Consider the following 172,189-nt stretch of genomic DNA (forward strand, 5'->3'; position numbering starts at 1 on the left):
AAGGTGGGGGAGGGGAAAAAAACAGAAAGAGGGAGGAGAAAAAAAAAAAAAGGAGGGGGGGGGGGGGGGCCCCCCCCCCCCCCCCCCCCCCCACACCCGTGTCATGCGCCGACGGCTATCCCGTGCGGCTCAGCAGGACGAAGCCGTCCCTGTCGTCCACCGTGTGGTACCCCCGGGCCCGGGCCTCGTCCAGGGAGATCTGCTCCTGGACGACCGACATCGGCCACCGCAGATGCGGCTGCACCTGGGTGTCAACCATGATCCACTCGGGATTGGGGCGGCTGTCCCCCCATCCGTAGAGGCTGACGCTGGTGCGGTCGGCGAGGTGGGGCACGAGGTAGTGCGAGGCCTGGACCGTGGCGTCGTCCGGGATCTCGTCCATCACGCTGTGGGCCACCGCGATGCGGGGATCCTTCACCCAGGTCTCCGGCTGCGTCAGCTGCCAGAGCGGATAGTGCGGCAGCAGCAGCAAGGTGACCGCCGCGGAGCCCGCCAGGTGGCGGTACAGGCTGCGGCCGCTCGTCCCCCGCCGCTGGAGGGTGTCGACGAAGGCCACGAAGACGATCGGCATGACCAGCAGCGAGTAGTGGTATCCGGTGCCCCAGTGGGGCGGGTAGTTCGAGGCCAGGCGCCACAGCACGGAGGGCAGCGCGATCAGTGCGAGCGGCGAGCGCAGGGCCAGGAAGAGGGTGGGGGCCAGGATGAGGATGAGGGTGGTGACCTTCTCCTGCGGGGTGATCAGACCGAGCGTCAGCTGGTGGAGGAGTTCCAGCAGCCCGCCCTGCGTTTCCCCCACCAGCGCGCCGCCCGAGCCGCCCGCGCCGCCACCGGGGTTGTGGGAGACGAGATAGCCGTCGAACCCGCCCGGATGGAAGGAGGCCAGCACCAACAGGGCCAGCCCGGTCCCGGCCACACCGGCCGCTGCCGTGAGGAGCCCCAGCCTGCGCCCGCCGCGCCCGCCGCGCCAGGCGATGACCAGGCCGATCGCGGCCACCGTGAGGCCTAGGTCCTCCTTCACCAGCAGGAGCGGCAGCGCCCAGTAGGCGGCGGCGCGCAGCCGGCCGCCGCCGAGGGCCGTCAGGGAGAGGGTGAGCAGCGGAAGGGCGAAGGCCCACTCGTGGAAGTCGGAGGAGACCCCGCTCGCGATGCCCCACGAGACCCCGTAGCAGGTGCCGATGACCGCGGCGGCCGCGGATCCCAGCGTCCGGCGGGCCCAGAAGGCCAGCGGCAGCACGCTCCCGGCGACCAGCGCGGCCTGCGCCACGAGCAGCACCTTCACCGACGGCCACAGCCAGTACAGCGGCGCCAGCAGGGCCAGGATCGGGGAGAAGTGGTCCCCCAGGACCGGGAAGTCGGGCCCCTTGACCTCGGAGACGGGCAGGTGCCCCGACGCGTAGGAACGCACGACCTGGACGAAGATCCCCAGATCGAAGCTGCGGGAGAGCAGGCGTTCGTGGATCCGCAGGGACAGGGCCATGTAGGCGAAGAACAGCGCCCCCGCCATGACCCAGATCCACCAGTCGGCTTCGGGGCGGCTTTGCGCGGACGGCGTCGGCGCCTCGCGCTCCTCGGTGCCCGTCTGCTCCTCGGTGCCCGTCTGCTGCGGTGGGAGTGCGGCGGTATTGCCGGTGGGTGCTCGCATGAACCTTCAAGATGCCAGCAACGTCCCGACCAGGCCCGGAGCCGCCTCCTCCCCGGGTGGATTCCCTTCGAATGGCGGACTCCGCCGGCTATGCACCCGACGTATACATCGAGCGTATACACCGCGTGTATAGTCGTCCGCATGTCCATCAGCCACGCACTCCTCGGCCTCCTCGAGGCCGGCCCCCGTCACGGTTACGACCTCAAGCGGACCTTCGACGAGAGATTCGGCCACGACAAGCCCCTCGCCTACGGCCAGGTCTACTCGACCATGTCCCGGCTGCTGAAGAACGGCCTGGTCGAGGTCGACGGGGTGGAGAGCGGCGGCGGCCCCGAGCGGAAGCGCTACGCGATCACCGACGCCGGGATAACCGATGTCGAGGGCTGGCTCGCCCAGCCCGAGAAGCCCGAGCCGTACCTCCAGTCGACCCTCTACACGAAGGTCGTGCTCGCCCTCCTGACGGGCCGCAGCGCCCAGGAGCTGCTGGACACCCAGCGCGCCGAGCACCTGCGCCTGATGCGCATCCTCACGCAGCGCAAGCGCAAGGGGGACCTCGCCGACCAGCTGGTCTGCGACCACGCCCTGTTCCACCTCGAAGCGGACCTGCGGTGGCTCGAACTCACCGCCGCCCGCCTCGACCAGCTCGCCCAGGAGATACAGCGATGACCCCGGCCGGTACGCTCCTCAGCGCCACGGACCTCCGCAAGACCTACGGCACCACCCACGCCCTCGACGGCGCCGAATTCTCCATCCACGCCGGTGAGGTCGTCGCGATCATGGGCCCCTCCGGGTCCGGCAAGTCGACCCTGCTGCACTGCCTCGCCGGCATCGTCACCCCCGACTCCGGCACCATCACCTACGCCGGCCGCGAGCTCTCCGCCATGAACGACGGAGAGCGCAGCGCCCTGCGCCGCGGCGAGTTCGGCTTCGTCTTCCAGTTCGGCCAGCTCGTCCCCGAGCTCACCTGCGTCGAGAACGTCGCCCTGCCGCTCCGCCTGACCGGCGTGAAGCGCAAGCAGGCCGAACGGACCGCCCTGGAATGGATGGAGCGGCTCCAGGTCGACGACCTCGGCGACAAGCGCCCCGGCGAGGTCTCCGGCGGCCAGGGCCAGCGCGTCGCCGTCGCCCGCTCCCTCGTCACCAACCCCCGGCTGATCTTCGCCGACGAGCCCACCGGTGCCCTCGACTCCCTCAACGGCGAGCTCGTCATGCAGCTCCTCACCGAGGCCGCCCGGTCCACGAACGCCGCCGTCGTCCTCGTCACGCACGAGACCCGCGTGGCCGCGTACTCCGACCGCGAGATCGTCGTGCGCGACGGCAAGTCCCGCGACATGGAGCGCGCGGTATGAGTCACGGAAACCACAGCAAACACAGCAGTCCCGCCGGACCCCGCAGCCCCGGTAGCCCCGGTGGCCCCGGTGGCCCCGGCCATCAGGGCGCGCTCGCCGTCTGGCTCCGCGACCTCGGCCTCGGTGCCCGCTTCGCCTTCGGCGGCGGCCGCCAGGGCTGGACCCGCACCCTCCTCACCGGGCTGGGCGTCGGCCTCGGCGTCGCCCTGCTGCTCATCACCAGCGCGGTCCCCAGCGCCCTGGCCGCCCGCGACGCGCGCGGCGCCGCCCGCCAGACCTACACCTCGCCCACCGCCGAACAGCCCGGCCGCGACACGCTGCTGATCACCGACGTGAACCAGACGTACCGCGCCTACGGGGTCGATGGCCGGCTCGTGCAGCCCGAGGGCCCGGACGCCCCGCTGCCCCCGGGCGTCAAGAAGTTCCCCGGCGCCGGCGAACTGGTCGTCTCCCCCGCCCTCGACAAGCTGATGAAGACCGACGAGGGCAAGCTGCTGCGCGACCGCCTCGACGGGAAGATCGTCGGGACCATCGGCGACGCGGGCCTGGTGGGCCCCGGCGACCTCTACTTCTACGCGGGCAGCGACCGGCTCCCCGCGCTCCAGAAGGAAGCGCCCAACTACATCCAGCGGGTCACCGCCTTCGAGAACACCCAGGAGAAGGAGGGCCTCGACCCGGTCCTCACCCTCCTCGTCGTCCTCACCTTCGTCGCGCTGCTCATGCCGGTCGCCGTGTTCATCGGCGCCGCCGTCCGCTTCGGCGGCGACCGCCGCGACCGGCGGCTCGCCGCACTGCGCCTGGTGGGCGCCGACGGCCGGATGGTCCGCCGGATCGCCGCCGGCGAGGCCGCCGCCGGATCGCTGATCGGTCTGGCCCTGGGCACCGGCTTCTTCCTGGCCGCCCGCCAACTGGCCCCGGCCATGGACCTCTACCAGCGCAGCGTCTTCCCCTCCGACCTCAACCCGACGCCCTGGCTGGCCGTGCTCATCGCCGTCGCCGTGCCGGCCGCCGCCGTCGCCGTGACCCTGTTCGCCCTGCGCGGCGTGGTCATCGAGCCGCTCGGCGTGGTCCGTACGACGACCCCGGCCAAGCGCCGGATCTGGTGGCGGCTGCTGCTCCCCCTGGCCGGACTGGGCCTGCTGGCCCCGCTGATCGGCAAGGGCAACGACAGCGGGCAGTTCAACCAGTGGCAGGTCTCGGGCGGCGTGGTCCTGCTCCTCGTCGGCATCACCGTCCTGCTCCCCTGGGTGCTGGAACGGGTCGTCGGCCGGATCGGCGGCGCGGGCCCGGTCTCCTGGCAGCTCGCCGCCCGCCGGCTCCAGCTCACCAGCGGCAGCTCCGCGCGGCTGGTCAACGGCATCGCCGTCGCGGTCGCCGGAGCCATCGCCCTGCAGATGCTCTTCGCCTCCACCGCGGACTCGTACACCAAGGACACGGGTCACGACCCCACGCGGGCCTCGATCTCGGTCATGCAGCGCACCCGTGCCGGCGGCGAGGCCGTCGCCCAGGCCCTGGCCGGGACCAAGGGCGTCACCCAGGCCGTCGCGGAGTCCTCGGCCAATGCCGGGCGCAGCCCGGACATGAGCTACGAGGACACGGCGATCTCGGTGACGACCGGCACCTGCGCCGCCCTCAAGGAGTTCGCGGAGCTGCCCTCCTGCAAGGACGGCGACGCCTTCGTCATCACCGGCGGCGGCGAACCGCGCGGCATGACCGGCGACACCGCGAAGCCCGGCGAGAAGCTGTTCGTGGGGAACATCTTCAAGGAGAACGAAGACGACGGTACGAAGGCTGTCGCCTGGACCGTGCCCGCAGACGCCCGCACCGTGCGGGCCCGCAAGGGGCCCATGGGCAACATGCTGAGCGGACTGCTGGTCACCCCGGCCGCCGCCCCGAAGGGCATGGGCAACTACCAGTCCTCCCAGGTCTACGTGAAGCTCGACCCGAACGTGCCCGACGCGATGGAGCTGGCCCGCAACGCCGCCTTCAAGGCCGACCCGCTGTCGGTCCCCATGACGATCCAGGCCACCGAGGTCAACGACCGCTTCGCCTCCATCCGGACCGGCCTGTTCGTGGGCGCCGCCCTCGTGCTGATGCTGATCGGCGCCAGCCTGCTGGTCTCCCAGCTGGAGCAGCTGCGCGAGCGCAAGAAGCTGCTGTCGGCGCTGGTCGCCTTCGGCACCAAGCGCTCCACGCTCAGCCTCTCCGTGCTGTGGCAGACCGCCATCCCGATCGCCCTGGGCCTGGCCCTGGCCACGGTGGTCGGGCTCGCGCTCGGCATCGTGCTGCTGCAGATGACGGGCTCCACGATCACGATCAACGTGACCGCGGTCCTGGGGATGGTCGGCATCGGGGCGGGCGTGGCCGTCCTGGTGACCCTGCTCAGCCTGCCGCCGCTGCTGCGCCTGATGCGCCCGGACGGGCTGCGCACCGAGTAGCCGCCCTACGCACGCAGCCCCGTACGCCCGCCCCTAGTCCGTCAGCCAGACGGGGAGCGGGCGTACGGCTTCGCGCAGTGCGTCGGCGACGGCGCGGAACTCCTCCTCGCGGGCCGTTCCCGTCCGCATGGCCAGTGCGATCCGCCGCGAGGGCGCCGGTTCGGCGAAGTAGCCGGTGGCCAGGTGCTCGTTGCGGGCGGTCTCCAGGCGCAGCGCGGTGCGCGGCAGCAGCGTCACGCCGAGCCCGCCGGCGACCAGTTGGACGAGGGTGGACAGGCCGGCGGCGGTCGTGGTGACGTCCGCCCCGGCCGAGCGTCCCGCGTCGTGGCAGATGTCGAGGGCCTGGTCGCGCAGGCAGTGCCCCTCGTCGAGCAGGAGCAGCCGCAGCCCGCGCAGTTCCTCGCGCGGGATGTCCTTGCGGCCGGCGAGCGGGTGATCGCGCGGCGCGAGCAGGACGAAGTCCTCATCGAAGAGCGGCAGTTCGGTGACCCCGGGCACTCCGAGCGGTACGGCGAGCAGCAGCAGGTCGAGCCGGCCGCCGGCCAGCCCTTCCAGCAGCGAGGCCGTCTGTTCCTCGTGCACCTGGAGGTCGAGCCGGGGGTAGCGCCGGTGGAAGAGTCCGAGGACGGTCGGCAGCAGGTACGGGGCCACGGTGGGGATCACCCCGAAGCGCAGCGCCCCGGTGAAGGGGGCCCGTACCGCCTCGGCCTCCTCCAGCAGTCCGTCCATCGCGTCGAGCACGGCCCGCGCGCGGCCGGCGATCCGCTCGCCGGCGGGCGTGAGCAGCACCTTGCGCGTGGTCCGCTCCAGCAGCCGTACCCCGAGCGCCTCTTCCAGCGCGGACACGGATCCGGAGAGCGCGGGCTGGCTCATCCCGATCGCGGCGGCCGCGTCCCGGAAGTGCAGCTGCTCGGCGACGGCGGCGAAGGCCCGCAGCTGCGCGAGCGTCGCCTGCTTCGGTCCCCTGGGACCCGGATGGCCCGTATGACCCACCTGAACCATCTGCCCCACAGCCACTGATAGGTACCTCCGATCACTGGCCACCAGGCTAGCTATTTCTGCAATCAATGGGGCTGTGTCAGCATGTGAGATACGTCCAACCCCCCGGAAAGCCCCCAAAAGGGTCACTTTCCTCTGCGCAAGGAGAGCACGTGCTCACTGTCGGCGACCAGTTCCCCACCTACGACCTGACCGCTTGCGTCTCGCTGGAGGCCGGAGCCGAGTTCGCGCAGATCGACCACAAGACCTACGAGGGCAAGTGGAAGATCATGTTCTCCTGGCCGCTCGACTTCACCTTCGTGTGCCCGACCGAGATCGCCGCCTTCGGCAAGCTCAACGAGGAGTTCGCCGACCGCGACGCCCAGATCCTCGGCTTCTCGCTCGACTCCGAGTACGTGCACCACGCCTGGCGCAAGGACCACGCCGACCTGCGCGACCTGCCCTTCCCGATGATGTCCGACATCAAGCGCGAGCTCTGCGCCGACCTCGGAATCCTCGGTTCGGACGGTCTCCCGATGCGCGCCGTCTTCATCGTGGACCCGAACAACGAGATCCAGTTCTCCATGGTGACCGCCGGTTCCGTCGGCCGGAACCCCAAGGAGGTCCTGCGGGTGCTCGACGCCCTGCAGACCGACGAGCTGTGCCCCTGCAACTGGAACAAGGGCGACAGCACCATCGACGCCGGCGCGCTGCTGGCCGGTGAGTGACGGATGTCCCTCGACTCCCTCAAGTCCGCCGTACCGGACTTCGCCAAGGACCTGAAGCTGAACCTCGGCTCGGTCATCGGCAATCAGGACACCCTGACGCAGCAGCAGCTGTGGGGCACCGTCCTGTCCTGCGCCATCGCCGCCCGTTCCCCCCGCGTCCTGCGCGAGCTGGAGCCGGAGGCCAAGGCCGCCCTGTCGCCGGAGGCGTACACCGCCGCCAAGGCGGCCGCCGCGATCATGGCGATGAACAACGTCTTCTACCGCACCCGCCACCTGCTCTCCGACCCGGAGTACGGCACCCTGCGCGCGGGCCTGCGGATGAACGTCATCGGCAACCCCGGCGTGGAGAAGGTCGACTTCGAGCTGTGGTCGCTCGCCGTCTCCGCGGTCAACGGCTGCGGCCAGTGCCTGGACTCGCACGAGCAGGTCCTGCGCAAGGCCGGCGTGGACCGCGAGACGGTCCAGGAGGCCTTCAAGATCGCCTCGGTGATCCAGGCCGTCGCCGTCACCCTCGACTCCGAGGCCGTGCTCGCGGGCGAGTGACACCCTGCCGTACCGGCCCCAGGGGCCCCGCGACTCCGGTCTCGGGGCCCCTGCGCGCGTCCGCGGCTACCGCTTCAGCTTGGCCATCAGCGTGCGCATGTCCTCGACCATCGCCGCTTGCATCGCACTCCCGTCGACGCCGGCGGCCTTGTCGTCGTTCAAACGGAACCACTGCACGGTGAGGGTGAAGACCGCCCCTCCGTCGAGCACCATGAGCCGCGCTCCGCCGTTCGCGTAGTACGGGTCGAGCACGGCTCGTTCGCCCAGGCCCACCACCTCGTAGCGCTCGCCGGTGTCCAGCCGGGTCGCCGGGTCCGTCCCCGGGCCGGTGGCGAACTCCCCCGCCGGGTCCTGCTTCTTGTGCAGCTCGACCAGCAGCTGGGCCCCGTACATCACGGTCCCTTCCTGGTACGGCGTGGAGACCGTGCAGTACGACCAGTCCTGCGCGAGGTACACGCCCTCGCCGCTCTGGCGTCCCTCGAACTCCCGGCCGGCGGCCTGGCCGACCGTCTTGAGCTCGAACTCCTTGCACAGGTCGGGCGAGTGCACGTAGTCGAGGCGCGGCAGGTCCGGGAAGCGGTCCTGCACCACCAGCGTGCCCGCCCACACCGCCGAGGCCGCCACCACCCCGCCCAGCGCCCACAGCCACGGTCTCCGCGCGACGCCGCGTACGCGCTCCCGCCCGGGCTCGCCCGGAAGGGCCTCCGCGACCCCCTCCGCCCCGCTCGCCGTGTGCCAGTCCCCGTCGATCTCGGGCTCGCCGATCATCCCCGTGTTCCCCGTCCCCCGTGCCACCGTGCCTACCTGCGCAGCGCCTTCATCAGGCCGTGCATGTCGTCGATCATCGCAGCCTGGACCGCGTCGGAGTCGGGCATCGGCGGTTCTTCCGGCGCAGGCTTGTCGGGGCTCGGCTCGCCGTCGCCCCCCGGCCACACCGACACGTCCATGGTGAACACCGTGCCCCCGTCGAGCACGGTCAGCCGCCACCCGCTCCCGTACTCCGTCTCGGAGATCAGCGCCCGCTCCCCGAGTCCCGGTACGGAGCGGAAGTCCGGCTTACCGAGGCCGATCCAGCCCACCGCTCCGGGATCCGCCCCGAACTCCGGCGCGGGGTCGGTGCGCTTGTGCAGCTCCATCGAGACCTGGGCCTCGTACGCGAGCCAGCGCGTGGGCGCCTCCGACTCGACCGGCGGGGTGCGCAGCATGCACATCGCCCGGTCCATGCCCGGGTGCTCCCACAGCCGCGGGGTGTAGTCCCACCCGCTGTTCTCCGCCAGCCGGGCGATCCCCGGCAGCTTCGCCGAGTCGCACAGGCTCACGGGCAGCGCGTACCGCAGCGGCGGGCTGTGGTCCTGCGGGGTCGCGGTCCACCAGGCGCCCGCCCACAGCGCGGAGGCGAGGAGGGCCCCGCCGAGCGCCCACCGCCAGGGCCTGCGGGCGGCCGGCGGGGACCCGCCGTAGCCCTGCCGTTCCTGCCGCCCCTCCGGCCCCTCCAACGCCTCCGGGCTCTCCGGCCCCGGCAGAATGGACGAGCCGCCGTCGAACTCAGGCTCCGTTATCACCCGTACGTGTCTCCTCCGCCTCGGCTGCCGTCTGACCCACGGCCGTCGCACCGTGCGGCCCGGGGCCGACCGGGGAGAGCCCGTGGTGGAGCTGTTCGCGCGAGTAGGCCCGCAGGTAGCCGACCACGGTGTTGGTGACGGCGACCAGCGGAACGGCCACCACCGCTCCGCCGATGCCGGCGACGAGGCCGCCGGCCGCCACCGACAGCACCACCGCGAGCGGGTGGACCCGTACCGCCCGGCCCAGGATGAAGGGCTGGAGCACGTGGCCCTCGATCTGCTGCACGGCCAGCACCACCAGCAGCACCATCAGCGCGGTGAACGGCCCCTGGGTCACCAGGGCCACGACCACGGCGAGGGCTCCGCTCATGACCGCGCCGACGAGCGGGATGAAGGCGAACAGGAAGATGAAGACGGCGAGCGGCACGGCCATCGTCACGTCGAGGAAGTAGAGGCCGAGGCCGATGAACACGGCGTCGATGAGGGCCACCAGGACCGTGCCTCGCACGTACGCGGTCAGGGTGCGCCAGGCGCGCGGTCCGGCGCCCGCCACGCCGGGGCGGGCGGCGGCCGGGAGCAGGCTCGTGGTCCAGGTCCAGATGCGCTTGCCGTCGTAGAGCAGGAAGAGCGTGGAGAACATCGCGAGCAGCATGCCCGTCAGGGCCTCGACGAGGACCGTGACGCCTTGCAGGCCGGCGGAGGTGATCTGCTCGGTGTTGGTGCCGATGGTCTCGCTGAGGTTCTTGGCGATCTCGTTGATCTGCTTCTCGGTCACGTGGAACGGGCTGTCCAGCGCGCGGAGTTTCAGGTCGTTGATGGCTTCGCGGAGCCGGGCGGAGAGGTCGTCGAGGTTGTCCATGACCTGCCAGACCACGAACCAGCCGACCAGGCCGATGACCACGAAGCCGAGGATCGCGGTGACGGCCGTGGCCAGGCCCCGGGGCATGCCGAGCCGGCGCAGCCGGACCACGAAGGGCTGGAGCAGTGCGGTCACCAGGAGGGCGGCGGCGAAGGCGAGGACGACCAGGCGGACTTCGCTGATCACCCGCATCAGGACCCAGAGCATCCCGGCGAGCAGCAGCAGCCGCCAGCTCGCCTCGGCGGCGACGCGGACGCCCCACGGGATGACGGACACCGGGTCGGGGCGCAGGGGGGCTGCGAAGAAGGCGTGTTCGGCGGCCGGATGAGCCGGGGGCGCAGCGGGGACGGTGGCGGGCGCCGGGGAGGCGGAAGCCGGGGCTGCCGGGGACGCGGCGGCGGGCCCGGGGGCGGTCGGCCGGTCGCCGGAGGTCTCGGCCTCGACCTCGGCACGGCGCTCCGCGAGCCGGGCCTCCACGTCGCTGAGGCTCTTGCCGAGCCGGCCGAGCCAGCCTGTCTTCGCCATGTCGTTCCCTTCCCCCCGCCCTGGACCCCGCGCCGGGGCACGCCTCGAAAGACCGTACACGCGAGGAGCCCCGCACCGTAGGACGGTGCGGGGCTCTTCGGGGTTGAGGCGCGCGGGCGCGCTCTCGTCCCGGGGTCCGGGAGGGGCTAGTACCAGCCGTTGGCCTGGTGGAAGTTCCAGGCTCCGCACGGGCTGCCGTAGCGGACGTTCATGTAGTTCAGACCCCACTCGATCTGGGTGGCGGGGTTGGTGCGCCAGTCGGCGCCCGCCGAGGCCATCTTCGAACCGGGCAGGGCCTGGACGAGGCCGTAGGCGCCCGAGGACTTGTTCACGGCCTGGTAGTTCCAGGTGGATTCCTGGTTGATGATCTTGGAGAAGCACTGGAACTGCCCCGCCGGGACCATCTGCTGGGCGATCGCCTTGACCTGGGCCACCGTGTAGGAGGCCTGGGGAGCGAAGGAGGATCCGTCGCGGGAGGCGGAACGGCTGGCGGCCTGGTCCTTCTCCTCGCGCTCCTGCTTCGCCTTGTCGTCGGCGGCCTTCTGCGCTTCGGCCTTCTTCGACTTGGCGTCCTGGGCGGCCTGGATGCGGGCCGCTTCCTCCGCCGAGCGCTTGGCGTCGGTGTCGGCGGCGTGCGCGATGGAGTCGGCCTGCTGCGTCAGGGACGCGTTCTGGACCTCCGCCTGCTGGCCGACCGGGATGTCCGCAAGGAGCGTCATCCCGGACGCGGTCGTCTCGAGATCGTTCGAGGCGGGGTCGCCAGTGGCAACACCCACGACGGCGCCGACGGTGGTGACAGCGGTGGCCGAAGCCACTGCGAATCCCCGAACCGAGATCCGGCTCACACGGTTTCCTTCCAGCAGCGTCCGCAGTGACTGCGCGGGCGCAATAGTGCCCTTGACGCTGGCCTCCATGATGATGCGGTCACTGGAGGCGCGGGCCCGTGGGCAACTCCCTTGCGGAAGTGCCGCGTGATGCTCCGGGCGGCATACGGCGATCGATTGTGGAGTTAGCGGTACTGCGCGCATCTCACGGGAGATACAGGTGTGCCGTATGCGGGGCCTGACGGAAAACAGACTCTGCCGGACCTCGACGCCGCAGGGCAATTCTCCGTTGCGTGGGAAAGGTCACACCTGGCATGTCGCCACTGCTTCCGGCAAACCCCTGTGCGTGAGGGCGCCGCCCGGCTAGGCTCTCTGGCCTTTGCCGGGCGGCGCCAACTCGCCTTCCCGCTATGCGCGTTTTACCGGTTTTACGGCCCGTACGGACCGTCGGCCGGGCCCTACAGGTTCTCCAGCATCTCGGTGACCAGCGCGGCGATCGGGGAGCGCTCGGAACGGGTCAGCGTGATGTGGGCGAAGAGCGGATGGCCCTTCAGCTTCTCGACCACGGCGACGACTCCGTCGTACCGGCCGACCCGCAGGTTGTCGCGCTGGGCCACGTCGTGGGTGAGAACCACCCGCGAATTGGCCCCGATACGGGACAGAACGGTCAGCAGGACATTGCGCTCCAGCGACTGTGCCTCGTCCACGATCACGAACGCGTCGTGCAGCGAGCGGCCGCGGATGTGCGTGAGCGGCAGGACCTCCAGCATCCCGCGGTTGAGCACCTCCTCGATGACCGCCCGCCCGGCGACCGCCGAGAGGGTGTCGAACACCGCCTGGGCCCAGGGGCTCATCTTCTCGTTGGCGTCCCCGGGGAGGTAGCCGAGGTCCTGGCCGCCGACCGCGTACAGCGGGCGGAAGACCATCACCTTCTGATGCTGCCTCCGCTCCAGTACGGCCTCCAGCCCCGCGCACAGCGCCAGCGCCGACTTTCCGGTGCCGGCCCGGCCGCCCATCGAGATGATCCCGATCTCGGGGTCGAGCAGGAGGTCGAGCGCGATCCGCTGCTCGGCGCTGCGGCCGTGCAGCCCGAAGGCCTCGCGGTCGCCCCGTACGAGCTTCACGTTGCCGTCGGCCGTGACCCGGCCGAGTGCCTTGCCGCGCTCCGACTGGAGGACCAGACCGGTGTGCACGGGAAGTTCCGCGGCCTCCGGTACGTAGAGCCGCTCCTCGGAGAAGAGGAGGTCCACCTGTTCCCCGGAGAGCGCCAGCTCCGTCATGCCGGTCCAGCCGGCATCGGTGATGGCGAGCTCGGCGCGGTACTCCTCGGCGATCAGCCCCACGGAGGAGGCTTTGATGCGCAGTGGGAGATCCTTCGAGACGACCGTGACGTCGTAGCCCTCGGCCTGGAGGTTGCGCGCGACCGCGAGGATCCGCGAATCGTTGTCCCCCAGCCGGAAGCCCGCGGGCAGGACGCTCTGGTCGGAGTGGTTGAGCTCGACGCGCAGGGTGCCGCCCAGATCGCCCAGCGGGATGGGTGCGTCGAGGCGTCCGTAGCGAACCCGGAAGTCGTCGAGCAGGCGGAGGGCCTGACGGGCGAAGTAGCCGAGTTCGGGATGGTGCCTCTTTGCCTCCAGCTCGGTGATCACCACGATCGGGAGCACGACCTCGTGCTCGTCGAATCGGGAGATCGCGTTGGGGTCTGCCAGCAGGACGCTGGTGTCGAGGACGTAGGTCCGCCTGTCGGGCAGGCGGCTCTTTGTGCTGGTCACCACGGAAGGACGTACCCCCTCGGAAGAGGTCGGGCCATGAAGACCGGACCGGTCATCGGCACCCCTGCGCGGGCCGACTTCCGGCCCTCCCGTCCGTCCGTGCGAACCGCACGCGCGTCCTGGTGCAAAGGGCCTCCCGGGCGGACGACCCCATGCCGTCCGCTGAGACTCGACACCCGTGGATCGGGCGTCGACCTGCAAGGGATATTCCCCGAATGGGTCCAGCCATGCCATGGCATATGACGGACGCTCGGTGAATCCCTGGTGAAGGCCTCGCGCGAAGGGTCCCGAGGGACGATCAGGGCGTACGGGAACACGGGTACGGCGCGCCACGGAGGGGTCCGGGCGCGCCGTGAGGTGCCGAGGGGGCGTCAGACAACCGCAGGTCAGGCGCCGTAAGGGGGCCTGCCGGGCGGAGTCAGCTGCCGTAGCGCCGGTGGCGGGCGGCGTAGTCGCGCAGGGCGCGCAGGAAGTCGACCTTGCGGAAGGCCGGCCAGAAGACCTCGCAGAAGTAGTACTCGGAGTGCGCGCTCTGCCACAGCATGAATCCGGACAGCCGCTGCTCCCCGCTGGTGCGGATCACCAGGTCCGGGTCGGGCTGGCCGCGCGTGTAGAGGTGCTCCGCGATGTGCTCGATGTCGAGGATCTCGGCGAGCTCCTCGAAGGAGGTGCCCTTCGAGGCGTGCTCCAGCAGGAGCGAGCGGACCGCGTCGGCGATCTCCTGGCGGCCGCCGTAGCCGACGGCGACGTTGACGAGTATTCCGTCGACGTCGCGGGTGGCCTCCATGGCCTCCTTCAGGACGCTCTGGGTCCCGGCGGGCAGGATGTCGAGGTTGCCGACGTGGTGGACGCGCCAGCGGCCGTCGGCGGCGAGGCCCCGGACCGTGTTCTCGATGATGTTGAGGAGCGGGCGGAGCTCGACCTCGGGCCGGTCCAGGTTGTCCGTGGAGAGCATCCACAGGGTGACGACCTCGACGTCCGTCTCGGTGCACCAGCCCAGCATCTCGGAGATCTTGTCGGCGCCGGCCTGGTGGCCCTGCACCGTCGTGCCTCCGGAGGCCTTGGCCCAGCGCCGGTTCCCGTCGAGGATCACACCGATGTGCTTGGGCGTCTCGTCATGGTCGATGCGGCCTTCCACCCGGCGTGCGTAGAGCCTGTACACAGGACGGCGTACCAGGTCGCGCAGCTTCACGATCTTCCAGCCCCTCCGAGCGATACCCCCGTGCGGAATGCGGTCGTCCCCCCTCGTCCGCCACAGACCGCCACATTACTGCGCGACGGGATCCTGCATCCAACTCGGTCCTGTCACAAGTCCGTGATAGGGAGGACAACGTGACTGAAAACAATCCCTATCGGGCAGAGCCCTCGCGCTACGACTCCATGGAGTACCGGCGCACCGGCCGCAGCGGACTCAAGCTCCCCGCGATCTCCCTCGGCCTCTGGCACAACTTCGGCGACGACGCCTCCCTGGAGTCCCAGCGGGCGATCCTTCGCCGGGCCTTCGACCTCGGCGTCACCCACTTCGACCTGGCGAACAACTACGGCCCGCCCCCCGGCTCGGCCGAGCTGAACTTCGGCAAGATCTTCGCGCAGGACTTCGCGTCCCACCGCGAGGAGCTGGTCCTCTCCACCAAGGCCGGCTACCTCATGCACGCGGGGCCGTACGGCGAGTGGGGCAGCCGCAAGTACCTGCTCGGCTCGCTGGACGCCTCGCTGAAGCGGATGGGCGTCGACTACGTCGACATCTTCTACTCGCACCGCTTCGACCCGGACACCCCGCTGGAGGAGACCATGGGCGCGCTGGCGTCCGCGGTCCAGCAGGGCAAGGCGCTCTACGTCGGCGTGTCCTCGTACACCGCCGAGCAGACGGCCGAGGCGGCCCGGCTGCTGCGGGAGATGGGCGTGCGCCCCCTCATCCACCAGCCCTCGTACTCCATGATCAACCGCTGGACGGAGGACGACGGCCTGCTCGACACCCTGGAGGAGGCCGGCATGGGCTGCATCTCCTTCGTGCCGCTCGCGCAGGGGCTGCTGACCGGGAAGTACCTCAAGGGCATCCCGGAGGGCTCACGGGCCACCCAGGGCAAGTCCCTCAACCCGGACCTGCTGTCGGACGAGGTCGTGCGCCGGCTGAACGGGCTGAACGAGATCGCCGCGCGGCGCGGGCAGACGCTGGCCCAGCTCGCGCTGAACTGGGTGCTGCGGGACGAGCGGATGACCTCGGCGCTGATCGGCGCGTCGAGCGTGAAGCAGCTCGAGGAAAACGTGGCTTCCCTGACCGGCGCGCCGCTGTCGGAACAGGAGTTGAAGGAGATCGACTCCTTCGCGGTGTCCACCCCCGGCGCCAACATCTGGGCCCAGCGGGGCTGACCTGCGCCTTTGCCCGGCAGTGCCGCGACACTGCCCGGGAACGAAAAACGGGCCGGTCCGTGGGGGGGATACGGACCGGCCCGAGGGGGGGGTTCCACCATAACCCTTCGTAAAGCCCGCTGCGCGCATCACCGCGACACGATTACGCTCCGGAGCCGGCCGGGAGCACTGAGCAGAGCCGAAACGGCCCCACAACCCTTGCGGGGCCCGGCGGAAGCCCGTACGGACCAACCTTCCGCCGTCCCTCCCCAGGGGGACCCCGCCGGGTGCGCCGACTTGACGCCGAAGCCCGGACCCGGGGGCCGGCCGGACCCTAGGGTGGGCCGCATGGGGAACAGGGAACGGTGGCAGGACGGCGCGGCCACGCTCTGCGTCGAGCGGTGGCCGGCGCCTCCGGAGGGGGCCTTGGGGGCGCATCCGGAGATGGAGGTGCCCCTGGAGGTGGCCGCCTCCTACCGGGCCCGCACGCGGGGCCTGCTCGGGCGGGACGGGATCGAGGGGGCGATGCTCCTGACCCCGGCTTCGAGCGTGCACACCTTCCGGATGCGCTTCGCCATCGACGTGGCCCATCTCGACCGCCGGCTCACCGTCATCGCGATGACCACCATGCTCCCGGGCCGGCTGGGCCTCCCCCGGCTGCGCGCCCGCCACGTCCTGGAGGCCGAGGCCGGAGCCATGGCCGCCTGGGGCCTGCGCGTCGGCACCCCGCTCCGGGTCCGTCTCACCGCGCGCTAGGCGCCGCTACCCACCGGCGGTAGGTTGGGGCGGTTGAGCTGGGGTGTGGCAGGGGAGCGGCATGACCGAGAACGCGCGCATCAAAGCGCTGGAGCAGATCATGCCGGCGACCCACGGAGCCGACGAGGACATCGACTGGCAGGCGGCCGAGGCCGTCTGGGGCAGCCGCTTCCCCGCCGATTTCATCGCCTTCATGGGCCGCTACGGCGCGGGCTCGATCAACGGCGAGGCGAGCGTGCTGCTGCCGCTGCCCAAGCCCGGGCTCCAGTGGGACCCGGCCCAGATGGCCGAGGAGACGGCCAACGCCCGCCAGGTCTGGGAGGCGGAGGGCGGCCGGGCCGCCTTCGACGTGGACCCGGAGTCGATCCTCGCCTGGGGCGTCACCGGCGGCTCCGACATCCTCTGCTGGCTGACGACCGACCCCGACCCCGACCGCTGGCCCGTCCTGGTGGTCGGCCGGCACACCGCCGACTCCTTCGCGGTGTACCCGTACGGCATGGCCGAGTTCCTCTACCTGCTGTGCAACGACGAGTTCGACGTGAGCCCGGTCGGCATCACCTTCTGGGACGGCGGCCACCTCAGCTTCGTGCACTGGCAGAAGGCCCAGCGCCGCTGGCAGGAGGGGCGCAACCCCGAAACGGGCGAGCCCGATCCGTACGCGGGCGACTTCGCGGACTGAGACCGTCCCGCTCTCCCCCTCCACCCCTCCCTCCCACCCGTTCTGCCGCGCTCCGTGGCCGGAAACGGGCGTTTCGGCATGTCTACGCGCGTCCGAATTGTTGATCACATATCGGAAAACACCATTCTGAAATGCCGCAGTTGGAGCATTGAACACAAGTGCCGCCCCAATGGAACCAACCGCCCTCCCTCAGGAGAGAATTCCGGCCAACGGGCCACTGAGGGACACCACAGCCCGGAGTAACTCATAAGTAATAACGGGACTCAAAAGAAAATCAGGGGAATCCAACCGTGCGACGAAGAATCTTCAGCGCGGCCGCCACCACGGTCGTGCTCGGTCTGCTGATACCGCTGGCCGGCTGCGGCAGCTCCGGCGGAAGCGCTGATGACAGCGGTACCCTCCGCCTCGTCGCCGCCGAATACGGGGACAACCCGGCCACCAGTTCCAAGGCTTTCTGGGACAAGGTGACGGCTGATTTCACCGCCTCGAACCCCGGCATCAAGGTGCACGTCGAGCTCCTGCCGTGGGCCGACATCGACCGCGAAGTCTCCCGCATGGTCAAGGCCGGCAACGCCCCGGACATGGCGCTCATGGGCGGTTACTCGGACTTCGCGGCGCAGGGCAAGCTCTATTCCGCGCCCGAGCTCCTCTCGGTCACCGCCGAGGCGAACTTCCTCCAGCCCCTCTCCGACGCCGGTTCCGTCCGCAACACCCTCTACGGCCTGCCCTTCGTGGCGAGCAGCCGCCTCCTCTTCTACAACGAGAAGCTGCTCACCGACGCCGGGGTCATCCCGAAGGACTCCAAGAACGGCTGGCAGCCCAAGACCTGGCTGGATCTGAAGGCCGCGGCCACGGCGCTCAAGGCCAAGGGCGTGAAGACCCCGCTCGCCATGCCCCTGGGCCCGGAGGAGGCGCACGCCGAGGCGATGATCTGGGAGCTCAGCAACGGCGGCGGGTACGCCGACAGCAGCGGCAACTACAGCCTGGCCTCCGACCAGAACATCGCGACCTTCAAGTGGATCAAGCAGCACCTGGTCGACACCGGTCTGCTCGGTCCCACTCCCCCGTCGCAGCTCAACCGCGCCGACGCCTTCGCCGCCTTCACGCGCGGCGAGGTCGGCATGCTCAACGGCTACCCCCAGCTCGCGCACGAAGCGCGCGCCAAGGGGATCACGGTCGGCGCCGTCGCGATGCCCGTCTCGGACATGCTGGGCTCCGGGGAGGTCCCGCCGAACGTGGGCGTGGCCGACTGGATGATGGCCTTCAAGCAGAACGGCCACCGCGACGAGATCGGCAAGTTCCTGGAGTTCGTCTACCGGGACAAGAACCTGGCGGACTTCGCCGGCCGCTACCACCTGCTGCCGTCCACCGTCTCGGCTTCCCGCACGCTGGCCGGGTCCTCGGGCATGGACAAGAACGACCAGCAGTTCCTGAACGCGCTGCGCGGCGCGCAGCTGTACCCGGTCAACGACCCGTCCTGGGTGGTGATCAGCGACACCATCAAGCGCAACATCGGCCGCGCCGTGGATCCTTCCGGCGACCCGAAGGCCGTCCTGGAGGAGATCGCCTCCAAGGCGAACGACGCCAGGAAGGGCCGCTGACCCGGCGCCCTGCCGACACCTCTCCCGCTGTCGAGGAAGAACCCCCGAACGCCCCTGTCGAAAGGGACCTTCGCCCCCTGCCGCACCCCACCCCGGGCGGCATGATGGCTGGTACGGCTTTGATCCAAGGCCGAGGCCCAGCCGCCCGCAAGCGCCCACAAGGCGCGCGGGGCGGCCGGCCCACCCCTCCCCGCGCCACTCCTCCGCCCTAGCCGGCGCCCTGGTTCTTCGGCGTGAAGGCCGTGCGGTACTGCTCGCAGCTGGAGTCCCACGGCAGGGACCCGGTGAGGGTGCCGTAGCCGGTGCGGGTGACGGACCATTCCACCGTGTACATCCCGGTGTCACACTTGATGCGCTTGCCGCCCGGGACCTTCGTACGCCCGGTCGCGGGCCGGTTCTCGAGCTCCTGGTGCACCCGCGCCACCTCGGCGCGCCGGGCATCGCGCAGGACGGCGTGCAGGACGAGCGCCTGCTTGCCGTCCTTCGTCGTCAGCACCTTCTTGACCCCCTGCGAGTCCGCCACCGACCACGCGAACTCGTACCCGGGCTGCCAGGCCAGCGTCTTGGGGTCGCCGACCTTGCGCTCGTACTCCTCGGCGCCCTTGGGGCCGGGGCGGGTGATCGTCTTGTACTGGATCGAGGGGTGGAAGCGGAACTGCGCCTCCACCTTGTGCATGTCGTCCTTGGTCCACATCGACTTCATCGACTTCTCCCCTCCGCTCGGATCCTGGAGGTACGCCGTACCGTCCGCGGCGGTGGCCGCGCCCGAGAGGACCGGGGCGAGGGCCGCCGCGGCGGCGGCGAGGACGATGACGGCGGTGCGGGTGCGGTTCATGCCCGGACCAACGGGACCCTCCGGCGGGCCGGAACGACGCCGCGCGCCCTTTCACCCGTACGGGATCCGGCCGGGCGGTGGTGGACGGGCGCCGTACGGCCCCTAGGCCTGACCGGTCTCGAAGCGGCTGATGCGGCCGCCGCCGGGGGCGATGACGAACCGCCAGGAGGTGCGCATCTCTCCCCAGGTGTCGTTGCGGTAGCCGACGGTCAGGGTGCGGCCGCCGTCGGACTCGGACTGGACGTCCATGTGGCCGCCGGAGTCGAAGATCTCCCGGTCGATCCAGTCGTGGAGGTCGCGCTCCGTTCCGTCGTCGGACATGGTCGCGTCGGCGGTCAGGAGCGCGAGGAAGGCGTCCTTGTCGTGCGCGTTGACCGCGCTGACGAGGGCGCCGACGACGGGGTCGGACAGCTTCCCGGGGGCGATGGCCACGGAGACCTCCTGGTCTGACGTACGGGCTTGCGTGCGCGACCAGGGAACACCCCGGGCGGTGGCGGGGCGTCGACCCTCACCCGTTCGCCACCGGACGGCGTGTCAGGCGCTGGGGCCGGTGACCACCGGGAAGCCGGTGGGCCGGCCCTGTTCCTTCAGCCAGGCGAGGACCTGGTCGAGGGCTTCGACGCTCTGGGTGCGGTCGCCGCCGCCGTCGTGGAAGAGGATGGTCGGGCCGTTGCCGATCTCGGCCTTGACCGTGCCCACGATCGCGGGCACGCCGGGCTTGCTGAAGTCCTTGGTGTCGATGTTCCAGCCGAGCGGGCGCATGCCGTTGGCGGCGGCCAGGGCCCGGCTCTCGGGGGTGAACGCGCCGCCGGGCGCCCGGTAGTACTCCACCTTGGCCCCGCCGCCCGCGGCGTCCTCGATCTGCTTCTTCGCGTCGAGGATCTGCTGCTGCTGGTAGGCCAGGGGCTTCTTGTCCATCCCGGTGTTGTGGTCCATGGTGTGGTCGCAGAGCCGGTGGCCGCCGGCGACGACCTTCTTGACCAGGTCGGGGTGGTCCTTGGCCTGCGGTCCGATCATGCAGAAGACCGCCTTCACGTCGTACTTCTTCAGGACCTCCAGCACCTTCGGGGTCCACTTGGGGTCGGGCCCGTCATCGATGGTGATGTTGACCGTGTTGCCGCCGCTCTCCGACGCGTGGGCTATGCCGTCGGGGACCTGCCCGCCCGGCTTCCCGGGCGCCTGCGGGTCGCCGCCGCCCTGCGCGGGGTCCTCGGTCTGCCGCGAGACGTTCTGGTGGTTGGTGTCGTGGCCCTGGTCGACGAGCGCCGTCACCCCCCACGCGGTCGCGGCCACCGCCGCCACCGCTCCGGCGACGGCGATCCGTGCCTTCGTACCCCGCATCTGCGTGCGCGTCATGAACCCCATCTGCTGTCTCAACTCCCCATATTTCACGTCCGCCGTGTGACCTCGCACTGGTCAGGACGTCGGCCGGGGATACGGGGTTCCAGCCGAATGGCCCATAAATTCCGGGTTGTAGGACTTTGGTCCTTGATCGTCCTGAATTCCGTCCCGGCTGAAACCGAGGACGACCGGACCGGCCTCCTACCGGGCATCCCGGTCCAAGACCCGGGCTCTAGCCGGAGGTTCACCCACCCATGCGCAAGGCAGCCATCACGTCCTCCTTCACGCTGCTCACCCTGATCGCGCTGTCGGTGACGGCATGCGGGGGCGGCGGGGACGGGGGCGGAGGCCTCGCGGGGGCTTCGCGGCCGCCCGCCGCCGAGCTGAGCGTCGTACCGGCTGACGGGGCGAAGGACGTCAAGCCGAACGAGCCGCTCACGGCGCGGGTGAACCACGGCACCCTGACGGCGCTGACCCTGACCGGACCGGACGGGAAGCCGGCCGAGGGCACGCTCAAGGACGGGGCGTTCACGCCGAAGGACGGTCTGGCGGTGGACACGGAGTACAAGGTGAGGGCGACGGCCGCCTCGGAGGACGGCAGGGAGACGGCGTCCGAGTCGACCTTCCGCACCCTCGCACCGTCGAAGGAGCAGACGGAAACGGTGACCGTACTGCCCGCGGGCGGGACGACGGTCGGCGTGGGCCAGCCCCTCTCCCTCACCTTCGACCACAAGATAACGAACAAGGCCGAGATCGAGCGGCGGCTGAAGGTGACCACGGACAACGGCACCGAGGGCTCGTGGGGCTGGCTGACGGAGACCCTCACCGGCAAGGACCGCGTGGACTGGCGGCCGAAGGAGTACTGGAAGCCGGGCACCCGGGTGACGCTGGAAGCCCCCCTGTCGGGGGTCGACACGGGGACCGGCCGCTACCTGACGAAGTCGTACGCGACCTCCGCCACCATCGGCAGGAGCCAGCTGGCCAAGGTCGACATCGCCGGCCACCGGCTGACCCTGGAGCGCGACGGCCGGACGGTGAAGTCGATCCCGATCACGGCGGGAGATCCGGCGAAGACGCCGACATGGAGCGGGAAGATGCCCCTGATGGCGAAGGAGGGGCGGATCAAGATGACGGCCGGTTCGGTCGGCCTGACCGGCTACGACCAGTGGGTCGACAAGTCGATGCGCATGACGGTCTCGGGCACGTTCGCGCACCAGGCGGAATGGGCGGAGAGCTACATCGGCTCGGCGAACAGGAGCCACGGCTGCATCGGCATGAAGACGGCGGACGCCACGTGGTTCTACGAGCAGGCCCAGGTCGGCGACGTCTTCGAGGTCACGGGCGGCAAGGAAACGGTGGCCGCCGGCAACGGCTTCGGCGAGTGGAACCTGCCGTGGGAAAACTGGCAGAAGCTGTCCAGCCTCGCCTAATCCAGACTCACCTAATCCAGCCCCGCCGGCGTTTGAGGCTTTCCAGCCTCGCCGGCGTTTGAGGCGCGGGGGTCCGGGGGCGGAGCCCCCGACGGGTCCGGGCGGAGCCCGGTTTCGGGAAGGGGCGGGGTGGGGGAAGGCCCCGCGCAGCGGCCCCCCACCCGGCCGCAGCCGACCGCAGCCACCCGACCGCGCCACCCGACCGGCCCGGGGTACGGGATGCACGGGCCTCGGCCCGGGGACGCCGGCGGGCCCGGCCCGGAGGATCCGTAGATCCACCGGGCCGGGCCCGTCCCGCACCCACGCGCGAGCACCTCAGTGCATGGCGGCCGCCGCCGGCGCCACCTCCGACTTCGCCGAGCCACCGCCACCGGACGCACCCGCCGGCCCGGCCCCCCGGAGGGGGACCTCCTTGACGAACCAGGCGGCCGCGAAGCCCAGTACCGCGATCCCCGCACCCAGCAGGAACGCCGAGTGCGTACCGGCGGCCACCGCGTGCTGGTAAGCGTCCCGGACGACCTCCGGAAGCTTCGCCAGACTCGCCGCGTCCAACTGCGCGGAGCCCGCCTTGACCGCCGCCTCCGGACCGAGCCGGTCGGTCATGGTGCTGGTGACCTGACTGGTGAACAGGGAGCCCATCAGGGCCACGCCGAAGGAGCCGCCGAGCGTACGGAACAGGGTCGCCGAGGAGGACGCGACGCCCATGTCCTTCATCTCGACGCTGTTCTGGGCGACCAGCATCGTGATCTGCATCAGGAAGCCGAGACCGGCGCCGAGGACGGCCATGTACACGCCGGACATCAGGCGGGTCGTCCCGGTGTCCATGGTGGCGAGCAGGAAGAGCCCGACGACCATGAGCCCGCCGCCGACGATCGGGAAGATCTTGTACTTGCCGCTGCTGGTGGTGATCCGGCCCGCGATCAGCGAGACGACCATCATCGAGAGCAGCATCGGGAGGAGCAGCAGGCCGGAGTTGGTGGCCGAGGCGCCCTGGACCGACTGCTGGAAGAGCGGCAGGTACAGCACGCCGCCGAACATCGCGAAGCCGACCAGGAAGCCGATCACGGACATGAGGGTGAAGTTGCGGCTGCGGAAGATATGCAGCGGCATGACCGGGTCGGCGGCCTTGGTTTCGGCGTAGAGGAAGCCGGCGATGGAGGCGATGCCGACGGCGATCAGGCCGATGATCTCGGCGGAGCCCCAGGCGTACTCGGTGCCGCCCCAGGTGGTGACCAGCACGGTGGAGGTGATGGCGATGGTCAGCAGGGCCGCGCCGAGGTAGTCGATCTTGGGGCGCTCCGCCCCGTGCGCCTTCTTCGGCAGGTGCAGCACCGCGGTGACCATGGCCAGGGCCACGGCGCCGAGCGGAAGGTTGATGTAGAAGGACCAGCGCCAGCCCATGTGGTCGGTGATGGTGCCGCCGACCAGCGGTCCGCCGATCATGGCGAGGGCCATCACGCCGGCCATCATGCCCTGGTACTTGCCGCGCTCGCGGGGCGGGATCAGGTCGCCGATGATCGCCATGACGCCGACCATCAGACCACCGGCGCCGAGGCCCTGGATCGCGCGGAAGCCGATGAGCTGGCCCATGTCCTGGGCCATGCCGCTGAGCGCGGAGCCGACCAGGAAGATGACGATCGAGGTGAGGAAGGAACCCTTCCGCCCGTACATGTCGCCGATCTTGCCCCAGATGGGAGTGGAGGCGGCGGTGGCCAGGGTGTAGGCGGTGACGACCCACGAGAGGTGTTCCAGGCCGCCGAGCTCGCCGACGATCGTGGGCATGGCCGTACCGATGATCATGTTGTCCAGCATGGCCAGCAGCATCGCGATCATGAGCGCCATCAGGACGACCCGCACGCTGCGCGGCCTCACCTCCTCCGAGGTGTCCGCCTTGATCTTGTTCTCCACCATGTTCCACTCCCCTGGCGCATACGCACCGGCCCCTGGGACTTACTTGCCGACCGGCTAGTTGACTACACTGGGGAAGGTAGACCCGCAACTAGCCGGTCGTCAAGTAAGTAGTCGAGCAGGTAGTCAGGGGAGAGTCATGTCCAGCAGCAGTCCGCAGCAGCGCCGTGGCGATACGCGGCAGCGCATCCAGGACGTCGCACTGGAACTCTTCGCCGAGCAGGGGTACGAGAAGACGTCGCTGCGGGAGATCGCGGAGCGGCTGGGGGTCACGAAGGCGGCGCTGTACTACCACTTCAAGACCAAGGAAGACATCATCATCAGCCTGTTCGAGGACCTGACGCGGCCCATCGACGAGCTGATCCGGTGGGCGGAGGAGCAGCCGCGCACGCTGGAGATGAAGCGGGAGGTCCTGCGCCGCTACAGCGAGGCGATGGCGGGCGGCGCCTCGCTGTACCGCTTCATGCAGGAGAACCAGGCCTCGCTGCGGGAACTGACCATCGGCGAGACGGTGAAGAAGCGGCTCTTCGCCCTGGTGGACCTGCTCCGGACGGGCCAGGAGGACGCCCCGCTGGCCGATCAAGTGCGGTGCGTGAGCGCCCTGTTCACCCTGCACGCGGGAATGATGTTCCTCCAGCACGTGGAGGGCGACCCGGAGGAGACCCGCCAGGCCGCCCTACAGGTCGCGACGGACCTGATCACCCAGGCCCACGGGCAGGCATAGAGCTCTCGTCGTTCACTCGATCGAACGAACAAGACCCCAAACAATTACTCTCCGTAGCCAAGACGGCTACTTTTGGTGATGTGCGCGCTGCGGAAAGGCTGCGGCGCCGCCCGAACCAAAGGCACCGCCGTCATGATGCGTCTCGCCCTCACCACCGTCGCTGCCGCGGCAGCCGTCCTCGCCACCGCGCTCGCGCCGCAGGCGCCCGCCCCGGCCGGCCCTCTCTCCTACGTCGCCCTAGGGGACTCGTACAGCGCCGCCTCCTTCGTGCGTCCCTGGAACACCGATGGATGCGGGCGCTCCGAGCAGGACTATCCGCACCAGGCCGCGCGGCGGCTGAAGGCGAAGCTCACCGATGTCACCTGCTCCGCCGCGGAGGTCAGAGCGGGGCTGCTGGGCCCGCAGTCCGAGATGAAGGGGCCACCCTCCGTGCCCCCACCGGGCGGATGGGCCGCCAAACCGGCCCAGATCAAGGCCGTGACGGCAGCCGCCGATCTCGTCACGGTCGGCGCCGGCGGCAACTCCGTGGGCTTCGCCGAGATCGTCGAGGCCTGCGTGAAGCGGGGCATGGCCTCGTTCGGTACGGGCTCCCCGTGCACCGATCACTACGCGCGGGGCAGGGGCGCCGCGGGGCTCGCCGCCCGGTTCACCGCGCTGGAAGCCGATTTCGCGACCCTGTTGAAGGAGATCCGCACGCGCGCACCGCGCGCCGGGGTGGCGGTCGTCGGCTATCCGGCCGTCGTGGACAGTTCCGCGGGCTGCACCTGGGGTTCCTGGCGCCAGTTCGGAACCGTAGCAAAAGGCGACATGCCCTGGCTCGACTCCCTCGAACGCCGGCTCAACACCCTCCTGCGGGAGCAGGCCCGCCGGAGCGGCGCGGTGTACGTGGACACGTACTCCTCCAGCACCGGGCACGGGGTGTGCGCGGCCGCCGGGCAGCGCTGGATGTACGGGATCAAGGACAGCCTGACCGGGCCGGGCGAGCAGAGCGACCCGCCCTCCGAGCTCTGCCGCTCCATCCCGGCCCGGGGCGAAGCCTGCACCGTGCTCCACCCGAACCTCCGCGGCGCCACCCACCAGGCGGACCGCGTCACGGAAGCCCTGACCGCGCTGGGGGCGACCAGATCCTGACCTGTCGCCGCCCTGCTCGCGCACACCGTCGAGCTCAGGAGCCAGCCGCGGCTGCGGCCGCCCGTACTTCCAGCTCGTCCGCCCGGCCCGTCAGTGCGTCGGCATCGGCGTCCCAGGTCGGGCCGAACGCGTAGAGGCTGCTGGCCGCTTCCCTCAACAGGGCCACGTCTTCGGGCCGCTGGAGGGTGATGAGCCGGTAGGCGAGGTTGCGTACCCAGACCGGCAGCAGCCCGTCCACCAGGTGCGGGCACAGTGCGCGCAGCATGCCGATGATCTCGTCCGCGTCGGCGAAGGTGAGCTGCTCGACGAAGAAGAACTCGGCGTGCTCCCGATCGCACGGCGGCGTCGGCCCGTACTCGTCCCCGTAGATGCAGAGCGCGTGCCGGGTCAGGTCGTCGTGGAAGTGCGTCACCCGCCGAAGGCTACGGGGTGACGGCGGGCCGGCAGCCGGTCCCCGGTGTCCGGAGGTCCGACCGGCCGGATGCGTCCAGAAGTCGGTGGAGCCGATCCAGCAGTGCCCCGTACGGTCGGCCCGTGATGATCAAAGCGGGCGAACCGCGCGGCCTCGGCGTCCCTGCCTCCGAAGCGCGATTGCGTTTCGGGACCGAGTTCCAGAAGCTCGGCGGTGCACCGAGGCGCCGCTTGCTGATGGTCGACGACGAGCCCGCCTTCGAGCTCAGCTTCTATTGCGGAACGTGCCCGTTCCTGTTCCGACGGCTGGAGACCGCGGGCGAGAAGTTGTCCCTTGAGGGCGTGCAGGAACAGCTCACCGGCGCGCTGGAGGATCCGGACGACGGCGGCGTGATCGATGCGTTCGGCGCGCTGCTGCCGGAGGGCGAGTACCTTCCGCTGCTCCTGAGTCTGGAACCCCGGCTGGTCATCCCCGGCAGGGAAGGTGACTACTTCAGCGGCGAACAGGTCGCGGCGTGGGGGATCAATCAGTTCTGGGGCCTCCCCGAGTACCCGCACACCCCGTACTACCGGACCTTCGAGACCGCCGTCGACGCGGACGCCCACCTCTACGAGTTCGTCGTGCCCATGGTCCCCCTGACGTTGAACGACAGGGAGCGCGTCGAGGAGTACGTCGCGCTCATGGAGCAGGGGACGGTCCCCACGGCGGTGGCGATCTCCACGCTGGACGTGTGCCAGTCCGCTCTCGGCCTCGCAGATGATCCTGCCGCGCACTGGGGCCTGACCCACTTCCTCCTCGACGGCCACCACAAACTGGAGGCCGCCGCAGCAGCCGGCAGGCCGGTGCGGCTCCTCTCGCTCCTGGCTCTGGGCGAGAGCCTGGCCGGGGCGGAGGAGTCCGCCCGGCTGCCGGACCTGCGCGCTCGGCCCCGCTCCGCCCGAGCGACCGGCGCCTGAGGCGGCAGGCCCGAATCGGCGTTCGGTCACTCCGCTGCGGGCGGCTTCTTGAACCGGTCGCGGAGTGTGCGCTGGGCGGCTGAGCCGATGAGCAGGACGACGGCGGTGCCGAGGCCTCCGAGCAGTTCGGGCAGGGCGGCGTGCAGGAGGTCGTTCACCGCTTCACCGCCGCGGCGGCACGCTCTGTCTGGCGGGCGCCCAGGCGGTGGAGCTTGCGGCGTACCCGCTCGCCGTACGCCGCGTGCTGCGCGCTGTCGACGGCGGCCACCGCCCAGGAGTCGGCGCCGGCGGCCCAGGTGCGGGCCACCTTCTCCTCCGGCTCGGCGAGCTGCCGCAGAACGGCGCCGACCCGCCGGTCCTGGAACTCGTCGTCCACCAGCATCGACTCGGGGCAGCGCCGGTCGGTCACCACGTCGGCGAGCGTGAGGCCGTCGCCGACGGGTCGGCTCAGCAGGGTCACGCGTTGGCCGCGGGTGCGGTGTTCCCACAGCGGCAGCATCTGGTGGTGCGCTTCGTCGGCCTCCCGGCGCAGCAGGTGTCTGAGTGCCGGGTCGTCGGCTGCGCGGTCGCGGAGCCGGTCCACCCAGTCGCCCAGCAGGGCCATCTCGACGGCCGCCCGCCACCGCGCGGGATGCTCCAGCCCCAGCCAGGTACGGCTGAACGCGTCGACCGTGGCGTGGTCGCCCTCGATGGCCGCGTTGCGGGCGACCAGCGCGTTCTGCAGCAACAGCCGGTCGGAGCTGGTCAGTTGCCACGGACCCGGAGTAGCCAGAGCCAGCAGCAGGGAGGAGGTCGCGCTGTACAGGTAGGTCAGGATCTCGCGCCGATATTCGCCGTGCGGCCAACGCGAGGCGACTGCCACGGCGTGGAGGACCGCCACCGCCGCTTCAGCAGCGTCGCGCAGCCGATGGTGGTAACGGGCGCGCACCCTCTCTTGGGCAGCGGCCGCATGTTCGTCTTCGCCCCCTGCACTCAGGAACCCGGGTTCGATAACGCACGCCGGGCAGACGCTGACGGACTCCAGGGTGATCATGGGCCTTCCTTCAGGGTGAGGGTCTCGAGGTTCTCTACCCCTGGGCGCGGGCGCCCGCCCAATCGGCAAAGAATCTTGCGAACGCCTCCTGTGGCCTCCGTCACGTACGCTGCTCCGCGCTCGAAGATCCGTAAGACTCGGGGCATGGTTTCGGTGGTGCAGAACGTGGCGATCGACTGTGCGGACGCCTATGAGTTGGCCCTGTTCTGGAGCCGGGTCACCGGCTCCCCGCTCTCTCCGGAGGACGGGCCGGGGGCCCGGGAGACTCAGGTGCTGTTGGCGGAGGGGCCGGTGCTGTACTTCAACCAGGTTCCCGAGGCCAAGACGGTCAAGAACCGGATCCACCTGTGCCTGCGCCCCGAGACCTCGCGGGACCGGGAAGTGGACCGGCTCCTGGGCCTCGGAGCCACCTTCGTCGGTGATCACCGGAACCCGGACGGTTCGGGGTGGGCGGTCCTCGCCGACCCCGAGGGGAACGAGTTCTGCGTTCTGCGCAGCGAGTCCGACCGCGCCGCCGCCGCGCACACACCCTGACGGGCGGACTGCACCCATGGACTCAGGACTTGCCGCACTGTTGGGCGCTGCCGTCGGTTCCGTCACCACCCTCGGGGCCGCATTCGTCAACGGCCGTGCTCAGGCACGGTCCCAGCACGCCCAATGGCGCCGCCAGCATCGCCGCGACGCGTACGCGGGCTACCTCGGCGCTCTCCATGACCGCGACATCGCCATGGACGCCATCCTCGACGCGCTGCGTGCGGACCGACCGGACCTTGCCGATGTCGACGAGAAGACAGGCCGCTTCATCACTCTGGCCCGCGAGGTCCATCGGGCCGGCGAGGTCGTCATCCTCGAAGGGCCGGCGCCTGTCGCGGACGTCGCAGACCGCGTCGCCAAGGCCTCCGGCGATCTCTCACACGTCATGCGACGCATGGCCGAGAACGCCCACGCCGGAATCACCGCCCACCGGGCCGAAGACGCCGCCCTTGCCGCCGAACGCGAGCGAGCCCTCTACCAAGCGGTCAAGGATTTCCGCCTCGCGGCCCGCAACGTCATCGGCAAGGCCGGGTGACCGCGCCGCCGTTCGTGCCGGTGCGGAACTAGCGGGACCCCTGGGACCCCCGGGACTCGCGCCAGCGGGTGAGTTCGGCTTCCACGTCGAATTCCTTGAGGTTCAGCGGGGGGCCGGGCGGGGGGCGGCGGAGGGCCGTGCGGATCTTGGCGTTGATCTCCGTGAGGAGGGCGCGGGCCTGACGTTCGGTGCGGGCGGCCTTGAGCGCCTCCCGGGCGTCCTCCGCCTCCTTGCGCAGCGCGAGCGCCGGCGGGAGGACCGCGAAGCCCTCGCGGTGCAGTTTGCCCTTGATCCACCACAGCTCGTCGTACGGGGCGTCGAGCGAGGCCAGCGGCTTGCCGAAGCCGGGCAGGTCCGCGAAGTCCCCGCGTTCACCGGCCTGTCTGATCTGGCGGTCCACGAAGGATTCGAAGCTGACACCAGGTGGTTTGCGCTCGGTCACGTTGCCTCCCAAGGGTCCCCGCCAGCATAACTCCGGCATGACGACGGCCTCAGAGGCGGCGGTCCGACTCCTTGATCGGGATGTCGTTGATGCTGGCCTCGCGGCGGCGCATCAGGCCCGCGGCGTCGAACTCCCACTGCTCGTTGCCGTGGCTGCGCCACCACTGGCCGCTCGCGTCGTGCCACTCGTACTCGAAGCGCACGGAGATGCGGTTGTCGGTGTACGCCCACAGCTCCTTGCGCAGCCGGTACTCCAGCTCGCGCTCCCACTTGTCGGCGAGGAAGGCGCGGATCTCGGCGCGCCCGTTCAGGAAGCGGTCGCGGTTCCGCCAGGCGGAGTCCTCGGTGTAGGCGAGGGCGACGCGTTCGGGGTCGCGGCTGTTCCAGGCGTCCTCGGCGGCCTGCACCTTGGCGCGGGCGGAATCCTCGGTGAAGGGCGGCAGCGGCGGTCGCACGGAGGGAGAGGGAGGAGACGAAGGAGTGGCAGTCACGGTGGGACACCTCTCGGCTGGGAGGGGGAGGGCGGGTGGAGAACGGTCGTTCTCGCGCTGCTTCGAGAGTAGAGAACGGGCGTTCTCTGCGCAAGGGATTCTGGTTTACGCTGCTTTCATGCCCGCCGCTCCGATGAACCCGATGAACCCGATGGACGACGAAACCGCCCGTACGCGCCTGCTGGACGCCGCGGAGGCGCTGTTCTACGCCGAAGGCATCCAGGCCGTGGGCATGGACCGCATCCGCACGGAGTCGGGCATCCCGCTCAAGCGGCTCTACCGGCTCTACCCGGCCAAGGAATCCCTGGTCACCGCCTATCTGGAGCGCCGCGACCGCCGCTGGATGGCGAGCCTGGGCGCAGCAGTCGAGGCAGGGCGGGCAGACCCCGTCGGGGCGGTCTTCGAGTGGCTCGCGCAGTGGTTCTCGGAGCCGGACTTCCGCGGCTGCGCGTTCCTGAACGCGTACGGGGAGCTGGGCGCGGGTCCCGCCGGGGTGCTGGACGTCGTACGCCGCCACAAGGCGGAGCTACGGGCGCTGCTGGCCGGCATCGCCGGTCCGGGCCGGGAGGGCCTGGCGGAGCAGCTGTTGCTGTTGGTCGAGGGGGCGACGGTGGTCGCGGCCCTGGAGCCGGGCCCGGGGGCGGCGGTGCGGGCGCGCGAGGCGGCGTACGTCCTGGTCGGGGCGGAGGACGGAAGGACTGACGGAGGGACTGACGGAGGGACTGACTGAGGGGCCGACTGAGGGGCCGACTGAGGGGCCGGCTGGGGGCCGACGGAGGGATTTACGCGGCTGCCGAGTGAGCGGTTACGCGTCGTACACAAGCACGTCGCATTGTCAGCTTTTAACTGGTGTTGGGACTTTTGTCCACCGGAAGACCGCATTCGGCGGTCGCCCTCCGGTTCCGTCGCTTTTCCTCGCGGAGGAAACACCCTTGTCTGCTTCCCGCTGCACGTCGGCCGCCCTGGTCGTCGCGGCCGTCACCGCGACCTGCCTGATGCCGGCGATGCCGGCTTTCGCCGCCGGCTCGCCGCACATCCGGTTCTCCCAGCCGTACGTCCCCTCGATCGCCGCCGGAAAGACCGGCCGTGTGGTGATCGTGGCGGAGACCAGCGGCGATGCGGCCCACAGCAGCAGCTTCCGCATCACCGCGCCGGAGCGGACGACCTTCCCCGAGGCCCGCTTCTACTGGAACGGCGACCGTGCGGGCGCGCCCTGCACCCTGTCGGGCAACGCCCGCCAGCTGACCTGTGACGCCGGGACCCGGGCGGGCTTCGCCTTCCCGGCGCAGAGCGACACCCGGCTGGGCGTACTCGTACGGGTGGACGCGGACGCTCCCGAGGGAACGACGCTCGACGGCGGCGAGTGGGCTGCGGCCGGCGCCTCGCCCGGTCTCTACGCGGTGTCCACCCCGGTGACGGGGCCCAAGGGCGACGACGGGCACGACGGGCACGACGGGAAGCCGGGCCACGACGGAAAGCCCGGTCACCACGGCCGTCCCGGACCCAAGGGCGACAAGGGAGACCAAGGCGAGCGCGGCGAGAAGGGCGAGCGCGGGGACCGCGGCGACCGCGGTGAGAAGGGGGACCGCGGCGAGAAGGGCGACCAGGGGAAGAAGGGCCCGCAGGGCCACAAGGGCCCTCAGGGTCCGAAGGGCGACACCGGCCCCGCGGGTCCGAAGGGCGACCAGGGACCGGCCGGAGGCCCCCAGGGCCCGAAGGGCGACACCGGCGCACCCGGCCCGAAGGGCGACACGGGCCCGGCGGGCGGCCCGAAGGGCGACACCGGCCCCGCGGGACCGAAGGGCGACCAGGGCAACGAGGGCCCGACGGGACCGGCCGGCGTACCCGGACCGGGCGGACCCCAGGGCCCCAAGGGCGACACCGGCCCGGCCGGCGGACCCAAGGGCGACAAGGGTGACAAGGGCGACCGCGGTGACCGCGGGGACACCGGCCCGGCCGGACCGACGGGAGCGCGCGGACCGGGCGGACCGGGCGGACCGAAGGGCGACCAGGGACCCAAGGGCGACCAGGGCCCGAAGGGCAAGCCGGGCCACAAGGGCGAGCAAGGCCCGAAGGGCAAGCCGGGCCACCCCGGCCCCAAGGGCGACCAGGGACCCAAGGGCCCGAAGGGCGACCAGGGCAAGCCCGGAACGTGCAAGTGCGGCAAGGACGACCACGGTGGCAAGGACCACGGCGGTAAGGACCACGGCGGCAAGGGCGACAAGCCCGGCAAGACGAACGCCCGCATCGTCAGCGACAAGCTGCACGTCCGCACCGGCCCCGGCACCCACTACAAGAAGACCGGCGTGCTCAAGTACGGCGCCGAGGTCCAGGTGCAGTGCAAGACCAACGGCACCGAGGTCGACGGCAACGCCATTTGGTACAAGCTCGCCGACGGCAGCGGCTGGATCGCCGCCCGCTACGCCGCGAACCTGAACCGCATCCCCACCTGCTGACCCAGCACCACCCAGCACCACCCGCCCTTCGGTGCGCATCGAGGCCCCCGAGCCCCGGTGCGCACCGGAGGTGTTTTCCGCTCCGCGGAAAGCACCCGTACGGACAACGAAATCCGCACGACCCATCCACACGGACCGTCAATCCCCACCTTCAACAGCTAGTTGAACAAAAGAAACCGAAGAGTAACCCTTGTGCCCCACCGCCACCGCGGGCAAGATCTAGCCCTTGTACGCGGCTCAGAAGGGCGCAGCCAGTGGTGAGCAGAAGGCCCGGCACCGACGGAAGCGGCCTGCGCGCCGGCACTCTGGGGACGTTCGACTCCATCGTCATGGCGGTCGCGGGCTGCGGGCCGGCGTACACCGTCGCCGCGACGATCCCGGCGCTCATCGCCACCGTCGGCGTCGCCAGTCCCGCCGTGCTCCTCTACTGCGCGATACCGATGATCGGCATCGCCCTCGCCTTCCGTCATCTGGGACGTCTCGACGTCAACGCCGGGGCCAGCTACGCCTGGGTGGCGCGCACCCTGCATCCCTTCCTCGGTTTCCTCAGCGGCTGGGCCCTGGTCGTCGCCGCTACGGCCTTCCTCGTGTCGGCCACCCTTCCGGCCGGCAGTGCCACGCTCGCCCTCGTCAGCCCGGACCTGGCCGCGCGCACCGGCCTGGCCACGGCCGTCGGCGCCGGCTGGTTCCTGCTCATGGCGGGCGTGGTGGCGCTGGGCGCCCGGATCAGCCCGTACACCCGCCGCGTCCTCACCGGCGTGCAGCTCGTGCTGCTCCTGGCCTTCGCCCTCGCCGCCCTGGCCAAGGACGGGAACGCGGCGGAGTTCTCGCTCTCCTGGTTCGGCCTCGGCCACTTCGACGCATCGCACAGCTTCGTCGCCGGTGCGCTGATCGTGGTCTTCAGCTACTGGGGCTGGGACGTCGCCAGCAATCTCAACGAGGAGACCCGCACCAGTCGCCGTTCCTTCGGCCTCGGCGGCCTGATCGGAGTCGTACTGTCGTTCGCGGTCTTCGCCGTCTTCACCCTCGCCACCATCATCCTCATCGGCACGGACGCGGTACGGGAGAACCCCGACGGCTTCCTCTCCGTGCTCGGCGACGCCGTCTGGCCGGGCTGGGGCGGGCGGCTGCTCGTCCTGGCCGTCGTGCTGTCCATGGTCGCCACCCTGGAGACGGCCCTCCTGCAGGCGACCCGCACGCTCTTCGCCATGGGCCGTGACCGCACCGTGCCCGCGGCGTTCGGCCGCATCCACCGGGACTGGCAGACGCCCTCCGTCGCCACCGCCACCGTGGCGGGCGTGGCGCTCCTCCTCTTCGTCGTCTCCGCCACGGCCGGCTCCGGCACGCAGTTCGTCCGGGACGCCCTCAGCGGCGTCGGCCTGCACATCGCCTTCTACTACGCCCTCGCCGGCCTGGCGGCCGTGGTCGCCCATCGCAAGGTGCTGTTCCGGTCCGTGGGTACCTTCGTCTTCGTCGGCCTGTGGCCGCTCGGCGGAGCCCTGTTCATGATCTGGATCTTCGCCATGTCGATTCCGGAACTGACCGGCAGCGCCCTCGCCATCGGCCTCGGGGCGCTCGCGCTGGGGCTGATCCCGATGACCACCTCCCGGCTGCAGGGGGTCTCGTACTTCCGGCCCAGGCCGCTGGATCCCCAACAGGACGCCTTCTACGAGGAGCAGGGCTCGGGACCGGTTCCCGGACCGGGCCTCGCGGCGGCCGAACGACGGGACGACGTGCTCACCGACTTCTGACGCCGCGTCGTCCACCCCCACCGATCCGAGGACAGGACAGTCCATGGCACCCTGGCCGCGCCGCCGCCGTTCCGGAGCAGGAGCAGGAGCACCGGTCTACGACCTGACGTTCGGCGACCGAAGCCTGGAGCAGTGCCGCCAGGACATGGTGATGGGCCGCTGGGAAGGGGCCCGCGACCTCCTGGCCGAGCACCCCCGCACCGACTGGGACCGGCGCGCGCACCGCATCCGGCTGCTCGCGGACGCGGCGGCGAGCCGGCGCACCGTGGACGTCTGGTACGCCGCCGACCCCACCGATCCGAACGCGGCGGTCCTGCGTGCGGAGACCGAGGTGATGCGGACGTTCGCCGCGGCGCGCAGCGGGGCGATGCCCGCGAACGACAGCCTGGACCAGGTGGCCGGTCTCTGTCTGCGGGCCGCCGATCTGGCACCCGCGGACCCGTACCCGTACGTCTCCCTCGTGACGCTCGCCAGGCTGTACGACCGCGGCGACCCGAACATGGGCCACTGGTGGAAGGAGCTCCGCGCCCGCGACCCCCACCACCGGGAAGGCCACCACCAGGCGCTGCGCTACCTGTCCCCGCGCTGGCACGGATCGAACGGCGAGGCCAACAACTTCGCCTGGGACGTGGCCGTCTACGCCCCGCCCGGCTCGCCGCTCGTGGTGCTGCCGCAGGTGGCGCGGGCGGAGCAGTACCGGCACCAGATGGAGGCGGAGGGCCGCACGGCGATCGGCCTGGCCTACCACTGGAGCGGGGACCGGGCGCGCTGGGACCTGCGCAACGCCCTCGACGACTGGGTCGCCCACCGCACGGTCGCGTACGCCCAGGACGTCGCCGACCTCAACTACCTCGCCCACGGTCTGGTCCACGCGGGCATGGAGGACCGGGCGCAGGGCGTCTTCGCCCTGCTGGACAACCGGGCCACACGGGTCCCGTGGTCGTACAGCGGCGACCCGGAGAGCCTCTTCGTCCGCTGGCGGGACAAGGCGCAGGCCCTGTCGGAGCAGCGGTAGGAGCAGCGGCACAAAGAATCTTGAAAGTTCTCGTCCGGGGATGTCGAGAACCCGTGCCCTGCTCCGTCTCCTCAGTGGAAGCGGCCAGAATGGGCCGCACGGCACGGAGGAGACCATCATGGCCAAGTACCTGCTTCTCAAGCACTACCGCGGCGCCCCGGCTTGCGCCAACGACGTCCCCATGAGCGAGTGGACGCCGGAGGAGATCACGGCCCACATCCAGTACATGCGCGACTTCGCGGACCGGCTGGAGGGCACCGGCGAGTTCGTCGACGGTCAGGCGCTCGCCCCCGAGGGGACCTGGGTCCGCTACGACGGCGAGGGCCGCCCGCCGGTCACCGACGGCCCCTTCGCCGAGACCAAGGACCTGATCGCCGGCTGGATGGTGATCGACGTGGACAGCTACGAGCGCGCCGTCGAACTGGCCGGGGAGCTGTCGGCGGCCCCCGGTGCGGGCGGCAAGCCGATCCACGAGTGGCTGGAGCTGCGCCCCTTCCTGGCCGCGCCGCCGACCGTCCCCGAGTGCCACTGACGTGGATCCGGTCGTGGACGAGGCCCTGCTCAGGAGCCTCACCCCGCAGGTCCTCGGAATCCTCGTCCGCCGCGGAGCAGACTTCGCGGCGGCCGAGGACGCCGTCCAGGAGGCGCTGCTCGAAGCGGTGCGCGTCTGGACCGAGGATCCTCCCCGGGATCCGAAGGCCTGGCTGGTCACCGTGGCCTGGCGCCGGTTCCTCGACGCGACGCGGGCGGACACCGCCCGCCGCCGGCGCGAGGACCGGGTGGAGGAGGAACCGGCGCCGGGCCCCGCACCCGCGGTGGACGACACGCTCCAGCTCTACTTCCTGTGCGCCCACCCCTCCCTGACCCCCTCCTCCGCCGTCGCGCTCACCCTGCGCGCGGTCGGCGGACTCACGACGCGCCAGATCGCCGCGGCCTACCTCGTCCCCGAGGCGACGATGGCGCAGCGCATCAGCCGCGCCAAGCGCACCGTCGCCGACATCCGCTTCGACCGCCCCGGTGACGTCGGCACCGTCCTGCGCGTCCTCTACCTGGTCTTCAACGAGGGCTACTCCGGCGACGTGGACCTCGCCGCCGAAGCCATCCGCCTCACCCGCGGACTGGCGGCCTCGATCGACCACCCCGAGGTGTCGGGGCTCCTCGCCCTGATGCTGATCCACCACGCCCGGCGCGCCACCCGCACCACCCCCGACGGCACGCTGGTCCCGCTCGCCGAGCAGGACCGCACCCGCTGGGACACGGCGCTGATCGCCGAGGGCATCGGCATCCTGCATCCCGCCCTGGCCCGCGACCGGCTGGGGGAGTTCCAGGCGCAGGCCGCCATCGCCGCCCTCCATGCCGACGCGCAGACCACCGAGGAGACCGACTGGGTGCAGATCGTGGAGTGGTACGACGAGCTCGTCCGCCTGACCGACAGCCCGATCGCCCGCCTCAACCGCGCCGTGGCGGTCGGCGAGGCCGACGGCCCGCGCGCCGGCCTCGCGGCGCTGGCGCAGCTCGACCCCGCGCTGCCCCGCCACACCGCGGTCGCGGCCTACCTCCACGAGCGCGACGGCGACCCGGCCACGGCGGCCCGCCTGTACGCCGAGGCCGCCCACCAGGCCCCCAACCTCGCGGAACGCGACCACCTGACCCGTCAGGCGGCCCGCCTGAACTCCGCCCGCCGCGACTGACCCGCCGCCAACCGGCGATCAGTCGGCGGCTCGGTCGTTGGCGTCGCACTTCTCCTGGTCGTCGCCGCCGCGGTGGGTGAGGACCTCCGTCATGTGGCCCTCCGCCCAGGCCTTGATCCCCTTCATGAGCCCCTGGAGCGAGCGGCCGAGGCCGGCCCGCCGCTGGGATGCGGTCGTGGTCGGCGTCACTCAACTCCCCGCTGGGTCGCTTAGGCACCTTGAAGTGCCTCCTTCCCGCCGGTCAGCAGGTGCCTCCATGGTGGTGACACGCCCGAACGATGGCAAGGCCGTCCACCTCACCAGGCTTCCACGAAGGAGCAGTTGACGATGCAGCACCCCACGCCGCACACCACTTCCCGCCGCGCCGTGGTCCGCGTCCCGTCCGGGCCCCGGTCGGTCGAGACCGTCACCGTTCCGCTGACCGAGCCGGGGCCGGGGCAGATCCGGGTCAAGGTCGCCGCCGCGGCGATCAACCCGGTGGACCTGGGGGTGGCCGGGGGTGTCTTCCACCGGCTCGGCCTGGTCGACCAGCCCCAGCACACCGGGCTCGGCTGGGACTTCGCCGGCGCGGTCGATGCCGCCGGACCGGGCGTCGAGCTCCGGGTCGGTACGCGGGTCGCCGGGTTCCTCGACGGCTTCGACCGGGACCACGGATCCCATGCCGAACACCTCCTGGTCTCCGCCGCCAAGGTCGCCGTCGTACCGGACACCCTGGACCTGTTCGGGGCGGCCGTGGTGCCGCTCAACGCCACCGCCGCGGCCCAGCTCGTCGACCTCCTCGGCGAGGCACCGGCGGGGGCCGGGCGCCTGCTGGTGACGGGCGCGGCCGGCGCGGTGGGCGCGTACGTCGCCGTACTCGCCCAGGACCGCGGCTGGCAGGTGACCGGGACGGCCCGCGCGGCCGACGAGCCGTTCGTACGGAGCCTCGGCGCCGACTTCGCCACCGGGGTCGGGCAGGGCTGGGACGCCGTCGCCGACGCCGGAGCCCTCCAGGAGGACGCCCTGCGGGCAGTGCGCGACGGCGGCCGCTTCGTGGGCGTGCAGCCCGCGTCCCGACTCCCCGAGGAGCGCGGCATCACCGTCGAGGCCCTCTTCGCCCGTCCCGACGGTCCGCTCCTCGCCCGACTGCTCGAACGCGCGGCGACGGGCGAACTCCCGGCCCGCGTCCACGCCGTCACCCCGCTCGCCGAAGCGGCCGATGCCTACGAGGCGATGGCCAAGGGCGGCGTCCGCGGCCGGATCATCCTCGTCCCCTGACACCCCCTCCGACTCCACCAACTCCCCTGACTCCACCAACGACCACGTCAACGAACAGGACAGGACAGGACAGCCGATGCTCACCACCCCAGTGATCGTGCTGCGCAGCGGCGGGCCGAAGGCCACCGCCTACGGCGTCCACGCCGCGACGGCGGCGGTCATGGTGGCGACCGCCATCGGCCTCCTGGTCTGACCCCCGGCGTGGCAGGGTGTGCCCCATGGAGCCGTTGAGAGTCGTAGAGGCGCTGTGGGACCGGATCCAGGCCCGGGACTGGGAGGGCGTCGCCCTGCTGGTCGCGGAGGACGCGGTCGTCGAGTGGCCGGTCAGCGCCGAACGCATCGTGGGCCGCGAGAACTACGTCGCGGTGAACCGTGAGTATCCGGAGGGCTGGACGATCCGCGTACTGCGGATCGTCGCCGCCGGTGACGAGGTCGTCTCCGAGGTGGAGGTCCCGCACGAAGATCTCGGGGTGTTCCGTGCGGCGTCGTTCTGGACCGTCCGCGACGGACGGATCGTCCGCGGGACGGAGTACTGGACGAGCCTGGGCGCCGACCCGAGCCCGGAGTGGCGGGCGGCTTTGGTCGAACCCATGTAGACGGACGCCGCGGGCTGAAGCCAGGGTTCCCCCTGCTCACCCCACCCACCCCGAGCAACCCTCGTTCCGTGGGCCGCTGTTAGCCTCGCCGGGCATTGATCGAAAACGGGGAAGCGGGAAGCATGCGTACGGGGAAAGCAATGGCAGGCGTCGTCCTGTCGGTCGCCTTGGCAGCCGGTTGCAGCGGCTCGGGCGGCACGGACACCTCACACGGCAAAGGCAAGACCGGCGCCTTCGGTGAGCAGCTCGAAGCGGCCAAGCCGACGGTCAAGCTGAGCGTGCCGCCGCAGTACGACGGGTCCAAGGGCTGGGACGAAATCCTCGGCTGGGTACCCGAATCGGTCGGATCCCTGCCGGTGTCCTCCGTACCCCGCACCGGTCTGGTCGCGCTGCTGTACGGGACCCCCGAGGGGTACACCGTGCGGACCAAGTCCGCCGACGGGAAGGACGGTTGGAGCTCTGCTCCGTGGAAGGCCCCGATCCCCGTCAACGCCGACGAGGGCGGCACCTCCTCCGACGAGGCCGCGGAGATCCCCGACCTGACGGACGTCGAGCTGGACGGTCGCGGCTACGTCGTCGCGTACGCCCACGGCATGAGCGGCAAGGACGCCCTGCACGAGGGCACCGAGGTGGTGCGGCTGGCGGTGTTCCCCGCCGACGCCTCGGGCACGGGGGTCAAGCCCCTGCGCGAGGTGGACGTCCCGGTCAAGGCGTCCCCGCACCAGGTCCGGGTCAGCGCGGACGGCGGGCGGTTGCTGGTCGCGTACGGGAGCCGCGGGATGTACCCGAGCTCGGGGGTCGCCGTGGACGTGACCACCGGGTCCGTCTCCCCGTACAAGGACCCGAACAAGCTCCTCCCCCAGTGCGCGCAGGCCACCCTCTGCCAGCACAGCCGCGTGATGGCGGTGAGCCCCGACGGCCCCCTGGTCTCGATGGGCCTCGGGCACGGCTTCGGCGTACCCGGCCACTGGTTCAGCGACACGGTCCGCCCCGACGGGGTCCAGCCGAAGGAACCCGTCCTCGAAAACTGGAACGGCAGGGCGTACGGGGTGACGAACGGCCGCCTCCTCGCCTCGTGGGTCAACGGAGGGAAGGACGGAGCGCCGGAGCGTCCCCCCACCTGGTCGGTCCACGACGTCCGGACCGGCGCGCTGCTGGCCCGCATGGAGTGCGCGTACAAGGAGACCCCCACCATCCTCGACCAGTCCCCCGAGTACCCGACCATCGCCTCCCCCTCGGGCCGCTACCTCGCGGCCGGCCCGGTCGCCTTCGACCTGGAGCGGAAGCAGGGCATCTGTCTGGAGGGCGACGGCAACCGCAAGACGATCACACTCGCCTCGATCCGCAACGACGGCACGGCCTACGGAGCGGTCGACAACGCCGAGGCCCCGGCCTCCGAAGCGGTGGTCGCCCAGCTCGACCTGAACTCCGCGTCCGGTGACGCGAAGGTACTGGGCGCGGGCGTCGACATCCCGCTCCTGACCGACGTGGGCGGCAGCGGCCTCTTCCTCGCCCGCGACGAGAACAAGATCCTGCGGGTCTCGCTCCGACGAGGCCACTGACTACGGCTTCGGCTTCCGCTTCACCTCGGCCAGGTTCACGCCCTCCTCCTCGGAGGCACCGAACGCTTCGACGGTGACCCCGGTGCCGGTGCCGGTTCCCGTGACCTCGAGAGCGAGCCGGCCTCCCATGAAGCGCAGATCGACCCGCGCCCGGGGCGCGCCCGCGTGGTCCGGCATCCGGTGGATGCGGGCCGCCGGGTATGCGAGCTCCGTCAGCCTCTTCTGCATCGCCTCGTAGCCGGCGGTCTTCGTGTCCTTGAACGCCTCGCTGACGCGCTGGGCCTCCTCGACGCCGAAGCATTCCTCATAGGCGTTCAGGGGCACCTCCTCTTCCGGGTTGGGCGGAGTGGAGTCGGGGTCCGGCTCCGGCGGCGCGGGAGCCTCCGGCAGGGGGACCGGCGTACGTCCGCCCGCGCTCGGAGCACCGGGCTCCCAGCCCGGCAGATCCTCGGGCTTGGGCGGGACTCCCCCGGACGGCAGGTCCTTGGGGAGCACGCCCTTGTCGTTCGCGATGTACTGATTGCAGCGCGGCACGTCCCGGACCATCAGCTCCATGAGCCGCAGCTCCTGGTCCTCGTCGCTCCCCGCAGCATCCGGTACGGCTGCCGCCGAGACGCTGCTGCCCGCGAGGGCCTGGTCGGTGGTGCCCCGGGTGCCGCAGCCGGCGAGAACGGCGCAGCCAAGTACCGCCAGCAGCAGGAACTTCTGGAGGGAGTGTGATCGCATGCCCGCATCTTCCGATGACCGGTTCACCGGCCACATGAGTACGCCTACTCACCTCACCCCGAGCAGGTGGGGGCCAGGTACCCGGCGGCCCCCGCCACCGGCAGGCTGGCCCAGGTCCGCGTCCCGCCGCCGGGCTCCCGGGACTCCCCGAAGCCCCAGGCTCCGCCGCAGTCCCGCACGACGGCGGCCATGACGCGCAGCGCGGTCCGGCGGCGGGCCTCGCAGTGGGCGGCGAGGCGGGGGTGGGTGTGGGGGGTGTGCCCGTCGTAGACCGTGAGGCGGAGCGCGTCTTCGCGGTGGCGGAGGGCGAGGTACAGGCTCCGGCCGGGGTCCAAATACCAAGCCGCGGCGACGAGTTCCCCGACCACCTGCACGGCAGCGGGAACGATCCGGTCCAGCCGGTGCGCGTGGAGCACGGACCGTACGGTGCTGCGTGCGATCTGGGCGCTGTACGGCTCCCCGGGCACGGTCAGGCTGCACGAGAGCCCGTCGGGAGAGGGTGGCTCGTCCGCGGGCGGGCAGGCATCGAAGCAGCCGGGACTGGGGGGCATGAAGGGGCTGAGCATGACGGACTCCCTGTCATGAGCGGGTAGCTCGCGCGGTGGTGGGGGCAGTGGCTCGTCGCCGAGGCCGAGGCATGCCGCGGCGATGCACTTCCAACTCCCTTGCGTGAGCGGTGCATTACCGAATGTAGCGCGAGCGGGCCTTTTTTGGCCCGCCGTCCGGCAGAAGTCAGCCGTTCGTGCACGAGGGCCCGCCGACGCGTAAGACTGCACCCCATGACCGCGAGGACAGCTCCCACCGAGCGCCAGAAGCGACTGGGTTACGAACTGCGCCGAATGCGCACGTCAGCAGGCATGTCGGCCGAGTTCGCGGCGAGCCTCCTCGCTGTGGACCGGGGCGCGATCTCCGCGATGGAGTCGGGCACACGTGCCATCTCGACCGAACGGATCCGAACGCTGGCGGCCAACTGCCAAGTGGACGACGAGCGCTACATCGCCGGGCTCACGGACATGGCCCTGCCCACCGGCCCACGCTGGTGGGACCGCTACCGGGGTCAGGTACCGCAGGGCTTCCTGGACATCGCCGAGTTGGAGTCCCGCAGCATCCGCATGCGGGTTGCCTACCCGCTCCACATGCCGGGGCTGCTCCAGACCTCGGACCACGCTCTCGCCGTGTTCCGCATGGTCATCCCCGCGCTCCCCGAGCACGAGGTCGCACTGCGGCTGGCACTGCGCATCGAGCGCCAGAAGGTCCTGGACGGCGAGAACGCCCCCACGTTCGTGGCCGTCGTGCACGAGGCCGCCCTACGGATGCGGTTCGGCAGTGCGGATGTCCTGCGGGAGCAGCTGAACCACTTGATCCAGCGCTCCGAACAGGAGAACGTGACGTTGCTCGTCCTCCCGTTCGAGGCGGGCGGATTTCCTGGAGCGGGACAGACGGTGCTCTACGCGGAGGGGCCGACGGCGCAGCTCGACACCGTGCAGATCGACAACTCGCACGGGCCCGATTTCCTCCACGCCGAGACCCAACTCGCGAAGTACCGAGGCCATTTCGAGCTGATGGAGCGGCTGGCGCTACCACCGGGGCCCTCCCGGGACTTCATCCGCGCCATCGCGAGCGAACTGTGAGAGGGACACCGTGACCGACGTGACCTGGGAGGACCCCTTCTGCGGTGAGGGGAACTCCTGCTACCGGATCGGCGTGGACGGGGACGGCAACAGCTACATAGCCCTGTCCGGCCAGGAGGACACCTACCTCACGGACACCCGCGAGGCACTGCAACAGCTCATCCGGGACATCAAGGCCGGCAAGGCAGACCACCTGCTGACGGACTGACCCCGCCCCCGCCGAAGCGGCGACGGGGCCCGGTCGCTACCTACTTGCTGCTGCGCGGGAAGGTGATCTCCACGCGGCGGTTCTTCTTGCGGCCTTCCTCGGTGCCGTTGTCGGCGATCGGGTAGTCCTCGCTGTAGCCGCGTACGTCGAAGGTGACGCCGGGATTCGTCACGGTCTTCGCCAGCTCGGCCTGGACCGCGTCGGCGCGCTTCTTCGAGAGTTCCTTGCCGTGCTCGTAGCTGCCCTGGTCGTCGGTGAAACCGAAGACCCGGACGGTGGTGGCCTTCTGGGAGTTGATCTCCTGCGCGATGGCCTGGATACGGGCGGCGGCCTGGGCGTTGAAGATGGCACTGTCCTCGGGGAACATCACCTCGGACTGCAGCGCCATCATGACGGTCTGGTTCGTCTCCTGGCGCCGCTCCTCGCCCCCGAGGTCTTCGACTACCTCCACCATGTCCAGCACCTTGGGGGCTGCGAGGACACCGCCCTGGGGGAGCTTCAGACCTGGAGAGTCGGCCTTGACGGGCACCGGAGCTGAGGCCGAGGCCTCCGTCCCGGGAGGTACGGACGGCGTTACATCATCCGCATACGCGCTGGTCGCTCCGATGAAGTGTGCACCGGCGATGACGAGACCGGCGACGGCCGTGGCCGCGGTGGTGCGATGGCGTTTAGTCATGGAGTCACCCGGAGATTTTGACGGTGGCCGCGGCGAAGCTCGGCAGGCCGAACGTGACCTCGGTCGTACTTGTCGGCGGCGCAGGGTACTGGGCGAAGATGGAGACGCTTTCCCCGGCCTTGATAGGCGTGAGGCCGGTGGTGCATGCACACCTTCCCTCGGTGTCACGCAGCACGTAATACCGCTTCTTGCCTGCAGTATCGACCACAGTGGCCCCTGCGATCGATGCTGGACTGGCGGTCTTCTCGTCACCGCGCCAAGTAGCCATCTGGGAGAACGTCGAGGATCCCGTGTTCTTGATCCGCCCACTGATGGTGAGGTATCCGTCTTGGTTGCGCACAGCCGAATTGATCTCCAAGACGATCCCCGCTGGCCCTTGCGATGTGGCGATGACCTCAACAGGCGCCGATCCCTTTGCATCAGTGGGCGCAGGCTGCGCAGCCTTGCTCTCCTGACTCTGAGGAGTAGCGGACTTCTGCGGATCCTTTGCCTTGTCGTCTCCTCCGCCGCACCCGGCCAACGTGAGGGCCAAGGCCGCCGCAACCGCAACGGCCGCTCCCCCGCGGACCTTCGCCTTCTGCCGCATGCTCATGTACGCCGTTTCCTTGTCTCTCGTTCGATGTCAGTCGGTCAGTCGCACAACGAAGAGTTTCCTCGCCAGCTTGTACAAAGGCCCGGGATCCGACGGATTCACGATGATCACCGTTCCGTCCCGGCACTCAATGTCGACAGGCCCGCCACCCCCGGGTGGTGGCGGGGTGGTCGCGGGCTGCAGGAAGCACCGTGGTTCGATCAAGGCCGTTGCCCTGGCGCGGGCATGCATGTCCTCGGTCCCCGGGATGACCGAGTCCCCGACCGTGCCGTTGGTCATCACCGAGACGGTGAACTCCGGGACGTCAAAAGCGCATTCCGCAGTGGCATCGTTCGTGCCGGCGAAGGCATTCGCCTGGGCGCAGGCCCCCGCGGTATCGAAGCGGCGCCCCCTGATGATCTCCTCCCAGTCCTCCGGTGTGAGGATGAGGAGATCCCTGCCCCTGAACACGTTGTCCCTGACCTCTCGGGCAGCCGCGAGCGCCGCCGCGTCGGCGGCACCCTGCGCATCGCTGCGCGTGGCCCCCGCCATCCCGACGGCGACGAAGGCCAACGCAGCAAAGAGTAGGCATGCCATCATCGCGGCATAGAAGGGGAGAACCTGACCCCGATCACGCGAGCCCGCCACGTCGATTAGCTCGTGATGTCGGTCAAGACCTCTGAGATGGCGTTCGCGATGTTGGCCGCCAGTCCCGACCCGATGATCGCCGCGATGATCAGCGCAATGATCACGATGATCCCCAGGTACTCGAAGACCGTCTGCCCCTCGTCCGCCCCCCGCCGCAGGCGGTTCTTCCGTTCGACGATCGCCTTGAGCAGCTTGAGGTTCTGCATGGGAGTCCTCTCCAGAGCCGGCGCCGTTATCGGTTCGCGGACGGTACTTCGACGCACCAGCAGTTGCAAAGGGTCCCGGGACCCAATTACGGACCCACTGCGCACTCCGTCTACCCATGGCCAGCCACCCCCGGACGGGCGGTTCCCAGCCAACGGGCTATCGCCTCGCTCCTGGTGGCGGTCTGGAGCTTCGCGAAGATCCGGTTGATGTGGTTCTTGACCGTCTTCTCGCTGATAAAGCAACTGGCAGCGATCTGCTGGTTACTCATGCCGGAAGCGATGAGACCCATGACCTCCTCCTCACGCGAACTCAGCCCGAACACTGCATGGTTGGGAAGACGCTCCGAAGACTGTCCCACAGTTCGTTGCGGATGCGAAGAGGCCCGGAGTTCCGTGAGCACCGCGCTCGCCGCCGTCGGGCTGAAGTGTGCGCGGCCCGCGCGGACGTCGCGGACGGCTTCGACGAGGTGATCCGGCGTGAATTCGCCGTGCACCAAGTAGCCGCCCGCACCCAGCAGCAGCGCCTCGCGGACGATCTCCGACTCCTGGCTGTACGTCAGCATCAGCACCGGTGCCAGCCGCACGAGGTGGGGCAGCGCCGAGATGCCGTCCACGCCGGGCATCCGGACGTCCAGCAGGATGACATCCGGGGTGTGGAGGCGCGTCAGGCGGAGGGCTTCCCGCCCGTCCGCCGCCTCCGCGGCCACCTCGATGCCCTCCGCGGTGCCCAGGAGGGCCGCCAGGCCGGCCCGTACGACCGGGTTGTCGTCGGTGATGAGCACGCGCAGCGGCGCCATCACGCACCCCTCCCCGCGGCGAGGGCCGACAGCGGAAGGGCCAGGCGGACCTGTGTCCCCGCCCGCCCGCCCGGGCGGGCTCCTATGTAGAGGCGGGCGCCGATCGCGGCCGCGCGTTCCGCCATGCCGAGCAGGCCGAAACGGCCCGCGCCGTGCAGCGATGCGAGGTCGACTCCGTCCGGGAGGCCGCGGCCGTCGTCCTCGATCACCAGCACCAGTTCGGAGGCGGCGACGGCCGCCTCGACCGTGATCCGCCCGGCTCCCGCATGGCGGCGGGCGTTCTCCAGGGCCTCCCCCGTCACCGCCAGCAAGTGCCGGGCCACCGGGGAGGGCACCACCGGGAGGGTGCCGGTCACGCGCAGCTCAGCAGCGAAGGGGCCGATCCGCGCCCGGAGCTCCGAGGCCAGGGAGACTCCCGGTGCGTCCGGGTCCCGGCGCAGGTCGGCCAGTACGTCCCGGGACTCTGCCACCGCGCGGCGGGCCGCGCCGGACACCAAGGCCGCCTGGCGGCGGAGGGTGGCCGGGTCGGTCGTACGGGTCATGGAGTCGGCGGCCAGGGCGAGGCCGTGCAGGGTCTTCGCGACGGAGTCGTGCAACTCGCGTGCCAGGGCGTCGCGTTCGGCTTGAACCGCCTCCGCCACCGCCAGGCGGGCACGGGTCTCCAGCAGGGCTTGGCCGGCCGTGCCGAAGCGGAGGAGCAGGCTGCGCAGGGAGGCCCCGGCCGCGCCCGCCAGGACGCAGAGCACCGCCAGCGTCAGGGCCTCGGCGACGAACGCCACCACGGCCGCCTGGACCACCGCGTAGACCGCCGCGCCGGGCCGGCCGTAGACGATCCCGGCGAGCAGCGGAGTGCACACCGAGGCGAGGAGGAGCGGGGAGCCGGGGGTGGCCGTCAGGAAGAGGAGTCCGCCGAAGAGGGCCCAGTCGAGCGCCAGGGGCCAGCGGTGGCGCAGGAGCAGCGGTCCGAAGCGCTCCCAGTCGCGGAACAGGACGTAGGACAGCAGGAAGGTGAGCAGGACCGCGCCGCCGGCCAGGTGCGTCGGCGTCCCGGGTGCCGTGCGACTCAGTACCACCGGCGTTCCGAGGGCGATCATCACGAGGCGGAACGCGAAGACCTGACGGCACAGCGCCTGCAGGGCGTTGGCCTGGAGGGCGATCGGCAGCTTCACCGCGGCTCGGGCGGAGGGCCGGTCCCGTGCGGCGGCGAAATCCGTGATGTCGTCCAGCGAGGCGGGCATGGCTCAGCCGCCCCCGAACAGGGCGCCGAAGTCGACGTCGGCTCCGTACACGAACCCGCCGATCAGCAGGATCATGGTCCCGGGGAGCATGAACATCGTGACGACGAAGGTGGCCTTCGGGACGGCCTTGGCGGCCCTGCGGCGGGCGTTCTGAGCGTCCGTGCGCCGCATGTCCTCGGCGATGGCGATCAGGGTGTCCACGATCGGAGAACCCAGTTCCTCGCCCTGCTGGAGGGCGGTGACGAACTGCGCGACCTGCTCGGAGTCGTTCCGTCGGCGCAGCTCGTCGAAGGCCTGGCGGCGGCTGACGCCCATGGTCATCTGCTGGAGGGTGATCCGGATCTCGTCGGACCACGGGCCCTCGTACTTGTCCGCGACCCGCTCCAGCGCGGGCCGGAAGCCGAGCCCGGCGCTGACGACCACGGCGAGGACATCCAGGAAATCCGGCAGGGTCCGGTCGATGTGGTCGCGGCGGATCCGGATCGCCGACCAGAGGCCCGCCTCGATCCAGAACAGGCCGAAGGCGACCATCAGCAGGGCCAGGATCAGCTGGCCGTTGATCAGCATGGCGAAGGCCCCGATGCCGCCAAGGAAGGCGTAGACGGCCCGGCGGGCTGCGTAGCGGTCGATGGTCAGGCCGGACGGGTTGCCCGCGGTGTCGATCTGACGGCGTTTGCGCGCCACCCGGTCGGGGCCCATCAGGCGCAGTATCAGCGGCGCGTAGCGGATGCCGATGCGGTCGATGAGGGAGCCGACGGCCGTCGTGCGGGTGGCGCCGACCTCCAGGGCCAGCATCAGGTCGGACGGGAGTTGGGTGTCGGCGCGGTAGAGGCGGATGCCGTGGAAGATGCCGAAGACCGACAGGCCGACGGCCAGGGCCAGGAGCAGCGCGATCATGCCGGCCTCCTCATACGTCGATCTTGGACAGGCGGCGGATGGCGACGAATCCGAGCGCGAAGAGCCCCAGGGCGACCAGTACGAGGGTCTGCCCGAGGACGGATCCGGTCATCCGGTCCAGCGCGCCCGGCATCATCGCGTCCACCAGGAGCAGCGAGCCGACGCCCATCACCGGCACCAGGTAGGCAGTGGCCGTGACCTGGGACAGCTGCGTACGGACCTCTCGACGGGTCTCCTTGCGCTGCTCCAGCGTCACCGTCAGGTTGCGCAGGCTCCCCACGATGGCTCCGCCCGCGCGGGCGGAGAGGACGAGGGTGGAGACCAGGACGACCAACTCCCGCGAGGGCAGACGCTGCTCGATCTCGCTGAGGGCCTCCTCGATCGAGTGCCCGACCGCGAGCCGGGAGGCCACGCGCGCCAGTTCCTCGCCGGCCGGTGCCTCCAGTTCCTCGGCGGCCATGCCGATGGCCGTCCGCAGGGCCAGGCCGGCCTGGGTGGCGTTGGCGAGGATCCGGGCCAGGTCGGGGAGCTGGTTGATGAAGCGCTCGGTGCGGCGGGCGCGCTGCCAGTTCAGGAAGGCGTTGGCCCCCCACAGGGCGATCAGGCCGGCCACCGGGCCGAAGAACGGTGCCAGGAAGGAGCCGGCCACCAGCCAGATCCCGGCGACCGTGGCCAGCATGTAGACGAAGTACTCGCCGACGCTGAGGTCCAGGCCGGTCACCGCGAGCTTGCTCTCGATGCCGAGGCCCAGTCTGGTGTTCCGCAGGCGCCGGTCCACGCCCGGGAAGCGGCGCCTGCGGCCGAGGGGCGCCGGGAGGCCGGTCGCCGAGAGGCGCTCGATGAGCGCGGCGCGCTGGGCACGGCCCGTGGAGTACGCGTGGATGCCGAGGACCGCCAGCACGCAGGTCAGCAGCGTGGCGCCGAGGGTGAGGGAGATCAGTGGGTTCACAGGGCGGTCCGGTTGATGCGGGCGGGGAGCGGGCCCGTGAGCGGGTCGTGGAAGGGGGCCTGGCGCGGGTCGTGGAGGGGTACGTCCGCCGGGGCGACCCCGAAGGCCTGCGGGATCGGCTGGTTGTTCATGTAGAGGCGGTCGGCGAGCCAGCGGGGCAGTGGGTAGTACTCGAAGCGGCCGTGGACGCGGCCGTCCGGGCCCATGGGCATCGCCGCGAAGCGGCAGACCGTCGTGATGCGGAAGGGCTCGCGTCCGTGTGAGTCGAGGAGGGAGATCTCGGTGATGCGGCGCGTGCCGTCGCCGAAGCGGGTGAGCTGGAGGATGACGTGGACGGCGCTGTTGATCTGGTCCTGGAGCGCCTCGAAGGGGATCTCCACCTCGGACATCGAGGCGAGCGTCTGCAGGCGCATCAGGGCGTCGACGGAACTGTTCGCGTGCACGGTGGCCAGCGAACCGTCGTGGCCGGTGGACATCGCCTGGAGCATGTCGAGCGTCTCGCCGCCGCGGACCTCGCCGACGATGATGCGGTCGGGGCGCATGCGAAGGGAGTTGCGGACGAGGTCGCGGATGGTGATCTCGCCCTTGCCCTCCACGTTCGACGGGCGCGATTCGAGGCGGATGACGTGCGACTGCTGGAGCTGGAGCTCGGCGGAGTCCTCGATGGTGATGATGCGCTCGCCCTCCGGGATCAGGCCGGAGAGGGCATTGAGGAGGGTGGTCTTGCCGGTGCCGGTGGCCCCGGAGACGATCACGTTCAGCTTCGCGGCCACGAGGCCCGACAGCAGCAGGACCATCTGCTCGTCCAGGGATCCCACACCGATCATCTCGTGCAGGGTGAAGGCCCGGGGGAAGCGGCGGATCGTGAGGGTGGCGCCGGTCAGGGAGAGCGGCGGGATGATCACGTTGACGCGCTCGCCGCTGGGCAGGCGGGCGTCGACCATCGGATTGGCCTCGTCCACCCGGCGGTTGACCGTGGAGACGATGCGCTCGATGGTCTGCATCAGCTGCTCGTGCGAGGCGAAGCGGAGCGGGAGCTGCTCCACGCGGCCGGCACGCTCCACGAAGATCTGGTCGGGGCCGTTGACCATGATCTCGGAGATGGTGGGGTCTTCGAGGAGCGGTTCGAGCACGCCGAGGCCGAGGGCCTCGTCCACGACGCGGCGGATGAGCTGGGCGCGCTCGACGGTGGAGAGGACCGGGCCCTCGCGGCTGATGATGTGGCCGAGTACCCGCTCCAGGCGCGCGCGGCGCTCCGCGGGCGCGAGCGCGGACATCTCGGCGAGGTCGATCTCCTCCAGCAGCTTCGCGCGGTACGCGGAAACCAGGCGGCCGTCCTCGCGCGGGTTGTGGCGGTCGTCGGGGGTGTTCACCCTGGAACGAAGGCTCATGGTCCGGTCACCTCGGATCGTCGTTGGGCATGACGGCGGTCCGGGTGACGGTCTGCGGGCCGACTCCGGGCACGATCGACTCGATCGTGATGGTCACCCGCATCCTGACCACGTCCTGCGTGACGTATGGGCTGATGTCCGCTCGCCGCGCGATGCTCGGCCTGATCGCCGCGAGCCCCGCGCGCACGCCCGCGTCCGGCTCGCGCGCCTCGACGCGTGCGGCCGTACGGGCGGCCGTCTCGGCCTGCTGGACCACGTAAGCGGACCAGCCGAGCTGGATTCCGCCGAGCCCGACCAGGAGGAGGAAGGGCAGGAACCCGATGTATTCCAGGGCGACTTGGCCCCGGTCGCCGCGAGCTTCGCGGGCCTTGCGGATCAATCGGTTCATCTCAGTCCTCCTCCTCGTTGCGGGAGCCGCCGTGGCCTTCGATGGGGAAGTCGATGTTGAGGCCCGGGAACAGGACCGGGAGGTTGAGCGTGACCCTGGCCTTGTAGAGGTTCCCGGACACCCCACAGGTCGCGGTCATGGCCCAGGCGCCACCGATGTGCTCGCCCGCGGCCTCCTGGCACGCGCCGTCTCCGTGCACCGCCCCGGCCCGTGCCGCCTCGTCCGCCGCGTTGCCGGCCAGGGAGAAGGCGTAGCCGACCAGCACCATCTCCCAGACCGCCACCACGGCCAGCAGGATGTAGGGCAGCATGCCGACGAACTCGATCGCGACCTGACCCCGGTCACCCCGGCGCGCCCACCGGAACCGTCTCCGACCCGCCACCCCTCAGCCCTCCCGCCCGCGCCGCGTCCAGGACCCGAGGGCCCCCCGGTCTCCGCGCAGCCGCGCCACCGGCCCGGAGCCCCGTACGGCCAGGGCCGCACCGGGCTCGGCCGCCGGGGCGCCCGGGGCGTCCTGCGCCTCCGGGGCGGTCAGCAGCCCCAGCTCCCCCGCCACCGCCCACAGGGCCTGCTTGACCGTCGAGCGGTTGTCGAGGTCCTGTACGCGGCCCGCGTCCACGACGGCCTGGAGTTCCTTGAAGTTGGCCGGCACGGGGGTGCGTACCGACCGGGTCTTGGTGATCTTCTCGATCAGGGCGGGCTGGATCTCGGTCTGCTTGGACCAGCGGTTGACGACCATGGTGGTCTCCTCCGCCTTCCTGACCTGGAGCCGTTCCCACATCCGGACCATCCGCTTGGCCGCCCGTACCGCGACCACGTCGGGGGTGGTGATCAGGACGGCCACGTCCGCGAGCTCCACGGCGGCCGCGTTGGCGCCGGTCACCTGGGTGCCGCAGTCGATGACCACCAGGTCGTAGCGAGCGCGCAGGGCGGCGACCACGTGCCGGGCGGCCCGGTCGTCGACCTCCTCGCCCCGTTCTCCGTCGGCCGGGGCCAGGAGGAGCGCGAGGCCGGTGCGGTCGTCGTAGACCGCGTCCTGGAGGACGCGCGGGGAGATGTCCTGGATGCCGGCGAGGTCGGCGATGGAGCGGCGGAACTGCACGTCGAGGTACGAGCCGACATCGCCGGCCTGGAGGTCCAGGTCGACCAGGGCCGTGCGCCGCCCGGCCGCGACCGCCGCCAGCGCGAACTGCACGGCCGCGAAGGTGGTGCCGACCCCGCCCTTGGCCCCGGTGACCGTGACCACCTTGCCGCCCGGACCGCTGGGCAGTTCCGGGCCCCGGCCCAGGTGGCGGCGTACGCCCACGGACCACTGGGAGGCGGCCTGGACGCGGGCGGCGAGCTCCTCGTAGGCGAGGGGCAGGCCGATCAGGCCGCGGGCGCCGGAGTCCATGGCGGCGGAGAAGAGGGCGGGACTCGCGTCGGAGGTGAGGAGGACGACGCCGACCGCGGGGAAGCGCAGGGCGACCTCGCGGATCAGCTCCAGGGCGGGGAGCGGACCGATCCGCTCGTGGACGAGGACCACCTCGGGCAGCTCGTCGATCGAATCGCTCGCGAGCCGGGCGAGGGTGTCGAGGAGCGAGGTGGAGTCGGGTACGGGGGCGGCCGGTTCGGCGCCCGGGAGCTGGCTGAGCAGGGTGGCGATGGCGCGGGCGGACTCAGGGTCGCCGACCGCGGGGAGGATTCGGGTGGTCATCGGCGCCTCACCGGTCCCCTTCGAGGGTGTAGAAGTGGTCGCCCGGGTTGGGCGCCGAGTCGGTGCCGGGTGCCACCAGGGCCAGCCGTACGTGCACCGCGAAGGACTCGGCGTAGGCGACGCGCTGGGTGTCCTTGGTGGACAGGGCGAAGGTGATCGGGACGGCGTCGACGGGGCTCTTCTTGTCGGCGTCCTTGCTGTCTATGGGGGTGAGCTTGCCGACGTTGATGACGCGGGCGTTGGCCACCATGAGCACGGACAGGTCGGGGTCGGTCGGCTTCTTGCCCTTGTAGGTGCCGATGATGTTGACCTTGGCGCCGGGGGTGACCTTGCCGGCCACGCCCGTGGAGGCGTCGATCATGATCGCGATCTCCTGCTCCCCGGCCTGGAGCTTCGGCTTGTCGACGAACATGTCGTTCTGGAGCAGCGAGCCCTTCTTCAGGGAGGTGAGCGCCAGCTTGTCCTTGAGCACGCCCAGGTCGGTGACGGCGGTATCGGACAGCCACCGCTTGGGGACCGTGACCTCCTCGAACTGGCCCGCCGCCAGGGGGGTGTACGGGGCTATGTCGCCCTTCACCCGGTAGGCGACGACCTCGTTGCCGACCTTGGAATTGACGTCTCCCATCACCACGAGGACTCCGCCGAAGGCGGCGAGTGCGCACAGGACCGACAGGATCAGCAGGATGACGCCGCGGCGCTGGCGTGAGTTCATGGCCGTCTTACCTCGCCGTTCTTCATTCGTTCGGGCCGGTCAGTGTCTGGATCTGGATCTGGGGCGGAGCCGGTCCGCGGAGGTTCCCGCGGATCCCCCGGGTGCCGCGGAGGGCGGCGGGGCCGGTGCGAGGAGCGGGGCGGCGCAGAAGCTGCAGCGGTCGCCGATGAGTTCGAAGCCGCACCAGCGGCATTCCTCGCGGCGGACCGAGGCGACGAGCTGGTAGAGCACGGAGGGGTCCGGGATGGCGGCCGCGAACTCCACCAGCTTCGGTGTGGCCCACCAGGCGGGCGAGTCGGCGGGCAGCGGGTTCTCCATGACGCCCTGGACCCGCCAGGCGGGGGCCAGGTCGGAGGCCACCCAGTCGGAGGTGAGCTGGCCGCGGGCGAAGGTGAGGTGGGTGGCGAAGTCGGGGCCCGGGGGGAGCGTGGCGCCGCCGCCGTGGGTTCCGCCGGAGCCCGAGCCCAGTTTGACCAGGTGCGGGGTCGGGTGGGCCAGTACGGCGAACTGGGCGTTCGGGGACCAGGACTTGGCGTGCGCCTTCAGCCCGACCGGCACCCGGTCCAGCTTGGCCACCGAGCCGAGCAGCGCACCCGCGTAGATGTAGTGCGCGAGTAAACGGGCGGCGGAGGCGAGGACGCCGGGGCTGAAGTCGCAGACGCTGAGCTGGCGCAGCTGACGTACCAGCAGGGCGGTTGCCAGCGGCGGGAGATCTACGTCGACGAGGGCGATCCGGTCGGTTTCCAGGATGGCCCGGACGGTGTGCAGGCGGCGGACGGCGGAGGCGCGGAGCCAGGAGGGCACGAGGACCACCAGGTGGCCGTGGCGCTCCAGCAGGCCGGCCGTCTGGGCGAGCGCGCCGTCGAGGTCGAGCTCCTCGGGCGGCGGCAGTACGGCGGCGGCCGGGGTGTGCCGGTCCGGGGCCGGCAGCACCAGATCGGCGCTGGTGACAGCAATGGCGATCGGCACGCGCATCCCCCCGTTCACCCGGTCATCCACGGGCGTTCCCCTGACCGCGGCGGGTGCGCGCAGCTGCGCGACCGCAAACGATCAACACCCTTCCCCCCTTGCCCCAGCACCATATCCACGTCCTTCCTGACAGGGCAGGGCCTTGCGAATTCCCGTGCCACCGGCACGTGTCGGCGGGGGCGGGTAAATCCGGACAACAAGGATCGGAAGGCGCCGGAAGACGACGGGAACGCCGATCAGATCAAGCCATATCGCAAACACTCTTGACATGGACATTGGACTAGACCAACTTGGCTGCGGGGCACCCCACATGCCCCGGTCATGCGTCCATCACCTCCCCACTCCCCCCACGGAGCCCACGTGAACCGCATACGCTCCCTCGCCATACCGCTCGCCGTCACCCTCGCCGCCGCCGGCCTCACCGCCGTGGCCACCGGCACCGCCCAGGCCGCCGACGTCAACGTCGTCCGCAACGGCGGCTTCGAGTCCGGCCTCGCCAACTGGACCTGCACCTCCGGCAGCGGCGCCGTCGTCTCCTCCCCCGTCTTCGCGGGGGCCGGCGCCCTCAAGGCCACCCCGGCGGGCCAGGACAAGGCCCAGTGCAGCCAGGTCGTCACCGTCAAGCCGAACTCGACCTACACGCTCAGCGAGCAGGTCAACGGCTCGTACGTGTACCTCGGCGCGACCGGGACCGGCACCCAGGACGTCTCCACCTGGACCCCCGGCACCGGCGGCGGCTTCCAGAAGCTGTCCACCACCTTCACCACCGGCCCGAGCACCACCCAGGTCACCGTCTACACCCACGGCTGGTACGGCCAGCCCGGTTTCGTGGTCGACGAGTTCAGCGTCTTCGGCCCCGACGGCGGAGGCGGCACCGACCCCGGTCCGTCCATCCCCGGCGCGCCGTCCGGCAGCGCCGTTTCCGGCCAGAGCTCCAGCGGGCTCACCCTTTCGTGGAACACGGTCAGCGGGGCCGCCGGGTATTACGTGTATCAGGACGGCGTCCGCGTCCAGACCGTGACCTCGGGCACCTCCGCGCAGATCACCGGGCTCGCCGCGTCGACCACGTACTCCTTCCAGGTGAGTGCGTACAACGCGGCCGGCGAGGGCGTGAAGGGTGCGGCCGTCCCCGGCACCACCACGAGCGGCGGGGGCGGCAACCCGAACCCGTCGGTGCCCAAGCACGCGGTGACCGGCTACTGGCAGAACTTCAACAACGGCGCGACCGTCCAGAAGATCTCCGACGTCTCCGCGCAGTACGACATCATCGCCGTCTCCTTCGGCGACGCCACGAGCACGCCGGGCGGCATCACCTTCAACCTCGACTCGGCCGGCCTCGGCGGCTACACGGTCCCCCAGTTCAAGGCGGACATCGCCGCGAAGAAGGCGGCCGGCAAGTCCGTCATCCTGTCCATCGGCGGCGAGGAGGGCACCATCTCGGTCAACGACTCGGCGTCCGCGACCAACCTCGCGAACTCCGCGTACGCGCTGATGCAGGAGTACGGCTTCACCGGGATCGACATCGACCTGGAGAACGGCCTGAACCCGACCTACATGACCCAGGCGCTGAAGGCACTGGCGGCGAAGGCCGGCCCCTCGCTCGTCCTCACCATGGCCCCGCAGACCATCGACATGCAGTCGACGGCGGGCGGCTACTTCAAGACGGCTCTCGCCGTGAAGGACATCCTCACCGTCGTCAACATGCAGTACTACAACAGCGGCGCGATGCTCGGCTGCGACGGCAAGGTCTACTCCCAGGGCTCGGTGGACTTCCTCACCGCGCTGGCCTGCATCCAGCTGGAGGGCGGGCTCGACCCCTCGCAGGTGGGCATCGGCGTCCCGGCCTCCCCCAGCGGCGCGGGCAGCGGCTACGTCTCGCCGACCATCGTGAACAACGCGCTGGACTGCCTGGCCAGGGGTACGAGCTGCGGCAGCTTCAAGCCCTCGAAGACCTACCCGGGGCTGCGCGGCGCGATGACCTGGTCGACCAACTGGGACGCCAAAGCGGGTAGCGCTTGGTCCAACGCGGTGGGTCCCAAGGTCCACGGCCTGCCGTAGCAGGTAGGTGTGTGGGGGTGGCCGATTCGGGTTCTTGACCCGGACATGCCACGAGAGCACGCTGTGCGCGTCCGCACGGCTACCCCCACACTCCCACCCAGGAGAAACGCATGCGGCTCCACCACCGCCGAAGGGCCGCCGTCACGGCGGCCCTTCTCGCGCTCGCGCTCGGCGCACCCGCCTACGGCCTGAGCGCGACGGCAGCACCGCCGCCCGCCCCGTCGACCGCCACCCAGGACGAGTCGATCGTCCAGTACGAGATCCAGGGCCCGTCCACGGCGACGGAACGCACCGCCCTGCTCCGTACCGGCATCTCGATCGACGAGGTGGACGCCCGCTCGGTCGTCGTCAGCGCCGACACGATGCAGGCCAAGAAGCTGCGCGCCCTCGGCTACGAGCTGACCGCGCTGCCCGGACCGCCGGACCGCTCCGACGGGCGCGACATCGCCGCCGGGATCAACGACTTCCCGTCGAAGGACGCGCTCTACCACAACTACGCCGAGGCGAATGCGGAGATCGACCAGCGCATCGCCCAGTACCCCACGCTCATGAGCAAGCGGGTCATCGGAAAGTCGTACCAGGGCCGGGACCTCATCGCGATCAAGATCAGCGACAACGTCGCGACCGACGAGGCCGAGCCCGAGGTGCTCTTCACCGCGCACCAGCACGCCCGCGAGCACCTGACGGTCGAGATGGCCCTCTACCTGCTCAAGGAGTTCGGCTCCAAGTACGGGACGGACTCCAGGGTCACCAACGCGGTCAACGGCCGCGAGATCTGGATCATCCCCGACCTCAACCCCGACGGCGGCGAGTACGACATCGCCTCCGGCTCGTACCGCTCCTGGCGCAAGAACCGGCAGCCGAACGCCGGCTCCTCCTACGTCGGCACGGACGAGAACCGCAACTGGGACTACAAGTGGGGCTGCTGCGGCGGCTCCAGCGGCAGCAAGAGCTCCGAGACCTACCGGGGCCCGGCCGCCGAGTCGGCGCCCGAGGTCAAGGTCGTCTCGGACTTCGTGCGCAGCCGCGTGATCGGCGGCAAGCAGCAGATCACGGCCGCCATCGACTTCCACACGTACAGCGAGCTCGTGCTGTGGCCGTACGGGTGGACGTACAACGACACGGCGCCCGGACTGACCGCCGACGACCTGGCCGTGTACAAGAAGATCGGCACCAGCATGGCGGCCAGCAACGGCTACACGCCGGAGCAGTCGAGCGACCTGTACATCACGGACGGGACGATCGACGACTGGCTGTGGGGCAACCAGAAGATCTTCGCCTACACCTTCGAGATGTACCCGACCGGCTCGGGCGGCGGCGGCTTCTACCCGCCGGACGAGGTCATCGACCGCGAGACGGCGCGCAACAAGGACGCGGTGCTGCAGCTGCTGGAGAACGCGGACTGCATGTACCGGTCGATCGGCAAGCAGGCGCAGTACTGCCCGTAGTGCCTGTCGTACCCGTTGAGCCCGTCGTCATGTGAACCGGGGCGCCCCACCGCCAGGGGGGCGCCCCTTCGCACGTGCCGTCCCGGCTAGTCCTTCTTCGCCCGCTCGGCGTTGCGCCAGATCGTGAGGTCGACGGTGATGTACTGGCTCGACTCCTTCGCCCCCGACTTGCCGCGGTAGGTCGCCACCGCGATGTGTCCGGCGTCGCTCAGGACGCAGACCTCGGATCCGGCCGTGAGCTGGTCGAGGGTGATCCTCTCGGTGAAGCGGGTCACCTTGCGGCAGGTCTCCAGCGAGCCCTTCTCCGAGTTGTTCAGCAGGACCAGCTTCCCGTTCGCGGTGCCGAACTCGTCCTTCCCGAAGGTCGTGTCCCGGTAGTAGAAGAGGTCTCCCTTTCCGTAGTGCACGCCCGCGCCGGTCGACTCCTCCGCCGGACGCGGCGGATTGTCGGCGAGCAGCAGCTGGTGGGACCCGGGCATGTCGATGCCCTTGTACGAGACCGGCTGCGGGTCCACGGGCTTCTGGGCCCCGCCCGGGGAGGCGCTCGCGCTCCCCCCGCTGCCCTTGCTGCCCGACGCCCCGTCCGTACCGCCCTTGTCGCCGTCCGGCAGCAGGGACCCGAGGACGGCCAGCCCGATGACCGCGCCCACGACGGACAGGGTGACGATCAGCCCGGTCCGCTTGGGCTTGGCCGGGGCGGGCGGGTACGTGGGCTGCCCCCACCCGGGCTGCGCGTAGGTGGGCTGGGCGTACGTGGGCTGCGGGCGCGGGGGCTGGGGCTGGGCGTACGCAGGCTGACCGTACGGAGGCTGCGGGTGCGTCGGCCGCCCGTACGCGGGCGGTGTCCCGTAGCCGGTCGGCGCCGTCGGCGGTCCGGTCGGCGCCGGAGCGGGCTGCGCCGCAGCGGCCTGCGTCGGGGCGGCGGCCAGGCCGGTGGGCGTGTAGCCGGGCGCGGCGGCGGGTGCCGCAGGCGCGCTCGCGGCCGGGGGCTGCGCGGAGACCTCGGTCGGAACCGGCGTGGCCGGCCGCGGCGGCGGGGTGGGCGCCGGGGCGGGCAGCAGGTGCACCCGCTCCGTGATGGAACCGGCGACCGCGCGCGGCAGCCAGTCCTCCCCCTGGCGCAGCGGCTCGGCGCCCGCGGCCTCGTTGCACAACGCGATGATGTCGGTCAGCGCCGGCCGGTCGGCCGGGTCGCGGCTGAGGCAACGGGTCACCAGGGGCCGCAGTTCCTCGGGCAGCCCGCCGAGGTCGGGGTCCTCGTGCACGATCCGGTAGAGCACCGCGTGCGAGGGCCCGTCGCCGTAGACGGAGGACCCGATGGCCGCGAAGGCGGCCATCTGGCCGAGGGCGAAGACGTCGGTGGCCGGGGTGATCGTGCCGGCCGAGGCCTGTTCGGGCGCCATGAACGCCGGGGTTCCGATGCTGACGCCCGTGCTGGTCAGGGCGGTGGTGTCGGCCGCGCGGGCGATGCCGAAGTCGATGACGCGCGGGCCGTCGGAGGCGAGGAGGACGTTGGCGGGCTTCAGGTCGCGGTGCACGATGCCCGCGCCGTGGATGACGGTCAGGGCCTCGGCGACCCCGACGGCCAGCAGCAGCACGCTGCGCGGCGGCAGTGCGCCGTGGTGGGCCACGGCGTGCGCGAGGGAGGGGCCGGGCACGTAGGCCGTGGCCAGCCAGGGCTGGGCGCCCTCGGTGTCCGAGTCGATGACGGGGGCGGTGTAGAGCCCCTGGACCCGCTCCGCGGACCGCACTTCCTGCTGGAAGCGCCGCCGGAACTCGGGGTCCTCGCCGAACTCGGACCGGATCACCTTGATGGCGATGGGGCGGCCGCCCGGCGTGTACGAGAGGTACACCTTGCCCATGCCGCCCGCGCCGAGCACCGCTGCGAGCCGGTAGCCGCCCACGACCTCCGGGTCGTCGGCCTTGAGCGGTTGGAAGATTCCTGCCGAAGGTGCGCTGCTCATTGAGGACCCATCCCTGCTAGCGGCGTCCCGGCCCCCGCCGGCGCCCCGAAGTCATCCGTGAGGGTACCCAATGGGCGCTCGGCGTCCGGCCTCGGACCACGAGACCGGAGGCGGGAGTTGGCGGCAGGTTCTGCCGACTCCCGCCTCCGGGCTGCGCCCGTCAGCCGTGGAAGGTGACGTACCCGTTGCCGTCGGCGTCGGACCCGCTCTTGGTGTACGAGTGGGAGTCCGCGGTCGCGCCGGACGGCGTCTTCAGGTAGATCGTGTCGCGGTCGTTGTTCCAGATGAAGTTGCAGCTGCCGCGGTAGGCCACGTTGGACGCGTCGGACTCGGTGCCCTTGCCACCGCGGAGCTTCACGAAGTCACCGGGCTGGAGGTAGTGGTTGGCGGTGAAGGTGAAGCTGTTGCCGGTGGCGTCCCTGACGACGTAGCCCTTGAGGTTGACCGTGGCCGTCGTGGAGTAGTTCTTGATCGTCAGGTACTCGTCACGGGTGTTGCCCGTGGTGCAGCTGTTGGAGTCCGAGCCGGGGGCGTCGTACTGGACTCCGCGGACCTTCAGGGCCGAGCCGGACTCGGCGGCCTGCGCCGGGGTGACGGCGAGGGCCGCGAGCGTGCCCGTGGCGATGGCCGCGGCTATGACAGAGAGCTTGCGCAAGAGAGTTCCCCCCACATGTGTGTACTTGAACGGCGATCAAGATACACACCATGTGGAAGGTTCCCGCAGGTCCGCACATACCGTGAGACGGACCCCAAATCCCCCGCCGGGCAAGCTCCTTAGCCGAGCACCGCGAGGGCGTCGATCTCGATCAGGAGGTCGCCGGGGAGGCCCACGTACACCGTGGTGCGGGCGGAGGGGACCTCCTTGAGGTTCTGCTCCTCGAAGTAGGCGTTGTAGATCTCGTTCATCTCTTCGAAGTGCGTGGTGTCGGTGAGGTAGACGCGCAGCATCATCACGTCGTCCCAGCCTGCGCCGCCCGCCTCCAGCACGGAGCGGACGTTCTCCAGCGTCTGGAGGGTCTGCTCGCGCAGGGTGGGGCCGGCGGGCGTGGGCTCCTGCCCGTCCACGTGCGGGAGGAATCCGACCTGGCCGGCGACCTGGAGGATGTTGCCCTTGCGGACGCCGTGCGAGAACTTCGCGGGCGGGTCGGTGTGGGTGGCGGGGGTGATCGCGATCTTGTCGGTCATGACCTGTGTTCTTCCTGTTCCTGTACGGGGCCCGAGCCTGAGTACTCGCGGCCGATGGCGTCGGCGGTCTGCCGTACGAGCGGGAGGAGTTCGAGCAGCCCCACGACGGAGAGGACCACGCCGGGGGCGGAGACGGACATCGCGGCGACCACGCGGCCGTCGGGTCCGCGGACGGGGGCGGCTAGGCAGTTCAGGGACTCCTCGTGGCCGCCGATGTCCGTGGCCCACCCCTGGGCGCGTACGAGGTCCAGCTCGCGCAGGTACGCGGCGGCGTCGGGGGTGGAGCGGGAGGTGTAGGCCGGGTACTCGATGCGCGCGGCCAGGGCCCGGCGCTCGGCCTCGGGCAGGTCGGCGATGAGCAGCTTGGCCACGGCGGCGACGGTGAGGGGGACGGGCCGGCCGATGCGCGAGTACATCCGGACCGCATAACGGCTGTCGACCTTGTCCACGTAGACGACCTCGTCGTCCTGGTGGAGGGCGAGGTGCACGGTGTGGCCGGTGATCCGGTTCAGTTCCAGCAGGTGCGGGTGCGCGATGTCGCGGACGTCGAGGTTCTCGATGGATTCGGCGGCCAGCGCGAAGAGGGAAGCCCCGAGCCGGTAGCGCCCGTCGCCCTGCCGGTAGACGAAGCCGTGCTCCTGGAGGGTGCGCAGCAGCCGCAGGGCCGTGCTCTTGTGCACGTCGAGCACCTCGGCGACCTCGCCGAGCCCGGCGGGGCCCTTGGCCAGGGCAGGCAGGATCCGGAGCGCCCGCTCCACCGACTGGCTCACTCAGCGTGCCTCCGTACAGAACCGGGGCCCGGCCCCGTTGACCCGTCGTCACCCGGGATGTTAGACAGCATGCAGCGGTGCATGCAACGACTGTTGCACTGTACGCAACAACCGCAATACCCGGGAGGCACACGCACATGTCCAGCGACCCCGTCCAGGCACTCGCCCAGGAGCCGGTGGACCACCGGTTCAAGGGGCTCCCCCCGGACGCCGGACAGGCGGGCCTCACCGTGGGAGAGCTGACCGCCCAGCGGCGGAGCCTCTACACCGGCGGGTTCACGACGCCCGTGCTCACCCTCGACGCCGAGGCGCTGGCCCACAACCTCGCCGCCCTGGGCACCTACGCCGAGCGCCACGGCCTGGCCTTCGCCCCGCACGGCAAGACCTGCATGGCCCCACAGCTGTTCCGGCGTCAGCTGGAGCACGGGGCCTGGGGCATCACCGCCGCCGTCCCCCACCAGGCGCGCGTCTACCGGGCGTTCGGCATCCAGCGGATCTTCCTCGCCAACGAGCTCGTCGACGCCGCCGCCCTGCGCTGGGTGGCCGCCGAACTCGCCGCGGACCCCGATTTCCGGTTCGTCTGCTACGTGGACTCCGTGCGCGGGGTCCAGCTCATGGACCGGGCCCTCCAGGGGCAGCCCCAGCAGGTCGACGTGGTCGTCGAGCTCGGCGCCGGGGAGGGCGCCCGCACGGGGGCCCGTACCGACGAGGACTGCCGGGCCGTCGCCGACGCGGTGGCGGGTACGGACACCCTGCGCCTGATCGGCATCGCCGGGTACGAGGCGGAGGTGCCCGGCGCCGACCCGGACTCCGTGCACGCCTACCTGCGCCGGCTCACCGCTCTGGCGGCCGAGTTCGACAAGGCGGGACGGTTCGAGGGGGTCGCGGAGATCGTCGTCAGCGCGGGCGGCTCCGCCTGGTTCGACGCCGTCGCCGACGTGTTCGCCGAGCTGCCGGAGCTCTCGCGGCCGGTCCTGAAGCTGCTGCGCTCCGGTGCGTACGTCTCCCACGACCACGGCTGGTACACCCGCCTCACCCCCTTCAACCGGGTCCCCGAGGAGGGCGGCCTGCGCCCCGCCTTCCGGCTCTGGGCGCAGGTGGTCTCCCGTCCCTCCCCCACCCAGGCGTTCGTCAACGCCGGCAAGCGGGACATCGCCTACGACCTGGGGCTGCCCGAGGCCGAGCTGGTCCGCGATCCCCTGACCGGCGCCGAGCGCCCGGCCACCGGGGTCCGCGTCCTCAAGCTCTCCGACCAGCACGCCTGGCTGGAAACGGACTCCGCCGAGGACGTGCAGGTCGGCGACTGGGTGGCACTGGGCATGTCCCACCCGTGCACGATCTTCGAGAAGTGGCCGCTGATCCCGGTGGTGGAGGCCGACGGCACGGTCACCGAGTACGTCCGGACGTTCTTCTAAGCCCCGGCTTCCGAGCTCCGGAGGAGCGTTCCCACCACCATGGACCTGGTCATCCGCGGGGCCCGCGTCGTCGACGGCACGGGCGGGCCCTCGTACACCGCCGACATCGGGATCCACGAGGGCCGCATCGCCGAAGTGGGCGGCCGGATCGCGGGCGGCGGGCGGCGCACGCTCGACGCCCGCGGCCTCGCCCTGGCCCCCGGTTTCATCGACATGCACGCCCACAGCGACCTGGCCCTGCTGCGCGATCCGGACCACGGCGCGAAGGCCGCCCAGGGCGTGACCCTCGAAGTCCTCGGCCAGGACGGCCTGTCGTACGCCCCCGTCGACGACCGCACGCTGACCGAGGTGCGGGCCGCCATCGCCGGCTGGAACGGCACGGGCGAGGACATCGACTTCGACTGGCGCACGGTCGGCGGGTACCTGGACCGGCTCGACCGGGCCCACGGCGGGCAGGGCATCGCCGTCAACGCCGCCTACCTGGTGCCCCAGGGCACCGTCCGCGCCCGCGTCGTCGGCTGGGGCGACCGCCCCGCCACCCCCGCGGAGCTCGACCGGATGCGGGCCCTGGTCGCGGAGGGGCTCGCGCAGGGCGCCGTCGGCATGTCCTCCGGGCTCACCTACACCCCGGGCATGTACGCCTCCGGCGCCGAACTGAGCGAGCTGTGCCGGGTGGTGGCCCGGTACGGCGGCTACTACTGCCCGCACCACCGCTCGTACGGCCGCGGCGCCCTGGCCGCCTACGCCGAGATGGTCGAGCTGACCCGCGAGGCCGGCTGCGCCCTGCACCTGGCGCACGCCACGATGAACTTCGGGGAGAACGAGGGCCGGGCGGGCGAGCTGCTCGCCCTGCTCGACGGAGCACTGGCCGGCGGCGCCGACATCACCCTCGACAGCTATCCGTACACCCCCGGCTGCACCACCCTGGTCGCCCTGCTGCCCAGTTGGGCGAACGAGGGCGGACCCGAGGCGGTCCTCGCCCGACTGCGCGACGACGCGGAGGCCGAGCGGATCCGGTACGCGCTGGAGGTGGAGGGCGCCGACGGCTGCCACGGGGTCCCGGTCGACTGGTCGACGATCGAGATCGCCGGGACCACGGACCCGGCCTACGGGGCGTACGTCGGCACCCGCGTCCCCGACTGGGAGACGGCCCGGGCGCTGCTGCTGGGCGACCGGCTCGGACCGAGCATCCTCCAGCACGTCGGGCACGAGGAGAACGTACGGGCGATCATGCGCCACCCGGTCCACACGGGCGGCTCGGACGGCATCCTGCAGGGCGCGAAACCGCATCCGCGGGCCTACGGCACCTTCCCGCACTACCTCGGGCACTACGTGCGCGAGCTGGGAGTCCTGTCCCTGGAGGAGTGCGTCGCCCACCTCTCCGGCCGTCCCGCCGCGCGGCTGCGACTGCCGGACCGGGGGCTGGTGCGGGTCGGGCACCGGGCGGACCTCGTCCTCTTCGATCCGCTGACGGTCGCGGCCGGATCGACGTACGAGCGGCCGCGCACGCTGCCGTCCGGGATCCCGTACGTCCTGATCGACGGGCGTTTCGTCGTACGGGACGGGCGCAGGACGGACGTCCTGGCCGGGCGGTCCGTGCGTCGAACGCCGCACGGCGGCCGCTGACGGGCGTCCGATCGGCCGCCGATCGAACGGATGCCGCACATACGATGAGCAGCATGTACGCCTTTGTTCCTGCCGCTCTCTTCCTCGTCCTCTTCGGCGTGAGCGTCCGGGAGGACCGCCGGCGCTTCCGCAACGCGGTCTATCTGGGCCTCACCCTCATATTCCTGTCCGTCGGCCTGCTCACCCTGGTCCCGTACCTGCCCGCCGGTCTCGACACGGCCGTCGTCGCGCTGGTCTTCCTGGTCCCGGCGCTGGGCACGATCGCGCTCGGGTTCTTCCTGATCGGCAACGCCGTGACGGTGATCCGCAAGGAGGGCCGCCGCCCGGCCCTCCTCTCCTTCGCGGCCGGGGTGGGGATCTTCGCCCTGATCGGGTTCGTCCTGACCCTGGGCAACCGGGGCTCACAGGCCTGGGACGCGGTGGTGGTGGGCGTGGTCCTGCTGGCCGGGTACGTCTCCTTCCTCTTCCTCTGCTTCCTCGCCTACGCCTTCCTCTACGGCCGGATCACGGTGCACGGGGACGTCGACTTCGTGGTGATGCTCGGCTCCGGCCTCATCGGCGGCGACCGGGTCCCGCCGCTGCTGGCCTCGCGGCTGCGCAAGGGCCGGGAGATCCACGACGCGCAGATCGCCCGCGGCGGGCGGGTGCCGCTGCTGCTGACCTCGGGCGGCAAGGGATCGGACGAGAAGCTCGCGGAGGCGCGGGCGATGGCCGACTGGCTGATCGCCGAGGGCGTGCCCCGGGAACACGTGCGGCTGGAGGACCGGTCCCGCACGACGGAGGAGAACCTCCTCTACAGCCGGACGATCATGGAGGCGGAGGATCCCGCCTACCGCTGCGTGGTGGTCACCAACAACTTCCACGCCTTCCGCGCCGCGATGATGGCCCGCAAGGCCGGGGTGAACGGCCAGGTGCTGGGATCGCCGACGGCGACGTACTTCTGGCCGAGCGCGACGATCCGGGAGTTCGTGGCGGTGTTCTGGGAGCACAAGATCGTGAACCTCGGCATCTGCGGGGCGGTCGTCGCCCTGACGGCCGCACTCGCGGCCGTCACCGCCTGAGCCGCGGTCCGGCGCGGTCCCGAGGTGCGTTCATGGGGGCGCGGCCGGAGGATGGGGGCCAGGGGGACACAGCAGGAGGTAGCCATGGACAGTGAATCGGACCAGCAGCCCCAGCGCCCCGCCCACCTCTACACGGGGTCGGAGCACCCGTTCGACCCTGAGGACCTCGTCATGGCACGCGGCCAGGACCCGACGCCGGAGCGGGTCGAGAAGGCGCGCAAGCTGATCGAGAAGGAGGGCGCGAGGGCGCTCGAACGCTACCTCCCGTAGGTGGGCCCGGAGCGGGGCGGACCGGTCTCCCCGGTCCGCCCCGAGGTGCGGGCGGGCCGATGCGCATCCAGAATCGATGGATGCTCGTTAGCCCGCGCGGGGGCCGATTCCGAAGGGAAGACAACGATGGCGATCGACTCCCCCACGACCGTCGACTGGGACCACCCGGCCGACCCGCCGACGGGCCAGCTCTCCACGCACGTGCGCGCGTACGTGGACACGTCCGGCGCCGACGGGCACCTGTGGCACGGGGTGCCGACGCTGCTCCTGACCACCCTCGACCGGTTCTCCGGCCGGCCCGTCCGCACGCCGCTGATCTACGCGAAGGACGACGGCCGCCACATCGTCCTGGCCACCGCGGCCGACGGCACGCCCGGCGTCCCCTCCTGGTACCGCAACCTCACCGCCCACCCCGAGGTCCGCCTCCAGGTCGGCGCCCTGACCGCGCAGGCCCGCGCGCGGACGGCGACCCCGGCGGAGCGGGAGACGTACTGGGAGGCCGTGACGGCCCTGTGGCCCGCCTACGAGGACCACCAGGCGGCGGCCGCACCCCGCGAGATCCCCCTGGTGATCATCGAGCGCTGACCGGCACCTGCGGGCGGGGTGCTCCCGGGTCAGCCCTTGACTTCGATGCGGCCCTCCTGGCCGGTGGAGGAGAGGTGGGTGGCGTCGGCGTCGACGAAGCGGATGCGCCAGTAGCCGCTGGTCTGCGCGGTGAACTTCATGTTCACCGCTCCGTAGGCCCCGGAGACGGAGGTGCCCATCTCCTTCCACACGGTGGAGCCGTCGGGCCGGAAGTAGTAGCGGACCTTCTGGCCGGCGTACGGCACGAGCCCCTCGGGGGTGGATGTCCGCAGGACTCCGGAGACGGACAGCTGCTTCCCCTTGACCACCTGGAGCGGTGCGAAGCGCGCGCCCGAGATCTGGGTTGCGGCGCGGGTCTGGCGGAGCACCTGGGTACCCGTGCTGGGGCCGATGTTGGAGGTGCCCGGCGTGTACACCCGCCAGCCGTCGGACGGGTATTGGCTGCTCGGTTGGGTCACCTTCACGGTGAACGTCTTGTTGTAGGGCACGGTGAAGGACTGGCGGGTGACCCACGTGCCCGGGCGCAGCTGGAACTGGATCTGGATCGGCGCCTGCTGGCTGGTGATGCCGTCGACGGTGACCTTGCCGCTGAAGGTGAGCCCGCCGTACTTGTCGGTGGAGACCAGCTTCTCCTCGACGACCTTGGTCGTGTGGGTGACCTTCGCGACGGTCGCGGTGCGCGTCCCGTCACCCAGCAGCCAGCTGCTCGTGGCGACGTTCACGTCCACGGAACCGGTCTGGACGATGCGAGGCAGGAGGGTGTAGCTGCCGTCGGGGCCGGTGGTGGCTTCCACCTGTGCGGTTGTGGAGGCGGTCACGCGCCGGCCGGCGGCGGGCTTGACCGTGCCATCGTCCGCGAGGCGGCTGAGCTTGCCGAGCACGGGCACGGCGGTCCCGTAGCGGGCGGTCAGGGGAGCCGTCGAGGTCAGCGTGAGCATGGACTTCTGGGCCCGGATCGTCGCCGGGGCCGTCCCGGACACCTCGGTTTCCCCGCTCACCAGTTTCACGGTGAGGGACAGAGCGAACTCGTTGCCGAGGGCGGCGACGGAGAGGGAGAACCTCCCCTCCGCGTCGGACACTCCGTCGGCCCAGCCCCCTCCGAGGCGGGCACGGAGCCTGGCGCCCGTCAGCGGCAGCCGCTCTCCCGTACGCGGGTGGACCGCGGTCACCGAGCCGGTGAGCTGGGTGTCGAGGGCGTCCAGCGTGAACTCCTGCCGGCTGGACTTCGCCTCGACCCGGGCGTCGAGCGCGTAGGTGGACCGTCCGGCGTTGCGGCGGACGGGACCGTTGTCGTACACGTCGAGTTCGTAGTCCCCCATCTCATCGAGGACGAGCGGCTGGTCGTCGCCCTGGTACCAATCTCGGTCGTCCCACCTCTCGGAGGTGCCCATGTTGTCGTAGTAGTCCGTGAAGCGGTCGACCACGGCGACGACCTTGTCGGTGCCCGCCCGGCGCACCTCGACCCGCGCCACGGACGGGTTCATGTTGTTGTCGCTGTAGTCGATGTGGACGATGAACTGGCCGTTCGCATGCCGCTCGATGCTGGCGCGCCCCACCTCGACCGGAACGGACTTCACCTCCGGGTCGGACGTCAGGGCCGCCTGCCCCGCCGCCGGCGCCACCCCGGGCGCGGCGTGCGCGGCGGGCGCCGCCAGCGCGCCCACGGCCGCAATGACGACCGCCGTACCGACGGCCGTCATGGTCCTCTTGAAACTGTTCACCGGAATCCCCCGTGCGTCACCTGTGATCGACTACACGGATGGGACGGCCCACCGGCCGCGAAGGTTGTACGGGATCCGGATCCGGCACCGTGATCATCGCGGTGTGATCAAATCTCCGGATGCTCCGGATGATCACCCGCCCCGACCGGGGCCACAGCGGTACCGCGCGTCTCTGGACGGCGAGCGCCCTGTCCTCGGGCTCGACCTGGGTCATGCAGATCAGCCTGTTCATCCAGGTGCTGCAGGACTCCTCCCCCGCCACGCTGGCGGCCGTGGAGCTCATCGGGACCGTGCCCGCGCTGGCCTTCATGATGGTGGCCGGCACCCTCGCGGACCGGTTCGACGTACGGCGCCTGGCCGTCGGCTCGATGGTCGCGCAGGCCGTCTGCGTCCTCGGCATGGCGCTCTTCCTCGACCACGGCATCTGGATCACCGCCGCGTTCTACGGGCTCCAGGGCCTCGGCAACACCCTCTGGCCGCCGGCCCGTCAGCAGTGGCTGTACGGGGTGGTGGCGCCGGAGTCCCGGCCCGCCGCCAACGCCCGGCTGGGCTCCGTCTCGGGAACCATGACCGTCGTCGGCGCCTCGCTCGGCGGTGCGCTGGCCGGCTGGAGCCCGGCCGGAGCGATGGCCGTCGCGTGCGCGCTGCAGGTGCTGGCCGTCGTACCGCTGCTGGCGCAGGCCCGGCGGCCGATGCCGTACGCGGAGCCCGCGGCGGTCCCGGAACACCCGGCGCCGATGCGCAAGGAGCTGACCGCGGGTCTGCGGGTGCTGCGCGAGCTGCCGCTGGCGCGCTCCGTCGTCTGGATCGGCATCGCCTGGGGCTGCATCGGCGGGGCGTACGACATCCTGCTCGCCGCCTACGCCACGGGTCATCTCGGCGGTGGCGGCGCGGTGTTGGGCTCGCTGTACGTGGCGGACGGGGTCGCCGTCATCCTCGGCACGGTCCTGGCCGCGCGGTTCGCGGTACGCCGGCACCTGGCGGCGTACACCGCGGCCTACGTGTTCCAGGGGCTGGCCTGGGGGGCCTTCTTCCTCGCGGGGCATCCGGTCCTGGCGGTGGCGCTGCTGGGCGTGATGCGGCTGGCCAGTGGCGTCATCATCGCCCTGGACACCACCGTGCTGCTGGCCACCGTCCCCGCCGCCGTGCGCGGGCGGGTCTCCAGCCTCCACATGACCACGTACGGCGCGATGGCCCGCGTCTCCCTGGCCCTCTTCGGCGGCCTCCTCACCGTCTGCGACGTCCGCACCGTCGGCGTCTGCACCGGCGCCGCCTCGGTGGTCCTCGGCATCCTCTGGTGGTGCCTGCGCGACCGCGAGGCCCAGCGCGGCTACCCGGCGGCGGTCGCGGAGCGCGAACCGGCGCCTGCGGTCGCATAGTTCGCCTTACCTAGCGCGCGGAGGTCCAGCCCCGGCGGCGGAGGGCTTCGAAGCCGTCCAGGAGGAGGTCCAGGGCGAACTCGAACTCGAACTGGTCGTCGCAGCCGCCTCCGCCGCTGCCGGTGCCGATCGTGGAGGCGTCGTCGTGCGCGGCCGTCGCGGCCAGTTCCGCGATGTGCGGGTAGCGCGCCGCCAGCGCCGGGTCCGGCGGGCCGGAGGGGCCCGAGGTGTCGAACAGCTCCTGGCTGAAGCCGAGCAGGCGGCTGCCCATCGCGTGCATGACGTGATGCGTGAGGTCGGCGGAGAGGCCGCCCTCCCGGAAGATCCCGGCCATCGAGTCCAGGTACGCCAGCACGGCCGGGGTGGGGCCGGTCCGCGATTCGATGACCCGGGCCGCCCAGGGGTGGCGGAGCAGCACCCGGCGGGCCGAGAGGATCCGCCCGCGCACCACGGGCTGCCAGTCGGTGCCCGCGACCGGCGGGTCGATCTCGCCGACGACGGCGGCGGCCATGCCGTCGAGCAGCTCCTCCTTGTTGGCCACGTGCTTGTAGAGGGCCATCGGTACGACGTCCAGCTCCTGCGCGAGCCTGCGCATGCTGAGCGCGTCGATGCCGATGGCGTCGGCGAGCGCAACGGCGGCGCGCAGGACGCGGTCCCTGCTCAGGGGGGTCCGTTGCGTGCCGGTGGCGTCCTGCCGGTTGGTCCTCACCTTGACGAGTGTACGCCGTACACCTATGGTCGCCGCAAGGTGTACGGCGTACACCTCCATCGAGCGAGGGGTACCGAGAAGATGAGTCCGGACCGGAGAACCGCAGTGGCCGCCGGGCTGCTGTTCCTGCTGACCGAGGTCTCCGCGATAGCCGGGGCGGCCCTCTACCGCCCCCTGCTGGGCGCGGCGGACGGCCGGCTCGCGCAGGGCGCCGATACGCAGGCCCTGCTCGGCGCGCTCTGCGAGGTGGTGCTGGTGGCGGCCGTGGCCGGCACCGGGGCGGCCCTGTTCCCCGTCCTGCGGCGCCACGGCGAGGGGCTCGCGCTCGGGTACGCCTTCGGGCGGCTGCTGGAGGCGGCCGTCATCGCCGTCGGCATCGTCTCCGTCCTGGCGCTCGTCACCCTGCGGCGGGAGGCCGGGGCGCCGGACGGCGCCGACGCCGCGCTGGTGGCCGTGCACGACTGGACGTTCCTGCTCGGCCCCAACATCGCCCTGGGCCTGAACACCGTCCTGCTCGCATACCTGGCCTACCGCGCACGGCTCGTCCCGCGCCCCATCGCCGTACTCGGCCTGATCGGCGGCCCCCTGATCTGCGCCTCGGCCGCAGCCGTGATGTTCGGCGCCTACGACCAGCTCTCCCCGGCAGGCGCAGCCGCCGCCCTCCCGGTCTTCGCCTGGGAACTGGCCCTGGCCACCTGGCTGCTGACCAAGGGCTTCAAGCCGCCGAGCCGCCTAGTGCGGTGACGACCGGGACCGCACCCACGCGGCGAACTCCTCGATGCCGTCGATGAGCGCCTCGAAACGGAAGGAGTGGAAGAGGTCGAAGGCGTGGTGCCCGCCGGGGAGTTCGACGTACACGACCGGCGAGGTGGAGACGGAGCGCAGGGCCGTGACGAGGGCCTTGGGGTTCTCGGTCTCCACCAGCTCGTCCAGGTCGCCGTGCGCGATGAGGAACGGCGGCGCGTCCGCCCGGGCGAGGTTCACCGGCGAGGTCGCCGGATCCCCGTCGAAGTACGTCCCGAGGTAGCCGTTGAGGGCGATGGCGGCGGTCACCGAGGTGTCCGCCTCCTCGAACCCGGGCTGATAGGGGGGTTCGTTGGGGGTGAGCGCGGCGAGCGCGGCCATGTGCGCGCCCGCGGAACTTCCCGACACGAACACGCCCGCCGCGGGGTCCGCGCCGTACGTCTCGGCGTGCTCGCGCGCCCAGGCGATGACCTTCTTCGCGTCGATCAGATGGTCCGGGTGGGAAAAGGCGGGCCGCAGACGGTAGTTGGCGCTGATGCAGACCCAGCCCTGGCTCGCGAGCCGGTAGAGCAGGGGCAGTGACTGGGTGTTCTTGCGGCCTTGGTCGTAGTGGCCGCCATGGAAGTGGATCAGTATGGGGCCGCCCTCGGGGCGCGAGCGGTGATGGTAGACGTCGAGGAGGTTGCGGCGGCCCGCGTCCCCGTACGCGAGGTTGCCCACCCGCTTGACGTCGCCGCGGCGGCGGAACACGGGCCTGAGCAGGATGCGCGCCAGGGGCGGCCTGCGGAGCGTGGCGGTTCCGGCGCCGAGCGCCTCGTCCAGGGCGCGCCTGACCACCGGCGCCGTCCGCATCCCGCGCAGGGCGACCACCACGAGCCCGGCGGCCGCAACGGCGGCCAGAGCCACGGCCACCCAGTCGGCAACCGTGGCGATGTCGCCCTCCACGAAGGCCAGCGCCGTGGAGGCCGTCAGCGCGTAGAGGGCGACGTGCGGTATCTCGTTGAACACCAGCCCGAGCCGGTAGCTGAAGAAGAAGACCGGCTTCGGCCCGCGGATGCACACCAGACAGAACACCGCGATCACCGCGGCCAGCACAGCGGTTAACGCATAACCCACAGCCATCGAAACCACTCCCCCGTGACTCCCCTACCGAAGTACCCCCTCTGTGGTTCCACGGACGGGGTACCGGCGAAACCGCCTGGAGCGTGTCTCTCAGGTCCCGCGCGACCCTCATTGCCCCTGGAGGGAGATTGATCGTTCCTGCACGGAGCATGCGGGTGAAGAGCTGCCGCATCACCTGGTCAGGGTGACCCGGGGCCGGTAGGAGTGTGGGACCCGGGCGGCCGAGTCCGCACACTCCTCTCACCTAGGGAGCCACCTGCTCATGCCCAAGGACATGCTTCGCAGCGCCGCTGTCGCGGCGGTCGCCGTTGCCGGGATTCTGGCCACGGGCGCTTCTCAAGCCATCGCGGCGGCCCCCCAGGTGGCCGCCGTGTCGACCCAGGCACGCCCTGCAGAGATGTACGGCCCGTATGCCTTCTACGAAGCCTGCTGGGTGGCGGGCAACAACGGGCAGCAGGCCGGCCAGTGGCAGTCGTTCTTCTGCTCTCAGAACGGTACCGAGCAGTGGTGGCTGTTCACGACCCCGTAGAACTGCGCACCGAGGTGCGTCACAGGCCCTAGCCGAAGTCGTACACCGTGACGGGTATCCCCTTCGCGCACAGCTCGTCCCGGATCAGTGGGTCGATCCGGGACCACGTGCCGCCGGCCAGGCCGCAGCCGATGCGGGGCATGTGGACGGAGGCGCCCCGTTCCGTGGCGTGAGCCGCCAGGCGGGCGAGGCAGCGTTCGATCGCCTCGTAGCGGACGGGCGGGCCGCCGCTGCCGGTGCGGATGCCGTGCTGGCCGACCATGTTCGCGACCCAGATGTCCGGGCGGACCTGGACGAGCTGTACCGCGCCGAGCGCGAAGTCGTTCCCGCTGCGACCCCTGTGCCAGGCGCGGTACGCGGCCTCCGGCTCGCTCCAGCGCTTCGAGAGCGCGAGGACGAAGCCCTTGCCCCAGCCCCCGAGGTCGTTGCAGACGTGCGCGATGATCTTCGGCCCCCGGGCCTGCGGACTGGTCGCGTCCCCCCGGATGATCGTCGGCTGATGCATGCCGATTCCCCTTTCCCCCTGCCCGGAAGGTACCCGGACCCTCTGACAGCGCCGGAAGGCACGGGGAACGGAGGGGCTTGGGGCCTCAGCCTGCGGGTCGTAGGTCCACAGTCTTTACGACCATGGGTTTATGCGGTTTTAACCGTGTTACAACTGGAACATCGCGCTGCAAATGGCGCATTTTCCTTCGCTGTTGCCCAGCCCACACAAGCGCTGCCTGCCTTGGCAACACACCCCGTTTCCTCTGGAGGAAGCAACCGTGAGTACAGCCGAGCAGACGGCCCCGTCTGCCAAGAAGAACTCCGCCGCCATGGCGGTCATGCAGCGCCTCGGCCGCAGCCTCATGCTGCCGATCGCCGTGCTGCCGGCCGCCGCGCTGCTGATGCGCTTCGGCCAGGAGGACATGCTGGGCGACAAGTCGCTGCCGGGCTGGTGCAACGACATCGCCTCGTACATGGCGGCCGGCGGCAACGCGATCTTCAACAACCTGGCGCTGCTCTTCGCCGTGGGCATCGCGGTCGGCTACGCGAAGAAGGCCGACGGTTCCACCGGCCTCGCGGCCGTGGCGGGTTACCTCGTCTTCTCGAACGTGCTCGGCACCTTCACCGACGGCAGCCTGCCGCAGGTGGAGAAGGTCGTCGACCACCAGGTCGCCCTGGTCGACGCGCCCGTCAACGCCGGTGTCCTCGGCGGTGTCGTGATGGGCATCGTCGTCGCCCTGCTGTACCAGAAGTTCTACCGGACCAAGCTGCCGGACTGGGCGGGCTTCTTCGGCGGCCGCCGCCTCGTCCCGATCCTGTCCTCCCTCGCGGGCCTGATCATCGGCATCGTCATGGGCCTGATCTGGCCGGTCCTCGGCAAGGGCATCCACGGGCTCGGCGAGTGGCTGGTCAACTCCGGCGCCGTCGGTGCGGGCATCTTCGGCGTCTTCAACCGCGCGCTCCTGCCCATCGGCATGCACCACCTGCTGAACTCCTTCCCGTGGTTCCAGGCCGGCTCCTTCGACACCGCGACCGGTCCCGTCCACGGTGACATCGCCCGCTTCCTCGCCGGTGACCCGAGCGCCGGACAGTTCATGACCGGCTTCTTCCCGATCATGATGTTCGCCCTCCCGGCCGCCTGCCTCGCGATCGTCCACTGCGCGCGCCCCGAGCGCCGCAAGGTCGTCGGCGGCATGATGTTCTCCCTCGCGCTCACCGCCTTCATCACGGGCATCACCGAGCCGATCGAGTTCACCTTCATGTTCATCGCCCCGGTGCTGTACGCGATCCACGCGGTCCTGACCGGTGTGTCCATGGCGCTGACCTGGGCGCTCGGAATGAAGGACGGCTTCGGCTTCTCGGCCGGCGCGATCGACTTCGTCCTCAACCTCGGCATCGCGTCGAACCCGTGGGGTCTGGCCGGCATCGGCCTCTGCTTCGCGGCGCTGTACTACGTCATCTTCCGCTTCGCGATCACCAAGTGGAACCTGCCGACCCCGGGCCGCGAGTCCGACGAGGAGCTCGCCGAGATCCTCAAGGCCGAGGCGAAGTAACCGTGCCCGCGGCGCAGCGCACCCCCGGACGGGGAATGCCTTGCGAGGAGCGGCGCGAGCTGATCGCCGGAGCGGTGCGGGCCACCGGCCGCGTACGGGTCGCCGATCTCGTACGGGAACTGGGCGTGAGCCGGATGACCATCCACCGGGACCTCCAGTACCTGGACGCCCAGGGCCGGGTGCGCCGGATCCGCTCCGGGGCGACGACCGCGATGCCCGCCACGGACGCCACCGCCTGAGCGCCACCCCGAAAGCAGGGGCGGGGCACCACCGACCGACCGGTGGCGCCCCGCCCCTTTTCGCGTTCCTCAGGCCCGCGCCGTCGGCCGCAGGAGCCCGCGCCACCGGGTGCGCTCCGCGACCAGGCAGGCCACCGCGAGGGCCGTCACCGGGACCGCCGCCCACACGGGCCAGGCGGACCAGGACGCCGCCACGGCCACGACGAGCTGGAGCAGCACCAGCGCGATCGTCACGGCGCCCGGCACCGCGACGATCACCTGGGCCTTGTCCCCCGGGGTCGAGAACACCGTGGGCAGGCCGATCAGCAGCACCACGCTCGCCACCGCCGCCGTCACCGACCAGCCGGCCAGCGCCCACGGGGCCGCCACCCAGGCGCACAACTCGGTCGCGAAGCGCAGCACCGAGGGGAGGTCCGCCCCCGGCCCCGCACCCGCCCCTACGCCCGGCGCCGCCCCCGGCCCGACTCCGCCGTCCACCCTCGCATCGCCCATCTCCCCCGCCCCCCGCTCTCCTTGATCACTGCCGCGCGCCGCGGACACCTTAGGACCGGACGGGGTGACGAGCGCAACACCGGTCCGGCCCCCTCCGCCGGACCCACCCATTCCGCAGGCCGGAGCGGGGCCGCGGCCCCGGTTTCCAAGGGCTCGTGGCGCCCGTACCCAAGCTTTGCGCGAAAGGGGACATATCGGTCCGCCGCCCACCCCTCCGCTCCGGGTCGAATAGCGGAGCGCGCCCGCATCGGGACCCGTAAGCTCCCGTCATGCAGGTGATCCAGTCAACGAAACTCGCCAATGTCTGCTACGAGATCCGCGGCCCCGTCCTCGAAGAGGCGATGCGGCTCGAAGCAGCAGGTCATCGCATCCTCAAGCTCAACACCGGCAACCCCGCGGCCTTCGGCTTCGAGTGCCCGCCGGAGATCCTTGAGGACATGCTCCGCAACCTGGGCAACGCCCACGGCTACGGGGACGCGAAGGGCCTGCTCTCGGCGCGCCGTGCGGTCATGCAGCACTACCAGACCAAGGGCATCGACCTGGACGTCGAGGACATCTACATCGGCAACGGGGTCTCCGAGCTGATCCAGATGTCGATGCAGGCACTGCTCGACGACGGCGACGAGGTGCTCGTCCCGGCGCCGGACTACCCGCTGTGGACCGCATCCGTCAGCCTGGCCGGCGGCACCGCCGTGCACTACCGCTGCGACGAGCAGTCCGACTGGATGCCGGACCTCGCCGACATCGAGCGCAAGGTCACCGACCGGACCCGCGCGATCGTGATCATCAACCCGAACAACCCGACCGGCGCCGTCTACGACGACGAGATGCTGCGCGGGCTGACGGACATCGCCCGCCGCCACAACCTGATCGTCTGCTCGGACGAGATCTACGACCGGATCCTCTACGACGGCGCCACGCACACGAACACCGCCGCCATCGCGCCGGACCTGCTGTGCCTGACCTTCAACGGGCTCTCGAAGAACTACCGCGTCGCCGGATACCGCTCCGGGTGGATGGCGGTGTGCGGGCCCAAGAAGCACGCCTCGTCCTACATCGAGGGCCTGACGATCCTGGCGAACATGCGGCTCTGCGCCAACATGCCCTCCCAGCACGCCATCGCCACCGCCCTCGGCGGACGGCAGTCGATCGACGACCTGGTGCTGCCCGGCGGGCGGATCCTGGAGCAGCGCGACACGGCGTACGAGCTGCTGACGCAGATCCCCGGCATCACCTGCGTGAAGCCCAAGGGCGCGCTGTACCTGTTCCCGAAGCTGGACCCGTCCGTCTACAAGATCAAGGACGACCGGCAGATGGTCCTCGACCTGCTCCGCGAGGAGAAGATCATGGTCGTGCACGGTACGGGCTTCAACTGGCCCGAGCCCGACCACTTCCGGATCGTGACCCTGCCCAACGCGAAGGACCTCGCCGACGCGGTCACCCGGATCGGCAACTTCCTCGACGGGTACAGCCAGCCGTAACCACGAGCCGTGGCCACGGGCCGTGGCTACGGGGCGGCGACCAGTCCGGTGGACAGGGCCTCGGAGATCGCGGCGACGTGCTGGTAGGCCCGCCCGGCTGCGGCGAGCACCCGGTCCTGCTCGCCAGGGCCGGGGAGCGCCGCGTTCAAGCGCGCCGCGAAGCGGGCCCAGCGCTCGCGGTCACCGCTGGCGTAGTACGCCACGCCGTCCGTGTCGCGCAGCCCGTAGGCCTCGGCGACGTACCGGCGCAGGATCGCGCCGCCGAGCGTGGAGCCCTCCAGTACGTAGAGGAACCCGAGCAGGGCCGGCGGGTCCGAGGCCGCGGCGGCGCGGATCTCCCGCACAAGGGCGTCCGCCGGTGCGGCCGCGGTGGACGACGGGAACACGCCGTCCTCGGCGAAGTACATCAGGTCGCGGTCTATGCAGGGGAGCTTGACCAGGTCCGCCGACCACACCGAGGTGACGCACGGGTCCGCGGCGCGGGAGAGTTCGCCCTCCAGCGCCTCCAGGACCCGGCGGTAGGCGGCGAGCTGGGTGACGTACCGGTCGAGCGGGAGCGTCCCGGCGAGCATCGCGAGGGAGAAGGGCGTGCCCTCCAGGTCCTGGTGCCGTCCGCGGGTGCCCGCCCGGATGCGGTCGACGACGGTGTGGCAGTCCGTGGGGCTCATGCGCCTTCCCCCTTCAGGAGCGTCGCGTGCAGCCGGTCGATGAGGTGGCCCTTGCGTTCGATCGTCACGTCGAAGTAGCGGGCGCTCTGCTCGGAACGGCACACGCCGCGCACCGCCTCCATCGCCGAGCGCTTCAGCTCCACCGCCTCCGCCGCGAGGAGGAGGAGCGTGCGGCGCAGCTCCGGATGACCGAGCACGAACTCCTTCAGCCGCGCTCCCACCAGCTCGCCCGACGCGCGCAGGTCGGCGGGCGCGGAGTCGAGGAGTTCGAGGAGGACCCGGTTGCTCAGCTGGCCGAAGTCCTCGTGGGTGGCGCGGCCGCCGAACTCGGGCACGAAGTCGGTCAGGTCGTTGAAGAGCTGGCTGGCCAGTCCGAGGTGGCGCATGGCCTCGTCCAGGACCCGCCGCTCGTCCTCCACGACGCCCAGGGCGGCCACCGCCGCGTCCAGCGGCATCCAGAACAGCGTGCCCGTCTTGAGCGCGGCCATCGACTCCCAGAAGGCGACCCGCTCGCCGCGGGGCGCGGCCACCAGTTCGGCGCGGGTGAGCGCGGTGCGCGTGGAGACGTCGACGGCCTGGCCCGTGAGGCCCCGGCCGACCGACCGCAGCAGGCTCCGTACGACGGCCGGGTCGGCCGCGTGCTCCAGCGCCGCGGTGATCAGCAGGGAGCCCGTGTTGAGGGCGAGCGGGATGCCGTGGGTGACGTGGAGGGCGGGCTCGCCGTAGCGGATGCCGCTGCCGTCCTGGATGTCGTCGAGGGCGACCGCGGCCTTCAGCAGGACGCGCACCGCCACGGCCGCGCGGCGGACCGCGGCCAGGTCCGCCGCGGAGTCGTCCTCGCCGGCCCGGCCGGGGAAGCCCCGGTAGTTGCGGTAGGCCCAGAACACCATCGAGGGCCGCAGCGGGGCCCGGACCGCGGGCGCTCCCGCGGTGGGGGCCAGGGCCTGCTGGCCCACCTTCGAGCCGACGGCGTCGGCGACCGGGGCGTACAGGGAACGCCCCAGCGCCGCCTCGTACACCGATTCCGGTGCGGACGGGGCCTGCCGCGCGGGCGCGGTGGTCAAGGAGGCCAGGAAGGCCGCCAGGTCGTCCTCCAGGAGCGCCGCGTCGCTCCGCACCACTGCCTCTACGCCGGATATATCCGATGCACCCGATGCGTCCAGCGCGTGCGACGCGCCTGACGCGTCTGCGGCCCTTGCCATTCCGTCCCCCGAGCATCACACCAGTCGGCCCGCACGTTCCGTACATACGTGCACCGAAAGGAGAAGAGTCGGGGTTGCCCCCCGGCCATTGCAAGACACATTCAAGCCGACACACGGGACCAAGATTCAGCTCAACTTTAGAACGGATCCAATGTAGGATGGTCCCCTGACCACGCAGGAGGACTCCATGTACGAGCCGATTCGCGCCAAGGCGGTCGACCCCCGCATAGGCGTCCACCACAGCGACTACCCCCGCAGCAGCCGCGCCGAAGCCCTGGACATCCAGCTCGCCGGGCACCTCGCCGCGCTGCTCACCGTGACCGACGAGCTCGGCCTCGACGAGGCCGCCGCCGTCGTCGCGGCCCAGGTGACCCGGCTGCGCGGCGCCGAGCCCGCCCGCGCACCGCGGCGGCCCGGCCGGGAGCCCGACGCCGAGGCCGCCGCCGTGCTGCACCAGCGTGCCCACGATCTTGCCGCCCGCGCCCTGCTCGTCGCCGCGTCCCGCGCCGACACCACGGTCGCGATCCTCGCCGCCGAGCGCATGGACGCGCACGCGGCCGCGCTCGACCTCGTCGGCGCCCACTGACGGCCCCGGTCCGGGGCCGCGGAGGCTCCGGACCGGGCGCCATGCCCTGCGGGGCTTGAACCCGCAACCCCCTTCGCCGCTGCCCGGCGGGCGGCCCTGCCCTGCGGGGCGAAGTCCCCTACCCGCCCTTCCACCGTTCCCCGGGCGCTGCCCGGACCCCGTTGCCGCGTGCGGCGCCGTTCCCGGGGGCCAGCCCCCGGACCCCCGCTCCTCAAACGCCGGAGGGGCTGGGTTTGCCCTATCCAGCCTCGCCGGCGTTTGAGGCGCGGGGTCTGGGGCGGAGCCCCAGGGAACGGGCGAAGGGCGGGTCCGGGGCGAAATCAGCCGCCGCGACGCCGCACCACGGGGTCGCGGCCGGGGGCCAGACCGGGCCCAGCGCCTCCGCGCGTTCCGTCGCGGCCGGGCGGACACCCGGGATCTTCACCAGGACCTGCGGGCCCCGGTCGGCGGGGCCCGGCACCGGCTGTTCGCGGAACTCCACCGTGACCACGTAAGCCCCCTGCTCCGGGAAGCCGTTCACCGCCTCGACCGAGGCCACCACGCGTCGGCTCGCCGGGTCGATCCGGCAGTCGGTGATCCGTACGTCGTCCGGCGCGGCCCCCGCCGGCCGCACCGCCGGCCGCCCGCCCGCCCATACGTACAGCCCCAGCGGGGCGAAGACCAGCAGTCCCGCCACGAACACCAGGGCGACCAACCAGCCCTGCCACTTCAACGCGCTCACGCCCATGGCACGATCCTCCCGGCCGCCCGCCCCGGTCACCAGCACCCGCGGGCCCACACAGCATTTCGAAGTGGGACCGCCTGGTCACCTCTCGTTCACTCAACTGCGCGCGGAATGTGGGTTTCCGCGAGCACTCTGCACCCGTGAGACGCATCCTAGGAATCGCCCTGGCGGTCCTCCTGGTCGGCGGCGTGATAGCCGTCATCGCCCTCGGAGGACAGAAGCAGGAGGGCACGGCAACGAAGACCGTGCGTGGCGTCATCGGTTCGGAGAAGTCCGAGTTCTTCCGCGACCCCGACGTCGTCAAGGCCCTTGCAGACAAGGGCTACACCGTGAAGACCGAAACCTCGGGATCCTGGGCGATGGACCAACTCGCCCTCAAGGACTTCGACTTCGCCTTCCCCAGCAGCGCGGAGCCGGCCGCCGGAATCGAGGAGAAGGCGGGCGTGAAGGGCGCCCAGAACACCAAGCCGTTCTTCTCCCCGCTCGTCGTGATCGCCCGCTCCAACGCGGCCAAGGTGCTCAGCGAGCACGGCCTCGCGAAGATGAACGGCAAGAACACCGGCACCCTCCTCCTCGGCCCGTTCCTGAAGGCCGCCGCCGAGGACAAGAAGTGGCAGGAGCTCCAGGGCGGGACCAGCGCCTACCCCGAGCTGGCCGGCACGGTGTTCGTCAAGACCACCGACCCCACCACCTCCAACTCGGGCGCCCTCTTCCTCGCCACCACCTCGAACGTCGCCAACGGCACGGCCGTCGTCTCCGACGACGCCGCCATCGAGCGGACCGCCCCCCTGATGAAGAAGCTGATCTCCGTCCAGGGCGCCCTGGAGCAGAGCACGGACGGCCCCTTCCGCGCCTTCATCAGCGGCAGCGGGGAACCGCTCATCCTCGCCTACGAGTCCCAGGTGGCGAGCCTCCTCCAGCAGAAGCAGGCTCCGGGCGACATGGTGGTCCTGTACCCCGACACCACCGTCAACTCCCCGCACACCTTCGTGCCGATCAGCGAGAAGGCCAGGGAGCTCGGCTCCCTGCTGGCCACCGACCCGAAGCTGCGCTCGCTCGTGGTCCGCCACGGGTTCCGGCCGACGGAGGGGGTGGCCGAGTTCACCACGGCCACCGCGCCGCACACCGCGTACCTCAACTCGGAGCTGGCCGGCCTCCGCCAGGTCGGCGCACCCACCGTCAAGGTCCTGATGGCGCTGGCCGCGCGGGCCAAGGGATAGGGGGAGGAAGATCACCATGACATTGACACCGCCGGAAGACAGCCCGCTCGTCCTCACCGCCCCCGAGCCCGTGGCCCCCGTACGGCGGGAGCAGGCCTCCGGCCTGGTACCGCTCCAGGACGGGGTGCGCGAGGAGATGGCCCGCCGGGCCGGGGAGTACGTCGGCTCGCTGGCCGGCATCGACAGCCGCTCCCCCGAGTTCGCGAACCGCATCGGGGAGATCGCCGGCCTCGGCGCCGCCGACATCCGCGGCGCCGCCCAGCAGTCCAACCGGATGCTGGACCGGGCCGTACGCTCCCTCGGCGCGGACGGCGGCGGCGACGCCCAGGCCCGCGTCGCGGGCTCGCTGGTCGAGCTGCGCCGCACCGTGGAGGACCTGGACCCCAGCGACAGCGCTGCCGGCTCGGGCAGGGGCGTGCGCAAGCTGCTCTCCAAGCTGCCCGGCGGCAACAAGTTCCGCGACCACGTGGCCAAGTACGCCTCCTCCCAGGCCACCCTCAACCGGATCGTCGGCGCACTGCGCGGCGGCCAGGACGAGCTGCGCCGCGACAACGCCGCCCTGCACACCGAGCGCGCCCGCCTGTGGGAGACCATGGGCAAGCTCCAGGAGTACGCGGTGCTCACCGAAGCCCTGGACGCGGCCGTCGAGCAGCGGATCGCCGATCAGACCGACCCGCAGCAGGCCGACGCACTGCGCGTGGACGTGCTGTTCCCCGTACGGCAGAAGCACCAGGACCTGCTGACCCAGCTGGCCGTCTGCGCGCAGGGCTACCTGGCGATGGACGTGGTCCGGCGCAACAACGAAGAGCTGATCAAGGGCGTCGACCGGGCCGCGACCACGACGGTGTCCGCGCTGCGGATCGCCGTGATGCTGGCGCAGGCGCTGACCACGCAGGGCCAGGTCATCAAGCAGATCGACACCCTGCGCGACACCACGGAGGGCCTGATCCGCGGCAACGCGGAGATGCTGTCCACGCAGAGCGGGGAGATCCAGCGGATCGCCGCCGACCCGGCCGTCGGCGCGGAGACGCTGCGGACGGCCTTCGCCCAGATCTACAAGACGCTCGACACCATCGACACCTTCAAGGTGCAGGCCACCGAGAACATGGCCGCCACCGTGGAATCCCTGACCGGCGAACTGCAGCAGGCCTCCGCCTACCTGGCGCGCACCCGCACCGCCGGCGCCCTGGAAGGCGGCGACGCCCGATGAACGGCATGAGCATCCGCAGCGCCCTGCTGCGCCGACGGCTCGCCGCGGCGGTGGCGCTCGCCGCCACCCTGCTCGGGGCGAGCGCGTGCTCGGAGGACCCCGACCACCCGAAGCCGAAGCAGACCGCGTACCAGGAGGGCACGCTGCGGGTCCTGGCCTCCAGCGAGCTGTCCGACATGGACGAGGTGCTGAAGGCGGCGAAGGCCGCCACCGGGGTCGGCGTGGAGCTGACCATGTCGGGCACCCTCGACGCGGTCGAGCAGATCGCCTCCGGCAAGGCGGACGGCAGGTACGACGCCGTCTGGCTCTCCTCCAACGACTACCTGCGGCTGCGGCCCGAGGCCGCGGGCAAGCTGTCGAGCGAGACCCCGGTGATGTCCTCGCCCGTCGCCCTCGGCGTGAAGCCCGAGGCACTGGCCCGGCTGGGCTGGAAGCCCGAGTCGGTGACCTGGTCGGCGGTCCACGAGGCCGTGGCCGGCGGGAAGCTGACGTACGGGATGACCGACCCGGTGCGCTCCAACTCCGGCTTCTCCGCCCTGATTTCGGTGGCCTCGGGACTCTCCGGCGCACAGGCAGCGCTGACCGACGCCGACGTGGCGAAGGCACAGCCGATGCTGAAGGGGTTCTTCACCGGGCAGAAGCTGACCTCGGGCTCCTCGGGGTGGCTGGCCACGGCGTACGCCCAGCGCGGGGACGTGGACGCGCTGGTGAACTACGAGTCGGTGCTGCTGTCCATGAACCGGGACGCGAAGACGAACCTGACGGTGATCCGGCCGCTCGACGGCGTGGTCACCGCCCACTACCCGCTGACCCTGCTGACCTCGGCCCCGGCCGGGGCCCGCGAGTCGGGGCGGGCGCTGACCGAGTACCTGAGCGGCGCCGAGGCGCAGAAGGCGATCACCGAGAAGACCTTCCGGCGGCCCGTCGCGGCCGGGGTGACCCCGGCGGCCGGGCTGAACCCGGACAAGCGGCGCGAGCTCCCCTTCCCCGGCACCCGGTCGGTGGCGGACGGGCTGCTGGCCAGCTACGAGAACGAACTGCGCCGGCCCTCGCGGACGGTGTACGTGCTGGACACCTCGGGTTCGATGGCCGAGGAGGACCGGATCGGCCGGCTGAAGGCGGCGCTCACCGACCTGACGGGGACGGGGAGTTCGGGGACCGGGGAGCGGTTCCGGGACCGTGAGGAGGTCACGCTGCTGCCCTTCGGCGACAAGGTGAAGAAGGTCCTGACGCACACGGTCGAGCCCGGCAATCCGGGACCCGCCCTGGACGCGATCCGGGGGGACGTGAAGTCGCTGCAGCCCGACGGGGGCACGGCCATCTACAGCAGTCTGCAGGCGGCGTACCAGCAGCTGGGCAAGGGCAACGCGGACGCCTTCACCTCGATCGTGCTGATGACGGACGGCGAGAACACCGCGGGCGCCGGGGCCAAGCAGTTCGACGCCTTCTACGCGGGGCTGCCCGAGGCGCAGAAGCACACCCCGGTCTTCGCGGTGCTGTTCGGCGACTCGGACCGCAAGGAACTCGCCCACATCACCGAACTGACCGGCGGGCGGCTCTTCGACGCCACCGACGGCAACGGTTCGCTGGACGGAGCCTTCGAGGAGATCCGTGGCTATCAGTAGGCCGCTCGGCGCGCGGCTCCTCGGATTCCTGGAGTCGAAGAAGAACCTGGCCGGCAGCGCCTGCGGGCTGGTCGGGGTGGGCCTGACCCTCACCGGGGTGGCCGGCACGTACTGGCCGGTGGTGGTCGCCGGGCTGTACGGGGCGGGCGCGCTGGTCGCCCCGCCGGACGTGGCGGCGCCGCCGGTGCCGCCGGAGCCCGCCGAGCAACTGGGCTTCGTACGGGAGGACTTCGCGCGACTGCAGGAGTACGTCGGCGAGGTGGACCTGCCGGCGGAGCCCGCCGAGGTGCTGACCGGGCTGCTGGAGCTGTACGCGGCGATGCTGGAGCCGGGCTGGGTGGCGGGGGTCCTGGGCGCCGACCCGGAGGCGGTGCACGCGCTGACCCGGGCCATCCGCACGGACGTGCCGGAGTGCGTGGACACCTACAACCGGACCCGCTGGTGGACCCGGCTCACGGCGGGCGGCGAATCGCCCGAGCGCCACCTGGAGCGGCAGCTGACGCTGCTGCGGGAGGAAGCGGAACGCATGACGGCGGACCTCCGTGAAACGGAGGCCCGCCGTCAGCAGACGCACACGACCTATTTGGAAGGCCGCAGGGAATCCTGAGTCGGGGAATCCCGCGTCAACCCGTGGCCGGGGACAGCCGGCCGCAGGAGTTCGGTGGGGGCTGGATCAGCCCAGGCGCTCGACGAGCGCTTCGTACTGGTCCCACAGTTCCTTCGGCGTGTGGTCGCCGTAGGTGTTCAGGTGCGCCGGGACCAGCGAGGCCTCGTCGCGCCAGACCTCCTTGTCGACCGTGAGCAGGAACTCCAGGTCGGCGGCGGGCAGGTCCAGGCCGTCGGTGTCCAGGGAGGCGACGGTCGGCAGGATGCCGATCGGGGTCTCCACGCCCTCGGCGGTGCCGTCGAGGCGCTCGACGATCCACTTCAGGACGCGGCTGTTCTCGCCGAAGCCGGGCCACACGAACTTGCCCGCGTCGTTCTTGCGGAACCAGTTCACGTAGTAGATCTTCGGGAGCTTGGACTGGTCCTTGTCCTTGGCGACGTCGACCCAGTGACCCATGTAGTCGCCCATGTTGTAGCCGCAGAACGGCAGCATGGCGAAGGGGTCTCGGCGCAGCTCGCCGACCTTGCCCTCGGCGGCGGCGGTCTTCTCGGAGGCGATGTTCGAGCCGATGAAGACGCCGTGGTTCCAGTCGAAGGACTCGGTGACCAGCGGCACGGCGGAGGCGCGGCGGCCGCCGAAGAGGATCGCGGAGATCGGGACGCCCTTGGGGTCCTCCCACTCGGCGGCGATCGTCGGGCACTGCGAGGCGGGGACGGCGAAGCGGGCGTTCGGGTGGGCCGCCGGGGTGTCGCTCTCCGGGGTCCAGGCGTTGCCCTTCCAGTCGATGAGCTGCGCGGGCGCCTCTTCGGTCATGCCCTCCCACCAGACGTCGGAGCCGTCCGGGGTGAGCGCGACGTTGGTGAAGACGGTGTTCGCGTACATGGTCTTCATGGCGTTGGCGTTGGTGTGCTCGCCGGTGCCGGGGGCGACGCCGAAGAAGCCGGCCTCGGGGTTGATCGCGTAGAGGCGGCCGTCCTCGCCGAAGCGCATCCAGGCGATGTCGTCGCCGACGGTCTCCACGGTCCAGCCGGGGATCGTGGGCTCCAGCATGGCGAGGTTCGTCTTGCCGCAGGCGGAGGGGAAGGCGGCGGCGATGTACTTCGCCTCGCCGGCCGGCGGGGTGAGCTTGAGGATGAGCATGTGCTCGGCGAGCCAGCCCTCGTCGCGGGCCATGACGGACGCGATGCGCAGGGCGTAGCACTTCTTGCCGAGCAGGGCGTTGCCGCCGTAGCCCGATCCGTAGGACCAGATCTCGCGGGTCTCGGGGAAGTGCGAGATGTACTTGGTGGTGTTGCACGGCCACGGCACGTCGGCCTCGCCCTCGGCGAGCGGAGCGCCGAGGGTGTGGACGGCCTTGACGAAGAACCCGTCGGTGCCGAGCTCGTCGAGGACGGCCTGTCCCATCCGGGTCATGGTGCGCATGGCGACCGCGACGTAGGCGGAGTCGGTGATCTCGACGCCGATCGCGGAGAGCTCCGAGCCGAGGGGGCCCATGCAGAAGGGGACGACGTACATCGTGCGGCCCTTCATGGAGCCGCGGAAGATCCCGCCCTCCTCGCCCTTGCCGGCGAAGAGCTCCTTCATCTCGGAAGGGGCCTTCCAGTGGTTGGTCGGGCCCGCGTCCTCCTCCTTCTCGGAGCAGATGAAGGTCCGGTCCTCGACGCGCGCGACGTCGGAGGGGTCGGAGGCGGCGTAGTACGAGTTCGGGCGCTTGGCCGGGTCCAGCTTCTTGAAGGTGCCCTTGGAGACGAGCTCCTCGCAGAGGGCCTCGTACTCGGCCTCCGAGCCGTCACACCAGACGATGCGGTCAGGCTGGGTGAGGGCCGCGATGTCACCGACCCAGGAAATGAGCTCCTGGTGCTTGGTGGGGACGTCGGAAGTGGTGCCAGCCGCGATGTCGCGCGCCACGATCGCTCCTTGTTGAGGGGTTTGATTTGTGATTGCCCCGTGGGGGCCGCGACCCGGACGCTTCGCGCTCCGCTCATCCGGTGTCGACCGCACTCATCTGATCATCCGGTGCGTGTGCGCATATGTCCAGGGGGCCTCTCACGTGAGCATCGCCACTCCGGTCAATCTTCCGTAAAGCGCACTAACGGAAACCTACGCAACCGTAGGTAGCATGGCGGGCATGACTTCCGACGCCGCTGCCGTGGCCGCTCCGATGGTCGAAACCGCCGATCAGGAGACCAAGCCGCTCATGCGCGGCTGGCTCCACACCGGCATGTTCCCCGCCGTGGTGATCGCCGGCCTCGCCCTGATGGCCTTCACGGACTCGACCCGGGCCCGGGTCGCGTGCGGGGTGTACATCCTCACCGCGTGCCTGCTCTTCGGAGTCAGCGCCGTCTACCACCGCGGTACGTGGGGCCCGCGCGGCGAGGCCATCCTGCGGCGGCTCGACCACGCCAACATCTTCCTGATCATCGCGGGCACCTACACCCCGCTGACCGTGCTGCTGCTGCCCGACTCCACCGGGCGGACCCTGCTGTGGGCGGTCTGGATCGCGGCCGCGGCCGGCATCGCCTTCCGCGTCTTCTGGGTCGGCGCCCCGCGCTGGCTGTACACCCCCTGCTACATCGCCATGGGCTGGGCGGCGGTCTTCTTCCTCCCCGACTTCATGCGCACCGGCGGCATCGCCGTCCTGGTGCTGGTCATCGTCGGCGGCCTGCTCTACAGCGTCGGCGGCGTCATCTACGGCATGAAGCGCCCGAACCCCTCCCCGCGCTTCTTCGGCTTCCACGAGGTCTTCCACTCGCTGACCCTGGCCGCCTTCGTCGCCCACTACGTGGGCATCTCGATCGCCGCCTACCAGCACTGAGCCGACTCCTCCGGACCGTACGGGCGGCCGCGCCCCCGCCGCCGCACGGTCCGAAAGGGAGGACTCAGGGCTTGTCGTGGCCGTGACCGTGGCCGACCGTCACGCGTCCCACCCTGTTGCCGACCAGCTCCGTGAACCACATGTTGCCGTCGGGCCCCTTGGCGATGTGGAACGGCGTGTTGTCCAGGTTCGGGGTGGGCAGCGTGAACTCGGTGAGCTCGCCCCGCGGGGTGATCCGGCCGATCCGGTTGCGGTTGGACTCGGTGAACCAGATGTTTCCGTCCGGGCCCGCCGCGATGCCGATCGGGCCGCTGTTGGCGTCCGGCAGCGGGAAGCGCCGGACGTCGCCGCGCGGAGTGATCCGGCCGACCTCGGCGGCGGGGGCACCACCGTCGGTGTACCAGAGGTTCCCGTCCGGGCCGGCGGCGATGTTGAACGGGGCGCCGTCGGGATTCGGCAGGGCGAACTCCTTCACCTCACCGCGCGGCGTGATCCGCCCGATCTTGTTGATGCCGGGCAAGGTGACCCACAGGTTCCCATCCGGGCCGGTGGTGATCCGGTACGCCTGGCTGTCGGGCGTCGGGAGCGGGAACTGCGTGATCTTGCCGCGGGGCGTGATGCGGCCGATCTTGTTGGCTCCGGACTCGACGAACCACACGTTGCCGTCCGGCCCCTTGGTGATGCCGAAGGGGAAGCTGTCGGCCTGCGGCAGCGGGAACTCGGTGATCTTGCCCTGCGGGGTGATCCGCGCGACGTGGTTGTGCAAGGGCTCGGTGAACCACAGATTGCCGTCGGCGCCGGAGGTGATGTCGTCCGCGTACCGCTCGGGGTGGGGCAGCGGGAATTCCTTGATCTTGCCGTGCGGCGTGATCCGGCCGATCTTGTTGACCGGTGCCTGGATGGTGAACCAGACGTTCCCGTCGGGGCCGCCGGTGATCCCCGCCGGGTTGGCACCCTCGGTCGGCACCGCGAACTCGACGATTCTTCCGACAGGGTTCGCATCGGATCCATCGGCCCCGCCCGTCCCGTGCTGCCCGGCGAAGGCCGGGCCGGGCACGCTGAGCAGGGTGCAGGCGAACAGGACGGCGAGGCGCCGCCACCGGGCCGGAGCTCGGTGGCGGCGCTGGCTGGGCAGGGTGGTCTCGGGCATGGGCCCAAGGTAGAAGGAACGTCCTATTCCGGATGGTTTTGACGGGCTGTCAAACGGGTGCTCCTACCCTCTGCCCTGCCCCTGCCCGGGTGCTCAGCAGGCGTATCCGTCACCGTCCGGGTCCAGGCGGAGCGGATCGCTGCCGTTGACCTTCAGGCGCGCCGGGTACTTGTGGGCGGCCAGCCAGTCGCAGCGGGCCTTCGTCGTCGCCTTCACCTCCGCCGGGAACCGCGTGGGCACGCACACGTTGGCCGTGCCGTAGTGCCGGTCGCAGCCGGCCACGTTCGGGGCCACCGGGGCCGAGTCCCGCTTCGCGGGGTTCTGCTTCGGGGCCGCCAGCTCGCTGGCGAAGGTGTGCTCGTGCGCGGACGGGGGCTCGGCGGTGGCCGCCAGGGCCGACGGGCCGCCCAGGTGCACCCACTTCGCGATCGACGGGATGCCGTTCGCGTCGACCGCGAAGAGCATGTACCAGCCGGGCGGAGCCAGGTTCGGGTTGCTGGTGACGTTCAGGTCGATGGTGGTGCCGTTGACGACCGTCAGCGGCAGGTCCACGAACCGCTGGTTCGGGTCCGAGGAGTGGGTGACCGCCGCCGGACGGATCAGCTCCGCCTTGGCGACCGCCCGGTTGACGGTGATCCGCTGCGTGTCCCCGTACGTCCACTGGTTGTCGATCACCGAGGTGATCTGCGGGCGCGCCCCCTTGAAGAGGTACGGCGGGGTGTAGATCGACACGTTGTGGTTGTACGTGCCGTTGCCCGGGTTGTCCCCGACCGACATGACGCGGCCGTCCGGCATCAGGAACGACGCCGAGTGGTACGTCCGCGGGATCGGGTCGGTGGCCAGGCCCGCCTGGTAGGTGTTGGTGGTCGGGTCGAAGAACGAGGCCTCGTACACCGGGTCGGCCCGGTCGTGCAGCCCGCCGCCGGTCTCCAGCACCTTGCCGTCCGGCAGCAGCACCGCGGACACGAACATCTTGCCCTCGGCGCCGGTCTGCGGCCGCTTGCCCTGGCCCTGGTCGACCAGGCCCTGGGGGATGTCCGGGCCGGCCGTGTAGGCGGGGCTCGGCTTCTTCAGGTCGATGATGTCCGTGAGCCGGTTCGCGGCCGGGTTGCGCTCGTTGTTGCCGCCGCCGATGGTCAGGACCCGCTGGTCCTGTGCCGGGGGCAGCAGCACGCTCGCCGACTCGTCGCGCTCGTCCTTGTTCCGCAGGCCGGGGACGTCGGTGATGGTGTTGGCGTCGTAGTCGTAGACGGAGGCGCCGGTGCCCGGGGTGCCGTTGCCGAAGGTGTGGCTGCCCGAGTAGAAGAGCCGCCCGTCCTGCATGAGGATCATCGACGGGTACAGGCCCCAGTACGACCAGGTCTGGTTGACCTCGTTCATCGGCAGCCACTTGTTCTGCGCCGCCGAGAACTTCTCCGCGGTCACGTTGCCCGTGGAGTCCTCCTTCAGCCCGCCGAAGGAGATCACGTCACCGTTGCCGAGGACCGTCGCGGACGGGTACCAGTGCCCGCCGTTCATGTCGTTCGTCTTCGTGTACTTCTCGGTCGCCGGATCGAAGGTGTACGAGTCCTTCAGCCCCTGGTAGCCGATCGTGCCGTCCGCCGAGGGGTAGCCCTTGTTGCCGCTCATCACCAGCACCCGGCCGTCGGCCAGCTGGACGTGGCCGGAGCAGAACATGTCCACGGGCGTCGGGATCGTCTTGAACGAGCCGTTCGCCGGGTCGTAGACGGCGGAGGTGAAGGTGCCCGCGTTGAACTGGGCGATGTCGTTGCCCGAACCGGCGATCAGCAGCACCTTGCCGTTCTTCAGCACGACGGCGTGCATGGAGCGCACCGGGTTCTTGGCGGCGATCACCTCCCACTTGCCCTTCGCGCACTCCGTGGCCGTGCCCGTGCAGGTGGGCTGCGGCGGGGTGACGCCCACCTCCTCCAGCGCGTAGTCGTCGGTGGTGAGCGTGCCCACCCCGTAGACGGACAGGCCCCACACGATCTTGTCGGTGTTGGGCGGGACCGCCGGCGTACGGACCGAGGTGCGCGCCCACGCGGCACTGACCGGGGGATTCTGCAGGTCGGTCCAGTACTGCCAGCCGGCCGCCGTGTCGTGGCGGAACACCGTCACCGACACGTCCGGGGTGTTCGACTTGTACCAGGCCGACAGGTCGTACTGCTTGCCCGGCACGACCGTCGGGGCGCAGGTGCCGTTCTCGGTGACCAGGGCCTTGCGGTCGCCGTCCACCCGGCGGGTGAGCGAGACCTTCATCGCCTTGGTGCCGGAGTGCGCGTCGGCGACGGTCGCGAAGGTGAAGTCGTTGTCGCCCCAGCCGGATTTCGACCAGCAGGACGGCATGTCGGAGCCGGCCGGGCCGGCGGTCTCGAAACCGGGGTTGGTGAGCAGGTTGGGCGGTCCGGCCGTGGCCTGCTGCGGCGCGGTCAGCAGCAGGCCCGCGGTCATCGCCCCGACGGCCAGCAGGGCGGCCCGCCACCGTGCCCTGCCCCGGATCTTCCTTCGCATGGGGAGCATCCCTTCGTGCGGCTCAACGCGTGCGGTTCAACTCGTGCGACTCAACTCGTGTGCGTGCGGCCCGCCTTGCGCGGAAGGTAGACGAGTGCCTCCGTCGCGGCGAAACGCAGGACGAAGGTGGTGACCAGGGCGAGCGCGGTCGCGGACAGGACCCCGAAGCCCCACGTGCCGACGAACACCGCGATCAGCGGGATCCGCAGCAGCAGATCGGCATTGGCCAGCAGCGTGAAGCGGCCGAGGCGATCGGCCCAGTGCCGGTGCCGGCGCCGGTCGCGGAAGAGCAGGGTCTCGATGAGGAGGAAGTTCCACAGCACCCCGGCCTGGTTCGCCACCACCTCGGCGACCAGGTAGTTCATGCCGGTGTGCGTGAGCATCCACAGCGCGGCCAGGTTCGGGACGAAGCCGGAGAGCCCGACCAGACCGAAACCGATCATGCGGGCCAGCGGGGTCGCGGAGCGCAGCGAGGCCAGGTGGGTGAGGAAGCGCAGGCCCTCGCGGGCGGTGGACTTCGACTCCCCCGAGAAGCGGTCCTGGAAGACGAAGGGCACCTCGGCCACCCGCGCCGGCCGGCAGCGCACGGCCAGCTCCAGCAGGATCTTGTAGCCCAGGGGCTTCAGCGCCTCCTTGGTGGCCGCCGAGCGGCGCATCGCGAAGAACCCGCTCATCGGGTCGCTGATCCCGCGCAGGGCGCGCGGGAAGAGCCCCTTGGTCAGCCAGGTCGCTCCGCGCGAGACGGCGATCCGGTAGCTCCCGGCGAGCCCGGCCCGGCTGCCCCCGGCGATGTAGCGGGAGGCCACGACGAGGTCGGCGCCGGTGCGGGCACCCTCCCCGACGAGCTCGGGGACCAGGTGGGGCGGGTGCTGGAGGTCGGCGTCCATGACGACGATCCAGTCGGTGTCCGCCCGGCCGATCCCTTCCACGACGGCCCCGCCGAGCCCGCCGTCGGGGCTCTCGCGGTGCAGGACCTCCACCGGGAAGGCGCATTCCAGGGCGGCCTTCTCGATGACGGCCGGGGTGTCGTCCGTGGAGTCGTCGACGAACAGCACCGACACGGGCAGGTGGGCGGGGAGCGCGGCGGCCAGCCTGCTCAGCAACTCGTCGATGTTTCCGGACTCGTTGAAGGTCGGGATGATGAGGGTGACGCTGCCCGGGGCGGGCGCCTCGTCGGCGGCCTCCGGCAGGTGCGGGGCGCTCGGTTCGTGCAGGGCGTGCGGGGCCCACAGGTCTTCGCTCATGCCGGATCAACTCCCGTTGACGGTGCGGGACGTGGCCGTGGGATCGCTGCTGTCCGTGCGCCGGATCTCGATGCGGTCCTCGCCCTCGCCGAAGACGGCGACCGGTGTCGAGTGCTCCAGCGCGGCCTTCACGTTGGGCAGTTGCGCCGCGTCGCGCCGGACGGTGGGCGAGGAGACCACGTAGTCGATGTCCCGCCAGCCGCCCGGCAGGGTCTTGGTGACCGCCGGGTCCAGGTCGGCCTTGTAGAACCAGATGGCGCCGAGCCCCGGGTCGAACCCGTGGTGGACGGCGTCCAGCCACAGCGCGTCGTCGACCAGCACCCGGGTCGTGGCGGGCTCGCGCACCTCGCGCCCGAGCCAGGCCGCGGCCTGCCGGTACGGGGCGTTCGCGTCGACGGTGAGGGCCGTGCGGTTGCCGTCGTACCAGCGCGGCAGGAGGTACAGGGCGGCCGAGGCGGCCAGGACGCCGATCAGCGCCCACCGTCCGTAGGCCAGGGCGCGCCGCTCCCCCGGCGCACGGCGGCGGCGCAGCACGGCGTGGGTGACGCTGGCCGCGCCCCCGGCGAGGACCAGCGCCAGGAACGGCAGCGCCTGGATCACGTACATCGCCGGGAGGTAGCCGGAGGGCCGCAGCGCGACGAGGCCGAGGATGACCACGGCCAGCGCCGGTCCGGCGAGCGCCCGGGCCGTGACCGACCAGCGGATGGTGACGAGGAGCAGCACCGCGCCGGCCAGACCGCCGAGCGGCAGCACGGTGTCGTAGTACAGCCAGGACTCGAAGACCCCGTGCGAGCCGGAGCCGGGGTCGAGGATGAAGCCGGAGCCTTCCCGGCCCATCTGGTAGACGATCCCGCCGATGAGGGAGACGTGGCCGGAGCCGGGCAGCAGCTCGGCGTTGAGCAGCGCGTACAGGGGGTACGTGATCCCGATGAGCACGCAGGCGGTGACGGCGCCGGTGACGGCGAACTTGCGGGTGTCCCGGTGGCTGTGGCGCCACATGGTCACCAGCAGCGCCGGGAGCACCACCAGCATCGTCTCCTTCGTGAGCACGGCGGTGGCGGCCGCCAGGCCGGAGGCGAAGTGGTGCCACAGGTGCCGGCTGGGGGACGCGGCGAGGCAGAAGGCCAGCAGCATCCACATCACGGCGATGTTGTCGAGGAAGATCTCCCGCTGGAGCACGACGGAGAGCGGGGAGAGCCCGAACAGGCCCATGGCGAGGCCGGCCGCCCAGCGCGGCAGCCAGAGCCGGCGCGCGAGCACGTAGAGCAGGACCGCACTGGCGGCGGACACGGCGAGCATGGAGAAGCGCATCGGCGCGACGGTCATCGCGTCGGGCACGAACAGGGACGGCAGGTACGTCAGGCCCGCTATCTGGATCCAGCCGAGCGGGGGATGGTCGTACCAGTAGGTGTAGTGGGCCAGGCCCTTGCCCTGCTGGACGGCCCAGGCCTGCGCGAGGTAGGTGCCCTCGTCGTCGCTGAGGGTCGGGAAGTTCGTGATGTTCCAGCCCTGCACGAGGAGGATCGCCAGCAGCAGGGCACCGCAGAGCAGCAGGTCGGGGCGGGAGGAGCGGAAGCGGACGAGCGGCCGGGCCGGTGCGGGCGGGCGGACCCCGAGGCCGCCGGTCCGCTGGCGCGGGATGAGGGCGGCATCGGCGGCGGCGGAGTCGGTGGCTGTCGAACCGGGCGCGGGCTCAGTGGCCGTGGGCAGGGTGGCGGTCACCGGGGGCTGTCCTCTCGGGTGAGGGTCTTCGGGCTGCTCTGACTGCTCGGGCTACTCGGACTGCTCGGACTGCCGGGGAGGGCGCCGGACGGGGACGCGAGGTGGGCTCCGGTGTGGCTCGTGAGCTCCCACTCGTTGCGTCCGCGCTGCTCGCGCCAGACCGCGCGGATCGCGGCGCCGGCCAGCATCACCTGGTAGAACGGTCCGCCGACCACGAGCTTGACGTAGTGCAGGAAACGCACCCGCAGCCCGTACTGGCGGCCGAAGTCGTGCAGGCCGACCACTTCGAAGACGAAGGTCGCGATCGCGGTGATCATCGGCAGGAAGGTGACGATCGCGACGCCGACGGGCACGTCGAGGAAGACCGCCACGGCGAAGTTCACCGGGATGATGACCCCGGAGGTGGCCTGCATGAACGGGGACATGAGCGTGTAGCGGGCCAGCAACCGCTGGCCGCGGCCGGGCAGCTGCTGCCAGTCCTTCTTGCGGTAGACCTGGAGGAAGCCCTGGTTCCAGCGGGTGCGCTGCTTGAGCAGGCTGACCAGGGAGCCCGGGGTCTCCTCGCGGGTGACCATGTCGGAGTCGTAGGCGACGACGACCTTCTTGCCGACGGAGGACAGCCGTACGCCCAGGTCGCAGTCCTCGGCGAGGCAGTGCGGGTCCCAGCCGCCGGCCTCGCGCAGGACCTCGGTGCGCACGAAGACGGTGTTGCCGCCGAGCGGGATGAAGCCCTTCTCGGCGTGCAGGTGCAGCCGGGAGCGGAACCAGAAGAAGTACTCCAGGCAGTTGCGCAGGCTGTACCAGCTGGAGTGGAAGTTGATGAGCTGGACCCCGCCCTGGACCACGTCGGCGTCGGTGGAGCGGAAGGCGTGGTCCACGTGGGACAGCAGCTCGGGATGGACCTGGTCCTCGGCGTCGAAGACCCCGACGATGTCGCCCCGGCAGTGCGGGAGGGCGGTGTTGAGGGCCTTCGGCTTGTTCTTGACCTCGTGGTGGTCGGTGACGACGCGTACGAGACCGGGCGCACGGGCGGCGGCGCGCTCGGCCACCTCGGCGGTCCCGGGGTCGTCGTGGCCGACGATCACGATGATCTCGTAGTCGCGGTGGCTCGATTCCAGGAGCCGTTCGATGGTGTGCTCCAGGACCGCCTGCTCGTGGCGGGCGGGCAGCAGCAGGGAGAAGGCCAGCCGGCCGCCGCCGTCGGGGCGGTCGAAGCGGGTCGAGGCGAGCGTCTCGGGCGTCCGCCAGGCGTGCATCTGCCACCAGAGCGTGAACGCCGCCATCCAGAAGAGCGCGAGCGATACCACACAAATGAACACCGATATGAACAAAGCGTCCCCCACAGACATGCCGCAACCCCAGGCGGCGATCCCCAAACCCCCCGGGGACGGGCGTGTACGGCAGGCTCCCCAGCCCGCCGCCCTCGCCCCGTCCCCGATTCCCCCCGCGTGCGCAACCCCCGGTGCGCGCTACCCCGGCACACCCTGGCGCCGAGAGTGACCGATCAGTGACTCCGAAGTCATGAGACTAGGAGGCGAACATGACGCGTAGGCGCTTTCGAGATAAAAACCACGTTGCCGAACTGACCTTGAAACAAACGGAATTGACGCTACTCCGTTGTTTTCAGGGATGAATCGTACCCAACTGGTCCGCCAGCTCGACCGGATCGGTCGTAGGCCGCGCGCAGACGAAATGTCGACAGACATACGCCGTCGGGAGGTCGTGCACCAGCGTGCGCTCAGCCAGAAGGGGGAACTCCCCACCACTGCCGTCCGCCGCCCCCGGCAGACCCGTCGCCACGACCGCCCCGGGAGCCGTCCCCAGCAACGCGACCCGGTGCAGCTCCGCCCGTGCCGGATCCTCCGGATGACCCACCACGGCGACCTCGCGCGGCCCGTCGACCAGCGCTTCGGCGACCGCCAGCCCGTGCCCGATGAACCGCGGAGCGCGCGGCCCGAGCGCGTGCACCACGGCGAGAGCCCGCTCGGCCGCCGTACGGTGCGCCTGCGATCCGGTGTGCGCGGCGTACGAGAGCAGCGCGCCGGCGGCGGCCGTCCAGCCGGAGGGGGCCGCGGTGTCGGTCGGGTCCTGCGGGCGCCTGATCAGCTGCTCCGCGTCGTGCGCGGTGTCGTACAGCGAGCCGTCCTCGGCGGTGAACCGGTCCAGGACCAGATCGACGAGGAACCCGGCGAATTCCAGCCAGACCCCTTCGCCGGTGACGGCCCCCAGTGCCAGGAAGCCCTCGGCGACGTCCCCGTAGTCCTCCAGCACCCCGGCGTTGACCCCGACGACCCCGTCCCGGCTCGTCCGCGCGAGCCGGGCCCGGCCGGCTGCCGCGTCGAAGTGCACCCGCACGAGCAGATCGGCGGCCTCCGTGGCCCGCTCGACCAGGTCGGGCCGGTCGAAGAAGGCCCCGCACTCGGCGAGGGCCGCGATGGCCAGCCCGTTCCAGGCGGCGACGATCTTGTCGTCCCGGCCGGGCGCGGGCCGCTCCTGCCGGGCGGCGAGCAGCCGCTCCTTGAACCCGGCGAGCCGCTCGTCCCCGATGTCCGGCCCCTGCGCGGGCAGTTGGAGGACCGACATCCCGTGCTCGAAGGTCCCCTCCTCGGTCACCCCGAAGCAGGCGGCGGCCAGGTCCCCGTCCTCCTCCCCCAGCACCTCGCGCAACTGGGCGGGAGTCCAGGCGTAGTAGACGCCCTCCACGTGCTTGCCGGTCTGCGGGTCCTCGCTGTCGGCGTCCAGCGCGGAGGCGAAGCCGCCCTCGTGGGTGCGCAGTTCACGCACCATGAAGTCGGCGGTCTCCAGGGCCACCCGGCGCGCGAGCTCGTCCCCGGTGCTGCGCCAGAGGTGGGCGTAGACCCGGCAGAGCAGCGCATTGTCGTAGAGCATCTTCTCGAAGTGCGGAACGACCCACTCCCGGTCCACGGAGTACCGCGCGAACCCGCCCCCGAGCTGGTCGTAGATCCCGCCCCGCGCCATGGCCTCGCAGGTCTCGACGGCCATCTGCAGCGCCCCCTCGGCCCCGGTCCGGGCGTGGTGGCGCAGCAGGAACTCCAGCACCATGGACGGCGGGAACTTCGGCGCCCCGCCGAACCCGCCGCGCGTGGCGTCGTACTCCCGCACCAGCCCGAGCAGCGCCTGCGCGAGCTCCTCGGGCCCGGGGGTGCCGGCCTTCCCGTAGTCGAGCTGCCGTCCCGCGAGGTCCCGTACGATCCGCTGCGCGACCTCCGCCACCTCCTCGGGCCGCCCGACCCACGCGGTGCGCACGCCTTCGAGCACCTGCATGAAGGAGGGCATCCCGTGCCGGGGCTCGGGCGGGAAGTAGGTCCCGAAGTAGAACGGCTCGGCGTCGGCCGTCAGGAACACGGTCATGGGCCACCCGCCCTGCCCGGTGGCGGCCTGCACGGCCTCCATGTAGACGGCGTCGATGTCGGGACGCTCTTCGCGGTCGACCTTGACGTTGACGAAGTGCTCGTTCATGTAGGCCGCGGACAGCTCGTCCTCGAAGGACTCGTGGGCCATGACGTGACACCAGTGGCAGCTCGAGTAGCCGACGCTGAGCATCACCGGCACCCCGCGCTCCCGTGCCTCCGCGAAGGCCTCCGGGGACCAGGGCCACCAGTCGACGGGATTGTCGGCGTGCTGGAGCAGATACGGCGAGGTCTCGTTCGCGAGGCGGTTCGGCATGGGCCCATCCTCCCGTACGGATCTCCGCGGGCCGCTCTGCCCTCCGCGCTTCGTGCCGGTCGTGTCCTTCGCGGGCCGGGGTCAGGGGGCCACGGCCTGGCCCTGCTTCAGGGGAAGGGAGCGCCGCTGGGCGGCCAGGCGCTCGATCACGGTGAGTGCGGGCGCCGTCAGCACCGTGGTGACCAGCGTCATCACCACCAGCATGGCGAACACGGTGGGCGTGATGATCCCCAGTTCCAGTCCGACGCCGAGCACCACCAGCTCGGTCAGACCCCGGCAGTTCATGAGCGCGCCGAGCGAGAGCGCCTCCTGCCAGCCGAGCCCGGTCACCCGGGCCGCACCCGTGCTGCCGGCCCACTTGGTGACGGTCGCCACGGCGACGATGGCGGCGCACCAGCCCCACAGGCCCGGCTCGGCGCCGATCAGCCGGAAGTCGGTCTTCAGTCCGGAGTAGGTGAAGAACAGCGGCAGGAGGAGCACCACGGTGAAGCCGCGCATCAGCTCCACGGCCGCGGCCTGGGCCGCACCGCGGGGAACGACGGCGCCGAACAGGAAGGCGCCGAAGATCGGGTGGATGCCGATCCAGTCCGTGGCGAACGACGCCAGCAGGATCCCGGTGAGGAGCAGGGGCAGGACGGCGATTCCCTCGCCCAGCCGGTCCGCGTGACGCTCGGCCAGCCGGGCCAGCAGGGGGCGCAGCCCGTACATCATCGCGAAGATGAACACGGCGGTCAGGGCGACGGTGACGGCCACCCCGGTCAGGGAGGTGTCGTGGCCCAGGGCCGTCGCCAGGGCGAGCAGGCACCAGGCGGTGATGTCGTCGACGGCGGCGCACGTGAGGGCGAGTGCCCCGACGGGGGTGCGGTCCATCTTCCGGTCCGTGAGGATCCGTGCGAGCACCGGGAAGGCGGTGATGCTCATCGACAGGGCCATGAAGAGCGCGAACGCCGGGAACCCGATGCCGGTGTCGGCGAAGCGCCCGTACATCGCCACCGCGAGGAGGATCCCGCCGGCCATGGGCACGGCCACGCTCACGTTGCTGACCAGGGCGGCGACCTTGCCGCGGCTGCGGACCTGCGCCACGTTCAGCTCGTATCCGACGAGGAACATGAAGAGGACCAGGCCGACCTGGGCCAGCGAGTTGATCACGGGCAGCAGGTTCGCGGGGAAGAGCCACCGCTGCCCCTCGGGCCAGACGGCTCCGAGGAGGGAGGGGCCCAGTGCGATACCGGTCATGATCTCGCCGATGACCGGGGGCTGCCCCAGCCGCCTGCAGAGGCTGCCCGCCGCCCTGCAGGCGACCATGATCAGGGCGATCATCAGGAAGAGGTGGGCTATGGGAGATACGGCGGGCAGATCGAGTGCGAGCTCAGTCGGCATCGGCGTGGCCTCCGTTCTGTGAAGTGTCGGTCGGTCGATTGATGCGGTTGATTCGGCGAAGTCAGTCGGTACGCGGCCCGGCCATGCCCTGCCAGACCTCGGCGAGCACGTCCGGGCGGGCCATCTCCGCGTGGCTGCAGGCCAGGCTCTCGATGTCGAGGCGGCCCGATACGAAGGCGTTCCAGACGGTCGCGTCGAGCGCTTCGGCGGGCCGGTCATGGGCCGCCTCGTAGAACCGGACGTCGCCGTCGAACTCTCCGGGGACGTGCTCCGTGATGATCCGGTGGTTGTTCCGGTAGACCGCGGCGATTTCCGGGAGGTGGCGTTCGGCGAGTTCGGTGAACATGCTCCGGCTCCGGCGCAGCCCCTCCACGATCCCCGCCATCGTGAGCGGCTCGTCGCCGCCCCCGGCCCGTACGCCGAAGAACTCGGCGAGCCCCGCCACCACTTCCTCCTCCGCGAGGGGGAGCGGCGTCCCGGCCGGCTGCACGGGGTAGGAGTCCAGCAGCGCCAGGATCTCCACCTGCTCGCCCCGGGCCCTCAGCTGGACGGCCATCTCGTGGGCGACGACGCCTCCGAAGGACCACCCCATCAGCCGGTACGGACCCGATTCCTGCACGCCCTGAATCTGCCGGACGTAGTCGGCCGCCATGTCCCGGATCGAATCCGGGAGGGCTTCCCTTCCGTCCATTCCCCGCGCCTGGAGGGCGTGGACGGAGTGCTCCGGGGAGGCGATGCCCGCCAGCGGCGAGTAGCACCAGCCGATGCCGCTCACGGGGTGGACGCAGAAGGTGACCGAGCTGCCTCCCTGGTCCTTGATGGGCAGCAGTACCTCGAACGCCTCTCCTGCCGGGGAGTCGCCGAGCTGTTCGGCGAGGGTGGCAGGGGTGGGCGCGGCGAAGAGGGCCCGCAGGGCGAGGGTGTCGCCGAGGACGTCCCGGATGCGGCTGATCAGCTGGACCGCCAGCAGGGAGTGGCCGCCGAGCTCGAAGAAGTTGTCGTCGATCCCGGCCTCGGGCACGCCCAGGACCTCCGCGAACAGGCCGCACAGGACCTCCTCGCGCGGGGTCCGGGGAGCACGCCCGGACGCGGCCGCCTCGTACACGGGCGCGGGCAGGGCCCGCCGGTTCAGCTTGCCGTTGGCGGTCAGCGGCAGCCGCTCCAGCACCACCACGGCGGAGGGGACCATGTACTCCGGGAGGAGTCCGGCGGCGTGGGCGCGCAGCGCCTCGGTGTCCACTGTGGACACCGAGGACACCGCGTCCGCGGCGCCCGCGGCGTCCACCGTGTCCTGGCCGGCCTCGGCGACCACGTAGGCCACCAGGCGCTTGTCGCCCGGCTGGTCCTCCCGGGCCACCACCGCCACCTGGGACAGTCCCGGGAAGCGGGCCAAGACCGTCTCGATCTCGCCGAGTTCGATGCGGAAGCCGCGGATCTTGACCTGGTCGTCGAGGCGGCCCAGGTACTCCAGCTGCCCGTCGTCCGCCCAGCGGGCCAGGTCTCCGGTGCGGTACATGCGGCTGCCGGCCCGGCCGAACGGATTGGCGACGAACCGGTCCGCCGTCAGGTCGGGGCGCCCGAAGTAACCCCGGGCCAGACCCGCACCCGCCAGGTACAGCTCACCGGCCACGCCCGACGGCACCGGCTGCAGGTTGGCGTCCAGGACGTACGTCTGCATGTTGTGCAGGGGGCGGCCGATCGACGGCGCCTGCGTGACGGGCCCGTCCGTGGACCACACCGTGGCGTACACCGTGGCCTCGGTCGGGCCGTAGATGTTGTACACGCGGTCGGCCCGGACTTCGGCCTTGACCTCGGCGGCGGCCTGCAGGGGCAGGGCCTCGCCGCAGAACAGCAGGGTGCCCGCAGTGGTGCGTACGTCGCCCTGGGACACGATCCGGGCGAGTGCGGACGGAACTCCGCTCACCAGGGACGCCGTACGGCCATCGGCCTTCCGGTCGCCCAGGGCCAGCAGGTCACGGAGCACCTCGATGCAGCCGCCGGTCAGCAGCGGGCCGAACATCTCGAACACGGAGACGTCGAAGTTGAGCGACGTGGTGAACAGGACGTGGGCCAGCCGCTCCGGACCGAACTCGTCACGGGCCCACGCGGCCAGGTTGGCCACGTTGGCATGGGTGACGACGACCCCCTTGGGGCGGCCGGTCGATCCCGAGGTGTAGATGATGTACGCCGGGTGCAGCGGCTGCAGCAGCGTGCGGCGGTCACGGTCGGTCGGGTCGGTGGCGGGCCTGCCCTCCAGGGAGGCGACGACCTCGGGAGCGTCCAGGACCAGGCGCGGGGTCCGCGAGCCGGCCGGGAGCATCTGCTCGGTCTCCCCCACCGTGAGGACGAGCGCGGGATCGGCGTCCTCCAGCAGGTAGGCGATCCGGTCCGCCGGGTAGGCGGGGTCGACGGGCATGTAGGCGGCCCCCGTCTTGAGTACGGCGAGCAGCGCCACCATCGTCTGCGCGGTACGCGGCAGAGCCAGAGCGACGAACTGCTCGGGTCCCACCCCCTGCGCGATCAGCTGGTGGGCCAGGCGGTTGGCCCGCTCGTTCAGCTCGGCGTAGCTCAGGTCGGCGTCCGGGGCCAGGACGGCCGGGCGCTCGGGGGTCAGGGCGACCTGCGCCTGGAAGAGCTCGGGAAGCGTGGCCCGGGGCACCTCGACCGCGGTGTCGTTCCAGTCGCCCAGCACCTTGCGCTGCTCCGGCGCGGAGAGGATGTCGATCCGGCCGACCGGCCGGTCCGGGTCGGCGACCGCCGCCTCCATCACCCGCACCATGCGGGTCACGAGGGTTTCGACGGTCTCCTGGTCGAACAGGTCCGTGCTGTAGTGCAGCAGACCCCCGATGCCGGCCGGACCGCTGTCGGTGCCGTGGTGCTCGGTGAAGGTGAAGCCCAGGTCGAAGCGGCTGAAGACGACCGGGACCGCCTCCTGGGCCACGGTCAGGCCCGGCAGGCTCACCGGACCGTCGCCCCCGGCGTCCAGGCCGAAGATGACCTGGAACAGGGGGTGACGGGACAGGGACCGCTGGGGGTTGACCGCCTCCACCAGTCGTTCGAAGGGGACGTCCTGGTGGGAGTAGGCGGCGAGGTCGGTTTCCCGGGTGCGGGCGAGGAGTTCCCGGAAGGTCGGGTTACCCGAGATGTCGTTGCGCAGGACCAGGGTGTTGACGAAGAACCCGACGAGGTCGTCGAGGGCTTCGTCGGTACGGCCGGCGACGGGGGTGCCCAGGGGGATGTCGGAGCCCGCGCCCAGCCGGGTGAGGAGGGTGGCGACGGCGGCCTGGAGCACCATGAACAGCGTGGTGTTGGTCTCCTGGGCCAGGTCGGCGAGCGCGCGGTGCAGCGCGGCGTCGATCCGGATCGGGACGGTGTCGCCGCGGTAGTCGGGCACCTTCGGCCGCTGACGGTCGAAGGGCAGCGCGAGCTGGTCGGGAATCCCGGCCAAGGTGCTCTTCCAGAAGTCCAGCTGCCCGCTCACCACGGAATCGGGGTCCTCCTCCGTGCCGAGGAGCTCGTGCAGCCACAGGGTGTAGTCGGCGTACTGGACCGGGAGCGCGGACCACTGCGGTGCGTGGCCCTCGAGCCGGGCACGGAACGCCGTCTCCAGGTCGCGGCCGAGGGGCCCCATCGAGGCGCCGTCGCTCGCGATGTGGTGCATCAGCAGCAGGAGGGTGTGCTCGCCGGGGGTGGCGGTGAACAGGGTGGCCCGCAGCGGGAGTTCGGTCGTCAGGTCGAACACGTACTGACCTGCGTCGCTCAGCGCCGTGGACAGCTCGTCGGCCCGGCAGGCGGTGTGGTGCAGCTCCAGGTCGACGGCGTCCGCCGCCAGCACCACCTGGGCCGAGCTTCCGTCGAACTCCCGGAAGACGGTCCGCAGGCTCTCGTGGCGCACCACCACGTCGTTCAGCGCCCGTTCGAGAACACCCGCGTCCAGGTCACCGGTGATCCGGAACGCCACCGGGACGTTGTACGTGGCGTTGGCGCCCTCCAGCTTGTTGAGGAACCAGAGGCGGTTCTGCGCCGGAGACAGCGGAATCCGCTCCGGGCGGGCCACAGCGGTCAGCGCGGCCCTGGCCGATCCGGCCTGCGTGATCTGCTCGGCCAGTCCGGCGATGGTGGGGGTCTCGAAGAGGGTGCGGACGGGGAGCTCGATGCCGAGGGCGGTGCGGATGCGGCTGATGAGACGGGTGGCGAGGAGCGAGTGGCCGCCGAGCTCGAAGAAGCTGTCGTCGATCCCGACGGTCGGGAGACCGAGGGTGTCGGCGAACAGGCCGCAGAGGATCTCCTCGCGCGGGGTGCGCGGTCCGCGTCCGGTACCGGGGGCGGGCAGGTCGGGGGCGGGCAGGGCCCGGTGGTCCAGCTTGTTGTTGGTGGTCAGCGGCAGCTGGTCCAGGACCACGAGGGCGGACGGGACCATGTACTCCGGCAGCAGTCCGGCCGTGTGGGTGCGCAGGGCTTCGATGTCCACGGTGTCGTGGCCGGTTTCGGCGACGACGTAGGCGACCAGGCGCTTGTCGCCGGGCTGGTCCTCGCGGGCTACGACGGCGACCTGGGCCAGCCCCGGGTAGCGGCCGAGTACGGCTTCGATCTCGCCGAGTTCGATGCGGAAGCCGCGGATCTTGACCTGGTCGTCGGCGCGGCCGACGAAGTCGAGGAGTCCCTCGCCCGCCCAGCGGGCCAGATCACCGGTCCGGTACATGCGGCCGCCGGCCGGCCCGAACGGGTCGGCAACGAACCGCTCGGCCGTCAGGTCCGCACGCCCGTGGTAACCCCGGGCCAGACCCGTGCCCGCCAGGTACAGCTCCCCCGCCACACCCTCAGGGAGCAGGGAGAGGGAATCGTCCAGGATGTAGGCACGCATGCCGTCCAGCGGACGGCCGACCGGGACCGGCGCCGGCACGTCGTCGCCCGCGCGCCACAGGGCCTGGGTCGCGAACAGGGTGGTTTCGGTGGGCCCGTAGGCGCAGCGGACCAGGGTGTCGGGGCTGTGTTCCAGCACCCGGCGGACCGCGGTGGGGGAGATGAGGTCGCCGCCGGTGATGACTTCTCGTACACCCGCGAAGCAGTCGGGGGCTTCCTCGGCCATGACGCGGAACAGGCCCGCGGTGATGTCCAGTCCGGTGATCTCCTCCTCGACGATCAGTCGGGCGAGCTCGGCGACCGCGAGGTCACCCTCGGGGGTGATGACGGTGCGCCCGCCGTGCAGGAGCGGTACCCAGAAGGCGTACGTAGAGGGGTCGAAGGCGTACGAGGCCAGGAGCAGGACCCGCTCGTGGGCGCCGGGACGCTCGAACATGCCGTCCACGACCAGGTCGAGGATGTCGCGGTGGGTGACCGCGACTCCCTTCGGGCGGCCGGTGGAGCCCGACGTGTACATCACGTAGGCAAGCTGCTCGGGGTGGCATGCCACACCCGGGTTCTCGACGGGGAGCGAGGCCAGCTCGCCGTCCTGGTCGATCACCACGAGCTGCGGGGTGTCGGGCAGACCGCGCTCACGCGTCGCGGTGTCGGTCAGCAGGACCGGAGCGGAGGTCTCGTCGACGATCCACTGCATGCGCTCCAGCGGATAGCCACTGTGCAGCGGCAGGTAGAACGCGCCGGCCTTCAGGACCGCCAGGAGTGCGACCACCAGGTCCACCGAGCGTTCCATCAGCACCGCGACCGGCGCTTCCGGAGTCACGCCCAGGCCCACCAGCCGGTGGGCGAGCTGGTTCGACCGCTCCTCCAACTCCCGGTAGGACAGCTCCCGTCCGGCGCACCGCACCGCCACCGCGTCCGGGGACAGCAGTGCCTGCGCGGCGAAAGCCTCCTGCACGGAACCGGCATCGAGGCCCTGGCGGGGCTCCGCACCCGCCCACGACTCCAGCAACCGCACACGCTCGGCCGCATCGATCACGTCGATGCGGTTGATCGCCTGCTCCGGATCGGCGGAAACGGATTCCAGGACACGGACGAGCGTGGCGAACAGACGCTCGACGGTCTCCCGGTCGAAGAGATCCGTGGCGTAGGTGATGTAGGCGCGCACCGGCCCGGGAAGGCCGTCATCGGTGTGCTTCATGAGGAAGTTCAGCGACAGGTCGAACTTCGCCGTCTGCTGCTCTCCGACGATCTCCCGGGCTGCCAGACCGGGCAGGTCCAGGGTGCTGCCGTCGCCGGTCTGCAGGTTGAGCAGGATCTGGAACAGCGGGTGCCGGGCCAGGGACCGCTGGGGGTTGACGGCCTCGACGACGCGCTCGAACGGCACGTCCTGGTGGGAGTACGCGGCCAGGTCGGTCTCCCGGACCTGCTCCAGCAGGCTGCGGAACGTCGGATTGCCCGAGGTGTCCGTGCGCAGCACCAGGGTGTTGACGAAGAAGCCGACCAGGTCGTCCAGCGCTTCGTCGGCGCGTCCCGCGACCGGGGTGCCGATCGGGATGTCCGTCCCCGCGCCCATCTTCGTCAGCGCCACCGCCAGTGCCGCCCGCACCACCATGAACGGGGTGGCACCCGTGGAACGGGCCAGGTCGGCCATCCCGCGGTGCGCTTCGGCGGCCAGCTCGAAGAAGACCGTGTCGCCGCGGTAGCCGGCGGTCTTCGGGCGGGGGCGGTCGTAGGGCAGTTCGAGCTGGTCCGGGATCCCTTCCAGGGCCTTGGTCCAGAAGGTGAGCTGCTCGCTCACCAGGGAGTCGGGGTCGTCTTCTGTTCCGAGGAGCTCGCGCTGCCACAGCGTGTAGTCCGCGTACTGCACCGGCAGCGCCGGCCACGACGGCCCGGCCCCCTCGGCGCGGGCCCGGAAGGCGACCTCCAGGTCGCGCGTCAGCGGTCCCAGCGAGGCGCCGTCGCTCGCGATGTGGTGCAGGAGCAGGAGCAGGACGTGCTCGGCGGGGGCGACGGTGAACAGCGTGGCCCGCAGCGGCAGTTCGGCCGACAGGTCGAAGACGTACTGACCGGCCTCGCCGAGGAGCGCGTCCAGCTCGTCCGCACCGCAGGCGACCCGGTGCAGCCGCACGCCGGCGGCGTCCTCGTCGAGGATCACCTGGACCGGGTCACCGTCGACCTCCTGGAACACCGTCCGCAGGCTCTCGTGGCGTGCCACCACGTCGCCCAGGGCGCGTTCGAGCACGGCGGGGTTCAGCTCCCCGGCCAGCCGGAAGGCCACCGGGGCGTTGTAGGTGGCGCTGGTCTCCTCGAGCTTGTCGAGGAACCAGAGGCGGTTCTGCGCCGGAGACAGCGGGATGCGCTCCGGGCGGGCCACCGCGGTCAGCGCTGGCCGGGCCGCGCCGGCCAGCGCGACCCGCTCGGCGAGGGTGGCGACGGTGGGCGCCTCGAACACGGTCCGGACCACCAGCTCGACGCCCAGGACGGAACGGATGCGGCTGGCCAGCCGGGTGGCGAGCAGGGAGTGACCGCCGAGCTCGAAGAAGTTGTCGTCGACACCGACCGCGGGCACGCCCAGCACGTCGGCGAACAGGCCGCACAGGACCTCCTCGCGCGGGGTGCGGGGCGCACGCCCGGCGCCGGTCGACGGCAGCTCGGGGGCGGGCAGGGCCCGCCGGTCCAGCTTGCCGTTGGTGGTCAGCGGCAGCCGGTCCAGGACCACGAGGGCGGAGGGGACCATGTACTCCGGGAGGAGTCCGGCGGCGTGGGCGCGCAGCGCCTCCGTGTCCACGGCGGACACGGCGGACACGGCGGACACGGCAGCCACGTCAGACGCGGCGTCCTGGCCTGCCTCGGGGACCACGTAGCCCACCAGGCGCTTGTCGCCGTCCTGGTCCTCACGGGCTATGACGGCCACCTCCGACAGTCCCGGGAAGCCGGCCAGTACGGCCTCGACCTCGCCGAGTTCGATGCGGAAGCCGCGGATCTTGACCTGGTGGTCGACCCGGCCGACGAACTCCAGCAGTCCGTCCTCCTGCCAGCGCACCACGTCACCGGTGCGGTACACCCGCGCCTGGGGATCGTCCGAGAACGGGTGCTTGACGAACCGCTCCGCGGTCAGCTCCGGGCGGTTCCAGTAGCCCCGGGCGAGGCCGGGGCCGCCGACCCACAGCTCACCGGGGATCCCGGGGGGAAGCAGGGCGCCGTTCCCGTCCACGACGAACACCTCGGTGTTCGTGATCGGCCGGCCGATGGGGAGCTGTCCCGTCAGGGGGGTGGTGCGGTCCACCTCGTAGCACGTGGTGAACACCGTCGCCTCGGTCGGGCCGTACCCGTGGATCAGGTGCTCGGGGGCCCACGGGCCGGCCACCAGCTGGTCCACCACGGGCCGGTCGATCGCCTCGCCGCCGAAGAACACGTACTGCAGTCCGGCCAGGAGGTCGGGGCAGTCCAGCAGGTGCTGGCGGAGCAGGGGGGCCGTCAGCCACATCATCGTGACGCCGGAACGGTGCAGGGCGGCCTTGAGCTCGACGGCGTCGAGGAGGACCTCCTTGTCCATGACGACCATGGCGGCGCCGGACGTCAGCGCGGGCCAGCATTCGAAGGTGAAGGCGTCCCAGGCGAAGTTGGAGGGGTGGGCGACCACGTGGCCGGGCCCGATGCCGGCGAACACGTCGCTGCCGACGAGCCGGCAGACCGAGCGGTGCTCGATCATGACGCCCTTGGGCGTACCGGTGGAGCCGGAGGTGTAGATGACGTGGAACAGGCTGTCGGGGCCGACCTGCACGGACGGGTCCGTGTGGGGCCGGGTGGCGATCTGGTCCCACTCCTGGTCGATCAGGAGCAGCTCGGCGTCCACGGCCCCCAGCCGGTCCCGGAGGTGTGCATGGGTGATGACCAGCGACGCCTCCACGTCGGCGATCATGAACTCCAGCTGGTGGGACGGGTAGTCGTGGTTGAGCGGCACGTAGGCGGCGCCCGCCTTCAGTACGCCCAGGACGGCGACGACCGCGTCGATTCCCCGCTCGACGCAGACCGGGACCCGCTGCTCCGCACGCACTCCCAGGTCGATCAGGTGGTGGGCGAGCCGGTTCGCCCGCATGTCCAGCTCGCGGTAGCTCACCGCCTCCTCGCCGCAGGTCACCGCCGTCGCGTCCGGAGTCCTGGCGACCTGGTCCTGGAACAGCTGGTGCACGGTGGTGTCGTCGGAGTACGGGACGGTCGTGTCGTTCCACTCGACGACGAGCTTGTGGTGTTCCTCCGGGGACAGGAGGCCGATCCGGCTCAGGGGCAGTTCCGGGTCCGCCGCGACCGCGGCGAGCAGTCGCTGGAGGGACGCCGCGATCCGCTGCGCGGTGTCCTCGGTGAACAGGTCGAGGGCGAAGCCCAGCCGGCCGGTGACTCCGTCGGGAGCTCCGTCTCCGGCGTGCTGCTCGAAGAGTTCCAGGGTGAGGTCGAACTTGGCGACGTCGGTGTCGCCCAGGGTCACGTCCGTGGTCAGGCCGGGCAGGTCCAGGCGTACGGCCGTGTTGTTCTGCATGGCGAGCAGGACCTGGAAGAGCGGGTGCTGGGCGGCGGAACGCTCCGGGTTGATGGCGTTCACCACGTGCTCGAAGGGGACGTCCTGGTGGGCGAAGGCCTCCAGGGACACCTGGCGCACCCGGGCCAGCAGGTGGTCGAAGGAGGGGTCGCCGGTGGTGTCGGTCCGGATCACCAGGGTGTTGACGAAGAAGCCGACCAGGTCGCCCATCGCCTCGTCCGTCCGGTTGGCGATGGGGGTGCCGACCGGGATGTCGTGCCCGGCGCCCAGCCGGGAGAGGACCGCGGCGAAGGCGGCCTGCATCACCATGAACAGGCTGGCCTCGTGGGTGCGGCCCAGGTCGGTCAGGCGTCGGTGCAGCTCCGCGTCCAGCGCGAAGGAGACCGTGTCGCCGCGGTGGCTGGCCGTCTTCGGCCGGGCGTGGTCGTAGGGCAGTTCGAGCTGGTCCGGGATCCCTTCCAGGGCCTTGGTCCAGAAGCCGAGCTGCTCGCTCACCAGGGAGTCGGGGTCGTCTTCTGTTCCGAGGAGCTCGCGCTGCCACAGCGTGTAGTCCGCGTACTGCACCGGCAGCGCCGGCCACGACGGTTCCTGCCCCGCGGACCGCGCCGCGTAGGCACGGCTGATGTCATGGGTCAGCGGGGCCAGTGACCAGCCGTCGGACGCGATGTGGTGGACGAGGAGGAACAGGACCTGCTCGGTCTGCGACAGGGAGAAGAGCCGGACCCGGACCGGCGGGTTCACGGCGAGGTCGAAGCGCTCCGCGGAAAGCTCCGCGATGCGGGCGGTCAGCGCGGCCTCGTCGGTCTGCACGACCTCGAAGTCCTGCAGTGCGCGGTGCGCCGGCAGGATCTGCTGGAACGGCACGCCCTGGGCGTCCTCGGGGAAGACGGTGCGCAGGCTCTCGTGGCGCTCCACCACGTCCAGGAGGGCGGCCCGCAGCGCGGCCCGGTCCAGCGGACCCGACAGCCGCACGGTGAGGGGAAGGTTGTAGGTGGCGCTGGTCTCCTCGAGCTTGTCGAGGAACCAGAGGCGGTTCTGCGCCGGAGACAGCGGGATGCGCTCCGGGCGGGCCACCGCGGTCAGCGCGGGCCGGGCCGCCCCGGCCAGCGCGACCCGCTCGGCGAGGGTGGCGACGGTGGGCGCCTCGAACACGGTCCGGACCACCAGCTCGACGCCCAGGACGGAACGGATGCGGCTGGCCAGCCGGGTGGCGAGCAGGGAGTGACCGCCGAGCTCGAAGAAGTTGTCGTCGATGCCCACGGCCGGGAGGCCGAGGGTGTCGGCGACCAGTCCGCAGAGGATCTCCTCGTGGGGGGTGCGGGGCGCACGCCCGGCGCCGGTCGACGGCAGCTCGGGGGCGGGCAGGGCGCGCCGGTCCAGCTTGCCGTTGGTGGTCAGGGGGAGCTGGTCGAGGACCACGAAGACGGAGGGGACCATGTACTCCGGCAGCAGGCCGGCGGTGTGCGCACGCAGCGCCTCGGCGTCCGGCGTCCCGTGGCCGTGGCCCGGCTCGGCGACCACGTAGGCCACCAGGCGCTTGGCGCCCGGCTGGTCCTCACGGGCGACGACGACCACTTGGGACAGTCCCGGGAAGCGGGCCAGCACCGTCTCGATCTCGCCGAGCTCGATGCGGTGCCCGCGGATCTTGACCTGGTCGTCGGCCCGGCCCAGGAACTCCACGAGTCCCTCGGCGGACCAGCGGGCGAGGTCTCCGGTGCGGTACATGCGGGTGCCGGCCGGGCCGAAGGGGTCGGCGACGAACCGCTCCGCGGTCAGGTCCGGGCGGCCGAAGTAGCCGCGGGCCACGCCCGTGCCCGCCAGGTACAGCTCACCGGTCGTGCCGGCCGGCACCGGAGACAGGCCGTCGTCGAGGACGTGGGCCTGCATGCCGTCCAGCGGGAGCCCGATCGGCAGCGGCGCCGGCAGTTCGCCGTCGCCGGACCACGGGTACTGCGTCGCGTACAGGGTGGTCTCGGTGGGACCGTACGCGCTGCGCACGACGATGCCCGGGCAGTGGTCGAGCACCCGGCGCACCGCGGTCGGGGAGACCACGTCACCGCCCGAGATGATCTCCCGTACCCCTGCGAAGACGGTCGGGTCCTCCTCGGCCATCACCTGGAACAGTCCGGCGGAGACGTCCAGGGCGGTGATCTCCTCCTCCGCGATCAGGCGGGCGATCATCGCCACGCTCGGCTCGCCCTCGGGCGTGATGACGGTGCGCGCGCCGTGCAGCAGCGGCACCCACAGGCCGTAGATCGAGGGGTCGAAGGCGTACGGAATGACCATGAGCACCCGGTCGTGGGCGCCCGGCCGGTCGAACATGCTGTCCACCACCAGCTCGAGGACGTCGCGGTGGGTGACCGCGACTCCCTTGGGACGGCCGGTGGAGCCGGAGGTGTACATCACGTACGCCAGCTGGTCCGGCCGGCAGGCGACACCCGGGTCGGTCACCGGCAGCGAGGCCAGCTCGGCGTCCCGGTCGACGAGGACGACCTGCGGGGCGTCGGGCAGGCCCCGCTCACCCATCGCGGCATCGGCCAGCAGCACCGGGGCGCTCGTCTCGTCCACGATCCACTGCATCCGGTCCATCGGATACGCGTGGTGCAGCGGCAGGTAGAACGCCCCGGCCTTCATGACCGCCAGCAGCGCGACCACCAGGTCCACCGAGCGCTCCATCAGCACCGCGACCGGCGCCTCCGGACCCACGCCGAGACCCAGCAGCCGGTGCGCCAGCCGGTTCGCCCGTTCGTCCAGCTCCCGGTACGACAGCTCCCGCCCGGCGCACCGCACCGCCACCGCACCCGGAGTACGCAGCACCTGCGCCGCAAAAGCCGCGTGCACCGAATCACCGATCAACGTCGTGCCCGACTCGAACGACCGGTCCTCGGCACAATCAACAGCAGTTGCAGCACACATGGCCAATTACTCTCTTTCAGGGAGGGGGGATGCCCGGGAGGAGACCGGGAGTTACGCCGGGGTCGGGTCCGCTACGTCGCGGTTCCACTCGGACTTCGTGGACTGCCAGCCGTCCTCGTCCACTCCGCGTCGCCAGTAGCCGGAAATGGACAGCTGCTCGCGTGCCAGGCCGCGTTCCACCCGGAGGTGGTGCCGCAGCGACTTCACGAAGTGCGCCTCTCCGTGGACGAAGGCGTGCACCGTGCCGGCCGGGAAGTCCGCCGTGGAGACGGCCTCGTGGAGCGCCGTGCCGATCTGGGCGTCACCGCGGTGCAGCCAGACGATGTCGGCATCGGCCGGCGTGTGGATCTTCTGTTCCTCGTCCGGACCGGCCACCTCGATGAACGCCTTGGCGATCGCCCCCGGGGGCAGCGCCTCCAGGGAAGCCGCGATCGCGGGCAGGGCGCTCTCGTCGCCGGCGAACAGATGCCAGTCGGCCTCCGTGCCGGGCGAGTAGCCGCCTCCGGGACCGACGAAGTGGATCTCGTCCCCGGGCCGGGCGTTCACTGCCCAGCGGGCGGCCAGACCGTTGTCGCCGTGACAGGCGAAGTCCAGGGCCAGCTCGACGGTGTCCGGGTCCCAGCTGCGCACGGTGTACGTACGGGTCCGGGGCCACTGGTCCCTGGGGAGGTCCTTGCGGACGGCCGCGAGGTCGAACGGCTCGGGGTACTGCACGTCCTCCAGGGGGAAGACGAGCTTGACGTAGTGATCGGTGTACTGACCTGCGTCGAACCCTTGCAGGCCCTCGCCGCCGAGCACGACCCTGACCATGTGCGGGGTCAGCCATTCGACCCGCAGCACCTGTCCCCGGTGCATCGCCGACCTGTTGGGCTTCGGATTGTCGGACATCAGTGGCCCCTCTTTCCATCCGGTCCATCTGCGGTGGTCTTCAGCGCTCGCGCCAGAACCGGAGCGATGTCGGCGAGTGCGTCGGCACTCATCAGCTGCATGTGTGTGTACGGCGTGACGTGGTTCTCGATCCGGCCGCTCACGTACGGCTCCCAGACCTCGGAGAGTCCGGTGGGAGCGCCGTCCGGTCCGGCTGCCTCGAAGAAGAGCACGTCACCGTCGTACTGCTCGGAGCCCGCCACCCGGCTGATCCTCAGGTTGTTCGCCGTGATGTCGATGAGAGCGGCCACGGTCCGCTCTTCGAGGCTGGCGAGCGTTCCGCCGTGCGACGTGAGGATGTCGAGGATGCGCGGCATCCCGATCGGCTCGTCCCCCGGCTCGGCGTGGAAGGCGCCGATTCCGTCGAAGGCGAGCTCCAGGAGATCGCGCTGGGTGCGCGTGCCGTCCTCGCTGGCGTGCCCGCCGGTGCCGGCGTCGAGCACGGCCAGCAGGGACACCTCCTCGCCCGCCTGCTGGAGGCGGGCGGCCAGGGTGTGGGCGACCTTGCCGCCGAAGGACCAGCCCAGGAGGGCGTACGGGCCCGAAGGCTGGATCGCCCGGATGCGGCCGAGGTAGTCCTCGATGAGCTCGTCCATGTCGGCGGGCAGCGGCTCGTCCGCTGCCAGTCCGCTGGCCTGGAGCCCGTACACCGGGTGGTCCTTCGGTACGTAGCGCAGCAGCCCCGCGTAGCACCAGGCCATGCCGCCGCCGGGGTGCACGCAGAACAGCGGCGTACGGCTGCCGACCGGCCGCAGGTTCAGCACGTGCTCCAGCCCGCTGTCCTGCGCCTCGCTGTCCGCCTGGCCCAGGTTCGACAGGGCGGCCACGGTCGGGGTGTTGAGCAGGCTGCGGATCGAGAGCCGCACGCCCAGGATCGCCCGGATGCGGCTGATGAGGCGGGTGGCGAGGAGGGAGTGGCCGCCGAGCTCGAAGAAGTTGTCGTCGATGCCGACGGTGGGCACACCCAGGATCTCCGCGTACAGGCCGCAGAGGATCTCCTCGCGCGGGGTCCGCGGGCCGCGCCCGGTTCCGGGGGCGGGTGCGGGCAGGTCGGAGGCGGGCAGGGCCCGGTAGTCGACCTTGCCGTTGGTGGTCAGCGGCAGCCGGTCCAGGACCTGGAAGGCGGAGGGCACCATGTACTCGGGCAGGAGCCCGACCGTGTGGGTGCGCAGGGCCGCGGTATCCACGGCGGACACCGTGTCCCGGCCGGTCTGGGCGACCACGTAGGCCACCAGGCGCTTGTCGCCGTCCTGGTCCTCACGGGCCACGACGGCAACCTGGGACAGGCCCGGGAAGCCGGCCAGGACGGCTTCGATCTCGCCGAGTTCGATGCGGAAGCCGCGGATCTTGACCTGGTCGTCGGCGCGGCCGACGAAGTCGAGGAGTCCCTCGCCCGCCCAGCGGGCCAGGTCACCGGTGCGGTACATGCGGCCGCCGGCCGGCCCGAACGGGTCGGCGACGAAACGCTCGGCCGTCAGGTCCGAGCGGCCGTAGTAGCCGCGGGCCAGACCCGCACCCGCCAGGTACAGCTCCCCCGCCACGCCCTCGGGGAGCAGGGAGAGGGAATCGTCCAGGATGTAGGCGCGCATGCCGTCCAGCGGCCGCCCGATCGGGACCGGCGCCGGCACGTCGTCGCCCGCGGTCCAGGGGGCCTGGGTCGCGAACAGGGTCGTCTCCGTGGGCCCGTAGGCGCAGCGGACCAGGGTGTCGGGGCTGTGTTCCAGCACCCGGCGCACGGCGGTCGGGGAGATGACGTCGCCGCCGGTGATGACTTCCCGTACGCCGGTGAAGCAGGCGGGGTCCTCCTCGGCCATGACGCGGAACAGGCCCGCCGTCACCTGAAGGCCGGTGATCTGCTCCTCCGCGATCAGCCGGGACAGCGTGGCCACGCTCAGGTCGCCCTCCGGCGACACCACGGTCCGCCCGCCGTGCAGGAGCGGAACCCACATCTCGTACGTCGAGGGGTCGAAGGCGTACGGGGCCACCATCAGCACCCGCTCGTGCGCGCCGGGACGCTCGAACATGCCGTCCACCACCAGCTCGAGGACATCGCGGTGGGTGACCGCGACCCCCTTGGGACGGCCGGTGGAGCCCGACGTGTACATCACGTACGCCAGCTGGTCCGGCCGGCACTGCACGCCCGGGTCGGTCACCGGCAGCGCGAGCAGCTCGGCGTCCTGGTCCACCACCACGAGCCGGGGGGCGTCGGGCAGGCCCCGCCCCCGCATCGCGGCATCGGCCAGCAGCACCGGAGCGGAGGTCTCGTCGACGATCCACTGCATGCGCTCCAGCGGATAGCCGCTGTGCAGCGGCAGGTAGAACGCACCGGACTTGAGGACCGCCAGCAGGGCCACCACCAGGTCCACGGAGCGTTCCATCAGCACCGCGACCGGCGCCTCCGGACCCACGCCCAGACCCACCAGGCGGTGTGCCAGCCGGTTCGACCGCTCGTCCAACTCCCGGTAGGACAGCTCCCGTCCGGCGCACCGTACCGCCACCGCGCCCGGAGAACGCAGTACCTGCGCCGCAAAGGCCGCCTGTACCGATTCACCGATCAACGCCGTATCCGACTCGAACGACTGATCCTCGGCAAAACGAACAGAACTTGAAATAAGCATGTGTCAATCACCCTCTTTCGGATGCGGAAAGGGATACGGATCCAAGGGACCCGAACGACGCCCTGACGGTGGAACCTGGCGTGAGATCGACCGCTGCGGCCAGCGATCCGGCCAGGACCACGTCGCCGGCACCGATCCCCGCGCCGAAGGAGGCCAGCAGGCGCACGAGGCATGCCACGGATTCCGCCGGATGCCCCATCACGGCCGCTCCGGTCGCCGTGAGCACGCGGTCACCCGACTCGAAGACCATGGTCTCGGCGGCGAGATCGCGTCCGTCGAAGGGAACGGGCTCGCCCACGACGACCATGGCCGACGAGGCGTTGTCCGCGACGGTGTCCACCCAGGCGATGTCCCAGTTCTCGATGCGGCTGTCGAGCACCTCGAGGGCCGGGAAGACCTCGACCGTGGCGTCCAGTACGTCCGCAGCGGTCGTACGGGGATCAGAGAGGTCGGCGCCGATCCGGAAGGCGATCTCCCCCTCGACCTTGGGCGAGATGAACTCTCCCGGGTCGAGGCGGGCGCCGTCGGCGAGGATCATGGCTTCGGTCAGGAAGCCGAAATCCGGTTCGTCGACTCCGAACATCTCCTGAATGGCCAGGCTCGTCGCGCCGATCTTGTATCCGGCGTGCACCGCTCCGCTCTCGTGCTCCAGGGCGCGCAATGCGCGCTGGATGACGTAGGCGTCCTGTGCGGTGAAGTCGGGATACCGGGCCGAGATGGGCGGTATCGGCTTGAGTTCCTTCTTGGCGTTCCACAGTTCGGCGGCTATGCGCTGGTGGACGGCTCGGGGTTCCTGAAGCATCGTGCGCGACCGGGCTACTTGGTCGCCAGGAACAGCCGGCCGCCCGGCATGACCTGGGAGGAGGCCTCGACGTCCGAGAAGCCGGCGCTGCGGAACTTCTCCACCCACTGGTCCTCGGTGGGCAGGTTGATGCCCATGAAGTTCGAGTGCAGGTAGGTGAAGAGGGCGCTGAACTTGCGCTCGCGGTCCTCCTGCCCGTAGGAGACCGCGTCGACCACGGCCAGGATGCCGCCGGGTGCCAGGGCCTTGTGGCAGGTGCGCAGCACGTCGTCGAAGGCGGCCTCGTCCTGCAGGACGTCGTGCATCACGAAGCAGGCCTGGATGACGTCGGCCCCCTCCAGCGGGCTGGGGTCGTCGATCAGGGACTCGACCGAGCGCTCCACGACCCGGAGCCGGCCGTCGACCCCGGCGCGTACCGCGTCCTCCCGCGCGGCGGCGCAGGCCCCCGAGCTCAGGTCCAGGGCGACGCCGGTCCGGCCCTCGTCCTGGGCGAGGAGGCCGATGAGCAGGCCGGCCGCGCCCGCGCCGAGGTCGACGACGTGCTTGGCGCCGGCGGCCACGACCCGCTCGACGACGGCCGGGTAGAAGGTGCGGTCCCCGATCCAGCGCGAGCTGACCGCCACGCGGCGCCCGTCGCGCTGGTGGGTGTCGGCGGCGGACTCGTCCTCGGAGAGGAAGGCGCGCGCGTTCTGCAGGAACGGGCTGTTGGCGGTCAGGGACCAGGACAGGTAACCGACCTGGTGCCTCCAGTCCGCGTAGTCGTCGGAGGCGCGGTACAGGCCTTCGCCATCCCCGGCCGCGAGCAGTCCGGCGGACGACAGCGCGTGGACGAATTCCCCGAGGCGCTTCTCGGAAAGGCCCGTCACCTCGGCCAGGTCGGCGACGGTGAAGGTGCGGCCCGAGTCCAGCACCTGGTCCACGCCGATCTCGGCGCCGATCTGGAGCAGTGCGGCGACCGCCGCGTAGTCCGCTCCCACTTCGCGTGCGGAATCCAACGTCAACGTCATTTCTTCTCCTCAGATTTCGGAAGGTCCGTCACATGACGGCGTAGAGAGAGTTCTTTTCGGCGAGATCCATGGCGACTTCGATGATCGAGTCCTCCTGGCCGGCGACGACGCCCCTGCGGCCGAGCTCCATCAAGATGTCCCGCGGGTCCACCTGGAACTGCTCGGCGGCGCGGCGCGTGGGGCCTGCGAATCCGGAGAAGACACCGGCGATTCCGCTGGTGATGGTCACGCTGTCGTTCGTCGGAACGCGCTTGACGAAGGTGGATTCGGCGAGATCGCCCGCGTCGAGGGCCGCGAACAGCTGGAGCTTGGTGTCGATCTGCTCCAGGTGCAGGTTGGCGGCGACCAGTTCGAGCGGTGCGTTGCCGGCGCCGGCGCCGAAGCCGCGTGCCGTGACGTCCACGATGGTCGCGCCGGCCTTGATGGCGGCCATGCTGTTCATCACCGAGAGGCCGAGGTTGTTGTGGCCGTGGAAGCCGATCTCGATGTCGAGTGCCTCGACGAGCGCACCGACCTTTTCGGTGACCGCGGTCGGGGTGTACGCACCGGCCGAGTCCATCAGGACGACCGCGTTCGCTCCGTACCCCTGCATGAGCCGCGCCTGCTCGATGAGCGTCTTGGTCGACGCCATGTGGCTCATCAGCAGCAGGCCTTTGACGGTGACGCCCATCGAACTCAGCATGGTGATCTGCTGGCGGGTCACGTCCGCTTCCGAGCAGTGCGCACCGACCCGGACCTCGTCGACTCCGCAGTCCAGTGCGGGCTTCAGATCGCGTTCGACGGTCGCGAACCCGGGGATGGACAGGACGCCGAGGCGCGTGTTCGTCAGCTGGTCGCGGGCGGCCGTGAGCATCTCGATGTCGGTCAGCGCGGCGCGTCCGACCTGGATGGACGAGGCGCCGAGTCCGTTGCCGTGCCCGACCTCCAGGAGGTCGGCGCCCGCGAGTTCGGCGGCCTTGGCGTAGGCGATGATGTCCGAGCGGCCCAGCTGGTGTGCCACGGCGTGGTTTCCGTCGCGCAGGGTCGTGTCACAGATTTCGAGCCGACGCTCGGTGGGGGTCTTCATCGACGTGCCTCCGCGCGGCCCTCGGCGACGGCCACGGCCGCGCAGGTGATGACGTCCAGGTTCCCGGCGTAGCGGGGAAGCCAGTCACCGAGCCCTTCCACTTCGATGGTCACCATGATGCGATCGCCCGTCGCAATCGGCGGAACGACCACGCGATACCCAGGTACATAGGAATTGATCCGCTTCTCCATGAGGTCGACCGAGACGCGCAGCGCCTCCATGTCGATGTTTTCGGAGGCCGGGACCGCGATGGTGTTCCTCATGACGATTCCCGGCTCTGCCGGATTGATGATGAGGATCGTCCTTGCGGTGTCCACCCGGCTGAATTCGTGGGTCGCCTTCTGGGTGGTGAAGGCGTATTCGTCGATGTTGGCCCGCGTAGCGGGGCCGACGCTCTGCGAGGAGCTGGCCGTGGCGATCTCGAGGTAGCCCAGGCCGTTCTCGGAGGCTTCGCTGAAGCAGTGCGCGATGGGCACCGCGGCCTGTCCGCCGCAGGACACCATGCTCACGTTCGGCTCGGTGAGGCACTCCTCGAGGTTCAGTGCCGGGACGCAGAACCTGCCGAGGTGGGCCGGCGTGAGGTCGACGACCGGAATGCCGAGGGCTTCGAGCACCTTGTAGTTGTGGATCGCGTCCGCGGCCGACGTGGCGTCGAAGACCAGGTCGATGCGGTCCGCGATCGCGGCGATGGCGTCGATTCCGTCGGCGGAGGTCGGAACCCCGCGGTTTTCGGCGAGCTCTATGCCCGGCGAGGTGGTGCGCCGCCCGGCGAACATGTCGCAGCGCAGATAGGGCGAGGCGATGACCTTGAGCAGCAGGTCGCAGCCGATGTTTCCCGTGCCGATGATGGCCACGCGAAGAGGGTTAGCAATGGTGTCGTCGTATGTGTTCATTCACCTGTCCCCTTTTCCTCAGTTCCTCTGTTCCGAAATGGGCCTACGCCACGTGGGATTGATCAGCCGCGCGGCCTGCCGCGTTCCGTGCGACGGACACCTGGTCCGCGCTGACGGATTCGGCGTTCCAGCCGGCTCCGCCGAGCTCCCGTACGATCTGGCCGGCCCGCACGGCCGGGACCGCGAACACGAGGGAGAGGGCGTCTTCCGCCGCGGAGTACCGCGGTACGGCGTCCTCCTGCTCCACGTGGAGCGTCCTCAGCACGTCCAGCAGGCGGACCAGCTGTCCGGGTCCCTCCGGGACCAGAACCTCCACGTGCGTCTGCCGGTCCGCGGCCTGCCGTTCCTGGATCGCCGCCAGTCCGGCAGCACCCCTGTTCAGCAGGTCGACCATCGGTTCCAGGGTCTGGGCCCTGGCGTCCAGCGGTGCGCTCGACAGGTCGTCGAGCGTGGCCATCAGGGTCGTCAGGTCGTCCCTGAGCTCCCGCAGCACTCCGGCGACGGCCGGCGCGTTGGCCTGCAGGATGTCGTTCCACAGCTCGGTGTCCCGGACGGCCATCCGCGTCACGTCGCGCAGCGCCTGCCCCGCGAGCCGGAACGAGGCCCGCGAGCCGTGCTCCAGCCGCGCGGCCATCAGGCTGGCCACCACGTGCGGAGCGTGCGAGGCCAAGGCCACCGCGTCGTCGTGTGCGCGGTCGCCCATGATCGCGGGGATCGCCCCGCACAGCGCGATCATCTCGAACACCCGGTTCACCGCGTCCTGGGACGTGGTCTCCGACGGAGTCAGGACCCAGGGCCGGTCCTCGAACAGATCCGCGCGAGCGGCGAGCGGACCGCCGCGCTCCCGGCCGGCCAGTGGATGACCGCCCACGTAACTAGCCGACGTACCACCGGACTTCCAGATGTCCCGGGCCGTCTGCGCCTTCACGCTGGCCACGTCGGTGTAGGTCCGGGCCAGTCCTCGGGCCTGCATCCTGGCGAGCACGGCGCCCACCGCGCCCGGCGGTACGGCGATCACCGCCAGGTCGGCCGACTCGTCGGGCGCGCCCAGCACGCCCGCTCCCAGGGCGGCCGCCGTGCGGGCAGCCACCTCGTCCTTGTCGAGCAAATGCACGCGTACGCCGTGCCGGCTCACCGCCAGGCCGATCGAGGTGCCGATCAGGCCCGTGCCGACCACGGCCATGGTTCGTATCACCGCTACCCCCGTCAGCCTCTAGGTCAGTAGCTGGGGTGGGCCCAGCGCATTCCGTCGGCGGAGGGCACGAGCCCGCCCTCGCGGATCGGGTCCTCGTCGTCGAGGACCTCTCCCAGCGCGGCGTGGACCTGGATCTTGGCGCCCTCTTCCAGGACGGACTGCACGAGCGTCGAGTCGAAGAGATCGCGATCCGCCCCGGTCTCGCCCGCCGGCTCGTCGACGAGGTCGGAGAACTCGCGGAAGGTGGACTCGTGCTGCTCGGCGTAGGAGCCGGCGTTGACCAGCCCGCTTTCGCCCGAGGCGCCGCCGCCGACCAGTTCCACGAAGGACTCGAGTCCGGACGAGGAGCTGTTCATGACCTTCTTGGCGGTCCAGAAGTACGAGTCCTCGTCCCGGTGCATGTCGTAGAACGCCACCAGGAAGTCGTGGAAGAGCGCGTACTCGTTCCGGTAGCGCGCCTCGTACTCCTCGAAGACCTTCTCCTCCTCGAAGTCCCCGCCCAGGACCGAGTTGATGGAGCGCGCGGCCAGCAGACCGCTGTAGGTGGCGAGGTGCACGCCGGAGGAGAAGACCGGGTCGATGAAGCAGGCCGCATCGCCCACCAGCACCATGCCGGGGCGCCAGAACTTCTCCTGGATGTACGAGTAGTCCTTGCGGATCCGGATCTCGCCGTACGGGCCGCTCTCCACCCGGCGCGCCTCGTTCAGCTTCTCCGCGATGATCGGGCACCCGTCGATCAGGCTCATCAGAGCCTTCTCCTTGTCGCCCTGCACGCGCTCCAGCGCGTCGCGCCGCAGTACCGCGCCGACGCTGGTGAGCTCGTCGGTGAGCGGGATGTACCAGAACCAGCCGTCGTCGAAGGCGGCGCAGAGGATGTTGCCGGAGTTGGGTGCCGGGAGGCGCTTGCCGCCTTCGAAGTAGCCGAAGAGGGCGATGTTCTGGAAGAACTCCGAGTAGTGGCGGGTGCCGCCGATCTTGGTGTGGATGCGGCTCTTGTTGCCGGAGGCGTCCACGACGAAGCGGCTGCGCACCTCGTGGCGCACCCCGTCGGCGTCGGCGTACCGCACACCGCGGATGGCGCCGTCCTCCTCGATGACGTCGACCACGGAGCTCTTCTCGCGGACCTCGACGCCCTTGGAGCGCGCGTTGTCCAGGAGGATCTGGTCGAACTTCATCCGCTCGACCTGGTAGGCCAGCGAGGTCGGGCCCGAGAAGGTCTCGGAGACGGAGAAGGAGAACGTCCAGGGCTCGGGGCTGCTCCCCCACCGGAAGGTGCCGCCGCGCTTGGGCATGAACGCGGCCTTCTCCAGCTCCTCCGAGACACCGAGGAGCTTGCAGATGCCGTGCACCGTGGAGGGCAGCAGGGACTCTCCGATCTGGTACCGGGGGAACTCCTCCTTCTCCAGGAGCAGGACACGGTGCCCCTGCATGGCCATCAGGGTCGACGCGGTGGAACCGCCCGGACCACCGCCTACGACGACGACATCGAACTGATGGTCGTTCTTCTCAGACATGACTTCGTTTCTCCTTCGATGGCACCGGAGGGCGTCCAGGCCGCAAACAGCGGTACTCAGACCCGCAAACCGGAAATAATTGAGCGCAAGGTGCGTGCGGCGGCCAGATCGGCACAGCCGGCTAGGAGGAGGGCCTCTTCGAGTTCCGTCCGCAGGATCGAGAACACCCGGGCGACTCCCTGCGCCCCGGCTGCGCTCAGCCCCCACAGCACCGGGCGCCCGATCAGGACCCCGTCGGCGCCCAGCGCGAGGGCGCGCAGGACGTCGGTGCCGCTGCGGACACCGCTGTCCATGAGGACCTGGCACTGCCCGTCCACCGCTTCGGCGACCCAGGGCAGTGCGGTGATGCTGGCCGGCGCGCCGTCCAGCTGCCGGCCGCCGTGGTTGGACACCACCACGGCGTCCGCCCCGAGCCGTACTGCCTGTTGCGCATCCTGGGGATCGAGGATGCCCTTGACCACCAGGGGAAGCCGGGTCTGCTCCCGGATCCACTCCAGGTCGGACCAGCCGAAGGTCGGGTCGAAGGCCATCTTCGTGTGGGCGGCCACGGCCGACTCGCCCGGCCGGCGCGCATGGGCTGCGGAGGGCCCGTCGGACTCCAGGTTGGCGCTGCGGATCCAGTCGGGGAGCGTGAACTCGTTGCGCAGGTCGCGCAGCCGGCGGCCCATGATCGGGACGTCCACGGTCACCATCAGGGCCTTGCAGCCGACCTGTTCGGCGCGGCGGATCAGCTCGGCCATCCGGCCGCGATCGTGCAGCCAGTAGAGCTGGAACCACAGGTCCGCTCCGACCGCGGCGATCTCCTCCAGCGAGTGACTGCTGATGGTGCTGACCACGAAGGGCACCCCCGCCGCCAGAGCACCCTCCGCGGCGGCGAGTTCCCCCTCCGGGTGCAGCAGGCGCTGGTACGCCATCGGTGCGACCGCGAGGGGCAGCGCGGCCGGACCGCCCGGCAACTGCGCGCCGGTGTCCACCGACTTGACGCCGGCCAGCACCCGGGGCACCAGCGAAACGCCGTCCAGTGCGGCCCGGTTGGCCTGCAGGGTCGATTCGGTTCCGCTGCCGCCGGAAATGAAGTCCCACACCGCCGGCGCCAGGCGTGCGGCGGCGGACCGTCGCAGGTCCTCCACGCACAGGGGCTGATGGGTCATGTCACGTCCCGACCTCTGCGTCGGCCCGCTGGCGTTCGACCGCTTCGTAGAGCGCCTTGATGTTTCCGCTGCCGAAGGTACGGGCGCCCATGCGCTCGATGACCTCCATGAACAGCGTCCGGCGCGGGTGGACCGACTTGGTGAAGATCTGGAACAGCTGGCCGTCGTGGTCCTCGTCGACCAGGACGTCCAGTTCCTTGAGTTCGGAAACCGAGTACTTCGTCAGATCCAGGCCCAGCAGCCGGTAGTAGGCGGCAGGGGTGCTCAGGAAGGACACGCCCCTCGACTTCATGAGGCCGACCGACTCCACGATGCTGTCCACGGTGAAGGCGATGTGCTGGACGCCGGCCCCGTCGTGGTTCTTCAGGAACCCGTCGATCTGCCCCGGCTCCAGCGAGGTGTCGGGTTCGATCAGCGTGAGCGTGACGCCACCGGACGGGCTCTGGACCACCTTGGAATCCATGGCCTGGCGGCCCACCACGATGCGCTCTTCGAAGATCGTCCGGAAGTCCAGGACCTGCTCGTAGAACTCCACGGTGGGTGCCAGCTGCCCGGCTTCGAGGCAGATGGCGAAGTGGTCGATCGTGTTCAGGCCGCTGTCGAACCGGGGGCCCGTCCCGGGAACCGGGGAGATTCCCGGAAGCTCCCGTACATCGCTGCCGCCCGGACGCTGCACGAAGGTGTGGAACACGTCCCCGAAGCCTCGGATCGAGGCCGTCAGCACCCCGTCCCGCTCCTCCGGCTCCGCCACCGCCACGGCACCGCGACGCACTGCCTCGGCGAACATTCCCCGGGCATTGGGGGTCGTCAGGGCGATGTTGGCCACCCCGTCACCGTGCTGCGCCACGTAGGCAGCGGCGGGATGGTCGGCGCCCTGCGCCGACGTCAGCACCAGCCGGATCTCGTTCCGGCCGAGCGCCACCGACCGTACGGGCGTGGCGGATTGCGCCGGTCCGGAGGCTCCGTAGACCTCGAATCCGTAGCCGTCGATGAACTGCTCCGCAGCCACCGCCGTGTCCTGGACGTAGAACTCGACGTGATCGATGGCGAGCCCGTCGAAGATGGATGCGTTCGAATGAGTCATGCACGTCACCGTTCCGGTCGTCTGCCTGGGCAGGAACTGGAGGTCGTCGGAGAGGAGAACGCTCACGCCGTCGCGCTCATCTGCTGGACCAGGCTGTACGGCCGCATTTCCGTCCAGGTCGAGTTGATGTACTCGATGCACGAGGCGCGGTCGCTCCGGTGAACGGCGTTCCAGCCTGCCGGCACCTCGGCGAACTTCGGCCAGAGCGAATACTGCTTCTCCTCGTTGATCAGTACGAGGTATTCCGCCTCGGGGTCTTCGAAAGGATTGGTCACGACCTCACTCCTTCTGGTTATTCATCCTTGACGAACTGAAGGCATGAAAGAACTCGCCGGCACGGACACAGCGGCCTTCTGGAGCGAGATTTGCATGGTCACGGGGGGAAATTCAACTCGTCGGCTTTTGCGTTGAATACGCTGCCGCCCAAGGAATTCCTCACACGCCGGCGGCCTCACCGGTAAGGCGCCGCACGGTAATCGGGGGGTCTCCCTGCTCACCGTGCGGCGTCACCCGCAAAGGCCTGGTCCGGCGGGGTGTTCATCTGCGGCACTGCCGCAGTTGGACGCCCCCGGTCTCTCCTCACTCACATTCACAGCCGTCGGACCTGCGTTGTTGCGCCGGTGCCGTGGCTGTCCCCGCAGCATGGTCCATGCCGTCGAGTCCGGTCCAGGCGGCGAGTGGACACCGGAGAACGACTCGACCAGGGGCTTTTCGGGGAATGGCCGCTAGCGGACTGGCCGGTGAATGCCAATGCGAAAACATGCTGGTCGACCGCTTTTGCAGGAGCCGTCGACTGGCACCAAACGGCCCGGGCTAGTCCTGCCAGCCACAAGCCCTTACGAGCGGGGTGTGCGGAGGGAGAAGCTCTCTCCATCAACCGGGAACGGCCTCCGAACAGGCCGGATGCCCGGGAATTGACCACATCTCTCTCTTGGAGGAGCACCGCTATGCCTCGCGCCCCGCGTGGCCGGATCGACCCGCGTCGTCTTGAGGGCCTGCGAACCGGCCCCCTCCTCATCACTGCCCACCTTCGGAGGCCGACCCAGTGAGAGCGACGTACGCAGCGACCGCCGGCAGCGGAGCCGAGTGCGCCGAGGTTCCCGTCACCGCGGTGACCGTCGGCGAGTCGCCCCGGTCCACGGGGGCCGACGAGGAACACATCGCCCGGCTGGCCGAAACCGAGGAGCAGCTTCCGCCCATCCTCGTGGACCGCCGGACCATGCGCGTCATAGACGGGGTGCACCGCCTCGCCGCCGCCCGGCTGCGCGGTCAGCAGACCATTTCCGTGAAGTTCTTCGACGGCTGCGCCGACGACGCGTTCCTGCGCGGCGTCGAAGCGAACGTCACGCACGGGCTTCCCCTGTCCCAGGCCGATCGGCGCGCTGCCGCGGCACGGATCGTGGCGACCCATCCGCACCTGTCCGACCGTTCCATCGCCCGGGCCTCTGGCCTCGGCGCCAAGACGGTGGCGGCGCTCCGCCGGAGTTCCGGCGCGGGCACCCCGGACAACCTCCGGGTCGGCGGGGACGGCCGGGTCCGGCCGCTGAGCAGCGTGGAGGGCCGGCAGCGCGCGGCCGAGATCCTGGCCGAGCAGCCGCAGGCATCCCTGCGCGAGGTGGCACGGATGGCCGGGATCTCGCCGACGACGGTGAGCGACGTCCGCAAGCTCCTGGAAGCCGGCCGGGATCCCCGCACTCCGGGCGGCGGTGCCAAAGCTCGCGCCGATGTCAACTCCTGCTTGGAACAGGGACGCTCGAGCACGTCGATCACCACACCGATCACCGCGGTGGCCGACCCGGGGGGACGGCGCGTACAGCCGCACCGGGTGGACCCCGCGGCGGTGCTGCAGAAGCTGGTGCGCGATCCCGCACTGCGCCAGCGGGAATCCGGCCGCCACCTGCTGCGCCTGCTGCAGCACAACGCCGTCGACCAGCACATGTGGGCCGACCTGGCCGCCGCGGTACCGGCACACGCCGGCGGCCTGGTGGCGGATCTGGCCCGCCAGTACGCACAGACCTGGGCTGCGCTCGCGCAGGAGTTGTACGAACGATCCGAGGACTTGGAGAGCCAAAGGATGACCGGGTGAGCCGCCGCCCCGACGACTGCCGTTCATCAGGCTGATCGCGCAGCGGAAATGCACCGCGACGATCCCCCTGACATCCGTGTAGCCGCGTTGCCGGCCCACCTGAATTCGCGCGACCCCGACCCCGAAAGAGAGTTATTGGCAATGCGTGCTGCACCTGCTGTTGATTTTGCTGAGGATCAGCCGTTCGAGTCGGATACGGCGTTGATCGGTGATTCCGTGCAGGCGGCTTTTGCGGCGCAGGCACTGCGTTCTCCGGGCGCGGTGGCGGTGCGGTGCGCCGGACGGGAGCTGTCGTACCGGGAACTGGACGAGCAGGCGAACCGGCTCGCACACCGGCTGATCGGCCTGGGCGTCGGCCCGGAAGCTCCGGTCGCGGTGCTGATGGAGCGCTCGGTGGACCTGGTGGTCGCACTGCTGGCGGTGCTAAAGGCGGGTGCCTTCTACCTGCCGCTGCACAGCGGGTACCCGCTGGAGCGCATGCAGTGGATCGTCGACGAGACGAGCGCCCCGGTCCTGCTGGCCGACGCCGCGAAGCGTGAGCGGGGCCTGCCCGACGCCCCGCAGATCGTCCTCGTCGACCGGGACACCGAGCTGGCCTCGCTCCCGGTGACCGACCCGGGTGTCGCCTGCCGGCCGGACCAGCTGGCGTACGTGATGTACACCTCCGGCTCCACGGGCCGCCCCAAGGGAGTCGCGGTCACCCACCGCGACGTCCTGGAACTCGTCGTGGACGGCCTGTTCGAGCGGCCGGGTGCCCACGAGCGGGTGCTGATGGTGGCCCCGTACGCCTTCGACCCCTCGACGTACGAGATGTGGGTTCCGCTCCTGCACGGCGGCCGGACGGTGGTGTCGCCGGAGGGCGACCTGAGCGTGGCCACGCTGTCCCGGCTGATCGCGGAAGAGGAGATCACCGGGCTCCAGCTCACGGCCGGCCTGTTCCGCGTCATGGCCGACGAGGCCCCGCACTGCTTCACCGGCGTACGGGAAGTCATCACCGGCGGCGACGTCATCTCCCCGACCGCGGTGCGCCGGGTGCTGGAGCACTGCCCCGACACCGTGGTGCGCTCGACGTACGGGCCCACCGAGACGACCCTGTTCGCGACCCAGGCCCCCTGGACCGCGACCGACACCGTGCCCGCGCCGATCCCGATCGGGCGTCCGCTGGACGGCATGCGCGCCTACATCCTCGACGACCGCATGGGGCTCGTCGAGGACGGGACCGGGGAGCTCTACCTGGCGGGTGCGGGTCTGGCCCGCGGCTACTACGGCCGCTCCGACCTGACCGCGGAGCGGTTCGTCGCCGACCCCTTCGGCCCGGCCGGCAGCCGCATGTACCGCACCGGAGACCTCGCACGCTGGGCGGGCGACGGACTCCTCGACTTCGTCGGCCGCGCCGACGACCAGGTCAAGATCCGCGGCTTCCGCATCGAACTCGGCGAGATCGAAACCGTGCTCGGCCAGTTCCCCGGACTCTCCCAGGTCGCGGTCGTGGCCCGGGAGGACCAGCCCGGCGGCAAGCGCCTGGTGGCCTACGTGGTCGTCGAGACCGGCCACCCCACGGTGGACTCCGAAGACCTGCACACCCACGCGTCCGCGCTGCTCCCGGAGTTCATGGTCCCCTCCGTCATGGTGGTCCTGGACCAGCTGCCGCTGACCAGCAACGGCAAGGTCGACTACCAGGCCCTGCCCGCGCCCTCGTACGAGGCGGACGCGTCCCGGCGCGCGCCCCGCACCCCGCGCGAGGAGATCCTCTGCGGACTGTTCGCCGAGATCCTGGGCGTAGCCGAGGTCGGCATCGACGACAGCTTCTTCGAGCTCGGCGGCCACTCCCTCCTCGCCACCCGTCTCATCAGCCGCATCCGCACCACCCTCGACATCGAGATCCCCTTCCGCACCTTCTTCGAGACCCCCACCGTCGTCGGCCTGGCCGACGAGATCACGCGGGCCGGATCGGGCAGGACCGCGCTGACCGCGGTGGCCCGCCCGGAGCGGATCCCGCTGTCTCCGGCACAGAACCGCCTCTGGTTCCTCAACCAGCTGGACAGGACGACCGCCACGTACGTCCTGCCGCTCGCGGTGCGGCTTTCCGGTCACCTCGACCGCGCGGCCCTGGAAGCGGCGATGTGCGAGGTGATCGGTCGGCACGAGAGCCTGCGGACGGTGTTCCCGGAGGTCGACGGGGAGCCGCAGCAGCGCATCCTGGAGCCCGGCGAGGTCCGCCCCGGGCTTCCCGTGGTGGAGGTCGATGCGGCGGACCTCGAGGAGGCGCTCCGAGCCGCCGGCAACACCACCTTCGACGTCACCGTCGATCCCCCGTTCCAGGCCCGGCTGTTCACGACCGGCCCGGACCGGCACGTCCTGCTCCTCCTGCTGCACCACATCGGAAACGACGGCTGGTCGCTGGGCCCGATGGCCCGCGACATCAGCCTCGCCTACGCCGCCCGCTGCGCGGGTACGGCACCGGCCTGGTCACCGCTGCCCGTGCAGTACGCCGACTACACCCTGTGGCAGCGCGAACTCCTCGGCACGGAAGCCGATCCCCACTCCGCGATGAGCGAGCAACTCGCCTTCTGGAAGCAGGCCCTGGCCGGGATTCCCGACCAGCTCGAGCTGCCCTACGACCGTCAGCGGCCCAAGGTCGCCGACTACCGCGGCGACACCGTCCCGATCCGGATCGACGCCGCCCTGCACCGCGCGCTCGCCGACCTGGCCCAGGAGACCAACACCACGCTGTTCATGGTCCTCCAGGCCGCCCTCGCGACCCTGCTCACCCGCCTCGGGGCGGGCAGCGACATCCCCCTGGGAACCCCCGTCGCCGCCCGCACCGACGAAGCCCTCGACGACCTCGTCGGGTTCTTCGTCAACACCCTGGTCCTGCGCAACGACACCTCCGGAAACCCCACCTTCCGCGAACTCCTCGCCCGTACCCGGGAAACCGACCTCGCCGCCTACTCCCACCAGGACGTCCCCTTCGAACGACTGGTGGAGATCCTCAACCCGGAGCGCTCGCTGGCCCGCAATCCCCTGTTCCAGGTGATGCTGGCGCTGCACACCCAGGCGGCTCCCGTGTTCGACCTGCCCGGGCTGACGGCCGTCACCGAGGACCTCACCAAGGACGTGACCGGCTTCGACCTCACGTTCAACTTCTACGAGACCACGGACGCCGCCGGCGACCCCGCGGGGCTCGAAGGCTTCCTGGAGTACCGCACCGACCTGTCCGACACGACCACCGCCGAGCGGTTCACCGAGGGTCTGCGGCTGCTGCTGGCGGCCTTCGCCGACCACCCCGACCTGCCGATCAGCGCCGCCGCGCTGCTCTCCCCCGCCGAGCGGAGCACCCTGCTCGCCGAAGGGGCCGGAGCCCCCGCCCCCGCGCACCGGTTCCTCACCGACGTGTTCGAGGAGCACGCGGCGCTGCACCCCGGCGCGCCGGCGCTGGAGCACGAGGGCGCCGTACTCACCTACGCCGAGCTGAACACGCGGGCCGACCGGATCGCCCACTGGCTCATCCGGGAGGGCGTCGGCTCCGAGCACCTGGTGGCGCTGGCGGTGCCCCGGTCCGTGGAGATGGTGGCCGCGCTGCTGGGCGTCCTGAAGGCCGGCGCCGCCTTCCTCCCCGTCGATCCGGGCTACCCGGCCGACCGCATCGCGTTCATGCTCCGCGACGCCGCCCCGGTCCGGGTGCTCACCACCCGCGCGGCGGCCGGACTGCTCCCCCAGGACGGCCCGCGGGCCCTGCTGCTGGACGATCCCGCCGCCCTGGCCGGACTCGACGGCGCCGATCCCACGAAGGCCGGACGCACCGCCCGGCCCCGGCCGGACGACCTGGCCTACACCGTCTACACCTCGGGCTCCACCGGCACGCCCAAGGGCGTCGCCGTCACCCACCGCGGCCTCTGCGCGCTGGCGGCCACCCTGGCGGAGAAGTACCGGATCCAGCCCGGGGACCGGGTCCTGCAGCTGGCCTCGATCAGCTTCGACATGGCGCTGGAGGACTTCCTCCGGGCGTTCTGGTTCGGCGCGACCCTCGTCGTCCCCGCCCCCGGCCCGCTGGTCGGGGACGCCCTCGGCGACTTCCTGGAGCAGCGCCGGATCTCCTGCGCCGACATGCCGCCCAGCGTGCTCGCCACGCTGCCGGAGCGGCACTTCCCCGCCCTGCGCGTCCTGAGCGTCGGAGGCGAGGCCTGCCCGCCCGCGTTGATCGCGCGCTGGGCGGACGGACGGCGGATGCTGAACCTCTACGGGCCCACCGAGTCCACGATCTCGGCGACGGCCAGCCTGCCGCTGTCCGCCGCCGACCCGGCCGCGTCCATCCCCATCGGCGCGCCGGTGCACGGCACCCGGGCGTACGTCCTGGACGAGCGCCTGCAGCTCACACCGCGAGGAGTTCCCGGAGAGCTGTACATCGCGGGCGCGGGCCTGGCCCGCGGATACCTGCGGCGTCCCGGGCTGACGGCGGAACGGTTCGTGGCCGACCCCTTCGACCCGGCGGGCAGCCGGATGTACCGCACCGGAGACCTGGTGCGGTGGCGCGCGGACGGCCAGCTGGAGTTCGTCGGCCGGGCCGACGACCAGGTCAAGATCCGCGGATACCGCATCGAGCTGGGCGAGATCGAAGCCGTGCTGGGCCGTCACGCGGCGGTGGCACAGGTCGCGGTGGTCGTACGGGAGGACCGCCCGGGCGACAAGCGCCTGGTGGGGTACGTGGTGGCGGCCGAGTCCGCCGGGGCCGGGGCGAGCACGGACGACCTGCGCACCCATGCGGGCGGCTCGTTGCCCGAGTTCATGGTTCCCGCGGCATTCGTGGTGCTGGACCGGCTGCCGCTGACCGCCAACGGCAAGCTGGACCGGCGGGCCCTGCCCGCACCCGTGTACGAGGCCGAGACCGGCGGTCGTACGGCGCGCGGTCCGCAGGAGGAGATCCTGTGCGGGCTGTTCGCGGAGATCCTGGACCTGCCGGCGGTGGGCATCGACGACAGCTTCTTCGCGCTGGGCGGGCACTCCCTGCTGGCGGCCAAGCTCGTCAGCCGGATCAGGTCGGTCCTGGGCGTCGAACTGCCGGTACGGGCCCTGTTCGAAGCCCCTACGGTCGCCACCCTGACCGGCCTCGTCGCACAGGCGGAAACGGCCAGGCCCGCACTGACAGCGGTGGAGCGCCCGGACCTGGTGCCGCTGTCGGCGGCGCAGAACCGGCTGTGGTTCCTGAACAAGCTGGAAGGGGCGAGTGCCACCTACAACGTCCCGGTGGCGTTCCGGCTCACCGGAGACCTGGACGCGCACGCGCTGGAGCAGGCCCTGAACGACGTGGCGGTACGCCACGATAGCCTGCGCACGGTGTTCGAGGAGATCGACGGCCGGCCGGCACAGACCGTGCTGGCCGCGGACGCCGCACCCCTGGAGCTCCATCACGTCACCTGCGACGCGGACGGACTGGACGCGGCGCTGCACGCGGCCGGGCAGTACGTCTTCGACCTGTCGGCCGAAGCCCCGTTCCGCGCCACGCTGTTCGCCCTCGCACCCGCCGAGCACGTCCTGCTGCTGCTCATGCACCACATCGCGAGCGACGGCGCCTCGATGGGTCCCCTCGGCCGCGACCTGGAAACGGCGTTCGACGCCCGGCTCCAGGGCCGCGCACCGCAGTGGTCCGCACTCCCGGCGCAGTACGCCGACTACACCCTGTGGCAGCGCCGGATCCTCGGCGAGGACACGGACCCCGAGTCCGCGGCGAACAAGCAACTGGCTTACTGGACCGCAGCCTTGGCGGGCACACCGGAGCACCTCGAGCTGCCCTTCGACCGTCCCCGGCCCAAGGTGGCCAGCTACCGGGGCGACATGGTTCCGGTCCGCCTCGACGCCGATCTGCACCGTGCGCTCCTCGACCTGGCCCGGGAGACCAACACCACGCTGTTCATGGTGCTCCAGGCCGCCGTGGCCACCCTGCTGAACCGACTGGGCGCGGGACCGGACATCCCCCTCGGCACCCCGAGCGCAGGACGTACCGACGATGCTCTCGACGACATGGTCGGGGTCTTCCTCAACACGCTCGTGCTGCGGACGGACACCTCGGGCAACCCGACGTTCCGGGAACTCCTGGCGCGGGTCCGCGGGACCGCCCTGTCCGCCTACGCGCACCAGGACGTGCCGTTCGAGCGCGTGGTCGAGGCCGTGAATCCGACGCGCTCGCCCGCCTGGCATCCGCTCTTCCAGGTCATGGTCGTCCTGCAGAACTCCGTGGGAGACGCGTTCTCGCTGCCCGGCCTGGTGGTGGAAGCAGAGGAGGCCTTCAGCACCCGTACGGCCAAGTTCGACCTCGGCTTCGTCCTCAACGAGTGCCACGAGGCCGACAGCGGGCCGGCCGGACTCGCCGGAATGCTGGAGTACAGCACCGACGTCTTCGAGAAGTCCACTGCCGAACGGATCGTGACCCAGCTGGTGGCGGTACTGACACAGCTCAGCACCGCTCCCGACCGCCGGATCGGCGAGGCGCAGATCCTGTCGCCGGCCGAGCGCGTACGGCTGCTGGAGTCGTGGGCGGGCGCGGAGCCCCGCCAGGGCCTCGATGCCGGTTCCGTGCAGGAGGCTTTCGCCGCGCAGGCACTGCTGTCCCCGGACGCGGTGGCGGTGCGGTGCGCCGGACGCGAGCTGTCCTACCGGGAGTTGGACGAGCGGTCGAACCAGCTCGCCCACCGGCTGGTGGGCCTGGGCGTGACTCCGGAAGCACCGGTCGCGGTGCTCATGGAACGCTCCGTGGACCTCGTGGTCGCACTTCTGGCGGTCCTGAAGGCCGGCGCGTTCTACCTGCCGCTGCACAGCGGGTATCCGCTGGAGCGCATGCAGTGGATCGTCGACCAGACCTCCGCCCCCGTCCTGCTGGCCGACACCGCGACACACGCGAACGGTCTGCCCGACACCCCCCAACTCGTCCTCATCGACCAGGACAGCGAGCTGGCCTCCCTGCCCCTGACCGACCCGGGCGTGGCATGCCACCCCGAGCAGCTGGCCTACGTGATGTACACGTCCGGCTCCACCGGCCGCCCGAAGGGAGTCGCGGTCACCCACCGCGACATCCTCGACCTGGTCGTGGACGGCATGTTCGAACGTCCCGGCGCGCACGAGCGGGTCCTGCTCCTGGCCTCCTATGCCTTCGACCCCTCTACCTACGCCTTCTGGGTACCGCTCCTGCACGGCGGGCGCACCGTCATCACCCCCGAGGGCGACCTCGCGGTCGCCGAGCTCGCCCGACTGATCGTCGAGGAGGAGATCACCGGACTGGACATCACCGCGGGCCTGTTCCGCGTCATGGCCGAGGAAGCCCCCGACTGCTTCGCGGGTGTACGAGAAGTCATCACCGGCGGCGACCTCATCTCCCCCACCGCGGTGCGCCGGGTGCTGGAGCACAGCCCCGACACCCTGGTCCGCTGCGCCTACGGGCCGACGGAGACGACCCTGTTCGCGACCCAGGCCCTGTGGCGCGCGGGCGACGAAGTACCGGCACCGGTCCCGGTCGGCCGTCCGCTCGACGGCATGCGCGCCTACATCCTCGACGACACCCTCTCCCTGCTCCCCCAAGGCGTAGCCGGAGAGCTCTACTTGGCGGGCACAGGTCTGGCCCGCGGCTATTACGGCCGCTCCGACCTGACCGCGGAACGCTTCGTCGCCGACCCCTTCGGCCCGGCCGGCAGCCGCATGTACCGGACCGGAGACCTGGCCCGCTGGGCGGGCGAGGGACTCCTCGACTTCGTCGGCCGCGCCGACGACCAGGTCAAGATCCGCGGCTTCCGCATCGAACTCGGCGAGATCGAAGCCGTACTCGGCCGCTTCCCCGGACTGGCCCAGGTCGCCGTCGTAGCCCGCGAAGACCAGCCCGGCGACAAGCGCCTGGTCGCCTACGTCGTCGCCGAAACAGACCACGACACCGTGGACACCGAAGCCCTGCGCACCCACACCGCCGAACTCCTGCCGGAGTACATGGTGCCCTCGGCGTTCGTGGTCCTGGACCAACTCCCCCTGACCACCAACAACAAGCTGGACCACCGGGCCCTGCCCGCCCCCTCGTACGAGGCGAAGGCGGCCGGGCGTGGTCCCCGTACCCCGCGCGAGGAGGTCCTCTGCGGACTGTTCACCGAGATCCTGGGCGTACGAGAGGTGGGTATCGACGACAACTTCTTCGAGCTCGGGGGCCATTCCCTCCTCGCCACCGGCCTCATCAGCCGCATCCGCACCACCCTCGACATCGAGCTTCCCGTCCGCAGCCTCTTCGAGACCCCCACCATCGCCGCCCTCGTCGAGCAGCTGGACAGGGCGCCCGGGACCTCTTCCGGAAACGGGAACTCGTTGGGCGTCCTGCTCCCGCTCCGCACCGAAGGAGACCTCGCCCCGCTGTTCTGCGTCCATCCGGCGATCGGGCTCAGCTGGTCGTACTCCGGGCTCCTGCCCCACCTGGACCGCCGGCAGCCCCTCTACGGGCTGCAGGCACGCAGGTTCAGCGAGCCGGACGCCCCGGCACCCGGGCTGGAGGAGATGGTCGAGGACTACCTGCGGGAGATCCGGGCGGTTCAGCCCTCCGGCCCGTACTCCCTCCTGGGCTGGTCCTTCGGCGGCATCGTGGCCCACTGCCTTGCGGTCCGCCTGCAGGCGGAGGGCGAGGAGGTCGCACTGCTCGCCCTGATGGACAGCTACCTGCCCACCGACGGCTGGGAGAGCGCGCAGCTGTCGTACGACAGCCCGGAGGTGCTGGGTGCCATCACGGAGTCCATCGGGCACGACCCGACATCACCGGCAAGTCCTCTCGCCGGACTCGGCGCGGAGGGGCTGTCGGCGCTGGTCGGGGTCTTCGTGGACATCGCCAACCTGAGCGATCACATCAGTGTCGGGACGTTCATGGGCGACATCCTCTTCTTCGCCGCCACGGCCGACAAGCCGGGCAGCGACCTCACTCCCGACGTCTGGTCTCCGCATACGACCGGACGGATCGACGTGCACGAGATCGACTGCGTGCACGGAGCCATGACCCAACCCCGCCATCTGTCCGCCATAGGACGGGTACTGGCGGCCCGCTCGGCCGACAACCCGGGGAGCCGGGACAAGGCGTGACCCTCCCCCGGTCCCTCAGGGGCTGTCCCTGTCTCGGTACAGCCATCCATGAACGCATATCTCAGGAGAAACGTGATGTTCAGCAGTAAAGAGAAGGAAGCCCAGCCGCGCATGAGCAGCAGCTTCAACAAGGTGTGGGTGGCGACGATCTCCTCGTCCCTGGGCGACGGCGTCCAGATGGCCGCGCTGCCCCTGCTGGCGGTCCAGCTGACCGATGACCCCATGCTCATCGGTGCGTCCGGCGCGGTCGCGATGCTGCCCTGGTTCCTGTTCGGTCTGCCGGCCGGAGCCCTGGTGGACCGGTGGAACCGCAAGAAGGTGATGCTGCGGGCGGACCTCGTCCGGCTCGCCATCCTCGCCCTGCTCGCGGTCGCCGTCCTCACCGGCAACATCAACATCTACATGCTGATCGTGGCGGGATTCGCGCTGGGCTGCGGAGACATCTTCTTCGACATCGCCGCACAGACCGTCATGCCGGTGGTCACCTCCGGGGAGAAGGAGCTCATCCGGGGCAACAGCCGGATCTCCGCCGCCCAGATCAACGGTGAGCAGCTCGTGGGCCCCACGCTCGGCGGTGTGCTCTTCACCGTGTCGCACTCCCTGCCGTTCATCGGGAACGCGATCTCCTTCCTGGTCAGCGCCATCTGTGTCGGTTCCCTGAAGGGTGACTTCGGGAACGCGCCCACCGACGAACCGGTCCGCAGGAACCTGCGCGCCGAGGTCTCGGAGGGTCTGACCTGGCTGCTGAAGCACCGGGTCCTGCGCACGCTGTCCGGCACGGCCGCCGTCGGCAACCTCGTCTTCACCGCCCAGATGTCGCTGCTGGTCCTGCTGGCCAAGAACGAGCTCGGTCTCGGCGAGGTCGGCTACGGCCTGCTGCTCAGCTCGACCGCCGTCGGTGCCTTCATCGGCAGCTTCGCGGCCACCACGATCTCCAAGAAGCTCCAGGTCGGCACCATGCGCGTGCTCGGCATGTCGCTCGAAGGACTGGCGATCATCGGCCAGGGCCTGACGGACAGCGCCTGGGTGGCCGGCGCGATGATGGCCGTCATCGGCTTCTCGATGAGCGTCCAGATCGTCGTCGTCGGCTCGCTGCGCCAGCGTCTCGCGCCGGCGAACATCCGCGGCCGCGTGCTCTCCGCCAGCCGGCTGATCTCCCTCGTGGGCGCGCCCGTCGGCGGTCTGCTCGGCGGCTACCTCGCGAGCACGGTCTCCCTGCGGACGCCCTTCATCTGGGGCGGCGCCCTGATGGTCCTGGTGGCCCTGGCCAGCTACCCCGCGCTCAGCAACCGCGCGATTCGCGCGGCGACGGAAGCACTGGGCGACCCGGCGGCCGACCCGAAGGCCGACACCACGGCCGACACGACGGAAGCCGCGGAAGAGCCTGCCGGCGCGTCGGCGAAGTAGTCCACCTCGAAGTAGTCGCGGGACCGCCGGTCCCCCTAGGCAAGCGAGATCGCATGAACGACAGCGGAGTGGAACTCCTGGCCGCCGACCTCAGTACGGATCGGCTGCACGCAGCGCTCCAGGACCCGGCGCTGGCCTCCATGAACTTCTTGAACGAGGTGTCCAGCCGGTTCCCCGGGGCCATCTCGCTCGCCGCCGGCCGGCCCCGCGAGGACTTCTACGACGTGGAGGACCTGTCCCGGTACCTGCAGATCTTCTGCGACCACCTGGCGGCCGAGAAGGGGGCGGACCCGGAGACGGTCCGCCGCACCCTCTTCCAGTACGGCCGGACCAAGGGCATCATCCACGACCTGCTCGCCCGGCACCTCGTCCGCGACGAGGGCATCGACGTGGACCCCGAGTCGATCGTCGTCACGGTCGGCTGCCAGGAGGCGATGTTCCTGGTGCTCCGGGCACTGCGCCGGGACGAGCACGACGTCGTCCTGTCGGTGTCGCCGGGCTACGTCGGACTGACGGGTGCCGCACGGCTGGTGGACATGCCCGTATGGCCGGTACGGGACGACGAGCGCGGGATCGACCTCGACGACCTGGTCGACCAGATCGAGGCGGTCCGCGCCGCCGGCAAGCGGCCCCGGGCCTTCTACCTCGTCCCTGACTTCGCCAACCCCTCCGGCGCGAGCCTCGACCTGGAGGCCCGCCGGAGACTGCTCGCCATCGCGGCCGAGCACGATCTGCTGATCCTGGAAGACAATCCGTACAGCCTGTTCCAGGCCGAGGACGGACAGCGCCTGCCCACGCTCAAGGCACTCGACACCGCGCGCCGGGTCGTCTATCTCGGCTCGCTCTCCAAGACCTGTTTCCCCGGAGCCCGTATCGGCTTCGTCGTCGCGAATCAGCACGTCGCCGGGGCGGAGGGAGAATTCACGCTCTTCGCGGACGAACTGTCCAAGATAAAGAGCATGCTCACCGTCAACACCCCGCCCGTGGCCCAGGCCATAGCGGGAGGGAAGCTGCTGGAGCACGACTGCAGTCTGGTCGAGGCCAACACCAGGGAAATCCGGTTCTACCGCGGGAATCTGCGGCTGCTGCTGGACGGCCTGAGCCGGCGTTTCCCGCCCGGCGGAAACCACCAGGTCTCCTGGAATGCTCCCAGCGGTGGATTCTTCGTGGTGGTGACCGTTCCCTTCATCGCCGACAACGCCGCGCTGGAATACGGCGCCGGAAAGTACGGCGTGCTGTGGACACCGATGAGCCACTTCTACGACGGCCCCGGTGGAGAGGACAAGCTGCGCCTTTCCCTGAGCGCGGTATCGCCGGACCAGATCGAAGCAGCGCTGGACCGATTGGCTTTGCTCATCGCCGACCTTTCCGGCCCGCGAACATCCATGCACTAGCCCCTCGTCCCGAGGGTCAGGAGATTTCACATGTCACATAGAGGCACACTGACCGAGGACCTCACCCGCGTGGACCTCACGGACCCGAGCGCATTCCTGCACCCCGGAATGGAAGATTTCTGGCGGCGCGCCCGGACCGAGCAGCCCGTATATCTGCACCCGGCCACGGAGCGCGGAACCGCCTTCTGGGTGGTGTCCCGCTACGCGGACGTCATGGCCGTGCTGCAGGATTCCGAGCACTTCAGCTCGAAGCCCGGAAACATGATGTCCTCGCTGCACAAGCCCGGCGGCGATCCGGCGGCCGGCAAGATCCTCGCGCTCACCGACGCACCGCGCCACAACGCCATGCGGAGCATCCTGCTGAAGGCGTTCAGCCCCCGGACCCGCAAGGCCGTGACGGACAAGCTGCAGCAGCGGGTCGACCAGCTCATCGGCAGCGCCATGGCCAAGGGGACCTTCGACTTCGCCAAGGAGGTCGCGGAAGCCATCCCCATGGGGATGATCTGCGATCTCCTCGGCTTCCCGTCGCAGGATCACCAGTACCTCCTCGACCTGAGCCAGAAGGCGCTCAGCACGGACGAGGACGGGCTGACCGCCGAGGACATCTGGCTGTCCCGCAACGAACTCCTCATCTACTGCCAGGAGATCATCGAGGCCCGCCGCGAAAATCCCCAGGACGACCTGATCAGCGCGATGGCCACCTCCGAGATCAACGGTGTGCCGATGACCGACGACGAAGTGGTCGTCAACTGCTACGGGTTCATCCTCGCGGGAGATCACACCAGCCGGCTGGCCATGATCGGCGCCGTGCACGCCTTTTCCCGGTACCCCGATCAGTGGAGGGCGCTGAAGGAGGGCCGCGTCCAGATCTCCAGTGCGATCGAGGAGATCCTGCGCTGGACGACGCCGGCCATGCACACCGGTCGCACGGCGAAGGCCGAGGTCACCATCGGCGGCCGGACGATCCGGGAGGGCGACCACGTCATCCTCTGGAACAGCTCCGCCAACCGCGACGAGGACGTCTTCCCGAACCCGCAGGTATTCGACCTGGCGAGGACGCCCAACAAGCACCTCTCCTTCGGCGCCGGATCCCACTTCTGCTTCGGGTCCTACCTGGCGCGAGCCGAAATCACCGCCGTCCTGAAGACCCTCTGCGCCACGGTGGACCGTATCGAGCTCGCGGGCGACCCCAAGCCGCTCCTCTCGACGTTCCTCAGCGGATACAGCAGCCTGCCGGTCTCCTTTGTTACCGATGAGTCCGTTGTTACCGACGAGTCCGCCGCGTTTGTTACCGGCGAGTCAGCCGCCCAATAGCCGGCCGCTCCTCCTGCCGTCCCGGATCGCGCACACCCCGTTCAACGCGAAGGATTTTGTGAAGTGATTGAGGTTGAAACCCAGGCTCATCATGCGAATGTCCCGCCCCTCCACCTACTGAAGGCGGAACAGCTTCCCACCTCACGCAGCGCCGTCACGGACCTGATGAACCTCCGCACGGCGGACGCCCTGCGGACCGTCCTCGACATACCCCCGCACGAGTCGGACCGGCGCGCGTGGGCCGCCGTCGATGCCGCCCTGGCCTGCCTGGCCGCGCCGGTCGCCTCCGCCCAGTACACCGACGCGGAGCGGAAGTCCGTTCCGGAGGACCTCTACGAGGAACACGACCTGTTCTTCGGCGCGGTCCGGGTCACCGGGAACCCGGTGGAAACGTTCACCTACACGATGCTCGAATCCCTCCGCAGCCAGCTCGGCGACGCCATCGCGGCCGGGATCAGCCTCAGCACCGGCGAACGGGCCCAACTGCGCGAGTCGTTCTGGACCACCTTCCACGGGCTGTGGCGGATGGGAGTCGCGGGAACCCCGTTCGAGGACGCGGCCCGCGTCCGCACGCAGGGCACGGGCACGGAGCTCGACGACACCACGAGCGACCCCCTGACCCGCTGGCGCCTCGGCCACCAGGTGTTCTTCGCGCTCATCCAGGCCCTGATCGTCTCGGTGGGCTGCCTTCACGAGTACCTCAAGGACGATCCGGACGACGTCGACGGCGCCTGCCGGCTGATCGAGGACGCCACGGTGCTGATGATCGGATCCGGCACGTCGATGCGGTACGCCGGCGACTTCACGGGCACGCACTACGCGGACTCGGTGCGCCCCGCGATGATGCCGCCGTTCATCAATGCCAAGTTCAGCGGTCTCCAAGTGCGCGATCACCGGATCCTGCTCAAGCTGCTCAACCGGGTCAAGCCGCTGCTCGCGACGCCCGCCCCGGCGGTGGACAAGTCCTACAGGCAGCTGCTCGACGCGATGTCGACGGCGTACGACGCGCACATCGCGGTCTGCTCCAGGTTCGGCGGCGATCGAGAATCGAGTCTGCGCACGCCCGGCTCCAAGGTTCCCGCGGCGGAGATCCTCGAACGGTTCCGCACCCGGCGGGTCGGCGCCGCGACGCCGGTGTGCCCGATGGCGGCGGTGCGGTGATCTGACATCGAATCGTCGGTCCGGAGGACACAACGCAAGCAGTCGCCTCGGTCGGAGACGACCTTGGCGACGGCATTGCAGCAACCCGAGCGAGGAGCTACTGGTGTGGCGGTGTGGTGATGTTGTGGACAGGGGGTCGATTTTCAGCCCCGGGGTCCGCTTCCCGCGATCACCCAGCTCAACCGGCTCGGCTGCGGCTACATGTCGAAGATGCGGGTTCCCTGAGGGACGATCAGTCCGACACCGGAACCGGATTCCCGGGACAGGTCCACGGCGGAGCATTCGACGACGCTCCAGCCCCGTAAGGCGCCTGCCCGTCTCACAGCACGGTCAATGAGCTTCCGGGCCTGGGCGGTTGCCCGCACCTTGTCGACCGCGGACATGAATGCCATGAGGCCGAAGCGGCCCTCCGCGTCGTCGATGACCGTGAGGTGTTCCAGGCCGTCCTGCGGTTCGGCCGTCGCCCAGACGACCTCCTCGACCACGCCGGATCCTGCCTTATCGGCACCGGGGGCCGGGATCATACGGATGAGTACAGCGAGCATGGAACTGCTCCTCGGATCACGGGCCCCAGGTGAAGGTGTCGGACGGGCCGGACGCCGACACTACGACGTTCGCAGCGGGCTCCGTGTCTGCGGCACCGGGGCCGGCAGCGGTGAAAGTTCCGACCAGAGCGAGCAGTGCAACCAGGGCAAAGTTCTTAAAACGCAGCTTTCCAGGCATGGTGATACTCCTCAGAAGTGGGGGAGGTCAATTCCGCTTCAGCTGGCTGCCGTTGGGCTCGACCGGCTGGCGATGACTAGAGCTTGGCCCGCCCCCACCCCGCCCCGTAAGGACTTCAGGGTGGCATGATCCGCGCTGTCACCATGGTGCAAGCCCGAGCACCCCCCGGCAGGGCGTTGACCACGCTGTTCTTCCCCGTGGCAGTCTCGTGCCTGGCCGCGAGATGCCAGTCCGGATCCGGCGCGCAGCAGGCGCGCTTTCCGGACATAACCTTTTGAGGCCAAAGGGCATGGAGGGCGCATGCCGCACTTCACAGGCTTCGTGGACTCATATCGTCAAGAAGCAGTACGCCGAGATCGCGCCAATTGAATCGTGTGCCCGTTACCGAAACGAGCTATGATCCCTCGGACGCCGACAGGGGAACGTCGGCGTCCAACTGACCTCGGGGGAGTGCAGAGCAGCGTGCTTGGCGTACGGGAAATCAGGGGAGACAACTGCGGACAGACCATCCGCAGGCGTCCGCATGCCCCAATACCGCCCATTCGCCTCTCGCTGGACGGCTACGACCACTCGGAATCGCAGAACGTCGCGTACCCCGACCCCTGTCGTCGCCGTACCAGCACGAAAGAGGTGCAGCCTTGCTCGAAGCACTCGGCCTGGAACCAGCCGCTGAAGTAGTTTACCGCTCACTCTTGGACTCCCCCCAGTTGGGGATCGAGGAACTGTGCGCCCGCTCGGGACTTACCGAGAACGCGGTGCGAACCGCCTTGGACCAACTGGCCCATCTCCATCTGCTGCGCCCCAGCGGACCAGGCTCGGAGGGCCTTCGTCCGGTCGATCCGGGGGTAAGTCTCAGCGCACTGCACGCCCGCCAGAGCGCCTCTCTGACACGACATCAAAAGCAGCTGGAAGAGGCCAAGGAATCCATAGCCGCACTGGCCGCCGAGTACGGCGGCGCCCGCCGGGAATTCCTCCCCGAGGTCGCCGAATGCCTCGACGGAATCGACGCGGTCCGCGACCGCCTGGAGGAACTGGCGGACAGCACCAAGGAAGAGTGCCTGTCCTTCGTCATCGGCGGCGCCCAGCGCCCCGAGGACATGTCCGCCGCCAAGGGGCCCGACCAATTGGCCCTGGAGCGCGGTGTCTCCGTGCGCTCGATCTACCAGGACAGCCTGCGCAACGACGCGGCGACCACCGGCTACGTCCGCTGGCTCTCCGCACTCGGCAGTGAGACCCGCACCGTTCCCGTGCTGCCCATGCGCATGATCATCGTGGACCGGAAGGTCGCCGTCGTCCCCCTGGAGCCGGGCAACCCCCTCAAGGGCGCCCTGGTCCTGCACAGCCCGGGAGCCGTCATGGCCCTCGTGATGCTCTTCGAGGAGGTGTGGAGGAACGGCACCCCCTGGGGCGTGCCGCTGCCGAAGGACCACCGCGGCCTCGGACCCCAGGAGCGCGAACTGCTGCGCCTGCTCGCCGCGGGCTCCACCGACGAGGTCGCCGCACGCCACCTCGCCATCTCGGTGCGCACGGTCCGCCGGCTCGCCGCCGATCTCATGACCCGCCTCAATGCGCACAGCCGGTTCGAGGCCGGCGTGCTCGCCACCCGCGAGGGCTGGGTGTGACCGGCTCGCCGGGACGTCGCGCTCTCCCCTCTGAGGTCAACTCCCTCTGAACTAGCTCAGATTCTCTCGCGCTCTCGACCGTCACGGCGGACACTTGAGGCTCCATGCCGGAGCTCTCTGAGGGGGATGCCGATGCGGGACAGTCATCGCGGTGAGGCCGAGCGGCTGCTGGGGCGGGCCGTGGAGGAGGAGTCCCGGCGGGGAGCGGGCGGGGCGGCGGCGACTCCGGAGGCCAAAGCGGCGCTGCTGGCGCGCGGCAGGCAGGCTCTGGACTCGCTCGCGGCGAGCGCGGCCACCGAGTACGAGGCGTACACCCGCGCCCTGGACGAGGCGGCGGCGGGCGACGAGTCGCTCGGCGAGGCCTTCCGGCGCGCGAACACCTCGACTGCATTGCTGGTCACGGGAGTTGCTGCGGCTGCCGCGATCGTGGCCGACCTGGCCTTCAGCGTGGCGATCGGCACCGCACTGACCACCGGTGCCGTCGTGGGCGTGGCCGGGGCGACGGCGACCGTGGCCAAGGTGACGGCCCTGCACCTGCCCGCGGCGAACCGGCGCGCCGGGGAGCTGGGCCGGCCGGGTGGCGCCGAGCAGCTCAAGCTGCAGTGGCTGTCGGCGCTGGAGGTGCGCGGGATACGCCCTTTCCTGGAGCAGCAGCGCAAGGTGGCAGCGGCGCTGCACGCCCCGCCCAAGGTGAACGGGACCGCCGGCACCACCGGCTCCGCCCTCCAGCTGCGCGGGGCCAATCGCAGCGCCGAGGCCCGCCGGCGGGCCATGCTGGAGCAGTCCTTCGGTCAACTCCCTTCACTGGAAGGCGCGTTCGTGGGCCGCCGGGCCGAGCTGGCCCGGATCGCACAATGGGTGCACAGCGCCCGGGCGAGCACCGAGACCCGCCCGGTGGTCGTGGTGCTGCACGGGGAGCCCGGGGTGGGCCGCACCACCCTCGCCCTGCACGCCGCGCAGGCGCTGCGGGACCAGTTCAGGGGCGCCTGCGTGGTGGACCTGCGCGGCGGGGGCGCCTCCGCACCCTCGGCGGTTCCCCTGCCGACGCGTGAAGCACTGCTGCACCTGATGAACCGGCTCGGTGCGCCCCGTGAGCAGCTGCTGTTCCGCGAGGGCTCGTCGGCGGAGCAACAGGTGCGCAGGCTCGGCGAGTTGTACCACCAGCATGTGCAGGGCACCCCGGTGGCGGTGGTCCTGGACGATGCCGTGGACGCCGCGCAGGTACGGATGCTCGTGCCCGAGCGCTCCGAGAGCCTGGTCCTGGTCACGGCCCGGGAGCCGCTGGAGCTGCCCGCCGAGCTGGCGGCCTGGGTGTACCAGCTGCCGGTGACCCGGCTGGCGGAGGAAGCCGGCGCGGAGCTGGTCCGTACGGCGGGCACGCCCGCAGCCGCGTACCCGCAGGACACCGTACGGGAGCTGCTCGCGCTCGGCGCCGGGCTGCCGCTGGCGCTGCGCGTGCTGGCCCCGCTCGGGGACGTCGGGGAGGCACCGGAGGCGGGCGGTTCGCTGGACGCCGCCCTGGACCTGGCCTACGCGGCCCTGCCCGAGGAGCGGCGCCGGCTGCTGCGCCGGCTGACCCTGGCGGGCCGGGCCTCGCTCGGGGCCGCGGCCGCCGCGGCGCTGATCGACGCGGACCAGGTGGAGGCCGGGCGGCTGCTGGCCGAACTGGCGCGGGCGGGGCTGCTGGACCACGTACGCGGGGACCGGTTCCGGATGCACGACGCGGTGCGTGCGTACGCGGCGGCGCGGCTGGCGCAGGACGAGGACCGGGCCGACGCCGCGGCGGCGCACGAGCGGCTGATCCGTACGTACGCGCAGCTCGCGGACTCGGTGATCCGGATGGTCGACGGGAAGATGTCCACGCGGGCGGGCGTCCTGTCCAAGGCGGGCACGGTCGGCGGGCACGGCTTCGCCTCCCTGGACGCGGCCCTGCGCTGGCTGGACGACGAGTCCAGCTTCATCACGGCGGCGCTGCGCCACTCGGAGGGCGTGGACCAGCAGGCCGTCCTGGACCTCCTCGGCGCGCTCTGCGACTTCTGCCTGCTGCGCGGCGACCTGTACCGGCTCGGTGAGATCAACGAGCTCACGCAGGCCGTCGACCAGGGCCTGCTGGTCCGCTCGGTGCAGTGGCGCACGGGCATCGCGGCCCGCCAGCTCGGCGAGCTGGACAAGTCCCGCACCACGCTGACCTCGCTGGTCGACCAGTACATGGAGGCCCGGCAGGAGGCGGGCGCGGGCATGGCGCTGGTCTCGCTCGGCATCACCCTGCACCACCAGGGCAACCTCCCGGAGGCCTCGGCGCGCATCCGCGAGGCGCTGGTGCTCCAGGCTCCGGACGAGCTGGCGGGCGACCGGGCGTGGGGCCTGCACGCGCTCGGCGCGGTGGAGCGCGACCGCGCCCACCTCGCGGAGGCGCTGCGGCTGCTGCGCGAATCCCTCGTCCTGCACCGGGAGAGCGAGAGCGTGCACGGCGAGGCCTGGGCCCACCTCCAGCTCGGCCAGGTGTACCTGCGCCTGGGCGAGGTGCCGCGTGCGGAGGCGGAGCTGCGCCTGGCGCTGGAGCTGTACGGGCGCACGCGCGACGACCGGGGCCAGGCATGGGCGCTGACCCAGCTGGGCCGGGCCCGGGTGGTCGACGGGGATCCGGGGCCGGCGCTGGACCGGCTGCGGGACGCGCTGGCCCGGCACCGGGAGGCGGAGGACGCGCGCGGCGAGGCGTGGACCCTGTACTACCTCGGGCAGGCGCTGGAGGAGGCCGGGGAGCGGGACCGGGCGGTGCGGGAGCTGGAGCGGGCCCGCACGATGTTCTCCCGGATGCGGGACGTGTACGGGCTGGCGCACGCCCGCCACCACTCGGGCCGGGTCACGCGCGACCAGCGGGCGGCGCAGACGGGGAACCTGAAGAACTCCGGCTTCGCCCGTCAGCTGCTGGTCGACGCCCGGGCCGACTTCCGCCGCATCGGGCTGGCCCACGGGGAGGCATGGACCTGCCTGGAGCTGGCGGTGGTGGACGCGGGCAACGGGCGGACCGCGCAGGCGCTGGACCTCTGCGAGGAGGCGGTGCGGCTGTTCATCTCCTACGGGGACCGGCGCGGGGAGGACTGGGCGCGCTTCCTGCGCTGCACGCTCCTGCCGTACGCGCTCCCGGCGGCCCCGGACGAGGCGCGGACGGAGCTGGCACGGCTGGCGGCGGCCCCGCATCCGAAGCGGGACGGGCGGCTGGAGGACTGCCTGGAGTCGTACACGGTGATCCTGGCGCGCGGGGTGGACCCGGCGGAGGGCTGGCAGGCGTGGCGGCTGTCGCTCGTACCGAACCTGCACTCGCGGGAGATCATGGGCGTCCCGGTGCCGCTGCCTTCGGCGTAGGGCGCGCGGGAAGCCGCCGCCCCGGCCGTGAACGGCGGGGCGGCGGTCACCGCGGGCGGACGGCCCCTACGGGGCGCGCGTGCCCTCCGTCGGGGCGGGCTCGGGGGCTTCCTTGAAGTCGACGCGGCCCATGTGGCGGCTCATCGACTTCATCAGGCCCCACACCCCGAGGGCGAGGGCCGCGAACACGACGAATCCGAGGAGGCCCGGGGTCACCTTGTTCTTGTCGAAGGTGTCGCCGGCCAGCGGGAGGAGCTGGACGATTGCTTCGTGCGTAGCGCTCATAGCTACGCATTCTCCCGGATGCCCGCGAAGAGGTCGGACTCGGGGAGGGAAGTGTCCACGAGGGACTTCGCGAGCTCGTACTCCTCCGTCGGCCAGACCTCCTTCTGGATCTCCATCGGGACGCGGAACCAGCCGCCGTCGGGGTCGATCTGCGTGGCGTGGGCGATGAGCGCCTTGTCACGGATCTCGAAGAAGTCGGCGCAGGGCACGTGGGTGGTCAGGGTCCGCTCCTTGCGCTCGAACTCCTTCCACCGCTCCAGCCACTCCCCGTACGGGGATTCCAGGCCGCGGGCGAGCAGCGCCTCGTGCAGGGCGATGGTGCGCGGCTTGTTGAAGCCCTGGTTGTAGTAGAGCTTCTGCGGCTGGTACGCCGGGCCGAACTCGGCCTCGGGGTACTTCTCGGTGTCGGCCGCGTGATCGAAGGCCACCATCGTGATCTTGTGGGTCATGATGTGGTCGGGGTGCGGGTAGCCCCCGTTCTCGTCGTACGTGGTGACGGCCTGCGGCCGGAAGGCGCGGATCTTCTTCACCAGGCGGCCGGCCGCCTCGTCGACGTCCACCAGCGCGAAGCAGCCCTCGGGCAGCGGCGGCAGCGGGTCGCCCTCGGGCAGACCGGAGTCGACGTATCCCAGCCACTCCTGGTCGACGCCGAGGATCTCGCGCGCCTCGTCCATCTCCTTGGCGCGCACCTCGTGGATGTGCTCCTCGATGTACTTGTCACCCTGGAGCTTGGGGTTCAGGACGGAGCCGCGCTCACCGCCGGTGCAGGTCACGACCAGCACGGACACCCCCTCGGACACGTACTTGGCCATGGTGGCCGCGCCCTTGCTCGACTCGTCGTCGGGGTGGGCGTGGACGGCCATCAGTCGAAGCTGCTCGGTCAAGACAGGATCCTCTTTGAGTCGTCAGGGCGGGCGCTCCTATAGTGACCGAATCGGACGGTGGAAAAATTCCGGGGGGTCACCCCGGGATCCCGGTGTTCGGCCACCTCGAAGGGAACGATCGATGAGCGCGGTGCGCGAAGAGCTGCCCGAGGGCCGCTACGGCCGGTCGGCGGATGAGCGTACCGATCGCAGGCTCAAGGTCGTCGGTTCCGTCCTCGGGGTCGCGCTGCTGGGTGTGGTCGGCTGGATCGGCTGGGACTACGTGGCCGGGCAGAGCGTGAGCGCCGAGCTCATCAAGTACAAGGTCGTCTCCGACTCCGCGGTCGAGGTGCACCTGGAGGTGCGCAAGGAGGCCTCGGTCACCGGGGTGTGCACGCTGAGCTCGCAGGACGAGGCGCACGGTGAGGTGGGCCGTGCCGACTTCACCTTCGCGCAGAAGAGCGGGCGCGTGGACGAGATGGTCACGCTGAAGACCACCGGCCGCGCCACCATGATCGAAATCATCGGCTGCCGTCCGGCCGGTTCCGCGAGCTGATCCGAGGCTCGGCCCGAGGTGTGCCCGAGGTGTGCCCGGGGCATGCCCGAGGTGTGATCGGACGCAGTTCACACACTTGGCGTCCTCCCCCTTTTCTTCCCGAATTGTTAGGCTCGTGGTTTCGTCCGCCGCTGGCGGCTTTGTAGTCCCTGTACCGACGAGGAGCACCCGTGACCCAGACGAGCGAGAGCGTCACCTGGCTGACCCAGGCGGCGTACGACCAGCTGAAGGCCGAGCTGGAGTACCTCTCTGGTCCCGCACGGTCGGAGATCACGATCAAGATCGCGGCGGCCCGCGAGGAGGGTGACCTCCGTGAGAACGGCGGTTACCACGCGGCCAAGGAGGAGCAGGGCAAGCAGGAGCTGCGCATCCGCCAGCTCACGCAGCTGCTCGAGAAGGCCAAGGTCGGCACGGCCCCCGCCTCCGAGGGCGAGGTGGCCCCCGGCACCCTGGTCAAGATCGCCTTCGACGGCGACGAGAGCGACACCATGGAGTTCCTGCTGGCCTCGCGCGAGTACGCGTCCTCGGACTTCGAGACCTACTCCCCGCAGTCCCCGCTGGGCTCCGGCGTGCTGGGCAAGAAGATCGGCGAGGACGCCCAGTACGAGCTGCCGAACGGCAAGCAGGCGTCGGTCAAGATCCTCGACGTCAAGCCCTTCAACGGCTGATCACCCCCCTTCTTTTCAGCGCGACGCCCCGCCGAGCAGCAGCTCGGCGGGGCGTCGTGCGTGGTGCGTCGTGCGTGGTGCGTCGTGCGTTGTCCTGCGGGGCGATGCCTACGCCGTCGCCGAGCGGTACTTGCGTACGGCCAGGGTCCGGAACACCACGATGATCACGACGGACCAGAGCAGCGAGGCCCACACCGGGTGCTGCATCGGCCAGGCGTCGGACGGCGACACACCCGGGTTGCCGAAGAGTTCGCGGCAGGCCTGGACGGTCGCGCTGAACGGGTTCCACTCCGCGATGGGCTGGAGCCAGCTCGCCATGTTCGCGGTGGGCACGAACGCGTTGGAGATGAACGTGACCGGGAACAGCCAGATCAGTCCGCCCGAGGTGGCCGCCTCCGGGGTCCGTACCGACAGCCCGATCAGGGCGCCGATCCAGGAGAAGGCGTAGCCCAGGAGCAGGAGCAGGAGGAAGCCCGCCAGGGCCTTCGGCACGCCCTCGTGGATGCGCCAGCCCACGAGGAGCGCCACGATCGCCAGGACGACCATGGTCAGGGCGGTCTGCACGAGGTCGGCCAGGGTGCGGCCGGTGAGGACCGCGCCGCGGGCCATCGGCAGCGACCGGAAGCGGTCGATCAGGCCCTTGTGCATGTCGTCGGCGATGCCCGCGCCGGCTCCCGCGGTGGCGAAGGTGACGGTCTGCGCGAAGATGCCGGCCATCAGGAAGTTCCGGTAGTCGGCGGCGCTGGTCGAGCCGTCGATCATCATCGAGCCGCCGAAGACGTAGCTGAACAGCACGACGAACATGATCGGCTGGATCAGCCCGAAGATGACCATCTCGGGGATGCGGGACATGCGGATCAGATTGCGCTTGGCCATGACCAGGGAGTCGTTGATCCCCTGGACGATGCCGCCGCGCGGGCGGGGCGCCGCCAGCTCCGGGGTCGTGGAGGTGAGGGTCACTTCGCCACCTCCTTGGGGTCCTTGCGGTCGGCCTTCGACTTGGCGGCCTTCGCGGCCTTCCCGTCGACGGGTGCCTCGCCGTTCTCCTCGGCGCCCCGCTCAGCCGCGTGGCCGGTCAGGGAGATGAACACGTCGTCCAGGGTGGGACGGCGCAGGCCGATGTCGTCGATCTCGATGCCGCGTCCGTCGAGTTCGCGGATGACCTCGGCGAGCAGCTTGGCGCCGCCGGAGACCGGAACGGTCAGCTTGCGGGTGTGCTCCTCGACGGTGGTCTCGCCCTTGCCGAAGCCGGTGAGCACCTCGCGGGCGGTGGCTATGTGCTCGCGCTCGTGCACGACAACCTCGACGCGCTCGCCGCCCGTCTGGGCCTTGAGCTGGTCGGAGGTGCCGCGCGCGATGACCCGGCCGTGGTCGACCACGCAGATGTCGTGCGCGAGGTGGTCGGCCTCCTCCAGGTACTGCGTGGTGAGCAGCAGGGTGGTGCCGCCGGCGACGAGCTCCTGGATGATGGCCCACAGGGCCTGGCGGTTGCGCGGGTCGAGGCCGGTGGTGGGCTCGTCCATGAACATCACGGGCGGGCTGACGACGAGGGCCGCCGCGAGGTCGAGGCGCCTGCGCATGCCGCCGGAGTACGTCTTGGCGGTGCGGTCGGCGGCGTCGCCGAGGTTGAAGCGCTCCAGCAGTTCGGCGGCCCGGGCCTTCGCCGCCTTGGCGCCCATCTGGTAGAGCTGGCCGACCATTTGGAGGTTTTCTCGGCCGGTGAGGTATTCGTCGACGGCGGCGAACTGGCCGGAGAGGCCGATCGAGCGCCGGACTTCGTTGGGGTGCTTGAGGACGTCTATCCCGGCCACGACCGCCTTGCCGCTGTCGGGCTGGAGGAGGGTGGTCAGGACGCGGACGGTCGTGGTCTTGCCCGCGCCGTTGGGGCCGAGCAGACCGAGGACCGTGCCTTCGGGTACATCGAGGTCAACGCCGTCCAGAGCCCTTACGTCGCCGAAGGTCTTGACCAGACCTTCGGCGTAGATGGCGCCTGGCATATGGATACTCCCCGTGCAAATCGAACCGGCTGAATCGTGACATTCCTACGCGAATCCTATGGGCGCCGAGCCGACCTCGCTCGGCCGAACGGGCGACACCGTATCGCGTCATATCGCGTCTCGCCACCGGGACGGGGAGTATCGCGTCAGCTCTTCGCCTTGCTAACCCATGACCTTGTACCCCGCGCCGTGCAGCGCCCGCGCGACTTCCGCGCAGTGCTTCGGCCCCTTCGTCTCCAGGTGCAGCTCCACCTCCACCTCCGTGAGCCCCAGCCGCGGGTCCGTCCGGACGTGGCTCACGTCCAACACGTTCGCATCCACCACTGACAACTCCCCCAGCAGACCGGCCAGCGCCCCCGGCCGGTCGGTCACCCGCAGCCGCAGCGACAGGTAGCGGCCGGCCGCCGCCATGCCGTGGCGCAGGATCCGCTGCAGGAGCAGCGGGTCGATGTTGCCGCCGGACAGCACGGCCACCACCGGGCCGTCGCCGTACAGTTCGGGCTCGCTCAGCAGCGCGGCCACCGGGCTGCACCCGGCCGGCTCGACCACCAGCTTCGCCCGCTCCAGGCAGAGCAACAGCGCGCTGGAGAGCGCGTCTTCGGACACCGTACGGACGTCGTCGAGCAGCTCGCCAATGATTTTGAAGGGGACGTCGCCGGGCCGGCCCACCTTGATGCCGTCCGCCATCGTGTTCGGGTTGTCGATGGACACCGGGTGCCCGACCTTCAGCGAGGGCGGGTACGCGGCCGCGCCCGCGGCCTGGACTCCGATCACCCGGACGTCGGGGCGCAGCGCCTTCACCGCGACCGCCACCCCGGCGGCGAGCCCGCCGCCGCCGATGCCGACCAGGATGGTGCGCACCTCGGGGCACTGCTCCAGGATCTCCAGGCCGACCGTGCCCTGGCCCGCGATGATGTCGCGGTGGTCGAAGGGGTGGATGAACACCGCGCCCGTCCGGTCCGCGTACTCCTGGGCCGCGGCCAGCGTCTCGTCCACGACCTGCCCGTGCATCCGCACCTCGGCGCCGTAGTCCTGGGTCGCGGCCACCTTCGGCAGGGGCGCCCCGACCGGCATGAACACGGTCGAGCGGACCCCGAGGAGGGAGGAGGCCAGAGCCACGCCCTGGGCGTGGTTGCCCGCGCTCGCGGCGACTACCCCGGCCGCCCGCTGCTCGGGGCGCAGGCCCGCGATGCGCACGTACGCCCCGCGCAGCTTGAAGGAGCCGGTGCGCTGGAGGTTCTCGCACTTGAAGTGGACCGGGGAGCCGGTGAGCGAGGAGAGGTACCGGCTGCCCTCCATCGCCGTCACCCGGGAGACGCCGGAGAGCATCTTCTGGGCCCCCCGGATGTCGTCGAGGATGACCTGCGGGACGGGCTGCGGCACGCGGTAGTTCATGCGGCCAGTCTCGCAGCCGGTCCGTCGCGCGCTGCGCTGCGCTGGGCGGGACGGGTGAGCGGGGAGGGGCGGACGCCGGACGGGACCCGCACCGGATCGGTGGTATCTCGCCATGCGGGACGGCTCGTAGTCGCCGTTTCACCGCTGCCGTATCAGTTCTTGTACGAGGAGTACGAGCCGTCGCACGGCCGCGTACTCTGTCCCCCATCCTTGTCGGCCCCATGCGAAGAGAGCCCACGGCCATGCCCTCCACCCCGGCCAGTTCCGACCTGCCCGCGCCGGCCGGCGCGCCCGCCGAAGCCGGTCTCCTCGACGCGCTCCAGCACCAGGTGGCGGTCTTCGCCCGACGCGCCGAGCAGACCCGCCTGGGCGGGGTCGGCCAGGCCCGCAACTCCATGGACCGGGCCGCGTACCTGCTGCTGAACCGGCTCGACCTCGAAGGCCCGATGGGCGTCAAGGCGCTCGCCGGCGGCATGGGCATCGACTCCTCCACCGTCACCCGCCAGGTCGCCCCGCTCGTCGACAGCGGCCTGGTCAAGCGGACCTCGCACCCCGAGGACGGCCGGGCCGTGGTGCTCGCGCTGTCCCCGCGCGGGCTGGCGCGACTGGAGGAAGTCCGCTCCTCGCGGCGCGAGCTGATGGCCCGGGTGACGGACGGCTGGGACCAGGAGGAGCGCGAGGCGTTCACCGGTCTGCTGACCCGTTTCAACGTCTCGCTGTCCGAGCTGATGTCGGCCGGCTCCGAGCCCGGATCCGAGGCCGGCCCCGCCTCCTGAGGTCCGGCTGAAGCCCGGCCGAAGCCCTGCTCCGGCCCGGCTGAAGTCCGACTGACGCCCGACCCCTTCCGAGGCGGTCCCTCCGGCCGCACTATGTGGACTGTGGACCACGGGCCGGGCCCCTACGCGGAGTTCGAAGCCTTCGTCGCGGGCGCGGCGGGGCGGCTCCTGCGCGTCGCGATCCTGCTGACGGCGGAGCCCGCGACGACCGCGGCCGACACCCCGGCCCCGTCCGACACCCCGGCCCCTTCCGACGCCACCGCCGCGGCCGAAGCCCCCGCCGCGCGCAGACTGCTCGGCGGCGCGCTGGCCCGTACGTACGCGGACTGGCGCAGGCTGCGCGGGGACGACCCGTACGACCACACCCGCCAGGAGCTGTGCGCCGCCTTCGCCCGTACCGGCCGCCGCCACCACGGGGGCAGCGGGGTACTGGGGCCGCTGGGACCGCTGGAGCGGCTCGTCGTGGTGCTGCGGCTCTACGAAGGGGTCGCGGAGGAGGTCACGGCCGCGCAGCTGGGGCTGACGCCCGAGCGGGTACGGACCCTGTGCGACCGGGCCGTCGCCGAGCTGGGCTCCCGCCCCGGCGCCGCCCCCGGCGCCCGGCCGGACGCCCGCCGCAAGGAGGCGGCATGAGTCCCGATCCCCGGGAAGCCCGGGTCAAGCGACTACTGGAGGGCCCGTACCCGGCGGTGCCGCCCGATCTCGCGGCGGGCGCGGCGGCACGCGGCGACCGGCTGCTCCGCCGCCGCAGGGCCCTGCGGCGGATCGGCTGGAGCCTGGTGTGGGCGGCGGTGGTGGCCTTCGTGGTGTGGGCCTCGCTCACCGGCGCCTGGTCGACCCCGTCGAGCGAGGTCTCCCCGCCCTGGTGACAACGGGGACGGGGAGACCCGGTGGAAAACCCTGCTCCTGCCGGTCGGCTAACCCAGCGCCTGCGCGAGGTCGGCCAGTAGGTCGTCGGCGTTCTCGATGCCCACCGACAGGCGGACCAGGTCGCCCGGGACCTCCAGGGCCGAGCCGGCCACCGAGGCGTGGGTCATGCGGCCCGGGTGCTCGATGAGGGACTCGACGCCGCCGAGGGACTCGCCCAGGGTGAAGATCTTGGTCCGGTCGCAGATCGCGACGGCCTCCTCCTCGCCGCCGGTGACGCGGAAGGAGATCATGCCGCCGAAGTTGCGCATCTGCTTGGCGGCGATCTCGTGGCCCGGATGTTCGGGCAGGCCCGGGTAGAGGACCGTGTGGACCTTGGGGTGGCGGGACAGCATCTCGGCGATCTTGCCCGCGTTCTCCGCGTGCCGGTCCATGCGGACGGCCAGCGTCTTGATGCCGCGCAGCACCAGCCACGAGTCGAAGGGACCGGCCACCGCGCCCATGGCGTTCTGGTGGTAGGCCAGCTCCTCGCCCAGCGCCGCGTCCGCGGCGACGAGCGCACCGCCGACGACGTCGGAGTGGCCGCCCATGTACTTGGTCAGCGAGTGCACGACCACGTCCGCGCCGAGCGCGAGGGGCTGCTGCAGGTAGGGGGACGCGAAGGTGTTGTCCACGACCAGCTTGGCGCCGGCGGTCCGCGCGATGTCGGCGACGACGGCGATGTCCGTGATGCCGAGCAGCGGGTTGGAGGGGGTCTCGACCCAGATGACCTTGGTCTTCGGGGTGATCGCCGCGCGCACCGACGCCGGGTCGGAGGTGTCGGCGACCGACCACTCGACGCCCCAGCGGGAGACGACCTTGGCGAAGAGGCGGAAGGTGCCGCCGTACGCGTCGTTCGGGATGACCACGTGGTCGCCCGGGGAGAGCAGCGTACGCAGCAGGCAGTCCTCGGCGGCGAGCCCGGACGCGAAGGCGAGGCCGCGCCGGCCGCCCTCCAGCGCCGCGAGGTTCTCCTCCAGCGCGGTACGGGTCGGGTTGCCGCTGCGGCTGTACTCGTAGCCGCCGCGCAGTCCGCCGACGCCGTCCTGCTTGTACGTGGACACCTGGTAGATCGGGGGCACGACCGCGCCGGTCAGCGGGTCCGCCGTATTGCCCGCGTGGATGGCGCGGGTCTCGAAGCTCTGGTGCTCGTGGCTGTCGTCGCTCATGGCCCGATGCTATGCCCCGTCCGGGCCCGGCGCGGACCGGGCGTGAACGCGGCATGAACGCGATCCCGCCACCCTCTCCGGGCTCCGCCTTCGCCCCCTCCTTCGCCCCCTCCTTCGCCCCTCCTTCGCCTCCTCCTTTGCCTCCTATTGGCTTTCGGGCCGGTCCGTCTGGTTCGCTGGGGGGATGGAGATTCTGTGGTTCCTGCTCGCGATGGGTCTGCTCTTCGCCGCCCTCTCACCGATCCTGCGGCGCAGGCGCGGCGGACTGCGCCTGGTCGCACCCGGGAGCCCGGACGCCGCCGACCCGGCGGACTACGGATTCGCCCTCCAGGAGGAGCTCGACATCCGGGTCCCCGGCCCCGACCAGGACCTGATGGACGCCCTCGACCACGTACGGCGGACCGGCCAGTGGCAGGCCGCCTCCCAGCTGCTGGCCGGCACCTCCCGGGAGGGCGAGGTGCGCTGGCAGCGCGTCCAGGCCTTCGCCGGCTCGGCGGCGCTGGAACTCTCCCAGGAGCCCGGGGCCGGGGCGGCGTGGCTGAAGGCCTGGCGGCTGGAGGCCCCGAAGGACGCGGGCGGTGCACAGGTGCACGCCGAGCTGCTGGCGCAGCAGATGTGGCGGCGGCCCGAGGGCATGAGCGAGGCGGATGTCCGCATCGTCGCGGAGGAGGCCAGGGAGTCCTGCAACAAGGCCGCGCTGCTGGCCCCCGGCGACCCGATCCCGTACATCGTCGAGCTGTCCGTGGCCCGCATGCTGCACTACTCCGAGCCCGAGTACGACGCCCTCTGGGTGAAGATCATCGACCGGGCGCCCCAGCACATGGGCGCGCACCTGGCGGCGCTGAACTACTGGTGCGAGAAGTGGCACGGCTCCCGCGAGAAGGCCGACGCCTTCACCCACCACGCGGCGGCCCGCGCCCCGCAGGGCTCGCTCCTGGCGGCGCTCCCGCTCTTCGCCCTGTACGAGCACGTCCCCGACGTCGTCCTGATCCGCAGCTTCCACCAGAGCGCGTCCGTGACCCGCGCGGTGGAGGGCGCCCTGTACGCGGTCCACAGCGCCCGCCCGGACGACCCGATGCTGGCGCACGTACGCCACCTGCTCATCCTCTTCCTGGTCGGCGGCGAACGCTGGGCGGAGGCGATGGACCAGATCCGCCACGTCGACGGCTACGTCGGCGCCCTCCCCTGGTCCGCCGACCCGGACCCGGCCGCCTCGTACGCCATCTACCGCGCCCTGGCGGTGGCCGGCTACGAAGCGAACGGCGGCTCCCCGGCGACCCTGCCGCACTGACGCGAACGCCGTCGTCGGCCTCGTCGTCCTCGTCGCCGTCCTCGGCGGGAATCCCGGCCCCGCCTCTGCCGTTATCGGTAGACCACTAGGAGGGAATCCATGTTCTCGTACCGCCGCACGCCCGAGCTCCCCACCCGCGAGGAAGCCCTGACCGGCCGCGCGGAGCCGCTCTTCGGGCTGCCCGCCGTGCACACCGTGCTCGGCAACCCCCTCGCGGGCCCGTACCCCGCCCACCTCGAGGTCGCGGACTTCGGCCTCGGCTGTTTCTGGGGCGCCGAGCGCAAGTTCTGGCAGACCCCGGGCGTGTGGACCACCCTGGCCGGCTACCAGGGCGGCTTCACCGAGAACCCGACCTACGAAGAGGTCTGCTCGGGCGGCACCGGCCACACCGAGGTCGTCCGGGTCGTCTTCGACCCCTCCCTGGTCTCCTACGAAGCCCTGCTGAAGCTCTTCTGGGAGTCCCACGACCCCACCCAGGGCTTCCGCCAGGGCAACGACGTCGGCACCCAGTACCGCTCGGCGGTCTACACCCACTCCCCCGCCGCCCAGGCCACCGCCGAAGCCTCCCGCGAGGCCTACCAGCGCGTCCTGACGGCCTCCGGCTACGGCACGATCACCACGGCCGTCCTCCCGGCGGAGGACCGCCCCTTCTGGAATGCCGAGGCGTACCACCAGCAGTACCTCGACAAGAACCCGGGCGGCTACTGCGGCATCGGCGGCACGGGCGTCTCCTGCCCGATCGGCGTGGCCCGCGCCGACGGCTGAGCAGGACGCAGACGAAGGAGCCCCGGTCCCCGCGCGTTGCGGGGACCGGGGCTCTGTCGTGTGCCGGGGGGCTGGGTCAGCCGGTCGTGAAGTAGCCGAGGAGGTCGGTGATCACGTGGTTGGGGCCGCCGTAGCTGTTGAAGATGCTGACCTTGCCGCCGGGGCCGACCGGGGTCGTCACGTGGTTCGGGACCGTGCGGCCGGGCAGCGTGTTCAGGCTGCTGGCGCCCGGCAGCGTGCCGCCGGAGCCGTACGCGGTGAGGAAGCCCGGAGCGGTCGTGTCGGTGGCGGTGACGTTGAGGACCGCGCCCAGCGCGTTGGACGGGAGGCCGGCGACCGTGGTCGTGGCGCCCGGGGCGACCTTGCCCGTGGTGCGGGTGTCGGCCAGGCGCTTCGGCACGACCGGGGTGAAGAGGGCCTTGCCGTCCTTTCCGTAGTAGCCCACCGCGTCCAGGATCACGTGCGTCGAGCCGCTGTTGGTGAACAGGGTGATCGTGCCGTTCGGGCCGACCGGGACGATGGCCTGGTTCGACTTGTCCTTGCCCGGCTCCACGTTCAGGTTCGAGGTCGCCGGACGCTTGGCCGGGTCCGGGTAGGCGATGACGTGCGCCTGCTCCTTGGCACCCGTACCGGTCAGGTTCAGGGCGACCGCCGTGGCGTCCGCCGGGATGCCGTTGACGCCCGCGACCTTCACCGTGCGGGTCTTGGCGGCGGACAGTGCACCGCCCGTCGTACGGGTGTCCAGGACACGGGTCGGAGCCAGCGGGGAGAAGCGGTCGCCGGCGTTGGGCTGGTAGTAGCCGACGAAGTCCACGATCAGGTCGGCCTTGCCGGAGTTCAAGTGGGCCGCGAGCGACCCCCCGCCGACGGGAACCGTGACCGTGTTCGACGAGGTGCCGCCCGCGCGGACGTTCACGTTCGAGGTGGCCGGACGCTGCTGGCCGGAGGGCCACACGGTGAGGTGGGTGTCCTCCGTGGCTCCGGTGACGGTCACGTTGACGACTGCCGAAGCCATGCTGCCCGACAGGGGGTGGCCCGGTATCCGGTGGTGCGCAGGCAAGGTCACGTCCAGCGGCAGGCCGGACACGACGGGCTTGCCGTCCGTGCGCGAGTCCTTGATGCGGAACGGCTCCGTGGCCACGTACCCGGACGGCGCGTAGTCGACCTTCACGGTCCTGCCGACCGTGGACTTCGCGCCCTTGGAGTCCACGAGGGTCAGCTTCATCGCGTAGCTGCCGGGCGTGGTGTAGGTGTGCTCGAAGGAACGCAGCTCGCCGGCGCGGGCCGTGTTGCCGTCGCCGAACTCCACGTCGGCTCTCACCACCGGCCAGGGTGCCGCCGTGAGCTTCGTCGGGTCGAGGACGACGGTCAACGGTTCCACCCCCATGGCGTCCGGGTGCGTGCTGGTGGGCAGGAGCTGGTCGACGCCGAAGGCCGCGGTCAGCGGAGCGGCCGTGGTCACCTTGACGGGCTCCTCCGTGGTGACCTTCTTTCCTGTGACACTGATCGCCGTCACCTTGACCGTGTAGTCGCCCGGTGAGCCGTACACGTGCGTGGTGATGGCGCGGTCGCCGTCTCCCTGCTTGACGGTGACCGGGGCGGTCCCGTCACCGAAGTCGACGGAGTAGGTCATCGTGCTCGGCCACTTGCTGTCCGAGCGGGCGCGCACCTCCACCTTCGTGCCGACCGGAGCCCAGGGCTTGTCGACTTCCACGCCGACGGAGCTCAGGTAGTCCGGGTACTCCCACGCGCCCCGGTCGAGGAAGCCGCCGTTCTTGCCGGTGTTCGCGACCCAGGGGTCGTCAAGAGCGCGCTGGCCCATCACGTCGGGCACCAGCGCGCCCGGCGCCGTCGCGTCGGCGGAATCGATGAAAGGGAACTCCGCCTCGGGGGTACCTTCCCCCCAGTGCACGGGCACGAGGATGTCTCGGGCGCCCTGGCCGGTCGCGGCCTGGAGCTGTGCGGGCTCCTTGTAGCTCTTGCCGGCCCACTTGTAGGCCACCAGCGTGATCTTGGCGTCACCGACGATCAGGTTGTAGTCGGCGCGGGTGCCCACCGCCGCGCCCGCCGCCATCTCCATACCGGTGCGCTGCACCCGCTCCGGGCACTCGAAGTAGGAGGACACGTCGAGGATGTTGTTGAACACCGCGGAGCCTGACGAGCCGCCACCGACCGCGAGGGGTGTCCCGCAGTGGCCGGTGATCGTGTTGTTGGTGACGACCGTGCCGGGTGCGTCCTGCACCGTCACCGCCGCGGAGTCGGTGAATCCGAAGATCTGGTTGCGGCTGAACAGGGTTCGCTCTGCCCCGCCTTCGATCCGCGTGGTGTGCAGGGCGCCCCGCAGGACGCGTACGTCCTTGCTCGCGCCACCGACCACGAGTTCCGTGTCGTGCCCGCTGCTGTGGTCCACCGTGTCCAGCTCGATGTCGGTGGAGTCGGTGATACGGATGTTGCCGGCGACCGTCAGTCCGCTCACCCTGACGTGGGAGGCGCCCTTGATCGACAGGTCCCCCGCCACGCCGGCATGCAAAAGCCAGGACGTCGTGTCCTCGACGAAGCTGATCGGCTTACCGGGTTCCCCGGAGCGGTCGATGACGACGGACTCCTCCTGGGGCGTGGCTGTGCCGATGCGGACCGTCTGCCCCGGCTTGACGAGCTTGGCTGCCACGGAGAGGCGGCAGAACGGGGCGGTCTTCGAACCGGGTCCGGTGTCGGAGCAGCCCGCTTGGTTGTTCACGTACAGGTCGGCCGGGTCCGCGGCGGCCGCCGCGGTGGCCGGGAGGCCGAGCAGGGTGACGAGGCCCGCGGTGAGCAGGACCGTCGCACGGGTAGGACGCATGCGGTGGGTTCCTTCGGCGGAGAAGCGATGGGGATCGACCGGGGACGCGGTGCCGCGCGACGGTTGCACGGCCGTTTCCCCCCTGCAACGGTCGGGCACACGCGAACCCTGAAGTCTCCGGTCATCATCCACCGCCGCGCAGGTCGGCGTCACCCCTGATCATTCGCCGCCATTGGTGCATAAGGCCCGCTCCGAGGGGCGGGCCGGGCCCCTCAGACCACTGTCACCCGCGCCGCCGCCCACGAGGTGTGGTCGAAGGCGGAGTTCGCGTTCGCGTCCTCCACCACCAGGTGCAGGAGCCGGATTCCCGTCACGTCCACGTCCAGCGCGGTCGGTCCCGAGGCGCCGGTCAGGACTCCCGTCGTGGCGAGGACCCGGCCGTCGCCGCGTACGGTCGCGCGGGTGGCTCCGGACGCCGACTGCTTCTTCGAGAAGTCGTCGATGCCGACCAGGGCCGTGAAGCGGTTCCCGCGGCCGCCCAGGTGGTAGACGATCTCCGACGGGGCGTGCACGCCCAGGCCCTTCGCGTACGTGACGCCGCCGAAGGCGATCGGGGTGCCGTCGCCCGCCGCCTGCTTGCCGTTGGAGCGGTCGATCTCGACCGGGCCCCAGCCGTTGGCCGCCGAGACCCAGGGGAGGTCGCTGAGGTAGCTGTCCTGGGTGGGCGGGGCGGGCAGCGGCGTGTACGGGGTCTTCGCCGTGAAGGTGGAGCCGCCCGCCGTGGCCGCCGCGGTGAGGGTGGTGGCGGCGGCCCCCTGCGGGGCGGTCAGGGTCCACACCGTCGTCAGGGACCCTCCCGCGGCGAGGGAGGCCGCCGCGACGGGGCCCGCCGGGGTCGCGGTCCAGCCCGCCGGGACGGTCAGCGAGACCCGGGCGTCGGCCCAGGGGCGGGCCGTTCCGTTGGCCAGGGTGGTGGTGAGCGTGCCGGCGGACGGGGAGGCGGTCGTGGCCAGGCCCCAGGGGCGACGGGCGTACACATCGGCCCACGAGGATCGGAGCAGGGCCGTGAGGGAGGCCACCACCGCCGGGTTGGCGGCCGCCACGTCGTTCTTCTCGCCGAGGTCCACCGCGAGGTCGTAGAGCTCGAACTGCCACTGGGAGTCCGCCACCGTGCGGTCCCGCGCGGGCGCGAACCGTACGGCCTTCCACCGGTCCTTGCGGATGGCCTCCGCCACCTGCTTCGCCCGGCCGCCGTCCTGCGTGTTGGCACGGCTGGTGACGCCCTGCTCGTCGCGGTACCAGTACAGGTGGTTGTGGAGGGGGGCCAGGGCGGGGGCGCCGTTCAGGACGGGGGCCGCCGAGAGCCCGTCGATGTCGGAGGGGGCCGGGGCGCCGCCCGCCAGGTCGGCGAGGGTGGGCAGGAGGTCGTAGAGCGGGGTGGGGCGGGCGCTGGTGGTGCCGGGGGCGATCCGGCCCGGGGACCAGGCGACGAGGGGGACGCGTACGCCGCCCTCGTACAGGTTGCGCTTGTAGCCGCGCAGCGGCCCGTTGGCGTCGAAGAGGTCCGGGTTGACCCCGCCCTCCTCGTGCGGGCCGTTGTCGGAGGCCACCAGGACGACCGTGCGCTCCGCGACGCCCCGCGCCTTCAGCCGGTCGACGACGGCACCGACCTGCGCGTCGAGGAGGCTGATCTGCGCCGCGTGCGACTTGTTGGCCTGCGTCCAGGACCGGTCGGCGTAGGCGCTCGCGTCGGGGATCTCGCTCGGGGCGTGCGGCAGGTTCGGGGTGAGGAAGAGCAGGAAGGGGGCGGGGCCGGCGGCGTGGGCGTCGATGAAGCCGAGGGCGCGCGCGGCGATGGCGTCGGGGGCGAAGGTGCCCGTCGGGACGGTCTCCTTGGCGTTGCCGTTCCAGAGGTACGCCGGGTAGTACTGGTGGGCGTGGCTGTGGTCGATGTACCCGTAGAACTCCTCGAAGCCCCGCGCGGACGGGTGGCTCGGCTGGTCCCCGGCCTCCGGTCCGAAGCCCCACTTGCCGAAGAGGCCCGTACGGTAGCCGCGTGCCCGGAGCACCTCCGCGAAGGTGGTGTCGCCCGCGCCGAGGCTGCCCTGGCCGCCGCTGGAGGGGTTGGCCCGGACGGCGGCGTGGCCGGTGTGCAGGCCGGTCAGCAGTGCGGCACGGGAGGGCGCGCAGACGGCGGCCGCCGCGTAGGCGTCGGTGAACCGGAGTCCCTCTGCGGCCAGTTGGTCGATGCGCGGGGTGGTGATCAGCTTCTGGCCGTACGCGCCCAGGTCGCCGTAGCCCAGATCGTCGGCCAGGATCACCACGAGGTTCGGCGGCCCCTCCGCCCCGGCGGCGGCCGCCTGCGCGGGCTGGACGGCCTGCGGGAGGGCCGCGAGGCCGGCGGCCGCGGCCGCGGAACCCGCGAGGAAGTGGCGGCGGCTGGACATCTCGAACTCCCCTGTGGCTGAAGGCTGATGGGAAGATCGTCCGCGCGGAGGGCCGCCGAGACCATGCACGGGGCATGAAAAGCGTGTGACGGCGGCCCCCGGGTGCCGTGCACGCGGGGGCCGGACATCGGGGGACCGCCGTCAGGCGGCGGTGGTCGGGTCAGATGGTCGAGGTGTCGATGACGAAGCGGTAGCGGACGTCGCCCGCCTGGACGCGCTCGTAGGCCTCGTTGACCTCCTCGGCGCGGATCAGTTCGATCTCCGATCCGAGCCCGTGCTCGGCGCAGAAGTCGAGCATCTCCTGCGTCTCGGCGATCCCGCCGATCATCGAGCCGGCCAGGGTCTTGCGGCCGCCGATGACGGAGAACAGGTTCAGCGAGACCGGCTCCTCCGGGGCGCCGACGTTCACCAGGGCGCCGTCCACCTTGAGCAGGCCCAGGTAGGCGTCGAAGCCGAGGGGCGCGGAGACGGTGGACACGATCAGGTCGAAGCGGCCGGCCAGCTCCTTGAAGGTGGCCTCGTCGCTGGTGGCGTAGAAGTGGTCGGCGCCCAGCTTGAGCCCGTCCTCCTGCTTGCGCAGGGTCTGCGAGAGGACGGTGACCTCGGCGCCGAGCGCGTGGGCGATCTTGACGCCCATGTGGCCGAGGCCGCCGAGGCCGACGATCGCGACCTGCTTGCCGGGGCCGGCCTGCCAGTGCTTGAGCGGGGAGTAGAGCGTGATGCCGGCGCACAGCAGCGGGGCGGCGATGTCCAGGGGGAGGGCGTCGGGGATGCGGACGGTGTAGTTCTCGTCGACGACGACGTGCGTGGAGTAGCCGCCGTAGGTGGGCTCGCCGTTCCTGTCGAGGGCGTTGTACGTGCCGGTCATGCCCTTGGCGCAGTACTGCTCCTGCCCCGCGAGGCACTGCTCGCACTCGCGGCAGGAGTCGACGAAGCAGCCGACGCCCACCCGGTCGCCGACGGCGAACTTGGTGACCTCGGGGCCGACCTCGGCGACGACACCGGCGATCTCGTGGCCCGGGACCATGGGGTAGATGCCCTCGCCCCAGCCGTCGGTGACCTGGTGGATGTCGGAGTGGCAGATGCCGGCGAACTTGATGTCGATGAGTACGTCGTGGGCGCCGACCGGACGGCGCGGGACGGTGGTGCGCTCCAGCGGGGCCTTGGGCGCGGGAGCGGCGTAGGCGGCGACCTGGGTGACGGACACGGTGGGGCTCCTCGGAAGACTGCGGTGCGGGGACCTGCGGTGCTGCGGCGCGGTCCCGCAGTGCGGGGCCGCTGTGTGTTCACAGCCTGCACGCCCCCGCCGCGGACACCCATCCCCCTGTCCTGCCTAGGTCTGGCGAACCTACCCTTGGCGGGGTCAGGCTCACGCCCCCGGCCTGCACCCCCGCGCGGTGATACTGGGGTAATGGATCACCTTGATCAGCGAGCCGAGCTCGGCGAGTTCCTGCGCTCCCGGCGCGCCCGGCTGCGCCCCGAGGACGTGGGCCTGCCCGACTACGGGCGCCACCGCCGGGTCCCCGGCCTGCGCCGCGAGGAGCTGGCGCAGCTGGCCGGGGTGTCGGTCGCGTACTACACGCGGCTGGAGCAGGGCCACGGCCAGAACGTGTCGGCGGAGATCCTCGACGCCATCGCGCAGGCCCTGCGCCTGGACGGCACGGAGCGTGCGCACCTGAGCCACCTGGCCGGCCCCAAGCCCCGCAAGCGCCGCCAGGCCCCGCGCCCCCAGCAGGTCCGGCCGGAGCTGCGGACGCTGCTGGACGCGATGGACGGCGTACCGGCGTACCTGGTCGGGCGGCGCCAGGACGTCATCGGCTGGAACCGGCTGGCGGCGGCCGTCTTCGGCGACTTCGGAGCCCTCCCGGCGCAGGAGCGCAACCTGGTGCGGCTGGTGTTCCTGGACCCGGCGACGGCGGAGCTGTACGCCGACTGGGAATGCCGGGCGTGCGAGGTGGTGAGCAATCTGCGCGTGTACGCCGGGCAGTTCCCGGACGACGAACGGCTGTCCGCGCTGGTCGGCGAACTGTCCGTCAAGAACGAGGAGTTCCGCCGGCTGTGGGCCGCCCACACGGTGGCCGACAACAAGATCCACGGCGTCAAGCGACTGCGCCACCCGCTGGTCGGCGAGCTCCGGCTCTCCTTCGAGACCCTGGCCTTCCCGGACGACCCGGCGCAGTTCCTGGTCACCTACCACGCGGCCCCGGGCTCCCCCTCGGCCGACGCCCTCAGCCTCCTCGCCTCCTGGTCCGCGCCGTCCGCCGCGCCGGAGCGGGACCGGGAGCACGCCCCGGGCACCGTCGAGGAATCCGCCCCGTAAACCCGTAGAGCAGCCGAGCCCCCGGCTACAGCGTCAGCTGGAAGTACCCGACCCCGCGCTCGCGCCGGTAGCCGAGGGCCGCGTTGACCGCGAGCATCGGGGTGTTGTCGTCCGCCACCGAGGTGGCGATGGTGCGCAGGTCCGGGTGGCGGGTCGCCGCCTCCGCGAGCATGCGGAGCTTGACCGCCCGGCCGAGGCCGTGGCCCCGGTGGGCGGGGACGACCACGGTGTCGTACTGGAGCGCGCGCGGGCCCGCCGGGTCGAGGAGGACCAGTTCCGTATAGGCCGCCACCTCGCCGTCCGGGGTCACGGCGGCGACCGTGGTCAGCGCGCCTCCCCGGTCCAGGATCTTGCGGTGGGCGGCGTGCAGGCGCTCGGCGGTCCAGGTCTGGATCTGCTGCTCCAGCCCTCCCGTCGGCGCGTCCTCCATCGCCCCGTGGGCGACGGCCACCGCCGGCGCCCACGCGTCGGGCACCAGACCGGGCCAGCAGTGCAGCTCGTAGCCGGGCGCGGGGGACCCGGCCCCTGCCCCTTCCTTCGCGGCCTGCGCCCCCTGCACCCACCGCGCCTCCTGTACGTCCTGCACGTACCAGGCCATCGACAGGACGTTCTCGAAGCCCACGGCCTCGGCGAACGCCTGACCGGGACCTCCCAGCTCCACCTCGGCCGCGACCGAGGTCCGGCCGTCCGCGAGCAGCTCCTCGCGCGCCAGCTCCCACAGGGCCGTTCCCGTACCGCGCCGCCGCGCGTCCGGCCGTACCGTCAGCTCGTCCAGGAACGCGGTGCGGTCGTTGGTGCCGTCCGTGAACAGGACCAGCCTGGCAACGCCGTCCTCCGTGGCCCAGTGCACCGTGCGGCCCCGTACCGACGTCACCAGCAGCTCTCCGGCGACCTCCGTCCGGGACGGCGGGGGCAACCGCGGCAGGTCGGCCGTCCGGGCGGAGGCCAGGACGGCCCACCAGTGGTCGACCTCGGTGTCGGTCGGGGGCACGGAGAGCCGGTTGATCATCATGTTCCGGACCCTAGACCGGAACGCTCAGACGTTCTCGGTGACGGTCACCTTCCCCCGCCGGATCGTCGCCACCCGCGGGGCCCGCTTCGCGAGGGCGCTGTCGTGGGTGACCATGACGAAGGTCAGGCCGTGTTCCTTCCACAGCCCTTCGAGCAGTTCCATGACCTCGTCGCGCATGGACTCGTCGAGGTTGCCGGTCGGCTCGTCGGCCAGCAGCACCTTCGGCCGCTTCACGAGCGCCCGGGCGATGGCCACGCGCTGCTGCTGGCCGCCCGACATCTCCCCGGGCAGGTGCCCCATCCGCTCTCCGAGGCCTACGGAATCCAGCGCCTCGGCGGCCCGGTCGCGCCGCTCGCGGGCCTTGAGCCCGAGCGGGACGAGGGCCGTCTCCACGTTCTCCTGCGCGGTGAGCGTGGGGATCAGGTTGAAGGACTGGAACACGAAGCCGATGTTCTCCGCGCGGACCCGGGTGAGCCGGGATTCGGAGACGGTGGCGAGGTCGAGTCCGTCGAGGACGATCTGTCCCGCCGTCGGGCGGTCCAGGGCACCGAGCATCTGGAGCAGGGTGGACTTGCCGCCGCCGGTCGGGCCCTGGATGACGAGCCGGCCGCCGTCCTCGATGGTCAGGTCCACGCCGGCGAGCGCGTCGATGGTTTCCTTGCCGCGCCGGTAGCGCTTGGTGACACCGGTGAGTTGGTACATCTCTGGTTCGTTCCCTCGGGTTGCGGGGCGGTGGGACGGGGTGGCAGACGGGCGAGCAGGCACACGAGGCGTACGTACGGACACACGGCCGCACACGGACGCACGAACGGCCGTACGGACCTGCGGGCGCGGGCTATTCGACGCGACGCAGTGCGTCCGCCGGCCTCAGCCGGGAGGCGCGCCAGCCGCCGAAGCCGCCTGCGATGAGTCCGCCCGCGACGGCGAGCGCGACGGCCAGGCCGATGGTGGAGAGCGAGACGGGTGCGGTGAGCGCGATGTCGAGGGCCTTGCCGGCGCCCTGTTGAGCGTTGCGCATCATCCCGCCGCCCCCGCCCCCCGGGCCCTGGCCCCGGCCGGCGCCGCCCGCGAGCTGCGCGGTCAGCTGCGGGCTGATCGCGGTGATGGCGTACGCGGCTCCGAGCCCGAGGCCGATGCCGAGCGCTCCGCCGATGAGGCCGTTGACCAGGGCCTCGCCGGCGACCTGGCCGGTGACGCGGCCGCTCTTCCAGCCGAGCGCCTTGAGCGTGCCGAACTCGCGGACGCGCCGGGACACGGCCGAGGAGGTCAGCAGGCCGGCAACGAGGAAGGCGGCGAGGAGGACCGCGTAGGAGAGCCACGTGCCGACCGTGGAGGCGAGGGAGGCGGCGGTGGAGAGCGAACCGGAGACGGTGTCGGCCAGGTCGGCCGAGGTGGTGACGGTGGTGTCCGGGACGTTCTTCTGGATGGCCTGCTTGACGGAGCCGATGGCCTGGGAGTCCTCGGCCTGGACGTAGACCGTGGTGATCTTGTCGGGGGTTCCGGCGAGGGTCTGGGCCTGCTTGAGCGGGACGTAGACGTTGGCGGCCGCGTCGCCGCTGTCGGCGGTGGCGATCCCGATCACCTTGAACTTGGCGCCCTTGACGGTGACTTCGGAGTCGACGGCGAGCTTGTTCTTCGTGGCGTAGGCGCTGTCGACGACGGCGACGGCCGCGTCGGTCTCGCCGGCCGCGAAGGTGCGGCCCGAGGTGATCTTGGAGGTGGTGAGCGGGCCCAGTTCGGGCCGGGTGACGTCCGCGCCGTAGACGGAGAAGGAGTTGACGTCGAAGTCGGCGCCGCCGCCCTCGACCGTGCCGCCCGCACCGCCCGTACCGCCGGTGGCGCCCGGTTTGGCGGCCGTGCCACCGCCCGTCTGGCCCTCCGCGCGCTTGAACTCGCCGCGCTTGAACTGCCCGTTGACCTTCATCACCTGAAGGCTGAGGCCGCCGACGGCCCGGGCGACGCCGGACTGGCCGGACACCTTGTCCACGGTCGCGGCGTCGAGGGTCTCGAAGCCCTGGGGCATCACGAGGTCGCTGCTCTGCTCGGCCTCGGCGCCGGCGTCGCCCTCGCCCTTCGCGTCGAACCTGAACCGGGGCCGGGCCGAGGTGTCGCCCTCGGCCGGCGGGGTCTGGGCCTTGGTGACGGTCATGTCGGTGCCGAGGCCGTAGAGCGACTGGAGGACCTTGCCCTGGGCCTGCGTCATGCCCGCCGAGACGGAGGTGACGACGATGACGAGGGCGATGCCCAGCGCGAGTCCGGAGGCGACGACGAGCGCCGCCTTCCTGCGGCGGCGCAGCTCGCGCCGGAGGTAGGTGAAGAACATGCGGCCGAAAGTAGGCAGCACCGGTGACGGCCGGATAAGCCGTCCATAAGAGCCGGATGAGAACGCGAACTCACAGGTGGAGCACAGGAATGCGTACGGAAGGGCGGCACGCGGACGAAGCACGAACGGACGGCGGGGAGCCCCCTGGCCGGGGCTCCCCGCCGTCCGTTGCGGGGTTCAGCTGTGGTGTCGCCGGGTCAGACGGCCGCGCCGGCCTTCCAGTCCGCCCAGCTCATGTTCCAGCCGTTGAGGCCGTTGTCCGGCTTGATCGTCTTGTCCGGGGAGTTGACGACCGTGACGACGTCTCCGATGAGGGAGTTGTCGTAGAACCAGGCCGCGGGCTGGTTCGGGTCGTTCGCACCCTTGGCGTCGTTCAGGCCGACGCAGCCGTGGCTGGTGTTGGCGCTGCCGAAGACCGAGTCCGGTCCCCAGTAGTTGCCGTGCACGAAGGTGCCGGACTGGGACAGGCGCATCGCGTGCGGCACGTCCTTGATGTCGTACTCGCCCTTGCCGTCGTCGTCCGTGAAGCCGACGGTGGCGCCGTTCATCCGGGTCTCCTTGAACTTCTCGGAGATCACCATCTGACCGTTGTAGGTCGGGTTCTCCGGGGAGCCCGCCGAGATCGGGATGGTCTTGAGGACCGCGCCGTCACGGGTGACCGTCATCTTCTTGCTCTTCGCGTCGACCGTGGAGACCTGGCTCCGGCCGATCTTGAAGGTGACGGTCTTGCTCTGCACGCCCTGGATGCCCGGGCCGCCCTGGACCCCGTCCAGCGCCAGCTTCAGGGTGACGGTGGAACCGGCCTGCCAGTACTTCTCCGGGCGGAAGTCCAGCCGCTGCGTGCTGAACCAGTGGCCCACGACCTCCTGGCCGCTGCTGGAGGTGACCGTGATGCCCGCCTGGACGGCCTTCTTGTCCTTGATCTGCTTGTCGAAGGTGATCGAGACCGGCATGCCCACGCCGACGGTCTGGCCCTCGTCCGGGATGAAGGAGCCCACGAAGCTGTTCTGCGGGGAGACGGTGGTGAAGGAGGCGTTCTCGTGCGCCTCGCGGCCCGCCTCGTCCTTCGCGGTCGCCGACAGCGCGTACTTGGTGGAGCGCTTCAGCGCGCCGTCCGGCTTCCAGCTCTTCCCGTCGGCGGCTATCTTGCCCGGCACCGCCGTGCCCTCGGAGCTCTTCAGCTCGACCTGGGTGAGCGTGCCCTCACTGACGGCCACGTTGGCCGCGTCGTTCAGGCCGACGTTGGTGGCGCCGTCCTTGGGCGTGATGGCTATCTTGGCCTTGGAGGCGTCCTTGGCCGCGGCCGCGTCCACGTCCGCCTGGGACTTGGCCGACGCCTCCCCATTGGCCTTCGGCGTGTCGCCGCCCTTGTCGTCACCGCCGCCGCATCCCGCCAGCACCAGTACGCCGCCGAGTACGGCGGATATGGCCACCAGGGACCTTCTCCGCCGCTTGCTGTCCGTCCTCACACGCCACTCCATCGTTGCCGGAACCCCGAACTCCCCGGGCAGGGGGCATGACCCCCCTGCCTCGTCCTGACAACGCATTACACCCCGAGGTGCTGCCCCATTCCGTTCGAATGTGGTCAACCCCACCGTCAGACGTTGTCAGTCTCTTCGTCGAGCTCCCCATCTTCCTCGTCGAGGTCCCACTCCATGGACTCGGGGTCGTATTCCACGGGCTCGCTGCTCCAGGAGGCCTGCGCGAGCTCCACGCCGGGGATCTCCGCGACCAGGTCAGTGGGGTCCACGAGGTAGGCCAGAGCCTCCGACTCGTCCTCCCGGACGGCCGCCTCGGCGTGGCCGCGCTCCTCGTCCGGCATGAACTCGTCGGCCTTGATGTGCGCGAGGGCGGCTCCGGTGAGCGCGTCGACGTCCGGCACTTCAAGTACCAAATCCACTCGAAGGCGTACGTATCGTGAGGTCTCAGAAGGGTTCATACGACGGAGGGTAATCCCGTGGCGGCCCCGACTTTCCCACGACCCGCCCCTTTCCGTAGCATCACCGCACGGGGCCAATTCGCTGCTGCCACAAGGGGGATCGCACCGTGTCCGCACGTCGATCAACACTCACCGCTCTCGGAGCGACCACCCTCCTCGCCGTCCTGTGGTTCGTCCCCTCGGCCAACGCCACCGCGCCCGAGCACGCGAAGGCCGGCTCCGGCGCGCCCGCCGCCGGGCCCGCCGCCGCAAACACGGAGGTCCAGGCCGCCTCCGCGGCCGTCCCCACCCTCGAGCTCGCCGACACGGGCGGCGTGGACACCACGCCCTACCTGCTCGGCGGCACGCTCTTCCTGGGCGCCGGCGCCGGCTTCGTGGCCTTCTCCGTACGCCGGTCGCGCACGGCATAGCGGGGCACTCCACGCAAAAGGGTGCGGCCCCGGGGATATCCCCGGGGCCGCACCCTTTCCCCTATCTCAGGCCTCTCTCAGGCGAGGGGGCCGGTGACGGCCTCGACGGCGTCCACGAGTGCACCCGAACGAACGAAGGCGTCCGCGGCGGCCAGGTCGGGCGCGAGGAAACGGTCCGGCCCGGGACCCTCCACACCCGCCGCACGCGCCGCCGCGATGGCGGCCCGGCTGGCCGGCGCCGGGGTGAGCCCGTGACGCAGCTCGATGGCACGGGTGGCCGCGTACATCTCGATCGCGACGATCCGGGTGAGGTTGTCGACGGCGGTACGGAGCTTGCGCGCGGCCGACCAGCCCATCGAGACGTGGTCCTCCTGCATGGCGGAGGAGGGGATCGAGTCGGCGGAGGCGGGAACCGCGAGCCGCTTCATCTCGCTCACCAGGGCGGCCTGCGTGTACTGGGCGATCATGAGCCCCGAGTCCACGCCGGCGTCGTCCGCGAGGAACGGCGGCAGGCCGTGCGAACGGTTCTTGTCGAGCAGCCGGTCGGTCCGCCGCTCGGCGATCGACCCGAGGTCGGCGGCCGCGATGGCGAGGAAGTCGAGCACGTAGGCGACCGGGGCGCCGTGGAAGTTCCCGTTGGACTCCACGCGCCCGTCGGGCAGCACCACCGGGTTGTCGACGGCGGCGGCCAGCTCCCTGGACGCCACGAGGGCGGCGTGCGCCATGGTGTCGCGGCCCGCACCGGCGACCTGCGGGGCGCAGCGCACGGAGTAGGCGTCCTGGACGCGCGGGGCGGACTCCTCCTGGAAGTGCCCGGTGAGCCCGGACCCCTTCAGCACGGCGGCCATGTTGGCGGCGGAGGCACCCTGGCCGGGGTGCGGGCGGATGGCGTGCAGCTCGGGCTGGAGCACCTTCTCGGTGCCGAGCAGCGCCTCCAGCGTCAGCGCGGCGGTGATGTCGGCGGAGGTGTACAGCTTGCCGAGGTCGGCGAGGGCCATGACCAGCATGCCGAGCATGCCGTCGGTGCCGTTGAGGAGGGCCAGGCCCTCCTTCTCGCGGAGCTCGACGGGCTCGATCCCGGCCTCGGCGAGCAGCTCCCCGGCGGGGCGGACGGTCCCGTCGGGACCCTCGGCGTCACCCTCGCCCATGAGCGCGAGCGCGCAGTGGGACAGCGGGGCGAGGTCTCCGGAGCACCCCAGCGAGCCGTACTCGTGCACGACGGGGGTGATCCCGGCGTTGAGCACGTCGGCCATCGTCTGCGCGACGGACGGCCGGACGCCGGTGTGCCCGGAGGCGACGGTCTTCAGCCGCAGGAACATCAGCGCCCGCACGACCTCGCGCTCGACGCGCGGGCCCATGCCGGCGGCGTGCGAGCGGACGATGTTGCGCTGGAGCTGCGCGCGCAGCTCGGGGCTGATGTGCCGGGAGGCGAGCGCCCCGAACCCGGTGGACACCCCGTAGACGGGCTCGGGCTTCGCGGCGAGCGCGTCCACGATCTCGCGGGCCCGTCCGAGCGCGGCCACGGCCTCGCCGGAAAGCTCGACACGGGCGTTGCCGCGGGCGACGGCGATCACGTCTTCGGCGGTGGTCCCGGACGTTCCCACCACGACAGTGTGCATATCCATATTCAGCACCCTACGGACTGAATCTCTTCATGTCACCCCTTCGATGCGCCGCTCGCGCGGTGCGGCCCTGGCGGGCCTTACCGGCTTCGCGTCGCTGCGCCGGACTCCGTCCGACGGTGGCCGGTCGGGGCTGGCGCCCCTGCCGTCCCGGCTTGGGGTCCGGTGGGCGGGTGCGGCTGGGTAGGCCCTGCGGGGCGAGGTCCCCTACCCACCCTTCGCCCGTTCCCCGGGGCTCCGCCCCGGACCCGTTGCCGCGCGCGGCACCGTTCGCGGGGGCCGGGCCCCCGCACCCCCACTCCTCCAACGCCGGAGGGGATGGGTACATCCAG

General features: G+C 71.0%; 144 protein-coding genes. 62 read left to right on the top strand and 82 right to left on the bottom strand.

What is annotated here, in order from left to right:
• Positions 1 to 115: 115 nt before the first annotated feature.
• On the bottom strand, positions 116 to 1,642 hold the full coding sequence (locus tag ACFRU2_RS28055) for a DUF2079 domain-containing protein (protein WP_382977020.1): 1,527 nt from the start codon (positions 1,640 to 1,642) through the stop codon (positions 116 to 118).
• A gap of 141 nt (positions 1,643 to 1,783) precedes the next feature.
• On the opposite strand from ACFRU2_RS28055, the gene ACFRU2_RS28060 reads away from it, so the two are divergent.
• Genes ACFRU2_RS28060 through ACFRU2_RS28070 form a run of 3 tightly spaced genes read left to right on the top strand, consistent with a single transcriptional unit; the run spans position 1,784 to position 5,429 of the window.
• Positions 1,784 to 2,308 carry a PadR family transcriptional regulator gene (locus ACFRU2_RS28060; RefSeq protein WP_243335746.1) on the top strand — a complete coding sequence of 175 codons (525 nt, stop codon included), beginning with the start codon at positions 1,784 to 1,786 and terminating at the stop codon, positions 2,306 to 2,308.
• Positions 2,305 to 2,991, top strand: coding sequence for an ABC transporter ATP-binding protein (locus ACFRU2_RS28065; RefSeq protein ID WP_382977023.1), 687 nt, complete (start codon positions 2,305 to 2,307; stop codon positions 2,989 to 2,991). The genes ACFRU2_RS28060 and ACFRU2_RS28065 overlap by 4 nt, the downstream gene beginning before the upstream one ends.
• Positions 2,988 to 5,429: an ABC transporter permease gene (locus ACFRU2_RS28070; RefSeq protein WP_382977025.1), complete on the top strand. Its 2,442-nt coding sequence runs from the start codon at positions 2,988 to 2,990 to the stop codon at positions 5,427 to 5,429. Before ACFRU2_RS28065 ends, ACFRU2_RS28070 begins: the two co-directional genes overlap by 4 nt.
• A 33-nt stretch (positions 5,430 to 5,462) precedes the next feature.
• Here the strand turns inward: ACFRU2_RS28070 and ACFRU2_RS28075 are convergent, their stop codons facing one another.
• Positions 5,463 to 6,422, bottom strand: a complete 960-nt coding sequence (locus ACFRU2_RS28075; protein WP_382977027.1) for a hydrogen peroxide-inducible genes activator — start codon at positions 6,420 to 6,422, stop codon at positions 5,463 to 5,465.
• Between the two features lie 158 nt (positions 6,423 to 6,580).
• On the opposite strand from ACFRU2_RS28075, the gene ACFRU2_RS28080 reads away from it, so the two are divergent.
• Both ACFRU2_RS28080 and ACFRU2_RS28085 read left to right on the top strand, forming a co-directional pair.
• Entirely contained in the window at positions 6,581 to 7,135 is a 555-nt protein-coding gene (locus ACFRU2_RS28080) for a peroxiredoxin (RefSeq protein ID WP_274549338.1), read from the top strand.
• Positions 7,136 to 7,138: 3 nt separating this feature from the next.
• Positions 7,139 to 7,678, top strand: coding sequence for an alkyl hydroperoxide reductase (locus ACFRU2_RS28085; RefSeq protein ID WP_382977029.1), 540 nt, complete (start codon positions 7,139 to 7,141; stop codon positions 7,676 to 7,678).
• A gap of 66 nt (positions 7,679 to 7,744) precedes the next feature.
• On the opposite strand, the gene ACFRU2_RS28090 is transcribed toward ACFRU2_RS28085, so the two are convergent.
• From ACFRU2_RS28090 to ACFRU2_RS28115, 6 genes are all read right to left on the bottom strand, one after another.
• Positions 7,745 to 8,446: a hypothetical protein gene (locus ACFRU2_RS28090; protein ID WP_382977031.1), complete on the bottom strand. Its 702-nt coding sequence runs from the start codon at positions 8,444 to 8,446 to the stop codon at positions 7,745 to 7,747.
• Positions 8,447 to 8,478: 32 nt separating this feature from the next.
• Positions 8,479 to 9,240: a hypothetical protein gene (locus ACFRU2_RS28095; protein ID WP_382977034.1), complete on the bottom strand. Its 762-nt coding sequence runs from the start codon at positions 9,238 to 9,240 to the stop codon at positions 8,479 to 8,481.
• Entirely contained in the window at positions 9,224 to 10,624 is a 1,401-nt protein-coding gene (locus ACFRU2_RS28100) for an AI-2E family transporter (RefSeq protein ID WP_382977035.1), read from the bottom strand. The genes ACFRU2_RS28095 and ACFRU2_RS28100 overlap by 17 nt, the downstream gene beginning before the upstream one ends.
• Positions 10,625 to 10,770: 146 nt before the next feature.
• Entirely contained in the window at positions 10,771 to 11,538 is a 768-nt protein-coding gene (locus ACFRU2_RS28105; protein ID WP_382977037.1) for a transglycosylase SLT domain-containing protein, read from the bottom strand.
• Positions 11,539 to 11,906: 368 nt separating this feature from the next.
• The gene (locus ACFRU2_RS28110) at positions 11,907 to 13,223 is read right to left on the bottom strand and encodes a PhoH family protein (protein WP_250742793.1); all 1,317 of its coding nucleotides are present in this window, start codon (positions 13,221 to 13,223) and stop codon (positions 11,907 to 11,909) included.
• 415 nt (positions 13,224 to 13,638) lie between these two features.
• Complete coding sequence (locus tag ACFRU2_RS28115; protein ID WP_327254716.1) at positions 13,639 to 14,412, bottom strand: isoprenyl transferase; 774 nt, start codon at positions 14,410 to 14,412, stop codon at positions 13,639 to 13,641.
• Between the two features lie 140 nt (positions 14,413 to 14,552).
• On the opposite strand from ACFRU2_RS28115, the gene mgrA reads away from it, so the two are divergent.
• The 4 genes from mgrA to ACFRU2_RS28135 all read left to right on the top strand — a co-directional run bounded on the left by mgrA (position 14,553) and on the right by ACFRU2_RS28135 (position 18,605).
• Entirely contained in the window at positions 14,553 to 15,590 is a 1,038-nt protein-coding gene (gene mgrA / locus ACFRU2_RS28120; RefSeq protein ID WP_382977040.1) for an L-glyceraldehyde 3-phosphate reductase, read from the top strand.
• Between the two features lie 327 nt (positions 15,591 to 15,917).
• Positions 15,918 to 16,325 carry a DUF192 domain-containing protein gene (locus tag ACFRU2_RS28125; protein WP_382977042.1) on the top strand — a complete coding sequence of 136 codons (408 nt, stop codon included), beginning with the start codon at positions 15,918 to 15,920 and terminating at the stop codon, positions 16,323 to 16,325.
• 61 nt (positions 16,326 to 16,386) lie between these two features.
• Positions 16,387 to 17,004 carry an SMI1/KNR4 family protein gene (locus tag ACFRU2_RS28130; protein WP_382977044.1) on the top strand — a complete coding sequence of 206 codons (618 nt, stop codon included), beginning with the start codon at positions 16,387 to 16,389 and terminating at the stop codon, positions 17,002 to 17,004.
• Positions 17,005 to 17,294: 290 nt separating this feature from the next.
• Complete coding sequence (locus ACFRU2_RS28135; protein ID WP_382977046.1) at positions 17,295 to 18,605, top strand: extracellular solute-binding protein; 1,311 nt, start codon at positions 17,295 to 17,297, stop codon at positions 18,603 to 18,605.
• Between the two features lie 208 nt (positions 18,606 to 18,813).
• Here ACFRU2_RS28135 and ACFRU2_RS28140 read toward each other — a convergent pair whose 3' ends face one another.
• From ACFRU2_RS28140 to ACFRU2_RS28150, 3 genes are all read right to left on the bottom strand, one after another.
• Complete coding sequence (locus ACFRU2_RS28140; protein WP_382977048.1) at positions 18,814 to 19,440, bottom strand: hypothetical protein; 627 nt, start codon at positions 19,438 to 19,440, stop codon at positions 18,814 to 18,816.
• 102 nt (positions 19,441 to 19,542) lie between these two features.
• A complete protein-coding gene (locus tag ACFRU2_RS28145) occupies positions 19,543 to 19,872 on the bottom strand; it encodes a nuclear transport factor 2 family protein (RefSeq protein ID WP_382977049.1) in 330 nt (109 codons plus the stop codon).
• 102 nt (positions 19,873 to 19,974) lie between these two features.
• Complete coding sequence (locus ACFRU2_RS28150) at positions 19,975 to 20,796, bottom strand: polysaccharide deacetylase family protein (RefSeq protein WP_382977051.1); 822 nt, start codon at positions 20,794 to 20,796, stop codon at positions 19,975 to 19,977.
• Positions 20,797 to 21,035: 239 nt separating this feature from the next.
• Here ACFRU2_RS28150 and ACFRU2_RS28155 point away from each other — a divergent pair, with 239 nt between their 5' ends.
• On the top strand, positions 21,036 to 22,211 hold the full coding sequence (locus tag ACFRU2_RS28155) for an Ig-like domain-containing protein (protein WP_382977053.1): 1,176 nt from the start codon (positions 21,036 to 21,038) through the stop codon (positions 22,209 to 22,211).
• Positions 22,212 to 22,526: 315 nt separating this feature from the next.
• Here ACFRU2_RS28155 and ACFRU2_RS28160 read toward each other — a convergent pair whose 3' ends face one another.
• Positions 22,527 to 24,122: an MDR family MFS transporter gene (locus ACFRU2_RS28160; RefSeq protein ID WP_382977054.1), complete on the bottom strand. Its 1,596-nt coding sequence runs from the start codon at positions 24,120 to 24,122 to the stop codon at positions 22,527 to 22,529.
• Between the two features lie 136 nt (positions 24,123 to 24,258).
• Here ACFRU2_RS28160 and ACFRU2_RS28165 point away from each other — a divergent pair, with 136 nt between their 5' ends.
• Positions 24,259 to 24,843: a TetR/AcrR family transcriptional regulator gene (locus ACFRU2_RS28165; RefSeq protein ID WP_382977056.1), complete on the top strand. Its 585-nt coding sequence runs from the start codon at positions 24,259 to 24,261 to the stop codon at positions 24,841 to 24,843.
• Between the two features lie 132 nt (positions 24,844 to 24,975).
• Entirely contained in the window at positions 24,976 to 25,974 is a 999-nt protein-coding gene (locus ACFRU2_RS28170; protein WP_382977058.1) for an SGNH/GDSL hydrolase family protein, read from the top strand.
• 34 nt (positions 25,975 to 26,008) lie between these two features.
• Here ACFRU2_RS28170 and ACFRU2_RS28175 read toward each other — a convergent pair whose 3' ends face one another.
• Positions 26,009 to 26,386: a hypothetical protein gene (locus ACFRU2_RS28175; protein ID WP_382977060.1), complete on the bottom strand. Its 378-nt coding sequence runs from the start codon at positions 26,384 to 26,386 to the stop codon at positions 26,009 to 26,011.
• Between the two features lie 125 nt (positions 26,387 to 26,511).
• Between ACFRU2_RS28175 and ACFRU2_RS28180 the strand changes: the two genes are divergently transcribed.
• A complete protein-coding gene (locus tag ACFRU2_RS28180; RefSeq protein WP_382977304.1) occupies positions 26,512 to 27,342 on the top strand; it encodes a hypothetical protein in 831 nt (276 codons plus the stop codon).
• Positions 27,343 to 27,368: 26 nt separating this feature from the next.
• Here ACFRU2_RS28180 and ACFRU2_RS28185 read toward each other — a convergent pair whose 3' ends face one another.
• Together ACFRU2_RS28185 and ACFRU2_RS28190 are read right to left on the bottom strand one after the other, a co-directional pair.
• Complete coding sequence (locus tag ACFRU2_RS28185; protein WP_382977062.1) at positions 27,369 to 27,500, bottom strand: hypothetical protein; 132 nt, start codon at positions 27,498 to 27,500, stop codon at positions 27,369 to 27,371.
• On the bottom strand, positions 27,497 to 28,270 hold the full coding sequence (locus ACFRU2_RS28190) for a hypothetical protein (protein WP_382977065.1): 774 nt from the start codon (positions 28,268 to 28,270) through the stop codon (positions 27,497 to 27,499). The genes ACFRU2_RS28185 and ACFRU2_RS28190 overlap by 4 nt, the downstream gene beginning before the upstream one ends.
• 249 nt (positions 28,271 to 28,519) lie before the next feature.
• On the opposite strand from ACFRU2_RS28190, the gene ACFRU2_RS28195 reads away from it, so the two are divergent.
• Both ACFRU2_RS28195 and ACFRU2_RS28200 read left to right on the top strand, forming a co-directional pair.
• The gene (locus tag ACFRU2_RS28195; protein WP_382977066.1) at positions 28,520 to 28,909 is read left to right on the top strand and encodes a VOC family protein; all 390 of its coding nucleotides are present in this window, start codon (positions 28,520 to 28,522) and stop codon (positions 28,907 to 28,909) included.
• A gap of 16 nt (positions 28,910 to 28,925) precedes the next feature.
• On the top strand, positions 28,926 to 29,444 hold the full coding sequence (locus tag ACFRU2_RS28200) for a proline dehydrogenase (RefSeq protein ID WP_382977068.1): 519 nt from the start codon (positions 28,926 to 28,928) through the stop codon (positions 29,442 to 29,444).
• 28 nt (positions 29,445 to 29,472) lie between these two features.
• Here ACFRU2_RS28200 and ACFRU2_RS28205 read toward each other — a convergent pair whose 3' ends face one another.
• Together ACFRU2_RS28205 and ACFRU2_RS28210 are read right to left on the bottom strand one after the other, a co-directional pair.
• The gene (locus ACFRU2_RS28205) at positions 29,473 to 29,886 is read right to left on the bottom strand and encodes a DUF1992 domain-containing protein (protein WP_382977069.1); all 414 of its coding nucleotides are present in this window, start codon (positions 29,884 to 29,886) and stop codon (positions 29,473 to 29,475) included.
• A 49-nt stretch (positions 29,887 to 29,935) separates the two neighbouring features.
• Positions 29,936 to 30,340, bottom strand: coding sequence for a DUF1348 family protein (locus tag ACFRU2_RS28210; RefSeq protein ID WP_382977071.1), 405 nt, complete (start codon positions 30,338 to 30,340; stop codon positions 29,936 to 29,938).
• 154 nt (positions 30,341 to 30,494) lie between these two features.
• Between ACFRU2_RS28210 and ACFRU2_RS28215 the strand changes: the two genes are divergently transcribed.
• The 6 genes from ACFRU2_RS28215 (at position 30,495) to ACFRU2_RS28240 (ending at position 37,289) form a co-directional block, all read left to right on the top strand.
• Positions 30,495 to 31,106, top strand: a complete 612-nt coding sequence (locus ACFRU2_RS28215; RefSeq protein ID WP_382977073.1) for a TetR/AcrR family transcriptional regulator — start codon at positions 30,495 to 30,497, stop codon at positions 31,104 to 31,106.
• A gap of 202 nt (positions 31,107 to 31,308) precedes the next feature.
• Positions 31,309 to 32,832 (top strand): SH3 domain-containing protein, encoded by a 1,524-nt coding sequence (locus tag ACFRU2_RS28220; RefSeq protein ID WP_382977075.1) that lies wholly within the window; start codon positions 31,309 to 31,311, stop codon positions 32,830 to 32,832.
• A gap of 257 nt (positions 32,833 to 33,089) precedes the next feature.
• Positions 33,090 to 34,583 (top strand): APC family permease, encoded by a 1,494-nt coding sequence (locus ACFRU2_RS28225; protein ID WP_382977077.1) that lies wholly within the window; start codon positions 33,090 to 33,092, stop codon positions 34,581 to 34,583.
• Positions 34,584 to 34,626: 43 nt separating this feature from the next.
• Positions 34,627 to 35,598, top strand: coding sequence for a hypothetical protein (locus ACFRU2_RS28230; RefSeq protein ID WP_382977079.1), 972 nt, complete (start codon positions 34,627 to 34,629; stop codon positions 35,596 to 35,598).
• A gap of 118 nt (positions 35,599 to 35,716) precedes the next feature.
• Entirely contained in the window at positions 35,717 to 36,130 is a 414-nt protein-coding gene (locus ACFRU2_RS28235; RefSeq protein WP_250742811.1) for a YciI family protein, read from the top strand.
• A gap of 13 nt (positions 36,131 to 36,143) precedes the next feature.
• Complete coding sequence (locus ACFRU2_RS28240; RefSeq protein ID WP_382977081.1) at positions 36,144 to 37,289, top strand: RNA polymerase sigma factor; 1,146 nt, start codon at positions 36,144 to 36,146, stop codon at positions 37,287 to 37,289.
• Between the two features lie 18 nt (positions 37,290 to 37,307).
• On the opposite strand, the gene ACFRU2_RS28245 is transcribed toward ACFRU2_RS28240, so the two are convergent.
• Positions 37,308 to 37,478, bottom strand: coding sequence for a hypothetical protein (locus tag ACFRU2_RS28245; RefSeq protein ID WP_382977083.1), 171 nt, complete (start codon positions 37,476 to 37,478; stop codon positions 37,308 to 37,310).
• A 138-nt stretch (positions 37,479 to 37,616) separates the two neighbouring features.
• Here ACFRU2_RS28245 and ACFRU2_RS28250 point away from each other — a divergent pair, with 138 nt between their 5' ends.
• From ACFRU2_RS28250 to ACFRU2_RS28260, 3 genes are all read left to right on the top strand, one after another.
• A complete protein-coding gene (locus tag ACFRU2_RS28250; RefSeq protein WP_382977084.1) occupies positions 37,617 to 38,546 on the top strand; it encodes an NADP-dependent oxidoreductase in 930 nt (309 codons plus the stop codon).
• A gap of 218 nt (positions 38,547 to 38,764) precedes the next feature.
• Complete coding sequence (locus ACFRU2_RS28255; protein WP_382977087.1) at positions 38,765 to 39,142, top strand: nuclear transport factor 2 family protein; 378 nt, start codon at positions 38,765 to 38,767, stop codon at positions 39,140 to 39,142.
• A 140-nt stretch (positions 39,143 to 39,282) separates the two neighbouring features.
• Positions 39,283 to 40,704, top strand: coding sequence for a hypothetical protein (locus tag ACFRU2_RS28260; protein ID WP_382977089.1), 1,422 nt, complete (start codon positions 39,283 to 39,285; stop codon positions 40,702 to 40,704).
• Here ACFRU2_RS28260 and ACFRU2_RS28265 read toward each other — a convergent pair whose 3' ends face one another.
• Complete coding sequence (locus ACFRU2_RS28265; protein ID WP_382977090.1) at positions 40,705 to 41,430, bottom strand: hypothetical protein; 726 nt, start codon at positions 41,428 to 41,430, stop codon at positions 40,705 to 40,707.
• A gap of 53 nt (positions 41,431 to 41,483) precedes the next feature.
• The gene (locus ACFRU2_RS28270; RefSeq protein ID WP_382977092.1) at positions 41,484 to 41,996 is read right to left on the bottom strand and encodes an ATP-binding protein; all 513 of its coding nucleotides are present in this window, start codon (positions 41,994 to 41,996) and stop codon (positions 41,484 to 41,486) included.
• A gap of 213 nt (positions 41,997 to 42,209) precedes the next feature.
• On the opposite strand from ACFRU2_RS28270, the gene ACFRU2_RS28275 reads away from it, so the two are divergent.
• Positions 42,210 to 43,061 (top strand): helix-turn-helix domain-containing protein, encoded by an 852-nt coding sequence (locus ACFRU2_RS28275; protein WP_382977094.1) that lies wholly within the window; start codon positions 42,210 to 42,212, stop codon positions 43,059 to 43,061.
• Between the two features lie 10 nt (positions 43,062 to 43,071).
• Positions 43,072 to 43,269, top strand: a complete 198-nt coding sequence (locus ACFRU2_RS28280) for a hypothetical protein (RefSeq protein ID WP_382977096.1) — start codon at positions 43,072 to 43,074, stop codon at positions 43,267 to 43,269.
• A gap of 40 nt (positions 43,270 to 43,309) precedes the next feature.
• Here the strand turns inward: ACFRU2_RS28280 and ACFRU2_RS28285 are convergent, their stop codons facing one another.
• The 14 genes from ACFRU2_RS28285 to ACFRU2_RS28350 all read right to left on the bottom strand — a co-directional run bounded on the left by ACFRU2_RS28285 (position 43,310) and on the right by ACFRU2_RS28350 (position 54,413).
• Positions 43,310 to 43,945 (bottom strand): OmpA family protein, encoded by a 636-nt coding sequence (locus ACFRU2_RS28285; RefSeq protein WP_382977098.1) that lies wholly within the window; start codon positions 43,943 to 43,945, stop codon positions 43,310 to 43,312.
• Positions 43,946 to 43,949: 4 nt separating this feature from the next.
• Positions 43,950 to 44,537 carry a hypothetical protein gene (locus ACFRU2_RS28290; protein WP_382977100.1) on the bottom strand — a complete coding sequence of 196 codons (588 nt, stop codon included), beginning with the start codon at positions 44,535 to 44,537 and terminating at the stop codon, positions 43,950 to 43,952.
• Between the two features lie 30 nt (positions 44,538 to 44,567).
• Positions 44,568 to 45,164 (bottom strand): pilus assembly protein TadG-related protein, encoded by a 597-nt coding sequence (locus tag ACFRU2_RS28295; RefSeq protein WP_382977102.1) that lies wholly within the window; start codon positions 45,162 to 45,164, stop codon positions 44,568 to 44,570.
• Between the two features lie 5 nt (positions 45,165 to 45,169).
• On the bottom strand, positions 45,170 to 45,370 hold the full coding sequence (locus ACFRU2_RS28300; protein WP_382977104.1) for a hypothetical protein: 201 nt from the start codon (positions 45,368 to 45,370) through the stop codon (positions 45,170 to 45,172).
• Between the two features lie 110 nt (positions 45,371 to 45,480).
• Positions 45,481 to 46,167, bottom strand: a complete 687-nt coding sequence (locus ACFRU2_RS28305) for a response regulator (RefSeq protein ID WP_382977307.1) — start codon at positions 46,165 to 46,167, stop codon at positions 45,481 to 45,483.
• A complete protein-coding gene (locus ACFRU2_RS28310; RefSeq protein ID WP_382977106.1) occupies positions 46,167 to 47,405 on the bottom strand; it encodes a sensor histidine kinase in 1,239 nt (412 codons plus the stop codon). Before ACFRU2_RS28310 ends, ACFRU2_RS28305 begins: the two co-directional genes overlap by 1 nt.
• A 3-nt stretch (positions 47,406 to 47,408) precedes the next feature.
• Positions 47,409 to 48,299, bottom strand: coding sequence for a DUF5936 domain-containing protein (locus ACFRU2_RS28315; RefSeq protein ID WP_382977309.1), 891 nt, complete (start codon positions 48,297 to 48,299; stop codon positions 47,409 to 47,411).
• A 13-nt stretch (positions 48,300 to 48,312) separates the two neighbouring features.
• Positions 48,313 to 49,251 (bottom strand): type II secretion system F family protein, encoded by a 939-nt coding sequence (locus ACFRU2_RS28320; protein ID WP_382977108.1) that lies wholly within the window; start codon positions 49,249 to 49,251, stop codon positions 48,313 to 48,315.
• Complete coding sequence (locus ACFRU2_RS28325; protein ID WP_382977110.1) at positions 49,248 to 50,642, bottom strand: CpaF family protein; 1,395 nt, start codon at positions 50,640 to 50,642, stop codon at positions 49,248 to 49,250. Before ACFRU2_RS28325 ends, ACFRU2_RS28320 begins: the two co-directional genes overlap by 4 nt.
• A 7-nt stretch (positions 50,643 to 50,649) precedes the next feature.
• A complete protein-coding gene (locus ACFRU2_RS28330) occupies positions 50,650 to 51,030 on the bottom strand; it encodes a TadE/TadG family type IV pilus assembly protein (protein ID WP_382977112.1) in 381 nt (126 codons plus the stop codon).
• A gap of 1 nt (position 51,031) precedes the next feature.
• Complete coding sequence (locus ACFRU2_RS28335; protein WP_382977114.1) at positions 51,032 to 51,412, bottom strand: TadE/TadG family type IV pilus assembly protein; 381 nt, start codon at positions 51,410 to 51,412, stop codon at positions 51,032 to 51,034.
• Between the two features lie 3 nt (positions 51,413 to 51,415).
• Entirely contained in the window at positions 51,416 to 52,726 is a 1,311-nt protein-coding gene (locus ACFRU2_RS28340) for a CpaE family protein (RefSeq protein ID WP_382977116.1), read from the bottom strand.
• Between the two features lie 7 nt (positions 52,727 to 52,733).
• Complete coding sequence (locus tag ACFRU2_RS28345; RefSeq protein ID WP_382977118.1) at positions 52,734 to 53,438, bottom strand: Flp pilus assembly protein CpaB; 705 nt, start codon at positions 53,436 to 53,438, stop codon at positions 52,734 to 52,736.
• Between the two features lie 39 nt (positions 53,439 to 53,477).
• Positions 53,478 to 54,413, bottom strand: coding sequence for a hypothetical protein (locus ACFRU2_RS28350; protein WP_382977311.1), 936 nt, complete (start codon positions 54,411 to 54,413; stop codon positions 53,478 to 53,480).
• Between the two features lie 315 nt (positions 54,414 to 54,728).
• On the opposite strand from ACFRU2_RS28350, the gene ACFRU2_RS28355 reads away from it, so the two are divergent.
• Positions 54,729 to 56,465, top strand: coding sequence for a chitinase (locus ACFRU2_RS28355; protein WP_382977120.1), 1,737 nt, complete (start codon positions 54,729 to 54,731; stop codon positions 56,463 to 56,465).
• 110 nt (positions 56,466 to 56,575) lie between these two features.
• Entirely contained in the window at positions 56,576 to 57,913 is a 1,338-nt protein-coding gene (locus ACFRU2_RS28360; protein ID WP_382977122.1) for a M14 family metallopeptidase, read from the top strand.
• A gap of 86 nt (positions 57,914 to 57,999) precedes the next feature.
• Here ACFRU2_RS28360 and ACFRU2_RS28365 read toward each other — a convergent pair whose 3' ends face one another.
• The 4 genes from ACFRU2_RS28365 to ACFRU2_RS28380 all read right to left on the bottom strand — a co-directional run bounded on the left by ACFRU2_RS28365 (position 58,000) and on the right by ACFRU2_RS28380 (position 61,832).
• Complete coding sequence (locus tag ACFRU2_RS28365) at positions 58,000 to 59,877, bottom strand: serine/threonine-protein kinase (RefSeq protein WP_382977124.1); 1,878 nt, start codon at positions 59,875 to 59,877, stop codon at positions 58,000 to 58,002.
• A gap of 160 nt (positions 59,878 to 60,037) precedes the next feature.
• Positions 60,038 to 60,532, bottom strand: a complete 495-nt coding sequence (locus ACFRU2_RS28370) for a lamin tail domain-containing protein (protein ID WP_382977126.1) — start codon at positions 60,530 to 60,532, stop codon at positions 60,038 to 60,040.
• A gap of 119 nt (positions 60,533 to 60,651) precedes the next feature.
• Positions 60,652 to 61,062, bottom strand: a complete 411-nt coding sequence (locus ACFRU2_RS28375) for a RidA family protein (protein WP_382977127.1) — start codon at positions 61,060 to 61,062, stop codon at positions 60,652 to 60,654.
• Positions 61,059 to 61,832 (bottom strand): IclR family transcriptional regulator, encoded by a 774-nt coding sequence (locus tag ACFRU2_RS28380; protein WP_382977129.1) that lies wholly within the window; start codon positions 61,830 to 61,832, stop codon positions 61,059 to 61,061. The genes ACFRU2_RS28375 and ACFRU2_RS28380 overlap by 4 nt, the downstream gene beginning before the upstream one ends.
• A 137-nt stretch (positions 61,833 to 61,969) precedes the next feature.
• Between ACFRU2_RS28380 and ACFRU2_RS28385 the strand changes: the two genes are divergently transcribed.
• The 5 genes from ACFRU2_RS28385 (at position 61,970) to ACFRU2_RS28405 (ending at position 66,789) form a co-directional block, all read left to right on the top strand.
• A complete protein-coding gene (locus ACFRU2_RS28385; protein WP_382977131.1) occupies positions 61,970 to 63,247 on the top strand; it encodes an amino acid deaminase in 1,278 nt (425 codons plus the stop codon).
• A 39-nt stretch (positions 63,248 to 63,286) separates the two neighbouring features.
• Complete coding sequence (locus ACFRU2_RS28390; protein ID WP_382977134.1) at positions 63,287 to 64,873, top strand: amidohydrolase family protein; 1,587 nt, start codon at positions 63,287 to 63,289, stop codon at positions 64,871 to 64,873.
• 53 nt (positions 64,874 to 64,926) lie between these two features.
• Positions 64,927 to 65,934 carry a YdcF family protein gene (locus ACFRU2_RS28395; RefSeq protein WP_382977136.1) on the top strand — a complete coding sequence of 336 codons (1,008 nt, stop codon included), beginning with the start codon at positions 64,927 to 64,929 and terminating at the stop codon, positions 65,932 to 65,934.
• 84 nt (positions 65,935 to 66,018) lie between these two features.
• Entirely contained in the window at positions 66,019 to 66,204 is a 186-nt protein-coding gene (locus ACFRU2_RS28400) for a hypothetical protein (RefSeq protein WP_274549281.1), read from the top strand.
• 126 nt (positions 66,205 to 66,330) lie between these two features.
• Positions 66,331 to 66,789, top strand: a complete 459-nt coding sequence (locus ACFRU2_RS28405; RefSeq protein ID WP_382977138.1) for a nitroreductase/quinone reductase family protein — start codon at positions 66,331 to 66,333, stop codon at positions 66,787 to 66,789.
• 29 nt (positions 66,790 to 66,818) lie between these two features.
• Here the strand turns inward: ACFRU2_RS28405 and ACFRU2_RS28410 are convergent, their stop codons facing one another.
• Positions 66,819 to 68,510, bottom strand: coding sequence for a hypothetical protein (locus ACFRU2_RS28410; RefSeq protein WP_382977140.1), 1,692 nt, complete (start codon positions 68,508 to 68,510; stop codon positions 66,819 to 66,821).
• Positions 68,511 to 68,629: 119 nt separating this feature from the next.
• Here ACFRU2_RS28410 and ACFRU2_RS28415 point away from each other — a divergent pair, with 119 nt between their 5' ends.
• Complete coding sequence (locus tag ACFRU2_RS28415; RefSeq protein ID WP_382977142.1) at positions 68,630 to 69,889, top strand: MFS transporter; 1,260 nt, start codon at positions 68,630 to 68,632, stop codon at positions 69,887 to 69,889.
• A 10-nt stretch (positions 69,890 to 69,899) separates the two neighbouring features.
• On the opposite strand, the gene ACFRU2_RS28420 is transcribed toward ACFRU2_RS28415, so the two are convergent.
• On the bottom strand, positions 69,900 to 70,598 hold the full coding sequence (locus ACFRU2_RS28420) for a TetR/AcrR family transcriptional regulator C-terminal domain-containing protein (protein ID WP_382977143.1): 699 nt from the start codon (positions 70,596 to 70,598) through the stop codon (positions 69,900 to 69,902).
• Between the two features lie 81 nt (positions 70,599 to 70,679).
• Between ACFRU2_RS28420 and ACFRU2_RS28425 the strand changes: the two genes are divergently transcribed.
• Positions 70,680 to 71,342, top strand: coding sequence for a DUF4386 domain-containing protein (locus ACFRU2_RS28425; RefSeq protein WP_382977145.1), 663 nt, complete (start codon positions 70,680 to 70,682; stop codon positions 71,340 to 71,342).
• On the opposite strand, the gene ACFRU2_RS28430 is transcribed toward ACFRU2_RS28425, so the two are convergent.
• Positions 71,331 to 72,464 carry an alpha/beta hydrolase gene (locus ACFRU2_RS28430; protein WP_382977147.1) on the bottom strand — a complete coding sequence of 378 codons (1,134 nt, stop codon included), beginning with the start codon at positions 72,462 to 72,464 and terminating at the stop codon, positions 71,331 to 71,333. The two genes, ACFRU2_RS28425 and ACFRU2_RS28430, sit on opposite strands and share 12 nt — an antisense overlap.
• 262 nt (positions 72,465 to 72,726) lie before the next feature.
• On the opposite strand from ACFRU2_RS28430, the gene ACFRU2_RS28435 reads away from it, so the two are divergent.
• Positions 72,727 to 72,993, top strand: coding sequence for a hypothetical protein (locus ACFRU2_RS28435; protein WP_382977150.1), 267 nt, complete (start codon positions 72,727 to 72,729; stop codon positions 72,991 to 72,993).
• A 28-nt stretch (positions 72,994 to 73,021) separates the two neighbouring features.
• Here ACFRU2_RS28435 and ACFRU2_RS28440 read toward each other — a convergent pair whose 3' ends face one another.
• Positions 73,022 to 73,498 (bottom strand): macro domain-containing protein, encoded by a 477-nt coding sequence (locus tag ACFRU2_RS28440; RefSeq protein WP_382977152.1) that lies wholly within the window; start codon positions 73,496 to 73,498, stop codon positions 73,022 to 73,024.
• Between the two features lie 310 nt (positions 73,499 to 73,808).
• Between ACFRU2_RS28440 and ACFRU2_RS28445 the strand changes: the two genes are divergently transcribed.
• Together ACFRU2_RS28445 and ACFRU2_RS28450 are read left to right on the top strand one after the other, a co-directional pair.
• Positions 73,809 to 75,032, top strand: a complete 1,224-nt coding sequence (locus ACFRU2_RS28445; protein ID WP_382977314.1) for a PTS transporter subunit EIIC — start codon at positions 73,809 to 73,811, stop codon at positions 75,030 to 75,032.
• 2 nt (positions 75,033 to 75,034) lie between these two features.
• Complete coding sequence (locus tag ACFRU2_RS28450) at positions 75,035 to 75,271, top strand: DeoR family transcriptional regulator (RefSeq protein ID WP_382977154.1); 237 nt, start codon at positions 75,035 to 75,037, stop codon at positions 75,269 to 75,271.
• Between the two features lie 69 nt (positions 75,272 to 75,340).
• On the opposite strand, the gene ACFRU2_RS28455 is transcribed toward ACFRU2_RS28450, so the two are convergent.
• Positions 75,341 to 75,763: a hypothetical protein gene (locus ACFRU2_RS28455; RefSeq protein ID WP_382977156.1), complete on the bottom strand. Its 423-nt coding sequence runs from the start codon at positions 75,761 to 75,763 to the stop codon at positions 75,341 to 75,343.
• Between the two features lie 269 nt (positions 75,764 to 76,032).
• On the opposite strand from ACFRU2_RS28455, the gene ACFRU2_RS28460 reads away from it, so the two are divergent.
• Entirely contained in the window at positions 76,033 to 77,244 is a 1,212-nt protein-coding gene (locus tag ACFRU2_RS28460; protein ID WP_382977158.1) for a pyridoxal phosphate-dependent aminotransferase, read from the top strand.
• A 26-nt stretch (positions 77,245 to 77,270) separates the two neighbouring features.
• On the opposite strand, the gene ACFRU2_RS28465 is transcribed toward ACFRU2_RS28460, so the two are convergent.
• Positions 77,271 to 77,912: a biliverdin-producing heme oxygenase gene (locus ACFRU2_RS28465; protein ID WP_382977160.1), complete on the bottom strand. Its 642-nt coding sequence runs from the start codon at positions 77,910 to 77,912 to the stop codon at positions 77,271 to 77,273.
• A complete protein-coding gene (locus tag ACFRU2_RS28470) occupies positions 77,909 to 79,030 on the bottom strand; it encodes a polyprenyl synthetase family protein (RefSeq protein WP_382977161.1) in 1,122 nt (373 codons plus the stop codon). The genes ACFRU2_RS28465 and ACFRU2_RS28470 overlap by 4 nt, the downstream gene beginning before the upstream one ends.
• Positions 79,031 to 79,301: 271 nt before the next feature.
• On the opposite strand from ACFRU2_RS28470, the gene ACFRU2_RS28475 reads away from it, so the two are divergent.
• Positions 79,302 to 79,700 carry a hypothetical protein gene (locus ACFRU2_RS28475; protein WP_382977163.1) on the top strand — a complete coding sequence of 133 codons (399 nt, stop codon included), beginning with the start codon at positions 79,302 to 79,304 and terminating at the stop codon, positions 79,698 to 79,700.
• 238 nt (positions 79,701 to 79,938) lie between these two features.
• On the opposite strand, the gene ACFRU2_RS28480 is transcribed toward ACFRU2_RS28475, so the two are convergent.
• On the bottom strand, positions 79,939 to 80,421 hold the full coding sequence (locus ACFRU2_RS28480) for a hypothetical protein (RefSeq protein ID WP_382977165.1): 483 nt from the start codon (positions 80,419 to 80,421) through the stop codon (positions 79,939 to 79,941).
• A 143-nt stretch (positions 80,422 to 80,564) separates the two neighbouring features.
• Here ACFRU2_RS28480 and ACFRU2_RS28485 point away from each other — a divergent pair, with 143 nt between their 5' ends.
• The 4 genes from ACFRU2_RS28485 to ACFRU2_RS28500 are packed head-to-tail and all read left to right on the top strand — an operon-like array spanning position 80,565 to position 85,086.
• Positions 80,565 to 81,644: a hypothetical protein gene (locus ACFRU2_RS28485; protein ID WP_382977168.1), complete on the top strand. Its 1,080-nt coding sequence runs from the start codon at positions 80,565 to 80,567 to the stop codon at positions 81,642 to 81,644.
• Positions 81,645 to 81,660: 16 nt separating this feature from the next.
• A complete protein-coding gene (locus ACFRU2_RS28490) occupies positions 81,661 to 82,854 on the top strand; it encodes a toxic anion resistance protein (protein WP_382977170.1) in 1,194 nt (397 codons plus the stop codon).
• A gap of 5 nt (positions 82,855 to 82,859) precedes the next feature.
• A complete protein-coding gene (locus ACFRU2_RS28495) occupies positions 82,860 to 84,479 on the top strand; it encodes a substrate-binding domain-containing protein (RefSeq protein WP_382977173.1) in 1,620 nt (539 codons plus the stop codon).
• A complete protein-coding gene (locus ACFRU2_RS28500; protein WP_382977174.1) occupies positions 84,466 to 85,086 on the top strand; it encodes a hypothetical protein in 621 nt (206 codons plus the stop codon). The genes ACFRU2_RS28495 and ACFRU2_RS28500 overlap by 14 nt, the downstream gene beginning before the upstream one ends.
• 66 nt (positions 85,087 to 85,152) lie before the next feature.
• Here the strand turns inward: ACFRU2_RS28500 and ACFRU2_RS28505 are convergent, their stop codons facing one another.
• Entirely contained in the window at positions 85,153 to 86,994 is a 1,842-nt protein-coding gene (locus ACFRU2_RS28505; protein ID WP_382977176.1) for a phosphoenolpyruvate carboxykinase (GTP), read from the bottom strand.
• A gap of 220 nt (positions 86,995 to 87,214) precedes the next feature.
• Here ACFRU2_RS28505 and ACFRU2_RS28510 point away from each other — a divergent pair, with 220 nt between their 5' ends.
• Entirely contained in the window at positions 87,215 to 87,901 is a 687-nt protein-coding gene (locus ACFRU2_RS28510) for a hemolysin III family protein (protein ID WP_274549262.1), read from the top strand.
• A 64-nt stretch (positions 87,902 to 87,965) separates the two neighbouring features.
• Here ACFRU2_RS28510 and ACFRU2_RS28515 read toward each other — a convergent pair whose 3' ends face one another.
• From ACFRU2_RS28515 to ACFRU2_RS28605, 19 genes are all read right to left on the bottom strand, one after another.
• Positions 87,966 to 89,051, bottom strand: coding sequence for a virginiamycin B lyase (locus ACFRU2_RS28515; protein ID WP_382977178.1), 1,086 nt, complete (start codon positions 89,049 to 89,051; stop codon positions 87,966 to 87,968).
• A gap of 93 nt (positions 89,052 to 89,144) precedes the next feature.
• Positions 89,145 to 91,562, bottom strand: a complete 2,418-nt coding sequence (locus ACFRU2_RS28520) for a galactose oxidase-like domain-containing protein (protein WP_382977179.1) — start codon at positions 91,560 to 91,562, stop codon at positions 89,145 to 89,147.
• Between the two features lie 50 nt (positions 91,563 to 91,612).
• Positions 91,613 to 92,806 (bottom strand): glycosyltransferase, encoded by a 1,194-nt coding sequence (locus ACFRU2_RS28525; RefSeq protein ID WP_382977181.1) that lies wholly within the window; start codon positions 92,804 to 92,806, stop codon positions 91,613 to 91,615.
• Positions 92,807 to 92,812: 6 nt separating this feature from the next.
• Positions 92,813 to 94,528 (bottom strand): ArnT family glycosyltransferase, encoded by a 1,716-nt coding sequence (locus tag ACFRU2_RS28530; protein WP_382977183.1) that lies wholly within the window; start codon positions 94,526 to 94,528, stop codon positions 92,813 to 92,815.
• Complete coding sequence (locus ACFRU2_RS28535; protein ID WP_382977317.1) at positions 94,525 to 95,859, bottom strand: glycosyltransferase; 1,335 nt, start codon at positions 95,857 to 95,859, stop codon at positions 94,525 to 94,527. Before ACFRU2_RS28535 ends, ACFRU2_RS28530 begins: the two co-directional genes overlap by 4 nt.
• A 292-nt stretch (positions 95,860 to 96,151) precedes the next feature.
• Positions 96,152 to 98,215 (bottom strand): thioredoxin domain-containing protein, encoded by a 2,064-nt coding sequence (locus tag ACFRU2_RS28540; protein WP_382977186.1) that lies wholly within the window; start codon positions 98,213 to 98,215, stop codon positions 96,152 to 96,154.
• Between the two features lie 81 nt (positions 98,216 to 98,296).
• On the bottom strand, positions 98,297 to 99,595 hold the full coding sequence (locus ACFRU2_RS28545) for a cation:proton antiporter (RefSeq protein ID WP_382977188.1): 1,299 nt from the start codon (positions 99,593 to 99,595) through the stop codon (positions 98,297 to 98,299).
• Positions 99,596 to 99,656: 61 nt separating this feature from the next.
• Entirely contained in the window at positions 99,657 to 111,836 is a 12,180-nt protein-coding gene (locus tag ACFRU2_RS28550) for an amino acid adenylation domain-containing protein (protein WP_382977189.1), read from the bottom strand.
• A gap of 126 nt (positions 111,837 to 111,962) precedes the next feature.
• Positions 111,963 to 112,799 carry a siderophore-interacting protein gene (locus ACFRU2_RS28555; protein ID WP_382977191.1) on the bottom strand — a complete coding sequence of 279 codons (837 nt, stop codon included), beginning with the start codon at positions 112,797 to 112,799 and terminating at the stop codon, positions 111,963 to 111,965.
• Positions 112,799 to 115,396 carry an amino acid adenylation domain-containing protein gene (locus ACFRU2_RS28560; protein WP_382977192.1) on the bottom strand — a complete coding sequence of 866 codons (2,598 nt, stop codon included), beginning with the start codon at positions 115,394 to 115,396 and terminating at the stop codon, positions 112,799 to 112,801. The genes ACFRU2_RS28555 and ACFRU2_RS28560 overlap by 1 nt, the downstream gene beginning before the upstream one ends.
• A 67-nt stretch (positions 115,397 to 115,463) precedes the next feature.
• On the bottom strand, positions 115,464 to 116,258 hold the full coding sequence (locus ACFRU2_RS28565) for a 2-keto-4-pentenoate hydratase (RefSeq protein WP_382977194.1): 795 nt from the start codon (positions 116,256 to 116,258) through the stop codon (positions 115,464 to 115,466).
• Positions 116,259 to 116,272: 14 nt separating this feature from the next.
• Positions 116,273 to 117,265 carry a class I SAM-dependent methyltransferase gene (locus tag ACFRU2_RS28570; RefSeq protein ID WP_382977196.1) on the bottom strand — a complete coding sequence of 331 codons (993 nt, stop codon included), beginning with the start codon at positions 117,263 to 117,265 and terminating at the stop codon, positions 116,273 to 116,275.
• 28 nt (positions 117,266 to 117,293) lie between these two features.
• The gene (dmpG, locus tag ACFRU2_RS28575; RefSeq protein WP_382977198.1) at positions 117,294 to 118,331 is read right to left on the bottom strand and encodes a 4-hydroxy-2-oxovalerate aldolase; all 1,038 of its coding nucleotides are present in this window, start codon (positions 118,329 to 118,331) and stop codon (positions 117,294 to 117,296) included.
• On the bottom strand, positions 118,328 to 119,224 hold the full coding sequence (locus tag ACFRU2_RS28580) for an acetaldehyde dehydrogenase (acetylating) (protein ID WP_382977199.1): 897 nt from the start codon (positions 119,222 to 119,224) through the stop codon (positions 118,328 to 118,330). The genes dmpG and ACFRU2_RS28580 overlap by 4 nt, the downstream gene beginning before the upstream one ends.
• Before the next feature lie 43 nt (positions 119,225 to 119,267).
• Positions 119,268 to 120,419, bottom strand: coding sequence for a prephenate dehydrogenase (locus tag ACFRU2_RS28585; RefSeq protein ID WP_382977201.1), 1,152 nt, complete (start codon positions 120,417 to 120,419; stop codon positions 119,268 to 119,270).
• Positions 120,420 to 120,442: 23 nt separating this feature from the next.
• Positions 120,443 to 121,933, bottom strand: a complete 1,491-nt coding sequence (locus ACFRU2_RS28590; protein WP_382977203.1) for a tryptophan 7-halogenase — start codon at positions 121,931 to 121,933, stop codon at positions 120,443 to 120,445.
• Positions 121,934 to 121,989: 56 nt separating this feature from the next.
• Positions 121,990 to 123,084, bottom strand: a complete 1,095-nt coding sequence (locus tag ACFRU2_RS28595) for an alpha-hydroxy acid oxidase (RefSeq protein ID WP_382977205.1) — start codon at positions 123,082 to 123,084, stop codon at positions 121,990 to 121,992.
• A 1-nt stretch (position 123,085) separates the two neighbouring features.
• On the bottom strand, positions 123,086 to 124,168 hold the full coding sequence (hppD, locus tag ACFRU2_RS28600; protein ID WP_382977208.1) for a 4-hydroxyphenylpyruvate dioxygenase: 1,083 nt from the start codon (positions 124,166 to 124,168) through the stop codon (positions 123,086 to 123,088).
• A gap of 62 nt (positions 124,169 to 124,230) precedes the next feature.
• Complete coding sequence (locus tag ACFRU2_RS28605) at positions 124,231 to 124,443, bottom strand: MbtH family protein (RefSeq protein ID WP_382977210.1); 213 nt, start codon at positions 124,441 to 124,443, stop codon at positions 124,231 to 124,233.
• A gap of 770 nt (positions 124,444 to 125,213) precedes the next feature.
• Between ACFRU2_RS28605 and ACFRU2_RS28610 the strand changes: the two genes are divergently transcribed.
• The 6 genes from ACFRU2_RS28610 (at position 125,214) to ACFRU2_RS28635 (ending at position 140,623) form a co-directional block, all read left to right on the top strand.
• On the top strand, positions 125,214 to 126,254 hold the full coding sequence (locus ACFRU2_RS28610) for a ParB and winged helix-turn-helix domain-containing protein (protein WP_382977212.1): 1,041 nt from the start codon (positions 125,214 to 125,216) through the stop codon (positions 126,252 to 126,254).
• A 216-nt stretch (positions 126,255 to 126,470) separates the two neighbouring features.
• Entirely contained in the window at positions 126,471 to 135,347 is an 8,877-nt protein-coding gene (locus tag ACFRU2_RS28615) for an amino acid adenylation domain-containing protein (protein ID WP_382977214.1), read from the top strand.
• Between the two features lie 75 nt (positions 135,348 to 135,422).
• Positions 135,423 to 136,754: an MFS transporter gene (locus tag ACFRU2_RS28620; RefSeq protein ID WP_382977216.1), complete on the top strand. Its 1,332-nt coding sequence runs from the start codon at positions 135,423 to 135,425 to the stop codon at positions 136,752 to 136,754.
• Positions 136,755 to 136,807: 53 nt separating this feature from the next.
• Positions 136,808 to 138,148: a PLP-dependent aminotransferase family protein gene (locus ACFRU2_RS28625; protein ID WP_382977218.1), complete on the top strand. Its 1,341-nt coding sequence runs from the start codon at positions 136,808 to 136,810 to the stop codon at positions 138,146 to 138,148.
• A gap of 30 nt (positions 138,149 to 138,178) precedes the next feature.
• Positions 138,179 to 139,462, top strand: a complete 1,284-nt coding sequence (locus ACFRU2_RS28630) for a cytochrome P450 (RefSeq protein ID WP_382977220.1) — start codon at positions 138,179 to 138,181, stop codon at positions 139,460 to 139,462.
• A 165-nt stretch (positions 139,463 to 139,627) separates the two neighbouring features.
• Positions 139,628 to 140,623 (top strand): hypothetical protein, encoded by a 996-nt coding sequence (locus ACFRU2_RS28635; RefSeq protein ID WP_382977222.1) that lies wholly within the window; start codon positions 139,628 to 139,630, stop codon positions 140,621 to 140,623.
• 197 nt (positions 140,624 to 140,820) lie between these two features.
• Here ACFRU2_RS28635 and ACFRU2_RS28640 read toward each other — a convergent pair whose 3' ends face one another.
• Entirely contained in the window at positions 140,821 to 141,168 is a 348-nt protein-coding gene (locus tag ACFRU2_RS28640; RefSeq protein WP_382977224.1) for a hypothetical protein, read from the bottom strand.
• 933 nt (positions 141,169 to 142,101) lie between these two features.
• On the opposite strand from ACFRU2_RS28640, the gene ACFRU2_RS28645 reads away from it, so the two are divergent.
• Positions 142,102 to 142,968 carry a LuxR C-terminal-related transcriptional regulator gene (locus ACFRU2_RS28645; RefSeq protein WP_382977226.1) on the top strand — a complete coding sequence of 289 codons (867 nt, stop codon included), beginning with the start codon at positions 142,102 to 142,104 and terminating at the stop codon, positions 142,966 to 142,968.
• Between the two features lie 132 nt (positions 142,969 to 143,100).
• Positions 143,101 to 146,334 carry a tetratricopeptide repeat protein gene (locus ACFRU2_RS28650; RefSeq protein ID WP_382977229.1) on the top strand — a complete coding sequence of 1,078 codons (3,234 nt, stop codon included), beginning with the start codon at positions 143,101 to 143,103 and terminating at the stop codon, positions 146,332 to 146,334.
• Between the two features lie 66 nt (positions 146,335 to 146,400).
• Here ACFRU2_RS28650 and ACFRU2_RS28655 read toward each other — a convergent pair whose 3' ends face one another.
• The gene (locus ACFRU2_RS28655) at positions 146,401 to 146,619 is read right to left on the bottom strand and encodes a hypothetical protein (protein ID WP_382977232.1); all 219 of its coding nucleotides are present in this window, start codon (positions 146,617 to 146,619) and stop codon (positions 146,401 to 146,403) included.
• Positions 146,620 to 146,621: 2 nt separating this feature from the next.
• Complete coding sequence (mca, locus tag ACFRU2_RS28660; protein WP_243340633.1) at positions 146,622 to 147,503, bottom strand: mycothiol conjugate amidase Mca; 882 nt, start codon at positions 147,501 to 147,503, stop codon at positions 146,622 to 146,624.
• 121 nt (positions 147,504 to 147,624) lie between these two features.
• Between mca and ACFRU2_RS28665 the strand changes: the two genes are divergently transcribed.
• Entirely contained in the window at positions 147,625 to 148,038 is a 414-nt protein-coding gene (locus ACFRU2_RS28665; protein ID WP_382977235.1) for a DUF4307 domain-containing protein, read from the top strand.
• A 170-nt stretch (positions 148,039 to 148,208) separates the two neighbouring features.
• The gene (gene greA, locus ACFRU2_RS28670) at positions 148,209 to 148,706 is read left to right on the top strand and encodes a transcription elongation factor GreA (protein ID WP_382977238.1); all 498 of its coding nucleotides are present in this window, start codon (positions 148,209 to 148,211) and stop codon (positions 148,704 to 148,706) included.
• A 108-nt stretch (positions 148,707 to 148,814) separates the two neighbouring features.
• Here the strand turns inward: greA and ACFRU2_RS28675 are convergent, their stop codons facing one another.
• From ACFRU2_RS28675 to ilvA, 3 genes are all read right to left on the bottom strand, one after another.
• Positions 148,815 to 149,666 (bottom strand): ABC transporter permease, encoded by an 852-nt coding sequence (locus tag ACFRU2_RS28675; protein ID WP_382977240.1) that lies wholly within the window; start codon positions 149,664 to 149,666, stop codon positions 148,815 to 148,817.
• Complete coding sequence (locus ACFRU2_RS28680) at positions 149,663 to 150,703, bottom strand: ATP-binding cassette domain-containing protein (RefSeq protein WP_382977243.1); 1,041 nt, start codon at positions 150,701 to 150,703, stop codon at positions 149,663 to 149,665. Before ACFRU2_RS28680 ends, ACFRU2_RS28675 begins: the two co-directional genes overlap by 4 nt.
• Before the next feature lie 162 nt (positions 150,704 to 150,865).
• Entirely contained in the window at positions 150,866 to 152,098 is a 1,233-nt protein-coding gene (gene ilvA, locus ACFRU2_RS28685) for a threonine ammonia-lyase (protein ID WP_382977246.1), read from the bottom strand.
• A 242-nt stretch (positions 152,099 to 152,340) separates the two neighbouring features.
• Between ilvA and ACFRU2_RS28690 the strand changes: the two genes are divergently transcribed.
• The 3 genes from ACFRU2_RS28690 (at position 152,341) to ACFRU2_RS28700 (ending at position 153,743) form a co-directional block, all read left to right on the top strand.
• The gene (locus ACFRU2_RS28690; RefSeq protein ID WP_250751631.1) at positions 152,341 to 152,874 is read left to right on the top strand and encodes a MarR family winged helix-turn-helix transcriptional regulator; all 534 of its coding nucleotides are present in this window, start codon (positions 152,341 to 152,343) and stop codon (positions 152,872 to 152,874) included.
• 102 nt (positions 152,875 to 152,976) lie between these two features.
• Complete coding sequence (locus ACFRU2_RS28695; protein ID WP_382977249.1) at positions 152,977 to 153,507, top strand: RNA polymerase; 531 nt, start codon at positions 152,977 to 152,979, stop codon at positions 153,505 to 153,507.
• Positions 153,504 to 153,743 (top strand): hypothetical protein, encoded by a 240-nt coding sequence (locus ACFRU2_RS28700; RefSeq protein WP_382977251.1) that lies wholly within the window; start codon positions 153,504 to 153,506, stop codon positions 153,741 to 153,743. Before ACFRU2_RS28695 ends, ACFRU2_RS28700 begins: the two co-directional genes overlap by 4 nt.
• A gap of 48 nt (positions 153,744 to 153,791) precedes the next feature.
• Here ACFRU2_RS28700 and ACFRU2_RS28705 read toward each other — a convergent pair whose 3' ends face one another.
• Entirely contained in the window at positions 153,792 to 154,949 is a 1,158-nt protein-coding gene (locus ACFRU2_RS28705; protein WP_250751601.1) for a cystathionine gamma-synthase, read from the bottom strand.
• A gap of 184 nt (positions 154,950 to 155,133) precedes the next feature.
• Here ACFRU2_RS28705 and ACFRU2_RS28710 point away from each other — a divergent pair, with 184 nt between their 5' ends.
• Both ACFRU2_RS28710 and msrA read left to right on the top strand, forming a co-directional pair.
• A complete protein-coding gene (locus tag ACFRU2_RS28710; RefSeq protein ID WP_382977254.1) occupies positions 155,134 to 156,240 on the top strand; it encodes a hypothetical protein in 1,107 nt (368 codons plus the stop codon).
• Positions 156,241 to 156,339: 99 nt separating this feature from the next.
• A complete protein-coding gene (gene msrA / locus ACFRU2_RS28715) occupies positions 156,340 to 157,005 on the top strand; it encodes a peptide-methionine (S)-S-oxide reductase MsrA (RefSeq protein WP_382977257.1) in 666 nt (221 codons plus the stop codon).
• 76 nt (positions 157,006 to 157,081) lie between these two features.
• On the opposite strand, the gene ACFRU2_RS28720 is transcribed toward msrA, so the two are convergent.
• The 3 genes from ACFRU2_RS28720 to ACFRU2_RS28730 form a co-directional block, all read right to left on the bottom strand.
• A complete protein-coding gene (locus tag ACFRU2_RS28720) occupies positions 157,082 to 159,844 on the bottom strand; it encodes a PKD domain-containing protein (protein ID WP_382977260.1) in 2,763 nt (920 codons plus the stop codon).
• Positions 159,845 to 160,056: 212 nt separating this feature from the next.
• Positions 160,057 to 162,231, bottom strand: coding sequence for a sulfatase-like hydrolase/transferase (locus ACFRU2_RS28725; RefSeq protein WP_382977263.1), 2,175 nt, complete (start codon positions 162,229 to 162,231; stop codon positions 160,057 to 160,059).
• Positions 162,232 to 162,391: 160 nt separating this feature from the next.
• Entirely contained in the window at positions 162,392 to 163,438 is a 1,047-nt protein-coding gene (locus ACFRU2_RS28730; protein ID WP_382977266.1) for an NAD(P)-dependent alcohol dehydrogenase, read from the bottom strand.
• Positions 163,439 to 163,642: 204 nt separating this feature from the next.
• Between ACFRU2_RS28730 and ACFRU2_RS28735 the strand changes: the two genes are divergently transcribed.
• Positions 163,643 to 164,551, top strand: a complete 909-nt coding sequence (locus tag ACFRU2_RS28735) for a helix-turn-helix transcriptional regulator (RefSeq protein ID WP_382977269.1) — start codon at positions 163,643 to 163,645, stop codon at positions 164,549 to 164,551.
• A gap of 25 nt (positions 164,552 to 164,576) precedes the next feature.
• On the opposite strand, the gene ACFRU2_RS28740 is transcribed toward ACFRU2_RS28735, so the two are convergent.
• The 5 genes from ACFRU2_RS28740 to ACFRU2_RS28760 all read right to left on the bottom strand — a co-directional run bounded on the left by ACFRU2_RS28740 (position 164,577) and on the right by ACFRU2_RS28760 (position 169,768).
• Positions 164,577 to 165,563 carry a GNAT family N-acetyltransferase gene (locus ACFRU2_RS28740; RefSeq protein WP_382977272.1) on the bottom strand — a complete coding sequence of 329 codons (987 nt, stop codon included), beginning with the start codon at positions 165,561 to 165,563 and terminating at the stop codon, positions 164,577 to 164,579.
• Between the two features lie 24 nt (positions 165,564 to 165,587).
• A complete protein-coding gene (locus ACFRU2_RS28745) occupies positions 165,588 to 166,265 on the bottom strand; it encodes an ABC transporter ATP-binding protein (protein WP_382977275.1) in 678 nt (225 codons plus the stop codon).
• 133 nt (positions 166,266 to 166,398) lie between these two features.
• On the bottom strand, positions 166,399 to 167,886 hold the full coding sequence (locus tag ACFRU2_RS28750) for an ABC transporter permease (protein WP_382977278.1): 1,488 nt from the start codon (positions 167,884 to 167,886) through the stop codon (positions 166,399 to 166,401).
• A 197-nt stretch (positions 167,887 to 168,083) separates the two neighbouring features.
• Positions 168,084 to 169,367, bottom strand: coding sequence for an Ig-like domain-containing protein (locus ACFRU2_RS28755; RefSeq protein ID WP_382977280.1), 1,284 nt, complete (start codon positions 169,365 to 169,367; stop codon positions 168,084 to 168,086).
• 116 nt (positions 169,368 to 169,483) lie between these two features.
• Complete coding sequence (locus ACFRU2_RS28760) at positions 169,484 to 169,768, bottom strand: hypothetical protein (protein ID WP_250751624.1); 285 nt, start codon at positions 169,766 to 169,768, stop codon at positions 169,484 to 169,486.
• A gap of 164 nt (positions 169,769 to 169,932) precedes the next feature.
• On the opposite strand from ACFRU2_RS28760, the gene ACFRU2_RS28765 reads away from it, so the two are divergent.
• On the top strand, positions 169,933 to 170,235 hold the full coding sequence (locus ACFRU2_RS28765) for a hypothetical protein (RefSeq protein WP_382977283.1): 303 nt from the start codon (positions 169,933 to 169,935) through the stop codon (positions 170,233 to 170,235).
• A 77-nt stretch (positions 170,236 to 170,312) separates the two neighbouring features.
• Here the strand turns inward: ACFRU2_RS28765 and hutH are convergent, their stop codons facing one another.
• Positions 170,313 to 171,854, bottom strand: coding sequence for a histidine ammonia-lyase (gene hutH / locus ACFRU2_RS28770; protein WP_382977320.1), 1,542 nt, complete (start codon positions 171,852 to 171,854; stop codon positions 170,313 to 170,315).
• Positions 171,855 to 172,189 lie beyond the last annotated feature (335 nt).

This window comes from Streptomyces sp. NPDC056883 (assembly GCF_042788835.1).
In the GTDB taxonomy this organism is placed as follows: domain Bacteria; phylum Actinomycetota; class Actinomycetes; order Streptomycetales; family Streptomycetaceae; genus Streptomyces; species Streptomyces stoeckheimensis.

Excerpts from the sequence above, each read along its gene's own strand:
- ACFRU2_RS28055 (WP_382977020.1), bottom strand. The coding sequence starts at position 1,642 with ATGCGAGCACCCACCGGCAATACCGCCGCACTCCCACCGCAGCAGACG.
- ACFRU2_RS28060 (WP_243335746.1), top strand. The coding sequence starts at position 1,784 with ATGTCCATCAGCCACGCACTCCTCGGCCTCCTCGAGGCCGGCCCCCGT.
- ACFRU2_RS28065 (WP_382977023.1), top strand. The coding sequence starts at position 2,305 with ATGACCCCGGCCGGTACGCTCCTCAGCGCCACGGACCTCCGCAAGACC.
- ACFRU2_RS28070 (WP_382977025.1), top strand. The coding sequence starts at position 2,988 with ATGAGTCACGGAAACCACAGCAAACACAGCAGTCCCGCCGGACCCCGC.
- ACFRU2_RS28085 (WP_382977029.1), top strand. The coding sequence starts at position 7,139 with ATGTCCCTCGACTCCCTCAAGTCCGCCGTACCGGACTTCGCCAAGGAC.
- ACFRU2_RS28090 (WP_382977031.1), bottom strand. The coding sequence starts at position 8,446 with ATGATCGGCGAGCCCGAGATCGACGGGGACTGGCACACGGCGAGCGGG.
- ACFRU2_RS28100 (WP_382977035.1), bottom strand. The coding sequence starts at position 10,624 with ATGGCGAAGACAGGCTGGCTCGGCCGGCTCGGCAAGAGCCTCAGCGAC.
- ACFRU2_RS28105 (WP_382977037.1), bottom strand. The coding sequence starts at position 11,538 with ATGGAGGCCAGCGTCAAGGGCACTATTGCGCCCGCGCAGTCACTGCGG.
- ACFRU2_RS28125 (WP_382977042.1), top strand. The coding sequence starts at position 15,918 with ATGGGGAACAGGGAACGGTGGCAGGACGGCGCGGCCACGCTCTGCGTC.
- ACFRU2_RS28130 (WP_382977044.1), top strand. The coding sequence starts at position 16,387 with ATGACCGAGAACGCGCGCATCAAAGCGCTGGAGCAGATCATGCCGGCG.
- ACFRU2_RS28140 (WP_382977048.1), bottom strand. The coding sequence starts at position 19,440 with ATGAACCGCACCCGCACCGCCGTCATCGTCCTCGCCGCCGCCGCGGCG.
- ACFRU2_RS28150 (WP_382977051.1), bottom strand. The coding sequence starts at position 20,796 with ATGACGCGCACGCAGATGCGGGGTACGAAGGCACGGATCGCCGTCGCC.
- ACFRU2_RS28155 (WP_382977053.1), top strand. The coding sequence starts at position 21,036 with ATGCGCAAGGCAGCCATCACGTCCTCCTTCACGCTGCTCACCCTGATC.
- ACFRU2_RS28160 (WP_382977054.1), bottom strand. The coding sequence starts at position 24,122 with ATGGTGGAGAACAAGATCAAGGCGGACACCTCGGAGGAGGTGAGGCCG.
- ACFRU2_RS28165 (WP_382977056.1), top strand. The coding sequence starts at position 24,259 with ATGTCCAGCAGCAGTCCGCAGCAGCGCCGTGGCGATACGCGGCAGCGC.
- ACFRU2_RS28170 (WP_382977058.1), top strand. The coding sequence starts at position 24,976 with ATGATGCGTCTCGCCCTCACCACCGTCGCTGCCGCGGCAGCCGTCCTC.
- ACFRU2_RS28180 (WP_382977304.1), top strand. The coding sequence starts at position 26,512 with ATGATCAAAGCGGGCGAACCGCGCGGCCTCGGCGTCCCTGCCTCCGAA.
- ACFRU2_RS28195 (WP_382977066.1), top strand. The coding sequence starts at position 28,520 with ATGGTTTCGGTGGTGCAGAACGTGGCGATCGACTGTGCGGACGCCTAT.
- ACFRU2_RS28200 (WP_382977068.1), top strand. The coding sequence starts at position 28,926 with ATGGACTCAGGACTTGCCGCACTGTTGGGCGCTGCCGTCGGTTCCGTC.
- ACFRU2_RS28215 (WP_382977073.1), top strand. The coding sequence starts at position 30,495 with ATGCCCGCCGCTCCGATGAACCCGATGAACCCGATGGACGACGAAACC.
- ACFRU2_RS28230 (WP_382977079.1), top strand. The coding sequence starts at position 34,627 with ATGGCACCCTGGCCGCGCCGCCGCCGTTCCGGAGCAGGAGCAGGAGCA.
- ACFRU2_RS28235 (WP_250742811.1), top strand. The coding sequence starts at position 35,717 with ATGGCCAAGTACCTGCTTCTCAAGCACTACCGCGGCGCCCCGGCTTGC.
- ACFRU2_RS28250 (WP_382977084.1), top strand. The coding sequence starts at position 37,617 with ATGCAGCACCCCACGCCGCACACCACTTCCCGCCGCGCCGTGGTCCGC.
- ACFRU2_RS28255 (WP_382977087.1), top strand. The coding sequence starts at position 38,765 with ATGGAGCCGTTGAGAGTCGTAGAGGCGCTGTGGGACCGGATCCAGGCC.
- ACFRU2_RS28260 (WP_382977089.1), top strand. The coding sequence starts at position 39,283 with ATGGCAGGCGTCGTCCTGTCGGTCGCCTTGGCAGCCGGTTGCAGCGGC.
- ACFRU2_RS28265 (WP_382977090.1), bottom strand. The coding sequence starts at position 41,430 with ATGCGATCACACTCCCTCCAGAAGTTCCTGCTGCTGGCGGTACTTGGC.
- ACFRU2_RS28270 (WP_382977092.1), bottom strand. The coding sequence starts at position 41,996 with ATGCTCAGCCCCTTCATGCCCCCCAGTCCCGGCTGCTTCGATGCCTGC.
- ACFRU2_RS28275 (WP_382977094.1), top strand. The coding sequence starts at position 42,210 with ATGACCGCGAGGACAGCTCCCACCGAGCGCCAGAAGCGACTGGGTTAC.
- ACFRU2_RS28285 (WP_382977098.1), bottom strand. The coding sequence starts at position 43,945 with ATGACTAAACGCCATCGCACCACCGCGGCCACGGCCGTCGCCGGTCTC.
- ACFRU2_RS28290 (WP_382977100.1), bottom strand. The coding sequence starts at position 44,537 with ATGAGCATGCGGCAGAAGGCGAAGGTCCGCGGGGGAGCGGCCGTTGCG.
- ACFRU2_RS28300 (WP_382977104.1), bottom strand. The coding sequence starts at position 45,370 with ATGCAGAACCTCAAGCTGCTCAAGGCGATCGTCGAACGGAAGAACCGC.
- ACFRU2_RS28305 (WP_382977307.1), bottom strand. The coding sequence starts at position 46,167 with ATGGCGCCGCTGCGCGTGCTCATCACCGACGACAACCCGGTCGTACGG.
- ACFRU2_RS28310 (WP_382977106.1), bottom strand. The coding sequence starts at position 47,405 with ATGCCCGCCTCGCTGGACGACATCACGGATTTCGCCGCCGCACGGGAC.
- ACFRU2_RS28325 (WP_382977110.1), bottom strand. The coding sequence starts at position 50,642 with ATGAGCCTTCGTTCCAGGGTGAACACCCCCGACGACCGCCACAACCCG.
- ACFRU2_RS28330 (WP_382977112.1), bottom strand. The coding sequence starts at position 51,030 with ATGAACCGATTGATCCGCAAGGCCCGCGAAGCTCGCGGCGACCGGGGC.
- ACFRU2_RS28340 (WP_382977116.1), bottom strand. The coding sequence starts at position 52,726 with ATGACCACCCGAATCCTCCCCGCGGTCGGCGACCCTGAGTCCGCCCGC.
- ACFRU2_RS28345 (WP_382977118.1), bottom strand. The coding sequence starts at position 53,438 with ATGAACTCACGCCAGCGCCGCGGCGTCATCCTGCTGATCCTGTCGGTC.
- ACFRU2_RS28350 (WP_382977311.1), bottom strand. The coding sequence starts at position 54,413 with ATGCGCGTGCCGATCGCCATTGCTGTCACCAGCGCCGATCTGGTGCTG.
- ACFRU2_RS28355 (WP_382977120.1), top strand. The coding sequence starts at position 54,729 with ATGCGTCCATCACCTCCCCACTCCCCCCACGGAGCCCACGTGAACCGC.
- ACFRU2_RS28360 (WP_382977122.1), top strand. The coding sequence starts at position 56,576 with ATGCGGCTCCACCACCGCCGAAGGGCCGCCGTCACGGCGGCCCTTCTC.
- ACFRU2_RS28365 (WP_382977124.1), bottom strand. The coding sequence starts at position 59,877 with ATGAGCAGCGCACCTTCGGCAGGAATCTTCCAACCGCTCAAGGCCGAC.
- ACFRU2_RS28375 (WP_382977127.1), bottom strand. The coding sequence starts at position 61,062 with ATGACCGACAAGATCGCGATCACCCCCGCCACCCACACCGACCCGCCC.
- ACFRU2_RS28385 (WP_382977131.1), top strand. The coding sequence starts at position 61,970 with ATGTCCAGCGACCCCGTCCAGGCACTCGCCCAGGAGCCGGTGGACCAC.
- ACFRU2_RS28390 (WP_382977134.1), top strand. The coding sequence starts at position 63,287 with ATGGACCTGGTCATCCGCGGGGCCCGCGTCGTCGACGGCACGGGCGGG.
- ACFRU2_RS28395 (WP_382977136.1), top strand. The coding sequence starts at position 64,927 with ATGTACGCCTTTGTTCCTGCCGCTCTCTTCCTCGTCCTCTTCGGCGTG.
- ACFRU2_RS28400 (WP_274549281.1), top strand. The coding sequence starts at position 66,019 with ATGGACAGTGAATCGGACCAGCAGCCCCAGCGCCCCGCCCACCTCTAC.
- ACFRU2_RS28405 (WP_382977138.1), top strand. The coding sequence starts at position 66,331 with ATGGCGATCGACTCCCCCACGACCGTCGACTGGGACCACCCGGCCGAC.
- ACFRU2_RS28415 (WP_382977142.1), top strand. The coding sequence starts at position 68,630 with ATGCTCCGGATGATCACCCGCCCCGACCGGGGCCACAGCGGTACCGCG.
- ACFRU2_RS28425 (WP_382977145.1), top strand. The coding sequence starts at position 70,680 with ATGAGTCCGGACCGGAGAACCGCAGTGGCCGCCGGGCTGCTGTTCCTG.
- ACFRU2_RS28430 (WP_382977147.1), bottom strand. The coding sequence starts at position 72,464 with ATGGCTGTGGGTTATGCGTTAACCGCTGTGCTGGCCGCGGTGATCGCG.
- ACFRU2_RS28435 (WP_382977150.1), top strand. The coding sequence starts at position 72,727 with ATGCCCAAGGACATGCTTCGCAGCGCCGCTGTCGCGGCGGTCGCCGTT.
- ACFRU2_RS28440 (WP_382977152.1), bottom strand. The coding sequence starts at position 73,498 with ATGCATCAGCCGACGATCATCCGGGGGGACGCGACCAGTCCGCAGGCC.
- ACFRU2_RS28445 (WP_382977314.1), top strand. The coding sequence starts at position 73,809 with ATGGCGGTCATGCAGCGCCTCGGCCGCAGCCTCATGCTGCCGATCGCC.
- ACFRU2_RS28455 (WP_382977156.1), bottom strand. The coding sequence starts at position 75,763 with ATGGGCGATGCGAGGGTGGACGGCGGAGTCGGGCCGGGGGCGGCGCCG.
- ACFRU2_RS28460 (WP_382977158.1), top strand. The coding sequence starts at position 76,033 with ATGCAGGTGATCCAGTCAACGAAACTCGCCAATGTCTGCTACGAGATC.
- ACFRU2_RS28465 (WP_382977160.1), bottom strand. The coding sequence starts at position 77,912 with ATGAGCCCCACGGACTGCCACACCGTCGTCGACCGCATCCGGGCGGGC.
- ACFRU2_RS28475 (WP_382977163.1), top strand. The coding sequence starts at position 79,302 with ATGTACGAGCCGATTCGCGCCAAGGCGGTCGACCCCCGCATAGGCGTC.
- ACFRU2_RS28490 (WP_382977170.1), top strand. The coding sequence starts at position 81,661 with ATGACATTGACACCGCCGGAAGACAGCCCGCTCGTCCTCACCGCCCCC.
- ACFRU2_RS28495 (WP_382977173.1), top strand. The coding sequence starts at position 82,860 with ATGAGCATCCGCAGCGCCCTGCTGCGCCGACGGCTCGCCGCGGCGGTG.
- ACFRU2_RS28510 (WP_274549262.1), top strand. The coding sequence starts at position 87,215 with ATGACTTCCGACGCCGCTGCCGTGGCCGCTCCGATGGTCGAAACCGCC.
- ACFRU2_RS28515 (WP_382977178.1), bottom strand. The coding sequence starts at position 89,051 with ATGCCCGAGACCACCCTGCCCAGCCAGCGCCGCCACCGAGCTCCGGCC.
- ACFRU2_RS28520 (WP_382977179.1), bottom strand. The coding sequence starts at position 91,562 with ATGCGAAGGAAGATCCGGGGCAGGGCACGGTGGCGGGCCGCCCTGCTG.
- ACFRU2_RS28525 (WP_382977181.1), bottom strand. The coding sequence starts at position 92,806 with ATGAGCGAAGACCTGTGGGCCCCGCACGCCCTGCACGAACCGAGCGCC.
- ACFRU2_RS28540 (WP_382977186.1), bottom strand. The coding sequence starts at position 98,215 with ATGCCGAACCGCCTCGCGAACGAGACCTCGCCGTATCTGCTCCAGCAC.
- ACFRU2_RS28545 (WP_382977188.1), bottom strand. The coding sequence starts at position 99,595 with ATGCCGACTGAGCTCGCACTCGATCTGCCCGCCGTATCTCCCATAGCC.
- ACFRU2_RS28555 (WP_382977191.1), bottom strand. The coding sequence starts at position 112,799 with ATGTCCGACAATCCGAAGCCCAACAGGTCGGCGATGCACCGGGGACAG.
- ACFRU2_RS28565 (WP_382977194.1), bottom strand. The coding sequence starts at position 116,258 with ATGCTTCAGGAACCCCGAGCCGTCCACCAGCGCATAGCCGCCGAACTG.
- ACFRU2_RS28570 (WP_382977196.1), bottom strand. The coding sequence starts at position 117,265 with ATGACGTTGACGTTGGATTCCGCACGCGAAGTGGGAGCGGACTACGCG.
- dmpG (WP_382977198.1), bottom strand. The coding sequence starts at position 118,331 with ATGAAGACCCCCACCGAGCGTCGGCTCGAAATCTGTGACACGACCCTG.
- ACFRU2_RS28580 (WP_382977199.1), bottom strand. The coding sequence starts at position 119,224 with ATGAACACATACGACGACACCATTGCTAACCCTCTTCGCGTGGCCATC.
- ACFRU2_RS28590 (WP_382977203.1), bottom strand. The coding sequence starts at position 121,933 with ATGTCTGAGAAGAACGACCATCAGTTCGATGTCGTCGTCGTAGGCGGT.
- ACFRU2_RS28595 (WP_382977205.1), bottom strand. The coding sequence starts at position 123,084 with ATGACCCATCAGCCCCTGTGCGTGGAGGACCTGCGACGGTCCGCCGCC.
- hppD (WP_382977208.1), bottom strand. The coding sequence starts at position 124,168 with ATGACTCATTCGAACGCATCCATCTTCGACGGGCTCGCCATCGATCAC.
- ACFRU2_RS28620 (WP_382977216.1), top strand. The coding sequence starts at position 135,423 with ATGTTCAGCAGTAAAGAGAAGGAAGCCCAGCCGCGCATGAGCAGCAGC.
- ACFRU2_RS28625 (WP_382977218.1), top strand. The coding sequence starts at position 136,808 with ATGAACGACAGCGGAGTGGAACTCCTGGCCGCCGACCTCAGTACGGAT.
- ACFRU2_RS28630 (WP_382977220.1), top strand. The coding sequence starts at position 138,179 with ATGTCACATAGAGGCACACTGACCGAGGACCTCACCCGCGTGGACCTC.
- ACFRU2_RS28635 (WP_382977222.1), top strand. The coding sequence starts at position 139,628 with ATGAACCTCCGCACGGCGGACGCCCTGCGGACCGTCCTCGACATACCC.
- ACFRU2_RS28640 (WP_382977224.1), bottom strand. The coding sequence starts at position 141,168 with ATGCTCGCTGTACTCATCCGTATGATCCCGGCCCCCGGTGCCGATAAG.
- ACFRU2_RS28650 (WP_382977229.1), top strand. The coding sequence starts at position 143,101 with ATGCGGGACAGTCATCGCGGTGAGGCCGAGCGGCTGCTGGGGCGGGCC.
- ACFRU2_RS28655 (WP_382977232.1), bottom strand. The coding sequence starts at position 146,619 with ATGAGCGCTACGCACGAAGCAATCGTCCAGCTCCTCCCGCTGGCCGGC.
- ACFRU2_RS28665 (WP_382977235.1), top strand. The coding sequence starts at position 147,625 with ATGAGCGCGGTGCGCGAAGAGCTGCCCGAGGGCCGCTACGGCCGGTCG.
- ACFRU2_RS28680 (WP_382977243.1), bottom strand. The coding sequence starts at position 150,703 with ATGCCAGGCGCCATCTACGCCGAAGGTCTGGTCAAGACCTTCGGCGAC.
- ilvA (WP_382977246.1), bottom strand. The coding sequence starts at position 152,098 with ATGAACTACCGCGTGCCGCAGCCCGTCCCGCAGGTCATCCTCGACGAC.
- ACFRU2_RS28690 (WP_250751631.1), top strand. The coding sequence starts at position 152,341 with ATGCCCTCCACCCCGGCCAGTTCCGACCTGCCCGCGCCGGCCGGCGCG.
- ACFRU2_RS28700 (WP_382977251.1), top strand. The coding sequence starts at position 153,504 with ATGAGTCCCGATCCCCGGGAAGCCCGGGTCAAGCGACTACTGGAGGGC.
- ACFRU2_RS28705 (WP_250751601.1), bottom strand. The coding sequence starts at position 154,949 with ATGAGCGACGACAGCCACGAGCACCAGAGCTTCGAGACCCGCGCCATC.
- ACFRU2_RS28710 (WP_382977254.1), top strand. The coding sequence starts at position 155,134 with ATGGAGATTCTGTGGTTCCTGCTCGCGATGGGTCTGCTCTTCGCCGCC.
- msrA (WP_382977257.1), top strand. The coding sequence starts at position 156,340 with ATGTTCTCGTACCGCCGCACGCCCGAGCTCCCCACCCGCGAGGAAGCC.
- ACFRU2_RS28720 (WP_382977260.1), bottom strand. The coding sequence starts at position 159,844 with ATGCGTCCTACCCGTGCGACGGTCCTGCTCACCGCGGGCCTCGTCACC.
- ACFRU2_RS28725 (WP_382977263.1), bottom strand. The coding sequence starts at position 162,231 with ATGTCCAGCCGCCGCCACTTCCTCGCGGGTTCCGCGGCCGCGGCCGCC.
- ACFRU2_RS28735 (WP_382977269.1), top strand. The coding sequence starts at position 163,643 with ATGGATCACCTTGATCAGCGAGCCGAGCTCGGCGAGTTCCTGCGCTCC.
- ACFRU2_RS28740 (WP_382977272.1), bottom strand. The coding sequence starts at position 165,563 with ATGATGATCAACCGGCTCTCCGTGCCCCCGACCGACACCGAGGTCGAC.
- ACFRU2_RS28745 (WP_382977275.1), bottom strand. The coding sequence starts at position 166,265 with ATGTACCAACTCACCGGTGTCACCAAGCGCTACCGGCGCGGCAAGGAA.
- ACFRU2_RS28750 (WP_382977278.1), bottom strand. The coding sequence starts at position 167,886 with ATGTTCTTCACCTACCTCCGGCGCGAGCTGCGCCGCCGCAGGAAGGCG.
- ACFRU2_RS28755 (WP_382977280.1), bottom strand. The coding sequence starts at position 169,367 with ATGGAGTGGCGTGTGAGGACGGACAGCAAGCGGCGGAGAAGGTCCCTG.
- hutH (WP_382977320.1), bottom strand. The coding sequence starts at position 171,854 with ATGCACACTGTCGTGGTGGGAACGTCCGGGACCACCGCCGAAGACGTG.